This is a genomic window from Janthinobacterium sp. GW821-FHT03C08 (genome assembly GCF_059420905.1).
Genome location: NZ_JBWKUP010000008.1, coordinates 56615 through 282088, shown reverse-complemented (window position 1 = coordinate 282088; position 225474 = coordinate 56615). Strand labels below are relative to the sequence as shown.

Below are 225474 nucleotides of genomic sequence, written 5' to 3'. Positions count from 1 at the left end.
AGCAGTTGCAGGTGGCGGGTGGTAAATGTGAACGGCGCCTTGCCGTTGGCATAGCTGCCCGGTTTCAGATTTGCCATCTGCACGAAATGGGGCAGCAGCAACGCCGCTTCCATCAGGCGCTGCGCGGCCAGGGGCGCATCCTTGCTGGCAATGGCCTGCATGGCCAGCGCCAGGGTGTCGCCCGGACCCAGCGGCTGGGCCGGGTTGAGCATGGGCGCGCCGCTTTCCACGGGCGACCAGCCGATCCGGAACTGCCGTAGCAGGGCCAGGTGGTGCACGTTCAGCACCTCGGGTGGCGGCGCGTCGAGGGTGGCCAGGATGCGCCGGCGCACGGCGGCGGGCAGGGTGCCGCCGGCGGCGCGGGCCAAGGTGGGCGGGCACAGCAGGGCACCGGCAAGGCGCAGCAGCCGGCGCCGGAACGGCAGGGCAGGGATCAGCGATGGCATGGCAGCGGGCGCGTCAAGGTTTGGCCGTGTCCTGGCGCTGGAATTCGATGCGGTTTTCCTGGTAGTCCCACTTCGTGTAGGGGCCGAACACGCGCCGGTTTTCCTTGCTGTCCGCGTTCGACTGCTCGCGCTTCATGCGCCGCACGAGGGCGGTGTCGGCCAGCGGCGCGCTCGTGGGACCGAACACTTCGTGGCGCACGCTCTGCTTGGCGTCGGCGCCGCGCGAAATGATGGTGAGCTTGCGCGAGGCGGGATCGAAGTACAGGCGCATGGCGAAGGTGTTCATGTCCTGCAGGTACAGGCCCTCGTCGCGCCACTGGGCATAGAAATAGTCGCCGCAGACGGCCTTCGGCTCGCGTCTCCACTCGCAGGCAAGCAGGATCAGCAGGTGATGGTCGTCGAGTTGCTTGATCGACACACGGGCCTTGGAATAGCCCCAGGTGCTGGGCGGCACGGTCGTCGACGAGAGCAGATTGTATTCGCCCACGAGCTTGGGCATGGGGGCTTGCGCCGAGGCGTTGCCGCACAGGGTCAAGGCGGCTACCAGTGCGGCGCCGCGTATCCGGGAAAAGGTGGTCATGATTGCCATAAAGAAAAGTTGCCACATTATAGATGGCAACTTGCCAAGATGGCCGCGCGTTTGAACGGGCCGCCGGCGCTTACTTCAGCTTGCTCAATTCCGCCACGTCGATCCCGGCGACCTTGCCGTCCGTGGCGGCCACCAGGGCCAGGAAGTGGGGCGTCGCTTCATGCGCTCTCAAGGCGGCCGTGTCGGTCCACTCTTCCAGCATGATGAAACGGGTGGGGATCTTGTTGTCGACATGCAGCTCGTAGCGCAGGCAGGCACTTTCCGCGCGGCTGGGCGGCACGACGGCTTCCAGGGCGGCGCGCACGGCGTCGACATGGTGAGGTTGGGCATCGATGGTGGCGACGACGATCAGGGTCATGGTATTCCTTGTAAAGTGGTGGGGCGGATGCCGCCTGGCACATCCTGGACGCTCATGGCCGCCATGTCCAGCCTGGCAGCGCCGAAACAGTTTCCGGCGCTGCCGGAAAATCAAGCCGAACAGGCCGGGAAATTACCCAATTGGCAACGCGGTCGCGTCGCCCGCCCCGAACAGCTGCGCCATCGTCTGGCGCAGCCAGCGGTTCGACGCATCCTCGTGGTAGCGCTCGTGCCAGTGCTGCTTGACTGAAAAGCTGGGCAGCGCCACCGGCAGGGGCAGGATGCGGAACGCTTCGTGGTCCTGCATTTGCAGCGCGTAGCGGTACGGTACCGTGACGATGTACTCGGTTTCGGCGACGATGCGCGACACGCCCAGGAAGCTGGGCAGTTTCAGCACGATGCGCCGCTGCACGCCGGCCGCCGCCAGCACTTTTTCCACGATGGAATGCCCCGTGCCCGAGCTTTTCACTTCGATATGTCCCTCCTGCAGGAATTGCTCCACCGTGATGCTGTCGCGGATGCGCGGGTGCGCGCGCGCCACCAGGCAGACAAAGTGCTGGTCGAACAGTTTCTGCTGATAAAACCCCGATTCCAGGTGCGGCATGAAGCCCACGGCCAAGTCCACTTCGCCCCCTTCCAGGCGTCCGGGCGTGTCGGTGGCGATCTTCGACACGTCCAGCGTGATGCGTGGGCCGATCTGCTGCAGGTGGTTGAGCAGGGTGGGCAGCAGCACGATTTCGCTGATGTCCGTCATGCAGATGGCAAATTCGCGCGTGCTGGCGGCCGGGTCGAACACGGGCTGGTCGGCCAGCGCATGCTGCCAGGCGGCAATGGCGGCGCGCACGTCCTGCACGGCATTCTGCGCGCGCGGCGTCGGCTCCATGCCTTTCGAGGTGCGCGCGAACAGGCGGTCGCCGAAATGCGTGCGCAGCTTGCCCAGGCCGATGCTCACCGTCGATTGCGGCAAGCCCAGGTTTTCCGCCGCGCGCGTCACGTTGCGGCTCTTGTAGATCTCGTCAAAGATGAACAGCAGTTCGATATCGAAACGGGACATGGGGCCAGCCTTTCTAGCATTATTTAAAAATATGATTGTGGCTATTGTATTCCATCGCTTTACCAAATATTGACCTGTCGGCACACTGCTTGCCATACCAAGAGCACAGCAAACGTGCTGCGCGCAAGCACACAGATCAATTGGAGGAGAGAAATGGAAACTACGCAAAAGCCGTCGGTCCTGATCGTCGGTGGCGGCATCGGCGGCATGGCCGCCGCCCTGTCCCTGTCGCGTCTCGGCATGGCCGTCACCGTGCTGGAACAGGCAGCCACCCTGGGCGAAATCGGCGCCGGCATCCAGCTGGCGCCCAACGCCTTCGCCGCGCTCGATGCGCTGGGCGTGGGCGAGCGTACGCGCGCCAGGGCCGTGTTCACGGAACGCCTGGTGATGATGGACGCCGTCGACGGCGCCGAAGTGGGCACCTTCGTCGTCGACGCGGCCTTCCGCCAGCGCTTCAGCAATCCTTATGCCGTCATCCACCGCGCCGACATCCACGGCGCCATCCTCGACGCCGTGCGCACCTCGCCCCTGATCAGGTTTGTGACGTCGTCGCAGGTGACGGACGTGGCGGAAGACGACACGGGCGTCACCGTGGTCGACGCGGCGGGGCGCAGCTTCCGCGCCGACGCGCTGATCGGCTGCGACGGCGTCAAGTCCGTCATCCGCGAGCGCATCGTGGGCGACAAGGTCCGCGTCTCCGGCCACGTGGTGTACCGCGCCGTCGTGCCGGCCGCCGACATGCCGGCCGACCTGCGCTGGAACGCGCCCGTCGTCTGGGCCGGGCCGAACTGCCACCTCGTACACTACCCGCTGCGCAATGGCGAGCAATACAACCTGGTGGTGACTTTCCACAGCCGCGAGAAAGAGGAATGGAGCGTCACGGACGGCAGCAAGGAAGAAGTGCTGTCCTATTTCGACGGCATCGACGCGCAGCCGCGCCAGCTGCTGCACAAGCCGACCAGTTGGAAACGCTGGAGCACGGCCGACCGCGATCCCGTCGCCAACTGGAGCACGCGGCGCATGACCCTGCTGGGCGACTCGGCCCACCCGATGCTGCAATACCTGGCGCAGGGTGCCTGCATGGCGCTGGAAGACGCCGTGACCCTGGGCGAGGCCGTGCGCGCCTGCGGCTTCGACATGGCGGCCGCCTTCCAGCTGTATCAAACCTCGCGCATCGCCCGCACGGCCCGCGTCGTGCTGTCGGCGCGCGAAATGGGGCGCCTGTACCACGCCCAGGGCGTGGAACGCCTGGTGCGCAACGACCTGTGGCGCGGCCGCACGCCCGCGCAATTCTATGAGGCGCTGGCCTGGCTGTATGGCTGGACGGCGCAAACCTGCCTGGCCACCTCCCTGAAAGACGCAGCATGACTTCCCAGCAAACACCCGAACGCGAAGCCCTGTACCAGGCATTAAACGGCATGCACCTGTCGCCCCTGTGGCAGTCGCTGCACACGCTGGTGCCGCCCCATCCGACGGCGCCGTATGCGGCGGCCCTGTGGCGCTATGCGGACATCGCGCCGCAGCTGGCGCGCGCCGGCGAAGTGATCACGGCCCATGAAGCCGTGCGCCGCGTCCTCGTGCTGGAAAACCCGGCCTTGCCTGGCCGCTCGTCCATCACGCAATCGCTGTACGCGGGATTGCAACTGATCCTGCCCGGCGAAGTGGCGCCCTCGCACCGCCACAGCCAGTCCGCGCTGCGCTTCGTCGTGAGCGGGCAGGGCGCCTATACGACGGTGGCGGGCGAGCGCACCACCATGCACCCGGGCGACTTCATCATCACGCCATCGTGGACCTGGCATGACCATGGCAACCTGGGCGTCGACGGCGTCTGCGAGCCGGTCGTGTGGCTCGATGGCCTCGACATCCCCATGCTGCGCTATTTCGACTCCGGCTTCGCGGAAAACGACACGCAGGACAGCCAGAGCGTCAGCCGCCCGGAAGGCCAGAGCTTCGCCCGCTATGGCTACAACATGGCGCCCGTGAAGCAGCTGCACGAGGGCGCCACCTCGCCCATCTTCAACTACCCGTATGCCCGCTCGCGCGAGGCGCTGGACCTGCTGTCGCGCACGGACGCCCTCGACGACTGGCACGGCTACAAGCTCAAATATACGAATCCGCTGACGGGCGGCTCGCCCATGCCCACCATGGCCACCTTCCTGCAGCTGCTGCCCAAAGGTTTCAAGGGCAAGCGCGCGCGCAGCACGGACGGCACCGTCTACAGCGTCGTCGAAGGCCACGGCAAGGTGACGATAGGCGAGCAGGTGTTTGATTTCGCCCCGCGCGACACCTTCGTCGTGCCATCGTGGGCCTTGGTCTCCTTCGACTGCCCGCAGGACGACGTCGTGCTGTTCAGTTTTTCCGACCGCCCCGTGCAGCAAGCGATGGGCGTGCTGCGCGAGCAGTTCTTGACCGATTGAACCATTTTTTGCCCACCCCGTGAAGAGCCGGGGTCGGACCCTGAGGGTCCGACCCCAGTCCTTGCCTTGGGGTTAAGACCACTAACAGGAACCCACCATGACCAACTTCATTTTTGAACCCCAGGCCATCGCCGGCCTGCCCATCGTCGGCACCGACAGCCAGTTTCCCGTGCGCCGCATCTACTGCGTGGGCCGTAACTATGCCGCTCATGCGCGCGAAATGGGTTTCGACCCGGACCGCGAGCCGCCTTTCTTCTTTTGCAAGCCGAATGACGACAAGTCCGTCGTCTCCGTGCTGCCCGGCGTGGCGGCGACGGTGCCGTATCCGGCGCAGACGTCGAACTACCACCATGAAATCGAGCTGGTGGTCGCCATCGGCAAGGGCGGCAGCAATATCGCCCTGGAAGACGCGGCGTCGCACATCTTCGGCTACGGCGTGGGCCTGGACATGACGCGGCGCGACCTGCAGATGCGCATGCGCGAGCAGGGCCGTCCGTGGGAAATCGGCAAGGCCTTCGACTATTCGGCGCCCATCGGTGCGCTCACGCCCATCGCCAGCAGCGGCGAGATCACCACGGGCGCCATCGTGCTGGAAGTCGACGGCAAGGTCGTGCAGACGAGCGACCTGGCGCACCTGATCTGGTCCGTCAATGAAGTCATCGCCAACCTGTCGACCCTGTTCGAGCTGCAGCCGGGCGACATCATCATGACGGGCACGCCCGAAGGCGTGGGCGCCGTCACCGCCGGCCAGACCATGGACGCGCGCATCGCCGGTTTGACGCCGATCACCGTCGCCGTCAAGTAAGCAACACGGGGCCAGCGCGGCACAGACCGCGCAGCCCCAGCGAACAATAACAACGGAGACAAGACCATGACTACCCACGCCGGCACCGACGTCCAGCACTTCCTCGACAGCCACCCGTTTTCCCGCTACCAGAAGCTGATCCTCTGGCTATGCTTCCTCATCGTCGCCATCGACGGCTTCGACACGGCCTCGATCGGCTTCATCGCGCCCGCCATCCGCGCCGAGTGGGCTTTGTCCCCCGCCGCGCTGGCGCCCCTGTTCGGCGCCGGCCTGTTTGGCCTGATGGCGGGATCGTTCCTGTTCGGCCCCCTGGCGGACCGTTACGGCCGCCGTCCCGTGCTGATCGTCTCCGTGGCTTTTTTCGGCGCGGCCAGCCTGCTGTCGGCCTGGTCGACGGATTTGACCATGCTGCTGGTGCTGCGCTTCCTGACAGGGCTGGGCCTGGGCGGCGCCATGCCCACGTCGGTGACCATGACGTCCGAATACTGCCCGCAGCAGCGCCGTTCCGGCCTCGTGACCCTGATGTTCTGCGGCTTTACCATCGGTTCCGCGCTGGGCGGCCTGGCGTCGGCGCAGCTGCTGCACCTGATCGGCTGGCGCGGCGTGCTGATGCTGGGCGGCGCGTTGCCGCTGCTGCTGGTGCCCGTGCTGCTGCTGGCGCTGCCCGAATCGCTGCGCTGGCTCGTGCTCAAGGGCCGCGACGGCAGCCAGACCATCATGCGCCGCATCACGCCCACCCTGGACAGCCTGCCGCGTCTCGTCGTCAGCGACAAGAAACTGGCCGGCTCGCCGATGGCGGAACTGTTCCGCCCCGGCGTCATCGGCGGCACCTTGCTGCTGTGGTCCACGTTTTTCATGAGCCTGCTGATCATCTACCTGCTGTCGAGCTGGATGCCGACTTTGCTGAACGGCAATGGCCTGTCGCTGTCGAACGCCTCGCTGGTGACGATGATGTTCCAGGTGGGCGGCACGGTGGGGGCGATTTTGCTGGGCCGCTGGATGGACCGCCACAGCCCCCATAAGGTGCTGAGCCTTGCCTACCTGGCCGCCGCCGGCTGCATCGTCGTCGTGGCCCTGTCGGGCAGCAGCCTGGCCGTGTTGGTGCTGGCCGTCTTCGGCGTGGGCTTTGGCGTGAGCGGCTCGCAAGTGGGGGCCAATGCGCTGGCCGCCGCCTTTTATCCCACCTCCAGCCGCGCCACGGGCGTCAGCTGGGCCGCCGCCGTGGGCCGCAGCGGCTCCGTGCTCGGTTCCATGGCCGGCGGCCTGATGCTGACTTTGAAACTCGATAACGAAACCATCTTCTTCCTGCTGGCCATCCCCGCCGTGCTCGCGTCCCTGGCCTTGCTGGCCATGGGGCGCCTGATGCGCGCCCGCAGCGCGGCCAGCGCCGTTCCCGCCACCCTGACTGAAAGTACATTATGAAACTGCATGGCTATTACCGCAGCTCCGCATCCTACCGTGTGCGCATCGCGCTGAACCTGAAAAACCTGCATGCCGACACGGCCTATGTGCACCTGAGCCGCAACGGCGGCGAGCAGTTCACGCCAGATTTTTCCAGCCTGAACCCGCAGCAGCTGCTGCCCGTGCTGGAAACGGGCGGCGCCGTGCTGACGCAGTCGCTGGCCATCATCGAATACCTGGACGAGACGCGGCCTGGCATGGCCCTGCTGCCGCAGGACGCGCTGGGACGCGCCCGCGTGCGCCAACTGGCCATGGTGTGCGCCTGCGACATCCACCCGCTCAACAACCTGCGCGTCCTCAATTACCTGACGGGACCCCTGGCCCTGTCGCAGGAGCAGAAGAACGCCTGGTACCGGCACTGGACGCACCTGGGCCTGGCCGCGCTGGAGGCGGAACTGGCGGGCAGCGCGCACACGGGCCTGTTCTGCCATGGCGACACGCCCACCCTGGCCGATTGCTGCCTGGTGCCGCAGGTGTACAACGCGCGGCGCTTCCAGTGCGACCTGGCCGCGTACCCCACGATCCGCCGCATCGTGGCGCAGTGCGAGGCCCTGCCCGCGTTTCAGCAGGCGCACCCCGATGCGCAGCCGGACGCAGAGTAAAAAAATCTAAAAACAGCATCAGGAGACAAGTATGAGAAAAATCAACGCCATCACCGTGGCGCTGCTGGGGGCGTGCGCCCACGGCGCGTGCACCAGCGCCCAGGCGCAGAGTAGCATCACCGTGTACGGAGTGCTCGACAGTTCCGTGGCCTACACGACGAATGTCAATGCGGCCGGCGACAGCCTGGCCAAGATGCCGACCCTCACGGGTTCCTTGCCCTCGCGGCTGGGCTTCAAGGGCGTGGAAGACCTGGGCGGCGGCCTGCAAGCCATCTTTGCGCTGGAATCGGGCTTCGGCGTCGATACGGGCATCGCGGGGCAGGGCGGGCGCCTGTTCGGCCGCCAGTCGTGGGTGGGACTGAAAGGGCGCTACGGCAGCGTGATGCTGGGCCGGCAGATGAATATGTCGTTCTGGGCCACGCAAAAGTCCGACATCATGGGCCCGGCCCTGTTTTCCATCAGCAGCCTCGACCTATACCTGCCGAACGCGCGCAGCGACAACGCCATCGGCTACCTGGGCACGTTTTCCGGCGTGACGGTGGGCGCCACCTACAGCCCGGGGCGCGATGCCTCGGCGGCGGGCGGCCCGGCCGCCACGGGCTGCGCGGGCGAAGTGGCGGGCAATGCGAAGGCGTGCCGCCAGATCACCGCCTTGCTGGGCTACGACACGGCACGCTACGGCGCCACGGCCTCATACGACATCATGTACGGCAACGCGGGCGCCGCCAACGGCTTGACGTCGAGCCACCACTTCGACCGCCGCGTGATCGCCAGCGCCTACGCCATGGTTGATCAACTGAAAATCGGCGGCGGCATCATCGACCGCACGATCCGCGCCGCCACGGGCCCCGTCGACTCGCAGCTGCTGTACCTGGGCGCCGCGTATCCGCTGGCACCGGCGCTGGTGCTCGACGGCCAGGTCGCCCGGCTGGCCGTGAAGGACAGCCCGAACGACACCAACCTCGCCACCGCGCGCCTGACGTATCACCTGTCCAAACGCACGGCCATCTACGGCGCCATCGGCCGCATGGACAACGGCGGCGCGGCCGCCGTGGCGCTGGACGCGGGCGGCACGGTGGGCGCGGGCCGCACGCAGACTGGCGTGATGGCGGGCGTGCGCCACTTCTTTTAATTGCCCTGCATGTCGTGGCGGTAGCGCGCGGGCGGCAGCTCGAACTGGGTCCTGAAGAAGCGGGTAAACGCGCTCTGCGAGGAAAAGCCCAGGCGCTCGCCGATTTCCGCCACGCTCAAGGTGGTGTCGCGCAGCAGGCGGCGCGATTCGCGGCTCTTGGCGCGCAGCTCCAGCGCGCGAAACGAGGTGCGCTCCTGCTGCAGCTGGCGCTGCAGGGTCCAGCGGTTCATCGCCAGGCCGTCGCACAGGGCCGGCAGCAGCGAGGCGCCGTCGGCGTCCTCCTGCCGCCCCAGCAGGTCGATGATGGCCTGCTCCACGCGGGCGGAAAACAGCTGCGCGCCCTGCAGCTGCTGCAACTGCCCCTGCGCGTGCCGCAGCGCGTGCGGCGCCAGCGTGGGATTGAACTGGGCGAAGGGCCGGTCAAGGTCGGGCGCGTCGAACACCAGCGTATTGCGCGCCTGCCCGTAGCTGGCGCTGGCGCCGAAGCATTCCGAGATGGCGGACGCAAACCACGGCGCCTTGCCGCGGAAATGCGCCCGGAACGCCGTGGGCGCGCCTGTATCGTAGGCGCGCGCCACCAGCGACAGCATGCGGAAATTGGCCAGCGCCTGCATGGCGCCACCGGCCGGACAGAATTCGGACAGGTATTCGATCTCGATGCGCGTGCCGTTCTCGCTCATCAGCATGAAGTCGAATTCGCCGATCAGCCCCCGCAGGTGCAGCAGCTCGTGCAGCGCGCTGCGCAGGGTGGGGCAGTTGAAGCAGACGTGGGCGACGCCGGAAAAATGCGCGAACCACTGCGTCACGTCGAGGTCGAGGATGGCGCGCTGCGGCGGCAGCTGCTGGGCATAGGCCGTCATGCGGCGGTGCCGCTCGGCATTGATGCGGCCCCCCGGCTCGTCCAGCTGCGCCGGCGTGATGCCCGTGTGGCGGAAAAAGTCGGCGGGATCGTGGCCATCGGCCTGCAAGGCGCGCGCGCATTGCTGCGCAATCCGGTTCGAGACCGTGCGCGTGTCGGGTTTATGCAAGGCTGTCTCCTGCTTGTTGTAGTAATTTTTCACAAATATTAGCACTTTGTAGGAGATTGTTGGTTGTCGTGCCGCCTAACCAAAAATTGTTTTCGCCGGTATAAAACGCGTGCTGCGCGGTCAAGAAACTCACGGATTCTCACGCTATATTGTTTGCGGGGTGGCCTTGCCGCCACACCCGCTACCTACAATAAAATTGGGAGACATCCATGCATTGCACTATGAAACCGATGGCCCGCGTGGTCGCCGGCTGCGTCGCCACGCTTGCCCTGGCCGCCTGCGGCAACGATACCGTCAGCGAGGCATACACGCAGCCCGTGTTCGGCAGCACCACCTTCAATCTGGTCAAGGTCGACGGCTATACCTTCAAGGACATGAACCGCAACGGCAAGATCGACCCGTACGAGGACTGGCGCCTGTCGGCCGAGGCGCGCGCCGACGACCTGCTGTCGCGCATGACGCTCGACGAGAAGGCGGGCCTGATGATGCATGGCACGGCGCCCACCGTGTCCGATCCTTCCGGCATCGGCCTGGGCGGCGCGTATGACCTGGCGGCCCTGCAGGACCTGGTCGTCAAGCAGTACGTCAACACCTTCATCACGCGCATGGCGGGCGACACGGCCAATATGGCGGCCCAGTACAACAAGCTGCAGGCCCTGAGCGAAACCTCGCGCCATGGCATCCCGGTGTCGATCAGCACGGACCCGCGCCACCATTTCCAGTACACGGTGGGCGCCAGCGCCGGCATCAAGGGTTTCTCGCAGTGGCCGGAAACCCTGGGCCTGGCGGCCATCGGCGACGATGCGCTGGTACGCCGCTTCGGCGACATCGCGCGCCAGGAATACCTGGCCGTCGGCATCACGCAAGCCCTGTCGCCGCAGGCCGACCTGGCCACGGAACCGCGCTGGGCGCGCATCAACGGCACCTTTGGCGAAGATGCGGACCTGGCCAAGCGCATGGTGCAGCACTATATCGAGGGTTTTCAGGATGGCAACACGGGTCTGCATGACGGCAGCGTGGTGGCCGTCGTCAAGCATTGGGTGGGCTACGGCGCGACGAAAGAGGGCTTCGACGGCCACAATTACTATGGCCGCTACATGACCTATCCGGGCAACAACTTCGCTTATCACGTCAAGCCGTTCGAGGGCGCGTTCACGGCCAAGGCGGCTTCCGTCATGCCCACGTATGCCATGCCGGACGGTAATATCACCGTCGACGGCATCACCCTGGAGCAAGTGGGAGCAGGCTTCAGCAAGACCCTGCTGACGGACTTGCTGCGCGGAAAATACGGCTTCGAAGGCGTGATCCTGTCCGACTGGGGCATCACGTCCGACTGCGACGCCAACTGCCGCAACGGCACGGCGCCCGGTGTCGCGCCATCCTTCACCGGCTTCGGCACGCCGTGGGGCATGGAAGACGCCACCAAGGCCGAGCGTTACGTGAAGGCCGTCACGGCGGGGATGGACCAGTTTGGCGGCGTGACGGAAGCGCCGTACCTGACCCAGGCCGTGCAGCGGGGCCAGCTGACGGAAGCGCGCATCAACGCCTCGGCGCGGCGCATCCTGGTGCAGAAGTTCAAGCAGGGCCTGTTTGAGCATCCGTTCGTCGATGCGGCCAAGGCGGCTGCCACGGTGGGCAAGGCGGACTTCGTCGAGGCGGGCCTGGACGCGCAGCGCCGTTCGCTGGTGCTGCTGGAAAACAAGGACAAGGTGCTGCCGCTGGCGGCCACGGTGAAGAAGGTCTATCTCTACGGCATCGATGCGGCCGTGGCGAAACAGTATGGCTACACGGTGGTGGCCACGCCGCAGGAGGCGGACGTGGCCCTGCTGCGCGTGGCCGCGCCGTATGAAACCCTGCACCCGAACTACATCTTCGGCAGCATGCAGCACGAGGGGCGCCTCGATTACGTGGACGGCAACGCCGACTACGAGGCGATCAAGAACGCGGCGAAATTCGCGCCGAAGACGGTGGTCACCGTGTACCTGGACCGCCCGGCCATCCTCGCCAACGTGCAGGACAAGGCCAGCGCGATTCTCGCCAACTTCGGCGTGAGCGACGGCGCGCTGTTCGATGTCCTGACGGGCAAGGCCAAGCCGCAAGGCAAGCTGCCGTTCGAGCTGCCCTCGTCGATGGCCGAGGTGCTGGTGCAGAAATCGGACGTGCCGTATGACACGGCGCATCCGCTGTACAAGTTCGGCTACGGACTGGCCTACTGAATGGCCGTTGTCGTCAACGAACGGTAATCCATCTGCGCTCCTGCACGGAGCGCAGCGCGGCGGCTATCAGGCGGTCCACTTCGTAGCCGTCGCGGAAGGTGGGCCACACCGGCTGGCCGCCGGCGATGGCCTGCAGGAAGTCGCGCGCCTCGATGACGATGGTGTCGTTATAGCCCGTGCCGTGCCCCGCGCCCTGGGAAAAGGCGAGGAAGTCGGGGTGGGCAGGCCCCATCAGCAGGCGCTGGAAGCCCTGGCGCTGCGCCGGGCGGCCGGCGTCGTACAGCCACAGTTCATTCTGGTTTTCCTGATCAAACGCAATGGCGCCTTTCGTCCCCGTGATGCGGTAGGTGTAGCCCATCTTGCGCCCGGCCGCCACGCGACTGAAGGTCAGCGCCCCGAGCGCGCCGCTGGCAAAGCGCAGCATCAGGTTCCCCTGGTCGTCGTTGTCCACCGCTTCCATGCCATGCGGGCCGTCGCGCCGCGCATGCACGGTATGCATGTCGGCCACCAGCGCATCGACGGGGCCGGCCAGGCGCAGGGCCAGGTTGAGCAGGTGCGAGCCGACGTCGGCCAGCGCGCCGGCGCGCGTTGCCGTCGCTTCCCGCGTGCGCCACGAGGCGGGCGCGCGCGGGTCGTGCAGGTAGTCTTCCACGTGTTCGGCGGCGACGTGGATGATCTCGCCGATTTCGCCGGACTCGATAATCTGCCGCGCCAGCTGGCTGGCCGGCGTGCGGATGTAGTTATAGCCGACCATGTTGGCCACGCCCGCGCTTTCCGCCGCCTGCGCCAGCTGCAGCGATTCGGCGGCGGAAAAGCCCAGCGGCTTTTCGCAAAACACGGGCTTGCCCAGGGCCAGCGCCGCCAGCACGATGTCCTTGTGCGTGGCTGGCGGGGTGGCGACGATGACGGCGCCGATGGCGGGATCATTGACCAGCGCGCGCCAGTCGCCCGTGGACCTGTTCCAGCCCAGTTCCCGCGCGCTGCGGGCCGCGCCTTCGTCGCTGCTGGTGCTGATGCACTCGCACACGGGATTCAGGGACGCGGGAAAGATGCTGCGCACGGTTTTGTAGGCGATGGTGTGGGCCTTGCCCATGTAGCCGGCGCCGATCAGGCCGATGTTGATATCTTGCATAGGGAGTCTCCGTAGGTGTCGCGCGTTGGGGGATTCAGGCTTGCTGGCGCCAGGCGTGGCTGTCCAGGGCGTCCGCAAGGCGCGCCGGTGGCCAGTCCTGTTCCAGCGCCTGCAGCATGATCTGCTGCTGCGTGGGCGGCGCCATGCCGTCCATGGGCTGGTCGCGATCGAGGTTGCAGGGGAAGGCATAGCCTTCGGCGCAGGCGGCGATCGCGTGCCGGGCACCGTCGGCGGGCAGGACGCCGCGCGCCCGCAGCGTCTGCAGGGCCGGATACAGCGCGGCGCTCATGGCGCGCCGGTCCAGCGCTTCCATGGCGCGCCCGAACGGCGACGATACTTGCAGCAGGTTGGCCATGCGGCGGATGTCGGTCGAGCGGTTATGTCCTGCCGCGTGGAACAGGGCGGGGTTGAAGAACACGGCATCGCCCCTGGATAGCGGCAGCTGCACGCAATGCTGCGCGAAATAGTCGCGGAAAGGCCGCTGCTGCCAGGCGAGAAAGCCGGCGCGATAGCGCTGCGAGCCGGGCAGGTACAGCGTGGGACCCGATTCGAGCGGCATGTCGCAGTGGGCGACGGCGCCCTGCAAGGTCAATAGCGCGGACATCTGGTGCACGGGCGCGGGGTAGGCGGCGCAGGCGCAGGCGCTCTGGAAGCCCAGGTGGAAGTCGCGGTGCGGCGCCTGGGCGGCGCCGCCCGGATTGACGACGTTCACCTGCGCCGTCATCTGGTAGGCGGGACCCAGCCAGGATTCGGCGATCCACGCGAAGACGGGGTTGGCGTAATAGCGGGCGAATGCCTCGGGGGCGCGCAGGCACAGTTTCTGCTGGGCGTTCCAGATGCGGTCATTCGCTCCCGGCTTGGCGAAATGGTCGCCGCCCGCCTGGCCGCTGGCATGCTGTCCGGCGATCAGGTCGCGAAACACGCCATTTACCTGTTCCAGCGTCTGCATGTCGGTGACGGTGCGCTGGAGCACGATGACGCCCGGGCCATCCATCAATGCCTTGCCCCATTCGGCCTGCAGCGCGCGCAGTGAATGCGGAGCGCCAGCCAGGGCGCGCACGGCGTCGCAGTCGTAGACGAGGATGTTTTCTTCCACTGAAGCGGCGTGGGGATAATCGGCCAGCGCCGTGCGCTCGCTGACGGTGGCGATAAAGTCTTGCAGGTCGCAGTCTTGCTGCGACAGCCAGAAGGGGGCGGGCGGGGCGGCGTCTGTGGTGGGCATGCGGTGTCTCCTGATTTAAGTTGTAGAATCAGTATAGGGATGGAAAAGGGCATTTTTCATCAGAAAATCCATCAAAAAACCATCAATTCCAGAACCGGAGGACGCCAGGCATGACACATCCCTTTCCCGTCAAGGTCGTGGCCCTGCAGGCTGGCGTCAGCCTGGCCACCGTCGACCGCGTGATCAAGCAGCGCGGCGGCGTGCATGCCAATACGGTGCGCCGCGTGATGCAGGCGCTCGATGAACTGGCGCGGCAAAGCACGCAGGTGGGCCTGTCCGGCAAAAAATTCATGCTCGACGTGCTGATGGTGGCGCCGCGCCGCTTTACCGATGCCGTGCGCGCCGCGCTGGAAGCGGAACTCCCGTCCCTGCATCCGGCCGTGCTGCGCTCGCGCTTCCACCTGCAGGAAACCCTGGACGCGGACGGCATCGTCGGCCTGCTGGAGCGCATCCGCAAGAACGGCAGCCACGGCGTGCTGCTCAAGGCGCCGGACCTGCCGCCGGTGGCGGCGGCCGTCGCGCGCCTGGCGGCGGCCGGCATCCCCGTGGTGACCCTGGTGACGGACTTGCCCGATTCGGCGCGCAGCAGCTACGTGGGCATGGACAACCGCGCGGCAGGCGAGACGGCCGCCTACCTGATCGGGCAGTGGATGGGCGGCGCGCGCAAGCGGCAGCAGGTGCTGGTGACCCTGAGCAGCAACCGCTTTCACGGCGAGGAAGAGCGCGAGATCGGCTTTCGCCGCGCGCTGCGCGAACGCCACCGGCACCTGAGCATCGTCGAAGTGAGTGAAGGCCATGGCATCGACGGCGCCACGGGCGCGCTGGTGCGCCAGGCGCTGGCCGGCCATCCGGGCATCGCCGCCGTGTATTCCATCGGCGGCGGCAATGCGGCCATCGTGCAGGCGTTCGCGCAGGCGGGGCGCCGCTGCCAGGTCTTCATCGGCCACGACCTCGATGCGGATAACCTGGCGCTGCTGCAGTCGGGCGCGATCCAGGCCGTGCTGCACCACGACCTGGGCCAGGACATGCGCCGCGCCTGCCAGGACATCCTGCGCGCGCGGGGCGCGCTGCCGCCGCTGGCGCCGTCGCACGCGCGGGCCGGCAGCCTGTCCGCCATCCAGGTCGTCACACCGTGGAACCTGCCGGCCATGACTGGCCGCAATTGACAGTCACCCGGGGCTGGACGATACTCGTCGCTTCGCTCATCGCTCACCCCAGGAAGGAAATCCCCGATGTTCGTCTCTCCGCAATTGTGCAAGACCGTGCTTGCCGCCACACTCGCCGCCGCATTCTCCACCGTGCTGGCCATGCCAGCCAGGGCCGCCGCCCCCGCCGCGGCCAGCGCATCGTCCGCCTGGGTCGAGGCCAGCAACCGCAATGCCGCCATCGTGCTGGCGGCGCAGGCGCAGTTTTCGCCTGAGCGCGCGTCCGACACGGGCCTGGCGCAGTACGACGGCCTGGCCGCCGACCTGGGGCCGAAGCTCACGGAGCGCTATGTGGCGGCCATGCAGCAGGCGCGCGCGCAGCTGCAGCAGAAGCTGGCGGCGGAAAAGGACGAGCGCATCCGCCAGGACTTGCAGATCCTGACGAATGCCGTCGACCAGTCCATTGCCGGCGCCCAGCTGGAAGCGAAGTACAGCCTGCCGTGGATGGACGTGCCGCAAATGGTCTTTGGCAGCATGCAAAGCCTGCTGCAGGAGCAGCGTCCAGCCGCGCGCCGCGCCAAGGCGCTCGAACGCCTGCAGCGCTACGTGGGCCAGTATCCGGGCAGCACGCCGCTCACGCAGCAGGCCAAGGCGCGTTTCACGGAAAAGATCGGCCAGCAGGGCCTGGCCGGTCCCGTGCGCATGCAGGTGGAGCAGTCGCTGGAAAACGTGCCGACGTATATCGCCGGCATCCGCAAGCTGTTCGCCGACATGAAGATTACCGGCGCGGAAAGCGCGCTGGCGGCCATGGAGCAGCAGCTCAATGACTACGCGGCGTGGGAGCGGCAAGTGGTGCTGCCCCTGTCGCGTACGGATTTCCGCATGGCGCCCGAGCTGTACGCCTTCCGCCTGAAGCAGGTGGGCATCGACATCGAGCCGCGCGCGCTGGTCGAGCGGGCGGAGGTGGCCTACCTGGAAACGCGCGCTGCCATGCAGGCGCTGGCGCCCGTGGTGGCGGCGAAAATGTCGCTCAAGGGCATCGATGGCACGGATTACCGCCAGGTGCTGCGCGCGCTGAAAAGCGATTCCATCCCCAACGAGCAGCTCGAAGCGCACTACAAGGGCGTCAACACGCAGCTCGAGGAGCGCATCCGCGCGCAGGGCGTGGTTGACGTGCCGCAGCGCGCCATGACCATGCGCCTGGCATCAAGCGCCGAATCGGCGGCCCAGCCGGCGCCGCACATGCGTCCGCCTCCGCTGATCGGCAACACGGGAGAGCACGGCCAGTTCGTCCTCCCCGTCAGCAATCCGTCCAGCAGCGGCAAGGGCGAGGCGTATGACGACTTCAATTTCGCGGGGGCCGCCTGGACCCTGAGCGCGCACGAGGGCCGCCCCGGCCACGAGCTGCAGTTCAGCGCCATGGTGGAGCGGGGCGTGTCGCAGGCGCGCAGCCTGTACGCGTTCAACAGCGTCAACGTGGAAGGCTGGGCGCTGTATGCGGAAGCGGAGATGATCCCCTACGAGCCGGCCGAGGGCCAGCTCATCGCGCTGCAGTTCCGCATGCTGCGCGCCGCGCGCGCCATGCTCGACCCGATGCTGAACCTGGGCCAGGTCACGCGGGAGGAGGCGGGACGCATCCTGACGGACGAAGTGATGCTGTCGAAACCGATGGCGCGCCAGGAACTGGACCGCTACACCTTCAAGATGCCGGGCCAGGCGGGCAGCTACTTCTACGGCTATACGCGCATCCTGCAGCTGCGCGCGGAGACAGAGCTGGCGCTGGGCGACAAGTTCGACCGCCTCGCCTTCAACAACTTCCTGCTGGGCCAGGGCCTGCTGCCGCCAGGCCTGCTGGCCAAGGCCGTGCGCGAGCACTTCATCCCCGAGCAGCGCAAGGCCAAGGGCTGACGCGATTGCACGATGCGCCGCGCCGCGCTGTTCCGCATGCCATATACTGGCGTCCTTGAAATAATGACGTGAGCGTGTCTGCATGTGGCGTGGGATTGTTTTTGGCTTGCTGGCCGGCGCCTTCTGGGGCGCCGTTTTCATTGTGCCGGTGCTGCTGCCGGACTTTTCTCCCGTCGAACTGATGGTGGGGCGCTACGCCTGCTATGGCGCGCTGGCGGCGGGGCTGATGCTGCCGCGGCTCGTGCCCCTGCTGCGGCGTTTGCGGCGGGCCGACTGGCTGGCCATGCTGCGCCAGGCGCTGGCCGGCAACGTCGTGTATTACCTGCTGCTGGCGTATGGCGTCAAGCTGGCCGGCGTGGCGCCCACGTCGCTGATCATCGGCTTGCTGCCGCTGAGCGTGACGATTGTCGGCCACAAGGACCACGGCGCGCTGCCCCTGCGCCGCCTGGCCCTGCCGCTGCTGGTGGTGGCACTGGGCATCGCCTGCATCAATATCGATATCTTCAGCCACGCGGGCAGCGCCGGCGCGGACGGCGCCAGCCTGGCGCACAAGCTGCTCGGCGTGCTGTGCGCCGCCTGCGCACTGGCCTGCTGGACCTGGTATGCGCTCGACAACGACCGCTTCCTCAAGCGCCATGCGCACGTCAGCGCCGTGGAATGGTCCATGCTGTATGGCCTGGCCAGCGGCGTCATCGCGCTGGCCGTCGGCGCCGTGGCGCTGGCGCTGCACCATGCCGGTACGGCCGCTGGCACGCCGGCGCGCGACTGGCCCCGCTTCTGGCTCGTCTGCCTGCTGCTGGCGCTGGGCGCGTCCGTGATCGGCAACTACCTGTGGAACCTGGCGTCGCGCCTGGTGCCCGTGACCCTGTCGGGCCAGCTGATCCTGTCCGAAACCCTGTTCGCGCTGCTGTATGGCTACCTGTACGCGCAGCGCATGCCGCGCCCGCTCGAATGGGCGGCCATGTTCCTGCTGGCGGCCGGCGTGCTGTGGTCCGTGCATGCGCATGCGCGCGAGGAAGGGCGCAGGCAGTCGACGGGGGCAGGGTAGAAAAGGCGCAGTTTTGCCCGCCATTCTGCTCTTGCCAGTCGTATAATCATGCTCATTTGCTGGCCACCCCGGGAGTTCCGCTTGCAGTTACCGATCCGTTATCCGAACATGCCGCAACTGCTGCTGAAGGCCCGCGACAGCCTGCTGCAGCACTTCCGCCCCATCCTCAATCACTTCGGCGTGACCGAGCAGCAGTGGCGCATCATGCGCGCCCTGAATGAAAGCCCGACCCTGGAGCCGCGCGAACTGTGCGACATCTGCCAGATTTCCAGCCCCAGCATGAGCGGCATCCTGGCGCGCATGGAAGAAATCGGCCTGATCGGGCGCAGCAAGTTCGAAGGCGACCAGCGCCGCCGCAAGGTGCACCTGTCGGAAGCGGGCGCCAGTTTGCTGCTGCAGATGGGCAAGCTGATCGACTTGCAATATGCCAGCCTGGAAGCGGCCTATGGCAAGCAAGTGTTCGACGACATGCGCCGCGCGCTCGAAGCGTTCATTGCCCTGGAAACCCTGCCCGTGGCGCCCACCATCCTGCGCTGAGCGGTTTCCCCTCCCGTCACCTGACCGTCCCTGCGGCGCGTGTTTTTCAGCACGTGCCGCCGCTGCTTTTTCCATGCTGTTTTTGATAATTTCCGCATGCTGCGGGGCTTGCGCCCGTGCGCCGCTACGTTTTGCTATAAGACCAATGAATGTTTTGCTATAAGACTATGCCTTACAGTTAATCACTTACATGTGAGTAATTCGGCGTATAATTTGCCTCACTTGATCCAAATCAAGAAGAAAAAGCGCACGTTCCGGCGATCAGGCGGAGCGGCAGCGCGGCGCCACCGCCGTATTTCCGTCTCCCGGCGGAAAAAAATGGCAGGCGTACAATAAAACAGGAAAGTCAGGAAAAAATGAAAACTACTTGCATGCGCGCCGTGGCGCTGGCTGCCGTTTCACTCGTCGGCGCAAACGTTTGCGCCCAGAGCAATGTCAGCATCTATGGCGTGGTCGACGCGGCGACCGCGTACACGAGCAACCAGGGCGGCAACTCGAACACCTATATGCGCAGCGGCAGTTTGTCCGCCAGCAAGATCGGTTTCCAGGGCGTGGAAGACCTGGGCGGCGACTTGAAGGCGCTGTTCTTGCTGGAAAGCGGCTTTGAAAGCGACACGGGCGCGCAAAGCACGGCCGGCTCGCTGTTCAACCGCCAGGCCTACGTGGGCTTGCAGTCGCAGGCCTACGGCACGCTGACGGCCGGCCGCCAGTACACGCCCTACTATCTGCTGGTCGGTTCCCTCGCATCGAGCAATATCCTGACGGGCGCCACCGGCGCCCACCCCGGCGATATCGACGGCCTCGATACCACCGTGCGCATCAATAACTCCCTGAGCTACAGTACGCCGGCCTGGCGCGGCCTGCAGGCCAGCGCGCAGTACGGCTTCGGCGAAGCGGCCGACGGCAATGCCGTGGGCAGCAGCTTCAGTGCCGCCGTCAAGTACAGCACCTCGCCGGCCGAATTCGCGCTGGGCTACCTGAAACTGAAGAATGGCGAGAACGGCACGGGCTGGAGCGACAAGTCCTCTGCCAGCTTCGGCATCTCCGCCATCAACCAGGGCTATGCCACGGCCGACAGCATCCAGTACATCGCCGCCAGCGCGCGCTACACCATGGGCAAGTGGATGGTGGGCGCCAATGCCAGCAACGTGCAATACCAGGCCGGCACCCGCTCCGCCTTCCGCGATACGGCCATCTTCAACACGGCCGGCCTGATTACCAGCTACCAGCTGACGCCGCGGTGGTTCCTGGCCGCCGGCTACAGCGACACCTTCGCCAGCCGCGCCAACGGCATCGCCGACCGCGCGCGCTACCGCCAGCTGTCGTTCGAGCAGAATTATGCGCTGTCGAAGCGTACGGCGATCTACCTGATCGAAGCGCGCCAGCTGGCGCGCGGCCAGACCCTGGGCCAGAACGGCGCCATCGTCGATGCCGTCGCCTCGGTCGGCGATTCGCAGAACGGCACGCCGTCGTCGGACGGCGGCCAGACGGTGGTCATGGTCGGTCTCAAGCACTCTTTCTGAACGGTTGCAGAACTCACGGGAGCTTCAATTGGACGCTACACATCACAAGGAGGGCCGCGGCCCTCTGAATCCCGGCCGCCGCATGGTGCTGGCCGGCTTGCTGTCGGCTTCGGCGGCGGCGCTGATTCCCTGGGCGCTGGCCGAGCCGGTCGCCAATGCGGAGCAGGGCGCCTTCCTTGGCGTGTCGGCCATGCTGGCCGGGCGCCAGGTGCTCGACCCGGCGCTGGCCAAACGCCTGTACGACGCGCTGACGGCGCAGGACGCCGCCTTCCCCGCGAATGTGCGCGCGCTGCTGGCGCTGATCAACGCGCAAGGCTTGCAGGCCGCCGGCCTGCAGCAGGCGCTTGACACCGCGCAGTCGCCGCTGGCGGCCCTGCCGCGCCAGATCGCCAGCGCCTGGTACCTGGGCATCGTCGGCACGGGCGAGGCGGCCGTCTGCGTCGCCTACGAGCAGGCGCTGAACGCGGCCGTCGTGGCCGACGTGCTCAAGCCGCCCACGTATTCCTACGGCGCCTACGGCAGCTGGGCCAGAAAACCAATTTAAGGAGCCATCATGGCCGAACAACTCTCCGCCGATTACCTCGTGATCGGCTCCGGCATCATCGGCTCCCTGGCCGCGCGCAAGCTCGCGCTGGCCGGCGCCTCGGTGCTGATCCTGGAAGCGGGACCGCGCGTCTCGCGCGGCGAAATCGTCGCCCGTTTCCGCAACACGACGCGCCGCAGCGACTGGATGTCGCCGTATCCATCCGTCGCCACGGCGCCGCACCCGATCTACCAGCCCAAGGACAATGGCTACCTGGTGCAGGCCGGCCCGTATCCGTATCCGGCCGAATACATCCGCCAGTTCGGCGGCACCTCGTGGCACTGGGCCGCGCAGGCGTGGCGCAACGTGCCGAACGACTTCCGCATCCATACCCTGTATGGCGTGGGCGTCGACTGGCCCATCAGCTATGCAGACCTGGAGCCGTTCTACCAGGAAGCGGAAGAAATCATGGGCGTCTCCGGCGCGGAGAACACGGGTTCGCCGCGCAAGCAGCCATTCCCGATGGACTCCGTGGCGGAACCGTACGCCATGCGCCGCATCCGCGAGCGCCTCGACCCCACGTTCAAGGTGGTGGGCAACACGGTGGCGCGCAACAGCGTCAGCTACGATGGCCGCCCGGCCTGCTGCGGCAACAACAGCTGCCAGCCGATCTGCCCCATCGACGCGCAATACCACGGCGGCATCGCCGCGCAGCAGGCCGAAGCGGCCGGCGTGCAGATCGTCTGCAATGCCAACGTCTACAAGCTGGAACACGACGCGCAGGGCCGCATCACGGCAGCGCTGTACTACGACGTGGATAAAAAGAGCCACCGCGTGACGGCCAAGACCTTCATCCTGGCCGCCAACGGCATCGAAAGCCCGCGCCTGCTGCTCGTTTCCGCCTCGGACAAGTACCCGAACGGCCTGGCCAACAGCAGCGACATGGTGGGCCGCAACCTGATGGACCACCCGAGCACCTCGATCACCTTCGACGCCGATGAAGACCTGTGGCTGGGCCGGGGCCCGCAAAGCCCCAATTCCATCAACACCATGCGCGACGGCGACTTCCGCAGCCAGCATTCGCCGTACCGCCTGGACTTCACGAACATCTCGCGCGTGGATGGCTCGACCAAGGAATTGATCGGCAAGGGCATCTTCGGCGAGGAATTCGAACAGCAGCTGCGCTTCCGCTCGGCCCGCGAAATGAGCCTGAAAAACGTGCTGGAAGTGCTGCCGAACCCGGAAAACCGCATCGCCCTCAGCAGCGAAAAGGACGCCATGGGCATCCCCAAGCCGCAGGCGCATTATTCGATCGACGAGTACACCAAGCGGGGCCACGAGCGCTCGAAACAGGATTTCGAGAATATCGCCAGGCTGATGGGCGGCACCAATTTGCGTCACAGCAAGGAAGGCGTGTTCGCCAACAACCAGCACATCTGCGGCACCCTGTCGATGGGTTCCGACCCCGCCAAGGCCGTCTGCGACCAGTGGGGCCGCACCTTCGACCACGCCAACCTGTTCCTGTGCAGCACCGGCGTGCTGCCCACGTCTGGCACCTGCAACTCGACGGAAAACGGCCTGGCCGTGGCCTTGCGCACCGTCAAGCATATCCTCGACGAACAACAGGGAGGCACAGCATGATGGCGAACTTCAGAATCGCGGCCGGCGCCGCCTTGTTCTCGCTGGCCCTGCCCGTGCTGGCGGCCGGCCCGGACGCGGCGGCCATCGAGCGTGGCCGCTACCTGGCCACGGCCGGCGACTGCATCGCCTGCCATAGCGTGTCGGGCGGCAAACCGATGGCTGGCGGCCTGGCCCTGGCCACGCCGCTGGGGGCCATCGTCGCCACCAACATTACGCCATCGACCACGCACGGCATCGGCAAGTACACGCTCAAGCAGTTCTCCGACGCCGTGCGCCATGGCGTGCGCGCCGACGGCGCCAACCTGTACCCGGCCATGCCCTACACAGCCTACGCCAAGGTGACGGACGAGGACACGGCGGCCCTGTATGACTACTTCATGCATGGCGTGGCGGCCGTGGACGCGGCGCCGGCGCAGACGACGGACTTGCCGTTCCCGTTCAATATCCGCCTGTCGATGGCGGGCTGGAACCTGCTCTTCCTCGATAAGAAGCCCTTCGTGGTCGATACGGCGAAGAGCATGGAATGGAACCGCGGCGCCTACCTGGCGCAGGGCCTGGCCCACTGCACCACCTGCCATACGCCGCGCAATGCGCTGATGGCCGAGCAGCTGTCGAAGGAGCTGGGCGGCGCAGACCTGGGCACCTGGTATGCGCCGAACATCACCTCGGACATCCACAGCGGCGTGGGCGGCTGGAGCCAGCAGGAACTGGTCGACTACCTGCGCACGGGCCGCGCGGCCAACAAGGCGCAGGCGGCGGGGCCGATGGCCGAAGCCATCGACCATAGCCTGAAGCACCTGAGCGACGCCGACCTGAACGCCATCGCCCACTACGTCAAGGGCGTGCCGGCCATCCGCGACAAGGCCGATACGCAGCCGGTGACCCAATGGGGCAAGGCGGGCGACGAGCTGGCCAGCATCCGCGGCGTGCCGCTGCCGCAAAACCTGAACAAGATGTCGGGTGCGCAGCTGTACGATGCGCAGTGCGCCAGCTGCCACCAGGCCAAGGGCGAGGGCAGTTTCGACGGCAGCCTGCCGCCCCTGTTCCATAACTCGGTGACGGGCCGCAGCAACAGCAACAACCTGGTGATGGCCATCCTCGATGGCGTGGAACGGCAGGATGGCAAGGGCAGTCATGCCGGCCACCTGATGCCGGCCTTCCGCCAGGCCCTGTCGGACGAGCAGATCGTCACCCTCGGCAATTACGTGCAGAAGATGTACGGCAATCCCGACGTCAAGGTGACGGCGGAACAGGTGACGACCCTGCGCAACGGCGGTCCCGCCTCGAACCTCATCGGCCTGGCGCGCGCCGGCATCATCGTCGGCGTGCTGGTGCTGCTGGCCTTGCTGCTGTGGTGGCGGGGACGGCGTCGCAAGGCGGCGTAAGCGTCCAACCGCAGCAAAGGCCGGGGCCAGACTGGAAAGTCTGGCCCTTTTTTTTGCCTCATAATTGCAACTCGTTTGCATATGTGGAACTTATGTACTATCATAAGTTACATGAGACGCGACAGCAAACTATCATCGATCCTCCATGTGCTGCTGCACATGGCCCATGCGGGACGCCCGATGACGTCCGAGGAACTCGCCGGCTGCCTGGACACCAACCCCGTGCTGGTGCGGCGCGTGATGGCCGGCTTACGCGAGCGCGGCTACGTGGCCTCGGTCAAGGGTCATGGCGGCGGCTGGCGCATCGTGTGCGACCTGCACAGGGTCACTCTGCAAGACATCTACGTGGCCGTGGGTTCGCCCACCATCTTCTCCATGGGCAACCGCGTCGAGCAGCCGGGCTGCCTGGTAGAGCAGGTGGTCAACCAGTCGCTGGCCGGCGCCTTTGATGAAGCCGAGGCGCTGCTGATCCGGCGTTTCGGCGCCATCACCCTGGCCAACCTGGCCGAACGTTTCAGCCAACAACACCGAGGAGCACCCCATGCCCATTCCTGAAGCGCCCGGCGTCCCATTCGACGCCATCATCGTCGGCGGCAGCTATGCCGGCCTGTCCGCCGCCACGCAACTGGCGCGCGCCCGCCGCCGCGTGCTGGTGATCGACGGCGGCCAGCGCCGCAACCGCTACGCCAGCCATTCCCACGGTTTCCTGACCCAAGACGGCAGCGGGACGGCCGCCATCGCCGCCGAGGGCAAGGCGCAGCTGCTGGCGTATGCCACCGTCACCTGGCTGGACGGCACGGCCATGCAGGCGGCGGCCAGCCCCGATGGCGATGGCTTCGACGTGATCCTGGCGGACGGCAATGCCGTTCACGGCCGCCGCCTGGTGCTGGCCACCGGCGTGATCGACGAGCTGCCGCCCGTCGATGGCTTGTCCGAGCGCTGGGGCGTCAGCGTCTTTCACTGCCCCTATTGCCACGGCTATGAACTGGCGCAGGGCGCCATCGGCGTGCTGGCCACCGGGCCCCTGTCGATGCACCATGCGCTGATGCTGCCCGACTGGGGTACGGTCACTTTTTTCCTGAATGGCGCGATCGAGCCCGATGCGGCGCAGCTGGCGCAACTCGAGGCGCGCGGCGTCAAGCTGGTGCGCACGCCCGTGGCGCGGATCGACGGCGTGGCCGACGTGGTCATGGCCGACGGCAGCCGCCATGCGATGGCCGGCCTGTTCGTGGCCACCCGCACGCGTCTGGCCAGTGCCCTGGCTGTGGCGCTGGGCTGCGCGCTGGAAGAGGGCGCCATGGGCCCGTTTGTGCGCACCGACGAGCAAAAGGCCAGCAGCGTGCCCGGCGTCTTTTGCTGCGGCGATGCGGGACGCATGGCCGGCAGCGTGGCGTTCGCGGTGGCCGATGGCGCCATGGCGGGCGTGGCGGCGCACCGTTCGCTGATGTTCGGGTTGGATCAGGCGGCAAAACCCCCGTCGATCTTCAGTCCCGCACCCGTGACGAAGGCCGCTTCTTCGCTGGCCAGGTAGGCCACCATGCCGGCGATTTCCTCGGCCGTGCCGTGGCGGGGCAGGGCCATCAGGCCGTGCATCAGGTCGGCGAAGTCGCCCGTGGGCGGGTTCATGTCCGTGGCGACGGGGCCCGGTTCCACGTTGTTGATGGTGATGCCGCGCGGTCCCAGGTCGCGCGACAGGCCTTGCGTCAGGCCGATCAGGGCCGATTTGCTCATGGCGTAGGCGGCCGCGCCCCCGAACGGCATGCGGTGCGCATTCGTGCTGCCGATGTTGATGACGCGCCCGCCCGCCTGCATGTGCGGCACCGCCGCCTTGATGGCCACGAACACGGCGCGTACGTTGACGGCCACGGTCTTGTCGAAGTCCGCCAGCGAAAAATCGTCGATGGCGCCGGGCAGGAATACGCCCGCGTTATTGACGAGAATATCGATTTTGCCAAACTGCGCCGCCACCTTGGCTAAGGCCGCCGTCAGGGCCGCGGCGTCGGCCGCGTCGGCCTGCACGCCCAGGGCCTTGCCGCCGTTGGTCTCCACCTTGGCGGCCAGCGCCTGCGCTTCGGCGGCCGAGCTTTGATACGTGAAGACGACCGTGGCGCCCTGGCGCGCCAGGCGCTGGACGATGGCGGCGCCGATGCCGCGCGAGCCGCCCGTCACAAAAGCGATCTTGTCTTGCAGTGTCAGGGAGGTGCTCGTGATGGCTGGGGTTTGCATGATGGGCTTTCTGTATGAGGAGTCGGGAAGCCCAGTATCTGCCTTTCATTCCTGCCGCGCTAGCCATGAATCGCTACAATCACTTTCAACTATTACGATCAAATAAACGGGTAAAATGGGGCATGGACGCACTCAATCACTTGCCATCGTTCGTGCTGTCGGCCGAGCTGGGCAGCTTTTCGGCCGCCGCGCGCCGCCTGGGCCTGACGCCGGCCGCCGTCAGCAAGAACGTGGCGCGCCTGGAAGCGAGCCTGGGACTGCGGCTGTTCCAGCGCAGCACGCGGCGCCTGACCCTGACGGAAGGGGGCGAACGCTTCCTGCAGCAGGTCAAGGGCGCCCTGTCCACCTTGCAGGAAGCCGTCGCCGGCGCGGCGGAAGAGGGCGGCCAGCCTGCGGGCATATTAAAAATCAGCATGGCGCCGTCGTTCGGGCGCAGCTACGTGGTGCCCTTGCTGGGCGACTTCATCGCGCGCTACCCGGGCGTCATCCCCGACTGCCATTTTGACAACCGCCAGGTGGACCTGGTGGGCGAAGGGTTCGATGTCGCCATCGGCGGCGGCATCGAGTTGACACCGGGCGTGGTAGCGCGCGAACTGGGTCACGCCCATGTCGTCGCCACGGCGTCGCCCGTCTTCATGCGGGGCAAATCCATGCCAGCACACCCTTCGGAGCTGGCGCAGTTCGACGGCGTGGCGCGCCGCTCGGCCGGCAGCGGCAGGTTGCGCAGCTGGATACTGCGCGACGGGCAGGGCGGCGAAGGCGTGGCCGAATGCCGCCCGCGCGCCATCTTCGACGATCCGGAAGCGATGGCGCAGGCGGCTATCCTGGGCGTCGGCGTGGCGCTGTTGCCCATGCCGCACGCGCTGGCCCATTTGCGCAGCGGCGCGCTGGTCCGCCTGCTGCCCGGCTGGCACGCCGATTCCGGCCCCTTGTCCGTGTACTATCCCAGCAAGAAGCTGCTGCCCGCGAAGACGCGCGTGTTCGTCGATTTCTTGCTGGAGCAGTTCCGCCAGCGCGATTTCGCCGCGCAGATGCGGCCCGATTAAGCACTGAAAAATTCCCATGCATAGCAATTACAGCCTGTTTTATACCTTTGACGGCGATCAAGCAGCCCGCTTCCAGGAAGCGCGCGTGTTCGGCAGCACTGTGTGGACGGCCGCCGGCGCGGCCATGACGTGGGGCGAGGAGACGCGCAAGGACTACGCCAGCGAAGCCGAGGCGCAGGCCGCATACCTCGCGCATTGCCAGGCCGCCCTGGCCGATGGCTATGCGCTGGCGCGCAGCACGGCCATCAACCCGGCCGTGTTTGATTTCGCGTTGCTGCAAAGCCTGGTGGCGGATGCCGCGCGCCTGGCTTTCGACCGCATGCGCCGTGCGCATCCCGGCCAGCACATCGACGCTTTCGCGTTGGTGAGCGACGACAGCGCCATGACGATCGGATGCATGGCGAACAGCCGCGAAGCGCTGGCCGCCTCGGAATACGGCGAAGAGATGCTGTGGAACCCGGCCGAATGGGCGTTTGACGAGGGCGGCGCCTACTTCGACAGCGCCTACCGTTTGCTGCTGCAGGCGCACCGCGGCTTGCCGTTCGACGTCGCATTCGCCACCTTCCGCACCGGCGTATTCGACGCCTGCATCGCGGCGCTGGCGCAGCTCGACACGGAAGGCATACTCGGCACGGGCGCGCAGCGCGACGAGAGCGTGCTGCTGTTCGAGGTCAGCGACAGCGAGCCCCTGGAAGGCGCGCTGGCGCGTTTGAATCCGCCGGCCGTGGTGGCGCGTTTCGCGGCGTGGATGGCCAGCTGGGAAGAGCAGGGATAAATACCATGTCCAAAACGAGAAAAATATTTTTTGTATCCATATTGCTGACCGCAATACTCATCGATATACAGTTTTTAATTGGCTGTGGAAAATTAAGCCCTGAATTTTCATGGAGCTGGGTGATCGTTGGCGCATTTCTTCAACTGTATGGCGCGCGTAAGCTCTTCCAGACATCAAGAAGTGATGCAGCGGCCGGCATCGATATCGTCCCTGATGATTACGTCAGGTATGGTTTTTTTCGTTCAAAATGGTTTTATGTGGTTTGCATTATCTACTTGGGCTGCCTGATTTTTTCTTACGGGGTAAGCCATCCTGATTCGCGAACTGAGATCAAGCTTGGCATGAAAATAAGCAGCTGCCCAGCGGTAGGCAGGTAAGGTCATGAATGTGAGCGCTTTATCGCGGGGATGCTTTATGCCGCCACCAGCCTGATTCTCGTAATTTCCGCCGGCGCGCCGATGCGTTTCGGCGGCCCCCAGTATCCCGTGCCGCGGCTCACATAAATCCACAGGCGGCCGCGCCGGTGCAGGCCCGCCACGTAGGGCTGTTGCAGCGGCACGAACAGATTCCACGGCCAGAACTGGCCCCCGTGCGTGTGGCCCGACAGTTGCAGGTCGTAGCCGGCCGCTTCCGCCTCGGGTGCGCTGCGCGGCTGGTGCGCCAGCAGGATGCGGGGGATATGCTCTGGCGCGTCGGCGATGGCCGCTTGCGGATCGCTGCGCTGATCCGGGTCAAAGGCGCCTGCATTGAAGTCGGTGACGCCGGCGACGGCCAGGCGCGCGCCGTCGTGCTCGAGAATCACATGTTCGTTCATCAGCACGCGCAGGCCCAGGCGACGGAACTCCGCCACCCATGGCGCGGCGCCCGAATAGTATTCGTGGTTGCCCGTCACCAGAAACACGCCATGGCGCGCGCGCAGCTCGCCCAGCGGCGCCGTGTGGCTGCCCAGCTGCGCCACCGTGCCGTCGACCACGTCGCCCGTGATGGCGATAAGGTCCGCCTGCAGGCCGTTGGCGCGCGCGACGATGGCTTCCACGTAGGCGCGCTTGATGGTGGCGCCCACGTGGATGTCGCTCAATTGCACGATACTGTAACCCTGCAGGGCGGCCGGCAGCCCGGCGATCGGCACGGTGACTTCGCGCACGCGCGCCACTCGGCGGGCGTTGATGAAACCAAGGACGGTGGCCAGCAGGGCTAGGGCCAGGACCGCCACGGCGGACGCCTGCGCGTGCGGGCGCAGGGCGGGAATCAGCATCAGCAGGGCGCGCAGCACCGTGAGCACGAACAGCGAGGAAAAAAAGCCCATGCACAGCGAACCGGCCCAGCTCAGGCGGTCGGCCAGGCGCGCATCATGGGTGACGGCGCGGGCGAAGATGGTCATCGGCATCAGCATGGTCGAGGCCAGCAGCACGGCGCCGCCCAGCAGCCAGCCGGCCAGGCCGACGGGCAGCGCCGGCAGCAGCAGCCAGCCCAGCAGGGCGTGCAGGGCGCCCAATATCATGGTGATGCGCAGCAGGGGCGTGCGGGTTTTCATGTCATGGTTCCAGGAGTGGGGCGCCCAGGTAGGCGGAAGTGATGCGCGCGAAAGTGCCGTCCTGGCGCATCTGCCGGAACACGCGGTCGAAGGCGGCGGCCAGCGCCGGCGACGCCGCGCTCTTGCGGAACACGATATAGGTGTCGAAGCGCATGGAGGGCGACGATGGCGGGGCGGGCGCCACGCGCGCGATACCGCCCAGCTTCAGCTGCCTGACCGTGTACTGGCCGACGATGCCGTCCGCCAGCACGGCGTCGATGCGCTGCAGCGCCAGTTTCTGGAAATTGGCCGCATCCGTCGGCACTTCGGCGATGCTCCAGCGCCCCTGCGCGGCGCCGGCGGCGATGGCCTCGGGCAGGCGGAAGCCGGCGCGCACGCCGATCACCTTGCCGGCCAGGTCGTCCAGCCTGCCCACGGCCGGCAAGGCATGTGCCGGCTGCGCGGCCTGGCGCACGAACAGCGCGTACTCGGTCGGCTGCAGGGGCACCTTGCCGAATTCCAGGTACTGCTCGCGCGCCGGCGTGCGGCTCATGGCGAAGGCGCAATCGACCGTGCCTTGCGGCCTGGCCAGTTCACTTTCCAGGCGGCGCCACGGCATGGCGCGAAATTCGATGGCGATGCCCAGCCGCGCCGCGGCTTCGCGCAGCACGTCCACGTTCAAGCCCTCGATGCGTCCCTGGTTCTGCATGAAGTAGGGCACGAAAATGTCGTCATGGCAGACCAGCCTGGCCGGCAGGGCGTCGTCGGCGCGGGCCGGCGCCGCCAGCAGGGCCGTGGCGGCCAAGGCGGCGGCCAGCCATGCGCGGGGACGCAGGCGGTGAAAAAAAGGCACAGCAGCGCCATCGCACATCGGTTGTTGCCGCAATTGTTCATCCCAGGTGGCCCGAAACTGTCGTGTTTCGCACCCGCCGATTATAGCCGAAGCGTCATATAAAAAAACCAGGCGCGCAGGCCGTCCCGCGTCATGGCGCGATATGCAGTCCCAGCATGGCCAGCTTGCCGAAATCGACAGGCTTGGCGAAGTGCTCGTTGAACCCGGCCTGCAGGGCCGCCTGGCGGTCGTGTTCCTGGCCATAGCCGGTCAGCGCCACGAGCTGGAATTGCTGCGGTATCGGCAGCTGGCGCAGCTTGACGGCGACGTCGTAGCCGTTCATGTCGGGCAGGCCGATGTCGAGGAAGACGATGTCGGGCTTGAATTCCAGGGTGCGCTCGGCGGCCTGCGCCCCCGTGTAGGCCGTGCGCACCGTGTGGCCGTACATTTCCAGCAGCTCGGCCAGGGTGTCGGCCGCGTCGCAGTTGTCGTCGACGACGAGGATGCGCTGGCTGCTGCCGGCCGCGGAAGCTGGCGGCGCCGGCGCGGCGGCGGGCAGCGGCACGTTGGCGTCGAGCGGCAGGCTGACTTCGAAGGTGCTGCCCAGCCCCACGCCGGGACTGCTGACGCTGACCTGGCCGCCGTGCAGCTCGACCAGCGTGCGCACCAGCGACAGGCCGATGCCCAGGCCATCCTGCACCCGGTCGGGCGAGTGGCCGCTCTGCGCGAACAGGCCGAAGATGCTGTCGATGCTGGCGGCGGCGATGCCGATGCCGTTGTCGCTGAGGCGGATATGCACGGTATCGCCTGCGCGCTCGGCGGAAATGGCGATGCGCCCGCCCGGCGCCGTGAACTTGGCCGCGTTGAGCAGCAGGTTGGCGACGATCTGTGACAGGCGCACGGCATCGCCGCAGACCCACAGCTCCTGCTTGGGCAGCATCACGTCCAGCGCATGGCCGCGCGCCTCGATGCTGTGCGAGCTCGTTTCGACGGCGCTGCGGATCACGCTGGCCAGGCTCACGCTGTCCCACTGCAGCGAGATCTTGCCCAGCGAAATGCGCGATACGTCGAGCAGGTCGTCCACCAGGCGCACCAGGTGGTCCGTGTGGCGGGCGATGGTGCGGCGGGCATTGTCCTGCGCGGCCGGCACGATGGGGTCGAGCTTGCACAGCAGGGCCAGCGCCGTGCGGATGGGACCCAGTGGATTGCGCAGTTCGTGCGCCAGGGTGGCCAGGAATTCGTCCTTGCGGCGGTCCACGTCGCGCAGAGCGCGTTCCACCTGGCCCAGGCGCAGGAGGGCCCGGACATTGGCGATCAGTTCGTCGGCCTCGATGGGCTCGACCAGGTAATTGTCGGCGCCGCCATCGAGGGCGCGGATCTTGTCGGCCGTGCCGATGCACGAGGCCGACGTTTGCAGCACCAGGATGGTGTTTGTCTCGGCGCCGCCCTTCAATTGGCGGCACACTTCCAGGCCGTTGATATCGGGCAGCTTGACGTCGAGCAGGATTAGATTAGGGCGGTCCTGGCGGGCGCGCAGCAGTGCGTCGCCGCCGTTCGAGGCTTCGATGACCTTGAAGCCGGCGCGTTTGAGGATGCGCGACTTGGCGTAGCGTGCGCCATCGCTGTCATCGACGTTCAGGATCAGAGCATCGCTGTTGTTATCCGGTAGCATGCGCATTGTCCCAGGTGGTTGTGCCTTGCGGCGGAACCGGCTCTTGCCGGTGATGTTGGTTGCCGATCAGTGCGCGCAGGGTCGCCAGCAATTGCTGGCGCGACAGCGGCTTGACATAATAGGCATCGGCGCCCAGGGCCAGGCCCTTGCGCACGTCGTCGATCTCGGTGGCGACGATGACGGGCACCTGGCGCCGCAGCGGGTCGTTTTTCAGCTCGGCCAGCCAGTGCCAGGCCGTTTCGCCGTGCAGCAGGATGTCGAGGATGACGGCGGCGGGGCGCTGCTGTTCCCAGCGCTCCTGCGCCTCGCGCACGCTGCGCGCGGGGACGACGCGAAACTCGCTGCCGGCCAAGAATTTTTCATACAGCAGGCGCACGGGCGGATTGTCTTCCACCACCAGCACGCCGATGCGCTGGTCGTTGCCGTTGTCGTTGGCCGGGGCGCTTGGCGGCAGGCTACCTTCGGGCGCATGGTAGCTGGTGGGCAGGACCACGGAAAACAGCGAACCGTGGCCCGGCGTGCTGTCCACGGACACCGTGCCATTGAGCAGGGTGGCCAGGTTGCGGCACAGGGGCAGGCCCAGGCCCGTGCCCCTGACCTTGCGCTGCATGTGGTTTTCCACCTGGCTGAATTCCTCGAAGATCAGCTGCACGTCTTCGGCATCGATGCCCAGGCCCGTGTCGGAGACGGAAAAGCGGATGGCGTCCTGCTCCGGCAAGGGCGTGGCGCTGACGATGATGGCGCCCGCCTCCGTGAATTTGAGCGCGTTGGAGATGAAGTTGCGCAGGATTTGCGACAGCTTGCCTTCATCCGTATGGATCTGCAGCGCCGGATCGGGATCGATGAAGGTGAGCGTGAGCGTATCGGACACGAGCAGCGGGCGCAGCATGCCGCGCAGGGCGCTGAACAGGTCGGCCACCTGGAAGCTGTTGGCGTGCACGTCGACCTTGCCCGCCTCGATCTTGGCCAGGTCCAGCAGATCGTTCACCAGGTCGCTCAGGCTGACGGCGCTTTGCAGGATGAACAGCACCTGCTTTTCCTGTTCCTCCGATAGTTCGCCGTCGATGCGGTCGAGCAGCAGCTTGGACAGCGCGCGGATGGAGCTGAGCGGGGTGCGGAATTCATGGCTCATGTTCGACAGGAAGCGCGACTTCATCTGGTCGGCGCGGCGCAGGTGGTCGGCCTTTTCATCGAGTTCCGCGAACAGCGCCACCACGCCCCGGTTGGTGTCTTCCAGCTCGCGCGTCAGCTGCAGCAAATCGTCCTGGCGCGTCTTCAGTTCGGCCAGGGTGCTCAGCAGTTCTCGGTTCTGCTGCTGCACCTCGGACAGCGTGATATCCGACGGCAGCGCCTGCAGGCTGCCGGACAGGGTGCCGATGCTTTGCCCGTCGAGCAGGGGCGCGTCGCGCGGGAACAGCTTGTGCAGCGTGATCTGCGTGCCGTCGCCGGGCGCGCTGTGGATATGGCAGCGGTCCATCAGGCGCTGCGCGCCCAGGATGCCCAGGCCCATGCCCGTGGGCGAGCGGTAGGTGCCGGCCAATATCTTGTCGAGCTGCGCGATGCCGGGGCCCTGGTCCTCGATGCGGATGCTGAGCACCTGCGGCGCCGTCTGGCCATCGATGGCGAAATGCACCTTGCCGCTGCCCGCGTAGTTGTAGACGTTGCGCGCCAGTTCCGACACGGCCGTGGCGATGCGCACCTGGTCCTGCACGCCGAAGCCGCACAGGGCGGCGATTTGCCGCGCGCGCTGGCGTGCGCCCACCACGTCGAGTTCACTGCCGATATGGGCTGTCAATATGCGTTGCGTCATGCCCCACCTGTCCTTTCTGCTGTTTCTGCCGTTACAGCCTGGTATTCCTCATGCTCGCGCAGCACCACCACCGTGACGTCGTCGCGCCCGCGCGCAAAATCGCGGTACAGCACGGCGGCGATGAGGCTGGGGTGGCATTGCGCCAGGCCCGGATACTGTTCCAGGTCCCAGCGCGTGTGCAAGCCGTCCGAGTGCATGATCAAGGTCGCGCCCAGCTGCCACGGATAGCAGAATTCCTGCACCTTGCGCAGATTGCTGCCGACGATGCCGTTATGCGACAGCAGATGCCGGCGCTGCTGCGCGTCGAAGGCGCAGGCGGCGATGTTGCCCACGCCGGCATAGCGCAATTCGCGGCGCGCGCTATCGATATGCGCCACCGCCATGGCCGCGCCGCGCGTGGTGCGCAGCGCGCCGTGGGCCAGCTCGATGAAGGGGGCGGGCAGGGGCGGCAGGCCGGGCGTGTCGTGTTCCAGCAGCGCGCTGGCGCGCTCCGACGCGCGCGCCGCCAGCGGGCCGTGGCCCAGGCCATCGGCCACCATCAGGCTCAGTTCATGGCCTTCGCACACGACGTTCCAGGCGTCGCCGCACACCTGTTCCGAGGCCAGCGGCAGGCACACGGCGCCGATGCGCCAGTTCGGATGGGCGGGAATGGCGCTGCTGGCGTGCTGGCCCCAGACCACCGCCATCAGCACCGTGCCCTTGCCGGGCGCGGTGTACAGGTCGAATTCCTGGCCCAGGCGGCGTATCGCGCCCAGTCCCACGCCGTAGGTGCCCGTGGTGGAATGGCCGTCCTGCATGTGCTGGCGCACATTGGCCATGCCGGGGCCGTAGTCGATGGCCAGCACTTCGATGCCGCTGGTGCCGCCGCGCAGCACCTTGCGCAGCAGGATTTCGCCGCGCTGCGCGTGCTTGACGATGTTGGTGGCCGCTTCGCTGATGATGATGGCCAGCTGGCCCGTGCGCACGTCGTCGAAGCCGATGCGGCGCGCCAGTTCGTTGCCGGCGCGGCGGGCCGCGGCGATCTCGCTCGGTTCGCCGATGGGAAAACTTCTTTGCCTGAGAATGTCAGGCTGTGGTTCCTGGTGGTTCAAAACAGCTTCCATTTCGCGATGGTGACGGTGGTGCCCGCGCCGGGCGCCGTGTCGATGTGAAATGCGTCGGCCAGGCGCTTGGCGCCGCCCAGCCCCAGTCCCAGTCCGCCGCCGCTGGTATAGCCATCGGTCAGCGCCAGGGGAATATCGTCGATGCCCGGTCCCGCGTCGACGAAGCGCAGTTCCAGGCCCTGGCGCGCGCCATCGCTGACGCGCGCGATGCGCGCCTCGCCGCCGCCGCCGTAGCGCAGGGTGTTGCGCGCCAGTTCGCTGGCTGCCGTGATGATCTTGGTCTGTTCGATCAGGCCAAAACCCATGGCGACCATGCTGTCGCGCACCTGCTTGCGCAAGCGCACGACGTCCTCGTCGCTGTGCAGGGGCAGGATCTGCTGCAGCTGTTGCGCCCCCGCCTGCGCCCGCTCCTGTGCCTGCGCGCCTAGCACGGCGCCCCCGTCATGCGCATGCGCCGCTCCGTTCCAGCATCTTGATGCCCAGCTCCACGTTGAGCGCCGTGCTCACGCCTTCCAGGGTCAGCCCCAGTTCCACCAGGGTGATGGCGACGGCCGGCTGCATGCCGACGACGACGGTGCGCGCGTCGAGGATTTTCGCCATCGCCGCCGTGTTGCTGATCATGCGGCCGATGAAGGAATCGACGATGTCGAGCGCGGAAATGTCGATCAGCACGCCCGTGGCGCGGTCCGTCACGATGCGGGTGGTCAGGTCGTCCTGCAGGGTCATCGCCAGGCGGTCGTGCATGTCCACCTGGATCGTCACCAGCAGCAGCCGGCCCATGCGTAAAATGGGGATTCTTTCCATAGGCGCCTCAGTGTTGTTGCTGCTGGTAGGTGATGCTGGAACCCGTGCGTTTCAGGGCCACGACGAAGGCGTCGGCCAGGGTGGCCTTGGTCATCACGTCTTCCAGGTTCACGCCCAGGTGCACGATGGTTTGCGCGATCTGCGGGCGGATGCCGCTGATGATGCAGTCGGCGCCCATCAGGCGCGCGGCGGCGATGGTCTTCAGCAGGTGCTGCGCCACCAGGGTGTCGACGGTGGGCACGCCCGTGATGTCGATGATGGCGATCAGGGCGCCCGTGTCGACGATCTTTTGCAGCAGGCTTTCCATCACCACCTGCGTGCGGGCGCTGTCGAGGGTGCCGATCAGGGGCAGGGCCAGCACGTTTTGCCACAGCTGCACCACGGGCGTGGACAGCTCCAGCAATTCCTGCTGCTGGCGCAAGATCACCTGTTCGCGCGCCTTCTGGTAGATGGCGATGGTCAGCAGGCCCAGTTCGTCGAACAATTTGCTGGTGCTGACGATGGCGTCGCCCAACTGCTCCGGCTGCGCCGTGATTGCCTTGCGCAGGTAGGCGAACAGCGGTTCCTTGAGGGCGAACATGAAGCTGGCCGTGTCGATCGGCGAATAGCCCTGGCGCACGCGCGACTGCGATATTTCGGCGAGCAGCTGGCGCGTATCGTCCCAGGCGCCGCCTTCGATGTCGAACGAGTCGCCGCTTTCCAGCGCGCCCGCCAGCAGCGGCAAAAATTGCGACGCCTGCTGGCGCAGCTCGTTTTCGGCGATCTTGTCGCGCCGCACCAGGCGGGCGATCAGGCCGGCCATCCAGCCGTCCAGCAGTTCCGTGTGGTGTTCGTTGATGATGCCGGCCAGTTGCTGCGCCTGGCCCATGGCCGCTTTGTTTTTCATGCTGATCCTTGGCTGGAGTGGAGGGTGCGGCACGGCCGCAAACGGGTCCGCGCTGTGATGAATAAATTATAGGCAGACGTGGCTTTAGCTTGTGTTCTGTGCCGCACATAGTGGCGCATGTCGATGTACATTCCTGCCGGAAACATTCGCGTCTTCACCTGGATCTTTTAAAGATGTATTTAGTTTGCATGTTTAAGTGGATTCCGCTACACTGGCAACACTCAACAAGAGAAACTCGCCATGAATATCGACAAATTCAAACAGCAGCACCTGGCCATCCTGGCCGCCATCGATGACTTGCGCCGGCTGGCGCGCGGCGGCGTGGCCGCCCAGGCGCAGGCCATCGCCGAACAGATCATCGCCATGAGCGGCCTGATCAAGCTGCACCTGGCCGTCGAGCAGCGCTATCTGTATCCGGCTGCGCAGGCTTGCGGCGTGGCCACGGTGGCCCGACTGGGACGCCAGTACGAAAGCGAGATGCACGGCATCGCCGGCGCCTACCTGGACTTCGCGGGCCGCTGGAACACGTCCGTGCGCCTGGCAGCCGAGCCGGAGGCCTTCCGCAGCGAAGCCAATACCGTGCTGCACGCGCTGTTCCAGCGCATGCGGCGCGAGGATCACGATCTTTATCCCGCCATTGAATCACTGGCCTGAAACCGCTTACTAATAGATACAGGAGTTTGACATGCTGACCCAGGCACAACGCGCCATCATCACCGCCACCGTCCCCATCCTGGAACAGGGCGGCGAAACGCTGACCCGCCACTTCTACCAGAACCTGTTCCGCGACCATCCGGAAGTGCTGCCGTATTTTAATCAGGCGCACCAGCACAGCGGCGAGCAGCAGCGCGCGCTGGCCAATGGCGTATTGATGTACGCCAGACATATCGACCGGCTCGAGGCCCTAGGCGAACTGATGTCGACCATCGTCAACAAGCACGTAGCCCTGCAGATCCGCGCCGAACACTATCCGCTGGTGGGCGCCAGCCTGCTGCAGGCCATCCGCGAAGTGCTGGGGGCAGAGGTGGCCAGCGATGCCGTCATCGATGCCTGGGGCGCGGCCTACGGCCAGCTGGCCGACATCCTGGCCGGCGAGGAAGGGCGCATCTACAAGGCGCAAGCAGCCGCGCCGGGCGGCTGGAGCGGCGCGCGCGATTTTCTCGTGCAGGAAAAGACCGTGGAAAGCGCGGAGATCAGCTCCTTCCTGCTGGCGCCCGCCGACGGCCAGCCCGTGCTCGACTTTGCGCCAGGTCAATATATCGGCGTGCTGGTCACGGTCGACGGCGCGCCCATGCGCCGCCAGTATTCGCTGTCGGCGGCCAGCAATGGCCAGACCTACCGCATCAGCGTCAAGCGTGAGCAGGGCGGCAAGGTGTCGAACTACCTGCACGACGCCGTGCAGGCGGGCGGCACCGTGCAGCTGACGCCACCATCGGGCGACTTCGTGCTGACGGAGAGCGACAAGCCGCTGGTGCTGATCAGCGGCGGCGTGGGCATCACGCCGACCCTGGCCATGCTGACGGCGGCCCTGCACGGCAAGCGTCCCGTGCATTTCATCCACGCGGCGCGCCACCACGGCGTGCACGCCTTCCGCCAGCAGATCGACGCGCTGGCCGCGCAGTATCCGCAGCTGCAGCGCTACTATTGCTACGCGGAGCATGACGGTGAGCAAGATATGCCCGATGCCGTCGGATTGCTGAATAAAGAGCAGTTGAATAGCTGGCTGCCCGCCACGCGCGACGTCGACGCGTATTTCCTCGGACCGCAACCCTTCATGCGGGCCGTCAAGCAATACCTGCGCGAACTGGGCGTGCCGGAACGGCAGACGCACCATGAGTTCTTCGGACCGGCCGCCGCGCTGAACTGACATCGCTTGAGCCCAGGTGTTGCCCTGGCGAGAAAAACACCGCGCCGTAAGGGGCGGGTAAGCCTCGCGCCGTATTGTGAAGCCAAGCTCGAAAACAAAAGAGCAGCTTTTACATAACGGAGGCAATACCATGCATGACGATCTGGTGCAACAAATCAAGCGCGATCCCAATTACCATCGGCTGGTCAAGGTGCGCTCGCGCTTTGGCTGGGCGCTGACGGGGCTGATGATGCTCGTGTATTACGGCTACATCCTGCTGATCGCGTTCGACAAGGAATTTCTTGCCGCCAAGACCGGCGCCGGCGTGATGACCTGGGGCATGCCGATCGGCCTGTTCGTCATCGTGTTTACCGTGGTGATCACCGGCATCTACGTGCGCCGCGCCAACAAGCAGTTCGATGACTTGACGCAAGCCATCCAGGTGCGGGTGCAAGCATGAACGGCGCCGCATTGACACAACGCAAGCTTTCCTGCCTCGCGGCGCTGGCCTTGCTGGCAGGCGTCAGCGGCAGCGTGCTGGCGGCCGGTGCCGACCTGGGCCAGGCTGTCAAGCAGCCCACGAACTGGACGGCCATCATCATGTTCGCCGTCTTCGTCATCTTCACCCTGTTCGTCACCAAGTGGGCGGCCGCGAAGACCAAGTCGGCGGCCGATTTCTACACGGCGGGCGGCGGCATCACGGGCTTCCAGAACGGCCTGGCCATCGCCGGCGACTACATGTCGGCCGCGTCCTTCCTCGGCATTTCCGCCGCCGTCTTCCTCAACGGTTACGATGGCCTGATCTACGCCATCGGCTTTCTTGTCGGCTGGCCCGTCATCACCTTCCTGATGGCCGAGCGCCTGCGCAATCTGGGCCGCTTTACTTTTGCCGACGTGGCCGCCTATCGCTTCAAGCAGGCGCCGATCCGCATCTTTTCCGCTTCCGGCACCCTCGTCGTCGTGGCCTTCTACCTGATCGCGCAGATGGTGGGCGCGGGTCAGCTGATCAAGCTGCTGTTCGGCCTGGAATACTGGATCGCCGTCGTCCTGGTGGGCACCCTGATGATGATCTACGTGCTGTTCGGCGGCATGACGGCCACCACCTGGGTGCAGATCATCAAGGCCGTGATGCTGCTGGGCGGCGCCACCTTCATGGCCGTAGCCGTGCTGGCGCAATTCAACTTCAGCCCGGAAGCGCTGTTCGCCAAGTCCGTGGACGTGCACGCCACCAAGGAAGCCATCATGGGCCCCGGTTCCTTCATCAAGGATCCTATTTCCGCCATTTCCTTCGGCATGGCGCTGATGTTCGGCACGGCCGGCCTGCCGCATATCCTGATGCGTTTCTTCACGGTGCCAAGCGCCAAGGAAGCGCGCAAGTCCGTGTTCTGGGCCACCACCTGGATCGCCTATTTCTACATTTTGACCTTCATCATCGGCTTCGGCGCCATCGTGCTGGTGAGCACCAATCCCGAGTTCAAGGATGCGGCCGGTAAATTGCTGGGCGGTAACAACATGGCGGCCGTGCACCTGGCCAAGGCCGTGGGCGGCAACGTCTTCCTCGGCTTTATGTCGGCCGTCGCGTTTGCCACCATCCTGGCCGTCGTGGCGGGGCTGACCCTGTCGGGCGCGTCGGCCGTGTCGCACGACCTGTACGCCACCGTCATCAAGAAGGGCAAGGCGACGGGCGCCAGCGAATTGAAAGTGTCGCGTGTGACGACCATCGTGCTGGGCATCATCGCCGTGGTGCTGGGTATCGCCTTCGAAAAGCAGAACATCGCCTTCATGGTCTCGCTGGCCTTTGCCATTGCCGCCTCGGCCAACTTCCCCGTGCTGTTCATGTCGGTGCTGTGGAAGGATTGCACGACGCGGGGCGCCACCATCGGCGGCTTCCTGGGCTTGATCACGGCAGTGGCGCTGACGGTGGTGTCAAAATCCGTGTGGGTCGATGTGCTGGGCCATGGCGAAGCGCTGTTCCCGTACGCCTCGCCAGCGCTGTTCTCGATGACGGCCGGTTTCGTCGGCATCTGGCTGTTCTCTGTGCTCGACAAGAGCCCCCGCGCGCGCATCGACCGGGCCGGCTACGAAGCGCAGCAGATGCGTTCGGAAACGGGCATCGGCGCGGCAGGCGCCAGCGCGCACTGATGTTTTAGGTAATTACTGCAGGAAACAATGCCCGGCTTGCCGGGCATTGTTGTTTTTGGCGCGCTTATTTGGCGACGCGCAGGGGGATCACGCCGGCCGCCAGCGCCGGCGCGCCTGGTGTCGCTTCCAGTATCGAGGCCAGCGTGACCGTGTCGAGCACGGCCAGGAAGGCGGCCGTGGCCTGGCCCAGCTTGGCCTTCAGCAGGCAATCGGGCGTCAGCGGGCAGGTATTGCTGTCCTTGTTAAAACATTCCGCCATGAAAAAATCGCTTTCCGTCTCGCGCACGACGGTGCCGATATTGATCTCGGCCGGGTCGCGCGCCAGACGCAGGCCGCCGTTGCGTCCACGCACGGTTTCCACGATGCCCGACAGCCCCAGTTGGTGCACCACTTTCATCAAGTGATTCTTTGAAATCGCATGCAGGTCGGCAATGTCCTGGATGGTCACGAGGCGGTCGCGGTGCGCGCCCAGGTACATCAGGGTGCGCAGGGTGTAGTCGGTATAGGCAGTCAGTCGCATGGGGTTCGTTCATAAGATGTCGATTACATCCTTGTTTCATCCGCAGCATACAGGAGAGCGCGGGCCATGTGTATTGCGCCGTCACTTTTCAGCCTGGAAAGACAAATTTGGTTGCCTTTCGCTCAAATGCGTAGTAAATTTTCATATTGTTGCCCTGGCAAATAGCTTATATGCCCTGTAAATGGCTTTCAGTAAGGATTTTGTTGATGAAAATCAAGAGGATGGTGAAACAATAAGGTAAATTTACTACAAATTGGACGATGGGCGTTTCCCGCGTCGGGAAGCGCGTACTACGCAATCCGTGCGGTGCCGCCGTGGCCGCCCCAGGAAATACATACCATGCAAATGAATGAAGTGAAAGACGAGCTGCTGAGCAGCGATATCCGCCAGCTGGGCCGTCTGCTGGGCGACGCCATCCGCAACCACCTGGGCGACCCCGCCTTCGAGCGCATCGAACACGTGCGCCAGCTGGCCATCCGTTTCCGCCGCGACAATGACGAAGCGGCGCGCGCGCAGCTGTCGGAGGCGCTGCAAGCGTTGTCGCAGGAAGAAACCACGCAATTGACGCGCGCCTTCAGCTATTTTTCGTTGCTGGCCAATATTGCAGAAGATCAACATCACATCCGCCGCACGCGCGCCCACCTGATCGCCGGCTCGCCGCCGCGCCAGGGCAGCCTTGCCCACGCCGTCGGCAATGTGCTGGAGGCGGGCAAGGCCGACGCGCTGGAAAGCTTCTTTGACGATGCTTTTGTGAGCCCCGTGTTCACGGCGCACCCGACGGAAGTGCAGCGCAAGAGCATCCAGAATTGCCAGATGGCCATCGCGCGCCTGTTGAACGAGCGCGACCGCGTGCAAATGACGCCGGAAGAGGCGCAGCAGAACGAGGAAGCGCTGGGGCGCGGCATCGTCACCCTGTGGCAGACGCGCTTGTTGCGCACGAGCAAGCTGTCCGTCATGGATGAAGTGGCCAATGGCCTGTCGTTCTATGACCACACCATCTTGCGCGAATTGCCGAAACTGTATTCTTCGCTGGAAAGCATGCTGGCCCAGCGCGATGCCCGCTGGGAAGACGTGGAATTGCCCAACTTCATGAAAGTGGGCAGCTGGATCGGCGGCGACCGCGACGGCAACCCGTTTGTGACGGCCGACATCCTGCGCAGCACCCTGCAGACGCAGGCCGACAAGGTGCTCGAGTATTACTTGGGCGAATTGCGCAAGCTCGCGTCGCAACTGTCCCTGGCACAAATACTCAATGCCTGCAGCGAACCGCTGCGCGCGCTGGCCGAACGCTCGGCCGACGCATCGCCGCACCGGGTCGACGAGCCGTACCGCCGCGCCCTGCACGGCATCCATGCGCGCCTGGACGCTACGCGCGTGGTGCTGTCTGGCAAGGGCAAGCAGGCCGATGGCGTGCAGCCTTACGCTTCCGCCGTTGAACTGCTGGCCGACCTGGACGTCGTCCAGCACTCGCTCGTCAGCAACGGCTTGCGCGCGCTGGCCCGCGGCCGCCTGCGCCAGCTGCGCCGCGCCGTGAAGGTTTTCGGCTTTTCGCTGGCGCCCCTGGACTTGCGCCAGAATTCCGACGTGCACGAGCGCGTCGTGGGCGAACTGTTCGCGGGTGCCCAGCCCGGCCTCGTCTACCTGGACCTGGACGAAGAGCAGCGCATCGCCGTGCTGCTGGCCGAGCTAGAATCGCCGCGCTTGCTGGCGTCGCCGTATGCGCAATACTCGGAAGAAACGACGTCCGAACTCGACATCTTCCGCGCCGTGCGCGCCGCGCACCAGTTGTATGGCAAGGAATCGGTGCCGAACTGCATCATCTCCAAGGCGGCCAGCGTGTCGGACTTGCTGGAAGTGGCCTTGCTGCTCAAGGAAGTGGGCCTGCTGCGCCAGGACAGCCGCGCGGTGGACGTCAACATCATCCCCCTATTCGAAACGATCGATGACTTGCGCGCCGGCCCCGCCATCATGGCGCGCGCCTTCGGCCTGCCGTTCTACCGGGGCTTGCTGGCCTCGCGCGCGGACCAGCAGGAAGTCATGCTCGGTTATTCGGACAGCAACAAGGACGGCGGTTTCCTGACCTCCGGCTGGGAACTCTACAAGGCCGAGATCGAGCTGGTGACGGTGTTCAAGGAATATCAGATCAAGCTGCGATTGTTCCACGGCCGCGGCGGCTCCGTGGGACGCGGTGGCGGACCCAGCTACGAAGCCATCCTGGCCCAGCCAGCAGGCGCCGTGCAAGGCCAGATCCGCCTGACGGAGCAGGGCGAAGTCATCACGGCCAAGTATGCGAACCCGGAAGTAGGGCGGCGCAACCTGGAAGTGCTGGTGGCCGCCACCATCCAGTCGACCCTGCTGCCGCAGGCCCAGCTGCAGCCGAGCGCCTCGGCCGGCGCGGGCCATCTGGCCGCGATGGAAGAGCTGTCGGGCACGGCCCTGAACGCCTACCGTGACCTCGTGTATGGCACAGAAGGCTTCGAGCAGTACTTCTGGGAATCGACGGTGATCGCCGAGATTGCCGCGCTGAACATCGGCAGCCGTCCCGCCTCGCGCAAGAAATCCACGTCCATCGAGGACTTGCGCGCCATTCCCTGGGTCTTGAGCTGGGCGCAATGCCGATTGATGCTGCCGGGCTGGTTCGGTTTCGGTTCCGCCGTGCAAGCCTACCTGGCCGCCCACCCGGCCGATGGCGCGGACGTGCTGCGCGGCATGTACACGGACTGGCCATTCTTCACGTCCCTGCTGTCGAACATGGACATGGTGCTGGCCAAGAGCGACATCGCCATCGCCGGCAAGTATGCGGAACTGGTCAAGGACGAGGCCTTGCGCGAGGCCATCTTTACGCGCATCCGCGCCGAATATGCAGCCACCCTGGACGCCCTGAAGCTGATCACGGGCCAGGAAGAGTTGCAGCAAGCCAATCCGCTGATGCAGCGCTCCATCCGCAACCGCTTCCCCTACATCGACCCGCTCAATCACGTGCAGGTGGAGTTGCTGAAGCGCTTCCGCGAGGGCAAGCAGGATGCGGCGGCGCGCACGGGCATCCATTTGTCGATCAATGGGATTGCCGCGGGTTTGCGGAACAGTGGTTAATTCTTTTTAACCCAATGGCAAATGCTGGGGTCAGACCTTAAGGTCCAACCCCGGTTTTGGCACCAGGGTTGGTTTTAAGTAAAACAACAAGGAGACAGCATGACCATCAAAGTTGCCATCAATGGCTATGGCCGCATCGGCCGCAATGTCTTGCGCGCGTTTTATGAAGGCGGCAAGCAGCAGGATATCGCCATCGTCGCCATCAACGACCTAGGCGACGCCAAGTCGAATGCGCATTTGACGCGCTACGACACGGTGCACGGCAAGTTTCCCGGCGTCGTCACCATCGATGGCGAGAACATGCTCGTCAACGGCGACCGCATCCGCGTCTTCGCCCAGCGTGACCCGGCCCTGATCCCCTGGGGCGAGCTGGGCGTCGACGTCGTGCTCGAATGCACGGGTTTCTTCACCACCAAGGAAAAGGCGTCGGCCCATCTGAAGGGCGGGGCAAAGAAAGTCATCATCTCGGCGCCGGGCGGCAAGGATGTCGATGCCACCATCGTGTTCGGCGTCAACCAACACGTGCTCAAAGCCACGGATACGGTGATTTCCAACGCGTCGTGCACGACGAATTGCCTGGCGCCACTGGTGAAACCCCTGAACGACGCCATCGGCATCGAATCGGGTCTGATGACCACCGTGCACGCCTACACGAATGACCAGGTACTGTCCGACGTGATGCATGAAGACTTGCGCCGCGCCCGCTCGGCCACGCATTCGATGATACCCACCAAGACGGGGGCGGCGGCGGCCGTGGGCCTCGTCTTGCCGGAACTCAATGGCAAGCTCGATGGCTTTGCCGTGCGCGTGCCGACGATTAATGTGTCGCTGGTCGACCTGTCCTTCATCGCCAGGCGCGACACGACGGTCGAGGAAGTCAACGCCTTGTTGAAAACGGCGTCGGAAGGCGCGCTGAAGGGCATTCTCACGTACCAGACGGAACCGCTTGTTTCCATCGATTTCAACCACAACCCCGCGTCGTCGAACTTCGATGCGACCCTGACCAAGGTGTCGGGCCGCCTCGTGAAAGTGTCGTCGTGGTACGACAACGAGTGGGGTTTCTCGAACCGTATGCTCGACACCACGGTCGCCCTGATGGCGGCCAAGTAAACACGAACCAGCGCTGATCCAGCGCACCACGACGGCCGGCCCACAAGGCCGGCCCTTGCAGCAGCACGAACTTTATAGAAAGCAGCACACCATGACCATGCAAGTACAGCAACGCGCCACCAAGATCGTTTCCACCATCGGCCCCGCTTCGAACGATATCGATACCCTGGTTCGCATGTTCAAGGCCGGCGTCGACGTCGTGCGCCTGAACTTCTCGCATGGCAAGGCGCAAGACCATATCGACCGCGCCCGCATGGTGCGCGAAGCGGCCGCGCTGTGCGGCCGCGAAGTGGCCATCATGGCCGACTTGCAAGGCCCGAAGATTCGCGTCGGCAAGTTTGAAGAAGGCAAGATTTTCCTGGAAAACGGCGCTGCCTTCATCCTCGACGCCAAGTGGGGCGAAAACGGCGAACTGGGCAACATCGAGCGCTGCGGGCTCGACTACAAGGAATTGCCGCGCGACTTGCGCGCCGCTGACGTATTGTTGCTGAACGATGGCCTCATCGTCTTGACGGTCGACAAGGTCGTCGGCAGCGAAATCCACACGACCGTGAAAATCGGCGGCGAATTGTCGAACAACAAGGGCATCAACCGCCAGGGCGGCGGCCTGTCGGCGCCGGCCCTGACGGCCAAGGACATGGAAGACGTCAAAACGGCGATGAGCTTCCAGGCCGACTACGTGGCCGTGTCCTTCCCGAAAAACGCGACGGACATGGTCATGGCGCGCCAGCTGGCCAACATCGCCGGCGAAGCGTGGGACCACAAGCCGATGATGATCGCCAAGATCGAGCGGGCCGAAGCCATTCCCGCACTGCAGGAAATCCTCGACGCGTCCGACGGCATCATGGTGGCCCGTGGCGACCTGGCCGTGGAAGTGGGCAATGCGGCCGTGCCGGCCCTGCAAAAGCGCATGATCAAGATGGCGCGCGCGTCGAATAAGCTTGCTATTACAGCAACGCAGATGATGGAATCGATGATCGTCAACGCCGTGCCGACGCGGGCCGAAGTGTCCGACGTGGCCAATGCCGTGCTCGACGGCACGGATGCCGTCATGACGTCGGCGGAAACGGCCTCGGGCCGCTACCCGATCGAAACGGTGGAAGCGATGGCGGCCATCTGCCTGGACGCGGAAAAGTGGGATACCTGCAAGCTCGATGCCGATTTCCTCAACGCCACGTTCTCGCGCATCGACCAGTCGATCGCCTACGGCGCCCTGTTCACGGCCCACCACCTGCGCGTAAAAGCCATCGCCACCCTGACGGAATCGGGCTCGACGGCCCTGTGGATGAGCCGCTGCAACATCGACATCCCTATCGTCGCCCTGACCCCCAGCGTGGGCACGCGCCGCAAGCTGGCCCTGTACCGCAACGTCAGCACCCTGGAACTGACGTCCGGCACGGACCGCGACAAGGTATTGCAGCAGGCGGAAGACTTGCTGCTGGAACATAAAGTCGTGGCCAAGGGCGACACGGTCGTGCTGACCTGGGGCGAGCCGATGGGCAAGGTGGGCGGCACGAATGCCTTGAAAATCATGAAGATCGGCCAGCATTGATGGCGTGACCGCGCTCTGCCGGGGCCGCGGGAACGGTCTGGGATGCTTAAGAATGCCTGAAAACCCGTCCCCCCGGCGCCAGCGCGCGGGGCGGATGCGCACTTTGCCGTTGCGATGTGCCCATTTCCGTGTCAGCATGTCTTTCCTGCCTCGAAGGCGATTCCGGAGTGCATGATGAGCGCATATCTGCCTGCCCTGATCTGGTCCCTGTCATGCTTTGCCTGCCTGTTCATTGCCAAGCGTCGCCAGTTGAGGACGACGGCCCTCAGGGCAATCCTGGTAGTCTTTCTGGGGCCGTTTGCCATCCCCTTCGTGCTGGCGGCCAGGCCTGGAAAAATCCCGCAACATTAATCCGCCGGCCATCCAGGCAGTACGGGATGGTGGCGTGGCCCGCCGCTGATGCGCTCCTGACGCCAGCCAAGCGTGCGGCCCGTGGCTGTGCCTCTTTGCTATATTTTCATCTTTTAGCCTGGAGACATGCCCCATGCAGCGCAGCGCACCCCTTTTGTTGATGGCTATCCTGTCCCTGTCCGCCGCCTGCGCCGCGGCCGCCGAGCCGGCGCAGCGCTTGCAGCGCGCCACGGGGCTGTGGAAGGTGACGCCCGCCACGTCACCATTTTCCTGGGAAATCTGCGTGGACCGGGAACGCGACCGTCTCATCGAGGACGACCTGTGGACGGACTTCGAGCAGGAATGCACGATCGCGTCGCAACAGCGCGACGGCGACAGCTACCGCTTCGCGTCCAGCTGCCCCGGCGCCACGCTGGAGGGCGCCTTCAAGGGCGACCTGGACAAGGCCTATACCTTGCGCGCCGACACCACCATGGAAGTGAACGGCAAGACGCAGGTGCAGCGCACGGAACTGGCGGGCGAGTTTCTCGGCGCCTGCCCGGCCGGACTGGCGCCGGGCGCGAAGAAAATGCGCGGCGGCATGGTGATGAAGAGCCTGTACGACAATCGCTAGGCCCGGCGGCCCGGCTACGAAGGCGCACCGCGCCGCGTGCCAGTCTTGCCGCACCGCCAGGTGCCAAGGGCGGGGCGGCGTGGCGAAACGGAGCGCGCCCCTGGCGGCGCCTCTGCTACACTGCCGCCGTTCCCACTTCGCCATGCGTCCCATGTCCGCCATCCCCGTCCTCACGCCCTTGAAAAACGCGTTCCAGCAATCGCGCTCGCACAACAATATCGAGCTGATCCTGCCTGAACTGCTGGCCGCGCAGCTGCACGTCGTCATCGGCGGGCAAGGCGAACAGATCGACCTGTTCCTCGTGCCGTCGCCGAACCCCGAGCGCCAGTGCGTGACGGTGGCGGAAGATCCGGCCTTCCTGGCCGGCATCGCCTTCCCCAGCATTCCCGTGACGGGGGCGCAGCTGCTCGCCTCCATTCCTGCCGAGATCGAAATCGTCCTGCTGCATGGCGATGGCGCCAACTACCTGACGCGCGAGCAACTGGCGTGGTTCCGCCGCATGCTGGCACCCGTCGCTTGAAGCGCTTGCCGGCGCTACCCCTGCGGGCGCGGGCGGAATGGATCTGCTTTGCGCCCGCCGAGGATGCGGCGGTCCAGGCGGCGCTGGCGGCCAACGCGCGCGCCGTGCCGTGGCGCTGCGTGCTGCTGGGCGGCTGCGTGCTGATCCTCGCTTTTATCGCGCAAGCCGTCTGGCGCGACGTGCCGTATGCGGGCGATGCCGTGCTGCTGGGGCCATTGGCGCTGGCGGCCTGGGTCGTCGGCCTGGTCGTGTTCCCGGGGCGCAATCTGCTCTTCCATATGGAACTCAACGACGCGGGCCTGCAACTGCGGCGCCAGGCGCGGCGCCTGCCGGGCTGGGACAAGACCGTGCAGCTGGACCTGGCGCAACTGCAGCGGGTCGAACTGATCAGCCACGCGGGGCCGTCTTCCGTCTACCGGGGTTCGCCGCCACTGGCGCGCATCGACCTGTTGCTGCATACGACGCGTGCGGATTTCCCCCTGATCCGTACCGTGGGCCTGGACTTGCCCGTGCCGCAGCGCTGGTCTTTGCTGCCCATCAAGGAGGAACTGTGCCGCCGCTGTACACTGGCCGGTATCCCCGTCAAGGTCACTGCCGGCCCGCCCTGCCAGCCGAGCGCCGCCATCCGCGCCCGGTGGCTGCAGGCCTGATTGACTCTGCTATGATGCAGGCACGCCGGCCACGTGAGCGCCGGTGACAAGGAATCTGCCGTGACTAGTTTCTTTCGCCCCTGCTTTCCGCACGCTTGCGCCTTGCTTGCCTGCGCCGCCTTTTCCCTGCCCGCCGTTGCCGCAGCTCCCACGCTGGAGGCGACCATCATGGCGCTCGATGCCGAGGCCTTCGACGCCTTCAATCATTGTGCAGAAGCGGGCCGTTTGCAGCAGCATGCGGCGTTCTTTGCCCCCGACGTGGAGTTTTATCACGACCAGGGCGGCGTGACGTGGAACCGCGACGCCATGCTGGCCAATACGCAAAAACATGTGTGCGGTAAATTCCGCCGCGAAATCATCGCGGGTTCCCAGCGCGTCTACCCCATCAAGGACTTCGGCGCCATCGAACAGGGCTCGCACCGCTTTTGCCAGTTCGATACGGGTAGCTGCGACGGCCTGGCCGATTTCACCATCATCTGGAAGCAGGGCCCGGCAGGCTGGCAAATGACGCGCGTGCTCAGTTACGGCCACCGCGCCACGCAGTCGCAGTAAATGCGCGCCGTGTCGCTGCGCGCTGTCGATGCGCACAACGTCGACGCGGTGCGCGCGCTGGCCCCGCACGAAGCGCAGCAGCGTTTCATCGCCGGCAATGCCGAGTCGCTGGAACTGGCGGCCGGGCATGCGCACATGCATGCGCGCGCCATCTATGCCGGCGACGTGCTGGTCGGCTTTGCCCTGTATGCGGAAGCGGGTCAGGCCGGCCGCCAGGATACCCACGTGCTGTACCGCCTGATGATCGCTGCCGGCGAGCAGGGAAGGGGCCACGGCCGCCGCGCGCTGGCCCTGCTGCAAGGCGAGATGCGCGCGCGCGGCGCGGCCCGGGTGGCGTTTTGTATTACGCGCCGGACAACCTCGTGGCCCGGCAACTGTATGCATCCGCCGGCTTTGTGGAGGCGGGCATCGACGCGGATGGCGAGATGATGGCGGTGTGCGCACCGGCATGACGGCGGCGTGCCAGGCGCGTTATGGGCAAGTGTCGCGGCATGACCGCATAAAATGTACTTCCTGGCAATTGTATTGCTGAAGTCCTATGAATATTTTCGCAAAGCAACTATACTCATGGCTCTTAAAAAAATCATCGTCACGCTGGCGGCCAGCTATCCGCACCAGAGTTCGTACGCATTCCGCTTTTTCTTCCTGTAAAAAGCACCTTTCCCCCGCGCGGCAGGCGCGGGCGTGATGACCGAGCCTTGCCCTGGTCGATCGTTACCGTTGTCAATTCCGCTGTGTTGCCGCTTTAGTAAAAGCCTGGCGCCGGCGCGCGGTGCGCCGTCATGGTTTGCGACCTTACGTTTCACTCACCTTATGCCACGATCATATGTTTAGCTCCATTTTTGACGTCTCCGACAATACGCTGCCGTATATCTATGGCACGCACAATGTCTGGCTGGTGCTGTTTTCCATCGGCATTGCCATCTTTGCTTCGTTCATGGCCCTGCAGATTGCCGGCATGGCGCGCAGCAGCGAGCGCGGCTTCCAGCGCCAGACGGCCATCATCACGGGCGCCATCGCGCTGGGCGGCGGCATCTGGTCGATGCACTTCATCGGCATGCTGGCCTTCGACATCTGCACGCGCGTTTCCTTCGAACCCGGCCTGACCCTGCTGTCCATGCTGCCCGGCATGGCCGCTTCGTGGGTGGCGCTGCATCTGCTGGCCCGTCCGCGCATCAGCTGGCGCCAGCTTGTGGTGGGCGGCGTGCTCGTCGGCGTGGGCATCGGCTCCATGCATTACAGCGGCATGGCCGCCATGCAGACGTCGCTGACCCTGCATTACCAGCCCTGGCTGTTCGCCCTGTCGCTGGTGGTGGCCGTCACCATGGCCATGCTGGCGTTGTGGATACGCTTCGGCCTGAGCGCCATGCGCCAGCGCCTGAGTCCCCTGGCGTCCTTGCTGGCCAGCAGCGTCGTCATGGGCCTGGCCATCTCCGGCATGCATTACACGGGCATGCTGGCGGCGCGCTTTTCCGGCACCCCCACGGCGGGCGAGAACACGATTACCGTGCAGGCCTCCTTCGTGGCCCTGGCCGTGGCCCTGATCACCGTCACCCTGACGGTGTTTGTCGCCGCCGCGAATGGCTTGCTGCGCTACCGCCAGCTGCTGCGCCATGCCAATGCCAGCGAATCGCGCCTGCGCGCTATCGTCGACACGGCCGCCGACGGCCTGATCACCATCGATGGCCAGGGCCAGGTGCGCTCCTTCAATCCGGCCGCCGAGGCGCTGTTCGGCTGGCACGAGGCCGATATCGTGGGACGCGACGCCAGCGTGCTGCTGCAGCCGGCCGACGCGGCCCAGTACCTCGGCTACCTGCGCGACTACCTGGAAACGGGTACTTCGCGCATCCTCGACACCGGCCGTGAACTCGATGGCTGCCACAAGGACGGTGCCGTGCTGCCCATGCGCGTGGCCATCGGCAAGATCGACACGCCGGGCCAGCCCCTGTTCGTGGCGTTCGTCACGGACATGCGCTCCTCGCGTAGCATGGAACAGGCGCTGAAGGACAGCGAGCGCCAGTACCGCACCCTGATCCGCAATATTCCCGGCGTTTCCTTCCATTGCAGCTTCGCGCCCGAGTGGAAGATGATCTTCATCAGCGACGCCGTCTTCAACCTGACGGGCTGGATGCCGCAGGACTTCATCGAAGGCCGCGTGCACGTCTTCGACCTGGTGCACCCGGACGACCGCCAGCGCGTCAACGACACCTGCGTGCAGGCGGCCGGCGAAAAGCGCGACTTCGAGAACGTCTACCGCATGATCCACCGCGACGGGCGCGAGCGCTGGGTGCGCGAAAGCAGCGGCCCCGTGCTGGACAACGACGGCGTGGTGCGCTGGATCGACGGCGTCATCCTCGACATCACGGAAAGCGAATTGCGCAACGCGGAGTACGAAGGCAAGGTGACGGCCATCTCGCGCGCGACGGCCGTCGCCGAATTCGACCTGCAGGGGCGCATCCTGGCGGCCAACCAGAATTTCCTCGACCTGGTCGGCTACCAGCTGGAGGACGTGCTGGGCCTGCACCATAGCATCTTCTGCGAACCTGCCCACGTGACCTCGCCCGACTACATCGCATTCTGGCAGCACCTGGCGGGCGGCGAATTCAACACGGGCGAGTACAAGCGCATCGGCAAGGATGGCAAGGAAATGTGGATACAGGCTTCGTACAACCCGATCTTCGACACGGACGGCAAGCCGTTCAAGGTGGTCAAGCTGGCCACCGACGTGAGCGAGCGGCGCGCCATGCAGGAAAACCTGCGCGCGGCGAAAGACCGCGCCGAACTGGCCGCCGAGTCGAAGACCAGCTTCCTGGCCAACATGAGCCATGAAATCCGCACGCCGATGAACGCCATCATCGGCTTCACGGAAGTGCTGTTGGGGACGGCCCTGGACAGCCTGCAGCGCCGCCACCTGGGCACGGTGCGCCAGTCGGCCCGCTCGCTGCTGGACCTGCTCAACGACATCCTCGACACGGCCAAGCTGGAAAAGGGCGCCACCGAGCTGGAACTGGTGGACTTTTCGTTGCCTGACCTGGTCGACCACGTGGCCGCCTCCCTGCGCATCACGGCGCAGGCGCGCGAGCTGGTGCTGCACGTCGACATCGACCCCGGCATGGGCCAGTTCTTCCTCGGCGACGCGCGCCGGGTGCAGCAGGTGCTGACGAACCTGATCGGCAATGCCGTCAAGTTCACGGAAGTGGGCCATGTGCGCGTCGCCGTCGACATGCAGGGAGATCAAGTCCATATCGCCGTGCACGACACGGGCATCGGCATCCCGGCCGACCGCCTGGACAAGATCTTTGCGCCATTCACGCAAGCCGATTCCTCGATGAGCCGCCGCTTTGGCGGCACGGGCCTGGGCACGACGATTTCGCTGCAGCTGGTCGAGCTGATGAAAGGCACCATCACCGTGGAAAGCACGCTGGGCGTGGGCAGCGTGTTCCACGTGCTGCTGCCGCTGGCGCCTGGCAAGGCCGTCTTGCGCCGCAGCGAGCAGCCGGTGGTGGCTCTGCCGCCGCTGCGCATCCTGGCCGCCGACGACGTGCCGCAGAACGTGGAGCTGCTCCTGATCAGCCTGGGCGCCGCCGGCCACCAGGTGATCGCCGCCGGCGACGGCGAGAGCGCCGTGCGCGAGTTCAGGAAGGGCAGCTTCGACATCGTCCTGATGGACGTGCAGATGCCGCGCATGGATGGCCTGGAAGCGGCGCGCCTGATCCGCGTGCACGAGCGCGAACAGGGCCTGAAGGCCACGCCCATCATCGCCCTGACGGCCAGCGTGCTGGAACAGGACCGGCGCGCCGCGCAGACGGCGGGCATGAATGGCTTCGCCTCGAAGCCGCTGGAAATGCACAAGCTGACGGCGGAAATCGCCCGCCTGCTCGATATCGCCGTGACCATGCCGCCGCCGGCGTCCGGCGCGGCGGCGCGGGCGGGATCCGGCCAGGTCGACTGGCAGCGCGGCATCGCCCTGTGGGGCGGGAGCGAGACGCTGCAGCGCGCCATCGCGCGCTTCGTGCAGGCCAACGGCGATTGCGCGGCCATGCTGGCGGCGGAACTGGAACGGGGCGACGGCAGCGTGGCCGGCCATTTGCTGCACCGTATCAAGGGCGCGGCGGGCAATCTGTGCCTGGTGCAGGTGGAAAGCCTGCTGGGCCGCATCGAACAGGCCATCGCGCGCCAGTTGCCGGCTACCGAACTGCTGGTGCAGCTGGCCGCCGCCTTCATGGCGCTGGCCGTCGAGCTAGAGGCGGACGTCGGGGCACCGTTGCTGCCGGCGGGCGAGGCGCTCGCCGGCGCGTCCCTCGATGCCGCCGCCGCCGGCGCCTTGCTGCGGCAAGCCATCGCCAGCCTGGAAGGGGGCGAGCTGGACGACGCCCTGATGGCGCAGATCGCCGCCATGCTGGCGCCGCATGGCCAGCAGCAGCGCCTGCAGGCGCTGGCCGGCGCCATCGACGACTTTGAATTCGCACGCGCCGTGGCCGTGCTGCGGCAGCTGCTGGACTGGCTGGAGGCGCCGGCGCCTGCCGCACTATCCTGACCTGGAACGAGACATGACCTTACACGAAGACAAACCGATCCTGCTGCTGGTCGACGATGAAGCGACCAACCTGCAGGTGCTGCGCCAGATCCTGCAGGACGACTACCGCCTGCTGTATGCCAAGGATGGCGAAAAGGCGCTGGAACTGGCGCAGAACAATGCCGTCGAACTGATCCTGCTCGACATCATGATGCCCGCCATGACGGGCTACGAAGTGTGCCGCCAGCTCAAGGCCATGCCGGCCACGGCCCCCATTCCCGTCATTTTCGTCACCGCCCTGTGCGACGTGAAGGACGAGGCGGACGGTTTTGAGGCGGGCGCCGTCGACTACATCACGAAACCGGTCAGCCCGCCCATCGTGCGCGCCCGCGTGCGCACGCACCTGTCGCTGGTGGACGCCGAGGAATTGCGCCGTTCGCGCCTGCAGGTGATCCAGACCCTGGGCCAGGCAGCCGAATACAAGGACAACGAGACGGGCATGCACGTCATCCGCATGAGCTATTACGCGCGCCAGCTGGCGCTGGCGGCAGGCTACAGCGCGGCGAGGGCGGAAGACCTGCTCAACGCGGCGCCCATGCACGACGTGGGCAAGATCGGCATCCCCGACGCCATCCTGCAAAAACCGGGCAAGCTCGATGCGGACGAATGGCAGGTCATGCGCAGCCACGCGGAAATCGGCGCCGCCATCATCGGCGAGCACGCCAGCGGGCTGCTGAAGATGGCGCGCACCATCGCCTTGACGCACCACGAGAAATGGGATGGCAGCGGCTATCCGCAGGGCTTGCAGGGCGAGGAAATCCCGCATGAGGGCCGCATCGTCGCCATCGCCGATGTCTTCGACGCGCTCACCAGCGAACGTCCGTACAAGCGCGCCTGGACGGTCGACGAGGCCATCGCCGCCATGCAGCGCGACAGCGGCACGCACTTCGACCCGGCCTTGCTGGCCTTGTTCATCGAACAGCTGCCGGCCATGTTGGAGATCAAGGAGAAGTGGCGCGAGCCGGCGTAGGGCGTATCAGCTCAGGGCGGGGCCACGCGCAGGCGGTCGGCCAGCAACTGCGCATACGCAGGGCTGTCGCCGAATGTCAGCTGTGAGCACGCCATGGCTTGGCCCAAGGTTGCCATGTGGCGCGATGAAATGGCATAGGCAAGTTTGCCGGGCTGACGGCGCGATGGATACAGGAAGCCATGAATCGCGCCTGCCTCCTGCGCAATGATCTGGTCCAGCTGCCAGCCCAGCCATTGGCACCAGCCGTGATCGGGACTGCGCAATTGATCGTAGATGCCCAGGCGGCTGGCGGACAGCCCTGTCAGGTCGAGCAATTGCAGCGGGGGGCTGAACGACAGCGTGGCGATCAGGGCCAGTTCCGCACCATGCGCAATATAAAAGGTGCCCGGACGCGTCACGTCGTTCTGGCAAAGCTGGGCTTCCCAGGCAGCCGTATAGGCGTCGTCTGCAAGATACGCCCAGTGATAGGGGAAGCCGGCCGCATCTGCCAGTTCGGCTGGCGGGCCGAAGCGATACGTGCGTTCGACCTTGACAGGCCAGATGGACGCTGCGTTCCATGCGGCGCGGACCAGGGCCTGGCCTGCTGGATGGGTGATGATATGACTCAATAATTCAGCGCGCAGCGATCCCAGCGCCGGCAGGCGCGCGGTCATTTTTGGCGGGATGGGCGTCTCTTTCAGTTGTAGCGTCATGCGGGGCTAGCCTACGATGTCGGCCATGCCCCTATGCTGCCACTTCGCCGCCGCCAGCACCTTGCGCAATCTCTCGCTGGCGGGCAAATTCAGCAGTGTTTGCTGACTGGGATGCACTTCGGCCCGCGTTTCGAACGATTTGCCTGCAAGCATCTCTGCCGGCGACAGTTCGTTGAGTTCGTCTGCGCTGCTGACCCAGAAGGCATGGATGTCACTACTGGGCTGGCCGGCCAGCATGGCCAGCACGGGCGCGATCAGTTCCGGCACGGGCTGGACAAATTGCCAGGCTGGAAACTCCTTGCCGATACTGCGCCCCTTGGGTGTCACGCAATAGAACCGCTGGCTTTCCACGGCGCGATACAGCGACGCCTGCGACAGTTCCACCCATCCTTGCCCAATGACATCGGATACCTTGAGTTTTGACACGGGAAGTTGCAGCAGGATCGACGGCGGCGTGGCGAGCAGCGAAGCGCGCGCCGCATCGAGTGCGCGCGTGGCCAAGTCGATCAGGCGCTCGCGCTCGGGACCTTGCGCCACTATGTCGAGTTGTGCGCTCACCAATTGCGAGAATTGTTCCACTACCCGCAGGTCGTTGTCGGTCCATTCCCGGCGCTCGGGCGCCAGAGTGTCGTGATGCAGATGCGCTGTCATGTTCGCTCCTCGGGTATATGCGCCAGGCGTCCTACATACAAGATTATCATGTTTCGCAACTTTATCAAGCGAAAAGCGCATCTTTTCTACATCAGGCAGCGCTGTATATCAGGGCAAGCTGTCCGGCAATCGCAAGATCCGCCGTATTTCCAGGATCGCCTGCGGGCTTTCCTGCACGCTGTGCCAGGACGGGATGACTTTTTCCGACAGCGCGCCGTCGAGGTGGGCGCTGGCGTAGGGCACCACGCCGTCGCTGGAGTCCGCCAGCGGCAGGTCCGGCGTGTCGTTGCCCATGATGGAGTGGTAGCGCACCTTCGGGTTGATGGGCAGGTCGGCCACCAGGCGCACGAAGGGGTCCTTGTCGCTGAGGTTATCGATACTGTTGGGGATGCGTAGCGGTTCGCTGCTGCCCGTGTCGAGCTGCGCCAGGCTGCCGGCCGCGTCGGATAGCTGGTCGAGCATGGTGATGGGCAAAGTGACGAGGTTGGCGATCCAGCGCGCCACCTTGTGGTTGGCGAACGAGGTGCCGCGGTGCGGTGCGGCGATGAAGATGGCGCGGTTCACCTGCGGCATGGCCGTGAAATTGAGGTAGGGCGCCAGTCCGGCGCGCACTTTTTCCGCCTTCTTGCCTTTTAAATTATATTCTTCCGTGATGGCGTCGAGCAGGGTATTGCTGGCATCGGACACCATCAGGCGCGCCAGCACGCCGCCCATGCTGTGGCCGATCAGCACCATGTCGTTGGCGGCGGGCGCCTTGGCCGACGGGTCGAAATGCGCCAGCGTGGCGGTCAGCGCCTTGCGGATGGCCGCGTTATTCGCCGCCAGCGGCGCGTTGCTGGGGTAGTACACCTGCCAGATCTGGTAGCGTCGGCGCAGCTGCTCGTCGCCCATCAGTTCATTGGCCACGTTGATCCACGCTTCCGGGCTGCTGGCCAGGCCGTGCAGCATGACGATGGTGCGCTTTGCCGGGTCGTAGGGCTGCATCAGGTGCACCTGCGGGCGCGAGATGCCGTCGGCGCGGCCGAACAGGGTGCGCAGCGCCTGCACGCCGAAGCCGGAGCGGGCCAGCCACAGGCCGTAGCCGGCCGTGAAATTGGCCGCCACGGGCAATTCCTGGCCCGCCATGCGCGTCGATTCGCTGCGATACGGGTCGACCAGCATGACCATCAGCTGCTGCGTGGCCAGCACTTCCTGCAGGCTGTTGCCATCGAAGCGGATCAGCGCCGTGACGACGGGGAAGCGGGTTTCCTGGAACGCCGCGTCACTGGCGCGGGGCGGCTTGGGCATGACGGCCACCAGGTCGGCGCCGAAGCCGTCGCGCCGGTACACATTGCGCAGGCCGGAGAAGGTCAGCGAAGTGGCCGGCAGCAGTTCCTCGGGCAGGGTGCCGTCCTCGGGCAGGCGCAGGGCCGACAGTTCGCTATCGATCTGCCAGCCGGCGACGCGGATGACATGGCCGTCCGGGCGGTATTCGCCGCGGTGGCGGAACAGGTTGCCGACGGCTTTCTGCACGGCGTAGTTGTAGTAGTCGCGGATCTGCGTCTGGCGCTCCTCGAAGGCGCGCTGGCCCGGCGTGCGCGTCGTGTAGAACAGGTAGGCATACGCGTAGCGGGCCGATTCGAGCCAGGCGGCCAGCAACTCGGCGCTGGCGTGGCCGCCCTGTTTTTCCTCCGCCAGGGCGCTTTCCAGCCACAGCTCGGACAGGGTGGCGAGGCGCTGCTCGTCGCTGAGCAGCTCGGAGCGGGCCAGGTCGGCGCGGCAGCTGCCCGTATTGGCTTCGCAGGCGCCGATGTCGCTGCCGATGATGCGCAGCACTTCGCTGGCCGCAGCACTCAGCTTGCCCGTGGTGAGGATGTCGCCGCGCCGCTGCTGCAGGTAGTCGGCCGGGGAGATGGCGCTGACGGTGACGGCGGCGCAGCCGCCCAGCAGCGCCGCAGCGCACAGCAGGGCGCCCAGGCGCAGGCGCCGCATCAGCGTGGCCGGCATGTCAGAACGAGTAGACCAGGGTCAGCGACGTTTGCGTATCCGTGTTCTTCTTGTCGTCCGGTACGCGCGTGTCGTTGCGGGCGCTGAAGGCGGCCTTCATCTGCATGGTGCCGTTGATCTTCGTGCTGAGGGCCGTCTCGGCGATGGAGTGGGTGTTCGAGGTGCCCCGCTCGACGCTGACCGTCTGCGTAAACATCGCTGACTGGCTGATCTTCCATTTCATGGCGGCCGCGCCGCGCACCGTCAGGCCGTGCTCCGATTCGCCCGTGTCGTTGGTGCCGCTGAAGTAGCCAGGACCGACTTCCACGTCGACGCTCTTGTCGCTGGACTGGTACCAGCGCGAGCCGTGACCGACGGCCAGGGTCGAGTACTTGGTATAGGCGCCGAACTTGTCGTTCACGTGCGAGGCCAGCACGAACAGCTTTTCATTGTCGGACATCAGCTTGTAGGCGGCCTTGGCGGAGGCGGAAAAGCGTTCCGCCGAGCGTTCGCGGATCTTTTGTCCCTCATCGTTCGTCGTTTCATCTTCCTTGAAGTAGCCGCTGAAGATGTACTGGTTGCTCCAGTCGTCGAGCTCCTGGCGCGCGTCGATCTTGCCCGTGACGGAGGTGCCGACCGTGTTGCCCGAGGTGGTGATGGCGCCCAGTTCGGCGGAGGTGCTCCAGCTGCCGATGGGGATTTCATCGAACAGCAGGCTTTGCTTGGTGTCTTTGGCGGCGGCGCCGCCGCAGGTGATGGCCAGGGCCAGCGCCAGTGCGAGAGAGTGGGTCGATTTCATGGCTGTGTGCTTGTCTGTGGCGCGCGCGTGGCGGCGTGCCGGCTGTTCGTTAGTGGCGGTGGTATCGGTGCAGGCTGCGGCGATCCGGAAGGCGCTGTAAAACGTGCGCGCGGGCGCGTCCATGCATTGTCGAGGCTGTATTGTACCCGACCCTGCCATCGTTCGCCGCACGCGCCGGCGCGCCCGAATGCCGCTGTATTGATGAAAAGATTGCAATCCTGCCATGCATGGGTGACGGCGCTGCAAAGCGCTCGCACGCCGGCCCCGCCGCCGGCACTGGCGCGCAACAGGGCTGGCAAGTGGCGCGCGCCTGGCGTATGCTGCGCATATTTATTACCCGATCATTACAAGGAATCCCCGTGCGCTGCCTGGTCATCGAAGACGAAGCCGAAACTTCCCGCTATATCTGTGCCGGCCTGCGCGAGGCGGGCCACGACGTGACCGCCTGCGACAATGGCGTCGACGGCATGCGCCTGGCCTGCGGCGAGGACTGGGATGCGCTGGTGCTCGACCGCCTGCTGCCGGGCGAAATCGATGGCCTGGCCATCGTCGCCCGCCTGCGCGGCATGGGCCGCAACACGCCCGTGCTGGTGCTGTCGGCCCTGTCCAGCGTCGATGAGCGCGTGCGCGGCCTGCGCAGCGGCGGCGATGACTATCTGTCGAAGCCGTTCGCCATCGCCGAACTGCTGGCGCGCATCGAGGCGCTGCTGCGCCGCGCCGCGCCCGTGCCCGAATCGACGCAGCTGCAGGTGGCCGACCTGGTGCTCGACATGCGCACCATGCGCGTGACGCGCGCCAACCGCCAGATCGCCCTGCAGCCGCGCGAATTTCGCCTGCTGGAGTACCTGATGCGCCACCAGGGCCAGTCCGTCACGCGCGCCATGCTGCTCGAAGCCGTGTGGGACTACCATTTCGACCCGCAGACCAACGTCATCGACGTGCAGGTGAGCCGTTTGCGCACCAAGGTGGACAAGGAGTTTTCGCCGCCGCTGATCCACACGGTGCGCGGCGTCGGCTATACCCTGGGCGTGCTTGACGGTGCGTAACCTGCACCGCTCGATCGCGGCGCGTCTGGCGCTCGGCTATGGCATGCTGGTGGCGCTGTCGATCGCCGTCGTGTGCGGCGTCTTCTATTTCGGCACTATCGGCGTGCTCGATCGCAGCGTGGACCGCAAGCTGGTGCTGCTGTCCGAGCGCCTGGCGGCCCTGTACCAGCCGGGCGACGGCACGCGCACGGCGGCGGAAATCGCCCATTTGCTGACGGACCGCACGGACAGCGACACGGAGATCTTCTTGCTCGTGGACGCCGACGGCCGGCGCGTGGCCGGCAACCTGTCCACCTGGCCCGACGCGGCCAGTCCCGTGGGCGAGCTGCTGCACCGCGACGTCACGCGCGAAGGCCGCAGGGTGCCCGCGCGCCTGCTGATCCGGGACCTCGACGGCGGCGCGCGCCTGTTCGTCGGGCGCGACATGGAGGAGGGCGAGTCGATCCGCTCCCTGGTGCTGCGTTCGCTGGCCTTTGGCGGCAGCGCCGCCGTGCTGCTGGCAGTGGCGGGCGCCTGGCTGTTCCGCCGCCAGATCGAGGCGCGCATCGGCCAGATCAGGCGGACGGCGGGGGAAATCGAGGCGGGCGACCTGAGCCGACGCATTCCCGTCTCCAGCGAGGATGAATTTGGCCTGCTCAGCCGCGACATCAACCGCATGCTCGACCGCATCGAGCACCTGATGGAAGGCGTGCGCCATGTGTCGAACGCCATCGCGCACGACCTGCGCACGCCGCTGGGGCGCATCCGCAACAAGCTCGACGGCGCCTTGCGCCAGCAGCAGACCGTGGCGGCCTATGAAGGCGCGGCGCAGGCGGCCATCGACGATATCGACGACCTGACGCGCGTGTTCGACAAGCTGCTGCAGATTGCGGCGGCCGAATCGGGCATGCGTCCCGAGAATTTCAGCGACATCGATCTGCAGCGCATCGGTGCCGACATCGTGGAAATGTACGAAGCGACGGCCGACGAGCAGGGCGTGCTGCTGGTGCAGATGTACGGCGACGGCGTGCCGGCGCGGGGCGACCGCAACCTGCTGGGCAGCGCCCTGGCCAGCCTGGTGGACAATGCCATCAAGTATGCGGGGCCGGGCGCCACGGTGGAAGTGTCGGCCGGCTGCGACGGCGAAGGCAGCTGGCTGGCCGTGCGCGACAACGGTCCCGGCGTGCCGCCGGAGGAGCTGCCGAAGCTGACACAGCGCTTTTATCGCCTCGACAAGAGCCGCCACCTGCCCGGCAATGGCCTGGGCCTGTCCATCGTGGCGGCCATCGCCGCCCTGCATGGCGGCAGCCTGGAAATCGAGGACGCGGCGCCGGGCTTGCGGCTGCGGCTGCGGCTGCTGGGCTAGGACCCGTCTGCCGCCGGAGCGAGCGTGCCGCCGCTCCCGGCCGCGAAGGCGGCGGAACGCCCGGCCGGCGTGGCATATCCGCACATTACCAACTTGTAACCCCCTTCATTTTCACCTCCCCCTATCATCCGCACTATCCGGTGTCGCGCGGGTGCCTGCGTGCAGCCGCCTGTCCCGGCCTGCGTGCGGCTGCGGCCGCGCCCCGTTCGTACAGACCCATCGTAGAGCCGTTCGCATGCATACTTTTACCGTCACCGGAGAGCTGGCCGCCGTGCCAGCGGCGCGCCAGCATGGCCACCGCCTCAAGGCCGCCATCGGCGCGCTCGTGTTTCCCGTGCAGCGCGCGCGCTGGCAAGCCTTCCTGGCCGACACTCCGGGCCTGGCGGCGCTGGCGCAAGCCCACCCCAGCCTGCGCTACAAGATCTACCGTCCCTACGCGAACCGCCAGCTCGGCTGTGCGGCGCGCGTGGACCTGCTGTGCGGGCATTACCGTTTCCTGTGGCAGGCGGGCGCGCGTCCCCTGGTGGAGTACGTGGCGCGCCGCGCGCTGGTGCTGGCTGCCATCGAAGGCAAGGATGGCGCCACATACCGCCTGCAGCTGACGGCCATCCACGACAGCCACCGCGAGGGCGACCTGTGCCTGCGCCTGACGCGCGACGGCGCGCCGCTGTACCTGGCCAGCTTCCTGTTCCGTCCCCAGCCTGGCGGCGCCGCCATCGCGCTGGGCGCACTGCAGGGCTTGCGCTCCCCGGCCGGCGCGCAGGCGGTGAAGGAGGCCACCCGCGCGCTGCACGGCTGCCGGCCGAAGAACCTGATGGTGGCGGCCTTGCGCGACCTGGGCGATTTTTTCGGCTGCGACCATTTGAGCCTGGTCAGCAACGCCAACCGCATCGCGCTGAACTGGCGCCGGCGCCGCCACATCAGCTGCGACTACGACCAGGCGTGGCAGGAGCTGCACGCGCTGCCGTCCAGCGATGGCAATTACCGCCTGCCGTGCGGCCCGTGCCAGATGCCGGACCTGGAGCAGGTGGCGTCGAAGAAGCGCGCCGATGCGCGCCGCCGCGGCGCCATGCTGGTGCAGCTGGCGGCCGACATGCGCTGGCAGCTGTCCGCCCTGCTGAACGAGCCGGCGCCTGCCCCCAGCGGCCAGCCGGCGCCGCTGTGCGCCAGTGTTTCTTGACCTGCGCGGCTTTTTTGCCAGGCGGCCCCACGCAATCGGCGTGATGGGCGTATACTGACCGGCGTTCTCAACCTGAAGCCAGTCACCCCATGCCAGCACAATTCCCCACTTCGCGCATGCGCCGCCTGCGCGCGACCCCGCAACTGCGCGAGCTGTTCCGCGAGACCGAGATCAATCCGCGCGACCTGGTCCTGCCGATCTTCGTCGACGAAGGCGCCAGCGACTTCATCGACATCACCTCCATGCCCGGCGTGCGCCGCATTCCGGAAGCGAAGCTGGCGCAGGAAATCGAGCGCTACGCGCGCGCCGGACTGCGCTCCGTCATGACCTTCGGCATTTCGCACCACAAGGATGGCCATGGCAGCGATACCCTGAACCCGGACGGCCTGGTGGCGCGCATGTCGCGCATCATCAAGGACGCCGTGCCGGAAATGGTGGTCATGTCCGACACCTGCTTCTGCGAATACACGGACCATGGCCATTGCGGCATCCTGCATGGCGACACGGTGGACAATGACAGCACGGTGCTCAACCTGGGCAAGCAGGCCGTCATTGCGGCCCAGGCGGGCGCCGACATCATCGCCCCGTCGGCCGCCATGGATGGCCAGGTGGCGGCCATCCGCAGCGCGCTGGACGCGGCCGGTTTCCAGGACACGCCCGTGATGGCGTATTCCACCAAATTCGCCTCCGGCCTGTACGGCCCGTTCCGCGACGCGGCCGGCAGCACCCTGAAGGGCGACCGCAAGACCTACCAGATGGACCCGATGAACCGCCGCGAAGCGGTGCGCGAGTCCTTGATCGACGAAGCCGAAGGCGCCGACGCGCTGATGGTCAAGCCGGCCGGGGCCTACCTGGACATCATCCGCGACCTGCGCGAAGCGACGCGCCTGCCGATCGGCGCCTACCAGGTCAGCGGCGAATACGCGATGATCAAGTTCGCCGCCCAGGCGGGCGCCATCGACGAGCGCCGCGTGGTCCAGGAAACCCTGGGCGCCATCAAGCGCGCGGGCGCCGACATGATCTTCACGTATTTTGCGATGGATGTGCTGAATAATCCGTATTAAGCATTCCCGGCGTTTTTCTCACCCCGAAAGCAAATTCCGGGGTCAGACCCGCCGGGACTCGGCGTCCCCGTCTGACCCCGGCATTCACGCCGTTGGTTTATTTAGCTCCCCATGCCCCTGAAAATCTCCCGCATCCTGCACGCCGGCTATGTCTTCGAATGCGAAGGCACGGCCATCGCCTTCGACCCCGTCGTCGAAAATCCGTTCAGCCGCAACTGCCACGCGTTTCCCTCCGTGCGCTTCGATCTCGATGCCGTGCGCCGGCTGCGCTGGGATGCCGTCTTCATCTCGCACTTCCACGACGACCACTGCTCGCTCGACAGCCTCGATGCGCTCGACCGCGCCACGCCCATCTACCTGTACTGCGTCTTCGACGAACTGTTCGCCATGCTGCGCGCGCTGGGGTTTACCCACGTGCAGCGGCTGCACGTCGACGTGCCCGTGCGGGTGGGCGCCATCGAGGTGATCCCGCGCCGCGCGCTGGACGACGACGTCGATTCGCTGTTCCAGGTGCGGGCAGGGGGCTTGAACGTGCTCAACGTCGTCGATTCCTGGATCGGCCCCGAGACCCTGGCGCAGCTGGCCGCCTTCGCGCCGTGGGACATGGTCCTGTGGCCGTTCCAGACCATGCGCGAGATCGCCGTCATCGCGCCGTCGCAGGCGGCGCGCGGCCCGGTGGAATTGCCGGATGACTGGGTGCCGCAGCTGCGCGCGCTCGCACCCCGCTACCTCGTGCCCAGCTCCTGCCAGTTCGTGCAGGAAGACTGGTCCTGGTACAACCACGCGATGTTCCCCATCACCTACCGCCGCTTTGCCGAAGAGATCGGCGCGGCGCTGCCGGACGCGCACATCTTCCGCCTTGACCCGTCGACGTCCGTGCTGCTCGACGCCCACGGAGTGAGCCGCGCCGAATCCCTGCCCTGGGTGCTCCCCGTGGGGCCGCAGGACGTGGATTTCGACTACCGTCCCGACGCGCCGCCGCCCGCCACGGCCGCCATCGCCCGCCGTTTCGCGCCCTTGAGTACCCATGATGCGGCGCTGGTGCTCGATTTCTGCCGCCACGGCCTGCTGGAGCGCTACCGCGACATGGAGCTGCCCGAGGACAGCTACTTCCAGGCGCCGCGCCTGTGGCGCTTGTCGCTGTATGGCCACGACGGCGCCGCCACCGTGCTGCATTACCGCACGCACGGCGACGTGATCAACCTCGTGCCCGACACGGGCGAGGCGCCAGGCTGGACCACCGACGTGCCGCTGGTGAAATGCCATGCGGCGCTGGCGCTCGGTGAATCGCTGACGTCGATGTACATGCGCATCAACGACGGTCCGCTCGACGCGGCCACGCGGGACGAACGCATGGACGCCGACATCGTCGACGACCCGCTGATCCGCTGCCTGTTCAACGATGCCATCGGCGCCTACCAGGCGGCGCAGCTCAAGCGCTTGCTGGCCCGCTGAAGAAAATCGCGCGACAGGGTAAGATGAACGATTAATACCAGTATCTCAGATCAAGGAATGATCAACATGACACAAGACAACGACACCGCGATCCTGGCCGGCGGCTGCTTCTGGGGCGTGCAGGACCTGCTGCGCCGCTATCCTGGCGTGCTGGCCACGCGCGTGGGCTACAGCGGCGGCGACGTGGCCAACGCCACCTATCGCAACCACGGCACGCATGCGGAAGCGATCGAGATCATCTTCGACCCGAAGGTCATCAGCTACCGCAAGATCCTGGAGTTCTTCTTCCAGATCCACGACCCCAGTACGGAAAACCGCCAGGGCAACGACCGCGGCACGAGCTACCGCTCGGCCATCTTCTATACGAGCGACGCGCAGAAACGGGTGGCCGAAGACACCATCCGCGACGTCGACGCGTCCGGCCTGTGGCCCGGCAAGGTGGTGACGCAAGTGGCGCCCGCCGGCCCGTTCTGGGAAGCGGAGCCGGAGCACCAGGATTATCTGCAGAGGTTGCCGCATGGCTACACCTGCCACTACATCCGCCCGGACTGGGTCTTGCCGCAAGGTCAGCACTAAGGGGCACGGGAGACGGCCATGCGCTACTGGCGGGTAGAACGGCGGCAGGCCGACGGGCAGCTGGACCTGGGGCGCGCCCTGGACCTGGTGTCGGCCATCGGCCATGCGGACGTGAACGCCATGGCGGGCGCCATCCTGAAAACGGCCAGCACGGCCGCCTCCATCGCTCAGTGCACGATCTTTGCGTATGAATTCGGCAACCGTCCCCGCACGGTGGCCGTGGCCGACCGGCGCGGCGGGCGTTTCCTGCAGGATATCGCGGACAGCTATGCCCGCCATTACTATGCGCTCGACGGCAACCAGAGCATCATCGCGCCCGCGCGCCAGCCGAAGCCAGATCCCGCCATCGTGCTGCACCAGCAGGCGGGCGACGAGATCCGCCATCCCGGCTACCGCGCCGTCTGCTACCAGAGGCCGAACGTGTCGGACCGCCTGTCCCTGCTGGTGCAGCCGGCCAGCGATATCTGGCTGTGCGTCAACTTCTACCGGGACAGCGGCCAGGGCCAGTTCCAGCCCGGCGAAATCGCCGCCCTCGAAACCCTGTCGCCGCTGTTTGCGTACGCGGCGCAACACCACTACCGCCTGAACGGCCAGCCCGCGCAGGGCGTCTCGCCCATGATGCTGGCCCGCTTGCGCCAGCATGGCCCGCAACTGAGCAAGCGTGAGCTCGACGTGTTGCGCGGCGTGCTCGAAGGCCTCACGGCCGTGGAGATCGCCGAGAGCATGGGCGTGCAGCCATCCAGCGTCGTCACCTACCAGAAACGCGCGTACAAGCGTCTGGGCATTTCCAGCCAGCGCCAATTGTTTGCGCTATGTCTAGGGCCGCAAGCGCCTTGAGTGCTAGCAAATCCCGAATACGGGGTCCTGCATAAAATTGCTGGAATTCAAGGCAATAATGTGAGCATATTGCTATAAAAATGCGGACTATGCTGTCTGCAGAGTGTTGATGCGCTGAAGCATGAGGGCCATCGGCAAGGCTGACAGCCAGTGCCTGTCGCACCCCGCGATCTCTGTTTTCATGGCTCAGGAATCTTTCCCCGAAGGAGTTCATTGTGTCCTCAACTGAATTGAATGCGGTAGAACACGTCTATCTGATCGCCGGCAACCTCGGCTTGCCTGGCGCACCGATCCTGAATCTGGCCCTGTTCTACAATCCCGACGATGGCACCGTCAGCGGCGAAGCGCTGATCACGCAATCGATCACGCCACCGCATGGCCGCGTGGTGATCCGCCCCGTCAGCGGCCCCGTGCATGGCCTGGGCCTGGGCGGCGCCACGCGCGTCTTCAGCCTGATGGGCGAATACGTCGTCTCCGTGCCGCCGCCGGCCATCGGCAGCTACCTGGCCAAGTTCGAAGCCACCTTTGTCACCGACAACAACTGGAGCGGCCATGGCTCCTTCAGCTATGACCAGCAGAAGGTCAACAACGTGCCCATCAAGAAACGCGGCTAGGCACGCTGGCTAGTTCTTTCGGCCGATGGCTGTCCCCAAAATGGGGACAGCCATGGTCGTAGTCGTCTGCATACTGTGTTGCACGCCGGGACCACCCGGCCGCTCTCACCCAATAAAATCAACAAGGGGAGGGCGACACCTTATGGAGACCAGCATGACCATCGCCCAGGCGGCCACCCCCGCCACACCCGTCCCCCATGCGCCCGTCACCGACGCGGCCGCCAATCAGCTGGAACAGCAGCTCATGCGCAAGGTATCGCGCCACCTGCTGGGATTCCTGTTCCTGCTGTTCGTGTTTTCCTTTCTGGACCGCATCAACATCGGCTTCGCCGGCCTGACCATGATGCAGGACCTGGGCTTGTCCGGCACCCAGTTCGGCTTTGCCACCACCCTGTTCTACATCGCCTACATCGCCTGCAGCATCCCCAGCAACATCGTGCTGGCGCGCATCGGCGCACGCCGCTGGATCGGCGCCATGATGATCGCCTGGGGCCTGGCCTCGACGGCGACCCTGTTCGCCAGCGGCCCGGCCAGCCTGTACGCGCTGCGCTTTCTCGTCGGCGTCACGGAGGCGGGCTTTTTGCCCGGCATGCTGCTGTACCTGACCTACTGGTTTCCCAGCGCCTACCGGGCGCGGGCCAATGCCCTGTTCATGATCGCCATGCCCGTCACGGCTGCCATCGGCTCGGCCCTGTCGGGGCTGATCCTGGGCCTGGATGGCCACTGGGGCTTGAAGGGCTGGCAATGGCTGTTCTTGCTCGAAGGCATGCCGTCCGTGCTGCTGGGCCTGGCCGTGTTTGGCTACCTCGATGACGCGCCCGCCAAGGCGAACTGGCTGAGCAAGCTGGAACGGCAGGTGCTGGCGCGCATGCTGGCGACCGAGCACAAGCCTGTGGCGCAGCAGCAGAAAACCTCCGTGCTGGCGGAAATGTGCTCGCCCACCGTGCTGAAATTCGGCATCGCCTACTTTTGCCTGGTCAACACCCTGGCCATGGTGGCCGTGTGGACGCCGCTGATCGTGAAAAGTTTCAATAGCGGCGCCAGCAACACGCAAATCGGGCTGCTGGCCGCCATCCCGCAAGTGTGCACCGTCATCGGCATGATTGCCTGGGGCCGCCGCTCGGACCGCCTGCAGGAGCGCCGCTGGCACATCGTCTGGCCCATGCTGCTGTCGGCCGCCGGCTGGCTGCTGACCGCGTATGCCGGCCACCCCGTGCTGCAGCTGCTGGGCGTGTGCATGGCATCGACGGGCGCCTACACGGCCATGTCCGTCTTCTGGACGACGCCGGACCGGGCCCTGAGCCTGGGGGCGCGCGCCATCGGCATCGCCGTCATCAATGCCACGGGCAATATCGGCTCGGCCCTCAACCCCGTCGTCGTGGGCTGGCTGAAGGACATCACGCACAGCTTTTCCACGGGCTTGCTGTATGCCAGCGTGCTGCTGGTGGCCGGTGCGGCCATCGTGCTGACCCTGCCCATTGCCCGCGGCAGCAAATAAGACTGTCGAATATTGCCAAAAGGGAAACATCATGAACACTACCTTCCACCCTTATCCCCACGTGGCGAAAGTCTATCCGCCCGGCAAACCGGCCGACGCCGCCACGCAGCACGTGCCCGTGCTCATCGTCGGCGGCGGCCCCGTGGGGCTGGCCACGGCCCTGGGCCTGGCCCGCCACGGCGTGCGCAGCGTGCTGATCGAAGCGGACGACGGCGTGTGCACGGGCAGCCGCGCCATCTGCATCTCGCGGCGCAGCCTGGAAATCATCGAACGCCTGGGCGCGCTCGACGGTTTTCTCGCCAAGGGCTTGCCATGGGCGGGCGGGCGCAGCTTTTACCGCGAGGAAGAAGTGCTGCACTTTACGATGCCGCAAGACGCCAACCAGAAGCTGCCGCCGATGGTCAACCTGGCGCAATACCATATCGAGCAATTCCTGCTCGATGCGGCCGAACGCCAGAGCGGGTTGATCGATATCCGCTGGCAGACGCGCGTCACGGGCGTGGACAAGCGCGCCGATGGCGCCACCGTCACCGTGGCCACGCCCGATGACACCTATACAATCGAGGCGGACTGGCTGGTGGCGGCCGACGGCGGGCGCAGCGCCGTGCGCGAGGCGCTGGGCCTCAAATTGCAGGGCACCAGCTATGAAGGGCGCTATGTCATCGTCGACATCCACCTGAAGAGCGAGCGCCCCACGGAGCGCCTCGCGTATTTCGACCCCCCGTCGAATCCCGGCTCGACCGTGCTGGTGCACAAGCAGCCCGACGATATCTGGCGCATCGACTACCAGCTGCGCGACGACGAAGACGCGCAGGCGGCCGTGCTGCTGGAAAACGTGGCGCCCCGCGTGGACAGCCTGCTGGCCATGATGGGCGAGACGGCGCCGTGGCATCCTGTGTGGATCACCATCTACAAGGCGAATGCCTTGACCCTGGACACATACCGGCACGGCCCCGTGCTGTTTGCGGGCGATGCGGCCCACCTCGTGCCCATCTTCGGCGTGCGGGGAGCGAACTCGGGCATCGACGACGCGGACAACCTGGCCTGGAAGCTGGCCTACGTCGTCCAGGGCCGGGCGCCGCAGGCCTTGCTGGACAGCTATTCGGACGAGCGCGTGTATGCGGCCCGTGAAAACCTGCGCCACGGCACGAAAAGCACGGAATTCATGGCGCCGCCCACGTTTGCCTTCGATCTCCTGCGCACGGCCGTGCTGGGCCTGGCGGGCAAGCATGCGCACGTACGCTCCCTGATCAACCCGCGCCAGACGAGCGCCATCGCGTACGCGCAGTCGCCCCTGAACGGGCCTGATGCCGACGGTTTTGCCGCCGGCCCCGCGCCGGGCACGGTCCTGCCCGAGTGTCCGCTGACGCTGCTGCACAACGGCGGGCAAAAAGCGGCGTATATTACCGATCTGGTGGCGCGCGCGGATGGCGATTTCACGGGCCTGTACTTCAGCGAGGATGGCGCCGTGCCGGCGGAACTGCTGGCGCTGGACGATGCCTTGCCATTGACGACCGTGGCGATTTGCCGCAACAGGGCGCAAGAGTGCGCCTGGGACCACACGGCGCAGGTATTCTCGCTGTTCGACGCGCAGCCCGGCACGTTTTACCTCGTGCGCCCGGATGGGCACGTGCTGGGGCGCTGGCGGCAAGTGCAGGCAGGGCAGGTGGCGGCAGCGCTGGCGGCGGCCGGCATCGCCCAATCAAAGTAACAAGGAGACAACATGACCGACATCGAACTGGATAATTTGTACACCGAGCTGTGCCACACCATGGGCGGCCTGGGCGAGCAGCGCTCGCCCCTGTTCCTGGCCCGCTTCGCCCTGCTGGCCATGGGCGCCATCGGCAAGGCCGACGTGGTGCAGGGCTTGCTGCGCGACGCGGCCGATGGCCTGGCGGAGAGCGCATGATAGGCGCCGGCTACCAAAGCGGCTTCGGCAACGAGTTTGCCACGGAAGCCGTGCCCGGCGCCTTGCCGCAGGGGCAGAACTCGCCGCAGCGGGCGCCCCTGGGCCTGTACGCGGAACAACTTTCGGGCACGGCCTTCACGGCGCCGCGCGCGCAGAACCGGCGCTCCTGGCTGTACCGCATCCGTCCCGCCAGCCAGCATCCGCCGTTTACCCTGCTGCAGAACACCCGCATCGTCGGCGATTTCCATGCCATGCCGCCCACGCCGCCGAACCAGCTGCGCTGGGACCCGCTGCCGCTGCCCGACGGCGCCACGCCCGTGGACTTCATCGACGGCTGGCAGACCATGGCGGGCAATGGCAGCGCCGAAGCGATGAGCGGCTGCGCCATCCACGTGTACGCGGCCAACCGCTCGATGCAGCGCTTCTTCTATTCGGCCGACGGCGAACTGCTGGTCGTGCCGCAGCAGGGCCGGCTGGCCATCGCCACGGAACTGGGCCTGATCGAGCTGGAACCGCAGGAAATCGCCGTCATCCCCCGCGGCGTGCGCTTCCGCGTGACCCTGCCCGATGGCCAGGCGCGCGGCTACGTGTGCGAAAACTTCGGCACGGCCTTCCGCCTGCCGGACATGGGACCCATCGGCTCGAACGGCCTGGCGAACAGCCGCGACTTCCTCACGCCGCACGCGGCCTACGAGGATATCGACGGCGAGTGCGAGCTGGTGGCCAAGTTCGGCGGCCACCTGTGGCGCACGACGCTCGACCATTCGCCGCTGGACGTGGTGGCCTGGCATGGCAATTACGCGCCATACAAATATGATCTGCGCCGCTTCAACACCATCGGCTCGATCAGCTACGACCACCCGGACCCGTCGATCTTCCTCGTGCTGCAGGCGCCCAGCGAAAATCCGCTGCTGGGGGCCATCGACTTCGCCATCTTCCCGCCGCGCTGGCTGGCGGCCGAGCACACGTTCCGCCCGCCGTGGTTCCACCGCAACGTGGCCAGCGAATTCATGGGGCTGATCCACGGCGTGTACGACGCCAAGGCGGCCGGCTTCGTGCCGGGCGGCGCCAGCCTGCACAACTGCATGTCCGGCCACGGCCCCGATGCGCAGACCTTCGACAAGGCCTCGCACAGCGACACGTCCGCGCCCGTGAAGGTGGGCGATACCATGGCCTTCATGTTCGAGACGCGCACCGTGATCAAGCCCACGCCGTTCGCGCTGGACGGGGGGCTGCTGCAAAACGACTATTTCGCTTGCTGGCAAGGCTTGCGCAAGCATTTCGACCCGGACCAGGGGTAGAGTGTCAGGCGGCCCGCGCCCGCGTCACGGTGTGCGGGTTGGCGGGCCGCGCCAGTCCCAGGTGGCCGCGCAGGGTGCTGGCCGCGTATTCCGTGCGGAACAGGCCGCGCCGCTGCAGTTCCGGCACCACCAGCCGCGTAAAGTCTTCGAAGCCCTGCGGCAGCAGGGGCGGCACGACGTTGAAGCCGTCCGCGCCCCGTTCCACGAACCATTGCTCCATCACGTCGGCCACCGTCTTGACGGAGCCGATGGCCTGCAGGTGGCCGCGCGCCACGCGAAAGCGCAGCACCAGCTGGCGCAGGGTCAGGTTTTCCCGGCGCGCCAGTTCCAGCTGCTGCTGGAAACGTCCCTTGCCATTGTCGCCCGCCTCGTAGGGCAGGTCGGGCAGGGGGCCGTCGAGCGGATAGCCGGACAGATCGAAGCCGCCGAATTCCAGGTTGCCGAAGTCGACCAGGTCCTGCAGCTCGCCGAACCGGTCCTGCGCCTGCTGGTCGCTTTCCGCCACCACCACGGACAGGCCCGGCGTGACTTTCAGCTGGTCTTGCGCGCGGCCGTATTTCGCCATGCGGCCCTTTACGTCCGCGTAATACGCCTGTGCCACGGGCAGCGAGGTGGCGGAGCAGTACACCATCTCGGCCTGGCGCGCGGCAAATTCGCGGCCCGTCCCGGAATTGCCCGCCTGGACCAGCACGGGGTGGCCCTGTACGGGGCGGGGCAAGTCCAGCAAGCCTTGCGAGGCAAAGTACTCGCCCCGGAAGTCCAGCGGGTGGCCAGCTTCGGGCCGGTAGAACTGGCCGCCGGCGCGGTCAGGATGGTCGAACGCATCGTCATCCCAGCTATCCCACAGCATCTTGGACAAGGCCACGAATTCATCGGCGCGCGCATAGCGCTCAAGGTGGCTGCGCGGCTCAGGAATCCCGAAATTGCGCGCCGTGTGTTCGCCGAACGAGGAGACGACGTTCCAGCCCGCGCGCCCGCCGCTCAGGTGGTCGAGCGAACTGAATTTGCGCGCCACGTGGTAGGGATGCTCGTAATTGGTGTTGACGGTGGCGATCAGGCCGATATGGCGGGTGACGGCGGCAATGGCAGACAGCAGGGTGTAGGGTTCGAAGGGCAGGCCGACGGCGGCGCGTCCCGTCTCGGGCGTGACGTCGCCCGAGCGGCCGATGAAGTCGGCGATGAAAAAGCTGTCGAACCTGGCCGCCTCGGCCAGTTGGGCGGCACGCAGCCACCAGGCCAGGTCGGGGCGGCCGCTGGCGCTGGCCGATGGATGGCGCCAGGCGGCCGGATGGTGGCCGTGGCGTTGCAAAAAGACGTTCAGGACGAGCTGGCGTGCTGGCATGGGGAAGCTCCGTGGTGGGGTGGCAACATGATCTGTGTCAATGCTGATGCAAGCTTTGGGCCAGCACTGGAGCCGCGCCGCGCATATGCAAAATCCGGATAAGCTAGCGCGGCACCATTCGTTCACGCCGGCAGATGCAGCGCGGTATAGTCGGCCCATGGAACTCCTAGCCCACAATTTCAGCAGCGATTTCGCGCGCAGCGCCCACCTTGCCCGGGGCGCCGGTGCCGCCGACGGCAGCGACGGTGGCGAGGCGCTGGTCGCCTTCCGCGACCCGCAGCAAATGAGCCTGCTGGTGCGGGCCACGGCCTTTGTCTTCGCCGATCCCCGCTCGCGCCAGCTGCACGAGCTGATCGAGCGCATCGCCCCCAGCGAGGCGACGGTGCTGATCACGGGCGAGACGGGGACGGGCAAGGAGCTGATCGCGCGCCACGTGCACGGCTTGAGCGGGCGCGCCGAGCAGACCTTCGTGGCGATCAACTGCGGCGCCTTTTCCGAAACCCTCGTCGAGAGCGAGCTGTTTGGCTATGAAAAGGGCGCCTTTACGGGCGCCCAGCAGGGCAAGCCTGGCTGGTTCGAGACGGCCAGCGGCGGTACCCTGTTCCTCGACGAGATCGGCGACTTGCCGCTGGCGATGCAGGTCAAGCTGCTGCGCGTGCTGCAGGAGCGCGAAGTGGTGCGCCTGGGCGCGCGGCGCGCCATACCCATCGACGTGCGCCTGATCGCCGCCACCAATGTGGACCTGGCCGAAGCCGTGCGGGCAGGGCGCTTCCGCGAAGACCTGTATTACCGTCTGCAGGTGATCGGCCTGCCGCTGCGCCCCCTGCGCGAGCGCCCGGGCGACATCATGCCGCTGACGCGCCACTTCATGGCCATCTACGCGCAGCGCCTGCACCTGGGCGAGGTGGAACTGGGCGCGGACGCGCAGCAAGCCTTGCTGGCCTACCCGTGGCCGGGCAATATCCGTGAGCTCGAAAACGTCATCCACCGCGCGCTGCTCGTGTGCCGCAGCGGCGAAGTGCGTGCCGACGACCTGAGTTTGTCGGGCTGGCACCGCGCTCCGGCGCCTGCATCCGCCCCCGTGCCCGTGCCGGACGCCTGGGCCGGCGGCGCCGACATCGCTTACGCGGCCCACGGCGCAGCCGGGCAGGACGAGCTGCTGGCGGCCGAGCGCTTCGCCCGCGCCTGGCAAGCCTTGCTGGACTCGGGCGAGGCCGTGGCCTTCGAAGCCTTGCAGCAGGAACTGGTGTGCGCCGCGTGGGAGCGCAATGAGCGCAACCAGGTGCGCACGGCGAAACACCTCAATATCAGCCGCAACATCCTGCGCACCTTCCTGAAAAAAGCGGGCGCCATCGACTAGGCTCCGCAACACGCCAGCCCCTTCGTGCCGGACCCGCAGCGATGCGGCTCCGGCTTTTTTCATGGCTGCTGCGCGCGCAGCACGCTGCTGTCCTGGACGCAGCGGATTGCTGCCAAATCAACAGTGAATGGCGCGGGCGGGCATCCTGGGCATGGCATGTTTTCTGCGAGGAGGGTAGGGCAGGCCGCTGCGCGCTGCGCATACGGCTTTTTCTTCGACCCACGACAGGAGTCCATGCATGACCATCGAATTCATCTGGCAATTACCCACCGGCGGCGACGGCCGTTACGCGGCGCCCGGCATCACGCGTCGCGGCGAACGGGCCGCCGGCGCACCCAGTCCCCTGCAGGCGGGCGTGAGCGACCCGCGCGGCGCGCGGCCGCCGTTCAACTATTTCGATTACCTGCACCAGATCGCCCGCGCGGCCGACCTGTCCGGCTTCGACGGCATCCAGGTGCGCCACGATACGCAGGGCGATGAAAGCTGGATCGTCGCAGGGTATCTGGCCCGCAGCACGCGGCATTTGAAGCTGATCGCCGAATTCGACGCGGCCTGGGGTTCGGCCGTATATGCGGCGAAGAACGCCGTCAGCTTCCAGCGCTTCACGGGCGGGCGCTTCGCCTGGCAGATCGGCCCTGGCGGCGATGCGCAAGCGCGCCGGCGCCAGGGCGATACGGCGCCGGACGCCGATATCCTGCCCCGCATCGATGAATTCATCACGGTGGCGCGCGGCGTGCAAGGCACGTCGCCGTTCAGCTTCAAGGGCCGCTTTTTCGAAGTGCAGGACGGCGGCTTCAAGGGGCCGCTGGCGCACCACCTCGTCAACAGCATTTACCTGACGGGCGAATCGCCCGAGGCGCTGGCCCTGTCGGCGCGCCAGGCGGACGTGCACGTGTTCGATGCGGCGCCGGTGGCGGACCTGCGACCCTCCATCGACAGCCTGCAGACGCAGGCACGCCAGCACGGCCGCACCGTCGCGGCGGGCTTGCGCCTTGACGTGCTGGCCCGCGAAACCTTCGACGAAGCCTTGCGCGATGCCCGGCGCTACCGCAACGGCGCGGGTCTGCCAGACGAAGCGCCATTCGACGGCGGCGCGGCCGCGTTCTGGCCCGGCTTTGCGCAAGCGCAAACGGGCGCCCATGGCGCGCTGGTCGGCAGCTACGACCAGGTCAGCGCTGCGCTGCAAGCGTATGCGCAGGCGGGCGTGTCCAGCTTCGTGCTGGCGGCCATCCCCCATTTCGAGGAAGCCTACCGCATCGGCGAGCACGTGCTGCCGCGCGTGCGGGCTTCGCTGACCACCGCGCAACAGCAGGCGGCCTGAATCTAACTTACCAAGGAGTATTCCACATGGCAATCGATTTTTTCTGGCGCATCCCCACGCATGGCGAACCGAGTTCGCACCGCGCCCGCACGCCGTTTCGCGGCGACTGGTTTCCCGGCAATGACAGCCTGCGCCAGGCCGGCCTCGGTGGCGGCGGCGCCGACGGCTTTACGTATATCGACTACCTGGCCGAGATCGCCCGTGCGGCTGAAATATCGGGTTTCCAGGGCGGCCTGATTCCGTCGTTCCCCATGACGGATGAACCGTGGGCCATTTCCGCGCTGCTGGCGCGCGAAACGCGCACTTTCCGCTTCATGATCCCGTTCCAGCCCGGCTTTCTGAACCCCGTGGTGGCCGCGCGCATGACGGCCAGCCTGCAGCGGGCCACGGGCGGGCGTGCCCTGTACAACGTCATCACGGGCGGCGGCGGCCCGGCGCAGCTGTGGTGGGGCGATGCGGCCGGCCACGACGACCGCTACACGCGCACGACGGAATTTCTCGACGTGGTGCGCGGCGTGTGGCGCGGCGGACCGTTTTCCTACCAGGGCAAGTTCTACCAGGTGGAAGACGCGGGCCTGGCCACGCCCCTGTCGGAACAGGATTTCCCCGAGATTTACTTTTCCGGCTCCTCCGACGCGGCCCTCGGTTCGGCCTCGAAGCACGCCGATTACTACCTGACGTGGCTGGAACCGTTCGAGCAGCTGCGCGAGAAATTCGCCCGCGTGCAGGAAAAGACGGCGCTGCTTGGGCGCAAGATCAAGTGCGCCGTGCGCGTCGACATCGTCGCCCGCGCCACGGAGGAAGAGGCGTGGGACGAAGTGCGCAAGGGTTTCGATGCCGTCGATGCGGCCACCCTGCGCCAGTTCCTAGGCGCCGATGGCGGCGATTCCGTGGGCGCGGCGCGCCAGCGGGGCAACCGCCCGACGACCCTGAACAGCTACAAGGACTTGATCACGGCGCCGAATATCTGGTCCGGCTTCAACCTGCTGCGTGGCGGGCAGACGCAGGGTATCGTCGGCAGCTACCAGCAGGTGGCCGAACGCCTCGACGAACTGGTGCAGCTGGGCGCCGACGCCTTCATCCTGGCCAGCACGCCGCACCTGGAAGAAGCGTACCGCGTGGGCGAGGAAGTGCTGCCCCTCGTGCGCGGCCACACGGCGGCAGTGCTGCGCGCCGCCTGATCCTTTCCCCTGTTGCCGCGACAGCAGCGCCACGGCCTGCTGTCGCGCAGGCAGCACGCGGCCTCGCCCCTGCTGCCAAATCAACAGCGCTATCATCTCGATAGTCTTCCTTTGAAATCAAGTACTTGAGTTTGATTTTGCTGCGCTGCGGCAGCGGGCATGCCCCTTGCAATACTGGTCATCACCATCTCGCGTTTTGACTTTACTCAAGGATAACCACCCATGCGCCGTTCGACCGCCCCCGCCGCTTTTTCCTCTTTCCCCTTTCGCTTGACGCCGCTGCGCCGCGCGTTGCGCTCGGCCTTCGCCATCGGCGGCCTGATGCTTGCCCCAGGCCTGGCCCATGCCGAAGCGCCTGCCGCCGTGGTGACCGATGCCACGGCCGACGCGAATGGCGCCGGCGAGGGCGCCTCGCTGCAATCGGTGACGGTGACGGCGCAAAAGCGCGAGGAATCGGCGCAGAAGGTGCCCAGCGCGATCACGGTCCTGGGCGGCAAGGAGCTGCTCGACACGGGCATCGGCCGCTCGGCCAGCGAAATCCTCAACTACGTGCCGAATGCCTCGGCCGGCACGCAGCAGCACGGCCGCCCGCGCTGGTGGATACGCGGCGTGGGCGCGGGCCAGCAGCAGGTGGACTTTCCGAACCCCGTCGGCTTCTATCTCGACGACGTCTACATCAGCAATTCCAGCGCCACGGGCTTTCCCCTGTTCGACCTGGACCGGGTGGAAGTGCTGCGCGGCCCGCAGGGCACCCTGTGGGGCAAGAACACGACGGGCGGCGCCATCAATGTGATTTCGCGCAAGCCCTCGTTCAAGTCCAGCGGCTACGCCAAGATTGACTACGGCAGCTATGACACGACCCTGGCCGAGGGCGCCATTGGCGGCGCGCTGGTCGACGAAGTGCTGGCGGGGCGCTTGTCCTTCCACACGGAACAGCAAGGCGAGGGCCGCTTCCACAACCTGTTTACGGGCGAGCGCGATGGAAAACTCAAGGACAGCGCCATCCGCGGCCAGCTCAAGGCCCTGATCGGGCGCGACCTGACGGCGAACCTGAACCTGCATTACCGCGACTACACGACCAAGGGCGCCACCACCACCGTGGCCAGCTATGGAGCCAATGGCGTGTACCGCAACGGCTACGTCCCCAGCACGAATCCCGACGACGTGAGCACGAATGCGCCGGCCGACAGCGATGTGCAACAGGGCGGCGCCCAGCTGAACCTCGAATATGCGCTGGGCGAGCTGACCCTGACGTCGATCACCGGCTATGAAAACTTCCGCAACGAGGCCACGGGCGACAGCGACAACACGCCGCTGGAAGTGGGCCGCAGCCGTTCCAAGGCCAGCAGCCGGCAAGTGTCGCAGGAGCTGCGATTGACGTCGCCGCAGAACGGCGCCGTGAGCTGGGTGGCGGGCCTGTTCTACTTCAATGAAAAGATCGACTCCGATTCGGCTGGCGCGCGCCTGCCCAACGGCACGGTGCCGGCGCTGGCAGGCAGCACGCAGCCCGTCGGCTACAACCGCACCATTTACCAGCACAAGGCGCGCAGCGCGGCCATCTTCGGCAGCACCACCGTCAATTTCAGCGAGCAGCTGCTGTCCACCTTCGGCCTGCGCTGGACCACGGAAACCAAGGACCTCGATTTGCGGCGCGTGCAGGCCGCATCGAACACGGTGACGTTCGGCGATGCCGCGAACTGGTGGAACACGGTCCAGGGTGGCAATTACACGGCCGCTTCGGTCGCCAACAATAACTTCACGTCGAATCCGTCCACCACGTGGAATGCGCTGACGTATGACGTCACGCCCGAATACCGCTTCAGCCGCACCCTGCGCGGCTACCTGAAATACGCGCACGGCATCAAGTCGGGCGGCTACAACACGAGCGCGACGGACGTGCGGGCCCTGAACACGGTCAAGCCGGAAACCCTGAACTCGTTCGAGGCGGGCATCAAGTCCGAATGGCTGGACGGGCGCCTGAACTTCAACGCCAACGTCTTCCACTACGACTACAAGAACGTGCAGGTGAATATCACGGGCGTGTACAACGGCGACCCCACGCAAAGCGTCAATTACCTGCAGAACGTGCGCAAGGCCCACGTGAATGGCGCGGAATTCGAGGTCGAGGCGCAGCCGACGGACAACCTGCACGTCAACGCCAACCTGGGCCTGCTGCGCACGGAATTCGACGATTTCGCCATCCAGAACAATGGCGGCGACCGTTCCGGCAACGAATTCGTGCGCTCGCCCCACGTGACGGCCCTGCTGGCGGCCGACTACCGCTACCCGCTGGGCAATGGCGCGCAGCTGGTCTTCAGCGGCGACGTGCGCTATACGTCGAAGCAGTACTACTATGTCGACCCGCAAAGCGACGCGCGCGGCTTGCTGAACCAGGGCGGCTTCGCGCTGGCCAATGCGCGCCTGTCGTACGTGCTCCCGGGCGGCAAGCAGCGCATCACCGCGTATGCGAACAACCTGGCCGACAAGGTCTACCGCAACCATACGCTCACCAGCTTCGTGCCCGGCGCCGTCAACGGCGACACGGTCATCATCGGCCAGGGCCGCACGGTAGGCGCGTCTTATACCGTCCAGTTCTGATGGCGCTTGATGGATATGGAAAGGCCGGCGCAAGCGCCGGCCTTGTCGTTTCATGGCGCCGGCTTACGCGGCCACGTGCAGCAGGGCGTCCAGCCGCCGCTGCGCTTCCTTCAGCGGTCGGCGGTCGATCCAAGCGTCGATATCGACGTCGCGGTCGAGGAAGCCGTGCTGCAGCTGGAAATCCTTCTGCTGGCGGAACAGCGTCACTTTTTCTTCCGACAGGTCGGGCGCCAGGGCCAGGTGGAAACCGTCGCGGTAGGCTTCGGCCACGGCATCGGCGCCGGCCCGCGTTTCGCCCTGCAGGATGGCCAGCACGTCGGCCTGGTGGCTGCGCGCCCAGTGCGCGGCGCGCAGGGTCTGCGTCAAAAAGCGCACGACCAGCTCGAAATGCTGTTCCAGCATCGTTGCATGCACGGTGATCGGGCGCGGCGTGCCATTGTTTACGCGGAAGCGCCGGTCGGGCAGGGCATCGATATCGATGCCTACTTCCAGTCCCGCCGCGCGGGCCGCCTCGGCCGCCGCCGCGCCTTTCACGTAGACGGCATCGACGTCGCCGCGCAAGAGCGGGCCTATGCCTTGCCACAGGCCCGGGCCCAGATTGCCCGATGCCTGGGCGTCGGCACCCACTTCCACCAGCTGCACATCGTCGAGCGTGAGACCGGCGGACGCCAGCACGCCCTTGTAGCCGGCCAGGCTCATGCCGCGCGCGATGCTGCGCCCGCGCCGGTTGTCGCGCAAGTCCTCGGCGCGGAACACGGGCAGCGCCAGGCGCTTGCCCTGCAACTGCGCGGGCGTCGTGATGCCGGAAGCGGGGCGCACGAGGATGGCTTGCCATTCATCGATCCACGTCAGGCCGATCAGGCGCGTGGGCGCCCCTTGCGCGCGGGCGGGCAGGGCCAGCAGGTTGCCCCCTTCGCGCACGAGCGTGGACAGGCCATGGTCGTAGTGGTGGCGCGCCAGCTCGCCGCCCACTTCCTGCAGGGTTTTCAGGGCGATGCCGTCGCGGGCGAATTCTTCGTCCAGCCAGCCCAGTTTGTAGGCCAGGCCCGTGGCCGTAGGCACGGGGCAGCGGGTGAACCAGACGGTATCGACGGCGGGGGAGGTTGCGGTGGTCATGGATTTCCTTCGTGGTGGTGGAAGGCTTGAGCCGTGCAGGAACCGTGCCCGCGCCGCTTGCTGGCTTGCCGACAGCCGCTGCGCACAATGCTGCTGCCGTGCCAGCAGCCGCTGTTGCGCAGGCAGCAGCCTTCCACCATTTCTGCGGTCCCGGCGCTGGCACGCGTCTTGCGAAAGTACAGCCATGACTAACCCGTATTCCAACCCTAAAGAATGGAGCATGACATGACGGACGTGGCACAAGCACAAGCACCAGAGCAAGTACAAACCCAGGAGTTGACGGCGGCCGAACTGGCCTTCGTGGAACAGGTGCGGCGCGATGCGCAGACCGCCTTCGACGGCTTGCGCGAGACGGGCAGCCTGACGGCCAACGGCACGGTGGGCTTCGTCGAGCGCACCCCTGGCGGCGACAAGGTCGTGGTGGTCAACGATCCCGGCCCGTTCCGCCGCGGCCAGCCCCTGAAGGCGGCCGTGCTGGCGCTGGATGGCACGGTGCTCGTGGGCGACGCCAACAACGGCGGCGCGCGTTACTTAAAACTGTTCCGCGAGCGGCCCGAGGTTACGTCGATCTCGCATGTGCACTCGCCGTCGCTGGGCGCGTGGGCGCAGACGCACCGCACCCTGCCGATCCGCTACGTGCCCGTGCAGCGCTACCAGCTGGTGCGCGAAATTCCCATCTATATCGACCGCCGCCAGCCGGAAGTCGATTTCATCCTCGGCGAAATCGCCCGCAATACGCATGCCACGGCCATCCTGGAAGCGAATGGCGGCGCCACTGTGTGGGGCAAGCAGGGATTGCTGAAGCTGGCCGAATTCATCCTGCTGCTGGAAGAGGGGGCAAAAATCCAGATCGCGGCCGAAGCCATCGGCGGTTCGCGCGACTTCGGCCCGGGCGTGCTGCTGCAGCAATGGAAGATGAGCAAGCTGATCGACACGGCGCGCGCCCTTTCCCTGTTGCCTGCCACCGACCTGGTCAACACCTGACCAAACCTGCTGCGCGTTGCGCCTTGCGGCCTGTGATGCTCGCTGTGCCCAGGCACAGCTGCGCTTCTCGGCCACAAATCGCTGCCGCTCGCGACGGTTTTGTCAGGTGTCGTTGTGTAAAAAATATTTAACTAAGAACAGGCCCGAGATGTCATTGAAATTCTTACGTTTGAGCTGGCGCAAAGTCGTCGCGGCCGCCCTGGCGGTCAGCGTGCTGGCGCCAGCCATCGCGGCGGCGGCCGAGCCGCTGCCGGCCGCCGTGCGCATCGCCGTCGTGGCGCGCGCGGCGCCGTCCGGCAAGACCGTGTTTGCCGGTTCGGCCGCCCAGGTGGCCGCGCAAGGCTGGCTGGCGGCGGAACTGGGCAAGCTGGGCGTGAAGCTGGAATGGGTGCCCGTCACCACCAATTCCGTGGCGACGCAAGTCAACGAGGCGTTTGCCAACCATTCGATCGACCTGGCCCAGTATGGCGACTTGCCCTCGATTATCGCCAATGCCTCGGGCTTGCAGACGCGGCTGATCCTGCCCGGCGGCAGCTTCAGCAATACTTACCTGGTGGTGCCGCGCGGCTCCACGGCCCGTTCGATCAAGGACTTGAAGGGCAAGAAGATCGCCCTGCACCGGGGGCGGCCATGGGAATACCCGTTCGCGCGCCTGCTGGAAGCGAATGGCATGACCTTGCGCGACGTCAAGGTCCTCAACCTGAATCCGCAGGCAGGCGCTGCCGCCGTGGCGACGGGCGGCGCCGACGCCTTCTTCACCCTCAGCGACGCCTTCCTGCTGGAAGATAAACAGGTGGGCAAGATCATCTGGTCCAGCAAGGCGCCGCCGCAGGACTGGAAGATGCGCGCCGAACTGTGGGCCGACAGCGGTTTCCTGCAACGCTGGCCGCAGCTGGCCCAGCTAGTGGTGACGGCCTATGTGCGCGAGCACCACCGGGCCGCCGGCGCCGGCGGCGAAGACGAATACGTGCGCACCGAGGCGTCCGCGGGCCAGGTGGAAAGCGTGGTGCGGCGCGAACTGGCGGGCGACCATACGCCGTGGCAGGCGCGCTGGTCGCCCTTGTTCACGGCCAGCCTGCGCCAGCATTACGCGGGCGAGGCGGCATATGCGAAGAGCGCGGGCCTGATCGGCCGGCCCCTGCAAGTCGACAGCCTTTTCGCGCCCCAGTTCGTCAACCAGGCGCTGGCGCAGCTGAAGCTGCAAACCTACTGGTCGCCATGACGGGGCGCGCATGAATACTCTCGCCAACGCCATCGCCTTGCCGCGCGCCGCCGCGCCAGCGCGTGCAGCCTCTGTCCCCTGGCTGCAGCGCTTCGTGCGCTCGCCCTGGTCCGTGTGGGCCTCGCCGCTGGCCTTGCTGCTGCTGTGGACGGCGGCCACCGCCTTCGAATGGATGCCCGCGCACATTTTGATGTCGCCGTGGCAAGTGCTGCTGACGGCCCGCGACCTGGCCGAGAGCGGCGAACTGGGCCAGCACCTGGGCATCAGCCTGTTCCGCCTGCTGGCCGGTTTCGGCCTGGGCGCCAGCCTTGGCCTGGCGTTTGGCGTCGTGCTGGGCCTGTCGCCGGGCTTGCGCAGCTATGTCGATCCCACCTTCAATGTCCTGCGCCAGCTGCCCACCGTCGCCCTGATCCCCCTGTTTATCCTGCTGTTCGGCATCGGCGAGAGTTTCAAGGTGTTTATCGTGGCCAAGGCCAGCTTCTTCATCGTCGCGCTGGCCGTGCACGACGCCATCCGCAACCTGTCGCAGCGCTACTTTGAGGTGGCGCAAGTGTATTGCTTTTCGCGCTGGCAGCGCATCCGCCTGATCGTCCTGCCCGCCATCGTGCCGGCCGCGCTGACGGGCATGCGCATCGCCCTGTCGCGCTCGTGGATGGTGCTGGTGGGCGCGGAATTGCTGGCCGCCGACAGCGGCCTGGGCCAGATGATGGAAATGGGCCGGCAAATGTTCCGCCTCGACGTGGTCATGGTGGGCGTGGTGCTGACGGGCGCCATCGGCTTCGGCCTGGACCGGGCTTGCCACGCGCTGGAAGCATGGCTGATGCGCTGGAAGCGCAGCGGCGATGGTAAGGGAGGCGCCGCATGAAGCAGCGTTTAGTGTTGGTGATCAAGGGCGCGCTGCTGCCGCTGGCCTTGCTGGGCGCCTGGCAATGGGCGTCCGGCCAGGGCGCGGCGGCCGCCTACATCTTCGTCTCGCTGGGCGACCTGGCGCACAGCCTGCGCGACCTGGTGATCACGGGCGAACTGTGGGTGCACCTGCACGCCAGCCTGGGACGCACGCTGGCCGGACTGTTGCTAGGCGGCAGCGCCGGCATCGTCACGGGCGCGCTGATGGCGCAGTCGCCGCTGGCGGACCGCCTGATCGGTCCTTTGTTCCACAGCATCCGGCAAGTGCCTTTGCTGGGGCTGATTCCCTTGCTGGGCTTATGGGTGGGCAATGGCGACGGCGCCAAGCTGCTGGTGATCGCCATCGCCGCCTTTTATCCTGCCGTGCTCAACACGTATGCGGGCATGCGCCAGGTGGAGGGGAGATTGCGCGAAGTGGGGCAGGTGCTGACCCTGACGCGCTGGCAGACCTTGCGCCAGATCCTGTTGCCGGGCGCCATGCCGGCCATCGTCACGGGTGTCACGCATGCGCTGGCGTTTGCCTGGCTGGCGTGCCTGGGCGGCGAACTGCTGTTTTCGGCCGGCCCCGGCATGGGATCATTATTGCTCAACGGAGAAGTGTCGGGCCGCATGGATGTCGTCCTGCTGGCCGTGCTCGTGATCGCGCTGCTGGCTCAAACGATGAACGTGGCGTTTGCGCGTCTCGCGCGCCTGCTGGTGAAGGGGCGCAGCAGTGAGTGAATCCTTGCCATTGACTGCAGAGGCGGCGGCGAGCGCCCGCGACGGCGAGCTGCGCGCCTTCTTGCTGCGCTTTATCGGTTTGACCCTGCTGTCGGGCGTGACCATCGGCATGAACAAGGTGCTGGCCACCTTGCTGGGCTTGCATCTGCACGTGAGCAATTTCCAGCTGGCCGCGATCAGCAGCGCGGAAACCCTGGCCATGGCGCTAGGCACCATTCCCGCCGGCTATATCTTGTCGCGCGGCAACCCGAAGCATCTGTACGCGGGAGTCAGCCTGAGCCTGGCGCTGGCCTTTTGCGTGCTGCCGTGGCTGCCCGGCTGGCAATGGGTGGCCCTGCTGATGTTTTTGGTGGGGTTGTGCATTTCGCTGCGCATCGTGGCCATGAGCACCGTGTTTCTCGTGCGCTTGCCGGAACTGGGGCAGGGCAAGGCGGGCTGGTACAAGGGCACATTAATCCTCGGCATGCAGTTCCTGGGGCCGTTGTGCGGCAATTACCTGATCGCGCAGCTGGGCTTGAAAGCGGGCTTCTTGATCTCCGCCCTGATGTTCGCCATCCTGGCCGTGCTGGGCTGGCAAGTGTTGCCCAGCAGTACTGCGCCGCGCAAGCCGGCAGGGCAGGCCGCGTTGCCGGGCGCGGCCAGCCTGCGACAGCTGCTGCGCCTGCCCATCGTGCGCGTGACTTACCTATTTGAAATCCTCGCCAGCTTCACGGCATCCAGCGTGGGCGTGTTTTCCATCCTGCTGGCCATCCGCGTGCTGCACTGGCCTCCTCACCACGCCGTCTGGTTGATGGCCGTGCAGGGCTTGAGCTGCGTGCTGGTGCTGCTGTTCCTGGGGCGCTTCGTGCTGGCCAGCCGTTACCGCGAGCAATTGTATGGCGGCGCCCACCTGGCCATCATGGCCGCCTTGCTGATCCTGGGCCTGTGGCCGGACAGCATCGCCTACCTCGCGGCGTCCGTGCTGCTGGGCCTGGGACTGGGCGTGAATAACCTCGTGAATACAGACAATATCGCCCGCGCCCCCGTCGACAAGGCCCGCGTTTCTGCCCATCTGACCCTGTTCGGCATGGTGGGCGGCACGGCTGGCGCGCTGGCGGCGGGCCGCCTGGCGGACGTGACGGGACTGCGCAATGTATTTCTCATCTGGCTGTTCCCGTGGCTGGCCGCCTGGCTGGCCTTCCACGGCAGCCGCTGGCTGCGCCGGGCGCGGCCCGCCGCCGTTTCTTCCCTCGCCCCTACTGTAGAGAGTGCGCCATGAATGATCTCGTTTCCCCTTCGACCTTGCTGCCGCAGCGGCAGCACCTGAGCGGCGGCCTGCAGGTGCAGCACGTGAGCAAGTCGTTCGCGCTGAAAGGCGCGCCGCTGCCCGTGCTTGACGATATTTCCCTGACGATTGCGCCAGGCGAATTCGTCGCCATCGTGGGCGCCTCCGGCTGCGGCAAGTCCACCCTGCTGCGCCTGCTGGCGGGCCTGGACACGGATTACACGGGCTTGCTGCTGCACGATGGCGTGCCCATCCGTGGCACGGATCTGCGCCGCGGCCTCGTGTTCCAGGACCACCGCCTGTTCCCGTGGCTGACGGTGCAGCAGAACGTGGCCGTGGCTTTCAGCAATACCAAGGTACCCCTGGCCGAGCGCGACGCCCGCGTGGCGGCGGAAATCGCGCGCGTGGGCCTCGATGGCTATGCGGATGCCTATCCGCACCAATTGTCGGGCGGCATGTCGCAGCGGGCGGCCATCGCCCGCGCCCTCGTCGGGCGGCCCGACGTGCTGCTGCTCGATGAACCGCTGGGCGCGCTCGACGCGCTGACCCGCTTGCGCCTGCAGCAGGAACTGCGCCGCCTGTGGCAAGACGAGGGCATCACCATGGTGATGGTCACGCATGACATCGATGAAGCCGTCTACCTGGCCGACCGCATCGTCGTGCTCGATGCGCGTCCTGGCAAGGTGCGCCGGGTGCAGGACGTGCCGCTGGCCCACCCGCGCCAGCGCGGTGCGGCCGGCTTTGTCGCCATCCGCGACGGCTTGCATGGGGATTTCAGCGACCTCGACGAATCGCATGCGCCACCGGCGCACGATGTGGACCCCAGCAGCTTGTGGGATGGCAATGAATGGGCGCGCAGGATGGCGCTGTAATTTTCGTGTTTTTGATATCCATCAACCTGGAGATACAAGATGAGCAATGAAAGCCAAGCACTCGACACCCTGTGGTACACGCGTTGCCCCGTCCCGACGGGACTGGGCATCGCCCTGCAGCAAGGTTGGCTGGAAGACGCCTTGCGCGCCGACGGCACCAGCCTGCGCTCCTTGCGCGAGTCCGACCAGGAAGCCGTGCGCGAATCGCATTTCGACCATACCCTGCAGAACTCCGTGCGCCACGGCGGCAATATTCCCGCCCTGTGGGCCAGGGCGGCAGGGCGCGACACGCGCGTCATCGGCCTGTCGTGGTCGGACGAGACGCAGCTGATACTGACCCTGCCCGACAGCGGCATTGCCACGGTGCGCGACTTGAAGGGCCGGCGCTTCGGCTTGCCCCTGTGGGCCAGGGCGCAGATCGACTTTGCGCGCGCACAAGCCTTGCGGGGACTGGAAAACGCCCTGAGCCTGGAAGGCCTGGCTGTTGCTGACGTGGAACTGGTCGATTATGTGATCCAGGCGGGCCAGAGCGAAACGCCGCCGGAGCGGGGCGCGGCGACAAACCTGTTCAGCGGCGCGCGGCGGGGCGGGCAAAGTCCGGAGCTGCTGGGCCTCTTGCGGGGCGAGGTGGATGCCATCTTCCTGAAAGGCGCCTCGGCCGCCCAGCTGGCGCAGCAGTTCGGCCTGCATACGGTGATCGATACGGGCAGCCATCCGGAACCATTGATCCGTGCCAACAATGGCACGCCGCGCACCCTCACCGTCGATGCGCACTTGCTGGACCACCATTTTAGCTCGGCCGTGACCCTGGTCGAGCAGGTGCTGCGGGCCGAAGCGTGGGCGCGGGGTCACGCGGACGACACGCGGCGCTTTTTGGCGCGCGAATCGAATGCCAGCGAGCACTGGGTGCAGGTGGCCTACGGCAAGGATGCGCATCTGCGCCTGGACACGGACCTGGCGGAAACGTCGGTCGCGGGCTTGCAGGATTTCAGCGATTTCCTGTTCCGCTGGAACTTCCTGCCCAGCAAGGTCGACGTGCGCGCCTGGATCGACCCCCGTCCTTTCGACGCGGCGCTGGCGCAAACGCGCCGGGCGGCCTGAGCGGGAAGCACGTCAACGGTGGCCATGCTCGATGATGAGGAGAATGCGATGCGGCGACGCACGGTGATGGGCGGGCTGGCCTTGCTGCCCCTGGCGGGACAGGCGGTGTCGGCGGCGAAAGGAGCGGGGGCATCGCCGGCGGCCCTGCGCATCGCCTCGACGGGCTTTGCGGAAAACGGCAGGGCGGAACTGGGGGGCATCGCTTACCGGGTGCAGCAGGAAGGCTGGCTGGCGCGCGAACTGAAGCAGCGGGGCGTGCGGCTGGAATGGCTGCCCGTCACGGGAGACACGGGCGCGACCATGAACGAAGCGTTCGCCAGCGGGCGCATCGACATGGCCGCGTATGGCGACTTGCCGTCCGTCATACTCAACGCGGGCGGCGTGCGCACGCAGGTGATCGTGCCGGCGGGGCGGGGCACGGACCAGTTCCTGCTCGTGCCCACCGGTTCGCGCGCCACGTCGCTGGCCGACCTGAAGGGCAAGCGCATCAGCGTGCACCGGGGCCGGCCGTGGGAACTGGGCTTGCGCCAGCTGATCGCCGACCAGCGCATGTCGCCCACGGATTTCCGGCTGATCAATATGGACCTCAAGCCTGGCACGGCCGCGCTGGCCACGGGCGCCGTCGATGCCTTGTTCATGATCAATGGCTATCCGCTGGAAGACAAGGGCATCGGCCGCATCATCTGGTCCAGCAAGGGCTTGCCGGAACGCAAGATGCGGGCGGAACTGTGGGCGCGGCGCGACTTTACGCAAGCCCATCCCGCCATCGCGGAACTGGTGGCCACGGCCTGGCTGCGGGCCCAGCACTGGGCGGCGCTGGACGGCAACCGCGAAGCCGTCATCAGGGATGGCACGCGCAATGGCACGCCCGACAGCGTGGTGCGGCGCAGCTACGACGATCCCGGCTTGCAGTGGAAGGAGCGCTGGTCGCCCCTGTACGACGACGCCGTGTACCGCCATTACCGCAGGGTGCTGGCGTTTGCGCAGGAACAAAAGCTGATCCGCCAGCCCCTGACGGCGGAAGAGCTGCTGGAACCGCGCTTCGTGGCGGCCGGCCTGAAAAAGCTGGGCCTGCTTAATTACTGGGAGCCGGCCAAGGTATAGCCCGGCGGACAGGCGCGTGGAGGGCAGCGCCTGTCACACGGCTCGCCAGCGGCAGCGGGACGCGGCACGTTCAGTGCGGCAGGCACACGCGTCCCGCAAAGTTCACCACCCCATCGCCCGCGTGTGCGCGCAGTTGCAGCAGCAACAGTGCCATTCCCAGCATCAGCGCGGCGGCGCAGAGTTTCTTGTGCATCTTCTTTCCCGTTTCCACTGTGAGGTTGACGGCAGTATTATTGCCTAAATTCATTTGTGCGCATGAGCTTGTTGCCAAGCGTGCTCTACAATTATGCCTCGTGCGCCTGCGCGCCATCTGAATTTTATGCATAGTATGTGAAGGGAATGACAAGCCTGTGACTTCCAAACCGATCAAGATCGCCGCCACCGTCGTCGTGGCACTCGCCGCCGGGGCCGGCATATACACGGCCACCCGTCCCGCCGCCACGGCCACGCCGGGCGCGCCAGCCCCGGGCAGCCCGGCCGCCGCGCCGCAAGCGGCCGCCGGCACGGCCGCCGTGGCCAGCCAGTTCCGCGACTTGCTGGCCAATTTCCGCAAGATCATCGTGCTGCTGGCCGACGAGCAAAGCTTGCCGGAAGGGGCGCGCGACGAAGCCCGCAAGGTGGGGCAGGCCCTGTTCCATGAAAACCAGGAGCGCATCGCCAGGCTGGACGCGGCGCTGGACCAGCTGACGGCGCCCACGAATCCGGGCCGCTTCGAGGCGCTCGACAGCCTGCTGACGTATATCGAATCCGATCCCGGCCTGTATGACGCGGACCGCCTGGCCTTCCGCGAGCTGCTGCAAAGCATGCTGGCCGACGTGGCCAGGGATACGTCCTTGCCGGCGATCAAGCTGCACAAGCGCATTTCCGAAGACCTGGACGCGCTGGGCGAGATCGAGCGCAATTACGAGAAGGAAATCCGGCAAATCTTCGGCAACCTGGGCCAGCGCGCCATCGAACTCAAGCGCGAACGGTGGGACGATTACGTGGCGCAGCTGAAAAAACTCTACAGCCGCGAACAGATCCTGAAGGAAAACGGCATCGTCGTGCCGTATGCGACTCCGCCGGCTGGCTCCGTGCCCGACACCAAGCCGACGCCAAAAAAAGATGAGGCGGAGATCTTCGGCCTGGGCTTGCCGAAGAAAACCATCGTGCTGACGTTTGACGACGGTCCGCACCGCCGCTACACGGAAGAAATCAGCGCCATTTTGAAACAATATGGCGTGCCGGCCGTGTTCTTCAACGTGGGCCGCAACCTTGGTTCGCTCGATGCGGCAGGCCATGCCAAGCTCAATGCGGGCGCGGAAGTGAGCCGCAAACTGATGCAGGAGGGCTATGCCGTGGGCAACCACAGCTTCAGCCATGCGCAATTGTCGAAGCAGACGGGCGACAAGCTGAAGGGCGAAATCCTCGGCACCGACACTTTATTGAAGGCCATCAGCCCCGAGCGGGCCGCGCTGTTCCGCTTTCCATATGGCGCGCGCAACAGCGAAGGCATGGCCGCGCTGGCCGATGCCCACCTGAAATCCGTGATGTGGAACATCGATTCGCTGGACTGGGCCGACCCCGTGCCCAGTTCCATCACCAGCCGCGTGCTGGCTTCCGTCGACAAGGCGGGGCGCGGCATCATCCTGTTCCACGACATCCATGAACGCACGGTGAAAGCCTTGCCTGCCGTGCTGGACAAGCTGGTTGCCGAAGGCTATCAATTTGCGGGCTGGGATGGCACGAGCTTCCAGGTGGCGAAAAGCACGGCGCCCGCACCGGAAAAAGTGCCCGTCACCACGGGCTACGCCAATTCCTGGGCCGTCGTGATCGGCATCGACGACTATGCCAGGTGGCCGAAGCTGCAATATGCGGTGCGCGACGCGCAAAGCATCCGTGAAACCCTGATCGAGAAATTCGCCTTCGCGCCCGAGCGCGTCGTGACCCTGAAGAATGGCGAAGCGACGCGCAACAACATCCTGGCCGCTTTCCACGACAAGCTGGCCCATGGCGGCGTGCAAAAGAATGACCGCATCTTCGTCTTCTTTGCCGGCCACGGCGCCACGCGCAAGCTCAGTTCCGGGCGCGACCTGGGCTATATCGTGCCCGTCGATTCCGATCCGGCGCAGTTCGCCACGGATGCGATCCCGATGACGGAAATCCAGAATATCGCGGAAAGCCTGACGGCCAAGCATGCCTTCTTCGTCATGGACGCGTGCTACAGCGGCCTGGGCCTGACGCGCGGCGCCGGTTCCAGCTCTTTCCTGCGCGACAATGCCAAGCGCATCGGCCGGCAAATGCTGACGGCCGGCGGCGGCGACCAGCTGGTGGCCGACGGCGGGCCGAACGGCCACTCCGTCTTCACGTGGACCCTGCTGCAAGGCTTGGCGGGCAAGGGCGACCTGAACGGTGACGGATTGATCACGGCCACGGAACTGGCGGCCTACGTGGCGCCGGCCGTCTCCAGCGTGTCGAACCAGACGCCCGCGTTCGGCAGCCTGCCCGGTTCGGAAGGGGGCGATTTCGTCTTCGAGTTGCCGGGCGAAACGGAATTCCTCAGCCCGAACACGGCACAACTGTCCACGGAAGCCATCGCCCTCAATAGCAAGCTGGACGCCAAGCCGCAAGCGGCCAGCGTGACGGTGAAGGATTTGCAGGGCGGCGAGCAGAAGATCGTCACGCCGGGCGCCGTGCCCACTTCCGCGCGCCAGCTGGCGCAGCGGGCCAACGACCGCGGCTTGCAGCTGTACAAGGAGAAACAGTATGCGCAGGCGGAAGCGCAATTCACGGAAGCGCTGAAACTGCGTCCCGACTTCGCGCTGGCCGCGAACAACCTGGGCTTTGTCTTCTACAAGCAGGAAAAATACCGCGAGGCGGCCCGCTGGTTTGAAAACACGGTCAGGATGGACCCGTCGCGCGCCATCGCCTATTTGAACCTGGGCGACGCGTACGCCAAGGCCGGCGATGCCGCCAAGGCGAAAGCGGCCTATAAAACCTATCTGGAACTGGCGCCGACGGCCTCGATGGCGCCGGCCGTGCGGCAAAAGATGGAGAAGCTTTAATTTTGCCCACGGTCCATGTGTTTGCCTGCAGCGGCCGCTTCGCCTCCCGGGAAGCGCTGCAGGCTTATGTGACGCCCGCGTACACGGAAGACGGCGACGCCGTGCCGTCGCCATTCATCCTGGAAACGGGCCTGACGGATTACGAGCCGGCCTGCATCGAGAGCGCGCAGCAAGCCTCGCCCGCGCCGCTGGCGCAGCTGCTCGATGGCGTGTCGTATGCCGGCAGCTGGCTGGCGCAGGCCTGCGCGGACGCGCAGGGCATGCTGGCCGACACGGGCGTGTGCGTGTTTGCGCCCAACCGGCTGGCGCACCCGCAGCGCAGTTCGCTGCATTACGTGGGCAGCTACGCCTATTGCGCCGATGCCCCCGGCGATTGATCGCCATCACCGCGCCCCTCGTGCAATAGCTTGTTGACGCTGGCCAGCAGGCTGGTGCCCGAGGTGGTGATGAAACGGGCACCCGCCGCTTCCGCTTCCGTGCCGTAGCTGGCCAACGTATCCTTGCTGCAATACACGACGATGGGTAGCTCGGGCCGGGCTTGCCGCACTTCGCGCACGGTGCGCACGCCCGCATCCTTGATGCGCCGGCCGTTTTCCGCCCGCGCCATGTCCGTGATCAGCAGCGCGTAGCGCTTCTGCTGCAGCATGGCCAGCGCCTGCCGCATGGACACGGCCTGGTCCACCTTGATGTTTTCCCGTTCCAGCTGTTCCACCAGCAAGGTATTGTTGCGCGGATGATCGTCCAGCCACAGCACGAGGCTGGCGGGCTTTTGCGCCGTCGGCATGCCGGCCAGGGCCGTGACGGCGGCGCCGCCATCGGGCGGGTGGGCCAGCAGCAGCTGCGTGACGGCTTCCTGCATGTCGTCGAGCGACTTTTGCTGCAGGCGGCTCAGTTCCGTGACTTCGATTTCCTTGCCGCTTTCCAGGCGCACGGATTCATTCTTGACGAGGCTGTCTGCCCGCTTGATCATGATGGACAGGTAAATGCGCGTGAGCAGGTAGCCGATCAGGAAGCCGTGCACGGAAAAGAACAGCATGATGCCGCCCACCACCGCCATGGCCGTGGCCGTGTCAATGGCCAGGCTCGGCGCGATGAAGGCCACCATGCTGCGCGCGCTGCCGGGCAGGCTTTTGAGCTCGATCAAGCCCACGCCGACGATGATTTTCGTCAGCCAGTCCGATACTTCCACCAGGTTGGAATTGATTTCCATGGGCGTGGGCGTGCCCAGGAACAGGGTATTGCCGGGGGTTCCCGCCGCCGCATCGGCCCCGGCGGCCGGTGGCTCGTCCGTGGGGCGGCCCTTGCCGGCGGCCCGCTCGTCGGGCGGGGCCACGTTGACGGTGCCCGAGGGTACGGTGCGGGGGATGCCGAACAAGAATCCCAGCAGCATGCCGCTGACGCAAAAGCCCAGGCTCCACAGCAGCGCTGGCACGGCGTGATAGTAGGGCGGCAGCACGGCGCCGGCCAGCACGGCCAGCATGCCGGCCAGCAGGATGAACAGCAGGGTATACGGCAGCACGTCGCGCTTGCGGGCGGCGGCAAGGCTCCTGGCCGGCTTGCTGGTGTTCTCGGTCTGGTCCACGGGGTACTCCCTGGAAATCCGTGCCCATGGACACGGCAGTGAATCCGAAATGACGCTGGCGGCGTATAAGCAGGTGCATGTTGCAACGAGGCTGGCGGCCCGTACTGACATCATAAAAACTGGAGACGCGATGCCATTGATAAAACGCAAACAGCTGGCAGCTTGTACGCTGGCGCTGCTGTCCATGGGGGCCAGGGCCGTGGCGGCAGACCCGGCCGAGGCGGCCAGCGGCGCCGGCGAGGAGCGCACGGTGCGCGTGACGGGGCACTACGACAATGCCGTCGGCACGTCGGACGCGGCCAGCCAGGGCGTCATCACGAACGAGCTGATCGTCAACCGGCCCGCCCTGCGCACGGGCGAGCTGCTGGAATTCGTGCCGGGACTGATCGTCACCCAGCACAGCGGCGATGGCAAGGCCAACCAGTACTTCCTGCGCGGCTTCAACCTCGACCACGGCACGGATTTCGCCACCTATGTGGATGGCATGCCCGTCAACATGCGCACCCACGCGCACGGGCAAGGCTATTCCGACCTCAATTTCCTCATTCCCGAACTGGTGCAGCGCATCGACTACAGGAAGGGGCCGTATTTCGCGGGCGAAGGCGATTTTGCCTCGGCAGGCAGCGCCCGCATCCGCCTGGCCGACAAGCTGGCGCAGGGCCAGGCCAGCGTCTCGGTCGGCCAGCACGGCTATGTGCGCGGCGTCGTGGCCGACGCCTTTGGCGCCGGACCGGGCACCTTGCTGGTCGGCCTGGAAGTGAACCGCAACAACGGTCCCTGGGACGTGCCCGAGCACGTGCGCAAAGTCAGCGGCGTGCTGCGCTACAGCCAGGGCACGCCGGATGACGGTTTCAGCGTGACGGGCATGGCTTACCACAACAGCTGGAATGCCACGGACCAGGTGCCGCTGCGCGCCGTCGCATCGGGCCAGATCGGCCGCTTCGGCAGCCTGGCGCCCAGCGACGGCGGCGACACGTCGCGCTACAGCCTGTCCTACGCCATGCGCCGCCGCACGGAAAACCGCTTGTTCGAGCTGGACGCCTACCTGATCCGCTCGCAGCTTGAGCTGAACAGCGACTTCACGTATTTCCTCGCCAACCCGCAGCAGGGCGACCAGTTCCAGCAGAGCGAACGGCGCACGGTGGCGGGCGTGAACGCCAGCGAAAGCTGGACCATGGAGCTGGCCGGCTTGTCCATGCGCAACAAGCTGGGCGTGCAGGCCCGTTTCGACCGCCTGTCGCCCGTGGGCCTGTACAACACGGTGGAGCGGGTGCGGCAGAGCACGGTGCGCGAAGACCGCGTACGCGAGGGCAGCGTCGGCCTGTACGGCGAAAACACCGTGCAATGGCTGCCCTGGCTGCGTTCCGTGGCGGGCTTGCGCTACGACGCCTACCGCTTCAATGTGGCGAGCAGCATTGCCGGCGACAGCGGCACGGTAAACGACCATGTCGTCTCGCCGAAGCTGTCGCTGATCCTTGGTCCGTGGAGCAGGACGGAGTTTTTTGTGAACTATGGCAAGGGTTTTCACAGCAACGATGCGCGGGGCACGACGCAGACGCGCCTGCCGGACGGGGAAGCCGCCACGCCCGTCACGCCCCTGGTGCCGACCAGGGGCATGGAGCTGGGGGCGCGCACGGAATGGCTGCCAGGCCTGCAAAGCTCGCTGGCCCTGTGGCGCCTCGACATCGCCTCGGAACTGCTGTTCGTGGGCGACGCGGGCGAAACGGAACCGAGCCGCGCCAGCCGGCGCCACGGCATCGAGTGGAACAACCACTATATTGCCGCGCCGTGGCTGCTGTTCGACCTGGACCTGGCCGCCTCGCGCTCGCGCTACACGCAGGATGACCCGGCCGGCAACCATATCCCCGGTGCCATCGGCAAGGTGGCGTCATTTGGCGTGACGGTGACGGACCAGGGACCCTGGTCGGGCGCCTTTCAATTGCGCTACTTCGGTCCCCGTCCCTTGATCGAGGACAATAGCGTGCGCTCCGCCTCCACCACCTTGGCCTACGCGCGCGTGGCCTACCAGCTCAACCGCAAGACGCGCATCACGCTCGACGTCTTCAACCTGTTGAATAAACGCGCCAGCGACATCGATTACTACTATGCGTCGCGCCTGCCCGGCGAAGCGCAAGACGGGGTGGATGACCGGCATTTCCACCCCGTCGAACCGCGTTCCGCGCGCCTGACCTTGTCATATGCGTTTTAAAAGGCGTAGACTGCGGCCATGGCGCCCGCTGTGGGCGTCAACAATAATAAGATTGAATGACAGATAACTTAGTACATACCAGCAAATTCCTTTCCCTCATACTGCGCCACGCCCCCGAAAAAATCGGCCTCGCACTCGATGCCCAGGGCTGGGCCGACGTCGGCCAGCTGCTGGCCCAGGCGGCCCGGCACGGCCTCCGCCTTTCCCGTGAACAATTAGATGACGTGGTGGCACGCGACAGCAAAACGCGCTATGCCATCAGTGCCGACGGCTTGCGCATCCGCGCCAACCAGGGCCACTCGCTGGCCGCCGTCGACATCGGCTTGCCGCCCGCCGCGCCGCCCGCCATGCTGTACCACGGCACGGCCAGCCGTTTCGTCGAGGCGATCCGTGCTGCCGGCCTGCTGCCGGGATCGCGCAATCACGTGCACTTGTCCAGCAACCGCGAAACGGCCGTGGCCGTGGGAGCGCGCCATGGCAAGCCCGTCATGCTGACGGTGGATGCGGCCGGCATGCAGGCGCACGGCCACGCGTTTTACGTGTCGGCCAACGGCGTGTGGCTGACTCAAGCCGTGCCGCAGGCCTTCATCGGTTTTTCCTGACGGGGGGCAGGACTGCCCCCCACGCGAGTTCAGATAGCGAGCTTGCGCTCGGCCATCCACTGGACGATGGCCGGGTCGCGGTGCGAAAAGAAGCTGCTGGTACCCGTTTCCAGGGTGGCGATGGCGGCCATGTCCGCCTCGTCGAGGTGGAAGTCAAAGATGGCCAGGTTTTCCGCCATGCGCTCGCGGCGCACGGTCTTGGCCAGCACGGCGATGCCGCGGTGCGTCAGCCAGCGCAGGACGATTTGGCCCACGGATTTGCCGTGCTTGCCGGCGATGCCCAGCAGTACCTCGTTCTGGAACAGATTGTTGCGGCCTTCGGCGAACGGCGCCCACGCCTGCGGCTGCACGCCGTGCTCCAGCATGAAGGCCACGCTGTCGGCCTGCTGGTGGAAGGGGTTGACTTCGATCTGGTTGACGGCGGGCGCGATGTCGTTGAAGGCGATGATGTCCATCAGGCGGTCGGGCTGGAAATTGCTCACGCCGATGGCGCGCAGCTTGCCGCTGCGATACGCATCCTGCATGGCGCGCCAGGAACCGTGCACATCGCCAAACGGCTGGTGGATCAGGTACAGGTCCAGGTAATCGAGGCGCAGGCGGCGCAGCGAGTCGTCGATCGCCTGCGCCGTGCGCTCGTAGCCTGTGTCCTGCACCCACAGCTTGCTGGTGACGAACAGCTCCTCGCGCGGCACGCCGCCGTGGCCGATGCCCTGGCCGACGGCCGCCTCGTTCATATAGGATGCGGCCGTGTCGATCAGGCGGTAGCCGGCGGCGATGGCGTCGATGACGCTGCGCTCGCATTCGGCCGGGTCGGGGATCTGGAAGACGCCGTAGCCGGCGATGGGCATGACGATGCCGTTGTTGAGGGTGACGTGTTCCATGGCTAAGCTCCTTCGCTTATTGACAGGAGCTACTCTACGGCGGAATCCCTTGCTTGATAAGCCACTGGAATCGGCATGCACTTATTAGCGGGGCTAATGAGTGTCCCGCTCATGCGCTGATCAGCTTGATATCGACGAGCCGTTCCACCAGCCACACGGCCGCCACCAGGGCGATGGCCAGCGAGCCGACGGTCAGCACCTGCCGGTAGAACCAGGTCTTGCGCAGCAGCCAGGCCAGGGGCAAGAAGGCGGCGACGATGGCCAGCTGGCCGATTTCCACGCCCACGTTGAAGCCGAACAGGCTGGCCAGCAGGGAGCCTTGCGGCAAGCCCAGGTCGCGCAGCACGCTGGCAAAGCCGAAACCGTGGATCAGGCCGAAGACGAAGGCGGCCACGGGGCGCTTGCCGCGGAACAGGGGCAGCAGGTTGTTCAGCGCTGCCAGCACCACCGAGGCGGCGATGGCTGACTCCACCCAGCGCGACGGCAGCGAGACGAGCGACAGGCTGGCCAGGGTCAATGTGATGGAATGGGCCAGCGTAAAGGCCGTGACGACCTTCAGCACATCGTAGAACGCCGCTTTCAATCCCTGCTGCTGGTCGCGCAAGCCGGGCAGCAGCACGGCCGGCAGCAGCAGCGACAGCAGGAACAGGATATGGTCGTAGCCGATCCAGATATGCCAGATACCGTGTTTCACGTAGGCGCCGAACTGCGCCAGGCGGTCGGGCGCGGCCAGGGAAATCGTCTGGCGCGGGCTGTCCGGGTCGAAGATGGCCGTTTGCGTGGCGCCGCCGCTGTCGATCTTCAGCAGCCCCTTGTGCTGGGGATCGAGGTCGGCGAACAGGGTGTAGCCGATGCTTAAGTGGGCTGGCGCGGCGTTGCCGGGGCAGGTGGCCGCAAAGCGCAGCACGTTGTAGGCGCCGTCCGTGTGGCTGTCGATCAGCTGCTCGACGGCCTTCAACGGGCACACGCCGTCGTCGCCGGCCACCTGCAGGCGCTGCAGCGCGTAGGCGGCAATGGCGGCGTGGCGGGCGCGGATCTCGTCCCACGTCAGCGCGCCGTCGCCATTGCCGTCCAGGCCGATGGCGAAATCGAGGTCGCGCAGGGCGATATCCCATTGTCCCTCGATCTGCTGGCCATGCACCTTCAGGCTCAGGTAGCTGTCGCTGGGCTTGTGGGCTTGCGCAGGAGCCAGCCAGGCGCACAGCAGCAGGAGGAAAAGGCAGCGCTTCACAGGACACCTGCTTTCTTCGCGGTGCTCATTTTTTGCCCGTCAAGGGGCCCCAGCTGTTTTACCAGGCGGTGCAAGGCGACGTCTTCCACGCCGTTGGCCGCGATCCAGGCTAGCACGGGTTGCGCGGCCGCAAAGTTGCGCGCGGCCAAGGCCGCTTCGAGCAGGATGCGCATGTCGGGCACTTCCTTCTGGATGGTCCAGTTTTTCTGCGCCAGCTGCAGGGCGGCGGGGATATCCTGCTGCAGGAACAGGGCGAAGCGGGCCTGTTCGCGCTGGTGCACGGTGTCGCCGCGCTGCATGGCGGCAGTGAAACGGGCCGCCAGCTCCGTCTTTTCGGCCTGGAAGGCGGCCGTCCGGGCGGGCAGCGCCTGCAGGGCCAGCGCATGGCGCAGCAGCAGGGCGTCGATGCGCTGCTGCGCCTGCAATAATTCGACGACCTCCTGCGGGCGCTGCTGGTCCAGCAGGAAATCCGCGTAGGCGCCCAGCAGGTAGCTGTCGCGCGGCTGCCGCGCCAGGGCCGCCTTGTAGCGCGCCTCGGCCAGCGCCGTTTCGCCGCGCCGCGTGGCCATTTCCGCCAGCAGGGTCTGGGCCCAGCTTTCCAGCTCGGGCGCCGCGCCGGCGCTCCTTTGCACGGTCAGGTCCAGCAGGCGCTCGCTGCCGGCGGCGCGGCCCGTGACGCTGGCCACGTTGGCAAGGCAGGTGACGGTGACGAGCTGCGCGGCGAGGGCCGACAGGCGCGCGCAGGCGGCCGTTGCCTTGGTGTAGTCGCCCTGCACGGTGAGCACCGTGGCGCGCGTCAGCCAGGCCTGGCCATTGGCCGGTTCCTGCGCGAGGATGGCGTCGAGGTCCTGCAGGGCGGCGTCGAAATGGTGGGTGCTTTGCAGGATGGTGGCGCGCAGCAGGCGCACGGGCACGGGCGGCGCCGCCTGCCGCCACCACGGCGCCAGCGCCGCCTGCGCATAGCCCAGGTAGCGCGGGTCCGTCTCGCTGCGCGCCAGGGCGATATAGCGCTGCGCCAGGCCGGTGGCCAGGCCCAGGTCCTGCGGCCTGGCAGTGAGTTGCTGGCGCAGGCCGCGCAATGCCATCTGCGTGGCATCGGCGCGGCGCGGCAGCTGCTCGATGACGGCGCGGCCATCGGCCGGCGTGTAGGGCGCGGCCAGGGCCAGCACGGGCAGGCAGGCGCACAGCAGGGAAATCGGTGTCTTCATCGCGGACGCTTCCAGGTCGACGGCGGAATGGCACGGGCGCCGGGGACAGCTTGCCCCGGCGCCCGCAAGGGCTTACAGCGGCACGGGCTCCGTGTTTTCCGGCGAGGTCGCCACGATGGCATCGATACTGACGCCTTCCTTGTCATCGCTGGTGGTCAGGATGACGTTGCTGACGGCCACAAAAAAGGCGTCGAGCATGGCTACGGGAGGCGGCGTGGTGCCGCCATTGTCGCCGCCGCTGCCGCTGTCGGTGCCGCCGCCACCGCAGCCAGCCAGCAGGGCCGTGAGCGCCAGGGCGCCGATTACATGCAGTTTTTTCATCGCGTTCTCCTGTCGGGTTATTGCTGCGGCGAACCGGCCACGGGGTTTTTCAGGTAGGGGAAGCCTGGCGTGAAGAAGGTTTCATCGAGATAGGCGCCATCCGTGAAGTGCAGGCCGCCGGCGGGCGCGTCGGACGGCGCGCAACCGATGTTCAGGGTGCACAGCTTGCCCATGGCCACGCGCAGCACCACGTCGACGACATCGTCGCCGGGGCGCCGGCCGTTCGGAAAGCCCGCGTTGTCGCCGCCGATGACGCCCAGGCGGTTTTGCCCGCCCACTGGCGTGGGCGCGATGGACGTGTTCAGGCGCAGCATTTCAGAGGCGACGACGGTCGCCGGCTGGTTCACGCCCTTGATGCCCGTCAAGAAGGTGGCCACCAGGTCGTTGCGGGGGAAGTTGGTGGGCGCCTTGGCGCCTGCCGAGCCGTACAGCACTTCCACCAGCGCCGGCGCCGTGGGATTGGTGACGTAGTCGGCAAATTGCGCGTCGCCCGAGGGCTTGCTGGCGTTGAAGCGGTCCTTGTCCTTCAGGCCGATCACCAGTTCATTCACCAGCGGCATGCCCAGGCGCGACACCTGCACCCACGCGCCGCCTTCCTTCGAGGCCGTGGTGGTCGTGCCCGGCGCCGGGTTGAGCAGCCGGCCCTGGCGCAGGCTGGCCGTGGTCCAGCCGCCGATGACGGGGTCGCTGCCCGCCGTCAGGCAGGCGGTCGGCACTTCCATCTCGATGGCCGTGACGTTCTTTTTGGCCAGGTCATCCTTGGCGGCCGATTCCGCATTCGCCGCAAATTCCGTGGCGGGCGCCTTGATGTTGATCAAGTCGAACGTTTCGCCCAGGTTCACGACGAAGGGGTCCTTGCGCTGGCCGACGAACATGCGCGCCGGCGTGGCGCAACCGGGGATGTTCACCGAATAGACGTGCTGCGCCGCATAGGTGGCATAGTTGGGGATGGCCTTGTTGCCGATGTTGTCGACGGGCTTGTCGAAGGTCGTGCCGCCGCCCGAGGCGTTGGTCACGCTGCTGCGCGTGCCCGTGCGGCGGTCGCCCCGCACCACCGTCACGCTGTACGTCTCGCGCACGTTCAGGCCGGCCGGGTTGACCGTGTCGATGGCGCCGCCGTTGATGACGAGCGGAATCGACACTTTCTTGCCGCCCACGGTGAACTGGCCATCCTTGATGGTGTTGGTGAAGCGGAACTGGAAGGTGATGTCTTCCTTGCCGTCGCCATTGTTGTCGATGTGGATTTCGTACAGGGCGTTCGGGTCCATGGCGAAGTAGTTCGGCCCGCCATAGGCATCCTGCAGGGGCACGTAGTCGGCCACCAGGGTGGTGTAGGCGCCGCGTCCCGCCTCGTAGCTGCGGAACATGTAGAAGTCGGTGCCGTCGACTTTCGGGTTTTGCGTGATGAACGGCGCTTCGCGGTGGCTGGAGGCGTGGGCGGCCGGCGCGATGGCCAGCGCCAGGAGGTTGCCCAGGAGGGCGGCGCCCAGTACGGTTTTCGTGTGTGACAAAGACATATCGATTCTCCCTGAATTGTTATACGCAGTGACAGGACTTGCGGAATTGCGGGGCTGCATCACTTGTACGGGGCGCCAGCACGATCAGATTCAATTCCCCACATTTATTTTTTGGTAGCAGAACGAACGGCCGTCGATCGTCAGGGGCTGGCGCACGCAGTCGAATCTACGCACGTATTACGCGTCAGCAAGAATAAATATTTTGTGGATAAGAAACGACAAGCTGGCGGCTGCTGGCCATGGCCTGTTGCGCTCTGCCGGCGCGTGTGCAGGGGGATGCGGGCACGCGTGGGAATGCGTGAGTTTGCGGATATGACATCGATAGACGCGCACAGGCCGCTTGACGGGCGTCCCGCTTGCGTGGAGAGTAGCTTACCAGGCCAGCGCCTTGGGACCGGCGGCGGCGCCGATGGCGGTCGGTACCAGCATGCCCAGCACGTACCAGAAGCCGACGAAGCTGGCGGCCATTTCAGGGCAGTGCAGGCAGTACACGAGGGCGGCCAGGCTGCCGGCGGCAAAACCGGCGGCCGCGCCCGCCAGGCGCAGGCGCGTCGGCGCCAGCTGGCGCATCAGGCGCAGTACGGCAGCCAGGATGGGCAGCGACAGCATGGCGATCAGCAGGGGGCAGCTGCGCCAGGTGGCGCCCCAGAACAGTTCGGCACGCTGGTCGGCGGGTGCTTCCTGCAGGATGACGGCGCCCAGCGTCCACATCAGGAACAGGGGCATGGCGATCAGCAAGGGCAGGGCGCGCGTGGCCGCGCCCGGCACGCACAGGCGGCGGCTCACATGCCAGGCCGCCAGGGAGAGGCAGATGACGAAACCGACCTTGATCCAGAAGTCGGGCAGCTGGGCCAGCTGGCCCAGGTTGGGGCGCACGCCCAGCAGCGCGGCCATCAGCGCCACGCTGGCCAGCAGGCCCGCACCGAGGGTGGCGGCGGCACGCCAGGGGGCTCCGGGCGGCGCTGCGGCAGCCACGTCGGGGCCGCGGGCCAGCATGGCGATCAAGTCATCGGTTTTCATTCTGTACGTATCCTCATGTTGGCCGCCAGTGCCTTCAAGCCGCGATGCACGGCCACTTTGACGCTGGCTTCCGAAATGTTCATGGCGCCGGCCGTGTCGCGCACGGACCGGCCGTCGAGCTTGGTATGCACGATGGCATCGCGCTGCTGCGCCGGCAAGGTCTGCAGCAGGGCCGCCAGGTCACGGCTGGCCTCGGCCGCATCGGCATCGGCGCTGGAAAACAGTTCCTGCGTACTGTCTTCCTCGTCATACGGCAGGTGCTGCGCCTCGCGCCGCGCATGCCGGCGCAGCCAGTCGATCAGCTTGTAGCGCGCGATCGCATGGATCCACGACGTCAGCGGCACGGCCGTGTCATACGTCAGGCGCTGGTTGTGGATGGCCAGCAGGCACTCCTGCACCAGGTCTTCCACCTCGTCCGGCCAGCGCTGCAGCCGGCGCCGCAAAAAGGCGCGCAAATGCGTGCTAGTTGCCTGCAGGAAAAGCCGATACGCCTGCGCATCGCCGTCCAGCCCGCGCAGCATCAAGCCGTGCAGCCGCAGTTCCGTGCCATGCAGATGTTCGCTTACTGGTATTCGTTGCATGCAAGCCTTTGGTGACAGGCGTTGAAAAAAATAAATTCCACATTATTTTGCCCGCAGATGTAACCAATCCGTATCGTGCGGCGAATTGACTGGCAAGCAGGCGTTTCAATGTAGCGTCTTTTTCAATATACCGGCGAACGACCATGGACATCAAGCACCGACTCGCAATACTTCTCCTGCCCGTCCTGGGCATGGCCGGGGCCGCGCCGGCCGCCGCGCAACTGGCGGCGGGCCAGCGCTGCGCCGTGAAAAGCGGCGCGCAGACGGCGGCGCTGGTGGAACTGTACAGCAGCGAAGGCTGCTCCAGCTGCCCGCCCGCCGACCGCCGCCTGAACGCCCTGCGCCTGGAAGCGGGCGCGTCCAGCCTCGTCGTGCCCCTGGCCCTGCACGTCACGTACTGGGACCAGATCGGCTGGAAGGACCCGCTGGCGCAGCCGCAATTCGATGCGCGCCAGGCCGAACTGCTGCGCCACCAGCCCCGTCACGTGGCCTATACGCCGCAGTTCTTCGTCGGCGGCACGGAAGTGCGCGGCTGGGAGGCGCAGCTGCCGGAGGCCATCCGCCGCATCAACGCCACGGCCGCGCCCGTGGCCATCAGCCTGTCCGCCACGCCGGGGCAGGATGGACAATTATTGCTTGAAGCCGATGCCAGCGCGCCCGATGCGCAAACGGGGGGCGAGCTGTACGTGGCCATCAGTGAAAGCGGCCTCGTCTCGACCGTGCTGCGCGGGGAAAACCGGGGCGCCACCCTGCATCACGATGCGGCCGTGCGCCTGTGGCTGGGGCCGGTTGCGCTGGCGCAAGGCCGCGCCCGGCTGCGCCGCGAAGTGCGCCTGCCCGCCAGCTGGCGCCCGGAGCGCCTGCAAGTGGTGGCCTTCGTGCAGCGGGCCGGCGGCAGCGCCGTCCTGCAAGCCGTCAGCACGGCATCTTGCGCGAAGGGAGGTGCGTGATGGCCACGCCTGCCACGCCCGGCACCACGATCCACCCCGCCTGGCTGCGCCTCACGCACTGGCTCAATGCCGTCGCCGTCGTGGTGCTGGCCACGAGCGGCTGGCGCATCTACAACGCGGCGCCATTCTTCCCCTTCGAGCTGCCGCGCGCCCTGACCCTGGGCGGCTGGCTGGGCGGCGCCCTGCAATGGCATTTCGCCGCCATGTGGCTGCTGGTGGCCAATGGCCTGCTGTATCTGCTCATCAACATCGTCTCGGGACGGCTGCGGCGCCAGTTCTTTCCCCTGTCGCCGCGCCTGCTGCTGGCCGATTTTGCCGCCGCGCTGAAGGGCAGGCTGGCCCATGCGGACCCGCGCCGCTACAACATGGTGCAGCGCGCCGCCTACCTGTTCGTCATGCTCGACTGCATCGTGCTGGTGCTGTCCGGCCTGGTGCTGTGGAAATCCGTGCAGTTTCCCCTGCTGCGCGAGCTGATGGGCGGCTATGACAGCGCGCGCCGGGTCCACTTCATCGCCATGGCGCTGCTGACGGGTTTTGTCGGCGTGCACCTGGTGATGGTGGCCCTGGTGCCGCGCACCCTGGTCGCCATGCTGCGGGGACGTTAAAGGAAGACCATCATGAAAAAAACCATCCTCGTGCAAGAAGAGGGTCAGGCCATGCTGGCCGACGCCTTGCGCCAGATCAAGCAGCCGTCGCGGCGCCAGTTCCTGCAGCGCAGCCTGACCCTGGGCGGCCTGTCCCTGCTGACGGGCTGCAACGCCAGCGACCCGTCCAGCGTCGAGACGGCCTTGATGGCCGTGTCGCGCTTCAACGACCGGGTGCAGGGCTGGCTCTTCGATCCGAACAAACTGGCGCCAACGTATCCGGATTCCATGATCACGCGGCCGTTTCCCTTCAACGCCTATTACGGCGAGGACGAGGTGGAAGAGGTCGATGGCGACGCCTGGCGCCTGGAATTGAGCGGCTTGATCGCCGACAAGAAGCCGTGGAGCTTGCCGCAGCTGCGCGCCTTGCCGCAGGAAACCCAGATCACGCGCCATATCTGCGTGGAAGGCTGGAGCGCCATCGGCAAGTGGGGCGGCGTGCCGTTTTCCCACTTCCTCAAGCGCATCGGCGCCGACACGACGGCGAAATACATCGGCTTCCAGTGCGCCGACGATTACTTCACCAGCATCGACATGGCCACGGCCCTGCATCCGCAGACCATCATGGCCCTCACCTACGACGGCAAGGAATTGCCGCCCAAGTACGGCTACCCCATGAAACTGCGCATGCCGACCAAGCTGGGCTACAAGAACCCCAAGCACATCCAGGCCATGTTCGTCACGAATACCTACCCGGGAGGGTATTGGGAGAACCAGGGTTACAACTGGTTCGGCGGCTCTTGAACACATTTAGCAGCACCAGCAGTACCGCAGTTGCTTTCACACCGGGCATTTGCCCATCTAACCCAGAGACAAGGACATATCATGAAAACCACCATCACCGCCATCGTCGCTTCCGCCATCCTCCTGTCGGGCGCCGCGTTTGCCCAGGATGCCATGAAGAAAGATCCGATGGCCAAGGACGCCTCGGCCGATGCCATGCACAAGGATGCCATGAACAAGGACGGCATGAAAAAACCGATGGCGAAGAAACACATGAAGAAGGATCACATGGCCAAGGATGGCATGGCGAAAGATGCCATGGCCAAGGATGGCATGAAGAAGGATGAAATGAAGAAGGATGGCATGGCCAAGGATGCGATGGGCAAGTAAGGCAAGATGCCTTGCGTCGTCTTGAGGCGGCGCAAGGTCAGTTTGTCACGGGGAACGTGGCGCTATCGCTTTCCCCCTATGCAAACTCAGGCACTCAAGGCGTTCACGCGCTTTTACGGCTGTGATGAAAATAGAGATAGGCCAGGCCGAAAGGCGCAATAACTGGCGCGAACATCAGGCAGGCTAACATGGTGAATATCTTTACGAACATCATGATGATGGCATTGATGATAAAGATATTGTTGCCGACAATAAATTCAACAATGCTTTCATAGACAAAGCGGGAATAAGGATAAAGCGGAACGCAGACGAGCATCCACCACGGCATGGCTCTATCAGGCTGCGTCTCATTGGCCGCGGATAACAGCCAGAAAAGCAGGGCTGTCATTAGCGCGGCAAAGAAGAACTGGCGAATATAATATTGTTTGGACAAGCCGCCAAAGGTTTTTACCAGAATCGGATTCATTTTTGTCATGCAAAAAGTTAAATGTTGATAATACATTGCCTATGAAATATTTCCAAGTGGAAACTTTGTTAAAAATAAAATTCCGTATGCCTTCCGCTTGAGCTCTGTCATATTGAGATTGCCGGAAGCTGTAAAAGTTCGATGGGTGGGGCGTGTACAAGCGTGCCTCACACTGCCAGAGACGGGTTTGGTGTAAGCTGATCGCCTCTTTTATCCCGCATGCACAGTCATGACCGAACCGTCCGCCGCCTCGCTGTCCGCCGCATCCCCCCCTTCAGACAAATCCCTGCGCCGCCGCTCGCTGTTCGCCGCCTGCGGCGCGCATGCCGTGCACGACGGCTTGACGGACGTCATCTATGTGCTCCTGCCCATCTGGCAGGCGCAGTTCGGCATCAGCTACGCCGTGGTGGGCCTGTTGCGGGGATCGTATTCGGGCATGATGGCCGGTTTTCAATTGCTGGCCAGCCGCATGGCCAGGCGCTGGGGACGCGAGCGCCTGCTCGTGGGCGGCACGGCGCTGGCCGGCATCGCCTACCTCGTCGCGGGGCAGGCGGGCGGCCTGGCCGTGCTGCTGGTCGCCTTGCTGCTGGGCGGCCTGGGCGCCAGCACCCAGCATCCGCTGGCCTCGTCCATCGTCACCGACACGCACGAGGCGGGCGGCGGCGTGAAGGAAGCGCTGTCGCAGTACAACTTTGCCGGCGATATCGGCAAGACCCTGATCCCGGCCCTCGTCGGGCTGCTGTTGCTGGTGTGCAGCTGGCAAGCGAGCGTGTCGCTGCTGGGGCTGCTGGGCCTGGCGGCGGCCGGCCTGCTGTGGTGGCTGCTGCCCAAGCCGGAAGACATCCAGGCCAGCCAGCAGAAAGCGGTCAAACCCGTCACTGGCAGCGGCTCCAAAGCAAGCTTCCGTGCGCTGCTGGCCACGGGCACCCTGGACAGCGCCGTGCGCATGGGTTTTCTTACCTTTTTACCATTCCTGTTGAAAAGCAAGGGCGCGGGCACAGCCGGCATCGGCGTGGCCTTGTCGCTGCTGTTCGTGGGCGGTGCCTTCGGCAAGCTGCTGTGCGGCTACCTGGGGGCGCGCATCGGCATGATGAAGACCGTGTGGCTGACGGAATCGATGACCTCGCTGCTCATCGTCGCAGCCCTGTGGCTGCCCCTGGGCGGCATCATGGCCATGCTGCCCTTGCTGGGGCTGGCGTTGAACGGCACCTCGTCCGTGCTGTACGGCGTGGTGCCGGAACTGGCCGAGCCGGGCAAGCGCGAGCATGCGTTTGCCCTGTTCTACACGGGCACCATCGGCGGCGGCGCGCTGGCGCCCGTGCTGTTCGGCGCCCTGGGCGACCGGACGAGCGTGCCCACGGCCCTGCTGGCGCTGGCGGCGCTGTTGCTGCTGACCTTGCCGCTGGCGTGGCAGGTGCAGAAGGGCGTGGCGCGCGGTGGCGCCACCTGACGTGACGCCTCGCATGAGCCTGCCATTGCCGCGCGATAAACACGATACGCAGAACGCGCACGCCCTCGTCGCCTTGCGCTGGGAGGAACTGCGTCCGCACATGCCGCAGATCCTCGAGTGGGTGCAGGACGCGAACTGGCCCGTGGCCGCCGTGCTCCTGCCGTATCTGGCCGGCATCGGCCCACGCCTGGCTCCATATCTGAAGACGGTGCTGGCCAGTGACGATGAACAGTGGAAATATGTTGTTCTGCTGGGCATCGTGCGCCATTCCCCCGGGCTGGCTGCCGCCGTGGACGGGGAATTGCAGCGTTTCGCCCTGGCGCCAACGGCTGGCGAGCTGGAAGAAGGCGTGGCCGAGGCGGCCCGGGACATTCTGAAATGCCAGATCATCACGGTGGCCGGCCAATAATCAGGGTCATTATTGGAGTGCATCAGTATTGAATGTGCGTGCGTGTGGCCATTCCTGCAATAGATAGGCGACAATCCGGCCCGAATATATATCGGCATCCGGTTTTTTAAAACTCTCTATCATTTAACAGGAAGATTACATGGGCAATTTTAGTATCCCGCAAACCAATAAAGCACTCGCTGTATATTTTCATGGCAAGACAGTACCGATGCTCTTTGCGGTATTTGCGGCGATCCTGGCGGCAGTGGCCGGTTTCGTGCTGTACCTGAGCACAACCTTGCCCCAGAAGACACTGACTGATTCTCAAGCCATGACCTTGCGTAATGGCGCCAGGCTGGGCACGCACAGTAATTTGACTATTCTTTATGGCACGGCGGCTTTTTTATTGCTGCTCGCACTGCTGGTGCTGGTCATGCGTGCGGTGATGCTCAAGCGGCGGAAAAGCCGCTTTGAATTGCATGAAGATGGTGTGGTGCATGAATTGAACGGCATTCGCAGCTACGCTGCCTTTGCCGATATCGAGGACTTGTATCTGTTTGCCGGCGGCTCCACCGCCATGACTGGCATGATCAATAACTTTGCCTACCGCACGGGCGCCGACCAGCCCTGGATATGGGCTACCGGAGAACTCAAACGCTTTGACGAGTTCATGGACGCGTTTCGTTCCCGTTATCTGGAATACCGTCTGCCTGTATTAAAGCAGAAGCTTGCAGACGGCGAGCGCGTGAGTTTCCGCTACATCAGCAGTGGCGACGTGTACAAGAAGCGCTTGTTCGGTAATTTCCTGAATGTCAAGACACAGGAACTGGCATTGTCGGCGCAGGGTTTGCATGTGGACGGCGTCACCTGGCCTGGCGCCAGCCTGAAATGCATGAATCAGAATGACTGGACCGAGAAACTGACGATCAAGGATGCGGCGGGTACGACGGTGTTTTCGTGCGTCGGCACGGGTATCCTGAGTTTCGACCTGTTCGCCAATATGCTGGACGACGAGATTAATCAGGCCGGGTAAAATTCCGGCGGAAATATGCCTCCCGGTACAGGGAGGCTGGCGACCGGGCTATCCCGGTCTGCAGTGAACTTCAGATAAAAATCTGAACACATTTACTGTCGAATGACGAATATCAAAAAAACGTTTCATGCGCCTATGGCGTGACTTGCCCGCCAGCACTTCCATCGTCTACACTCGCCGCATGAAAAATTTTGAAAAGCGGCGCGACCGCTATGATTTGTTCCGCGCGTTCGACAATCCCCTCGTCAACATCAACTTCCAGCTCGATGTGCCCGATTTCCGGCCCTGGTGCAAGGAACGGGACATTCCCGTGTTTCACTTTTTCCTGTTCTGCCTGCTCAATACGGTCAAGGAAATCGATCAGTTCATGTACCGCATCTACCGGGGCGAGGTGATCAAGATCGACGATTTCCCCGCTTCCTACACCGTCATCAATGGCGACGAGAACCTCAACTACACGCGTTTCACGATGACGGACCAGCTTGACCTGTTCATCGAACGCAGCCTGGAAGCCAAGCGCATCGCCGAAGCGAGCTGCGCGCTGATCAATACGGGCGAGGGCGAGAGCGAGCGCGAGCAGCGCAACAACATCTTCATCACCTGCCTGCCGTGGCTGGAGCTGGCCGCCATCGAACATCCCGTCCACCGCCACCGCGACGCGGATATCCCGACCTTTACCTGGGGCAAGTTCGGTCCCGCGCAGGACGATGGCCGCATGCGCATCCCGTTTTCCGCGCAGGCCCACCATGGCTTTGTCGATGGCTACCACGTGCAGAAGCTGGCGCAGGCGCTGGCGCGGCGCATCGCCGCCATGATTGCCTAAGCTAAATAGTCGCTGGGCGCCCGGCCCAGCACGCGGCGAAACGCGGCCGTAAAAGCGCTGGGGCTGGCATAACCGAGATCGAGCGCCACGCGGGTGACGGCTTGTCCTTCGGCCAGGCGCGTGATGGCGGCCAGCAGGCAGGCCTGCTGGCGCCACTGGGCAAAGGCCAACCCAGTCTGGGCGCGGAATTGCCGCGTAAACGTGCGCCGGCTCATGCCTGCCCGGGCCGCCATCGCGTCCAGGCCGCTGTCCAGGCTGGGCTGTTCGAGCACTGCCATGCACAGCCGCGCCAGCCTGGCATCCTGCGGCAGGGGCGCGTTCAGGGGCAGGGGACTGGCAGCGGCGATTTCGTCGAGCAGCAAGGCCATCAACCGCCCTGCGCGCGACGCTTGCGCATACAAGGCTTCCACGGTCACCGCTTCGGCCAGCAGCTGGCGCAGCAGGGGCGAGGCATCGACGACCTGGCAGTGCGGCGGCAAGCCCGCCGTGGCGACGGCGTTCCCGTCCATGAAAACATTGTGCATGGTCACGGCGCCATGCATGCGCATGCCGTGGGCCAGTCCGGCCGGTACCCAGCAAGCCCGTTGCGGCGGCACCAGCCAGTTGCCTTGCGGCGTGTGCACGCTGATGACGCCCCGCGCCGCATAGGCGAATTGCCCGCGCGCATGGCTGTGGCTGGGAAATATCTCGCCGGGGGCATGGTCGCGCGCCGTGGCGATCAATTCTCGCGGCACTTCCGTATAAAAATCATCCATGGCCCGTACTCTACAGTATTTGACCTGTCGTCGAAGGCGGGCCGTCCTGTTTCCCCTTACGATACACTCTTTTTCAGGAGTGAACATGCACAACAGCTATCATCGCGTAGGCCATGGCCCCCACGCCGTCATCGTCCTGCACGGCTGGTTTGGCGACGCGCACGCGTTTGCGCCCATGGAAACGGCCCTCGATGGCGGCGCTTTCAGCTATGTCTTCATGGACAATCGCGGCTATGGCGGCATGCGCGGCGCGCAAGGCGACTATTCGATGGAAGAGGTCGCCCGCGACGCGCTAGCCTTGTCCGATGCGCTGGGCTTTGCCGCGTTCAGCGTGGTCGGTCACTCCATGGGCGGCATGGCGCTGGAACGGCTGGCCTTGCTGGCGCCCTTGCGTTTGCGCAAGCTGGTGGCCGTGGCGCCCGTGCCCAGCTGCGGCGTGGCGCTGCAGGGGCCGGCCCGGCAACTGTTTCTCGATGCCAGCGCGAACATCGATGCGCGGCGCGCCATCATCGATCGCAGCACGGGCGGGCGCTTGTCGGGTGCCTGGCTGGACTGGAAGGCGCGGTATTCGTGGGACAGTGCGGACCGGGCCGCGTTCGCCGCCTATTTCCTCGCGTGGAGCGACACGGATTTCAGCGGCGAAGTGCGGCGGGCGGCGCCGCAACTGCCCCTGCTGGCGCTGGTGGGCGAGCACGACCCCCGCTTCGATGCGGACTTGATGCGCCGCACGTATCTGGCGTGGTACCCGCAGGCCCGGCTGGAAGTGCTGGCCAATGCGGGACACTACCCGATGAATGAAACGCCGCTGGCCCTGGCGGCCAGCATCGAGGCGTTTTTACTGCAGTAACTGATTACGCTGCCTTGCTGCGCAGGCGCAGCAGGCTCAGGCCCAGCAGCACGAAGGCGCCGCCGCAGATGCGGTTGAACAGCCTGGCGCGTCCCGGCGTGGCCAGCTGGGTTTTCAGCAGGCGCGCCAGGTTGGCATAAAACAGATGGGCCAGCATGGCGCAGGCGACAAACGAGGTCGTCAGCACCGTGAACTGGATGGCCACGGGCTCGCCCGGCGTGATGAATTGCGGGAACAGGGCCGAAAAGAACAGGATGGCTTTCGGGTTCGTCAGCGCCACCGTCAAGCCCTGGCGGAAGAGTTTCCAGAAGGAATTCGGATTCGCCGCGCCTTGCACCACGGGCGCCGCGGCCACGATGCTGGCCTTGCTGCGCCATTGCTTGATGCCCAGGTACACGAGATACAGGGCGCCGGCCAGTTTCAGCAGCATGAAAGCCGTGGCCGAGGTCGCCAGCACGACGCCCATGCCGGCCATGGCCACGCCGGAAATGATGAACAAGCCACAGCCATTGCCCATGCTGCTGATCATGGCGCGGCGCGGGCCGACGGCGATGGCATTCGAGATGGCCAGCAGGACGGCCGGGCCGGGAGAAAACGTGACGAGCAGGGCAACGCTGCAGAAAAGCAGCCAGTTCGAGAGATGCATGGGTGTTCCTGGGTGGGGCCGGGGCCGGATTGAGAGTCAAAACACGCTTATTGTACGAAGTTTTCGGCTCCCTTGCCGGCGGCCCCGGCTGTCGGGAAACCCGCCTTGCCGCAACTCAGGCAAACAGGCTGGCCACCACATGGTTGATGGCGGCGCCGCCGGCGATCAGCCAGCAGAACAGCAGGCCGGCCAGCAGCAGGGGCTTGATGCCGGCGCGGCGGATGGCCGACATGTGCGTCGTCAAGCCCAGGGCCGCCATGGCCATGGCCAGCAGGGCCGTGTCGATGTCCGTGATGGTGGCCACGACGGGGGCCGACAGCCAGCCCAGCGAATGGAAGGCGACGACGCCGATGAAGATGAAGGCGAACCAGGGAATTGCCAGCTTGGCCGCCTTGCCGTCGCCGCTGCCGGCCTTGCCGCGTGCCAGCACGGCCGACAGGATGACGAGGAAGGGCGCCAGCATCATCACGCGCACCATCTTGGCGATCACGGCCGCATTCGCCGTTTCCTGGCCGATGGACTTGCCGGCCGCCACCACCTGCGCCACTTCATGCACGGTCGAGCCGATGTACACGCCAAAGGCGGACGGCGTGGCCGCCAGCACATGCCAGCCCAGGTTCAGCTGGTACAGCAGCGGGTACAGGAAGATGGCGATGGTGCCGAACACCACGACGGTGGAGACGGCCACGGTGACGTCCTCGCTGCGCCCCTTGACGACGGGTTCCGTCGCCATCACGGCCGCCGCGCCGCAGATGGAGCTGCCCGCGCCGATCAGGATGGCGCTGTTGCGTTCGAGCTTGAATACCTTGGTGCCGAGGAACATGGCCAGGCCGAAGGTCGACGTGAGCACGAGCGCATCGATGGCGATGCCGGCCAGGCCCACCTGCCCGATGTCCTGGAAGGTCAGGCGGAAGCCGTACAAGATGATGCCCAGGCGCAATAAAGTCTGCTTGGAAAAGCCCACGCCCGCGCCGCAGGCGGGCGCCACGCGCGCATACACGCTGTTGCCGAGGATGATGCCGAGGATGATGGCCAGGGTCAGCGCGCTCATGCCGTGGTTTTGCATCCATTCCAGCTTGCCCAGCTGGATGGCGCCATAGGCGATGACGCCGCTCAGCAGCAGGCCGGGCAGGAGGCGGCCGTAGCGGTCGCTGAAACTGGTGGTATTAGTTGTTGAGAGAGAAGACATGCCGTACTCCATGTTTTTATGCGTATGGCATGACTGTACAGTCAGTCGATTAAATGGTAAAACGGATTGTTTTTGTATGTTTAACCTAAAAAATAGGTATATAAGGGGTGGGACAATGGCTTTGACCTTGCGGCAATTGCAGATTTTCCTCGCCGTGGCAGACACGGGCAGCACCAGCGCGGCCGCGGAGCAGATCGCGCTGTCGCAGTCGGCCACCAGCGCGGCCCTGAACGAGCTGGAAACCTTGCTGGGCGCGCAGCTGTTCGACCGGGTGGGCAAGCGCCTGGTGCTCAACGACAACGGCCGCCTGCTGCTGCCGCAGGCGCGGCAGATGCGCGACGCGGCCGCCAGCATCGAGCGCCAGTTCGCGGGCGCCGACCCGTCCGTGCCCGTCAGCCTGCAGATCGGCGCCAGCACGACGATAGGCATCTATCTGCTGCCGCAGATCCTTGCGCAGGCGGCGCAGCAGTACGGGCGCAGCATTCCGCAGGTGACGATCGCCAACACGGCCGACATCGCGGCCGCCGTGGCGGAGTTCCGTGTCGATATCGGCCTCATCGAAGGGCCATGCCACGAGGCGGGCTTGCTGGTCGAGCCGTGGCTGACGGACCAGATGCTGATCGTGGCCGCGCCCACGCATCCGCTGGCGCAGCTGCGCCATTTGCTCAGCTTTGCCGAGCTGAACCAGGCAGGCTGGCTGCTGCGCGAGGCGGGCTCGGGCACGCGGGAGGCGGTGGAGCAGGCGCTGGTGCCGTATCTGCACTATCTGCGCGCGGCGGGCGAGTTCAGCAACTCGGAAGCCATCAAGTATGGCGCGGCGGCGGGCCTGGGCATCGCCTGCCTGTCGCGCGTGGTGGTGGCCGACCTGCTGGCCAGCGGGCAGCTGGTGGAACTGGACACCATGCTGCCGCCCCTGGAGCGCAACTTTTATCTGATCCGCCAGTCTAAAAAGATTCTTTCGCCTCGCCTGACGGGTTTCCTGGAGCTGTGCCGCCACGCGTCGCGCATGGCGGGGTGAGGGCGCATGGCCGGGCTGGCCCGCACGCCGCGCCTATTTGGGCCGGGGCGGCTGCAAGCCCGCATCGGGCGGCGCCAGCGTGCCCGCGCGCAAGCGCTTGACGGCGGCGGCCACGGCGCGCGCCACGTTGCGCACTTCTTCCTGCATGGCCGTGTCGCGGTCCAGGGTTTCGTGGCTTTGCGCGTAGCTGTCGTAGTAGCCGATGTAGCGGGCCAGGCGCGACTTGGCGCCCGCGTCAACCAGGCCCATCCAGTCCAGCCAGTCGGACAGGCCCCGCCGCACGCCTTCGATGCCGGCCACGTCGCCATGCACGACGAGGCCGTATGCGCGTCCCGCCAGGTGTTTCGGATAATCCCAGCCCGCCAGTTCCAGCGCCTTCGCTTCCACGGCCTGCTTGCCGTGCGTGGACGTCGGGTCCGGGTTGCCGCCATCGGCGCACACGAGGCGGTCTATCATCAGCTTGAGCACGCCGGGCGTCTGGTACCATTACACGGGCGTGAGGATGATGACGGCGTGCGCGGCCGTCCAGCGTTCGTAGATGTCCGCCATCCAGTCATTTGTCTGCCGTTCGCCATGGTTGGGATAGCAGCTGCACGGCCAATGGCACAGGGGCATGGCCGTCGAGACACAGCCCTTGCAGGGATGAATGTGCAAATCATACGAGGACGTCAGCAGGCTCAGGTCCAGCACGTCCGCGACGATGTGCTCCCCCAGCAGCACGTTCTTTGCCCATTGCGTCATGCGCCAGGTCTTCGAGATTTCTCCGGGGCAAGAACCATCATTGCGCGCGGCGCCGCAGATCAGCAGCACGCGCGATGGCGTGGCGGCATCCTTCTGGCGCGCCTCGGCGGCCAGCAGGCGCCCGCGCGTGGCCATCCATTCCACCGACACGTCGTAGTCAGGGTCCGCAAAGCCGGGCCCCGCCTTCTGCGTGACGGGCGCCTTGCGGCCAGCCTGGTAATTTTGCCACGCCACTTCCTCGACCTGCACGAGGGCGCCGCGCACGGCATCGAAGCTGGGATCGGCGTACGCGCGGATGAACTGCAAATGGAATGCAAGCCGGCCCTGCGGGGCGGGCGCCTGGCCCTGGCGCGGCGGCGGGACGGCAATGGCGGGGGGCGCGGATTTCGGGGGAGTGGCGGACATGGCTGCTCCTGGGTCAGATAGTGCATGGTGCGGCAGCGCGGGCCGCTGGTCTGTGCGTTGCGCAACTGTCGCGCATGGATGACCATCGGCGCTTGCCATATTTCCTTTTATGGGATAAATTCCCTGATATGGGAAATGCAGAAGACATCAATACGGAGCTGCGCCTGGCGGCGCGCCTGAAGCAGCTGCGCGTGGAACGGGGCTGGTCGCTGGACCAGCTGGCGAAGGCGAGCGAGGTCAGCCGTGCCACCTTGTCGCGCCTGGAAAATGGCGAGGTCAGCCCGACGACTCACGTGCTGGGCAAGCTGTGCGCCGCCTATGGCCTGGCCATGTCGCGCCTGCTGCGCATGGTGGAAGACGACTTCGCGCCCATGCTGCGGCGGGCCCAGCAAAGCGTGTGGACGGACCCGGACAGCGGCTTCATCCGCCGCGCCGTCTCGCCGCCGTCGCGCGCCTTGGCGGGCGAGGCGCTCGAGTGCGAACTGGCTGCGGGCGTGCGCATTGCCTATGCGGCCTCGCCCCGGCCCGGCATGGAACACCATCTGCTGCTGCAAGAAGGCAAGCTGCGCGTGACGGTCGATGGTCAAATGCACGACTTGCTGCCCGGCGACTGCCTGCGCTACCAATTGCACGGCGCCAGCGCCTTTGTCACGCCGCCCGACAGCGGCGCCCGCTATTTCCTGTTTATCGTCTGAGGCCGCCATGCTCCCAACACTACGACTGTTCACGCCTGCCGATATCGCCGGGCGCCTGCCGGAACTGGGCGCCTTGCTGCAAGCGTGCGTGCACGACGGCGCCAGCATCGGCTTCATCCTGCCCTTCGGCGTGGCGGCCAGCCAGGCCTTCTGGACGGACAACGTCTTGCCGGCCGTCGCGCGCGGCGTGCGCCTGCTGCTGGTGGCCGAAGTGGACGGGCGGGTGGCGGGCGCCGTGCAGCTGGACTGGGATACCAATCCCAACCAGGCGCACCGGGCCGAAGTGCGCAAGCTGCTGGTCGCCCCCGCGCTGCGCCGGCGCGGCATCGCCCGCCTGCTGATGCAGGCCGTCGAGGCCGAGGCGCGCCGCCTGCCGCGCAGCCTGCTGACCCTCGATACGCGCAGCGACGACCACGCGCAAGCCCTGTACCTGTCGCTGGGCTATGCGGTGGCGGGCAGCATTCCCGCCTATGCGCTGGCGCCGGCCGGCGACCGGCTCGATGCCACCACCATCATGTACAAGCAGTTATGACCCGCAGGCATGGCCGGAGCCTTGCGGCTGCCGGCGGCGTGGGGAACTCAGGCCTTGCGCCGTGATCTGACGGCAGGAGGGCGCGTCCGGCCCAGGGCGGGCGCGGGGACAGCCTTGCCGTGCGCCGCGGCAAGGCTGATGCCGGCCGCCGCGCGCGAGGGCGCCGCCTGGAGCGCTGCGTGGCCCGCTTCATTGCCCAGCCGGAAGATGCCCACCGTGCCCGACAGTTCTGCGGCGCGCTGCTGCATGCCGGCCGCCGCCATCGACGCCTGTTCCACCAGCGCCGCGTTGTGTTGCGTCACGTGTTCCATCTGCACGATGGCCGCATTGACCTGCTCGATGCCGGACAGTTGCTCGCCGCTGGCCATGCTGATTTCCCCCATGATGTCCGTGACGCGGTGCACGCTGGCGACGATCTCGCGCATGGTGGCGCCCGCCGTATCGACGAGCCGCGCCCCCGCGTCGACGCTGTCGACGGAGTCGCCGATCAGCTGCTTGATTTCCTTGGCCGCGCCGGCCGAACGCTGGGCCAGGGTGCGCACTTCGGCGGCCACGACGGCAAAGCCCCGTCCCTGTTCGCCCGCGCGCGCCGCTTCCACGGCCGCGTTCAGGGCCAGGATGTTCGTCTGGAAGGCGATGGCATCGATGACGCCGATGATATCGACGATCTTTTTCGAGGACGCGTTGATCGAGCTCATGGTGTCGACCACTTGCGCCACCACCGTGCCTCCCTTGCCGGCCACGGCGGCGGCCGATTGCGCCAGCTGGTTGGCTTGCCGCGCATTGTCGGCATTTTGCTTGACGGTGCCCGTCAGCGCCACCATCGAGGCGGCCGTCTGCTCCAGCGCACTGGCTTGCGCCTGCGTGCGCTGCGACAAGTCCCGGTTGCCGGCGGCAATGTCCTGCGAGGCGCCCGCGATGTCCTGCGTGCCGCCCCGCACCTCGCCCACGATGGTGATCAGGCTGGCATTCATTTCCTTCAGCGCCTGCAGCAGCTGGCCCACTTCATCGGCGGACTCGACGCGGATATTGCCGCTCAGGTCGCCGCCAGCCACCTTGCGCGCCACCTTCACGGCATGCCGCAGGGGCCGCACGATGCCGCTGCTGATGAACCATGCCGTCGCCAGGCTCAGTACGCCGCCGACGACGCCCAGGGCAATGATCAGCATGCTGGTATCGTGTGCGCGGGCCATGGCCGCCTCGGCCGCCGCGCGCATCTGCGCCGATTGGGTGGCGATCTGCTCGTCGAGCTGGCGCAGGGCGGGTTGTTCCTGCGTGCCGTTGCGCGTGGCCTGCAATTGCGCGATGCGCGCATAGCGCTGGTTCACGCTGCTGTCGATTTCCCCGCTCACCGCGGCCAGCTGCCACGTGCTGATGCTGACGACCACGGCCAGCAACAGCGATGCCAGCAGAAAACCCGTTGTCAGGCGTACACCGATGCGTATGTTTGAAATATTCATGTCCCCTCAGCTGTTGTCCCATGGTGACCGCTACCGATGCGGGCGGCACGGCGCGGCGCTGTTGCCCCTGACGTTGCCGGGGTGAAATAAGTGTAGCAGCGCGGTACTAAGTAATCTATAAATATTTCCATATTGGAATTAGTCACTGCCTGTTTGGCAACAGCGGCGACTCTTGTCGACATGCATGGCTGCCGTGCCTGTCGCCTGCGCCTAGCTTGTTGCCAGATAAAATCACCCGTCTTATTACAGACCCGTCCTACCTCGATACCCGGCATCGTCCGACTGGCATGTGCCGGTGCCGCGCCTACACTGTTCCTAGCACAGACCCGGAGGTGGGTCCTTTCTTCTCACAGGAGGCTGATATGGCGAATATCCAGGCAGGATCGGACGGTGCGGCAAAACAGGAAATGTCGGCAAAGCGCTTGAACGTAGTCGACTGGATCTCCATGATCCTGCTGATCGTGGGCGGCTTGAACTGGGCGCTCGTGGGCTTGTTCGATATCGATATCGTGGCCCGCATCCTGGGCGCCATGTCGACGGCGTCGCGCGGCGTGTACGTGCTGGTGGGGCTGGCGGCCCTGTATTCCATCTATCTGTGCGTGCGCAAGCTGCCGGCCAAGACCTAGACGGGAGCAGACATGCCTGTTGGTGCCAGTCCCAGGCGCGAACGCGAATTCAGGCAGCGGGAGCGCAAGGGCGTGCTCGCTGCCCTGGCGGAGCGGGATTGAGGTTCCCGCGAATCAGATGAGCTGGAAATGGCGGGCGGCGGGCACGAACAGCAGGGCGGCGGCAAAGGCCAGCATGAAGCGGCCCCGCAGCGCCCCGGCACGCCAGGCGATGGCCAGCATGGCGAACAGCGATGCCAGGGCAATGCCTGCCGTGGCCGGGGCCAGTCACGCCGGTATGGCAATGCCGGCCATGGGCGCCGGCCATGGCAGTGTCAATGGCAGGAACAGCACGCACAGCAGGCAGGCCAGGAGCCGGCGATAGCCGGCAAGGCGGGAGGCCACGGCGGTGGCGGCAGGGGAAGAAAAAGCGTGCATGTGATAGTCCAGGTTTGTGTCAGCTTGCGGCCCACCGTTCCTGAGCGGGGCCGTTATCATGATAATAACATCATGATAAGGCCGTTGCGTGACATGGCCATGACACGCGGCGTCAGGGGCTGGCCTTGACGCTTGCGCCCGCCATTAATGGCGTTCATGGGGGCGTTAGCGCGTGGCTACCTTACTGTGTCGGTGCGTTACTGCGTGCGCAAATAGGCGAGCAGGTCGGCCACTTGCTGCGCATTGCCGATGCCCCAGAAGCGCATCTTGTTGCCGGGAACGACATCGCTGGGCGCTTTCAGGAAGGCGGCCAGGTTGGGCTCGGTCCAGACGATACTCGCGTTCTTCATGGCCGCCGAATACTTGTAGTCGGTGGTGGCGCCCGCCTTGCGGCCGATCACGCCCGTCAGGCTGGGGCCGAAGCCGCCGCGCGCCGATGGCCCCACCTGGTGGCAGGAGGCGCATTTGCGAAATGCAGCCTTGCCCGCTTCGGCATTGCCTGTGAGGGCGGCAGGAGGGGCTGCCTGTGCCGCGGCGACCGGCGCCAGTAGCAAGGCCGCGGCGGCAAGAGGAGAGTACAAGCGAACAAGAAATGGATATGTCATCGGTGAGGCGGAAGTGCGCGGTATGGCTGGGTATGACGCATTTTACAGGCGGGCATTAAAACGTGCCTGCCGCTGCGCGGCGGCGCCAAACAGCGCGGCAGGAATCGGGGATCGGACAGACTTCTACCGATTGAATACCGTTACTCTACCGCTTGCCGCCTTGCGCGCCCAGCGCCGCCATGGCGGAGGCAAACACGATGCAGCCGATGGCCAGCCATTGCGTCAGGCTCAGCAGTTCGCCCAGCACGGCCATGGCGGCCAGCGCGCTGACGGCCGGCGCCGCGCTGCTGAACATGCCGAACACGCCCCGCGGCAAGCGGCGCAGGGCAAAGATTTCCAGCGAATACGGCAGGGCGCTGGAGAGCATGGCGATGGCCAGGCCCAGCAGCGCAATGGACGGCGCTAGCAGGGCCGCGCCGGCATAGGCGACGCCGATGGGCACCGTCACCACGGCCGCCACCGTCATGCCCCAGGCGACGGCCTGGCCGCCCTGCAAGGTCGAGGCGCGCTTGCCGAAGATGATGTACAGCGCCCAGCACAGGGCTGCCCCCAGCGCGTACGCCACGCCGACGGGGTCCAGGCTGCCGGGACTGCCTTGCAGCGGCAGCAGCAAGTACAGGCCGAACGCGGCACAGGCCACGGCGAACAGGTCGCGCGGCCGGCGCGACGACAGCATGGCCACGGCCAGCGGCCCCGTCACCTCGATGGCCACGGCAATGCCGATCGGTATCAGCGCAAATGCGCGGTAAATTAGCAAGTTCATCAGCCCCAGCACGGAGCCGTAGACGAGCAGGTTCAGCACGTCCTTGCGTGTCAGGCGGAAGCGCCAGGGGCGGAAGATGGCCAGCAAAATCAGGGCCGAGAAGCCCACCCGGTATGCCGTGATGCCCTCGACGCCGATGACGGGAAACAGGTTTTTCGCGATGGCCGCTCCCAGATTGACGGAAATCTGACCTCCCAGTACGGCCAGGGAAGGGAGCAATATGCTGTCGGGGAGGGGGGCGGTCGAGGCGGGGGAGGTCATGGGGCAGTATTTTAATACGCCACAGGCCGCCAGTGGCTGGCAGATCGGCAAGGGGGCGCAATTAATTCGCCCGTGCCAGTCTGCGAGGGCGGGGCAGGCATTGTTGAGAAAGTGCAAGTATTTTCTGATAATGCTATTCTGGCTGCACGCTTGGCACGACCGGGCGCCACCCCGATTCTTCATCTTGATGGAGCCGTCTCATGAATTGCAGAAGCATGGCAGTGACAGTCGCTTTGATGGTTGCCGCCGGCATGGCCGGTGCCCAGGCCTTGCCGCCGCAGGCGCAATTGCCGGTATGGGCAACGCAACAGCTCGATAGCCTGGCCAGGCGCGAGGCCATCGAAGTCAATGCGCGCATGAATCCCTTCGTCCTGCGCGGCGATTTCGACGGCGACGGCAAGGGTGACCTGGCTGTCTTGATCAAGAATAAGGACAGCAAGAAAGAGGGCATCGTCTTTTTGTTCCGGCAGAAGTCGGCGCCCCTCGTCGTCGGGGCGGGCCATGCATTGTCGAACGGTGGCGACGATTTCGCCTGGCTGGAAGTGTGGCAAGTGGAAGACAAGGGTACGCTGCAGCACAGCTACCATGAAAAATCCATCAAGCTGAAAGCGGACGGGATCGTGGTGGCAAAAGAGGGTTCTGCCAGTGCCTTGATTTATATCAAGGGCGGCAAGGCGGTATGGCAACAGCAGGGCGATTGAAGCATTACCCGCGCATGTCTGCTGGCCGAGGCGGCGTGATGGCCGATGCCAGCGGCCTGTCGGGCAGTGGATTCATGCGTCAATCAGGAGCAGCAGGGCAATGCAGATATTCAGTATCGGCGACACCAATTTCGACGTGGATGCCGCAAAATCCAGGATCAGCGTGGCGGCACGCGCCGATGGCATGCGGGAAATCAATATCAGGATCGAGGCCGACGACGAGGCCTTCCTGCGGCTGACGGAGGACGAGGACGCGCCCTGGTCGTGGGCATTGTATCCGCCATCCTTCATTCTGCAGGGCTTGCTCCTGGCGGGAACGGATGGGGCGCCCGTGCAGATGCTTGCCGTTGATGCAAGCAACGCGGACTGCGAATGCAGTCTCTACATGATGGATTACCATGATGTCTCGGATCTGCGCCTGGTGGAACTGTCGGCGCAGCGCCTGGCGCTGACAGGCAAGGTGGATTTCGATGGTAAAGACTTGCCTTTTGCTATCGATATGCGGCGCCCGGCGTAGCGGCGGGATAGCAGTGGGGCAGCCAGTGCGGGCCGCCCCACTGCATGAAGCGAGCGGCGAGGCCTGCGCCGCGTCTGGCCACGCCACATACTGGAAGTGCTGCGGCGCATCGGGCAAGCGCCTGGCTGCGTGGCTAAAATCTTAATGCCTTCCTGGCAGCGGCTTGCACTGCCGCGTCATCGTCCATGTCGACGTCGAGGGCGATGTCGGGCACGAGGGCTTCATTGTTTCCGCGCAGTCTGTTACGCCACACTTTCAGCGGCAGGAAGAGGAGATTCTTGCTGGGCAATTCTGCGTAGCCGACGTCGATGTACACGGCGTCGCCGCTGGTGGCCTGGCCCAGGTGGACGGCGCCGGGCACCTGGAGAACCAGGTCGGCGAAATCCAGGCAGGCGCTGGCACAATTGGCGTCGGTAATCAGGGCGATACGGCCCTGGAAGCGGCGCAGGCGGCCCTGGCGCCGGGCGATATCGTCGCGCGTCAGGCGTTGGCCGCCTTCCTGCTCCACCCATGGCTGTCCTGCCGCCCGTGCCGATCTGAATGCGGCGAGACGCTCTGCCGCTTCCTGTGCCTGCATGCTTTTGGCACCGTACAGGCGCACGAGATGCGCCCGCGTGCGCTCGGCCGTTGCGATGGCGGTATCGGAAACGCGCCATTGCGCATAGATGCGCGGCAAGGCCGCCATGTCGCTGCGGTCGAATTCCAGCCCGCCCGTCGCCGCCTCGAAGATGCGGTCGCCCACGCCGCTGTCGCCGCCCGCATTGCCCCGGCTATCGAAAATGATTTGCCGCACGTCCCTGGCCGCCGACAGCGCCGTCAGCATCGATGCCAGCGCGTCTGCGCCATCCTCGTTCACATTGAAATTGGCGGCGCGTATCCACAGGACGCCATTGTCGAGGCTGAATTCATTGACGCGCCGGGGCTGTTCCCTGTTCTGCATGATGATCTGGAAAAATTGCCTGGAATTGACGGCTGCATAACGGATGTCCAGGTCCGTGATCTTGCCATCCGGCGCTTCAAAGCGGCATCGTTTCAATTCCTCGCCCGCCAGCGGGAGTTCCATCAACCTGCCGGCCAGGCTGTCCGTGACGGCGGGAAAATCACGCCGGTCCACATACGGCGCGACAAATTCCCTGACGAGCAGTGCGGGAGCGCGTCCGTCGCATTCAATGAGCCTGGCGCCTGGTTGCGGCAGGGGGCTTGCCCATTCCTTGGCGACGGCGCTCACCACATAGTGTCCTTTTTCCTTGCGCAGCCGCCAGCCGTTAATCAGGATGGGGTAATCGCGGCGGCGTGCATTATCGGAATAGCCGAAATGGCCATCCAGAAAGCCAGTGACATAGAAACGTACGGCGGACATTGCCGTATCGTACGTGACGACCTTGGGAATCAATGCCAGCGCCAGCTGGTAGCCCGTCGTCGTCCAGTCGCGAAAGGCGGGATTGCCGTCGTCGATACTGCCCGGATGCGTGGAAAGAACGAGCGCCTGCACGGCCGCCAGGTCGGTGCGCGCCATGGCTTGCCAGCGCAGCGCGGGATTTTCCGCAGGCGCGGCCTTATCCGCTGTTTCTGCCGCATGTGAAAGGGCGCACGCGGTGCCGAGAATAAAAAGGCAGCAGATATTGTTTTTCATCGGATGGATATCAGGAAATGGCGCAGCATTATGCAATGCTCGATGCAGTCCGGATGACGGGCACCGGTATTATCCAAAAAGTATAGCATGTTTATATTTTGAAAATATCCTGCGGGGCAGGAAAATTGATTGACGGCGTCAATTTATTGCGGCGCAGGCGCGAAGCGCAATGGGGGCCGGTGGATTGATCCGCTCCCCGGCCCTGGGCCTGGCGGCAGGGCCGGGGAGGCGCAGGGCCGGCCGTCGCCGGCCTGACGGCTTGTCGGGGCAGGCGCGACAGCTATATTTCAGGCAAGATCACGAGCTATTTTATTAATTCCCGTATTTATTTGCCATTTGCTTGATATTTTTAATAATGAGAAATGAATATTTCCGGCGCATCCCTGCATGATTGCCGTTTCCCGTCAAATGGCCGCACGCGACGTTTTTTATTCGACTGGCAGAAGAAGAATATGAGAAAATAGAAAAATAAGGCAATTTGTACAATGATTTCCATAGTCCATGTTTTATTGTGAATTCATTATCTGATTATCTTTCTTGATAATGATATGCGCGACTATATGGGCGGGCGTGCGCGCTCCTGGATTTTCAAGTGCAATGGAAAATATGGCAAGCAAGATGATTTTTATGCCATCGCTACCTGAACGGTGGAATGGGAGGGGGCGCTGTCTTGCAAAATCGTCATATGCTCCACGATGCCATGCCTTGTTCTGAAACGATAAAAAACCAATAAATCCATGCAGCCGGCATGGGCAGCATCGTACGTCAGCGATCTGCCTGTCCATTGCCGGTTCAAGCATCCATTCGGGAAGACTCAATGAAACAAATTCTCAGGCCAGTCATGGTCTTGGCCATGCTGTCCGCGCTCGCCGCTTGCGGCGGCGGTGGCACGTCCGACGGCGGCGCGACTAATGGCGGCAGTGTTGGCAGCGGGGGCGGCAATGGGACGCTCCCGGGCAATGGCGGCGGGGACAGTTCGGGCGGCACCGGCGGCGCAGGCACCGGCGGTGCCGGCGGCAGCGATACGGGCACCGGCAGCGATAACGCCGGCGGCACGGCCGGCACGGGCACGGGCGGTGACACGAATGGCAATGCCGCGGCCCTGCGCATCGGCGCCGCCCTGGCCAGCGGCGATCCGACCGGCCTGCAAGGCGCGGATGCCGCCAGCCTGCTGGAGCAGGCCATCGCCGAGGCGGGCCGCAAGAACGCGGGCCACCAGGATGCGCTGCGCTCCATCTACGGCACTGGCGGCGAGGGCCTCAGCCTGGCGTTGAATGTCGGTACCAGCACCAGCGCCATCATCGGCGTGCTGGCGTCGACGACGGCGACGCCGTACATCGTGTCGGACAGCGGCGCCGGCATCGCGGCACTGAGCCATGACGGCGCCGGGCGCGGCATGGCGTATGGCGCCGACGTGCTGCAGTGGATGGCGGGCACGAGCAAGGAACAGCAGCACTATCCCCAGTTCCTGCGCGCCTTCACGTGGCTGATGACGGGATCGGGCAGCGGCAGCCTGCCGGCCACGATCCGCTATGCCAGCGCCGGCTACACGGCGTCCTCCGTGAAGAACTTCATCACGCGCACGGGCAAGACGCCGGCGGCCGTCGATTGCGCCGTCGCCGACAGCAGCAACACGTGCTGGGTGAATGCCGACCTCATCGTCTTTGGCGGCAGCGTGCCGGCCAGCGCGGGCTTGACCTCGCTGGTGCAGAAATACCTGGCCGCCGGCAAGGCCGTCATCTACATGCACCCGAACTGGACGCAATCGGCGGGTGGCATCCAGGTGCTGGCGGCCATGGGCATGACCCTGGGCGGCTATCCGGGCAATTACTATGCGGCCACCGGCGGCGTGTCGGTCTCGGCCGGCCGCACGGTGGCGCAGTCGCTGGCGGCGGCTGACAAGCTGGGCGCCCTCGTGAGTTCCCTGGGCCTGCTGCGGCAGAGCGCCCTGTCGCTGGATGTGAGCAGCGACAGCACGCCCGCCGCGCCCTTCAGGACCATGCTGAACGAACTGGCGGCCATCAATGGCGCGGGCGTCGACATCTTTGCCGGCGACGGCAACTACCTGCTGCACCGCCTGCTGGTGCTGTGGGCCGATACGCAGCGCAGCGCGATTACGTACGGTCATATCAGCCGCAGTGCCGCCGTGCCCTTCCTGCGCACCTATGCCAGCGACGCCTTCCTGTGGTTTGCGCGCGGCGCCACGACGACGGCAACGGCCGGGCAGGGCGATTACATGCCCGCCGTCGCACAGACCCTGGTGCCGGGCAGCGACTGGGAAGAGATCCAGGTGACCCTGCCGCAGACGGGCGGCATCACCCTGATCGGCCGCGGCGCCGTGCCGGCCAGGGGCGTGCAGGTCGAAGTGCTCGATAACGCCGGCGCGGCCAGCCTGGGCATCCAGACCAGCTATGTGCGCAGCTGGGGCAATCCGCTCACGGACGCGGCCAACACCTATGCGCGCCCGCTGCAGCCGCAATCGTTTACCGTGCCCCTGGGCAAGGGAATCCGCGCATTCGTCACGCCGAACGGCGGCCCGCTGATGCTCAGCTACAGCGGCGCGACGGCCGACACCGTGGTCAGGCTGCGCATCAAGGGCGCGGTGCGCTATGCGCACTTCGACTACACGCGCAGCATGAGCAACAGCGACGTGGCGCTGGCATCGGCAGCCCTGAAGGCGGGCACGTTCGGCTGGCAGACGACGAAGGTGACAGGCGGCGAGATCCAGCAAACCATCACGTTTGCGCAGAAGGTGATCGGCACGACGGCGCCCGAGGCGTACGCCAACCAGTCCATCCGCGACGGCCTCTTCATGAGCAACCATATCGCCAACGGCTACAACGATGCGGGCATGACGGCCACCGTCAGCGCCCTGTGCGCCAGCTTTGCCTGGACCTGCGACGGCAGCGTGCACAAGCAGCCGCTGGTGCAGCACTTCGTCGGCTGGATCGCCACCTGCGGCTTCCTGTGTTCGGGCAACCCCATCGACGGCGCGGCGGGCATCGACCTGGGCTGGGGCTATGCCCATGAAATGGGCCACAACACGGTGCAGCGCGTCATGCGCATCATGCCCGACGGCACGCATGGCTGCGGCGTGGAGTGCGACAACAACATCCTGGCCAGCGCCACGGCGCTGCGCGCGTACGAGCTGCACGGGATGGAAATCAGCAGCGGGCATCCGCTCGACCATCCCGGCCTGTACGCGGCCGTGGCGGCCAGCCGCGCCACGGGACTGGCGGACGATGCGCTGGTGGCCAACATGCAAAAGCGCGTGTGGAGCGACAGCGGGCAGGACGTCATGCGGGCCGTGCACTTCCAGCTGGCCTTCCAGTTCACCCGCTACCGCAGCGGCCTGGCCGCGCCCACCATGCCGTCCACCCTGGACTACTTCAGCCTGCTGACCAAGGGCGACCGCCTCGTGGCCAAGGATTTCAGCGCCGCCACGGCCGCGCACTACGGCATGGGGCGCTATGCCACGAACAGCATCAGCAACCACGACTTGCTGTACGTGCTGAGTTCGAAGATCATCGGCCGCGACATGCGCAAGCTGTTCTGGATGTACGGCATCGCGCCGAGCGCCGACGCGCTCGGTTCGGTGGCCGACCTGGGCTTGCCGCTGGCGCCGCGCAGCTACTACGCGTTACCGAAAGGCAAGCACAACCAGCTTGGCACCGGCAAGTGGCTGGACCTGGAAAGCGGCATGCCCGCCTGGCCGTACTGATCTATCGCAAGGAAGGCGCTCCGGCACGCCGGAGCGCCGTTCCCGGCAGGCCTTGCGGCCTTACTCCAGCCGCAAGGCCTTCGCCACCGCCTCCCACGCTACATACTTGAAGTTCTGCGGGCCGTCCGGCAGGCGCTTGTAGCCGTCCTGGATCACCAGCATGCCCTGCGCATATGCGCCGCCCAGGTTGGCGGACGTGACGTCCAGGCCATCCGTTTCCGACGTGCCGTCTATGCCGGCAGGCAAGTTAAACCCCACCTTGAAGCGGCCGCGCAGCTTGTACGGCGCGGCGGCATCGAGCACCACGTAGCTGCTGTCGCCCTGGCTGGAAACGACCAGGTAGCCCGTGTTGGCCGCGCTGCCGGCCTTGCGGTAGATGGCCATGCCTTCCACGTCGGCCGTCAAGTGCGGTCCCACCGGCAAGACCATGGACAGGGCGTCCGGCCTGGCGGCGTCGGCCGAGGTAGTCCACACGCCGCGTCTTTCCTCGCCCAGGAACAGGCGGGCGTTGGCGTCGTCGGCCACGCAGCCTTCCGGTTGCGTAGCCACCTGGAAACTGCGCAAGAGGGTGGCGCTGAACTTGCCGCCTTCCAGGCCGATGCTGTACTGCTGGAAGGTGCCGTCCTTGTCGTTGATGAACGCTTCCACGCCGCCGCCGGCCGGCTGGTACAGACACATGCCGTAGATGCTCTTCAGGCCGGTAGGGAAGCGGCCCGCTTCCGCCACCATGCCATCGGCATTGATCGTGAACAACATCATGCTGTTGTCGTCGCGCTGGGTGGCCACGGCCAGGTCGACCTGGCTGCCGCCCAGGCGGATGTGCTGGCGCACGTCGACGTTGTTCAAACGGCCCACTTCCAGCAGCTGCGTCTGCTTGCCCTGCAGGTCGTAGACGAGCAAGCCCTGTTTCTTGTTGGTGCCGAGGATGCGAGAGTCGGCCGGGTTGCTGGACAGCCAGATGGCCGGATCGTCGGCCGCGTCGCCCTGGCGCGCCATCGGTTCCGTCTGCGCTTGCGGCGCGATGATGGCCACGGCAGGCAGCGATTCCGCCTGGCCAACCCACTTCAGGGGCCGCGCCTGCCAGCCGTTCTTGCCACGCAGCAACAATGCATCCTTGTCCAGCGCCAGCTGGCTTTCGCCCTTGCGCACCTGCAGGGACACGGTCTGCGGCGGCCGGGCCGTCCACTTGCCATCCTGGCGCGACAGCAGGTGCAGCTTTTCTGCCTTGCCGTCGAGCACGGCCACGCCGCCCGGCAGCACGGCCAGGGCGCCGGCGCCGCCGTCCAGCTGGCCGTACGGCTTGCGCAGGGCGACCACCTCGCGCTGGCCCATGCCTTCGGACTCCGCGTCATACGCCCACACGCCCATGTTCGATTCGCTCACCAGCAGGCGCCGGGCGCCATCGTCGACGCGGCAATGCCTGGCATGCGGCGGCAGGGCGAGCCTGCGCACCAGCCGCCGCTGTTCGCCCTGCATCACCCACTGTTCCGCCTGGCCATCCTTGCCGATCAAGAACAAATGATCGAGCTGCTGGGCGTCGCGGTAGAGGCAGGACGCTTCCACGGAAAAGCCCGGCACGGGAAACGGCGCCAGTTTCACCAGCTTGCCGGCCTGCACGTCGACGGCGACGGGCAGCGGGCGCTGCGTGTCCGCCTCCAGGAAGACGGCCAGCACCTTGCCGCCATCGTTGCGCGTGTCGAGCTGCTTGGCGCGCACGGCGATACGGTCCTGCTCCTGGCCGGCCGCATTGAACAGGCGCAGGCCGTGCTTGTCCAGCGTCAGCCAGCCGCCGCCGGGCAGGCGGGCCAGTTCTTCCGCTTCCTGCGTGAAGGAGGGCAAGGCGTTGGCGGGGGCGGCCTGCGCGCTGCCGGCGAGGCAGAAGGCGGCCAGCAGGGCGCTGCAGAGTGCGGTTTTTTGCATGGTATTGATCATCATCAGAAGGCGCTCGCTTTCAGGCTCACTTTGAATGTGCGGCCGTATTGTTCGTTCTGCACGTTGTATTGCTTCGTGCCCTGGTACACATAGTATTTTTCGTTGTTCAGGTTAGCCGCCTCGACGATCACCTGGAACTGCTTGCTGATCTGGTAGGACAGCGAGAAATCGAGCTGCTTCTGGCTGTCGACGATGCGGTCCTGGCTGCGGTCGAGGATGTCGCCGCCCATTTCCAGCAGATACGGCGACTTGTAGTTGAGGGCCAGGCGGGCGCTGACGGGACCCGTTTCATAGCCCAGCATCAGGTTCATCACCTGGTTCGACTGGCCCGGCAGGCGGATGTCGCGGTTCATCTGCTGCTTGCCCGCCTTGTCGTAGCGGCCGATCTGCGCGCTCGAGGTGCTCAGGGTGCCGTTCACGCCGACGAGGAGCTTATTGAAGGGCGCCGGCAGCATGCGCAGCGGCTGCATGTAGGCCAGTTCGATGCCTTTTACCTTGGCCGTGTCGCCGTTCGCATACGACGTCGCCGTCGTGTAGTTCGCCCATGATCCCGTGCCGGCCAGGTTGGTCGTGTAGGTGAAATTCTTGATGTCCTTGTAGAAACCGTAGGCCGACATCACGCCGTCGTTGCCCAGCACGCGCTCGATGCCCAGGTCCAGGTTGTTCGCCTTCAGGGGCTTCAGGTCCGGGTTGCCGATCACGGCTTCCGTGTTGCTGGCCAGGCTGATGCCGGGCGCCAGCTGGCTGAAGTTGGCGCGCACCACGGCTTGCGTCCAGGCCGCCCGCACGCTGGTATGCCGGTCCAGGTCATAGCGGGTCTGCAGGTTCGGCAGCCAGTTGGTGTATGAGCGTTCGCGCGTCAATGGCGTGGCCACGCCGGCGCTGTCCACCTGCGAACCGGCCGCCTCGAAGCTGGTGCGTTCGGCGCGCACGCCGCCCAGGATGTGCCAGGCGTCGAAATCATAGCTGTTCTGCACATACATGGCGTTGATGTCTTCATGCATGCGGTAATCGTTGATGACGGATTCCGTGGCCAGGCGCGCCTTGTCGCGGTCCAGGCCGGCCACGCGGGCGCGGATCAGGGATGGGTCCAGCGCCACGCCGATGTTGCCCAGGTCGTAGTCGAGATTGTGGCCCTGCACGAAGGCGCTCATCGAGGTGGAACCGGCGCCCCAGTAATTGCCGCTCGTGGCCTTGCTGCTGTTGTAGGCCCATTGATCCGTGTCATTGCTCTTTTCGCGGCGGCTGACCTTGGCGCCGAATTTCAGGGTGGCGATGTCGAACTTGCGCGCCAGGTCGATGCGCGCGTGGTGTTCATTGTCCTTCGAGTAGCGCTTTTGCAGGGTGATGGCGTTCAGGGCGTAGTTGGCCGGATCGTACAGTGCGGCCGGGCCGCTCAATTTCGGCTCCTGCGTATCCGTGAAACTGATGCCGGCAAAATTGCTGATGCCGCGGAAACGGCCGTCGTTCAGGGATTCCGGCGTGTCTTCCGTGGCGCGGCTCAGGCCGCCTTTCACGTCCAGGGTCCAGTCGCCCGCCTTCTGCTGCGTGCCCAGTACCAGCGAGCGCACCTGCTGCGTGTACTTGCGCTGGCGGATGCGGCGCTCGGCGCGCGCGCTGGCCGTCTCGCCTTCGGCCAGGCTGCCGCCCGTGATGTTGCTGATGGTCAGGCGGTCGCGCACTTCATCGTCGGAAAATTCGCTCACAAACGAGCGTAAAAACCAGCTGTTGCCCGCTTCGGGACGGTAATCGAGGTTGACGGCCAGGGCGCCGCGCTTGCGCACGGGCAGGTAGTCGCGCAGTTCCAGGCTCGACAGTTTGCCTTTGCTCCAGGAGCCGCCCGTTTCCACGTCGTCGGAGCCGAAGGAGCGCTTTTCCGCGCTCAGGCCGGCCGCCACGCCCAGCTTGCCGTCGAGAAAGCGCTGGGCCCACAGGGCGCCGCCGCTGGGGCTGGTCTTGCCCGTTTTCTCGTCATGGCTGGCGCCCACGTTGGCCGACAGCAGCTTGCCCGGCAAGTCGAAGGCGGACAGCGATTTCACCTCGACGGTGGCGCCCAGCGAGTTGGCGTCCATTTCCGGCAGCAAGGTTTTCGACACTTCCAGCGTGCGGATCAGGCCGGCAGGCAGGATGTCGAGGGCCACGGCGCGGCGGCCCGCTTCCGGCGACGGCACGAGGGCGCCATTGATGGTGACGGCATTCAGGTCCGGGCCCAGGCCGCGCACGGTGATGTAGCGGCCTTCGCCCTGGTCGCGCTGCACGGACACGCCCGGCAAGCGGGCCAGGGCCTCGGCCGCGTTCTTGTCGGGCAAGCCGCCGATATCGTCGCTGCTGATGACGCTGATGATGTTATCGGCTTTCTCTTGCGCCGCGATGGCGTTGCGCAGGCTGGCGCGCTGGCCGCTGACGACGACGGTGGCGGCCGGCTGGCCATCCTCCTGCGCTTGCGCCTGGCTGGCGCCGCCGAAGACGGCCATGACGGCCAGGGCCACGGCCGTCAGGCGCAGCGGGGAGGGGGACGAAGTATGCATGGTTTTCATGAAGGGCTCGGTGAGGGAGGAAGGAACCGGGCGGATTCTAGGCAGCAAATATGACGGTTGCGTGACAGGCAGGCGCTTGCCGTCCTGAAAACAGCGGCGCGCAGGTACTTTCCTGCTGGAAAGGCGCGGCGGTGAGCTGAAATGACCTGCCGCCTGCGGGCGCACCGGGGCGCCGGGCCGCGGCTTTGCAGGATGATAAGTAGCAATGTTGAGCCGTTTGCACCTGTCATCGGCCCGCGGGGCGTGTCATCGTGCCGTCATGGGCGGGCGCTATCGTGGCGTCAGCACCACTTTTAAAGGTTTTCCCCCATGCTGCCATTGCACCGTAACAGCCTGATCGCCGCCGCGCTGGCGCTGCCCCTGTTCTTTTTCTTGTATGCCACCTTCGGCCATGCGAAACCATTCGCCATCTGGAAATGGATGGACATCGTCTGCGAAGGCGGCACGGCCGTCATGGCCGGCGTGTGGTTTCTGTTTACCCTCAGCAGCCGGCCACGGGGAAGGGTGACGAGCCTGATCGCCGGCGGCCTGTGCGCCATCATGCTGGGCTCCTGGGCCGATTGCCTCGACGAATTCTTCGCCGTCGACAAGCAGGAAGTGTGGGATAACTGGCTGGAAGCCCTGATTCCCTTCGGCATGCTGGTGCTGACGATCGGCATGTATTACTGGCGCCAGGAACAGTTCCGCCTGAATGAACACCTGCAAAAGCGCGAGCGCCTGTTCCGCGACCACCGCGCCTTCGACCGCATCACGCAGCTGGCCGACGCCAGCTACCTGCGCACGCAGATGCGCCTGGAGCAGGAGCGCCGCCCGGGCTTCGATTGCGCGCTGGTCCTGCTCGACATCGACAGCTTTCACCTGATTAACCGCGAACACGGCCACCGCGAAGGCGACCGCGTGCTGCAGGCCGTGGGCCACATGCTGCTGCTGAACTTGCGCAATGACGATCTGCTGTGCCGCTACGCGGGCGACCGCTTTGCCGTGCTGATGCCGGGCGTGTCGCGCGAGGATGCGGCGGCGCATGCGCGCCACCTGTGCGCCATGGTGGGGCAGATGCGCCACCACGCCAACGACAACCGCGAAATCCGCCTGAGCCTGCGCCATGCCTGCGCGCTGACGGATGGCGTGCCGGAAGTGGTGCTGGCCGAGCTGAGCCGGGAGGTGGAAGCGCCCGGCCGCGGCGCCGGGCCGGCTCCCCGCGCCGCCGCGCCCGCCTGATGCCGCTGCTCCAGCAGGGCGATCCCGGCATCGCAGCGCGGCACCAGCCGGCGCTGGTGCTCGACTATGCGCGCAGCCGCGAGCTGGCGACGGCGCCGCTGCTCAAGGGCACGGGCCTGGACGACGGCGCGCTGCCGTCCGAGGAAAGCCAGGTCAGCGCCGCGCAATACCTGCAGTTGTTGGCCAACGTGGCGCGCGGCCTGGGCAGTGCCGACACGAGCTTCATGCTGGGCCAGCAGATGCTGCCCGGGCACTACGGCGCCGTCAGCCATGCTTTGCTGCAGGCGCAGAATTTGCGCCAGGCGCTGGCCATCCTGTGCGAATTCCATACCTTGCTGTGCCCGCTGCTGCAGCCGCGCCTGCGCGAAGCGGGCGACATCCACGTGCTGTACTGGGTCGATGCCTTCGGCGCGCCCAGCCAGCTGCCTTTCCTGGTGGAAATGCACATGACGGCGCTGGCGGCCATGTGCCGCTGGCTGGCCGGGGAAACCCTGCCGTGGCGCTTCTGCTTCAACCGGGCGCGGCCCCGCCACGTGGAGCAGCACGAAGTCCACCTGGGCCATGCCTTGCGCTTCGACTGCCAGGTCGATGCCATGCTGATCGATACGGCCTGGCTGGACCGGCCCTGGCCGCGCGGCAATGCCACGGCCGCCGCGCTGGCCTTGCGGGCGGCGGCCCTGGCGCCCGTGCCCGCCGCCAGCCTGCTCGGCGCGCTGTACGACTACCTGCTGGCGCACATCCGCTGCGCGCCCACCCTGGAGCGCACGGCGCACGATTTCGGCGTCAGTCCCGCCACCTTCAAGCGCCACCTGGCGCGCCATGGCACGCACTTCCAGGCCGAGCTGGACCAGGTGCGCGCGCACAAGGCCATCTACCTGTTCCAGGCGCATGGCTACGACAATGACGCCGTGGCCGCCTATCTCGGCTTTCATGATGCCACCAACTTCCGCCGTTCGTTCAAGCGCTGGACGGGGCAGACGCCGCAGTTGCTGCGCCACGCGCTGGCCCTGTTCGTGGCGGGATGACGGCGCCTTTCCGCGCCCGGCGGGGCGGCGTTGCGCGCCAGCGCCAGGGCGAGTCGTTCCAGAGGGAACAATTGCCCGTTCTGCTACATCCATAGTACACTCGACGAGAGAGCGAACAGACGCGCTTTGAGGCGGTCCGGCATGCGTGGCGTCACACGACGCCGCAACGCCGCCATATCGATGGTGGGCCGGCGGCAAACGACCGGTTTGCCTTGCCTTAACCCAGCCTGGCAGCTGGCGCCCCCAACACACTGGCGCGCCGGAAGCCGGGCAACTTGATAATGCTCAATCGTGTATTCACAATCGCAAATCGATCCAGTCGTCAGTTTCCGCAACACCCAGGGTGAGGCGGTGCGCGGCACGATTTTCAACTTGCAGCGCAATTCGCTGGTGATGGAAATCTACAATCCATACTCGATTGTGCAGGTCAGCGAGGTGCTCAACGAGCTGACGGTGCGCATGGGGGCGAAGAACGCCTACGTCGGCAAGGCCGTCGTCATCAGCAGCGTCAACACGGGCCTGACGGCCATCGTTTCCGTCACCCTGATCGACGAGTGGCGCGAATTGAGCGACGTGGTGGTGGTCAAGGGCGCGGTGGCGAAAGAGTCCAGCGCCTTCGTGGCGGGCTGGGGCGAGCGCTTCCGCATCCGCCGCGACTACCAGATCGTCGTCAACGAAATGCGCGCCTTCCTGTCGGAAGTGGCGCGCTGGGTCGAGCAGGTCGACCTGTCGGACTCGCTGCCGAAGGAAAACGGCCGCCTGCGCGCGGACATCTTCGACGAGCTGGCCCTGCCGCTGATGGAGCAGACCCAGCTGTACTTGCGCCAGCTCGAAGCGGAAGCCTCGCTCGTCGAGGAAGAGCGGGCGCCGGCCCACCGCGCCTTCGCCCAGGCGGCCCTGCATCCGCTGATCCTGCGCGCGCCCTTCGTCTTCCGCACGTTTACAAAACCGCTGGGCTACGCGGGCGACTACCAGATGGTCAACCAGTTGCTGGACGACCCGCGCCAGGGCCCCAGCACCTATTTCCAGATCGTCAATGCGGCCTTCCTGCAGGCGGCCGTCGCCACGGCGCACCGCAACCGCATCGATATCCTGACGGAATTCCTGGCGCAGAAGGCGGCCGCGGCGCGGGCGGCCGGGCGCGTGTACAAGGTGCTCAACGTGGGCTGCGGCCCCGCCATCGAAGTGCAGCGCTTCCTGGAAACGTGCGCGGACGCGCAGTGGCTGGCCTTCGAGCTGGTCGACTTCAGCAGCGAGACGCTGGACTGGACGCGCGCGCGCCTGACGAGCATCATGCAGCGCACGGGGCGTGTGGCGGAGATCGATTACGTGCACGACTCCGTGCACAACCTGCTCAAGCGCCGCCACGGTTCGGGCGCCACGGGCTTGCCCGGCGTTTTTGATGCCGTGTATTGCGCCGGCCTGTTCGACTACCTGTCCGACAAGGTGTGCGCGCGCCTGCTGCTGCACTTCGCCTCGCGCGTGGGGCCGGGCGGGCGATTGCTCGTCACCAACGTGCACGCCGACAATCCCGGCAAGTTCGGCATGGAGCATTTGCTGGAATGGCATTTGATCTACCGCAATGAAGCCAGCCTGTCGGCCTTGCTGCCGGAACACGCGACGGAGCACCATATCTATGTCGACGCCACGGGCGTGAACGTGTTTGCGGAAGTGAGCATTCCTTGATGGATAACCCGGGCCTGCAGGCCGGCTACTCGGCCGTTTTGCGCGATTTCCGCCTGGAGTTCAGCCGCGGCGGGGCCTACACGGGCATCGTCCTCATCCTGCTGGGCATGGGCCTCGATTCGGCCCTGTATCCGGACATGCAGTCGGCCTTCACCAGCGCCCGCATCCTCGTTTCCGTGCTGATCTTTTGCGTCGTGCTGGGCATGCGCACGCAGTGGGCGCAGGACCGCATCCAGGGCCTGACCTTCGTCTGGCTGATCCTGCCGCAGATCATGATCGCCTGGATGATCGCCGTCACCGAGGGCGCCGCCTCGATCTATTACGTGGGCATGACCCTGGCCATCTATTCCTCGGGCATCGTGCTGGCCTTCGGCCTGTGGCAGAACATGGTCTTCGGCGCCATGTCCTGCCTGCTGTACGTGGCGGCCTGCGCCTGGCATGCGGGCGGCCTGGACCTGCAGGCGGCCTTCGTCGTCAATTGCCTGTTCCTCATCATGTCGGCCAGCATCAGCGCCGTGTTTACCTATTTTAACGAGCGTGCCCGCTTCATGCTGTTCCAGCTGAAGGCGGAAGTGGCGCTGAAGAACACGCAGCTGGAAGAAACCAACAAAAGCTTGGCCGATATCAAGGGGCAGATGCTGCAGCAGGAGAAAATGGCCGCCATCGGCACCCTGGCGGCCGGCATGCTGCACGAGGTGAACAACCCCGTCAATTTCTGCATGATGGCCATCGAGGTGGCCATCGAGGACCCGGCCGCCAAGCAAAGCGCCCTCGTCAGTGAATGCCTGGCCGACGCCAAGCAGGGCATGCTGCGCGTACAGCACATCGTCTCGGACTTGAAGACCTTTGCCTACCGCAAGAGCGGCAACCAGCTGGAAAAAGGCCACTTCCAGTTCCGCAGCGCGCTCGAGGCGGCCATCCGCCTCGTCGGCCATGAAACGAAGAATGTCGGCATCAGCCACGACTTGCCCGTCGACACCCTGGTGCGCGGCGACGAGGCGGCCATCGTGGGCGTGCTGATCAACCTGCTGGGCAATGCCGTGTTGTCCATGCGCAAGGGCAATGCGCCGCCGTTCGAAATCCGCATCACGGCCCACTGGGAGGGGGACCGCCTGCGCATCAGCGTGCGCGACAACGGCCCCGGCATCGCCCCGGAAAACCTGGCGCGCGTCTTCGAACCCTTCTTCACCACGCGCGAAGTGGGGCAGGGCCTGGGCCTGGGACTGAGCATCAGCTATGGCGTGATCGAGCGCCACGGCGGCACCCTCACCGCCGAAAGCGTGCTGGGCGAGTGGGCCAGCATGAATTTCGACTTGCAGCGCTCGGATTGGGAGGGCCGCTAGCATGGACAGCGATAGCCGCGCCAGCGTGCTGTACGTGGACGACGAAGCCCTTGCCTGCAAGTATTTCGAGCGGGCCTTTGCCGTGCGCTACCGCGTGCTGACGGCGCAGAGCGTCGATGCGGCGCTGGCCCTGCTGGCGGACGGCGCCGCGCACATCGACGTGCTCGTCACCGATTACCGCATGCCGGACCGCCTGGGCAGCGAATTGCTGCAGGAAGTGGCGCAGCACCATCCGCACATCGTCAGCATGCTCGTCACGGCGTATGCGGACAAGGACGTGCTGCTCGAACTGATCAATGGCGGCAGCGTGTTCCGCCTGCTGGAAAAACCGCTCGACATGTCCGCCATGCAGACGGCGCTGCAGCTGGCCGTGCAGACGGGCCGCGAGCGGGCCGCGCGGCGCCAGGGCCTGGTGGCGATGGAAGAGTCGCTGGCCTTCCTCGCGCATGAGCTGAACACGCCGCTGGCCGCCATCGCCAATTTTGCGCGCGGCATCGAACGGCGCGCCCAGTGCGCGGGCGGGCCGCAGGCCGAGATCGGCGAAGCGGCCGCCTTGATGCACGACAATGCGCGCTATTGCCTGTCCGTGCTGGCCAGCTTCGTCGACACGGTGCGCCTGGCCAGCGCCGCGCCGGGCATGCAGGGCGGACGCCGCGCCGGCAGCGCGCGCCAGCTGCTGGCCGGCTTGCTCGACAGCTATCCCTTGAGCGCGGCCCAGCGCGCCGCCATCACCGTCGAGGACGGCGACGACTTCGCCATCGCCGAGTCGCCCAATTGCGTGGCGCTGATCCTGTCGTCCGTGCTGGGCAATGCCTTGCGTTCGGCCGGCGAACAGCCCCAGGCGGCGATCGGCATCCGCATCGGCGCCGGCCACATCGCGGTGCGCGACAATGGCGCGGGCATCGCCCCGGATATCGTCGCGCAGCTGCTGATCGACCCCGTCAATGCCGGCAGCAGCGACGGCAAGGGCTGGGGCATGGTGTTTTGCCACCGCATGATGCAATCGTTCGGCGGCAGCCTCGATATCGCCACCGAGTTTGGCAGTTCCACCACGGTAACACTGAATTTTCCAGTCCATATAAGGAACGAGCATGATTGACGCCAATCTGCGTTTACCGGCTCAGCGTGAGCCGGCGCAAGGCTTGCCGACGATACTCTATGTCGATGACGAGGCCAACGCCCTCAAATACTTCCAGCGCGCCATCGCGCCGCTGGCCGACGTGTTGACGGCCACGTCCGTCGAGGAGGGCAAGCGCATCCTCGACGAACACGCGGACCGCATCGCCGTGCTGGTGTCCGACCAGCGCATGCCCGGCGCCTACGGCAACGAGCTGCTGTCGTACGCCTGGGATCGCCACCCGCACATCGTGCGCATTCTGACCACCGCGTATTCGGAGCTGGAACACACGGTGGAAGCCGTCAACCAGGGACAGATCCACCGCTACATCCAGAAGCCGTGGGATATCGCGGCCCTGCGCATGGAGCTCAAGCAGGCGCTGGAGCTGGCGCGGCTGCGCAACGAGCACGCACAGCTGTTGCGCGAAAAGCTGATGGTGCGCCAGCGGCAAGCCATCGCCAACCGCATCGGCAGCCTGTACGCCCTGTGCGCCAGCCTGGCGGGCCCGGAACAGCAGCTGCCCGTGGAAGCGTACCTGTCGGCGGCCCTGACGGCCGGCGTCACGCCGCCCGAACCGGACTGGCTGCTGATGGATTATGCCGACCTGGTCAGCTCGGAAGCCTTCCGCAGCACGGCCTTCGGCGCCGCCGTGCGCCAGCAGCTCGACGCGCTCGAGCGCGACCACCCGGGGCGCGGCGTGGAACAGGCCATCGACATGCTCCTGCCCGTGTTCGGGCCGGCGCTGCAGAAGCAGGGCGGCACGGCGCTGTTCCTCGACGGGCGCCTGCTGACGGAGTTCCTGGAAACGCCCACCACCACGCCCGTGTCGGCCATCCATTCGTTCTGGCTGGCCAGCCTGCTGTGGCTGGCGCGGCGCGGCTGGTCCTTGCAGCTGAGCAAAGGGGAGCAGGGCTTGCAGGCCAAGCTGGCGCAGGCCGAACCGGCCCTCACGCCCGACCACCTGGCGGCGTGGATCGAGCAGTTCTGATGGCGCCTCCATAAAAAAAACAGGGCCGCGCGGGCCCTGTTTCTGCTGCCGGCAGGCGGGCTTAGCGCTCCGCCGCCGTTTTCAGGTTGTTCAAGCCTTTTTCGAAATCCTTGCCGATCATGCGGTCCATGCTGACGAAGACCGTCATGACCTTGCTCACGTAGGGGCTGGGACCCGTCATGGTCCAGTTGACCTTCGTGCCATCGCCATCGGGCGTCATGCTGAAGGTGGTGGTGTTATGGCTTTCGAACGGTTTCAGGAAGTCCAGCTTGATGACGGTGCGCTCGGGCTGGGCCGCTTCCGTGATTTCCATGCGGCCGGCGCCGACCTTGTCATTGCCTTGCCACGCATACTGCGCGCCCAGACCGCTGGCGGGGCCCGTGAACGTGCGGCGCATGCCCGGGTCGAGCTTTTCCCATGGCGACCAGGCGGCCCAGTAGTGGAAGTCCGTGATCAGGCCGGCGATCTTCTCGGGCGGGGCCTTGATGGTGATTTCGCGCTGGACACTGAACGTGTCGGGCTTGGTGGTGGCATAGCCGAGGATGGCGGCGACGACGACGACGATCAGCAGCAGGGTTTTTTTGATCATATGCTCTCCAAATCTTGAATGGTCGATGCGAACAAATCAGGGCAATCTTAGCAGATAAGAATGCCTTTGCGCGAGCCGTCGGGCTTTATTTGCGCCATGTCGCCTGCGGACCGCGCGCCGCCCCGCGCGGGCGCGCACGCCAGGTTTGTGACGGGGGCCGGCGTCCGCTAGAATGCTGGCCTGCAAAGATTTCAAAGGGAAATATGATTCAAGGAACGATCGCCAGGCTGACCCTGGCGTGCGGCTTGCTGGCCTCGGCCTTTGCCGCGAACCTGGCGCAGGCCGCCGCCTGTCCCGCCCATTACGTCGATGGCCGCAAGCCGGAAATCACCAACCCCAAGCTGGACGTGGCGACGCAGGAACTGTGTTACAACGTGTTTGGCGTGATGCATTCGGGTATTACGCGCACGCCCCTGTGGTCGGCCGAGCATTTGACGGCGGACAATCTGGAAGCGGCGCAGGACCTGTCGCGCGAAAACTCCTTCCATGCGGAACGCAAGCTGCCCGCCGCCCAGCGCGCCGAACTGGCCGACTATGCCCGCAGCGGCTTCGACCGCGGCCACATGGCGCCGAACGGCGACATGCCGGACCGCCAGAGCCAGCGCGACAGCTTTACCTTGGCCAACATGGTGCCGCAGGACGCGCGCAACAACCGCTATGTGTGGGCCGGCATCGAAGGCGCCGTGCGCAAGATGGCGAAGAAGGAAGGCGACCTGTACGTGATCACGGGGCCGGCCTTCATCGGCGGCAACCTGCGCAAGGTGGGCCGGGTGATCGTGCCCAGCCATCTGTACAAGGCCGTGTACAGCCCGCGCCAGCGTGCCGGCGCCGCGTATTTCATCGAAAACGTGGACACCAAGACGTATGAGGTACTGAGCATTGCGCAACTGGAAGACAGGATCGGCATCGATCTGTTACCGTCGCTGACGCGGCAGCAGAAGCTGCGCATGCTGAGTTTGCCCAAGGTCAATAGCAAGTCCAGGAAATAAACCCACTTGAAAGGACACTGTATGTGCGCAAAGAAATTCGTTCCCTACGCCAATGAAAGCGATGTGCTCGACATCGGCGGCCTGACCATCGAAAACCGCGTCGACCGCATCAGCATCAGCGGCGACATCGACCTGACCCTGGACAAGCCGGGCCTGGCGCTGGCAAAACAGCTGCAAACGCTGCTCGCCGATGTCGTGGCGCAGCTCGAAAAGCGGGACCTACCGGCGCAGCTGCCGCCGCCCGTCGTGACGTCGGTGGCCAATCCCTTCGAGTAAGGCCGCGCAACGCCCGGCAAACCGCGCGCCTATGCGCTGCGGCCGAAAGCACGGATAATAGCGCCTAATTTACTCAAGTACAGGTTTGGAATCACCCATGGAAATTAAAGTCAACTTTCTCGACAAGCTGCGTCTCGAAGCCAAGTTCGATGATTTCACGGTCATCGCCGACCAGCCCATCCGCTACAAGGGCGATGGTTCGGCGCCCGGTCCGTTCGATTACTTTTTGGCATCTTCGGCACTGTGCGCAGCGTATTTCGTGAAGTTGTATTGCGTAACGCGCAATATTCCCACCGAAAATATCCGCCTGTCGCAAAACAATATCGTGGACCCGGAAAACCGCTACCAGCAGATTTTCAAGATCCAGGTCGAATTGCCGGCGGATATCTCGGCCAAGGACCGCCAGGGTATCCTGCGCTCGATCGAGCGCTGCACGGTGAAAAAAGTGGTGCAGGCCGGCCCCGAGTTCGTCATTGAAGAGGTGGAAAACCTGGACGCCGATGCCCAGGGCTTGCTGATGCTCAATCCGGCTGGCGCGGCGAGTACCTATATCCCGGGCAAGGACTTGCCGCTGGAGCAGACCATCGCGAACATGTCGGGCGTGCTGGCGAACCTGGGCATCAAGATCGAAATCGCGTCGTGGCGCAATATCGTCCCCAACGTGTGGTCGCTGCACATCCGCGATGCCCATTCGCCCATGTGTTTCACCAACGGCAAGGGCGCCAGCAAGGAAAGCGCCTTGGCCTCGGCCCTGGGCGAGTACATCGAACGCCTCAACAACAACCATTTCTATGCGGGCGCGTTCTGGGGCGAGGACATCGCCAACGCGCCGTTCGTGCATTACCCGGACGAGCGCTGGTTCCAGCCCGGCCGCAACGATGCGCTGCCGCAGGAAATCCTCGATGCCTATTGCCTGGACGTCTACGATGCCGATGGCGAGCTGCGCGCTTCGCACCTGGTCGACACCAACTCCGGCAATGCGGCGCGCGGCATCTGCTCGCTGCCGTACGTGCGCCACTCGGACGGCGAGACCGTGTATTTCCCGTCCAACCTGATCGAAAACCTGTACGTCAGCAATGGCATGAGCGCCGGCAATACCCTGGCCGAAGCCCAGGTGCAGTGCCTGTCCGAAATTTTTGAGCGGGCCGTCAAGCGTGAAATTATCGAAGGCGAGATCGCCTTGCCCGACGTGCCGCAGGAAGTGCTGGCGAAATACCCGGCCATCCTGGCCGGCATCGCCGGGCTGGAAGAGCAGGGCTTCCCCGTGCTGGTCAAGGATGCGTCGCTGGGCGGCGTGTATCCGCTCATGTGCGTGACCCTGATGAATCCGCGCACGGGCGGCGTGTTCGCCTCGTTCGGCGCGCACCCGAGCTTCGAGGTGGCGCTCGAGCGCAGCCTGACGGAATTGCTGCAGGGGCGCAGCTTCGAAGGCTTGAACGACTTGCCGCAGCCGACCTTTGCCAGCGAAGCCGTGACGGAGCCGAACAACTTCGTCGAGCACTTCATCGATTCGAGCGGCATCGTCTCGTGGCGCTTCTTCAGCGCCAGGGCCGATTACGACTTCGTCGAGTGGGATTTCTCCGGCCACGGCGACGACTCGAACGCCGAGGAGGCGGCGACCCTGTTTGGCATCCTCGCGGACATGGGCAAGGAGGCGTACACGGCCGTGTACGACCAGCTGGGCGCCGTCGCCTGCCGCATCCTCGTGCCCGGCTATTCCGAGGTGTATCCGGTGGAAGATCTGATCTGGGACAATACCAACAAGGCGCTGCTGTTCCGCGCCGACGTGCTGAACCTGCACCGCCTGGACGATGCCAGCCTGGAAGCGCTGCTGGACCGCCTGGAAAACAGCGAGCTCGACGATTATGGCGACATCGCCACCCTGATCGGTATCGAGTTCGATGAAAATACGGACTGGGGCCAGCTGACGGTGCTGGAATTGAAGCTGCTGATCAACCTTGCTTTGAAGCAATTTGAAGAGGCGCACGAGCTGGTGGGGGCCTTCCTGCAGTACAACGACAACTCCGTCGAACGCAAGCTGTTTTACCAGGCCTTGAACGTGGTGCTGGAAGTGGTGCTCGACGAGGAGCTGGAACTGGACGACTACGCCGTCAACTTCCGCCGCATGTTTGGCGACGCGCGCATGGATGCGGCGCTCGGTTCCGTGGATGGCAGCGTGCGCTTCCATGGCTTGACGCCGACGAGCATGCAGCTCGAGGGGCTGGAGCGCCACCAGCGCCTCATCGACAGCTTCCGCAAGCTGCACGCGGCGCGGGCCAGGGCGGCGGCCATCGGCTGAATGCCGCCCCCTGCGGCGCAGGGCACGCCGCTGCCCGCCTGATCCGCCCTGTTGCGGCAGATCAGGCGGGAACCGCCTGCCTTACTTGGCGAAGGCCTGCGCCGCCGGCGTCACCACGATGGCTTCGGGCTTGATGCCCAGTTTCATCGCACCGATGACCTTGTCTTCATCGAGCAGGGCCTGCGGCTTGTTGCCGTCATACTTGATGGGCGAGAAGGCGTCGCTGGCGAGCTTTTCCTTCAGGCCGGCCGCATCCTTGGCCACGATCACCACGTTCAGGTTCTTCGCCGACAGGTGCTGTTTGATGGCGCGGTTGACGTCCTGCAGCGTCAGTTTCGACAAGCCGTCACGCATCAGCTTGGTGAACTCCGGCGTGCCATACCATTGCGAGTCGAGCGCGTAGCCCAGCTGCTGGTCCTGCGTCGAGGTCATGACAAACACGTTCTTCATCAGGTAGTCGCGCGTGGTGGCGAAATCGTCCTGCGTCAGGCCATTGTCGATCAGCTTGCCCAGCTCCGTCAGGGCCACGCGCAGGGCGAAATGGGCATTGTCCGGCGCCACGGGACGGATCCATACCTCGAACAGCTGCGCCTTGCGGCCCAGGTTCGGGTTCGGGAAGAACTGGTACATGCCGCGCGGGAACGCTTCGATGTAGGCATAATCGCCATAGTTCATGCCGCGGATTTCGCGGATGCGCTGGTACAGGTAGGAATTCGAGGCGCGGTGCTCGCCCAGCCACGTCTTCGCCAGCCACAGGGCGGGGAAGTCCGGGTGCGTGCGGTTCACGTCCAGCGGCAGGCCGAAGGAAATGGCCGTGGCACGCGTGTTTTTCTCGAGGATTTCCACTTCCAGGCCGTGCGCCTTGTGGCCGGCCGGTTTCACCGTGGCCGGCAGGCCCGGTCCGGCCGGCAGTGTCGCCAGCGCCTGCGTCAGCGACGCCGTCATGGCGTCGGAGACGTCGCCGGAAATGCCCACCTTGACGGCGCCTTGGGCGTAGGCCGTCTTCCAGAACTGTTTCACGTCGTCCAGGGTGATGGCGTCGATGCCGGCCACCGTGCCCAGCACGGGGTGGCCGTAGGGCGTGCCCGCATACACGTTCGTCTGCAGGCGCTCCTTGGCGAATTCCTCCTCGTTGTTGTCCTTCAGGTCCAGCAGCAGCGCGTTCTTTTGCGCATCCTTCAGGCGGCGGAAGTCGTCCTCGCGGAAGCCCGGCGAGAGCAGCAGGGGCAGGGCGATGGCGTTGAACTGGGCCCAGTTATCCTTGTGGATGGAACCCGTAAACGTCGTCATTTCCTTGTCCGTCTGCTGGCTGAAGCTGCCGGCCAGCGGGAACAGGGCGGCGTTGACTTCGTCGATCTTGCGCTCGGACGAGCCGCCGGACGCCACCATGGCGGCCGTCAGCGCGGCCAGGCCTTCCTTGCCCTGCGGGTCCTGCGCGGAACCGGCCGTAAACAGCAGCTTGTAGCGGATCTGCGGCAGCGCGGACTTTTGCACCAGCACGTCGAATTTCGTCGTGGCAGCGGCCGGCAGCAGGCTGGCCAGCTTCGGCGTGGCGGCGATGGCTTCGGCCATCGGCTGGTGCGACAGGGTGGTCACCACCAGGCCGTCGTCCGTCAGGTACTTGCGCGCGGCCGCCTGCAGGTCGGCCGGCGTGAGCGTGTCGATCAGGCGGTAGTACTGGTTGATGGTGGCGTAGGAGCGGTCGAAATGCACGAAGGAAGCCAGGGTGCCGGCGATCTGCTCCGTGTTGTCCAGCGAGCGGATCAAGCCGTATTTTTCCGCCGACTTGGCATCCGCCAGGTCCTTGTCGCTCACCGGCGTGTCGCGCAGCTGGGCCACGGTCTTCAGGATGGCATCGCGCACGTAGACGGCGTCATCGATGTTCTTCACGCGCGCGCCGATCACGGCCAGGGTCGGGTCGACCCGGTCCGGCGTCATGTCGAACAATTGATCCACCTTCTGCTCGTTCTGCACCAGGCGTTTATACAGCGGCGACGTGCGGCCGAACGACAGCGACAGCAGGGTGGCCAGGGCCGCCTGGTCCTTGTCCTTTACGGAAAACGCGGGCGCATGGAAGCCGACGGCCACCCATGGCAGGGTCGGCGTGGGCCAGGCCACGTGCTTGTAGACGGGGCCATGCGGCTTTGGCTCCACGGGCACGGCCGCCTGCTGCTTGCCGCGCTGCCAGCCGCTCCAGTATTTTTCCACCAGGGCGATGGCTTTCTGCGGGTCGACGTCGCCGGCGATGATGATGGTGGTGCGCTCGGGACGGTACCAGCGGTCGAAGAAGACCTTCGAGTATGCGTACTGGTTCGGCATGTCCTCGATGTCCTGGATGAAGCCCATCGTCGTGTGCTTGTAGGTGTGCGTCGTGTAGGCACTGTCGCGCATCACTTCGAACAGTTTCGAGACGGGATTGGCGCTGTTCTTATTGTACTCGCCCAGCACGGCCCGCGATTCCGTCTTGAACGCGTCTTCCGCATAGTCGAGGTGCTGGAAACGGTCCGCTTCCACCTTCAGCACGGTTTCCAGGTCATCCTTGGCAAACGTCGTGTGGTAGTTGGTCAGGTCGTCGCTCGTGTAGGCATTCTGGCGCGCGCCCGCCTTGGTGATGACTTCCTGGTATTTCTCGGGCGGATAGGCCTTGGTGCCGCGGAACATCATGTGCTCGAAGAAATGCGCGAAACCGGACTTGCCCGGCTCCACTTCATTGCGCGAGCCCGTCTGCACGGGAATCTGCAGCGAGACGATGTTCGGGAAGCCCGTGGGCACGATGATGATTTTCAAGCCGTTGGCCAGGGTTTTTTCCGTGGCCTTGAACGGCAGCAGGTCAGCCTTGCTGGCGGCGGCGCTTTTGGCGACGGCCGGCGCGGTGCTGGCCGTCTGCTGGGCCAGGCTGGACGAGGCCATGGCCGACAGGGCCAGGGCGAAGGCGGGTAGTAGGGCGGGCATGATTCTTGACACGAAGGCTCCTTCTTTTTGTGATGTTATGAAAGTGCAACGCCACAGCATAGAATATTCGCGCCGCCGTGCATAGGGGGAGGGCGGGCCGGAGCGCGCCGGACGGCCGCGTGGCGGCCCCGCCGGCGGACGCGTTCAGGTCAGCGTCGCTTCCGGCAGGCTGATGCGGTTGCGGCCCAGGTGCTTGGCGCGGTACAGGGCGCAGTCGGCCGTGTGGATCAGCTGCCCCAGCTCCGTGCCCGGCCCGGGCAGGGCCGTGGCGGCGCCGATGCTGACGGTGACGCAGGCGCCGTCGGCGCGCTTGCGCGGCAGTTGCAGCCGTTCCACGCGCTGGCGGATGCGCTCGGCGACGATGGCCGCGCCCTTGAGCGACTGGTTCGGCAAGATGACGGCGAATTCCTCGCCGCCATAGCGGGCCACGAGGTCGTTGGCGCGCATTTCGCTGGCCACGGCGCCGGCCACCTTGCGCAGGCACAGGTCGCCGCCCTGGTGGCCGTGGCTGTCGTTGTATTCCTTGAAATTGTCGACGTCGACCATCAGCAGCGACAGGGGCTGGCGCTGGCGCCGGGCGCGCTGCCATTCCGCGTGCACGGTGTCGTCGAAGCAGCGCCGGTTGGCCAGGCCCGTCAGGCCGTCGCGCGTGGCCAGGCGTTCCAGTTCCGCGTGGGCGCGCTTTTCATCGGTCATGTCGCGCAGGGTTTCCACCACGGCGATCAGTTCGCCGCCGTTGCCGTACAGGGGGCTGGCATCGACGGCCAGGTAGCGCCGCCGTCCCGTGCGCGGCATGTCGCACCAGTTTTCCGCGCACAGGTTGTCGCCCGTGCCGCTGCGGTATTGCTGCTGCGCCTGCAGGGCGCGCCCGTCGCCGCTGCGCCCGGCCAGCAGCAGGTCGGCCAGGGTGGCGCGCTCGTCGTTGTAAAAGCAGCGTCCCGGCTGGCGCGTGCCCAGCACTTCGGCGGGCGGCACGCCCGTCAGCTGTTCGCAGGCGCGGTTCCAGATCATCACCGTGCCATGCACATCGAGCACGAAGGTCGGCACGACCAGCAATTCCATCATTTTGACGGCGAAACCCTGGGTTTCCCCATGCGGCGATGCGCTGGCAGGTGCGTGGCTGTCCGGCATGAAAGCATCCTTATTCGACGTGTATGGGTGTGCCCGATGGCCATGATGCAGCGTGGAGGGCGGGAAGTGTTGATATTGAGCAATATTGTCAGCAATGGCTGGCCGTTCCGTCCGGCGCCGCCGGCAGCGGCACGGTCAGCTGCAGGGTGGTGCCGCTGCCGCTGCGGCTGTCGATGTGCAGGCAGCCGCCCGCGCAGGCCAGGCGCTCGTGCATGCCGGACAAGCCGCAGCCCAGGCGCGTGCTGGCCGGCATGCCGATGCCATTGTCGCTGACGCGCAATTCCAGGGTGGCGGCGTGGCGGCGCAGTCCCACGCGCACCTGCGTCGCCTGCGCATGGCGGGCGATATTGGCCAGCGACTCCTGCAGCGCGTGGTACAGCAGGGCGTCGTACGCGCCCGCAGCCCCGTCCGCCAGCGCGCCCCCGCCGGCGTAGTCGCACGCGATGCCGGTGCTGCGCGAAAACTCGGCCAGCAAGCCATCGACGGCCGCCTGCAGGCCATGCTCGAGGGCCGGTGGCCGCAGGTCGTGGATGACGCAGCGCAGCGCCGCGATGCTCAGGTCGACATTGCGCGCGATCAGGGCCAGTTTCTGCGCCAGCGGCGGCGCCGTGGCGGACAGGCCGATCTGCAGCATGGAGAGGTCGATCTTCAGGGTCAGCAGGTGCTGGCCCAGGTCGTCGTGGATGTCGCGCCCGATGCGCAGGCGCTCCTGTTCGCGCGCCTTCTGCTGTTCGCAGGCCATGCGGCCCTGTTCGGCGCTGGCGCGCAGCTGTTCCTGCACCCGCAGGCGGGCGGCCAGGCGGTGCTGGCGCCACAGCAGCAGCAAGGCCAGCAACCCCAGCAGGACGGCGCAGGCCGTCGCCAGGTTCAGCGGCGTGGCCGCCTGCGCCAGCGGTTCGGCCGCCTGGCCCGCCTGCAGGGACAGGGTGGCGCCCGCCGCCAGGCAGGCGAGCAGGCCCAGGCGCACCGGCAGGCGTGTGCTGTATTGCATCATTGCGCGCTCCCAAAAATGTTTTCCATCAGGCAATGTCATGATGGAAAATATATTGGCTTGAAGTCATGCATATTGTCTAAACGCAAAAACCTCGCAGATGGCGGCGGCAGTGTTGCATGCTTGCCGCTTTTTTCTGCAACTTTTACTTGCCGTTTTTTGTCGTGCCGGGCGGCAGGCGCGGCATTTGCACGGGAAGTGTCGCGGCGGCATATAATAGAGGGTTGTCAATCGGCTTTTGCTGCCCCGGCCATGCGTCCGGCGCCGGGCGCGCCTGCACCCATGCGCCCGTCCTGCGCGGCGGCGCCAGCCAGCTCTTAGGAAATACAGTGACTTATAGCATCAAAGAGATTTTTTACACCCTGCAGGGCGAAGGCGCGCACGCGGGCCGTCCGGCCGTATTTTGCCGCTTTTCCGGCTGCAACCTGTGGACGGGCCGCGAAAGCGACCGCGCCACGGCCGTCTGCCAGTTCTGCGACACGGATTTCGTCGGCACCGATGGCGAACGTGGCGGCAAGTTCAGGACGCCCGAGGAGCTGGCCGCGCTGATCGACAGCCTGTGGCCGGCCAGCTACGCGCCGAGCAAATACGTGGTGTTTACGGGCGGCGAACCGCTGCTGCAGCTCGATACGGCCCTGATCGACGCCATGCACGCGGTCGGCTTTACCATCGCCATCGAAACCAACGGCACCTTGCCCGTGCCCCCCGGCGTAGACTGGATCTGCGTCAGCCCGAAGATGGGTTCGACCCTCGTCGTGCACAAAGGCAATGAAATCAAGGTGGTCATTCCCCAGTTCCAGCAAGACCTGGCCGCCTACGAAGGCCTCGATTTCGAGAATTTCTTCGTGCAGGCGATGGATGGCCCCCTGGCCGCGCAGAACATGAAGCTGGCCATCGAGACGTGCAAAAGCAACCCGAAGTGGAAGCTGAGCCTGCAAACCCATAAACTCCTGCAAATCCCTTAACAACACCTATGCTGACTATCACACGCAAGCTCGAATTCGACGCGGGCCACCGCATTCCCGACCACAAAAGCCAGTGCCGCAACCTGCACGGCCACCGTTACACGGTGGAAATCACCCTCGTGGGCCAGGTCATCGAAGCGGAAGGCAATTCCGACAATGGCATGATCATGGACTTTTCCGACGTGAAAACCCTGGCCAAGCAGCACCTGGTCGACGTCTGGGACCACGCCTTCCTCGTCTACGAGAAAGACACGGCCGTGCGCGACTTCCTGGCCAGCCTGCCCGACCACAAGACCGTCGTCATCGACCGCATCCCGACCGTGGAAAACCTCGCGCGCATCGCCTTCGAGATCCTCAAGGCGGCATTTACCGACCACTTCGGCACGGGCTTGCACCTGCATAAGCTGGTGCTGCATGAAACGCCGAACTGCTGGGCAGAAGTGACCGATGACTGACACGCCTGACAGCGCCGTGCCAGCCGTGCATGCGGACGACGCGCGCTACATGCAGCTGGCCCTGGAACAGGCGCAGCACGCGTGGGACCTGGGCGAGGTGCCCGTCGGCGCCGTCGTCGTCAAGGATGGCGCAGTCATCGCCGTGGGCTACAACCAGCCCATCGGCCGCCACGATCCGACTGCGCACGCGGAAGTCATGGCCTTGCGCGCGGCCGCCGAGAAGCTGGGCAACTACCGGCTGCCCGGCTGCGAGCTGTACGTGACCCTGGAACCGTGCGTGATGTGCTCGGGCGCCATGCTGCATGCCCGCCTGGCCCGCGTCGTGTACGGCGCCGGCGACCCGAAGACGGGCGCCTGCGGTTCCGTGCTGAACCTGTTCGAGCAGCCGGCCCTGAATCACCAGACGGCCATCGCCGGGGGCGTGCTGGCCGACGAGTGCGGCGCCTTCCTGCGCCGCTTCTTCGCCGAGCGCCGCCGCGCCCAGGCGGAAGCTCGCAAGCTGGCCAATCCGGCCGCCTGACGCCGGGCAGGGCCGGGCAGGGCCGCCATGGCCTTGCCAGGATGCCAGCCACGCCTTGCCAGCCATCCCGGCTGGCATTTTTATAATTGTTGCGAAATAACATCTGTCTAGACCAATTGTCATTCTCAAATGAGAATGATTCGTGTTACAGTATTGTTTTCGCCAGCAAACTTTCCTTATGCATCGTTAACACTTTCGTTATCGATCCGGGTTCAAGAGCCAGCCTTTACTCTGAGACCGGATCATCATGACTACTGTGCTTCCGCAGCGCTCCGCTGCCCCCGTCGTATCCTCACCCCGCCTGCCTGTCCGCCGCCATAACCTGGTGCTGCGCGCCGCGTTGCTGGGCCTGTTCGCCGCGCCCCTGCTGCCCGCCGTCGCGCAAACGGCCGCCGCCGTCAATGCGGGCACGGCCGCCCAGGAGCCTGCCAGGCTGCCCGTCTTCCCGGAAATCGTCGTGAACGCCAAGCAGGACTACGAGCGCCGCGCCGGCACCAAGACCGTGATCAGCGGCGAAGACCTGGAAAAGCGCGGCGTGACGGACATGGGCGGCATCGTGCGCTACCTGCCATTGATCAGCGCACCCATGGCCGCATCGGGCGCCGGTAACGTGTGGGACGGTTCGGGCAACACGGGCTACAACATCCGCGGCCTGGAAGGCAACCGGGTCAGCCTGGACGTGGACGGCATTGCGTTGCCGGACGCCGCGCCGAAGCCGGACGGGCAGACCTTGAACGCCTTTGCCACGGGCCGTGATTATTTCGACCCTGAAACCTTCCGCGAAGTGCGCATCGATTCGGGCACGACGGCCGTCAGCGGCGCCAGTCCCGGCCTGGGCGGCGGCGTGGCCTTCATCACCAAGTCGCCCGAGGATTACCTGGGCGAAGGCGTGGACCATTACGTGGCCTATAAATATGGCCGCGCCACGGCCGACCGCAGCAATGCGCATACCTTGACGGGCGCGGCGAAGATCGGCGACCAGCTGCAAGGCCTGGCCGTCTATGTGCACCGGGACGGCGAGCAGCTGGACAGCCGCGGCAGCGCCCCCGTCAATCCGGACGACTGGCATTCGAATGCCTTGCTGTCGAAGCTGGTTTGGGCATTGCCGGGTGAACAGAAGCTGGACTTGACGGTCGACATGTTCGAGCGCAAGAACAAGCGCGATGTCGACAACAAGGCGGGCGCTTCGTATCCTGACGGCGTGAAACAGGATTCCACCACCAAACGCACCCGCGTCAGCCTGGGCCATGACATCGTGCTCAAGGATTTCGCCCTGTTCGACCGCCTGACCTCGAAAGTCTATATCCAGAACGCCAAGGTCGACGACAAGACGAATGCCCGCTACATCACGGGCGGCAAGCAGTACCAGCGCGCCATCGACACCACTTTCAAGAACGACAGCATCGGCCTGACGTCGGAAGCGTTCAAGCAGCTCAACGCCGACAATGCGCTGGTGTATGGCGTGCAGCTGGAACAGACCGAATCGCGCCGCCCCTGGGTGGAAGACCGCACGGTGATCGCCACGGGCGAGCACCAGATCACGCGCAAGAACCGCATGGCCGACATGGACAGCACCAAGGTGGCGCTGTATGCCCGCGATGACTATAGTTTCAACCTGGCTGGCAAGAAGGCCGTGCTGACGCCGGGCCTGCGTGCCGATTACCGCAAGCTGGAGCCGAAGAACCTGCAAAACTACGTGATCGCCGTGCCGGACGCGGCCAAGGAAGTGCGCACGGAGAGCGATACCTACCTGACGCCAAGCCTGAGCCTGTCGGTGGAAGTGCTGCCGCAAATAAACGCCTACGCCACCTATACGCGCGGCACGCGCCTGCCGACGGCGGCCGAACGCACGGGCACCTACGATTCCTTCAGCTATACGGGCACGGGCGCCGGCTACGCCATCCTGGGCAACGCCAATTTACGCAAGGAAACCAGCAATGCCTACGAGCTGGGCCTGAAGGGCGACGTTGCCCGGGGCTTGAGCATGCATGCCTCCGTCTACCAGACGCAATACAAGAACATGATCGAGTACGTGGCGCAAGCGCCGGATCCGGTGAATTACCCGACCCTCAGCTGGGGCCTGTATCGCCCGGAAAACATCGGCAATGCGCGCACCTGGGGCGCCGAGCTGACCCTGCGCGCCGAACTGGGCGCCTGGGCGCCGGTCATGCAGGGTTACCACGTCGACCTGGGCACGGGCGTGGCGAAAGGCCGCTCCTTCAATACGCAGACGGGCGACAGCGCCGGCCTGGCCTCGGTGGCGCCGGCCAAGACGTCGCTGAGCCTCGGCTACGACCATGCGAACCAGCTGTTCGGCCTGGCACTGACGGCCCTGCATGCGGGCGAGAAACAGGCGCCGGACGATATCATCCTGGGCGTCACCACGCCGCGCTTCACCGTGCCGTCGTACACCATCTTCGACCTGTCGACGTACTGGAACGTGCACAGGAACGCGAAGCTCATCGTCGGCGTGTACAACTTGACGGATCGCAAGTACTGGGATTATGCCGCCGCGCGCAGCCTGGCCGCCGGCACCACGGCCGCCAGCCGCGCCGAGATCGAGCGCTATGCCAAGCCGGGCCGCAACGTGGCGGCCAGCCTGAGCGTCAATTTCTAGGTTTCACCGGGGAGGCGCGCCTGCGCCTCTTTTTTTCCATGTTTGATTGAATGGTCACTCTATGAAGTTATCCAAACTCGTTCTATCCCTGCTAGGCAGCCTGCTGATCGCCAACGCATACGCGGCCCCAGCCACCCTGGCGGAACGCTGGTCCACCTTGCGCACGGAGCAGCCGAAGCTGCAGATCCGCGACGCGGCCCGCGCGCTGGGCGTGTCGGAAGCGCAATTGCTGGCAACCAACATCGGCAATGGCGTCACGCGATTGCAGGCCGACGGCAACGGCCCGCGCGAAATCATGCGCGCCGCGCTGGACCTGGGCCTCGTGCAAGCCATCACGCGCAATGAAAACGGCGTCATCGAGACGACGGGCATCGCCAGCAAGTTCAAGCAGGCGGGCGACAAGTCGGAACAGGCCGACGCGAAACAGGACCCGGAAACGCAGGCGCGCCAGCGCAACATCGCCGGCGGCTACCTGGGCGGCCAGATCGACCTGCGCTTCCATTTTGATCACTGGAAATACGCGTTTGCCGTGGTCCAGCCCGGCCGCGACGGCAAGCCGACGCGCAGCCTGCAGTTTTTTGACGCCAACGGCACGGCCGTGCACAAGATCTACCTGCGCAACGAAGCGGGCGTGGCCGTCTACGACAAATTGGTGGCGACCTTCCGCATGCCCCAGCAGAGCGCGGAATTGAACGTGCTGGCCGTGGCGCCGAAGGCGGCGGAAAAACCCGATAGCGAGATCGACGTCAAGGAATTCCAGCTGGCCTGGAAAGACATGACGGACGTGCACCAGTTCGCGCAGATCATGCGCGAATTCCACCTGTCGCGCGAACAGGCGCTGCGCCTGGCGCCGGCCGGCGTGGTCGAGCGCGTGACGCCCGAAGCGCTGCGCACCCTGCTGGAAAACGCGGCGAAGGACAAGGTCGGCATCATGGTGTTCCTGGGCAACGAGGGCTTGACGCAGATCTACAGCGGCAAGATCGGGAAAACCATGGCCGCAGGCGGCTTCTTCAACGTGCTGGACCCGGACTTCAACCTGCACATCCGCGACACGGCCCTGCGCAGCGGCTGGGTCGTCAAGCGGGGCGGCGTCACCTCCGTCGAATTCTTCGACAACGACGGCACGCAAGTGGTCTCCTTCTTCGGCGTGCGCGAGCGGGGCAAGCCGCAGCCGCAAAGCTGGGTGGACCTGGCCGATAGTCTGCCAAAGGCAAAATAAGGTTTTTTGCAAGTTGATGAGTATCAGCACATGGCAGAGCCGCAGCGATACGCCGTAGCCAATGTCATGTGCGAGCAGAGCAACACTTCAGTGTGGGTGCCGCGTGCCGGCCTCATGTCTGAAGCACAATAGTGGTATGCTGATCGCAAGGCCGCAGCGATCGTGTCTGCGTGCTGGTTCCTGAAGAGAGGCAATCATGGCAACCATCATGGCGAACGGCCTCAATATAGCTTATGAAAGCCACGGCAACCCGGACGATCCGTGCGTGCTGCTGGTCATGGGCCTGGGCATGCAGCTGATTGCCTGGCCCGCCGACTTCGTCGAAGGCATCGTCGAGCAGGGCTTTCGGGTGGTGCGCTTCGACAACCGCGACAGCGGCCTGTCGAGCAAGATGGCGCTGGCGGGCAAGCCGTATCTGCCGCTGGCCTACGTGAAAAACTTGCTGGGCTGGCCCCTGAAAACCTCCTATACCCTCGATGACATGGCGGACGATGCGCTGGGCCTGCTGGCGGCCCTGCGCATCGCGCAGGCGCACGTGATTGGCGTGTCGATGGGCGGCATGATCGCGCAAGTGATGGCGGCGCGCGCGCCGCAGCAGGTGCTCAGTTTGACGTCCATCATGTCGAGCAGCGGCCGGCGCGGCTTGCCCGGCCCCACGCGGGCCGCGCGCAATGCGCTGTTGCAGCGTCCGAAACGCAATGCCAGCCGTGCCGAGCTGATGGCCCACATGGCCGCCACCGTGCGCGTCATCGGCAGTCCCGCCTATCCCGTGTCGGAAAAACTGCTGTACCAGCGCATCGAGGCGGCGCTGGAGCGGGGCAGCTGTCCGGAAGGCGTGGCGCGGCAAATGGTGGCCATCGCCGCGTCGGGCGAGCGCACGGCCTTGTTGCCGAGCATCAGCTGCCCGGCCCTCGTGATCCATGGCGCGGCCGACCCCCTGATTCCCGTCGCCTGCGGCATCGACACGGCGGCGCTGATTCCCGGCGCGCGGATGGAAGTGATCGAAGGCATGGGGCACGACATGCCGCCCCAGCTGATCGAGCGCCTGCTCGCCTTGATCGATATGCATCTGCAAGGTAAGATGGCGCCCCAGATGCGCTCCCAGCCAGCCTAGGCGCGCCCACCACTTGACTAGCCGGGCATATTTTGAAGACACCTGAGATTGGCATCGCCATCGTCGCGCCGGGCGGTTGCGCGCCCGATGACGCGGCCGTGGCGCGCGGCATCGCCCGCCTGCAGGCGCAAGGCGCCACCGTCCACACTTACTACGATCCCGAACACACCTTCCAGCGCTTCGGCGGCACGGATGCGGGCCGCCTGGCGCAGCTGAACGCGGCGGCAAGCGACCCGGACGTGCAGGTGGTGCTGGCCCTGCGCGGCAGCTACGGCATCAGCCGCATCCTGCCCCAGATCGACTTTGCCGCCATGGCCGCCAGCCGCAAGCTGTTCGTCGGCTACAGCGATTTTACGGCCTTCCACATGGGCTTGATGGCCAAGACGGGCCGCGCCAGCTTTGCCGGTCCCATGGTCTGCGACGATTTCACGCGCGACGAGCCCGAGCAATTTACGCTCGATCAACTGTGGTCCTGCCTGGCGGGACCGACGCACACGGTGACGGGCACGGCAGCCGGCAATCCGCAGGTCGAGACCGTGGGCACCTTGTGGGGCGGCAACCTGGCCATGCTGGTCCACCTGCTGGGCACGCCGTATTTCCCCGAGATCAACGGCGGCATCCTGTTCCTGGAAGACGTCAACGAACACCCGTACCGGGTCGAGCGCATGCTGCTGCAATTGCTGCACGCGGGCGTGCTCGAGCGCCAGCAGGCGGTGGTGCTGGGCGACTTTTCCGCCTATAAATTGAGCCCCATGGACAAGGGCTACGATTTCGACGTCATGCTGGCCTATGTGCGCCAGCGCTCGCCCGTGCCCGTGCTGACGGGTCTCGAATTCGGCCACATCCGCCGCCGCGTCACCCTGCCGTTCGGCGGCCAGGCACGGCTGCAATCGGATGCGTCCGGCTTCACCCTGCAGGTGAGCGACTACCCGACTCTGGCGCGCCCCTGAACTCCATGCACGCCAGGCCCGGCAGGTTGCTGCAGCTCGACGTGCTGCGCGGCATTGCCGTGTTCGGCATCCTGCTGGTGAATATCTGGGGCTTTGCCTGGGGTACCATCTCCTTGCGCTACGGCACCTTGCCGGCGCAGCCGCCCGTGTCGGACCAGCTCGTCATTTTCGGCGTCGCGGCGCTGGCGCAGTTCAAGTTCTATCCCGTCTTCGCCTATCTGTTCGGCGCCGGCTTTGCCCTGCAGACGCGTTCCCTGCGGCGCCGGCTGGGCAGCTGGGAGCAGGCGCAGGCCTCTTACCGGCGGCGCCTGCGCTGGCTGCTCGCGTTCGGCCTGCTGCACGGTTTCTGCATCTGGAGCGGCGACGTGCTCACCTCGTATGCCGTCGCCGGCCTGCTGATCCTGCCCCTGGCCGCCGCCAGACTGACCCGCATACGCAACCGCGCCTGGCTGGTGGCGGGCGGTTTCCTGCTCTTCATGTGCCTGTTGATTCCCGTGGGCCAGCAGGGCGGCGCGCCGGACACGGCGCATGATCTGCAGAGTTTTGCCGGCCGCTACGCCATCTATACGCAGGGCGGCGCGTGGGCCGTGGCCAGGCTGCGCGCCAACGATTTCCTCGTCTCGCTGCTGTACGCCGCCGTCATGCTGCCGCATATCATCGTGCTGTTCTTGCTGGGCATCTTGTCCGTGCGCTGCGGCTGGCTGACCCGGCCGCAGCGCCACCGCCGCCTGTGGCGGCGCGTGCGTGCCGTGGGGCTGGGCGTGGGCTTGCCGTTCAACCTGCTGGCGGCGGGCGCCATCGCGCGGCAAGTGGCCGATCCGTATCAAAGCGTGTTCGACGCGGCCCTGTTCGAAGTGGGCCTGTTTGCGGGCGGCCCCGTGCTCGCCGCCGGTTATGTGGCGGCGCTGATGCTGGCCGCTCCCGGCATGCTGCGCCGGCTGGGCGCATGGCTGGCGCCCGTGGGACGCATGGCGCTGAGCAATTATCTGCTGCAATCGGTGCTCGGCACCTGGCTGCTGCAGGGCTGGGGCATGGGCTGGGGCGCCACCTTGCGCCCCGTCGGCATGCTGGGCCTGGCCGTGGCGATCATGGCGGCGCAGGTGCTGCTGAGCCGCTACTGGCTGCGGCATTTCAGACAGGGGCCGATGGAAGCGCTGTGGCGCCGGCTGGCGCGCCTGCCGGCCTGAGTCAGTCGCTGCCCCAGTCGAAGGCGCTTTGCGCCGCGGCCGGTGGCGCCGCTTTCGGCTTGGCGGACGGCACCAGGGGATTGTCGACGGCATGCCATTCGAACAGGTCCGCGTCGAGCATGCAGGTGCGCGCCAAATGCAGCGCCTGCTCTGGCGTCAATGCGGGGTCCAGCCAGCGGTGCGCGTCTTCCAGGCTGACGGCGACGGGGCGGCGGTCGTGGATATCGACCATGCCGCCCAGGCTGTCGGCCGTCACCAGCACGAAACCCGCTTCTTCCCGGTTGAATTTGTACGGGCCGAACTGGGCCAGCGCCAGCAGGAACAGGGGCGCGCGGTCCTGGCGGTGGATGTGCCACGGCTGCTTGCTTCCTTTCTCGCCCGTCCATTCATACCAGCCATCGACGCAGACGATGCCGCGCCCCGCGCGCAGCAGCGGTTTCCAGTAGGCGCTTGCCAATTTTTCTAGGCGGGCATTGATGGCGATGGGAATTTTCTTCTTGCCGGGAGCGGGCACGGCGGCCGCTGCCCAGGCGGGGCGGTAGCCCCAGAAGACATCGTCGACCCGGCGCACGCCGTCCTGGATGTGCATCACGGGCCGGTAGGTGCCGGGCGACACGTTCAGGTGCGGCTCGGCCTCGCTGTCGAAGACCGCGTCGGTCCAGCCGAAGGACGACGCCAGCACGCGCGCCGTGTCATTTTGATCGAATCGTCCACACATGGCGAAATCATACCCGATCGCCGCGTGGCGCGACGGCGGCGCGCGCGCATGGCGTGAGTGTGATCAAACGTACAGACTGCGGACGGCGCAAGGCGCACAGTGGAAGCCTGTCAGGTTCCTGACGTTATCCTTGCCTCGGAGGAATTATGCCTTTTGAAAATCCCACCATCCACAAAGGTTTTACCATCAGCGCCACGGCCAGCCAGCGCCGCGATGGCCGCTGGGTCGGCTCGTACGTGAGCCAGAACCAGGCGTGCGGCGCCTATGCGGACACTTGCGATTATGATGATTGCAGCAACGAAAAAGAGGCGCAGCAAGTGGCCTTGTCGATAGGCTGGCGCCTGGCCGACGGCGCGCCGGCCCGTTGAGGCGGGGCTAGCGTCTGCGCCGCAAGGCGACGATCACGCCTGCCACGGGAAAGAGCAGGGCGGCGGCCACCCGCACGCCCGTGTGCGATGCCAGGTCGGCGCCCAGCACATGGGGCAGGGCCAGCAGCAACAGCGGGGCCGGCACGGCCACGGCGAAAAAGAACAGATACCACGAGTAGCCATTCTTCTTGGCCAGCAAGGCGATCAGGGCGCAGCCGACCAGGAAGACCAGCGGCAGATTCACATATTCCATTCTTGTGTACTTTCGTCAAGGAAGCGCGTGATTATACGCGACGCCCCGGGTGGCCGAATGGCTTTGCCAGTGTCAATTGCCGACGAAATCCGGCGGCTGCGATGCCTGCTTGCCGCTGGCGGGCCCGTCCGCGGGCAACAGCGCCTTGATGGCGCCGTTATAGATGAGTTCCTGGGCGTATGCCGATGCTTCGATCAAGGCCGCGTGCACGGACTTGAAGCTGCTGGGCGTTTCAATCAGCACGGGCTTGGCGTACACCTGCAAGGTGTCGCCGCGCCGGCTGATCAGGATCATGCCCCGGTAGCGCCCATCCTTCTCCAGCGCCCCCGCCACATGGAATTCATAGCCCCTGATCTGGTGTTTTTGATGCTGATCCATGTTTGCCGCCTCCCGACCTGATTGTCATGGGCCACACCATGTTGCGCGTATCGAACAGCAGAGTGTTTGATCTGGATCAATACCCCAATTTCGGACCTCGATCCAACGCACGTCACGACGCTTGCGGCAAGCGTCATCACCCGGCGCGAATGGCGCGGATCTGCTGGGCCGTTTCCTCGATTTCCCGATACGCTTCCTGGATATAACCATTGATCGGGTGCCCGTCCATCCATTCGAAATACGCGCGCTCGTCGTGCTTGATGGCAAAAGGGACATGGTGGTCGCGTATCGATTCGGCCGTGGTGCGCACCAGCGAGGCAAAAATCAGCTCCAGAGTTTCCATGATGGTCACCTTGCGAGACATGAAAGCAGAGTATCGAATGTAGCACAAAGCGGGCCGGGGGCCGCGCCGCCGTGCCGTGCGCGCCCGGTTCCAGGTCCGCGCCTCAGGCGGGGTGGCCGATGTGCTCGTATAAAATCACGCAGCCGATGATGATCAGCACGAGGCCGCCCACCAGTTCGGCGCGCCGGCCCGCGATGGTGCCCAGCACGCGGCCCAGCATCACGCCCAGGGTCACCATGACGAAGGTGGAAAAACCGATGGCGGCGGCCGTGACGACAATATTTGCCCCCAGCAAGGCCAGGCCCGCACCCACCACCATGGCATCGATGCTCGTGGCCAGGCCCGTGACGGCCAGCACCCAGAACGAATGCGACTGCGCCGGCGCTTCTTCCTCGTCGGCGTCGGCGAGGGCGTTGCGTATCATCAGCAAGCCGATGATGCCCAGCAGGCTGAAGGCGATCCAGTGGTCCCACGCTTCCACGTAGGGCGCGGCCACGCTGCCCAGGGCCCAGCCGATGACGGGCGTGATGGCTTCGATGACGCCGAAGATCAGGCCCGTGCGCAGCGCCTCGCGCCATTGCGGCTTGTGCAGGGCGGCGCCCTTGCCCACGGCGGCCGCGAAGGCATCGGTGGACATGGCGAGCGAGAGGGCGGCGGTGGCGGCGAAATTCATCGTTGGCTTTCAGTAAAACATGGCTGGATAGTAAAGCAACAACGCCGAAGAAAACCGTAGCGAGCGGAAGGGCGGCTCGGCGCCCCCGTTCGCCCGAGAAGCGCAACTGTACGCAGTACGGGGCCGCCGAGGCAGTGAGCATCGCAGGCCGTCAATCACGACGCGCAGCAGGTTTGATAGGCGTTTAACGCAAACCCGGCGATTTTACCCTACGTACAGCACCACCAAGGAAGCAAACAGGCAATAGGCGCCAAAGAAATGCCAGCGGCCCTGTTCCAGCCAGTGCGACAGCCAGCGCAAGGCCAGCAGGCCGGCCAGGAAGGACAGCAGCATGCCCAGCAGGCTGGGTCCCAGCAGGGACAGCACACTGTTGCCGTGCTGCAGGTGGTCCAGGCTGCCGTTCGCCACGGCCTGGTAGAAGCGCCAGCCTTCCTTCACCAGCACGGCCGGTGTCAGCACGACGGCCAGGGCGAAGCTGAATTCCTCGGCGCGGCGCTGCGGCACGCCCATGGCGATGCCGGCCGAAATGGTGGCGCCGGAGCGGGAAAAGCCACGGAAGGGCAGGCACAGGCCCTGCACGGCGCCGATCACCATGGCCTTGCCGATGGACAGGGTGCCGCTGTCGCGCGCCTGCAGGCGCGAGGAGACGATGATCAGCACGCCCGCGGCGGCCAGCGCCCCCGCCATCAGTGTCGCATTGCCGAACAGGTGTTCGATTTCAAAGCCGGGCGCATCCTTGCTCATGACGTGCGTGATGCCCTTGAGCAAGCCGAAGCCGACGATGCCCGTCAGTACCGTGGCGGCGGCCAGCAGCAGCACATTGCTGCGGAAGGCGGCAGCCGAGCTGAAATAGGTGCTGCGCCAGGATTTCCAGAAATACACGATGACGGCAAACATGGTGCCGGTATGCAACATCACGAGCAGCATGGTCAGCTCGGGCGAGGTGGGGTCCAGGCCCATCAGTTTTTCCGCCATGATGACGTGGGCGGAGCTGGACACGGGCAGCAGTTCGGCGAAGCCCTGGACGACGGAGAGGATAAATAATTGCAAGAAGCTCATGATGGGGGACTCGGGTGGGCGAAAAAAAAGGCTGCCGGGAAAGGGCAGCCGATTTTACTCGTCCGATCCCGCGCCCGAGGCTGGCGCAAGATTACAGTTTGTCCATGTTTTACTGGCTGGCCGGCGCTTGCGGCTTGAACACGGCGCGGAAGGCTTTCAGGGCGGCAGGGTGGTAGATGGTGCCATGTGTTTCCTCCGGCATCTTTTCCACGTGCCATTGCAAGCCCGGCGGCGCCTGCCGCTGCAGCACGTCGGACAGGCGCTGCACTTCGCTGGCGATGCCGGCCTCGCTGCTGGACGCCAGGTACAGGCTGTGCTTGCCTGGCTTGCCCTTGGCCAGCAGCGTGCCCGCCTGGCGCGGCAGGGTGCCGTGGTTCCACCACAGGCTGGGGTCGAACGCCAGGTAATGGTCGAACAGCTGCGGCTCAAGCAAATACGTTTCCACCACGAACAGGCCGCCCAGCGATTCGCCGACGATGGCCGTCTCGCCCGTCGTGCGGTAGCGGCGCTTGACTTCCGGCATCAGTTCATCGCGGATGAAATCGCGGTAGGCCGCCGAGCCGCCCACGACGGGGGCGATCTTGCGGTCTTCCGCATTCTCGGTCGGTCCCGTCAGGTCGCGCCGGCGCTGCGTGTTCTGCATGCCGACCAGCATGAAGGGACGCATCGTGCCGTTGGCAACGGACACTTGCAGCAAGCCGGCGACGTGGAGGAAATCTTCGGCCACGCCCCCATCGGGCATGTACAGCACGGGCAAGGGGGCATCGGGCGGGGTGTCCCAGGCGCGCGCCATGTACACATTGATGTGGCGCTTTTCCTTCAGGGCCTGCGAATCGATGGTGAAGCTTTCGCCGATGACCAGCGGCGCGGCCGCGCTGGCGGCAACGGCGGGAGCGGCGGTGGCGAGGTGGAAGGTACTGGACAGCAGCAGGGCGGCGGTGAGGTGCAGTGCAAGACTAGAGCGGCGCATGTTTTCCCGTGATAAGTAAGTGTGGATAGATGGCATGTACTCGTATAGACATGCCATTAAGCAATTCTATCTTATCTTTGCCACAGTATTACTTGATCGCCAAGAGTTTTCGCCCGCGCACGATGCCGTCCCTGTCGATGGCGTAGGCAACCAGCAGCGCGCCATCGTCGGCGCAGGCATGGCAGCTCTTCAGGGGCGTGGAAAACAGCGCGCTCTGGCCGCCGTCGGCGGTCGCCGTGCTGCCAATAAAATCGGCGGGCGCGAACGGCACGGCGTCGGGGTGGAGGGCGGCAAAGGCGCGCCAGGCGGGCGTGGCGCGGTCTTCCTCGCGTAGCGAGGCTTCGTCGACATCGATGGCCGCGCCATCGCTGCCGATCAGCAGGCTGCCTTCGTTCGTGTTGGCGCGAAACGGGTAGGTGACGGTGGCCAGGGCCGCCTTGCCCAGCGGGCGCCAGGCGGAAATGAAGCCGGCCTTGTCCGCCTTCACCAGCATGCGGGCGGCGGCGATGGCTTGCGGACGGGCGCCGGCACGCTGCATGGTGCGCAGCAGGCAGACGTCGGGCGCGGTGGACGATTGTTCGCTGCGGCAGGCCGACAGCGAACGCTCGGTCCACACGGCGCGCGCGTCGATGGGGCCGAACTGCTGGGCCTGGGCCGTCTGCAGGCCGGCCACGCTGGCCAGGGCGAACATGGCGCAGCGCAGCGCATGGCGGGAAAATGGCGTCGGCATGGGAAGATCCTTTCAGTGCGTGAAAACAGGGTGGCACTGATTATAGGAGGGCACCGGCGCGCCGCCGCGCACGGTAGGCGGGCCGCCTGACGCCCGGCCCCGTGCCCGTGTGCGGCACGGCGGGGCAAGAAAGGGCGGGGCGTGCGGCGGCGCCAGGCCTGCTGCCGGCTCAGCGCTTCTTTGCCGCCGCCTGGCGCAGGGCCTTCGCTTCCTGCTTGTTGGGGATGTGCGGCCGCGTGGCCAGTTCCGCCTTGACGGCGGCGATGGCGGCGCCGAACAACTGCTCCGCCTGCCCGGCGCTGGCGCCCCCGTAGTGCTGCTGGTTGGACTGCGCGGCGCGCAGCCGGCGCAGCAGGGCCAGCAGCTGTTTGCCGTGCAGGGCCGCAAGGTCCTGCGCCAGCACCTGCCGGCCCAGTTCGCCTTCTGCATGGCCGGGGTCGAGCAGGCGCAGCAGGGCCAAGCCTGCGGGCTGCGGTACTGGTATCACTTTGTTCATGCAGCCATTTTAGACGAGGCCGTGATTACAGGTATTCCCAGATTTCATCAAAGGTTTCACGCGCAAAATCGTTGCGCCATGCTTCCGTGTCCTTTTCGCGGCTGACGGCAAACACGGCGCGCCATGCCTGTTTCGGCGAAGCGGTGTAGGTCGCGGCGATTTTCTGCAAGCCGGCCACGCATTGCTCCACCTTGCAGCCGCTCTTCGCCAGCTGCTGCGCGGCAGGCGCCCAGGCGACGGGCACCTTGACGACCTGGCATTCGAAGCTGACGGCCGCCGTCTGCATGCCGTTTTCCACCGTCACGGGGGCGGCCTTGGTGGCCTGGCACACGGCGCCATTCTTGGCGGCAATGATATTTCCTGCCAGCAGTTCGGCAGCCGGCGTCACGGCGGCCTGCATGGCGGCGGGGAAGAGGCCGGCGATCAGCTTGCCCGTTTCTTTCGGGAACTGCGCGTTCGCCTCCTGCAGGGCGCTGTACGAGGCGTACTCGGCGGACTGGTGGCCGGCCAGACGCGTGGGGCGCAGGTAGGCGTTCAGCTTGGCCACGCTGGCCTCGTCCTGGTTGATGATGGTCTTGATGTACAGATTGGCCACTTCCATGGGCGCCAGTACCGCGGCCGTGTCGGCGGCAACGGCGGGCTGCGCCAGCGCCACGGCGGCGGCAACGGTTGCCGCCAGCACGAAGGCGCGCGATGTGTGTTGTGTTTGATGCATGTCTGTTCTCCACGATACGATGTCAGGCGCAAAAAAGATGCTTTATAGCAACTTCAGCGCCCGCATTATAGATGGTGAAAGTCATAACGTTGCACACATTAGGCGTCCGCCCTGCCGGCCGCTTCCAGCAGGGCCAGTAACAGCTCCTTGCGCCGGCCTTGCGCCTTGCGCGCCAGGGCCGCCAGTTTTTCCAGCTTGCCCCAGACCGGGTACAGCATGTGCTCGACCAGATAGCCGTCCAGTCCCTGCAGCTGCTGGCAGAACAGTTCCAGCTTCTCCACCTCGTCCAGTTCCGCCTGGATTTTCACCTTGGCGTTGTCCGTGCACGCGCGCAGGCATGCCGCCAGTACGGGCGCGGAGTCGCGCGTCACGCCATGTTGTTCGGCAAAGGCGGCCGTGAACTGGTCCTGCACGCGCTGATGTTCCTCGTCGACGTTGGCCATGTAGTGCTGCACCAGCGGGAAGTAACGGGCGTCGAGCAAGCCCAGGCCGAACGTGGCGTAGCTGCCGGGCATGCAATTCTTTTCGCCTTCCGTGTCCGCATAGAATTCGAATTGCAGGATGGCGGCGCGCGCATACGCTTCCAGCTGCGGCCGCAGGCCGGCATGGGCGAGGGCGTTGGCAAAGAAGCGGTGGGTATCGGATTTCGCCAGTCCCTTGATGGGCAAGTATTCCTTGACCCTGGACTTGAGCTTGATCTGGCAGCTTTTCGGGAAGCCGTTGTCGAGCAAATGCGTGATGAAGGCCAGCGCCTGCGCATACGCCGCTTCCTCTTCCCGGATAATCGTGATGCTGATCGTGGCAAACACGTCGTTGGCGCGGCATTCGAGCAGCGCATTGTTCAGGCGGATGTCGCCGTCGGGGAAGCTGCCGCTGCCTTCCTCGAGCATGCGCACGGCCCGTTCGCTGCCCAGGTCGCGCGCGATTTCCAGGAATTTCAGGCCCTTCGACTTGGCGTAGCTGGCGTCATGGCGCAAGATCATCACGGCGCCGTACAGCAGCAGGTCGATCGGCGCCAGCGCCTGCCTGTCAAGCGCCGCGCCCGCTTTCAGCGTGTATTCGGTGGCGCGGTAGGCAGACAGCGCGCGGTCATGGAATTGCGGCAGGTAAACGTTTTCCGCCCATTGCGTGATGGCGCGGAGGATGTCGGCGCGGTGCTCGGCCAAGGCGTCCGGCCGGGACTTGTTCAAGGCCTGGATGCGGTCGTACTGGGCGATGGTCCAGGCCACATCGGGCTGGGGGAACAGCTGCGGGTCGAGCAGGTGGCGCGCCAGGAAGAAGGTTTCCAGCGGTTTTGTCGGATGCGTGCCCTGCGTGAGCTTTTGCCCGATGTACGCGTGTATGTTTTCCAGCAAGGCCTCGCGTTTATCCCCGTTGACGTACTCCAGCAAGGTCAGGTGCAGCTTGCCCTGCGCCGTCTGGAACTTGCCTCGGCAGGTGAAGCGGTAATCGATCATCGGCGTGTCCACCAGCGGCGCCAGGCGGGCTTGTACGACTGCCGTCAGCCGCGGCACGACGGCGTCGCGCATGTGCGCGTCCTCTAGGCGCGCCGCCGTCCTGAAACGGGATGCGTCGTCGTTATCGAGCCCCAGGTCGAGATCGTCGGCCATCGGGCGGCCCGGCTGGTAGTCGAGCATCAAGTCATTGAAGATGCCTGCTTGCAAGGTCGTGCGCCTGACGGATTGCTCCAGGTCCGTGCGTTGCAGCCTTTCATCGAACCAGGCGTGGATGGCCGCCGTCATTTCTTCCGTGACCAGCTCTACAAGTGTACTCATCGGTATCGTCGTCTTTCCCTGCATTGCGCGTGACGGCGCCGCCGGCGGCCGTCTCGGATAGGTTTGATATAAATCCCTATTCTAGGGGCGCGGGCAAGGCCGCAACAAGGGGCGCACGCAAGGCGTGCCCGCATACGCCGTCATGCGCCCGTCCGGTGTCTAGCCGCCGCCCGCTGAGGAGGGCGGGGACCCGGCCCGGTCCGCCTGCGCCAGCCAGTCGCGCGGCGGCTGTCCGAGGCTGGCGCGGAAGGCGCGCGTGAAGGCGGGCTGGCTGGCATAGCCCACTTCCAGCGCGACGTCCTGCACCAGCCTGCCTTGCCTGAGCAGCGCCTGGGCCCGCAGCATGCGCTGCCCCGTCAGGTAGGCGGCGGGCGGGCAGCCGAGTACCGCATGGAACTGGCGCGCGAAGCGGCTGCGCGACATGCCGCACAGGGTCGCCAGCGATGCCACCGTCCAGTGGCGCCCGGGTTGCTCGTGCATGGCCGCCAGGGCCTTGGCGAGGGCGGCGTCGGCCAGGCCGAACAGGCGCGGTGCCGAGATCAGCCCGCTGGCCAGCGCATGGCGCAGCAACTGGACGATCAGCACGTCGCACAGGCGGTCCAGCACCAGTTTGCGCCCCAGTCCGCCGTGCTGCGCTTCGTCGAACAGCAGTTCGAGCACGCCGGCCATGGCTGGCAGTTGTGCCAGCGGAATGTGCAGCCAGGGCGGCAGGCTGTCGATCACGGCATCGTCGCCGCCGGCCAGGCGGACGGTGGCGCACAGCAGCCGTGCCGTGCCGCCGCCCGTGTCCAGCCCATGGGCCAGCGGGCGCGGGTAGAACACCAGCGAGGGGGCGTCGGCCAGCAGCCGCGTGCCATCGGCATGGATGAAGGTCGCCGGTCCCTGCCGCACCAGGTGCAGGTGGCCCGTGCCGGCTTGGGCAGGGAAATGGTTGCTGCCGCAGAACGCTCCCTCGAAGAAGGTATCGGCGGAAAAATCCAGGCGCAGCAGCAAGGCAGACAACAAATCCATGGGGCAACAAAGAGACGCAAAGGTATAAATTGTAGACTAAAAGCAACTAATGTTTCCATTTTTATCGCTATGATGACGCTCCGATGTTTGTCCTGGACAACATTCTCATCCTGCGCCACCCGAATGGAGACTCACTATGGCATTGTCCAACGCATGGTCCAACTTAAAGATCGGCACCCGCCTGTACCTGGCCTTTGGCGCCGTCGTCGCCTTGCTGGCGATACTGGTCGCCGCCGCGCAAACGAATCTGTCGCGGCTGGGCGAGGCGAATGGCGTGAATATCCATACCTATGAAGTGCTGGGCGAGGCCAGCGGCTTGCTGGAAAGCCTGATCAATATCGAAACGGGCCAGCGGGGCTTTGCCCTGACGGGCAAGGATGGCTCGCTCGAGCCGCTGCTGGCGGGCCAGCGCAGCTTTGGCGAACATCTGCGGAAGATCCGCGCCCTGACGGCCGATAATCCAACGCAGCAGGAGCGCCTGGCAGTGCTGGAACGCACGCAGCGGCAGTGGCAGGCGAGCGCCATCGACCCCGTGATCGCCCTGCGCCGCGCGGCGGCCGCCGATGGCAGCCTCGACGCCGTCGTGGCGGCCGAGCAGGCTGGCAAGGGCAAGGCGGCCATGGATGCGATGCGCGCCTTGCTGGCGGACGTGGGCACGACGGAAAGTATGCTGCTGGCCCAGCGCGCCAGCGAGGCGGCCGCCCTGAAGTCGCGCACCACGGCGGTGCTGCTGGGTGGGGGCGCCGTCGCCGTCCTGCTGGCGGCGGTGCTGGCCATCTTGTTGACGCGTAATATCACCGTGCCGCTGGGCGAAGCCGTGGCGCTGGCCCAGCGCGTGGCGCGAGGCGACCTGAGCAGCCGCATCATCGTGCGTTCGCGCGATGAGACGGGGGAATTGATGGCTGCCCTGCGCGACATGAATGCGTCGCTGGTGCGCATCGTGGGCGAAGTGCGCGGCGGCACGGAGACGATCGCCACGGCATCGAGCGAGATTGCGGCCGGCAATATGGACCTGTCGTCGCGCACGGAGCAGCAGGCCGGTTCGCTGGAAGAAACGGCATCGTCGATGGAAGAGCTGACGGCGGCTGTCAAGCAGAACGCGGACAATGCGCTGGCGGCGCGCTCGCTGGCGGCGTCCGCGTCCGCCGTGGCCGTCCGTGGCGGCGCGGTGGTCGCCGAGGTGGTGCAGACCATGGGCTCGATCAATGAATCCTCGCGCAAGATTGCCGACATCATCGGCGTCATCGACGGCATCGCTTTCCAGACGAATATCCTGGCCCTGAATGCGGCCGTGGAAGCGGCGCGCGCCGGGGAGCAGGGGCGCGGCTTCGCCGTCGTGGCCACGGAAGTGCGCAACCTGGCCCAGCGTTCAGCCAGCGCGGCCAGGGAAATCAAGGGCTTGATCGACGATTCGGTGGACAAGGTGGCCGCGGGCAGCAAGCTCGTCGACCAGGCCGGCGCCACCATGCAGGACGTGGTCGGCAGCGTCCAGCGCCTCGGCGCCATCATCGGCGACATCACGGATGCGAGCGAAGAGCAGCGCGTCGGCATCGAACAGGTGAATGAAGCCATCAGCCAGATGGACCAGGTGACGCAGCAAAACGCGGCCCTGGTCGAGCAGGCGGCGGCCGCGGCCAATGCCATGCAGGACCAGGCGGCGCAGCTGTCGCAGGCCGTGCAAGTGTTCCGCCTGCAAGGCGAGCCGCCAGTCGGGCCGGCCGGCGCGGCGCGGCTTGCCGCTGCGCGGCCCCGCGCCTTGGGCATGCTCGCCTGAGGCGCGGACGCCGTGGCCCTGCCTGCCCGAGCGATGGCATTTCCGCACAGATCATCAAGTAAACGCAGGTATGGCTGGACGGAAATGTTACATCTGGGTATTCTGCGCATCTGATACTTATTTCTATACAGAAAAATGTAAGCATAGGTAGCAATCACAGGCAAAAAGAACAGGCAGCGGGTGCTGCCAGGCACGGTCAGGCATGCAAAGGTGAAGTCGCCCGCCTGCTGAGCGAAACGGTCAGTTTCGGCGCGCGGCGGGCAGGGAACGGTGCTGTCATCTTTCAAATAGTAGGAGAGGTTGCTCATGGATGCAGAAAAGGATGTTGTGTACGGTACAGAAGATTTGTTGATGAGTTTGTGCAACTCGGTCGTCCGGGTGCTCAACGTGGCAACGCAAAGCAAGGTCAATTATTCCGGGATGGTGCAGCGCATCACCAAGACCGGCCTGAAACCGGACATCGGCTGCTTCGTGATGTTCGACGGCGGCTTCACGGGCCTGGTGGTGCTCAATTTCGCCGCCGATACGGCGATGGAAATCTACGAGCGCTACATGTTGCACATGGGCATGCCGAAGTCGGAGCTGGCCAGCTTCTACACGTCGGACGAAGTGTCCAACATCATGGGCGAGCTGATGAACCAGATCGTGGGCGACTTCACGGGCAAGGTGCGGCGCGAGCTGCAGACGAATATCACGCAGAGCCAGCCGAAGATGCTGGTGCTGAACAAGCAGGTGATGCTCAGCGTCGATACGCCGCTGGACCGCCCGGAAATGCGCCGCGTCACCTTCTACACGGAAAAGAACAACATCTTCTACCTGGAGCTGGCGATCGACCGTACCGAGTTCATCAAGCTGCACGATTTCGACTCCCGCGAAGTGGATGCCGACTCGCTGATGGACGGCGAATTCGCGAACCGCGAACGGGATGCCGCCCCGGCGCCTGCCGCGGAAGCGGAAGACGACGACAACGCCGACCTGCTCAAGTCGCTGGGCATGTAAGCGGCGGTGTCTGAACGTGGCCGTCGGCAGCCTTGCCGCCGGCCGCTGTCGTTTACAGCCGACAAGGCTTTGCTCCGGGCTCGTCCCTGCAAGATAATTTCCCTTGCTATTACGGCAACGTCAATGTTTCCATGCGGCGCATGCCGACCATGCCGGTTTGCTGGCTGTCATCGAGCGACCAGTACTCCAGCGCATATACATAGCTGCCGTCGACGATGGTCAGCGTTTCCCTCTGGCGGCCGCTGGGCGCCTTGTAGTACAGGCGTCGCGCGGGCCGGCCATCGACCCTCTGACTGAACGATTCCGGTGACACGCTGGCGCGCTTGCCGGCCTTGCCCGCCATCGACATCGCCGTGATCGTCACGTAGGCCCGGTCCTGGCAGCGCGCCAGCAGGTGGCCGCCGCTCAGGACGGTGGGCTGGGACTGCTCCAGAGGGAAGCCGAACGGTTGCACGCCGACGATATCGCGGCAATCCATCTGCCGCGCCAGTGCCGCCAGGACGGCCGGATCGAGCGCGCTGGTATAGTGTTTTTCAGCGGCCTGCGCCTGGCCCAGCGCCAGGCGGCGCTCCAGCTCGGCCAGCGAAATATCGCTGGGCACGGGCAGCGGCGCGGGCGCGTCCGGATCGGCGGCCTGCGACGTTTCCGCCTGCATGCGCGCGGCGACAGAGTGGCTGCTCCCGGCGGTGCCATCGAGGGCGTGGGCGAATGAGGTGGCGCAGGCAAGGGCCATGGCCAGCGGCAAGGCCGTGTGGGTCAGCATGAAATCTCCTGCAATCGGATACTAGTGGCGCGCATTGTGTATCAGATTACCTGCGCATGCGCGTTCCTTGCTAGCGTGCCGCCATCGCCGACGCGATTTCGATGGCACTCAGTTTCCAGTCCCACAGGCCGTGGCGCTGCAGGACCAGCGCGCCTTGCTGCGCATTGCCATCCTTGGCGCGCACGACGAAGGTGTTCACGCCGGTATAGCCTGCCGAATACGCGGCCTTTTTCTGCGCGCCATCGGCCGGCGCGTCCGCATCCGCATCGGCTTGCGGGCTGACGGCGCTCTTGTTGACCAGCGCGACGACGCCGGCGGGCGAGACCATGGCGTCGACCATCTTGCCCAGCATGGCGCCGGCGATGGACTGGCCCAGGGCCGCGAAGGGGTTGTCCCTGCCGGCGGTAGCCTCGATGCTGCGGGCCATGCCGGCCTCCAGCTGGGTCTTCACGCTGGCGCGCAGCGCGGGGAAGTCCACATAGGCGGCCAGCGCGTCGGCATTGCGCTCGGCCAGGGCAGTCTTGATCTGGCGCAAGGCGTAGTAGGGCGAAGCGTAGGCGGTGGCGACGACGACGATGGTGGCCACGGTGGCGGCAAGGGTAATTTTTTTCAAGGGATGCCTGTCAGCTGGGTTGGAAATGTGGTGTGCCGCAGCGTAGCGGCTAAATGGAAAAGCGGCAATCATATTTTCTTGCCATTACCTGCCCCTTGTATTTTTCCATTTGCGCGCCAGATGCTCTTGTCGGCCCACTATAGAGTGGATGAGGGGGGGGAGTGCGCGGATCTGTTGGGTGCTATCAACTCGTTGCGTAACGAGTTGGCAAAGCGGCAGAGCGATTTAATTGCCAACAAGCTAAAATTGCCGGCCACTGGGCGTATGTCTATCGCGGGTCATGTTCAGCAGTTCCAGAATGAGCAAGAAGCATTGCGCAAAAAATTGAAGGACTATGACTCTCAGAATTGCCCGGGCGGCGGCGGCACTGGCGATGCCTGGAAGTTGGCAACTCAAGACCCGCCAATGCCTGAGTTGGGGCCATCCAGCAATGCTTCCAACAGTTCTGTATTGATGATGGGTGGGGGCATCCTGCTAATTGGCGCGGGAATTGTGCTCATGCCTGAAATAACGATACCAGCTTTAGTATTTGGGGCAGCGACAGGAAATTAATTTTATTGAAATTTAAGTTTGCCAGCATTCGTGCGGCGTATAAATTAATACAATATCAAGGAAACAGTGAATAAGTTTGAGTTGAAGAACGTTGCGAATTCCTGGATTCGCATGCATCACGCCGAAACTAATTCGGATGAATATGAAGAAGAATTCTGGTCTTTTGAAAGGCTGGACGACCTTTGTCGCAATAATTCAGATGATGCGTGGAGGGTGATTGTTGAAATATACGAAAAATGCTCCGGTGATAAAATTCAATCATGTCTTGCTGCTGGCCCTCTTGAAGACCTCTTGGTAAATCATGGCCGCCTGGTTTTGACATGGATTGATAGGTATTGCGAAATTGAGAGTGGATTTGTTGGAATTTTGAAGATGGTTTGGCAAAACTCAATGCCAGATGACCTTTGGAACGAATTCCGAAGGTTGATTGCCCTTCGTTCTTAAGCATCCTGCGTTGCAAGCATTAACGTATCTTGACCAGGGACGTGGAACGTTTTTAGCACTGTCGACAATATCGGCGGCATGCATGTTGGTTTCCCTGGACAGTATTACGATACCGAATCTGGCTTGTGGTATAACTGGCATCGTTGCTATGATGCGTCGTTAGGGCGATATCTTCGGAGCGATCCGATTGGTCTCGAAGGTGGCATGAATACCTATGCCTATGTCGGGGGCAATCTACTTAGCAGTATTGACCCGACTGGCCTGGTACCCAATCCACTCGAACTGGCATGCGCCGCCGGACCAAACCCGGTTTGTGTCGTTGGTGTAGGCCTTGATGTGGCTAGTTGGGTGTGGCCGGGTGCCGTGCTTATCGGTGGCAGCGCCGCGATTATTGCCTCATCGGGAAAGCCTTCAGGCGATGCTGGGGCACCGATGGCGATGGCTGGAAACGGTGGCGTCGGAAATTCTTCTGGTATCGGGACGAATAGCCCTTACAAACATTGTAAAGAGGATCCTAACGATGCGAATTCCATTATCTGCAAGGATCCAAATGGGAAAAAAGTGAAGAAGAAAAAGCCTAAAGATTGGCCAAAAAATTCAAAGAATTGCCCATAATGATGAAAACGATGACAGCTAAAGCAGATCTTTCCAGCTCCAGTTTGTTCGATCAAGCGAATGAGGCTTGGGAGGCTGGTAATTTGACCGCAGCTTTCTCTCTCCTCAATGCGTCAGTAAGTGACGGTGATAAAAATGCTTTCAATAGCTTGGGATATTTTTTTGACTACGGACTTGGTGTTCCTGCCGACTCCGCCAAAGCCCTGTATTGGTATAAGAAGGCGGCTCAATCTGGCGAGGTGTGCGCGTACGCGAATATTGGATTGTTATATCTGAACCGGGGCAATTTAAGGCAGGCTAAATTTTGGCTAGGAAAAGCAATAGAGAAGGGCGATGGCGATGCCGCGCTTGAGATGGCTAAGTTGTTCTTGGGCACTAACTCAAAACGAAACCGTAGAATTGCGGTGAGCTACTTAAAAGCGGTGTTGGACGCCAAGTCTACGGTTGAGGAAAGTATCGAAGAAGCAACGCGCTTGTTGGCGCAACTGACCGAAAGCGAGCGCATGGCGGAGGGGCCAGATTGACAAGGGGCATGGGGGTCAGTGCCGACAAGCCGACACGGACTGGACATTCGGCCGTCCAAGTCGGCGTTTGAAATGCTGGCCGTATCTTGTTCGTATGCTATCTGTAGGCCGGCCGTATGCTATTTGTATCCCGTCGGGGTTCGGAAAAATCGGCTTGGTACAAATACCCCGGCAAGAATTGGTAATGTGCGGGGTGCGCGGGGAGTCCCCGCATCCCCCTCTGATCTATCACACATCACGCAACCCTCCGGTTTGTCATAAAGCCCACTGTTGTAAGCTTCCCGCTGGCAAGTTCAGGTTCGCCGCGTTCGAGTGGATAACCGACGGTGAGGGCAGGCGGTGGGGTTTGCTCAGTTACGGCTGTCTGCGCTGGATTAATGGCTGCCTCCCGAGGTGCTGACCAACAGCAGTGGTACCATCGCTTGGCGTGCCACCAACGCCGCCTTCGACCGTACTGTCATCGTCGACAATATCGGCGGCATGCATGTTGGTTTCCCTGGACAGTATTACGATACCGAATCTGGCTTGTGGTATAACTGGCATCGTTGCTATGATGCGTCGTTAGGGCGATATCTTCGGAGCGATCCGATTGGTCTCGAAGGTGGCATGAATACCTATGCCTATGTCGGGGGCAATCTACTTAGCAGTATTGACCCGACTGGCCTGGTACCCAATCCACTCGAACTGGCATGCGCCGCCGGACCAAACCCGGTTTGTGTCGTTGGTGTAGGCCTTGATGTGGCTAGTTGGGTGTGGCCGGGTGCCGTGCTTATCGGTGGCAGCGCCGCGATTATTGCCTCATCGGGAAAGCCTTCAGGCGATGCTGGGGCACCGATGGCGATGGCTGGTAACGGCGGCGTCGGTAATTCATCTGGCATTGGCACGAATTCACCGTACAAGCATTGCCGGGATCTTAAAGGGCGTTCGGGCTGGATCGAATGCAAAGACAAGAAGAGTGGAAAGTGGATTCCTAAGCCGGCACCGGCTGGCTGGCCCTTCAAAAAGACAGCTTGCGAAGCTAGTGATTCGCAAGAATGAAAAATCACTGAGGAGGGCTCATGAACACAGACATAATTTTTCGGGAAGCGGATGATGCGTATGAGTCCGGAGATTTTTCGAAGGCATATGCGTTGTTCCTTGAAGCGGCCGGACATGGAGATTGCCATGCGATGACCAGATTGGCGGCCATGTACGAAAGTGGAGATGGTGTACCACGTGATTTGATCAAGTCAATAGAGTGGGATCTCAAGGCTGTGGCGGCGGGCAGCACAACTTCGATTCTGAATTTGGGCGTAACCTTCCGAAAAATCGGGAACGTTGACGAGGCACAGCGGTGGTTTGAAAAAGCGATGGCGAACGACGATGGTGAGGCCGCCTTGGAACTTGCAAAGCTCCATTACTCGGTAAATAGCGAATCCCCGCTCGTAAGAAAATATTTAGATATCGCCGCTGGTAGCTTGGACCTGTCCGAGGACTCAGCTGAAGAAACTCGGGAATGGTTGTTGAAGCTCGATTCAAACCCCGATCGAACGATGTGATGCAGGGGCTGGGGGCAAAACACGGGCTGGGGCAGAGCTGCCCGCACACCGGGGACAGGGGCAGTGTGAGCTGCTCTGATTTCATGGGCATCACCTAGGGGAAATCGTACACAAGCTGTGCCATGACAGTCAATTTCAGATGTTTGCAGAAAATTTCATCGCCTTTCAAAAGATTTCATCCGCTGTCATGAAGTTTCACTGCCTTGCAACGAATTTCATGGCGTTTCAGAAAATTTCACGCCGTTGGAGCTCTGCTCAAAAATCGGGGATGGATAGGAGATACGACACTTATTACTCAGGTGACAGGTCATAAGTAAGATTCAAACCCTGTTCTACCTCGATCAGTTGGCTTATCGGGGTTGTTCTGTGCCTGGCTTCGAGGGCAGCTGGAAGACGAGTCTTGCGCCGTCTCGGAGTGCCATCCATATGAACGCTGCCGATCAGCGTGCGGGGCAAGATCGTCCGGCGGATGCCCAGCCAGCCGCTCGCTGCTGCTGGTCGACTAGGAAGGTGACTTTGCATCCGGCCGCCGCGCTGCCATAGTTCAGTTGCAGGTATTCGCCCTGGTGTTGATAGCTGGCGGGCGTTCCGTAGCGGGCGGCGAGGGCGAAGCTGTTCATGCCAACAGCGATGTGCTCAGACGGGCGACCTACAGGCGCACCTACGCATCCGGAAAAAAAACCAGATGAAGATGATTGCAGCTGAGAATCGCATAGATGTCTTTCGCAGGATTGCAAAAGCCATATTAAAACGCGCTGTAGGTGGCATCCCTGTGTAAGCGCAAACAGAGCCAATGCCCGTCGCGCTTTTTACCACCCTGCATTCTTTGCGAAGCTTGTAAATATGCCAATGGCGCGGTCTGCGGTAAGTGAAAGGGACGTCATGGCACATCCATTGACCATTCTAAGATAGCTGCTGTCCCTCCCTCCTTGGTTTGCTAGATCGAGCGCTGCGCGTTAGAAATCGTCGAATATACAGCTGTAAGTCATTGTTTTAGGGGGTGTTATACAGTGGTTCATGGTGGGTGCTGTATAATGGGAGAAAAGTACCTAACTAGCTGTTTTAACTGAATAAAGACCTAATATCACATGCTTTCAACCGCAAATATTACGATGCAGTTTGGCGCCAAGCCATTGTTTGAGAATATCTCCGTCAAGTTCGGCGACGGCAACCGCTATGGCTTGATCGGCGCGAACGGCTGCGGCAAGTCGACGTTCATGAAGATCCTCGGCGGCGACCTGGACCCGTCGGGCGGCAATGTCATGCTCGATACCAACGAGCGCCTGGGCAAGCTGCGCCAGGACCAGTTTGCGTTTGAAGACATGCGCGTGCTCGACGTGGTCATGATGGGCCACACGGAAATGTGGGCCGCGATGCAGGAACGCGACGCGATCTACGCGAATCTGGAAGCGACGGACGAAGACTACATGAAGGCGGCCGAGCTGGAAGGCAAAGTGTCCGAGTACGACGGCTACACGGCCGAATCGCGCGCCGGCGAACTGCTGCTGGGCGCCGGTGTCGCCATTGACCTGCATCAAGGTCCGATGAGCAATGTCTCGCCAGGCTGGAAGCTGCGCGTGCTGCTGGCGCAGGCGCTGTTCTCGAACCCGGACATCCTGCTGCTCGACGAACCGACGAATAACCTGGACATCAACACCATCCGCTGGCTGGAAGACGTGCTCAACGAGCGCAATTCCACCATGATCATCATTTCCCATGACCGCCACTTCCTGAACCAGGTGTGCACCCACGTGGCCGACATGGATTACGGTACCCTGAAGATTTATCCAGGCAACTACGACGAATACATGTTCGCCTCGACCCAGGCGCGCAACCAGCAGCTGGCCAACAACGCGAAAGCGAAAGACAAGGTTGCGGAATTGCAAGAATTCGTGCGCCGCTTCGCCGCCAACAAATCCAAGGCCCGCCAGGCGACGTCGCGCGCCAAGCAGATCGAAAAGATCAAGGTCGACGACATCAAGCCATCGTCGCGCGCCTATCCCTTCGTGCGTTTCGACGGCGAGAAGAAACTGCACCGCCTGGCCGTGGAAGTCGAGAACATCTCGAAAGGCTTCGACCGCCAGCTGTTCAAGAATTTTTCCATCATGGTCGAAGCGGGCGAGCGCATCGCCATCATCGGCGCCAACGGCGCCGGCAAGACCACCATGCTGCGCTGCATCGCGGGCGACATCGCCGGCCTGCAGCCGGACCAGGGCCGCGTGAAGTGGGCGGAAAACGCCAACGTGGGCTACATGCCGCAAGACCCGACGGAAGATTTCGCCAAGGACACGAACCTGACCGACTGGATCGGCCAGTGGACGAAAGAGGGCGACGACGACCAGGCCGTGCGTTCCATCCTGGGCCGTCTGCTGTTCGGCGGCGACGACGTGAAGAAGGCCGTCAAGGTGCTGTCCGGTGGTGAAAAGGGCCGCATGATGTACGGCAAGCTGATGCTGGGCCGCCACAACGTGCTGATGCTCGATGAGCCGACCAACCACATGGACATGGAATCGATCGAATCCTTGAACATCGCGCTGGAAAAATACGCGGGCACCCTGATCTTCGTGTCGCATGACCGCGAATTCGTCTCCTCGCTGGCCAACCGCATCATCGAAATCAAGGAAGATGAAGTGGTCGATTACCGCGGCAACTATGAAGACTATTTGAAGAGCCAGGGTATTGATTAATATCTAGCTTGGTATAGTTAATGCCGGATGTGGCGCCAGTCGCCCATCCGGCAGCATCACACCGACGCGCCGCGGTTATTTCGTTCCGGCGCACCTGCTTCATTGCAATCGTGCCGGTCTATCCCGTTTTTGTTTGACACAGCCATGCAAACCTTAGCCATCAAATCCGTCGAGTATGAACACCCGCAAGACGGAGCCAGCTGCACTGCCCATGCCTGGGCACGCACGCCAGCGACGCCGTCCCCGGCCGAGAAAGCCGAACTCATCGCGCGCATCAAGCGCCTGCTGACCGAGCGCGAAGCCGTGCTCGTTGCCCACTATTACGTTGATGCTGACCTGCAAGACCTGGCGGAAGCCACGGGCGGCTGCGTCTCCGACTCCCTGGAAATGGCCCGCTTCGGCCGCGACCATCCGGCCAAGACCCTCGTCGTGGCCGGCGTGCGCTTCATGGGCGAAACGGCGAAGATCCTCAGTCCCGAAAAAACGGTATTGATGCCCGACCTCGACGCCACCTGTTCGCTCGATTTGGGCTGCCCCGTGGACGAATTCACGGCCTTCTGCGACGCCCACCCGGACCGCACGGTCGTCGTCTACGCCAACACCAGCGCGGCCGTCAAGGCGCGCGCGGACTGGATGGTGACGTCCTCCATCGGCCTCGATATCGTGGCCCACCTGCATGCGCAGGGCAAGAAAATCCTCTGGGCACCCGATAAACACCTGGGTTCGTATATCCAGAAGGAAACGGGCGCCGACATGCTGCTGTGGCAGGGCAGCTGCCTCGTGCACGACGAATTCAAGGGCATCGAACTCGATTTGCTCAAGGAAGAGTATCCGCAGGCCAAGGTGCTCGTGCATCCGGAATCGCCCGCCAACGTGGTGGCCCTGGCCGACATGGTCGGTTCCACGTCGCAAATGATTGTGGCAGCGCAAACCATGGACACGGACACGTTTATTGTCGCCACCGACAACGGCATCCTGCACAAGATGCGCGCGGCCGCGCCAGGAAAACGTTTCATCGAAGCGCCCACGGCCGGCAACAGCGCCACCTGCAAGAGCTGCGCGCACTGCCCGTGGATGGCCATGAACGGCTTGCTGAATCTGGCGCAAACGCTGGAAAACATGCATAACGAAATCCACGTCGATCCCGCTATCGGCCAACTGGCCGTGCGCTCGATCAACCGCATGCTTGACTTCGCCGCCGCGAAAAAGGCAGGCCTCCAGCCGGGCGCGGACCTGGCAAAAGAAACTACATTGTTCCAAGGAATCGGTCCAGCATGAGTACCCTCGTTAATTCTTTCGCTCCCTTCGACCCCGCCCTGGCGCGCGCGTTCGAAGGCAATCTGCTGGCCGCCCTGCTGGAAGACGTGGGCCAGTGCGACCTGACGGGCGAGCTGGTGCCGCCCGACCATATCGTCACGGCCCGGGTCATCGTGCGCGAAGCAGCCGTGCTGTGCGGCGCGCCGTGGTTCGAAGGCATCATGAAAAGCCTGGACCGCAGCATCGACATTGCCTGGCATTACGCCGAAGGCGACATGATGACGGCTGACAGCGTTGTCTGCACGATCGAGGCGCCGGCGCGCGCCCTGCTCACGGCCGAGCGCAGCGCCCTCAATTTCCTGCAGCTGCTGTCGGCCGTGGCCACGGCCACGCGCCAGTACGTGGACGTGGTGGCCGGCACGAAAGCGTCCATCCTGGACACGCGCAAGACCCTGCCGGGCCTGCGTCTGGCGCAGAAGTACGCGGTGCGGGTCGGCGGCGGCAAGAACCAGCGCCTGGCCCTGTACGACGGCATCCTGATCAAGGAAAACCATATTGCGGCCGCGGGCGGCGTCAGCCAGGCCCTGGAAAATGCGCGCAAGCTCGACGCGGGCGTGCCCGTGCAGATCGAGGTGGAAACCCTGGCGCAGCTGCAGGAAGCGCTGGATGCGGGCGCCGTCTCCGTGCTGCTGGATAACTTCAGCAACGACATGATGCGCGACGCCGTGGCATTGACGGCGGGCCGCGCCCTGCTGGAAGCGTCGGGCGGCATCAACTTCGATACCGTGCGCGCCATCGCCGAAACGGGCGTGGACCGCATCTCGATCGGCAGCCTGACCAAGGACGTGCGGGCCACCGATTACTCCTTGCGCATCGTCGGCTGATGAAGGAAGCAGGGCGGTGCCTGCTGGCTGCAGCACTGCTGGGGTCGGCGCTGGCCTGCTCCCTGCCGGCGCAGGCGCGCGAGCTGCTGGCCGTGGGCGCGCAGTTCGAGCGCGTCTTCGAATACCAGGACAGCGGCGACTACGGCGGCCTGGGCGTGGAACTGCTGCGGCTGATGGCGGCGCGCACGGGCAACACCGTGCGTTTCCGCATGGTGCCGTGGGCGCGCGCCCAGGCCATGCTGGTGCAGGGCCAGGCCGATGTCCTGATCGGTCCCTACAAGTCTCCCGAGCGCATCGCCAGCATGGCGTTTTCCGAGAAACCGTTCTACCAGGACCAGATCGTCTTTTACACGCGCCAGGATGCCAGTTTCGGCTGGGATGGCGATTACAGCGTGCTGAAGAGCCGCCGGGTGGTGCTGCTCAATGGCTGGGCGTATGGCGCGGACTGGGAGCGCGTGCGGCCCGGCTTGCAGGTCAGCGTGGCCAATACCGTGGAAAACGGCTTGAGGATGCTGGTACACAATCACGTCGATGTCTTCGTCAGCAACCGTCGCAATACGGACCCCGTCATCGCCCGCCTCGGCTATGGGCGCCAGGTGAAACCCCTGCCCAGGGTCGTGGAAACGCAGAACGGCTATTTCGCCTTTCCCCGTTCACCCACCTTCGACAAGCTGCGCCTGCAGTTCGACCAGGAACTGAATAAGCTGCTCGACAGCGGCGAGCTGAAAAGGCTGGGCCGGCGCTACGACGTCGCCGTGCCCTGAGGGGCCATGCCGCCGTCAGTCGGCAGTATTTATATCCTCTGCTGTTGACACGCCTCAAACGGCCACCATGGCCCGGTTATACCCTGAAGACAGGCAGCGTCGCATTGCTCGCACTGCCTCTCACACTGCTTTTGCGCAGAAGGGAAATGCCATGAAAACGCACAACGCCAGCGCGATTGCCTGCGCCTGTCTTGCCGCCATCCTGGCCGCAGCGCTGTTTGCCTGCGGCGGCCACCATCACCACCAGCCCCCCGTGCTGAGCACCTATGCCGCCACCAGCCTCGTGTCCGACACGGCGTCGCTGCCTGCCGCGCATACGGATCCCAACCTCGTCAACGCCTGGGGCGTGGCCTTCAATCCGCGCGGCTTCGTCTGGGTGGCCGATAACGGCACGGCGAAGTCCACCCTGTACGACGGCAATGGCGTGCCGCAGTCGCTGGTGGTCAGCACGCCGGCAGGACCGACGGGCATCGTCTTCAACGGCACGCAGGATTTCAAGCTGAGCCAGAATGGCGTGACGGCGCCCAGCCCCTTCATCTTCGCCACCGAGAGCGGCAGCATCGCCGCCTGGTCGCCCACGGTCAGCCCCGTTACGGCCCTCGTCGTGTATGACGGCAGCGCGGGCGGCAGCGTCTACAAGGGCCTGGCCATCAGCACCTATGGGGGCGCCAATTACCTGTATGCGGCCGATTTCCACAACCAGCGTGTCGATGTGTTCGATGCCAGTTTCGCCAAGGTGGCCTTGCCCGGCGCGTTCAGCGACCCCAGCCTGCCGGCCGGCTATGCGCCGTTCGGCATCCAGGCCGTCGGCGAACGCATCTACGTCGCCTACGCCATGCGGCAGGCCAGCGGCGACGATGAGCAGGCGGGCGCGGGCCTGGGAATCGTCAACGTGTATGACAGCGGCGGCACGCTGATCAAGCGGCTGGCGAGCGGCGGTGCACTGAACGCGCCGTGGGGCATGGCACTGGCGCCAGCCGATTTCGGTACGGCCAGCAACATGCTATTGGTAGGCAATTTTGGCGATGGCAGGATCAATGCCTATGATCCGTACACGGGCGCCGCCGGTGGCCCGCTGCTCAAGGCGGACGGCACGCCGCTGGTGATCGATGGCCTGTGGGGCATCGCCTTCGGCAATGGCCTCAACAACCAGCCCTTGAACACGCTGTTCTATGCGGCGGGACCGAACGACGAGGCGCACGGCCAGTACGGGCGCATCGACCTGAAGTAGGGGGGGGAGCTGACGCAGGGGCGAGGGGCGCCGGCCCGCGCAGCTGCGCGGCGGCGGGCCGGCGCGCGTTGCTGCCGCGGCCGGCACAGGCCCGGGGCCGGCCGCAAGCTGGCCCGAAATTGACCGCGACTTGACCGGGAATTGACTGCGCCCTGGCCGCGAACGGGCTTACAGCTGGCGCGCCTCGAAGGTGTTGCACTGGGCAATCTGGCCACTCTCGATGCCCTTGCTGAACCAGCGCACGCGCTGCTCCGACGTGCCGTGGGTAAACGAGTCGGGCACGACATGGCCTTGCGCCTGGCGCTGCAGGGCATCGTCGCCGATGGCCGTGGCCGCTTTCAGGGCCGCTTCCACGTCGCCCTGTTCCAGGATCTTGCGGTCCTGGTTCGCATGGAAGGCCCAGACGCCGGCAAAGCAGTCGGCTTGCAATTCCAGGCGCACGGACATGGCGTTGGCCTGGCGCTCGCTTGCCGTGCGGCGTGCCTGGTCGACTTTTTCGGACAGGCCCAGCAGGTTTTGCACGTGGTGGCCCACTTCATGGGCGATCACGTAGGCTTCGGCAAACTCGCCGGAGACCTTGAAGCGCTGCTGCATCAGCTTGAAGAAATCGAGGTCCAGATAGACTTTCTGGTCGCCGGGGCAGTAGAAGGGGCCGCTGGCGCTCTGGCCCGTGCCGCAGGCCGTCGGCGTGCTGCCCGAGTACAGCACCAGCTTGGGCTTCACGTAGCTGCCGCCTTCGGCCTTGAACAGGGCGCTCCACGTGTCTTCCGTATCGGCCAGCACGGTCTTCACGAAGCGGGCCATCTCGTCCGATTCGGGCGGCTGGCGCGCGGGCGACTGGCTTTGCTGGGTGCTGACCTGGCCGCCACCGCCGCTGAGCAGGTTGAGCAGGGTCAGGGGATTGACGCCCAGCACATACGAGCCGACGAGGGCGATGACGATGGTGCCGATGCCGATCGAGCGTCCGCCGAAACCGAAGCCGCCGCCACCGCCATCTTCGCCACGGCGGTCTTCCACATTGTCGCTTTCGCGATTGCCTTCCCATTTCATGATATTTACTCCTGCTGCGATTGTGCGATTGATGGATGACGTCTCCAGATAGACGGGCACGCAATCTTCTGACGAATCTTGATATTATCGCAGCAAACTGCGCCGCGACAGGAGCGACAATGTTACCCTTTGCAACTTTCCATCCATTCCACGAGAGGTACACGCATGGCGCTTGCCAACGATACACGCATTTCTCCCGCCGCGGTGGTCCAGGCCCAGCTGGACGCCTACAACGCCCATGACGTGCCCGCCTTGCTGGCCATCTACGCCGATGACGCACAGCAATTCCAGCATCCGGACACCTTGCTGGCCACGGGCAGCGCGCAGATCGGCCCCCGTTTCACGGCCCGTTTCGCCGCCAGCCGGCCGCAGGCGCAGTTGCTTAACCGCATAGCCTGCGGCGCGCTGGTGATCGACCATGAAATCGTTCATGGCGTGACGGACGATGGCGTGTCGGCGCAGGAACTGGTGGCAACGTATGAAGTGGCGCAGGACCGCATCCGCCGCGCCTGGTTCAGCTTTGGCGCGCTGACGCAGCTGCGCGTGGCGCTGCCGGCCGACGTGCCGGCCATGGAGGCGCTGATCGCCCGTTCCGGCGTGCAGCTCAGCGCGGGCTTTTACACGCCGCAGCAGGCGCAGGCCGTGACGCGCCACGTGTTCGGCGTCGATACGCAGCTGCTGGCCGACGGCACGTACTTCGTCATCGAACGCGATGGCGCCATGCTGGCCTGCGGCGGCTGGAGCCGGCGCGCCACCCTGTATGGCGCCGACCGCGCCAAGAGCGGGCCGGACCCGCTGCTCGACCCGGCCAGCCAGGCGGGGCGCATCCGCGCCTTCTTCGTCGAGCCCGCTGCCGCGCGCCAGGGCCTGGGAAGCATGCTGATGCGCCATTGCGAACGCGAGGCGCAAGCGGCCGGCTTCACGGTCCTGGAACTGGCCGCCACCTTGCCCGGCGTGCCGCTGTACCTGGCCAGCGGCTTTGCCGTCACGGAAGAATTTCATCTGGACTTGCCCGATGACATCAAGCTGCCGCTGGCGCGCATGCGCAAGCGGCTGTAGCACGCGGCGGCCTTACCAGGGCAGCGGTGCCCGTTCACCGTTGGCGTGCTCGCCGTAGTACAGCGACGGCAAAAAGCGCGACAGGTAGGTAAATTCGCTGTAGCAGTGACGCAGCAGGTTCAGGCCCAGTACGTCGGGCACGTCGCGCACGGGATCGAGGCTGTTGCGGCCCAGCAGGAAGCGGCTGCGCAGCACGCAGCCCGTGGGCGTGTCGCGCGTCAGGTGCAGCATTTCGCCATCGAGCGGGTCGCCTTGCGGGTCCAGCACCACGTGGTCGCCGAAGCCGATGCGCGCGCAGATGGCCGCCGACAGGGCGCCGCTGTCCTGTGCATGGCGCAGCTCCGCCGCATCAAACACGTCTTTCGGATCATGGAACTTCAGCTTGGCCTTCACGGGTGGAATGTCGCCCAGCGATTCCACCGCCTCGATCGACGCGCCGTAGTAACTCTCTCCCTTCTTCCAGGCACTATTCCAGCCGTGGTGCGCCACGTGGTCATGCGGATGCCACCACTTGATGTGCTGCGTCGTCTCGAAAAACGTAAACCACCAGTCCAGCATGCGCCCGCTGCAGCCGTGCAGTTCCGTGCGCGCCGCCACGAGCAGGCAGCCGTCTTCCAGGCGCGTGATGCCCGTTTCCAGGTGCAGCGGAAACGGGTCCAGCAGGTTGCCCGTGCCGGTGATGCTCCATGGCAATTCAATACGCGTGTTGTCCGTCATGTCGTTCTCCTTTGTTGGGGTGAAGCGATTATATATTAAAGAAACGAGAAACGTTTCCAAAATATATTTCAGTGTAAAATCGTCCATCGATCAAGGCTGGAGCCGACATGCAGGAAGAAGAGAGCAAGGCTTTGCGCGGACGGGGCCGTCCCGCCCGCCCGCCGGAGGAAGCGCGCGAGGCGGCAGTGCAGGCGGCCACCTGGCTGCTGCTGCATGAAGGGTATGCGGCCACGACCATGGAAGCCGTGGCGCGCCATGCGGGCATGGCGAAGAAGTCGCTGTACCAGTTCGCGGCAAACCGCGAGGAGCTCGTCGCCCTCGTGGTGCGCGGCTGGACGGACGCCTTCCTGCCCGCCATGGCGCACGATGCGGCCGCGCCCGGCGACGTACAGCCCTTGCTGAAGGAGATCTTGCAGGCGATGGCGGCGCGCGTGCTGACGGCGGACGCCGTGGGCCTGTTCCGCCTGCTGTGCACGGACTTTCCCGCCCGGGCGGATTTGCTGGCGCTCTATCAGCGCAACGGCATCGAGCGGGGCACGGCCCTGCTGGCCGAGTGGCTGGCCCGCCAGGCCGCGCGCGGCCATATGACGGCCGGCGATGCGCCGGAGCTGGCCGGCCTGCTGCTGGCCATGGTGATTGCCGAACCGCTGCGGCAGATGGCGCTGGGCTTGCTGGCACCCGTGCCCGCGTGGGATGCCGCGTCGCGCATCGATGCGGCGCTGCGCCTGCTGGGCGGGTCGGCATTCAAGATGGCTGGTGCTTCAGCGCTTCGCGGCGGGTGAGGGGACAGAGCTGCTGGCGGTGCGCGTCGGCAAACGCCGTCACGGCCTCGGGCGCATGGCGCGCGTAGTCGCGCAAGGCCCAGCCGATGGCCTTGCGGATGAAAAACTCGTCTTCATGGGCCAGCGCCAGCGCCGCGCCGAACAGCCAGGCGGCATCCGTGTCGCCGCGCCAGCCCAGCTGGTGCAGCAGCGCGATGCGGCGCAGCCAGAAGTCCTCGTGGCGCAAGGCCGCGTCCATGTGCGCATGGCCATCGCCGCCGCGCCGCAGTGCTGCTTGCAGCACGTCGCCGACGATGCCGGCCATGCCGTCGACGCTGTCCCACCACGCGCGCTGGCGCGCCAGCGCCAGCAGGGCGGGAAGGTGTTCGACGCCCAGCTGGCGCCGGTGCAGGGCCAGCATGTCCAGCGCCACATGCTGGTATTCGCGCTCCGGCCGTTGCCACAGCAGTTGCGCATGTTCCAGCAGCACCTCGGCCCCCACCCCTTTCAAGCCGGCCAGCAGGGCCTTGGCAGCGAGCCGCCGCTGTGGCGCCGCCACGCCCAGGAACACGAACTGGCCGCGCATATAGGCTTGCATGGGCGCCGCGCGGCTGGGGTCGGCAACCGCTTCCAGCGCGATTTTTAATTCTTCATGCAGATTCATCGCATCTCCAGGCGTAAAAAAAGCGCTCCGAAGAGCGCTCTTGTCCAGCTAGCCAAACGGCTGATGGAAGCGTAGCGAGCGGCAGCGATTTGTGGCCGAGACGCGCAAGCGTACGCAAGTACGGGGCCACCGAGGCGGTGAGCATCGCAGGCCGCAAAGCGCGACGCGCAGTAGCTTATATCAGGCGTTTTTACTGGATTTTGGCTTTTTTCATGAGTTCATCGCGGTAGGCGGCGAGTTTCTTCTGCTGCAGCGACTCGGCGACCTGGCCCTTGACTTCTTCCAGTGCCGGCAGTTTCGTCGGACGGGTTTCTTCCAGCTTGATCACGTGGTAGCCGAACTGGGTTTGCACGGGGGTTTGCGTGACCTGACCTGGTTTCAGGGCGACCATGGCGTCCGAGAATGGCTTCACGTACGATGCCGGGCTAGCCCAGTCCAGGTCGCCGCCATTGGCAGCGGAACCGTCTTTCGATACTTTTGCCAGTTCTTCGAACTTGGCGCCGCCTTTCAGCTTGGCGATGATGTCTTTCGCTTCCGCTTCGGTGGCCACCAGGATGTGGCGTGCATGGTATTCCTTGTCGCCGGCCTGTGCCTTGAACTTGTCGTACTCGGCCTTGATTTCCGCGTCCTTGACGGGGTTTTTCTTCACGTAGTCGGCCAGCAGGGCGTTGATGATGATGCTTTGACGGGCATTGTCGATCTGCGACTTGACTTCCGGACGCGTGCCGTAGCCTTGCTTGTCGGCTTCCTGGATCAGCACTTCGCGGCCGATCAGGTCTTTCTTGATGGCTTCGCGCAGTTGCGGCGAATCCGCTTGCTTGCCCTGGGCGACGACTTGCTTGACGACCTGGTCGACGCGCGACGACGGGATGGCCTTGCCATTCACGGTGGCGACGTTTTGTGCGAAAGCAGGGATCGCCACAACGGCTACCAAGGCTAAGATCAGGCGGGCTGGCTTCAAAATCATGTTCATTCCTAATAGATATACAAAAAGAGTGCGTCTGCCGGGCAGTGCGCATTCAGGCGCAGAATACACGACCGGCGCCGAAAAGGGCGCCGGGGAGGTCAGTTCTTACTGAACTTTCGCTTTTTTGATCATTTCTTCCTGATACGCTTGCAGTTTCTTTTGCTGCAGCGCTTCGGCGATCTGTGGCTTGACTTCTTCCAGGGTCGGCAGCTTGGCCGCGCGGGTGTCGTCCAGCTTGATCACGTGGAAGCCGTTAGGCGTTTGCACGGGGGTTTCCGTGACCTGGCCTTTTTGCAGCTTCACGAAAGCGTCCGAGAACACTTTCGGGAAGGACGATGGGGCTGCCCAGTCCAGGTCGCCGCCATTGTCGGCCGAGCCGGCATCTTTCGATTGCTTGGCCAGGTCTTCGAACTTGGCGCCGCCTTTCAGCTTGGCGATGATGTCTTTCGCTTCGGCTTCGGTAGCGACCAGGATGTGGCGTACGTGGTATTCCTTGTCGCCCGTCTGTGCCACGAACTTGTCGTACTCGGCCTTGATTTCAGCGTCGGTGACAGGGTTCTTTTTCAGGTAGTCGCCGACCAGGGCGTTGATGACGATGGCCTGACGCGCGTTCTCGATCTGCTGCTTGACGGCTGCATCTTTACCGAAACCTTTGTTTTCCGCTTCCTGCATCAGCACTTCACGGCCGATCAAGTCCTTCTTGATCATTTCGCGCAGTTGCGGCGAATCCGGTTGCTGGCCTTGGGCGACGACTTGCTTGACGACTGCATCAACGCGCGACGATGGGATAGGCTTGCCATTGACGACGGCAACATTTTGCGCAAAAACAGGTACCGCAACAACGGCGAGTAGTGCGATCAGCAAGCGGGCTGGCTTAAAAGTCATTATTAAATCCTGTTAGGGAAAGTTTCGTAAAAAACGCATGGAAAGAAAACGCGTACATCGCGCCTTGCCGCACCAGGCACACCCGGGAGGCCCGGGTACGCCAAAAACGCCATCCTTATGCTACCTCGGACGGCGCCAATGCAACAATCGCCAATGCATGTATCTCATTATGCATCATATCGTGCACGGAATCATACACCAGTCGATGGCGCATGACGAGCCTGAGGCCTTCAAATTGGCTAGAAATAATGCGCAGATTGTAGTGGCCTCCGCCCGAGGCGGCGCCCGCGTGGCCCCGGTGGCGTGCCGAGTCGTCTTCCAGCACGCATTCCAGGGGGGAAAGTGCCGTTTCCAGGCGGGTACGAATGCGTTCCATGCGCGTTGCCGGCGCAGTATTTTCGGTGGCGGTATTGTCGGTATGCATCATGCGTCTTCCTTGATATGTTTGGCCAGGAACAGGGTTTGCGCCACGATGAAGGCAAAGAAGATGCCCGTCGCACCAAATGCTTTAAAACTGACCCAGGCAGCCATGTCGCCCTTGTACAGCACGAAGGCCACAAACAGGTTCAGCGCGCCGATGGCGCCAAAGAAGATGATCCATGCAGCCAGCAGCTGGTTCCACACGGCATCGGGCAACTGCACCTGCGCTTCCATGGTCTTGCGGATCAGATTTTTCTTGAAGCCCACGTGGGCGATCAACAGGGCCAGGCCGGACAGCCAGTAGATCAGGGTCGGCTTCCATTTCAGGAAGAAATCGTCATGCAGGTAGATGCTGGCGCCGCCGAACACGACAAAGATGAACAGGGACAGCCACAGCATGCCGTCCACCTTGCGTCCGCGCAACAGCAGATAGCTGACCTGGCAAGCCGTGGCGATGATGCCGACGAGGGTGGCGAGTATCCACGGCGCCTGGTCGGCCTTGATCAGGCCGCCGGACACGAAGCCGGACAGGTATTGCTGCACGAAGTCGTGCGTGGCTGCTTCATACATGCCGCCCAGCTTGAAGGCCGCGAAGAAGGCGATCAGGGGGAAGAGGTCGAATAGAAATTTCATGGCGAGACTTTACACGGATCTTGTTAAATTCATCTTAGGAATGGCTTAGGAGCAAGGCGTTCCCCGGCCATCCTGGGTCTCAGGGCTGCGGATCGAAGCGCAGCGACGCCGAATTGATGCAGTAGCGCAATCCGGTGGGCGGCGGGCCGTCCGGGAAGACGTGGCCCAGATGGGCGTCGCAGACGGCGCAGACGATTTCCGTGCGCACCATGCCGTGGCTGCGGTCGACGATTTCCGTGACATTCGCCGGGTCGAGCGCCTGGAAGTAGCTGGGCCAGCCGCAGCCCGAGTCGAACTTCGCGTCGGACGCGAACAATGGTGTGTTGCAGCAGACGCAGGTGTAGATGCCGTGTGCATGGTGGTCCCAGAACTTGCCCGTGAAGGCCCGTTCCGTGGCCGCATGGCGCGTCACTTCATATTGCATGGAATCGAGCATGGCGCGCCATTCGGCGTCCGTTTTCTTGACTTTATTCGTGGTCATAATGACTCCTTAGGATGAGCAGCTGACTTCAAGGTGGCTGGCCCAGTCGGGCGGCAGGGCCGCATAGTGCTGGTGTTCGGGCTGTTCGTCAAATGGCTTTTGCAATATGTCCAGCAATTTCGCCACTTCCGTGTAGTCCTGCTGCTGGGCTTTCTCGATGGCCACTTGCGCCAGGTAGTTGCGCAGCACGTATTTCGGGTTGACCCGGTTCATGGCCGCTTGCCGCTCGGCATCGACGCTCTTTTCTGCCATCAGGCGCGCGCGGTATTGCGCCGCCCACGCGTCGAAGGCGGGGCGGTCGATGAACATGTCGCGCAGCACCGTATCGCCTGCGGGAGCGGCCACCTGCAGGGTCGACAGGGCGCGGAAAAAGTTGGTGAAATCCACGTGATTGGCTTGCATCAGCGCAAACATGCTGTCGAACAGGGCCGTGTCGTCGTCCTGGTGCGTTTGCAAGCCCAGCTTGGCGCGCAGCAAGCTATTCATCTTCTCCGCGAACGCGGGTTGGTAGCTGTCCAGCGCCGCCTGTGCCAGTTCCACTTCGCCGATCAAGGGCAGCAGGGCCTGGCCCAGCGCATAGCAGTTCCAGTGGCCTACCTGCGGCTGGTTGGCGTAGGAATAACGGCCTTGCTGGTCCGTATGGTTGCAGATGTGTTCAGCGTCAAACGCTTCCATGAAGCCGAAGGGGCCGTAATCGAGGGTCAGGCCGAGGATGGACATATTGTCCGTGTTCATCACGCCATGCATGAAGCCGACGGCTTGCCACTGCGCCATCAGCTCGGCCGTGCGCACGCACACCTCGGCCAGCAAGGCCTGGTAGGGATTTGCTGCGGCGCGCAAATCGGGATAAAAACCGTCGATGACGTAGTCGGCGAGGATTTTCAGCTCGTCCGGCTGCTTGCGGTAAAACCAGTGCTCGAAGGAACCGAAGCGCACGAACGTGGGCGCCATGCGCGTGACGACGGCCGCCGTTTCCACCGTTTCGCGCATGATGCCTTGCTGCGAGCCCATGATGGACAGCGCGCGCGAGGTGGGAATGCCCAGGGCTGCCATGGCTTCCGAGCACAGGAATTCGCGGATGGACGAGCGCAGCACGGCGCGTCCGTCGCCCATGCGCGAATACGGCGTGGCGCCGGCGCCTTTCAGCTGCAGCTCCAGCGGGCCGCTGTCGGTGGCGATGTCGCCCAGCAGGATGGCGCGGCCGTCGCCCAGCTGGCCGGCCCAGACGCCGAACTGGTGGCCCGAATACACGGCCGACAGGGGCTGCGAGCGCGCGGCCACGGCATTGCCGCTCAGCAGCGCCACATAGTCGGGCTCGGCCAGGCGCGCCGCATCGAGGCCGACCAGGCTTGCTGCCGGCGCGCTGGCGGCGACAAAATAGGGCGCTGGCAGGGGCGTGGGCATCAAACGCGTATAGAACGCGGGCGGCAAGGCCGCAAAGGCGTTATCCAGTGGTAAGGTACGAGCGGTAATGGCGATTCCATTCAATAAGAGGTGCCGGCAGGAAAGGGAAGACAAGCGCCAGCCAAAATGCGATTTTACCGCACGGCGCCAGGGCGCGTGGCGGGCGCCTTCGGGCCCGCGGTGACAGGCGCGGATGGGATGAAAAACGGAATCGAAAATTCCATGCTGCACCGCAATATCGAAATGCGTTGACGATTTCCGCACGACCGTACGAAACTAGGAAAAACCTGTCCATTCCAACAATAACCGAGCATTTATTTCCAGGAGACACGATGGCATTTCCCTTGAGTCCAGTGATGGGGCAGATGATGAACCAGCCCCTGCTGATTTCCACCATTATCGAGTTTGCGGCGCGTCATTACGGGAGCAACGAAATCATTTCGCGGCGGGTGGAGGGCGACATGCACCGCTACACCTACCGCGACTGCCACCAACGCGCGCGGCGCCTGGCCAATGCCTTGCACGGCCTCGGCGTGGGCATGGGCGACAGGGTCGCCACCCTGGCCTGGAACGGCTACCGCCACCTGGAAGCATACTATGCCGTGTCCGGCTCGGGCGCCGTGCTGCACACCATCAACCCGCGCCTGTTCCCCGACCAGATCGCCTACATCTCCAACCATGCGGAAGACCGGGTCTTGTTGTTCGACCTGACCTTTTTGCCCGTAGTGGAAAAGATTGCCGCCGACTGCACCTTCGTGCGCCATTTCGTGCTGATGTGCGACCGCGAGCGCATGCCCGCGAGCAGCAGCATCCCCGACCTGCTGTGCTATGAAGACTTGATCGCCACGCATTCCGACGATTACGCCTGGCCCGTGTTCGATGAGAACGCGGCCGCCACCCTGTGCTACACCTCGGGCACGACGGGCAATCCCAAGGGCGCCCTGTATTCGCACCGTTCCACCGTGCTGCACGCGTATGCGTCCGCCATGCCCAGCGCCCTGAACGTGCGCGCTTCCGACACGGTCCTGCCCGTCGTGCCCATGTTCCACGTGAATGCCTGGGGCTTGCCGTATTCCGTGCCCCTGTCCGGCGCGCGCATGGTGTTTCCCGGCGCGGCGCTGGACGGCAAGTCGCTGTATGAGCTGTTCGAGGCGGAAAAAGTGACGTTCTCGGCCGGGGTGCCCACTGTCTGGCTGGGCCTGCTGAACCATGCGCTGCAGAATGACTTGAAATTTTCCACCTTCCGCCGCACGGTGATCGGCGGCGCCGCCTGTCCGCCGGCCATGATGGATACCCTGATCGACCAGTTCGGCGTAGAAGTCATCCATGCCTGGGGCATGACGGAAATGTCGCCGCTGGGCACGACGGGCGGCTTGCAGACGCGGCACCTGGACTTGCCGAAGGACGAGCAGCGCAAGATCCTGCAGAAGCAGGGCCATGCCATCTACGGCGTGGACATGAAGATCGTCGACGACGACGGCAAGGAATTGCCGTGGGATGGCGTCAGCTACGGCCATCTGCTGGTAAAGGGGCCGTGGATCATTTCCTCGTATTACAAGAACGAGGGCGGCGACGTGCTGCAGGATGGCTGGTTCCCCACGGGCGACGTGGCAACCATCGATGCGGATGGCTATATGCAGATCACGGACCGCAGCAAGGACGTGATCAAGTCGGGCGGCGAGTGGATCGGCACCATCGACCTGGAAAACCTGGCCATGGCCCATCCGGCCGTGCTGCAGGCGGCCTGCATCGGCGTATTCCACCCGAAATGGGATGAGCGTCCCGTGCTCGTCGTGGTGCTGCGTCCCGGCATGACGGTCACGCGCGACGCCTTGCTGCAGTTTTTTGAAGGCAAGATCGCCAAGTGGTGGACGCCGGACGACGTGCTGTTCATCGACGCCCTGCCCATGGGCGCGACGGGCAAGATCCAGAAGAACAAGCTGCGTGAGCAGTTCAAGGGGCACCGGCTGCCGGGGATCTGATGCCGCAGCGCGCCGGATAGGCCGCAGCTAGGGCCGGGGTCGGAGCGTCAGCTAACCCGACCCCGGCATGTTTATGCCCTTGGGTTTGCCATAAGAAATAAATGCTAGGCCGCCCGCGGCAGCGCCGACCCCAGCTTTTCCAGCAGATGATCGCACTGGAAGACGGACAGGGTCTGGCGCTTGTCGTCCGTGCCGATGTCGATCATTTCATCCATTTCGCCGCGCAGGTCGTCGTGTTCGCCCGTGCGGATGAGTTGCGGCGCCGCAAAGCGCTGGCTGTCGGAAATGGTCATGATGTTGTCGACATGGTCGACGAGAAAGCCATAGCGCTCGTCGCCCCGTTCCACGATCAAGATCTTGCCCGCGCTGCTGTCCGCCAGCGGCGCCATGGCGTACAGCTGGCGCAAATCGATGATGCTGATCATCTGCTGGCGCAGGTTGAGCATGCCGCGCATGCAGGCCGGCATGCCGGGCGGCGTCGTGATGGCGCCGCCGAAATCGATGATTTCGCGCACCTGGCCGATTTCCACAGCGAACTGGGTTTCCACCGTGAACGTGATGTAGACGCGGCGCTGCGCCTTGCGCGTGGCGGCCGTGGCCGTGTCCGTCTCGGCCGGGTAGAGGCGCGCGTGGCCGTCGCGCATCTCGACGATTTCCGCCTGCGACAGGATGCCCTTGTGATCGAGGAAAATGATGTCGCCCAGGCCCTCTTTCGTGATGCAGCCGGCAAACATGGCGGCGCGCGCCTTGCTCAGCAGGGGAATCGGCAGCACTTCGTCGCCAAAGAAATGCACGATGCTGTCGACGGAATCGACGAGAAAGCCGATCGTCGTCTCTTCCAGGCGCACGACGATGATGCGCTGCTCCGGCGTGGGGGCCTTGCCGGGCTCCGCCGCCTGCAGCAAGGCGCCGAAATCGACGACGGCCACCTGGCTGCCGCGGAAATGCATGCGTCCCAGGCACAGTTCGCTGTTCAGGATGGAACTGTGCAGCTCCGGCACCTTGATGATTTCCTGGATGGCCAGCATCTCGAAGGCAAACGTGGCGCCGGCCGCATGGAAGCTGACGCACTGGCGCCGCTCGCTTTGCGCGTGGTAGCGGGCCGTGCTGTGCTTGGCGCCGCTGGCCTGCAGGGCCAGCACGTGGGGCACGTTCTCGATGCGCAGCAGGGCGTGCGGGTCGAGGATCTGCAGCAGGCGCGCGCCGCCATCGCGCAGGATCGTGCCGGCGATGACGGCGTGGGCGTCGCCGGCCGCATATTGCAGGGCGCTGCGCGCGCTGGCGGGCACGCGCAGGATTTCGCCCGTGTCCTGGAAGACGATGCCGACCAGCACGTGCTGGAAATCGAGGATGGCGATCTTGTCCGTGTCCACGGCGCGGGGAGCGTCGGCGCGGAACAGCCGGCCCAGGTTGACGACGGGAATGACGCTGCCGCGCAAGGTGAACATGCCTTCCAGGTAGGCCGGCGACAGGGGCAGGGCCGTCACTTTCGCGGGATAATTGACCACCTCGCGGATGCAGCTGGCGGGCAGGGCGAATTCATCGCCGCCCAGCAGGAAGGAGCCGAACAGTTCCGTGGCCCCGTCGCCCGCTTCCCGGGTGCGCAAGCCGTCCGCTTCATGCATGTCCATAGGCGCCTTCCTTGCGTGGGATCAATACGGGGGGCGCCGCCACCACGTCCGTGACGGCGTAGCTGTGGCGGGCGCAATCGATCAGCAACTGGCGCCCGTGGCGCCCGCCCAGCGCGCAGAAACTCACGGCCAGGCCGCACCGTTCCAGGTATTTTTGCGCCGCCTCCACGTTTTGCCGGCCCACCTGCAAGCGGCCGCGGCCGTTATCCGGGCCGAACATGCTGGCGCCGCCGGCCAGCACCACTTCGATATCGGCGTAATCGGCCTGGCGCACGCCCATCAGGCGCAGCAGCGAAGGCACGGCCTGGCTCACATAGCGCGCGTTCGGCGCGCCCAGGGCGCTGTCGGCGCCGGGCGCTTCCGGCAGCAGGCAGTGGGCCAGGCCGCAGCAATGGCCCTTTTTCCACAGGAAGCCGATGCCGATGCAGGAGCCCAGCAGGGCCTGCAGCTGTTCGCCGTGGCTGCCCACGCTGAGCTGGCCCATGCCGACCAGGTGCAGGGGCGGCGTCTCTGCCGGAGTGTGCGTGTGGATCATGCCAGTCCCGCCTTATAAATCATGGGAAACTCGAATTGATAGCCGGTGCCCAGGCGGGCGATGGTTTCCGATTCGCCCAGGATCAGCCGGCCCTCGTCCTTCAGGCTCAGGCGTGCCTGGCGCAGCACGGTCTCCTGGTGCTCCGCATCGAAGTAAATCAGCACATTGCGCAGGAACACGAGGTCGAACTGCTGGGCCGGGCGCAGCGCCTCGAGCAGGTTGTGCTGGGCAAAGCTGACGTGCTGGCGCAATGCATCATTGACCTTCACGCCATACGGCGAAGGCGTGAAATAGGTGCGCAGCAAGTCCGGGTGCGACAGGCGGATGCGCTCGACGGAACGGCCGCTGTACTGGCCGGCCCGCGCGGCGCCCAGGATTTGCTGCGAGATGTCGCTGGCCAGGATCTGGTAGCGGAAGGCGGGCGCCTGCAGCTTGAACTGCTCGCACAGCATGGCGATCGAATACAGTTCCTCGCCGCTGGCGGCCGCCGCCGACCACACCTTCAGGCAGCCGCCCGGATGGGCGCGGGCCCAGGCGGGCAGGTAGCGGTCGCGAAAGTAATCCCAGACCTGCGGCGTGCGGAAGAACAGGGTGTCGTTGGTGGTCACGAGGTCGATGAAATGCGCCACCTCGTCGCGGTCGCTGGCCACCCGGTCCAGGTAAGCCTGGTAGCTGTGCAGGGACAGCGCCTGCAGCCGGGGCTGCAGACGCCGTTCCAGCAGCACGCTCTTGCGCGGCGTCATGGCGATGCCCGTATGCTGGCGAACCAGCGCGATCAGGGTCGTCAGCACCTCGGGCGTCAAGGTCGCCGCGTGGCTCATGGCCTACACCACGAAGCCGGAGACGGTCTGGTTCAGGCTGCCCGCGCGCTCGTTCAGGCTATCCGTGGAGCGGGCGATGCTGTCGCAGTTGGCGGCCGATTTTTCCGTTTCCTCGGCGATGTACTGGATCGCCGTGGACACTTCGCGCGCCGTCAGCAGCTGTTCGTTGGCCGCCTTCGAGATATCCGAGATGGCCAAGGTGGTCTTCGCCACGCCCGAGACTATCTTGTCGAAGGCGTCGCTGGCCTGGCGCGAAATCTCGCTGCCCGTGGAGACGCGCTTGACGGATTCGTTGATCAGCTTGGAAATCTCTTTTGTTGCCTGCGAGGAACGTTCTGCCAGCTTGCGCACCTCGTCGGCGACGACGGAAAAGCCCAGGCCGTGCTCGCCCGCGCGGGCCGCCTCGATGGCCGCGTTGAAGGCCAGCATATTGGTCTGGTTGGCGATCTCGCTGATGACCTTGACGATTTCGCCGATGTCTTCCGACGAGCGGTTGATCAGGTCCATCGCCTCGATGGACTTGGCGACGGCGCGCGCGCCCGCTTCCGCCTCCTGCTGCGTGGCTTTCGCCAGGGAATCGGCATTCGAGGTGTTTTCCGCGATGGAATTGATGGAAAAGGTCAGGCCGTCGATGGACGCGTTCATTTCCTCGACCGTGGCGCCCAGCGCCTGCGTGCCCACGGCCACGCCCGTGGCACGCTCGGCGATCGTGTGCGAGGCGTCGGCAAAGCCGTTCGCCGCCGCCACCACGTCGCCGATCACGCCGCGCAAGTCGATGATCATCTTGCTGATGCCGCCGGCCAGCAGGTCGATCGGCTCGTCGCCTTCGGGCACGATATTGCACGTCAAATCGCCTTGCGCCGCGCGCGCCACCGATTCGAGCAGGGCATTGACCTTGCGGCTGTCGCTGGCCGCCTTGGCCTGGATGCTGTTTTCCAGGTTCACCTGCTCGCTGATGTCGATGGCGAACTTGACCACCTTGTAGGGTTTGCCGTTCAGGTCCATGATGGGGTTGTAGGTGGCCTGTATCCACACCACCTTGCCGTGGTTGCCCAGGCGCTTGTAGCGGCCCGCGTCGAATTCGCCCCGGTTCAGCTTTTGCCAGAACTTCTTGTACTCGGCGCTGCCCGCATACTCGGCCTCGCAAAACATGCGGTGGTGCTCGCCCTGGATATCGCTCAAGTCATAGCCCATGACGGCGAGGAAATTGTCGTTCGCGTCCAGCACATTGCCCTGCATGTCGAACTCGATCACGGCCTGCGCCTTGCCGATGGCGCTGACCTTGCCCTCGTACTCGGCATTGCGTTTCTTCATGGCCGTGACGTCGCTGGCGAACTTGACGACCTTGAAGGGCCGGCCTTCCGCGTCGAAGATGGGGTTGTAGGAGGCGTTGAGCCAGATTTCGCGGCCATCCTTCGTCACGCGCTTGTATTCGCCCGCGTCGAACTCGCCCCTGGCCAGCTTTTGCCAGAACTGCGCGTATTCCTCGCTCTTGGCGTACTCGGCCTGGCAGAACATGCGGTGGTGCTTGCCCTCGATTTCTTCCAGCGTGTAGCCGACGGACTTGAGGAAATTGTCGTTGGCGCGGATGACCGTGCCGTCGAGGCGGAACTCGATGACGGCCTGCGCCTTGCTGATGGCGTCGATCTTGCCTTCGTAATCGGCATTGCGGCGCTTGCCGGCCGTGATGTCGGTGGCGAACTTGATGACCTTGTACGGCTTGCCGTCCGCGTCGAGGATGGGATTGTAGGAAGCGTTGATCCACACTTCGCGGCCATCCTTGGCCACGCGCTTGTACTCGCCATGGTCGAACTCGCCGCGCGCCAGCTTGGCCCAGAAGTCGCGGTATTCGGCCGTCTTGACGTAGTCGGGGTCGCAGAACATGGCGTGGTGCTTGCCTTGCACCTCGGCCAGTGAATAGCCGAGTACATTCAGGAAATTGTCGTTCGCATGCAGGATGGTGCCGTCGAGCTCGAATTCGATCACGGCCTGGACACGGTTCAATGCAGTATTTATCGCTTGTAAGTCCAGATCTTGCGAAAGGCTGACATGGCTGGCTGCGTCCATAAGATTTCCTTCAGTGTGAGTCGAGGAATGGGTGGCGCTAATAAGCTAATAATGAGACACGGCTACATAATGATAATGGCATGGCGCGGCGTGATAATCGGTGAGAATCCATGTCGGCGAAAATCTGCGCGATAAATCGCGGGCCATATCCGACCACCGCTGCTGCCTATAATATTAAATCAATTGCAGAGTATTGATTTGAATCAATAATTTTATTATTCCCCAGCCCTTGGAGAAAAACAAGGGGAGGGAATAAATAAGGCAAAAATTGTCGCTATTGGCCCGCAGTGCGATAGAACATGACATTTCATACATAATAAAACGGTGTTTTTGTTGTTGTGTTTTAAATATTTAAAATGGATATGCAATTGATAGCTGCTGCCGCCTTCTGCGGCCTTCCGCCGCGCCTGATGCCGGCCGCGGCCGGCGATGTTGTACCATGGTGGCCAATGCTGGCGCGGGGCGCGCCACGACAAAAATAATACGAGCGTTCTTTTATGCGGTATAGTGAAGCTTCATCCCTTGCAACCACCTCATACATTGAGCAAAACCAATAAGGAAGAGACATGAGCGCTGAATATCACGTGCACGGTGCGGTCGCCGTCATTACCCTGAACAATCCGCCCGTCAATGGCCTGGGCCTGGCCACGCGCACGGCCGCCGTGGCCGGCATCCGCCAGGCGCTGGCGGACGAGGCCGTGAAAGCCATCGTCATCACGGGCGCCGGCAAGGCCTTCTCGGGCGGCGCCGACATCAAGGAATTCAATTCGCCCAAGGCGCTCACGGAACCGACCCTGCACACCCTGATCAACGTGGTGGAACAATCCACCAAGCCCGTGGTGGCGGCCATCCACAGCGTCTGCATGGGTGGCGGCCTGGAGCTGGCGCTGGGCTGCAACTACCGCGTGGCCGCACCGGGCGCGCAGATGGCCTTGCCTGAAGTCAAGCTCGGCATCTTGCCGGGCGCGGGCGGAACGCAGCGCCTGCCGCGGGTCCTGGGCCTGGAAATGGCCCTGAACATGATCGTCTCGGGCACGCCCGTGGCATCGGAAAAACTGGCCGGCACGGCCCTGTTCGACGAAGTGACGGCCCCTGGCGCCGACCTGCTGGCCGCCGCCGTGGCCTTTGCGACGAAAGTGGCCGACGTGCGCCCGCTGCCGAAAGTGCGCGAGCGCAAGGTCGACTACCCGAACCATGAAGCCTTTTTGCAGTTTTCGCGCAATACCGTGAAAGCCATGTCCGGCCCGTTCCCCGCGCCCCTGAAATGCGTGGACGCCGTGGCGGCCGCCGTGACGATGAAATTCGACGACGGCCTGAAGTACGAGCGCGAACTGTTCATGCAACTGGTGCAGTCGCCGGAATCGAAGGCCCTGCGCCACGCCTTCTTTGCCGAACGGGTCGCCAGCAAGGTGCCCGACGTGCCGTCCGACACGCCCGTGCGCGCCATCGCCAGCGCGGCCATCGTGGGCGCCGGCACCATGGGCGGCGGCATCGCCATGAACTTCGCCAACGCGGGCATCCCCGTGACCCTGCTTGAAACGCAGCAGGAAGCGCTGGACAAGGGCCTGGCCACCATCCGCAAGAATTATGAAAACACGGTCAAGAAGGGCAAGCTGACGCAGGAAAAGGCCGAGCAGCGCATCGCATTGGTCAGCGGCACGCTGTCGTACGAGGCCATCGCGCAGGCGGACATCGTCATCGAAGCCGTCTTCGAAGAGCTGGGCGTGAAGGAAGCCGTGTTCAGGCAGCTCGACGCCGTCATGAAGCCGGGCGCCATCCTCGCCTCGAACACGTCCACCCTGGACCTGGACAAGATCGCCGCCTTCACCCGGCGCCCGCAGGACGTGATCGGCACGCATTTCTTCAGTCCCGCCAACGTCATGAAGCTGCTGGAAATCGTGCGCGGCAAGCAGACGGGCAAGGACGTGCTGGCCACGGCCCTGGCGCTGTCGAAAAAACTGAAGAAGACGGGCGTGGTGTCCGGCGTGTGCGACGGCTTCATCGGCAACCGCATGATCGAGCAGTACAGCCGGCAAGCCGGTTTCCTGCTGGAAGAAGGCTGCCTGCCGGAGCAGGTCGACAAGGCGGTGGAGAAATTCGGTTTTGCCATGGGCCCGTTCCGCATGGGCGACCTGGCCGGCAACGACATCGGCTGGGCCATCCGCAAGCGCCGCTATGTGGAAAAACCGGAAGTCACGTACTCGAAGACGGCCGACCTGCTGTGCGAACTGGGGCGCTATGGCCAGAAGACGGGCGCCGGCTGGTATGACTACAAGGCGGGCGACCGCAAGGCCTATGCCTCCGAGCAGGTCAACGCCATGATCGTGCAGCATAGCGCCGACATCGGCGTGGCGCGCCGCAAGATCGGCGACCAGGAAATCGTCGAACGGCTCGTGTATGCGCTCGTCAACGAGGGCGCGCGCATCCTGGAAGAGGGCATCGCCCTGCGCGCCTCGGACATCGACATGGTGTACCTGACGGGCTACGGCTTCCCCCTGTTCCGCGGCGGCCCCATGTTCTATGCGGACACGGTGGGCTTGCCGAATGTGCTCGACAGCATCAAGGGCTACGCCAAGGGCCGCCACGGCGAGGCGTGGACGCCGGCGCCCCTGCTGGCAAGACTGGCGGGCGAGGGCAAGGGTTTTAATAGCTGATTCAGATGCGGAATGCAAAAAGGGCAGATTTCTCTGCCCTTTTTTTATTTCTTCTTCGCCACCATCTTGACGGCCTCGTTGACGATGACGGGGTTGTCTTTCTGGATGTAGTAGCCGGCGCCCGTGATGCGCTCGATGGCTGGCGCGCCGGACAGGCGCTGCCAATCCTTTTCCTGCGCCCGCACCACGTTCTCGAACGAGCCCGTTTCCTCGATGCCGAACTTGTCGCGCACAAGCAGCATGGCGGGCACGCGCAGGGGGCTGGCCATGTCGACATGCTGCAGGCATTGCGCCTGGGCATCGAATTCGGCCGATTCCGCACTGTTGAACATCAGCTTGCGGCGCGTCTTGACGAGCATGGCATAGGTGGATGCGTCCGTCTGCAGGCGGCTCCACTGCTGCGGGTGCGTGGGGTCGAGCAGGACCAGTCCGGCCACGTCCTGCGGGTACAGCCTGGCATACACGTACTGGTACAGCCCGCCCAAGCCTTGGCCGACCAGCACGTAGGGCGGCTTCAGGCCCGCCTGCGCCAGCAGGGCGCGCTGCTGGGCGGCGATGGTGCAGGGGTCGCGCGGCGTCGTGGTCTTCCTGCTGTCGCCATAGCCGGGACGGTCATACACGAGCACGCGGTGCTGCCTGGCCACTTCCGGCACCACCTTGGCCCACACATCCTTGCCGTCGCCCATGGCCGACTGGAAGACGACGGGCAAGCCATCCTGGCCGCTCACGGTGTAGGCGATGCTGGCGTCGGGCAGGGCGGCCGTGGCCGGGATGCCTGGCGTGACGGAGGAAGAAGGCAACAGGGAGCAGCCTGCCAGCAGCAAGCCGGCGCTGGAAAGGAGCAGGGTGCGCGCGGGGCGGCCGACGAATAGATGTTGCATGAATCTCCTTCTTGGTGCAGGGACCGGGGACCGGCATGGCGTGCCAGCCATTATAGGCAAATCATGGGAAAGTGAAAATGCTGAACAGAACGGGATTTCCCCTCCTGTCAGCCGGCGTCCGCGTGGTGGCAGACGGCTTCGATGCGGTTGCCGTCGGGATCGAACAGAAAGGCGGCGTAATAGCTGGCGTGGTAGTGGCGCAGGCCGGGGGCGCCCAGGTCGAAGCCGCCATGGGCCAGTCCCGCCTGCCAAAAGGCTTCCACGGCCGCGCGCGTCGGGGCCTTGAAGCAGCAGTGGCGGCGCGGCGCGTCGTCCGGGGCAGGCCCGAGGCGCACGGAAAAATAGCTGCGGGCGGGATGTTCCGCATCGCTGCGCTGGCCATAGCCTATCCACGCGTTGGCATGGTCGCTGCCCACCTTGGGCACGGCCAGCGCGGCAAAGATGGCGTCGTAGAAGCGTTCCGCGCGTGCCAGGTCGGCAACGGTGAGGGAAACGTGATCGAGCATGGACACTCCACTGTATGAACGGGGACGGCCATAGCATAGCCCGGATCGGGGCGGCTGTGGGCGTTCCGGCCGTGGAGTGACCGAGTGAAGCTGCGGGCGGGCGACTCGCGGTCAATGACCCGAGGCCTGGCCGGGGCTGGCCGGACCTGTCAGCGGGCGCAGGAGCAGCTTGTGGCGGCGCAGGCGGGGCAGGCGGGCGCGGGGCGCGACAGTTTCGCCACGATGCCGCGGCTGATCAGCTGCACGCGGGGCGCGAACAGCATCACGGCGCAGAAGGCCACGGGCCAGGCGGCAAAGAAGGCGTGGCGCCAGCGCGGCAGGAAGTCTGCCTGCCAGCCGATATTGAGCCAGGTGACCCAGGCGCTCATCAGCAAGGTCATGACGAGGGACATCAGGAAGGCAAACACGCAGCGCAGGCGCAGGGCGTCGGACATGGGGCGCTCTCAAATAAGTTGGAAAGATGACAGCGTAACGACTTGCGGCAATCTATACTAGAGCCATATTTTTAATTTCAAATTCCGATAATGGAATCATACGGGAGGATGCATGCTCGATGACCTGGCCCTGTTCGTCGCCATCGTGGAAGCGGGCAGCCTGCACGCGGCCGCCGTCAAGCAGGACTTGCCGGCTGCTACGGTCACGCGCCGCCTGCAAAGGCTGGAGGGCCAGCTGGGCTACCGCTTGCTCAACCGCAGCGCGCGCCGCCTGCAGCCGACGGCGGAGGGCTGGCAATACTACGAGCAGTGCCGCCCCCTCGTGCAGGCGCTGCGCCAGGCCACGCAGCAGCTGGACGCCAGCCTGGCGGCCGTGTCCGGCACCATCCGCGTGCTGGCGCCCGTCAACTTCGCCAGCGGCCTGCTGACGCCCGCCTGGACCAGCTTCATGCAGCAGTATCCCGCCATCCGCCTGGAGCTGGAACTGTCGAACCTGCTGCAAGACCTGGTGGGCAGCGGCGCCGACCTGGCCATCCGCGTGGGCGCGCTCGATGATTCCTCGCTGATGCAGCGCCGCCTGGGCAGCGCCTCGCTGGTAATGGTGGCTGCGCCCGCCTATCTGGCGCGCGCCGGCGTGCCGCGCGACCTGCAGGAACTGGAACGGCATGAGCTGATCGTGGCCGAGCCCCTGCGCAGCTGGCGCCTGCGCCGGCCCGGCGACGGCGCCGAGATGGTGATCGTGCCGCAGGCGCGCCTGCGCGTCAACGAGATGCGCCTGGCCGTGGAAATGGCGGATGCGGGCATCGGCATCCTGCTGTGTCCGCTTTTGCAGTGCCGCGACGAAGTGGCGCGTGGTTCGCTGGTACGCGTGCTGCCCGACTGGATGCCGCAGCCGCGCCACGTGTACGCCGTGTGGACGCAGCGGCGCTACCTGCCGGCCCGCGTGCGCGTGCTGCTCGAGCACCTGGCGGCATTCGCCGCCGGCAATCCCTTGCTGAACGAGGAATTGGGGCAGCAGGGCACGCTGGCGCCGCACGCTGCTTCCATCCTTTCCAGTAAGTAATAACCGAGCGCTTGTACTTTGCGCCGGGATCGCGTTAAGATAAAGCCGCCCGCTTATCAAGCTGGCAATCTGGTGTTTTTTCGCGCAATCCCGTCCCTATCCATGAGAGTAGCAATGAAATATCTGATCGTTCCCTTTTTGTTGGCCATTACCGGCTGTGAAGTGCTATATGACGCGAACCGGGACAAGATCGGTGAATACTGCAACAGCCTCAATAATTTCGACGATCGCAATGCCTGCCGCAAGCGCAACCAGACCAGCTACCAGGAATACGTGCAGCAGCGCGACAAGCTGAAAAAAGGCGCCAGCGACAAATAAGGCGGCGCCGCATGGGCCGCATGAAAGACAAACGCCGCTGACAGGTCAGCGGCGTTTTGTTTTGCGGACCCCGGCGCGGCGGCCGGGGATGGCGCCGGATCAATCGTCGGCGTAGATATTGTTATCCTTCGTTTCCTTCACGAACAGTGTGCCGATGATCACCGTGGCCAGGGCCACGACGATCGGATACCACAGGCCGTAATAGATGTCGCCCTTGAAGGCCACCAGCGCGAAGGCCGTGGTCGGCAGCAGGCCGCCGAACCAGCCGTTGCCGATATGGTAGGGCAGGGACATTGACGTGTAGCGTATGCGCGTCGGGAACATTTCCACCAGCATGGCGGCGATCGGGCCGTACACCATGGTCACGTACAGCACCAGGATGAACAGCAGCAGCACGACCATCGGCTTGTTGATCTGCTCGGGATCGGCCTTCGCAGGGTAGCCCGCTTCCTTGATGCCGGCACCCAGTTCCTTCTTCAGTGTCGCTTCGTGGGCCTTGCTGTCGGCGTCGAAGTTCAGGCCGTCCGGCGTCATGACGGCGTTAAACGAGCTAAATTCCTTCGCGCCGATGCGCACCTTGGCGATTGAGCCGGCCGGCGCGTCTTCCTTCGTGTAGTTGACGGAGCTGTTCGACAGGAAGCCGGTGGCGATGTCGCACGACGATGGGAACTTCTTGGTACCCGTCATGTTGAACTGGAAGTGGCAGGATGCCGGATCGGCCACCACCACCACAGGCGAGTTCTTCAGTGCCGCTTCCAGCTGCGGATTGGCAAAGTGGGTCAGGCCGTTAAAGATGGGGAAGTAGGTGGCCGCGGCGATCAGGCAGCCGCCGAGGATGATGTACTTGCGGCCGATGCGGTCGGACAGGCTGCCGAAGAACAGGAAGAACGGCGTGGCCAGCAGCAGGGCGATGGCGACCAGGATGGTGGCCGTGGCCAGGTCCACTTTCAGGGTCTGGGTCATGAAGAACAGGGCGTAGAACTGGCCCGTGTACCAGACGACGGCCTGGCCGGCCGTCAGGCCGACCAGGGCCAGGATGACGATCTTCAGGTTCTTCCACTTGCCGAACGCTTCCGTCAGCGGCGCTTTCGAGGTCTTGCCCTCGGCCTTCATCTTGGCAAACGCCGGCGATTCGTTCATGGCCAGGCGGATCCAGACGGAGATGGCCAGCAGCAGGACGGAGACGAGGAAGGGCACGCGCCAGCCCCAGGCTTCGAATTCCTTCTCGCCCGTGGCCAGGCGGGTGCCCAGGATGACGATCAGCGACAGGAAAAAGCCCAAGGTTGCCGTTGTCTGTATCCACGCCGTGAATGCGCCGCGCTTGCCTTCAGGGGCGTGCTCGGCCACGTAGGTGGCTGCGCCGCCGTATTCGCCGCCCAGCGCCAGGCCTTGCAGGATGCGCAGGATGACGAGGATGATCGGCGCGGCGATGCCGATGGAGGCATGGCCCGGCAGCAAGCCGACGATGAAGGTGGAGCCGCCCATGATCAGGATGGTGATCAGGAAGGTGTACTTGCGCCCGATCATGTCGCCCAGGCGGCCGAAGACCAGCGCGCCGAAGGGACGCACGATGAAGCCGGCGGCAAAGGCCAGCAGGGCGAAAATGAAGGTGGTGGTAGGATCGCCGATGAAGAACTGCTTGGCGATGATGGAGGCGAGCGAACCGTACAGGTAAAAATCGTACCATTCGAACACGGTACCCAAGGATGACGCAAAGATGACCTTGCGTTCCTCGGGCGTGATCGGCGTTCCCTTGGTGGATACTTTCCGTACGTCGGCCGGGCCGGATGATGATGCCATGGTTTGTCTCCCTATGTTTTATAGTGAACTGGTGCCGAGGTCTTTTTTGACCATTCTTGCAACAGCTGGAGCCGAGTGTGTTCTCGAAACCTTACGTCATGCTTGCTTGAAACTTACACGAAGCTTACAGTACGCCGCCTTCGTACCGGCCGCGCGGCAGCGGCATGCAACTTTACGAACGACCGTACTTAAATGTGCTATTCTCGTTCCGCAGAGACCCCACCATATAATATGCACACAAGGAGACACAGCATGAATGAAGCCGTCATCGTATCGACCGCCCGCACGGGCCTGGCCAAGTCCTGGAAGGGCGCGTTCAACATGACGCATGGCGCCACCCTGGGCGGCCACGTGCTGGCGGCCGCCGTCGAGCGCGCGCGCATCGAAGCGGGCGAAGTGGAAGACGTGCTGGTCGGCTGCGCCTTTCCCGAAGGCGCCACGGGCGGCAATATCGCGCGCCAGGTGGCGCTGCGCGGTGGCTGCCCCGTCACCACGGCCGGCATGACCGTCAACCGCTTCTGCTCGTCGGGCTTGCAGGCCATCGCCCTGGCGGCGCAGCGCATCATCGCCGGCGAAGGCGATATCTATGCGGCAGGTGGCGTGGAGTCGATTTCCTGCGTGCAAAATGAAATGAATACGCATATGTACCGGGAAGTCTGGCTGCAGCAGCACAAGCCGGAAGTGTACTGGCCCATGCTGCAGACGGCCGAAACGGTGGCAAAACGCTACCGGATTTCGCGCGAGCGCCAGGATATATATGGCGCGCAAAGCCAGCAGCGGGCCGCCGCGGCCCAGGCGGCCGGCCTGTTCGACGCGGAAATCGTGCCGATGACCACCATCATGGGCGTGGCCGACAAGGCCAGCGGCATGCTGGTGTCGCGCGAAGTGACGATTGCCAGCGACGAAGGCATCCGTGCGGACACCACCTACGACGGCGTGGCGAAGATCCGCCCGGCCATCCCCGGCGGCGTCATCAGCGCCGGCAATGCCAGCCAGTTTTCCGACGGCGCCTCCATGGCCATCGTCATGAATGCGAAAGTGGCCGAAGCGAAAGGCTTGCAGCCGCTGGGCATCTTCCGCGGCTTTGCCGTGGCCGGCTGTGAGCCCGATGAAATGGGCATCGGCCCCATTTACGCGATTCCGAAACTGCTGAAAAAAGCGGGCCTGACGGTGGCCGACATCGGCCTGTGGGAACTCAACGAAGCATTCGCCGTGCAAGTGCTGTACTGCGCCGATACCCTGGGCATCCCCATGGACCGCCTGAACGTCAACGGCGGCGCCATCGCCGTCGGCCACCCCTATGGCGTATCGGGCGCCCGCCTGACGGGCCACGCCCTGATCGAAGGCAAGCGCCGCGGCGTCAAATACGTGGTGGTGACCATGTGCATCGGCGGCGGCCAGGGCGCGGCCGGCCTGTTCGAGGTGCTGTAATGTTTGCGTGAACCCAGTCTGCGGGCGGCTTCCAGGGCCGCCCGTTTTCCTTGTACGGCCACTTCCTGCAGAGTGCGCCGATAGCGGGTACAGTCATGCTTCACTAATAAACAAGCAGCCTGCCACCATGATCAAGCACATCGTTTTCTGGAAACTCAAGGACCACGCCGAAGGCGCCGACCGCGCCACCAATGCATTGAAGCTGAAGGCCTTGCTCGATGCCTGTGCCGACCTCGTGCCCGGCATATTGAAATTCGAAGCGGCCGTGGCCCAGCCGGGCCTGGAAGCCACCTACGACATCGTGCTGTACAGCGAGTTCGCCAGCCGCCAGGCGCTCGACGCCTACCAGAACCATCCCGAGCACGTGAAAATCAAGCCGTTTTTTGGGGCCGTGCGGGAAGCGCGGCAATGCATGGATTACGAAGTGTAGTGACACCGAACCAAACCTACTGCGCGTCGGTATAGGTGGCCTGCGATGCTCACCGCCTCGGCGGCCCTGTACTACGGTACGGTTGCGCTTCTCGGCCACCTCTTCCTTCCGCTCGCTACGGTTTTGTTCGGTGTCGTGAATATCAATGTTAGCTATTAACTTTATTGACAGGAGCCTTCATGACCACCTACCAACGCATCGTCCTCGCCTCGCGCCCGGCAGCCGAAGTGCAGCCGGATAACTTCCGCCTGGAAACCAAAGACATTCCCGCCATCACGGAAGGGCAATTGCTGGTGCGCAACCAGTACCTGTCGCTCGACCCCTACATGCGCGGGCGCATGAGCACGAATAAAAGCTATGCGGCGCCGCAGGCGCTCGATGAAACCATGATCGGCGGCACGGTGGGCGTGGTGCTCGAATCGAAGCATCCGAAGTTCGCCGTGGGCGATACCGTCGTGGGGACACTGGGCTGGACGGAAGTGGCCGTGTCCGACGGCACCATGCTGCGCAAGGTCGACACGACGCACATCCCCGCGTCCGCCTACCTGGGCGCCGTGGGCATGCCGGGCATGACGGCCTGGTATGGCTTGAACCAGATCATGGCGCCGAAAGCGGGCGAGACGGTGGTCGTGTCGGCCGCCAGCGGCGCCGTCGGCAGCGTCGTGGGGCAGCTGGCGAAATTGAAAGGCTGCCGCGTCGTCGGCATCGCCGGTGGCGAGGAGAAATGCCGCTATGTCGTCGAGGAACTGGGCTTTGACGCCTGCGTCGACTACAAGGCGGACAATCTGGTGGCCGACCTTGCGGCTGCCACGCCGGACGGCATCGACGCCATCTTTGAAAACGTGGGCGGCGTCGTGTTCGATGCGGCCCTGGCGCGCACCAACGCGTTCGGCCGCGTGGCCCTGTGCGGCTGGATTGCCGGCTACAACGGCGAGCCGACGCCGATCGACAATGCCCGCTTCATCCTCACCAACCGCCTGACCGTGCGCGGTTTCATCGTCTCGGAGCAGCCGGAATTCTGGCCGCAGGGCCTGACGGAACTGGGCACGCTGGTGGCGACGGGCAAGCTGAAGTTCCGCGAATCCGTGGCCGAGGGCCTGGCCAGCGCGCCCGAGGCCTTCATCGGACTCTTAAAAGGACGCAATTTCGGCAAGCAGCTCGTCAAGCTCAGCTGATCCCCCTCTCGAAAGGCAGGCCGTGCGACAATTGCGGCCTGTCTCTTTCTACATTACACCATGACCAAGCACACCATCCGCCTCGGCGACTGGGCCACCCTGGGCCCCCATGCCACCGCCATCCGCTTTGAAGTTTTCGTCGATGAACAGAAAGTGCCGGCCGAGATCGAACTCGACGACATGGACGACGTCTGCCTGCATGCCGTCGCCTATGACGACGCGGGCAATCCCATCGGCACGGGCCGGTTATTGCCGGACGGACACATCGGCCGCATGGCCGTACGCCAGCCGGGACGCGGCACGGGCGTGGGCGGCGCCATTTTGACCTTGCTGATGGACAAGGCGCGCGAACGCGGTGATGCGGCGGTGGTGCTGAACGCGCAAACCGTGGCCGCGCCATTCTATGCGCGCCACGGTTTCGTGCAGCAGGGGGAGGTGTTTGAAGAGGCGGGGATAGCGCATGTGGAGATGCGCCTGCAGTTTGCCTGATTGATCAGCGCAGGGTACGCCGCACGGCGTCCGGGGAGCTGGACGCCGTATGCAATGCCATTAGTTCTGCGCGTGGCTCTGGCGCCATTTGTCGAGGATGACAGCCAGCACGATCACGACACCTTTCGCCACATACTGCCAGAACGACGACAGTCCCAAAATCGTCAAGCCATTGTTCATCACGCCGATGATCAGGGCGCCGATGACGGTGCCCCAGACGGAACCCACGCCGCCCATCAGGCTCGTGCCACCGAGCACGACGGCGGCGATGGCGTCCAGTTCATAGCCCGTGCCCCAGTTGCCGTTGGCCGCATACAGACGGCTGGCCGACATGGCGCCGCCCAAGCCCGCGAACAGGCCGCTGATCGTGTAGACAAACATCAGCACGAGACCGACCTTGATGCCCGTCAAACGGGCCGCCTGGATATTGCCGCCGACGGCGTAGATATGCAGGCCCAGGGTGGTCTTGCGCAAGATGAACCAGGTCAGCAGCACGACGGCCGCGGCCAGCCAGATCAGCCAGGGCACGGCCAGGAAGCTGCCGTTGCCCATCCATTCGAAGCTGGGGATTTCCGTGTTCAGCACGCTGGTGCCGTCGGCCAGCAGGTAGGCGGCGCCGCGCAGGGCCGTCATGGTGCCCAGGGTCACGACGAAGGGGTTCAGGCCGACGAGGGCCACCAGCACGCCATTGAGCGCGCCCAGCAGCAGGCCGACGATGAGGAAGGTGGGAATCGAGAAGCCGGCGAACTGGGCCGACAAGGACATCAGCATGCCCGCGACGGCCGAGACGGCCAGCACGGAGCCGACGGACAAATCGATGCCGCTGGTCAAAATGACGAAGGTCATGCCCGACGCCAGCACGATGTTGATCGACACCTGGCGGAAGATGTTCATGGTGTTGTTGCTGGTCATGAACGTGGACGTGCCATCGGCCGAGAAATACACGGTCAGGCCATACATGGCCAGGTACAGCACGACCAGCACGGGCAGCATGCCCAGGCGGCGCATCAGGTTCGATGCATTGAAGGGTACGCCGGCGCGCGCGGCGCCGCGGGTGGTAGTTGTCATGTTGAATCTCCTGAATGATTATTTTTATGCCGCTTCCAGCTGGGTGGCGTAGGCAAGGATGTTTTCCTGCGTGATGTCGTCGCCCGTCACTTCGCCCGTCAGCCGTCCTTCGCACATCACCATCACCCTGTCGCAGATGCCGACCAGTTCGGCCAGTTCGCTGGAAATGCACAGCACGGCCGTGCCCGCGTCCGCCAGTTGGTGGATGATCTTGTAGATTTCGCTCTTCGCGCCCACGTCCACGCCCCGCGTCGGTTCGTCGAGGATGAGGACTTTCGGCGCGATGGCCAGCCAGCGCGCCAGCAAGACTTTCTGCTGGTTGCCGCCAGACAAGCCCCCCACGATGCCGTCCGGCCCCGAAACCTTGACGTTCAGGTTGGCAATAGCCTCGCGCGTGAGCTGCGTCAGGGCGCCCCGGTTGACGACGCCCGCCGTCGCATGCTTGGACAGGATATTCATCGACATGTTTTCCATGGCCGACAATTGCATGAACAGGCCCAGGCTCTTGCGGTCTTCCGGCAAATAGCCGATGCCGTGGCGAATCGCCGCCAGCGGGCGCTGGATGTGCACTTCCTCGCCATCGAGCCACACTTGCCCCGATGCTTTCCTGTCGGCGCCAAAGATCAGGCGCGCCAGTTCCGTGCGGCCTGCGCCCACGAGGCCGGCCAGTCCCGTCACTTCGCCCGCATGCAGGGCGAACGAGGCGGGCTTGACCTTGCCGCCGCCGACGTTGGCCACGCGCAGGCGCTCGGCGCCCCGCGTCGTGCGCCGCTGGTGGGCATAAAAGTCGTCGGCGGGGCGGCCCACCATCATTTGCACGACTCTCTTTTGATCCAGCTCATCCTTGCCCAGTTCGCCCACATAGGCGCCGTCGCGCAGCACCGTGATGCGGCGCGCCAGGCGCTCCACCTCGGCCATGCGGTGGCTGATGTACAGCACGGCCAGGCCCTTGTCGCGCTGTTCTTCGATGATGCGGAACAATTGTTCTGTTTCCCGGTCCGACAGGGCGGCCGTGGGCTCGTCCATGATCAGGATGCGGCTTTCATGCACGAGGGCGCGGGCGATTTCCACCTGCTGCTGCTCGGCGATCGACAGGGTGGACACCATGGTGTCGGCGTCGAAGCGGGAACCGAGGTCGGCCAGGATGGCATTCGTGCGCGCGCGCATCTCGCCGCCCTTGACGGTCCAGAACGGTCCCTGCGGTTCGCTGCCCATGAAGACGTTCTGCGCCACCGTCATGTTCTTGGCCACGCTCAGTTCCTGGTAGATCAGGTTGATGCCCAGGGCGCGGGCCTCGCCCGGGTTGCGGATCTTGATCGGCTTGCCGTCGAGAAGGATTTCACCGGCATCCGGCGTGTACACGCCGGAGAGAATCTTCATCAGAGTGCTCTTGCCGGCGCCGTTTTCGCCCATCACGGCATGGATTTCGCCGCTGCGCACCGTCAGGTGCACGCCGCGCAGCGCGCGCGTGGCGCCAAAGCGCTTCTCGATGCCGCGCATTTCAAAAATAATATCGTCGCTCATGGGAATGTCCTTGCTGGTGAAACTGCTGCCCGCCCTTGGGCCAGGGCCGGGGCGGGCAACACGTGGTTCAGGTCAGGCAGCTCAGTTCTTCACCCAGCCCGTGTAGGTGGCGACGTTTTCCTTGGTGATGGCCGGGGTCGGCAACAGCACCATGGTCTGTTTCGGCGTACGGCCGTTCATGATGTCATAGCCCATCTGCACGGCATCGGTCGCCATGCGGTAGGGGTTTTGCGCCGAGGTGGCGGCAAACAGGCCGGCCTTGTTTTTCAGGGCGTTCTGGCCATCGGGCGCGCCATCGACGGCCGTGATCAGTTTGACGTCCGTGCGCTTCGATTGCTTGATGGCCAGTTCGGCGCCGATGCCGGTCGGATCGTTGATGGCGAACACGCCGTCGATCTTCGGATGGGCCGTCAGCAGGTTCGACATCACGGTCATGCCGCCGTCGCGGCTGCCGCCCGCGTTCTGGTTGTCGGACAGGATCTTGATGTCCTTGAAGGCGGCCAGGGTTTTCTTGCAGCCGTTCACGCGGTCGATCACGGACGTGACGGGCGGACCGTTCAGGATCACCACGTTGCCCTTGCCGCCGATCTGCTTGGCCAGGTAGGCGCACGACACGTCGCCGGCCATGGTGTTGTCGGACATCACGGTGGCCGAGGCGCCCACGGCGCCCACGTCGACGGCGATCACCACCACGCCCGCATTGCGCGCCTTCTTGATGGCCGGGGCGATGCCCTTGGAATCGACGGCGTTCAGGATGATGATGTCGGTCTTGTTGGCGATGAAGTTCTCGATCTGGTCCACCTGGGTGTTCAGGTCATACTTGCTGGAAACAGTCGTGACTTTCACGCCGGGACCACCGAGCTTCTTCGCGCTTTCCTCGGCGCCGCGGCCAATCGCGACAAAAAACGGGTTGGCCAGGTCGCCCACGCTCACGCCGATCGATTTGAGCGGTTTGTCGGCGGCAAAGGCGCCGCAGGCGGCGGACAGCAGCAGGGTGGCGGTAATGACTTTTTTCATGAGGATCTCCAAGGGTTTTTATTGTAAAAACAAACGGTGCTACGGGTGAAAGCTTCGTTACTGCGTTAATGATTACGCAACTTTTCGATCATGGCGTCCAGCTTGCCCGCATCGACGGCGAAGCCGCGGATGCCTTCGGCCAGCTTTTCGGTGGCCATGGCGTCCTCGTTCAGGGCGTAGCGGAAAGCCGCCTCGTCATACGTGACGGCCGGCTGCGCCGCGCCCAGGTCGCCGCCCAGCGCGCGCTCGAATGGTTCGCTCGACGCTTCGAGCTTGGCCAGCAAGTCCGGGCTGATGGTCAGCAAGTCGCAGCCGGACAGGGCCGTGATCTGCCCCACGTTGCGGAAGCTGGCGCCCATTACCTGCGTGACGATGCCATGTTGCTTGTAGTAATTAAAGATGCGCGTGACGGATTGCACGCCTGGATCGTTGGACAGGCTGCGCGCCGTTTCGTCCCATGCCGCGCCCAGCGATTTTTTATGCCAGTCGTAGATGCGGCCCACGAACGGCGAAATCAGCCGCACCTTCGCGTCGGCGCAGGCGACGGCCTGGCAAAATGCGAACAGCAGGGTCAGGTTGCAAAAGATGTCATCCTGTTCCAGTTCGCGCGCGGCCTGGATGCCTTCCCAGGTGGCAGCGACCTTGATCAGCACGCGCTCGCGTGGGACGCCTGCCGCTTCATACAGGGCGATCAGGCGGCGCCCGCGGGCGACGGTGGCGTCGCGGTCAAAGCTCAGGCGGGCATCGACTTCCGTCGAGACGCGGCCCGGCACCACCTTCAAAATTTCCAGGCCGAAGCGCACCAGCACCTGGTCGACGATATCGTCCAGCGCGGCAGTCTTGTGGGCGGCAACCGTGCTTTCCAGCAAGGGCGCGTATTCGGGTTGCAGCACGGCCTTTAAAATCAGCGACGGGTTGGTGGTGGCGTCCTGCGGCGCGAAACGGGCCAGTTGCAAAAAGTCGCCCGTGTCGGCGACGACGGTGCTGTATTGTTTCAATTGCTGCAGTTGATTCAGTTGCGTCATTGCTGCTTATCCTTCGCTAAGTTGGTGCAAGGCTTGCACGGCGGGAAACAGGCTACGGTAACGGCCGTAGCGGAGGCTCAAGGCTGCGCTGTGCGCGGCATCGGGCAAGAAGGTATTTTTGACGGCCAAGCCGGTGGCCAGCAGGCGCGTGTCGCCGATGGCGGCAAAACCCAGCTTGGCCGCGCCCAGGCTGGCCGACAGTTCGCTGTTGTGCAGGGTGCGCATTTCGCGTCCCAGCACGTTGGCCAGCAGCTGCGCCCAGTACTGGCTGCGCGCGCCGCCACCGACCAGCATGCAGTGGGGCACGACGGCGCCCGTCGACGTGACGGCCGCCATGGCGTCGCGCAGGGCGAAGGCCACGCCTTCCAGCACGGCGTAGCCGAGCTGCGCCGTATTGCTGTCGTGTCCCAGCTGCAAAAAGGCGCCGCGCACCTGCGGGTCGTTGTGCGGCGTGCGCTCGCCCGACAGATAGGGCAGGAACAGGGGCGCGGACGGCGCGACGGGCATGTCCAGCGGCAAGCCCGCTTCCACCACCTGCAGCAGGGCCGCTTCGTCGGGCAAGCCCAGCACGCCGGTGGCCCAGCGCAAGCAGCTGGCGCCGGACAAGATGGCGCCCATGGCATACCAGCGGCCGGGCAGGGCGTGGCAAAAGCTGTGCACGCCGCCGGCCGGATTGCCCAGCGCTGCCTCGGTGACGGAGACGATGGCGGCGCTGGTGCCCAGCGAAATGAAGCTGTCGCCCGCATTCACGGCGCCGATGCCCACGGCCGAGACGGGGTTGTCGCCGCCGCCGCCGGCCACCACTACGCCGGGCGGCAAGCCCAGCTGGTCCGCCATGGCTGCCAGCACGGTGCCCGTGGCGGCGTCGCCTTCGGCCAGGGCCGGCATCTGCTCCCGCACCAGGCCGCAGGCGGCCAGCATGGGGTCGAACCAGGCGCGCCTGGCCTCGTCCAGCCACAGGGTGCCGGCCGCGTCGGACATCTCGGTCACCTTGTTGCCCGTCAAGCGCAGGCGCAGATAATCCTTGGGCGACAGCACGCAGGCGATGGCGGCGAAGGCGGCCGGCTCGTGCGTTTGCAGCCACAGCAGTTTCGGCGCCGTCAGGCCCGCCATGGGCAGGCTGCCCGTCACGCCCGCATACGCGGGATAGTCGCGCGCCAGGGCGGCCGCCTCGGCATCGGCGCGCGCGTCGTTCCACAGGATGGCGGGACGGATCACCTTGTCGCTGGCGTCGAGCAGCACGGCGCCGTGCATCTGGCCCGACAGGCCGATGCAGGCGATCTGCTCATATTCCTGCGGCCAGCCGGCGCGCAGTTGCGCCAGGGCCTGGACGCAGGCGCTCCACCAGTCGTGCGGCGCCTGTTCGGACCAGCCCGGATGCGGGCGGCTCGTATCGATGCGCACGGACGCCTGGCCGCGCACGGCGCCCGTGCCGTCCATCAGCACGGTTTTCAGTTCGGAGGTACCGAGATCGATACCGAGGGAAATGGCTGGATGCATGTGATTCACAGTAAAAAGTCAGGGACAGCCGCAGGAGTTGCGCACGCGTAAGGCTGGCGACAAACGCTGCACGTGCTGGGCGCGGCCCGGGTTGGCGATGCGTTCGATCAGGAGATCGACTGCCATGGCGCCCAGCTCTTCGAGCGGCTGGGCCATGACGGTCAGGCGGGGGCTGAAGTAATCGGCCCAGTCGAAATCATCGAAGCCGGCCAGGGCCACGTCTTGCGGTACCGCAATGTGTGCATCGCGCAAGGCGTGCATGGTGCCGATGGTCATCAGGTTATTGCCGGCGACGATGGCCGTGGGACGCTGCGTGGCGGGCAGTGCCAGCAGTTCGCGCGTGGCCGCGCCGCTGCGCTCCAGGTTCGAGTCGCCCGAGCGCAGCAGCTCCGGGTCAAACGCGATATCGGCGCGCTGCAAGGCCAGGCGGTAGCCGTCGATGCGCTCGTCCGTCGTGGACAGGCCCGGTGCGCCGCTGATAAAACCGATGCGGCGGTGGCCGTGCGCCGTGATCAGGTGGCTGACCAGCTCGGCCGTGGCTTGCGTGTTTTCCACCCCCACCTGGTCGAATGGCTGGGGCGACATGCGGTCCACCAGCACGGAAGCGATCTTGTTGCTGGTCAAATAGTCGAGCGCGCGGTTGTGCGCGTCGCCGGACGGCGCCAGCACGATGCCGTCGACCCGGCGCTGGTGCAAATTCTGCACCACTTTCAACTCCTGCTCGGGATCGTCGTGCGTATCGGAAAACAGCATCATCAAGCCGTGGCGCGTGCAGGCCGCCTCGATGGCGCGCACGGTTTCGCTGAAGTAATGATTGGTGAAGGCGGATATGGCCACGCCGATGGTGCCCGACGAAGAGCCGGCCAGGGCGCGCGCCAGCATGTTGGGCACGTAGCCGATCTGCTGCATGGCCGCGTTGACGGCGGCGACGGTTTTCGGGCTGACCTTGCGGGTGCCGTTGAGTACGTGCGAGACGGTCGACAGCGATACGTCCGCCGCCCGCGCTACATCTTCCATGGTGGCCATGGTGTCTCCTGATGGTATTTTTTATTTTTATATGTTCGATGCACGGCTTTGTTGCCGCGTTTGCATCCATCGTAAACAAAAGAAAGCGCTTGCGCAAGCGCTTTCTTTTTTGTGCGCGCCAATTTTTCAGGGAGACAAGGGATAATGAACGGGAGAGGAAAGACGGTGGTGCATGGGGTCCGGCCCGGCGGGCCAGACCCCAGTACAGGCTTACTGGATCACCAGCTCATGCAGTTCGCCGGGCGAGTCCGGGAACAGTTTCACGACGGTGGAGGTGCGCGTGCCGTAGCCCGGCGTTTCGATGCAGACGGCGGACAGCACGCGCTCGAGGTCGAGCGGCACGCCCGTGTCGGGCAAGCGGAAGTCGGGGGCGCGGGTGGTGTCGGCCAGCATGTCGAAATAGGCGTCGTCGGGCGCGCCCTGGCACAGCAGGCTGGCGAACTGCGCCTTGGTTTTCAGCACCTTCGGCCATGGCGCGTCGAGCAGGGCGTTCGACAGGCCGTAGATGCCCGGTTCCAAAGGCTGGCCGTTGCGCGCGTCGGCGTCGCCCCGGTTGGAAAACCAGATCAGGGTCTCGGCGTCGCCCAGCACCAGGTTGAAGCCGTTGTAGACGCTGCTGCCGGGACGGATTTGCGCGATGTAGTCCCGCGGCGACATGTTGCCCGCCAGGTAGTCGGCCACCAGGGCGCCGCGCGAGGGGGCGTCCGGATTGCGGTCCTGCGGGCTGCGGATATTCGTGATGGCGGCAAAGCGCGAGCTGCCGCTGCCGGCCTGGGTGATGCCCATCCAGCTGCCGCCCGCCTGCAGGTCGCGGCCCGCATACACTTGCGGGTGCTCGGGCCAGGCGCCGGCGGGGGCGCTGGCGCGTTCATAGAATTCGTCGCGGTTGGCGGCGGCAATCAGCGGGATGTGCGGATTGACTTTCCAGGCAAAAACGATCAGGCACATGGGGGCAAATCCATGAACACTTCCAGGTGCCGCGCGCCGGACGTCAGGGACAGCAAGCCCGCTTCCTCGGCGGCCGCGGCCAGTTGTTCGGCAAAACCTTCGCCCACGACGGCATAGATTTCCATCCACGTCTGCAAGCCATCCCTGGTTTCGGGACGGCGCTTGAGTTGCGGCGCCACGCCCGAGGCGGCGGCCAGTTTCGCCTGCATGGCGCGCACGCGCGCTTCCAGTGCCTGGGCGTGCTCCTCTTTTACCTGATAGTAGACGTACAGATCTTTCATGGCATTCTCACAGGTCGAGTGCGTCAAGCACGTAGGGCATGGGCAGGAATTGCACGCCTGCGCCCTGGGCCGAGCCGTAGCGCACGGCGCCGGCCGCGCTTGAACCTTCGTCGATCGCCCCCAGCTTCATTTCAACGAGGGCGTCAAAGCCGCCCGCGCCATTGGGCGCGGCGTTGACGACCATGCCGCAAGGCTGCTCGGGATCGCTGACGGCAAACAGTTCGCCGCCGGCCGCGACCGTGGCATCGGCGATGCTGACGAGGGTGGTGCGACGCTTGAGCTTGCCCAGGTACTGGCTGCGGGCGACGATTTCCTGGCCCGGATAGCAGCCTTTCTTGAAATTGACGCCGCCCAGCAGCTCGAAGTTGACCATCTGCGGCACGAATTGCTCCTGCGTGGCGGCCGTGATCTGCGGGATGCCCGCATGGATGTCCGACAAGTGCCAGGCGTCGTTGCCGCCCTTGGCCAGTCTTTCGGCCAGCTGCGGCCACGCGTCGCGCGCCGTGGCGGCCGACGCCAGCCATTCATAGCGGGGGCTGCCGAAGGCATCGGCCACGCGCAGCAGGGTGCCGGACGCATGGTCGACCTTGCTGAACGGCGCGGCGGGCAGCACGGGGAACCAGGCGGACAGGGCCGCGCCGGCCTGCTGGCCGCCCAGGCCCAGGACGATCTGATTGGCTTCATCGCCAGTCGCGTCGTGCAGCCTGGCCTTGGCGCGCAGCACGAACATCTGCAGGCGCTTCTGGATGGCCGGCTGTATGGCGCGCGGCAGTTGCAGATAAATGGTGGCGGCATTGCGCCACATCAGGAAACTGGCCAGCAGGCGGCCTTTCGGCGTGCAGTAGCCGGCCAGGCGCACCTGCTCCTGGCCCAGGTGCTCGACGTCGTTGGTCAGCTGGCCGTGCAGGAAACTGGCTGCCTCGTCGCCCGTCAGGCCGATCAGGCCCTGGTCCGTGATGGCCGCCACAAAGCCTGCCTGCAGCTGGGGCACGGTCAGGGTCTGGCCGAAATCGGCGATGGGGGCGGCGGCGATGGGGGCGGTACTGTCAGGCGCGCCATCGGTGGCAACGGGGCGGGCGCCTTGTGCGGTTAAAAATTGATTCCAGTTATTCATAATTTCCATTAGATCAGCGATTAAGCATTATCATTACGGGTTCATTATAGTGATGTCGCGCAGATTGCGTCGGCAGCGGCAAGATTCCCAGTGCTGGCGCCGCTTTGCGCCGACTTGCTTCACAAATGAACGATCACAACAAGCGGCCCTGCGCATGCGGGGATCGCATCACAAGAATCGGAACAATGGCTTTTTTCAAAAAACTTGTAGTCAGTTCAGTCATCGCCGCCATCGGCGTGGGCGGCACTTTTGTGTACTGGGCGCAGCAGCCCATCACGACGGAAGGCGAGGCCATCCCGTTTGCGATCACGCCCGGCAGCGGCGCGCATGCGGCCGGCCAGCAGATCGCCGATGCGGGCGTGCCCATCGAGCCCATCCTGTTCAACCTGCTGGCCCGCATCGAAGGCAAGACGTCGAAGATCAAGGCCGGTTCCTACGAGCTGAAGCCGGGCACGACGCCGCAGCGCCTGATCACGCAGCTGGCGCGCGGCGAATTCGCCCAGGAATCCCTGACCATCATCGAAGGCTGGACCTTCAAGCAGATGCGCCTGGCGATGGCCAATCATCCCGGCCTCAAGCACGATACGGCGGCGCTTTCCGACAAGGAACTGATGGCCAGGATCAGCCCGGAATACGTGCAGCCGGAAGGCCTGTTCTTCCCGGATACCTATCTGTTCGCCAAGGGCGCCAGCGAGATGCAGATCTTCAAGCAGGCGCACGCGGCCATGATAGGCCGCTTGTCCGAGGCGTGGGACAAGCGCGACCCGGCGCTGCCATATAAAAACCCGTACGAGGCGCTGGTCATGGCGTCCATCGTGGAAAAGGAAACGGGACAGAAATCCGAACGCGCCATGATCGCCGGCGTGTTCGTCAACCGCCTGAAGACGGGCATGCTGCTGCAGACGGACCCGACTGTGATCTACGGCATGGGCGACAGTTACCAGGGCAAGATCCGCAAGCGGGACCTGGAAGCGGACACGCCGTACAATACCTACACGCGCGGCGGCCTGCCGCCCACGCCGATCGCCTTGCCGGGCGCGCAGTCGCTGACGGCGGCCCTGGCGCCGGCCCGCACGCAGGCCCTGTATTTCGTCGCGCGCGGCGACGGCACCAGCCAGTTCTCGGCCAACCTGCCTGACCATAACCGCGCCGTGAACCAGTACCAGCGCTAATTCCAACAGAATAAGAAGTTTCATGACACAATACTATCAAGCGCGCTTCATCACCTTCGAAGGCATCGATGGCGCGGGCAAGTCCACGCATATCGGCTACGTCGCCAGCTATCTGCAACAGCGGGGCGTGGCCCTCGTTTCGTCGCGCGAACCGGGCGGCACCCGCCTGGGGGAAAAGCTGCGCGAACTGCTGCTGCACGAAAAGATGCACCTGGAAACGGAAGCCTTGCTGATGTTCGCCAGCCGCCGCGAACACATCGCGCAAGTCATCGACCCTGCGCTGGCGCGGGGCGAGTGGGTCATTTCCGACCGCTTTACGGATGCCAGCTTCGCCTACCAGGGCGGCGGGCGCGGCATGGACTTGCGCAAGATGGAGCAGCTCGAAGCGTGGGTGCATCCGCACCTGCAGCCGGACCTGACGTTCCTGTTCGACGTGCCCCTGGAAGTGGCCCGTGCCCGCCTGGACGCCACGCGCGCGCTGGACAAGTTCGAGCAGGAGCAGGCCGATTTCTTTGCCGCCACGCGCAACGAGTACCTGCGCCGCGCGGCGCAGTTCCCGCAGCGTTTCCGCATCATCGATTCCACGCAAAGCATCGCCGATATCCAGGTGCAGCTGGCGCAACTGCTTGATGTGCTGCTTGAGCAAAGCATCGCAACATCATGATTTACAAAGAATAATATGACAAGCTCCCTTTATCCGTGGCAGCAGGACGCCTGGCAGCAATTGCAAGCCCTGCGTCCGCGCATGCCGCACGCCATCCTGTTCCATGGTGCGCAAGGCATCGGCAAGGCTGACTTCATCGAGCACTTTGCGCAAGCGCTGCTGTGCGAAGACGTGCGCGCCGACGGCCACGCCTGCGGCGTTTGCGCCTCGTGCGGCTGGTTCAGCCAGGGCAACCATCCCGATTACCGCCGCGTGCGCCCCGAGGCGCTGGAAGACGAGGTGGCCGACGAGGGCGAGGACGGCGAGGGCGCGAAGAAGAACGCCAAGAGCAAGACGCCGTCGAAGGACATCAAGATCGAGCAGATCCGCAACCTGGCCGACTTCATGAACATTTCCACGCACCGGCAAGGCTTGCGCGTGGTGGTGCTGTACCCGGCCGAGGCGCTCAATACGCCGGCCTCGAACGCCTTGCTGAAGACCCTGGAAGAGCCGCCGCCGGGCACCCTGTTCCTGCTGTCCTCGAACAGCCTGGACCGCCTGCTGCCCACCATCCTGTCGCGCTGCCGCAAGTTCGCCCTGCCCATGCCCAGCCATGAACAGGCATTGACCTGGCTCAAGGCCCAGGGCTTGAACGATGCGGATAGCTGGCTGCGCGAGCAGGGTGGCGCGCCGCTGGCGGCGCTGGCCCAGTCCGAATCGGGCGGCCGCGAGGAAACGGAACAGCTGCTGCAGGTGCTGGCCCATCCCGGCGTGGAAGCGGCCCTGAAGGCGGCGGACAAGTTGCAGAAGGCGCCGCTGGCACCGCTGGTGGCGTCCCTGCAGCGCTGGCTGTACGACGTGTTTTCCGTCAAGCTGTCGGGCACCATCCGCTACTACCCGCGCCACCGGCGCGAGCTGGAAGCGCTGGCGGGCCGCATCAACGTGGGCCGTTTGATGGCCGCCATCAAGGCCGCCAACGAACGGCGCGCCATCGCGGAACACCCCTTGTCGCCGAAGCTGTTCCTCGAAGACATGCTCCTCGACTACGCGTCAAGCTGCCAGTAAAGAGTCCATATAATCAATCGCTTGTCGCTACTATTTAAATAAAAACATGAACTATCGCCACCGCATTGCCACGCTTGCCGACCTGCCTGCCATCGTCGCCATCTACAACACGACGATTGCTTCGCGCGAAGTGACGGCCGACACGGAACCCGTGACGGTCGAGTCGCGCCTGGCCTGGTTCCACGAACACACGCCCGAGCGCCGCCCCTTGTGGATCATCGAGGCGGCCGATGACAGCGCCGCCCAGCCAACCCCCTTGGGCTGGCTGTCGTACTCGAATTTCTATGGCCGTCCCGCGTATTCGGGCACGGCGGAATTGTCCGTGTATATCGCGGAGGAAGCGCGCGGCAAGGGCATCGGCGCCTACGGCCTGACGCAGGCCATCGCCCACGCGCCCGCCGTAGGCGTGCACACGGTGCTCGGTTTCATCTTCGGCCACAATGCGCCGAGCCTGGGTTTGTTCAGGAAGTTCGGCTTCGAGACGTGGGCGACCCTGCCGAAGGTGGCCAATCTCGACGGCGTGGAACGCGACCTGATTATCCTGGGCAAGCGCGTCGGCTGATAGGCCTCAGCCGCAGGTGCGCGTGCAACTGCGGTAGCGCACTTCGCACGCTTGCAGGCGCTCGACGCGCCGGGCGCGGAAGGCCTGGGCTTCCGTCGGGCGCAGCTGCTCCGCTTGTGTATCGACATTCCTGCCGGCCGCGACGTAAGGATTGCTGCTCGGTTTCATCGACAGGATGGGGTTGCCATCGTTTTCCGTGGCCGCTTGCGCCTGCGCGCGGCAATCCTGGCGCGCCGCCCCGTTTGCCATGCCCGGGGCGCGGTGTTACAGTCATGTCACTTTGCAAACCACGCGGATATCCGCAACGGAGGCGACAATGAAACGGGTCACTGGCATCGGCGGCATCTTCTTCCACGCGCAAGACCCGGCCGCGCTGCGCGCCTGGTATCAGCGCCACCTGGGCCTGGACGTACAGCCGTGGGGCGGCGCCGCTTTCAGCTGGACGGATGCGGCCGGCCAGCCCACGGGCGGCACCACCATCTGGTCCGTCAGCGCGCCCGACAACGAGCAATTTGCGCCCGGCAAGGCCGCCTTCATGATCAACTACCGCGTGGACGACCTCGACGCGCTGCTGCAAGCCCTGCGCGACGAAGGCTGCCAGGTGCTGGACAAGGCGCCGGACTCCGAGTATGGCCAGTTCGGCTGGGTCATCGATCCGGAGGGCAACAAGGTGGAGCTGTGGCAGCCGCCTGAGGGGCAATAGGCAGGGCAGGCGCCAGATCAGCGATAATACGGGTTCAGATAACCATCTTACTTATTTATGCGCGACATTATTGCTGGCTTTCTACGCTTCCAAAAAGAGGTTTTCCCCGCGCGCCGCGAGCTATTTAAAACCCTGGCGACGGGGCAGACGCCCAAGGCGCTGTTCATTTCGTGCTCGGACAGCCGCATGGTGCCCGAACTGGTGACGCAGCGGGAACCGGGTGAACTGTTTGTCATCCGCAACGCGGGTAATATCGTGCCCTCGTACGGCCCCGAACCGGGCGGCGTGAGCGCGACGGTCGAATTTGCCGTCTCCGCCCTGAATGTGTCCGACATCGTCATTTGCGGCCATTCCGACTGCGGCGCCATGAAGGCCATCGCCACCTGCGCCTGCCTGGACCACATGCCGGCCGTGCGCAGCTGGCTGCACCACGCCGATGCGGCGCGCATGATCAACGAATCGCTCGAGCATCCAACGGAGCAGTCGCGCATCGACGGCATGGTGCGCGCCAACGTGGTGGCGCAGCTCAACAACCTGCGCACGCACCCGTCGGTGGCCCTGGCCATGGCGCAGAACCGGCTGACCCTGCACGGCTGGGTCTACGACATCGAGAACGGCTCCCTCGACGCGCTCGACGAATCGACGGGCATGTTCGTACCGCTGGCCGAACACCCGGCGTCGCAGGTCTAAGAGGCACGGCGGCGCCGGACGCGCGCCGCCGCCTTTCCCCTGCCAGTTTTTGCTCCCTCCGGTACAATCCCGCCTTATGTATATCGATTCCCACTGCCATATCAATTTCCCCGAGCTGGCCGCTCGCATGCCCGAGATCCTCGCCAAGATGGCCGAGAACAAGGTGACGCACGCCCTGTGCGTGTCCGTCGACCTGCCGGACTTCCCGCAGGTGCTGGCCCTGGCCGAGCAATATCCGCATATCTACGCCTCCGTCGGCGTGCATCCCGACTACGAGGACACGCCGGAACCGTCCGTGGAAGACCTTGTGCGCCTGGCCAACCACCCGAAGATCATCGCCATCGGCGAGACGGGCCTCGACTATTTCCGCCTGACGGGCGACCTGGAATGGCAGCGCGAGCGCTTCCGCACCCACATCAAGGCATCAAGAATCACCCGTAAACCCTTGATTATCCACACACGGGCGGCCAGCGAAGACACCATCCGCATCATGCGCGAAGAGGGCGCGGGCGTGGCCGACGGCGGCGTGGCCGGCGTCATGCATTGCTTTACGGAGTCGCTGGAAGTGGCGCGCGCCGCCATCGCCATGGGGTTCTATATTTCCTTCTCCGGCATCGTCACCTTCAAGAGCGCCAAGGACTTGCAGGCCGTGGCCCTGGAAGTGCCGCTCGAGCGCATCCTCATCGAGACGGATTCGCCCTACCTGGCGCCCGTGCCCTTCCGCGGCCGCATGAACGAGCCCGGCTACGTGGCCCACGTGGCGGAATACCTGTCGACCCTGAAGGGCATTCCGCTGGACCAGGTGGCGAAGCAGACGACGGATAATTTCTTCAAACTATTCAATCAGTTGCCGTAACTTCTTAAGGTCAGACATGATGAAAAGACTCGCCGCGGCGGTCCTGCTCTGCTGCGCTGCCGCCAGCCAGGCGGCGCCGGAACCGGCCGCCTTCTTCCGCGCCGTTTCCGTGGACAATGCCAGCGGCGTGCGCAGCATGCTGCTTGACGGCATGAATCCGAACCTGCCGGACGCGCAGCGGGGCGATATTCCCCTCGTGCTGGCCCTGCGCGACGATGCCGACAAGGTCTTTGCCGTCCTGCTGGCCGCGCCCGGCATCGACCTGGAAGCGCGTTCGGCCAACGGCAACACGGCGCTGATGATGGCGGCCTACAAGCACAAGCGCGAAGCCGTGGACGCCTTGCTGGCCAAGGGGGCCAAGGTCAACCAGAGCGGCTGGACGGCGCTGCACTATGCGGCCTCGGCCGGCGACCTGCCCATCATGAAGATTTTGCTGGACCGCGAAGCCGTGGTCGATGCGCGCGCGCCGGCCGACATCACGCCGCTGATGTTCGCCGCTCGCGAAGGGCAGGAGGGCGCCGTCAAGCTGCTGCTGTCCTGGGGCGCCGATGCCAGCCTGAAGAGCGGCCATGGCTGGACGGCCGTGCAGTTCGCCCAGGCCGCCGACAAGCCGGGCGTGGTGGCCATCATCACGGCGGCGCAGCAGGCCCGCGCGGCGCGCAAGTAAGCCAGCCCGTCAAGACACGGGCACGCTCCCGCTTCCCGGCCACGGCGCGCACCCGCCCGCCACGCTATTGTGTGCTGTGGCAAGCCATAAAAATATCTTCTAGATAATATTTTCCATGCCAGCGCTGAAACTGGCATGGAATTGCCTCTCATCTCAGCCCTTTGTTCCCG

The 225474-nt window shown here is 65.0% G+C and carries 218 protein-coding genes and 1 pseudogene (1 of these 219 running past the window's edge); 128 read left to right on the top strand and 91 right to left on the bottom strand.

All coding sequences use genetic code 11. The features are described from left to right. From AC07VL_RS13805 to AC07VL_RS13790, 4 genes are all read right to left on the bottom strand, one after another. A protein-coding gene (locus AC07VL_RS13805) for a hypothetical protein (protein WP_494806378.1) crosses the window boundary here: on the bottom strand, positions 1–446 show its 5' portion. Its footprint begins 295 nt before the window's first position; 446 of the gene's 741 nt are visible here — the first part of the coding sequence; the start codon lies at positions 444–446; its stop codon lies off the left edge, out of view. A 13-nt stretch (positions 447–459) separates the two neighbouring features. Next, entirely contained in the window at positions 460–1026 is a 567-nt protein-coding gene (locus tag AC07VL_RS13800) for a hypothetical protein (RefSeq protein WP_494806377.1), read from the bottom strand. Positions 1027–1105: 79 nt separating this feature from the next. Then, positions 1106–1393 (bottom strand): putative quinol monooxygenase, encoded by a 288-nt coding sequence (locus AC07VL_RS13795; protein ID WP_494806376.1) that lies wholly within the window; start codon positions 1391–1393, stop codon positions 1106–1108. A gap of 132 nt (positions 1394–1525) precedes the next feature. Beyond that, a complete protein-coding gene (locus tag AC07VL_RS13790; RefSeq protein ID WP_494806375.1) occupies positions 1526–2446 on the bottom strand; it encodes a LysR family transcriptional regulator in 921 nt (306 codons plus the stop codon). Positions 2447–2599: 153 nt separating this feature from the next. Here AC07VL_RS13790 and AC07VL_RS13785 point away from each other — a divergent pair, with 153 nt between their 5' ends. The 6 genes from AC07VL_RS13785 to AC07VL_RS13760 all read left to right on the top strand — a co-directional run bounded on the left by AC07VL_RS13785 (position 2600) and on the right by AC07VL_RS13760 (position 8863). Next, entirely contained in the window at positions 2600–3814 is a 1215-nt protein-coding gene (locus AC07VL_RS13785; protein ID WP_494806374.1) for a 3-hydroxybenzoate 6-monooxygenase, read from the top strand. After that, the gene (gtdA, locus tag AC07VL_RS13780; RefSeq protein WP_494806373.1) at positions 3811–4863 is read left to right on the top strand and encodes a gentisate 1,2-dioxygenase; all 1053 of its coding nucleotides are present in this window, start codon (positions 3811–3813) and stop codon (positions 4861–4863) included. The genes AC07VL_RS13785 and gtdA overlap by 4 nt, the downstream gene beginning before the upstream one ends. Before the next feature lie 97 nt (positions 4864–4960). Beyond that, a complete protein-coding gene (locus tag AC07VL_RS13775; protein ID WP_494806372.1) occupies positions 4961–5668 on the top strand; it encodes a fumarylacetoacetate hydrolase family protein in 708 nt (235 codons plus the stop codon). A gap of 66 nt (positions 5669–5734) precedes the next feature. Next, complete coding sequence (locus AC07VL_RS13770; RefSeq protein ID WP_494806371.1) at positions 5735–7090, top strand: MFS transporter; 1356 nt, start codon at positions 5735–5737, stop codon at positions 7088–7090. Next, positions 7087–7731 carry a maleylacetoacetate isomerase gene (gene maiA / locus AC07VL_RS13765; RefSeq protein WP_494806370.1) on the top strand — a complete coding sequence of 215 codons (645 nt, stop codon included), beginning with the start codon at positions 7087–7089 and terminating at the stop codon, positions 7729–7731. Before AC07VL_RS13770 ends, maiA begins: the two co-directional genes overlap by 4 nt. 31 nt (positions 7732–7762) lie before the next feature. Continuing rightward, a complete protein-coding gene (locus AC07VL_RS13760; RefSeq protein ID WP_494806369.1) occupies positions 7763–8863 on the top strand; it encodes a porin in 1101 nt (366 codons plus the stop codon). Here the strand turns inward: AC07VL_RS13760 and AC07VL_RS13755 are convergent. Next, a complete protein-coding gene (locus tag AC07VL_RS13755) occupies positions 8860–9891 on the bottom strand; it encodes a helix-turn-helix transcriptional regulator (protein ID WP_494806368.1) in 1032 nt (343 codons plus the stop codon). The genes AC07VL_RS13760 and AC07VL_RS13755 overlap by 4 nt on opposite strands. A 209-nt stretch (positions 9892–10100) precedes the next feature. On the opposite strand from AC07VL_RS13755, the gene AC07VL_RS13750 reads away from it, so the two are divergent. Continuing rightward, positions 10101–12107, top strand: a complete 2007-nt coding sequence (locus AC07VL_RS13750) for a glycoside hydrolase family 3 protein (protein WP_494806367.1) — start codon at positions 10101–10103, stop codon at positions 12105–12107. A gap of 13 nt (positions 12108–12120) precedes the next feature. Here the strand turns inward: AC07VL_RS13750 and AC07VL_RS13745 are convergent, their stop codons facing one another. Both AC07VL_RS13745 and AC07VL_RS13740 read right to left on the bottom strand, forming a co-directional pair. Beyond that, positions 12121–13239 carry a Gfo/Idh/MocA family protein gene (locus tag AC07VL_RS13745; protein ID WP_494806366.1) on the bottom strand — a complete coding sequence of 373 codons (1119 nt, stop codon included), beginning with the start codon at positions 13237–13239 and terminating at the stop codon, positions 12121–12123. Positions 13240–13273: 34 nt separating this feature from the next. Next, entirely contained in the window at positions 13274–14461 is a 1188-nt protein-coding gene (locus tag AC07VL_RS13740; RefSeq protein WP_494806365.1) for a phytanoyl-CoA dioxygenase family protein, read from the bottom strand. A 110-nt stretch (positions 14462–14571) separates the two neighbouring features. On the opposite strand from AC07VL_RS13740, the gene AC07VL_RS13735 reads away from it, so the two are divergent. From AC07VL_RS13735 to AC07VL_RS13690, 10 genes are all read left to right on the top strand, one after another. Continuing rightward, complete coding sequence (locus AC07VL_RS13735) at positions 14572–15627, top strand: LacI family DNA-binding transcriptional regulator (RefSeq protein WP_494806364.1); 1056 nt, start codon at positions 14572–14574, stop codon at positions 15625–15627. Positions 15628–15693: 66 nt separating this feature from the next. Further along, a complete protein-coding gene (locus AC07VL_RS13730) occupies positions 15694–17514 on the top strand; it encodes a DUF885 domain-containing protein (RefSeq protein ID WP_494806363.1) in 1821 nt (606 codons plus the stop codon). A gap of 82 nt (positions 17515–17596) precedes the next feature. Then, positions 17597–18562, top strand: coding sequence for a DMT family transporter (locus AC07VL_RS13725; RefSeq protein ID WP_494806362.1), 966 nt, complete (start codon positions 17597–17599; stop codon positions 18560–18562). An 81-nt stretch (positions 18563–18643) separates the two neighbouring features. Further along, positions 18644–19099 (top strand): homoprotocatechuate degradation operon regulator HpaR, encoded by a 456-nt coding sequence (gene hpaR / locus AC07VL_RS13720; protein WP_494806361.1) that lies wholly within the window; start codon positions 18644–18646, stop codon positions 19097–19099. A gap of 356 nt (positions 19100–19455) precedes the next feature. After that, the gene (locus AC07VL_RS13715; RefSeq protein WP_494806360.1) at positions 19456–20622 is read left to right on the top strand and encodes a porin; all 1167 of its coding nucleotides are present in this window, start codon (positions 19456–19458) and stop codon (positions 20620–20622) included. Positions 20623–20650: 28 nt separating this feature from the next. After that, positions 20651–21166: a sugar dehydrogenase complex small subunit gene (locus AC07VL_RS13710; protein ID WP_494806359.1), complete on the top strand. Its 516-nt coding sequence runs from the start codon at positions 20651–20653 to the stop codon at positions 21164–21166. A 9-nt stretch (positions 21167–21175) separates the two neighbouring features. Beyond that, on the top strand, positions 21176–22786 hold the full coding sequence (locus tag AC07VL_RS13705) for a GMC family oxidoreductase (RefSeq protein WP_494806358.1): 1611 nt from the start codon (positions 21176–21178) through the stop codon (positions 22784–22786). Continuing rightward, the gene (locus tag AC07VL_RS13700) at positions 22783–24171 is read left to right on the top strand and encodes a c-type cytochrome (RefSeq protein WP_494806357.1); all 1389 of its coding nucleotides are present in this window, start codon (positions 22783–22785) and stop codon (positions 24169–24171) included. The genes AC07VL_RS13705 and AC07VL_RS13700 overlap by 4 nt, the downstream gene beginning before the upstream one ends. Positions 24172–24282: 111 nt before the next feature. Beyond that, a complete protein-coding gene (locus AC07VL_RS13695; protein ID WP_494806356.1) occupies positions 24283–24726 on the top strand; it encodes an Rrf2 family transcriptional regulator in 444 nt (147 codons plus the stop codon). Further along, the gene (locus AC07VL_RS13690; protein ID WP_494806355.1) at positions 24713–25702 is read left to right on the top strand and encodes an NAD(P)/FAD-dependent oxidoreductase; all 990 of its coding nucleotides are present in this window, start codon (positions 24713–24715) and stop codon (positions 25700–25702) included. The genes AC07VL_RS13695 and AC07VL_RS13690 overlap by 14 nt, the downstream gene beginning before the upstream one ends. Here the strand turns inward: AC07VL_RS13690 and AC07VL_RS13685 are convergent. Further along, on the bottom strand, positions 25630–26397 hold the full coding sequence (locus tag AC07VL_RS13685) for an SDR family oxidoreductase (RefSeq protein ID WP_494806354.1): 768 nt from the start codon (positions 26395–26397) through the stop codon (positions 25630–25632). The genes AC07VL_RS13690 and AC07VL_RS13685 overlap by 73 nt on opposite strands. A 122-nt stretch (positions 26398–26519) precedes the next feature. On the opposite strand from AC07VL_RS13685, the gene AC07VL_RS13680 reads away from it, so the two are divergent. Genes AC07VL_RS13680 through AC07VL_RS13670 form a run of 3 tightly spaced genes read left to right on the top strand, consistent with a single transcriptional unit; the run spans position 26520 to position 28595 of the window. Further along, a complete protein-coding gene (locus tag AC07VL_RS13680) occupies positions 26520–27443 on the top strand; it encodes a LysR family transcriptional regulator (RefSeq protein WP_494806353.1) in 924 nt (307 codons plus the stop codon). Positions 27444–27459: 16 nt separating this feature from the next. Beyond that, positions 27460–28218, top strand: coding sequence for a DUF4303 domain-containing protein (locus AC07VL_RS13675; protein ID WP_494806352.1), 759 nt, complete (start codon positions 27460–27462; stop codon positions 28216–28218). Between the two features lie 5 nt (positions 28219–28223). Further along, positions 28224–28595 (top strand): hypothetical protein, encoded by a 372-nt coding sequence (locus AC07VL_RS13670; protein ID WP_494806351.1) that lies wholly within the window; start codon positions 28224–28226, stop codon positions 28593–28595. Between the two features lie 35 nt (positions 28596–28630). Here the strand turns inward: AC07VL_RS13670 and AC07VL_RS13665 are convergent, their stop codons facing one another. The 8 genes from AC07VL_RS13665 to AC07VL_RS13630 all read right to left on the bottom strand — a co-directional run bounded on the left by AC07VL_RS13665 (position 28631) and on the right by AC07VL_RS13630 (position 36838). Beyond that, entirely contained in the window at positions 28631–29752 is a 1122-nt protein-coding gene (locus AC07VL_RS13665; RefSeq protein WP_494806350.1) for a metallophosphoesterase, read from the bottom strand. Between the two features lies 1 nt (position 29753). Continuing rightward, positions 29754–30584, bottom strand: a complete 831-nt coding sequence (locus tag AC07VL_RS13660) for a substrate-binding periplasmic protein (protein WP_494806349.1) — start codon at positions 30582–30584, stop codon at positions 29754–29756. Positions 30585–30714: 130 nt separating this feature from the next. After that, positions 30715–32235: an ATP-binding response regulator gene (locus AC07VL_RS13655; protein ID WP_494806348.1), complete on the bottom strand. Its 1521-nt coding sequence runs from the start codon at positions 32233–32235 to the stop codon at positions 30715–30717. Beyond that, the gene (locus AC07VL_RS13650) at positions 32222–34045 is read right to left on the bottom strand and encodes an ATP-binding protein (RefSeq protein ID WP_494806347.1); all 1824 of its coding nucleotides are present in this window, start codon (positions 34043–34045) and stop codon (positions 32222–32224) included. The genes AC07VL_RS13655 and AC07VL_RS13650 overlap by 14 nt, the downstream gene beginning before the upstream one ends. Then, positions 34042–35136, bottom strand: a complete 1095-nt coding sequence (locus tag AC07VL_RS13645; protein ID WP_494806346.1) for an ATP-binding SpoIIE family protein phosphatase — start codon at positions 35134–35136, stop codon at positions 34042–34044. The genes AC07VL_RS13650 and AC07VL_RS13645 overlap by 4 nt, the downstream gene beginning before the upstream one ends. Then, entirely contained in the window at positions 35133–35579 is a 447-nt protein-coding gene (locus AC07VL_RS13640; RefSeq protein WP_326457164.1) for an ATP-binding protein, read from the bottom strand. Before AC07VL_RS13640 ends, AC07VL_RS13645 begins: the two co-directional genes overlap by 4 nt. Positions 35580–35589: 10 nt before the next feature. After that, on the bottom strand, positions 35590–35952 hold the full coding sequence (locus AC07VL_RS13635; protein ID WP_070218473.1) for an STAS domain-containing protein: 363 nt from the start codon (positions 35950–35952) through the stop codon (positions 35590–35592). A gap of 7 nt (positions 35953–35959) precedes the next feature. Then, the gene (locus AC07VL_RS13630; protein ID WP_494806345.1) at positions 35960–36838 is read right to left on the bottom strand and encodes an STAS domain-containing protein; all 879 of its coding nucleotides are present in this window, start codon (positions 36836–36838) and stop codon (positions 35960–35962) included. A 240-nt stretch (positions 36839–37078) separates the two neighbouring features. Between AC07VL_RS13630 and AC07VL_RS13625 the strand changes: the two genes are divergently transcribed. The 4 genes from AC07VL_RS13625 to AC07VL_RS13610 all read left to right on the top strand — a co-directional run bounded on the left by AC07VL_RS13625 (position 37079) and on the right by AC07VL_RS13610 (position 40826). Beyond that, positions 37079–37492, top strand: a complete 414-nt coding sequence (locus AC07VL_RS13625; protein ID WP_494806344.1) for a hemerythrin domain-containing protein — start codon at positions 37079–37081, stop codon at positions 37490–37492. A gap of 31 nt (positions 37493–37523) precedes the next feature. Continuing rightward, positions 37524–38705, top strand: coding sequence for an NO-inducible flavohemoprotein (gene hmpA, locus AC07VL_RS13620; RefSeq protein WP_494806343.1), 1182 nt, complete (start codon positions 37524–37526; stop codon positions 38703–38705). Positions 38706–38835: 130 nt separating this feature from the next. Further along, positions 38836–39144 carry a DUF485 domain-containing protein gene (locus tag AC07VL_RS13615; RefSeq protein WP_494806342.1) on the top strand — a complete coding sequence of 103 codons (309 nt, stop codon included), beginning with the start codon at positions 38836–38838 and terminating at the stop codon, positions 39142–39144. Next, on the top strand, positions 39141–40826 hold the full coding sequence (locus tag AC07VL_RS13610) for a cation acetate symporter (RefSeq protein WP_494806341.1): 1686 nt from the start codon (positions 39141–39143) through the stop codon (positions 40824–40826). Before AC07VL_RS13615 ends, AC07VL_RS13610 begins: the two co-directional genes overlap by 4 nt. Positions 40827–40890: 64 nt before the next feature. Here AC07VL_RS13610 and AC07VL_RS13605 read toward each other — a convergent pair whose 3' ends face one another. Beyond that, positions 40891–41346, bottom strand: coding sequence for an RrF2 family transcriptional regulator (locus tag AC07VL_RS13605; protein ID WP_494806340.1), 456 nt, complete (start codon positions 41344–41346; stop codon positions 40891–40893). Positions 41347–41685: 339 nt separating this feature from the next. On the opposite strand from AC07VL_RS13605, the gene ppc reads away from it, so the two are divergent. The 11 genes from ppc (at position 41686) to AC07VL_RS13550 (ending at position 55333) form a co-directional block, all read left to right on the top strand. Then, positions 41686–44439 (top strand): phosphoenolpyruvate carboxylase, encoded by a 2754-nt coding sequence (gene ppc, locus AC07VL_RS13600; protein ID WP_494806339.1) that lies wholly within the window; start codon positions 41686–41688, stop codon positions 44437–44439. A 99-nt stretch (positions 44440–44538) separates the two neighbouring features. Then, positions 44539–45549: a type I glyceraldehyde-3-phosphate dehydrogenase gene (gap, locus tag AC07VL_RS13595; protein ID WP_494806338.1), complete on the top strand. Its 1011-nt coding sequence runs from the start codon at positions 44539–44541 to the stop codon at positions 45547–45549. A gap of 91 nt (positions 45550–45640) precedes the next feature. Further along, positions 45641–47101 (top strand): pyruvate kinase, encoded by a 1461-nt coding sequence (gene pyk, locus AC07VL_RS13590; RefSeq protein WP_494806337.1) that lies wholly within the window; start codon positions 45641–45643, stop codon positions 47099–47101. A 174-nt stretch (positions 47102–47275) separates the two neighbouring features. Further along, positions 47276–47452 carry a hypothetical protein gene (locus AC07VL_RS13585; RefSeq protein ID WP_494806336.1) on the top strand — a complete coding sequence of 59 codons (177 nt, stop codon included), beginning with the start codon at positions 47276–47278 and terminating at the stop codon, positions 47450–47452. Positions 47453–47585: 133 nt separating this feature from the next. Further along, entirely contained in the window at positions 47586–48065 is a 480-nt protein-coding gene (locus AC07VL_RS13580) for a DUF3617 domain-containing protein (protein ID WP_494806335.1), read from the top strand. 151 nt (positions 48066–48216) lie between these two features. Continuing rightward, positions 48217–48585 carry a hypothetical protein gene (locus AC07VL_RS13575; RefSeq protein WP_494806334.1) on the top strand — a complete coding sequence of 123 codons (369 nt, stop codon included), beginning with the start codon at positions 48217–48219 and terminating at the stop codon, positions 48583–48585. After that, a complete protein-coding gene (locus tag AC07VL_RS13570) occupies positions 48582–49235 on the top strand; it encodes a hypothetical protein (RefSeq protein ID WP_494806333.1) in 654 nt (217 codons plus the stop codon). Before AC07VL_RS13575 ends, AC07VL_RS13570 begins: the two co-directional genes overlap by 4 nt. A gap of 60 nt (positions 49236–49295) precedes the next feature. After that, positions 49296–49787 carry a nuclear transport factor 2 family protein gene (locus tag AC07VL_RS13565; RefSeq protein ID WP_494806332.1) on the top strand — a complete coding sequence of 164 codons (492 nt, stop codon included), beginning with the start codon at positions 49296–49298 and terminating at the stop codon, positions 49785–49787. Next, entirely contained in the window at positions 49788–50216 is a 429-nt protein-coding gene (locus tag AC07VL_RS13560; RefSeq protein WP_494806331.1) for a GNAT family N-acetyltransferase, read from the top strand. A gap of 397 nt (positions 50217–50613) precedes the next feature. Then, on the top strand, positions 50614–54324 hold the full coding sequence (locus tag AC07VL_RS13555; RefSeq protein ID WP_494806330.1) for a PAS domain S-box protein: 3711 nt from the start codon (positions 50614–50616) through the stop codon (positions 54322–54324). 13 nt (positions 54325–54337) lie between these two features. Further along, entirely contained in the window at positions 54338–55333 is a 996-nt protein-coding gene (locus tag AC07VL_RS13550; RefSeq protein WP_494806329.1) for an HD domain-containing phosphohydrolase, read from the top strand. 11 nt (positions 55334–55344) lie between these two features. On the opposite strand, the gene AC07VL_RS13545 is transcribed toward AC07VL_RS13550, so the two are convergent. The 4 genes from AC07VL_RS13545 to AC07VL_RS13530 form a co-directional block, all read right to left on the bottom strand. Further along, complete coding sequence (locus AC07VL_RS13545; RefSeq protein ID WP_494806328.1) at positions 55345–56025, bottom strand: RES family NAD+ phosphorylase; 681 nt, start codon at positions 56023–56025, stop codon at positions 55345–55347. A gap of 6 nt (positions 56026–56031) precedes the next feature. Next, entirely contained in the window at positions 56032–56676 is a 645-nt protein-coding gene (locus tag AC07VL_RS13540) for a hypothetical protein (RefSeq protein WP_494806327.1), read from the bottom strand. 108 nt (positions 56677–56784) lie between these two features. Beyond that, positions 56785–58662 (bottom strand): esterase/lipase family protein, encoded by a 1878-nt coding sequence (locus tag AC07VL_RS13535; RefSeq protein ID WP_494806326.1) that lies wholly within the window; start codon positions 58660–58662, stop codon positions 56785–56787. A gap of 1 nt (position 58663) precedes the next feature. Beyond that, positions 58664–59440, bottom strand: a complete 777-nt coding sequence (locus tag AC07VL_RS13530; RefSeq protein WP_494806325.1) for a DUF481 domain-containing protein — start codon at positions 59438–59440, stop codon at positions 58664–58666. 359 nt (positions 59441–59799) lie between these two features. Between AC07VL_RS13530 and AC07VL_RS13525 the strand changes: the two genes are divergently transcribed. The 12 genes from AC07VL_RS13525 to hmgA all read left to right on the top strand — a co-directional run bounded on the left by AC07VL_RS13525 (position 59800) and on the right by hmgA (position 72265). Continuing rightward, on the top strand, positions 59800–60486 hold the full coding sequence (locus AC07VL_RS13525; RefSeq protein ID WP_494806324.1) for a winged helix-turn-helix domain-containing protein: 687 nt from the start codon (positions 59800–59802) through the stop codon (positions 60484–60486). Next, on the top strand, positions 60479–61831 hold the full coding sequence (locus AC07VL_RS13520) for a sensor histidine kinase (RefSeq protein ID WP_494806420.1): 1353 nt from the start codon (positions 60479–60481) through the stop codon (positions 61829–61831). Before AC07VL_RS13525 ends, AC07VL_RS13520 begins: the two co-directional genes overlap by 8 nt. A gap of 235 nt (positions 61832–62066) precedes the next feature. Then, positions 62067–63011, top strand: a complete 945-nt coding sequence (locus AC07VL_RS13515; protein WP_494806323.1) for a VirK/YbjX family protein — start codon at positions 62067–62069, stop codon at positions 63009–63011. A gap of 89 nt (positions 63012–63100) precedes the next feature. Next, on the top strand, positions 63101–64075 hold the full coding sequence (gene hemB / locus AC07VL_RS13510) for a porphobilinogen synthase (RefSeq protein WP_494806322.1): 975 nt from the start codon (positions 63101–63103) through the stop codon (positions 64073–64075). A 111-nt stretch (positions 64076–64186) separates the two neighbouring features. Next, the gene (locus AC07VL_RS13505; RefSeq protein WP_494806321.1) at positions 64187–65530 is read left to right on the top strand and encodes an MBL fold metallo-hydrolase; all 1344 of its coding nucleotides are present in this window, start codon (positions 64187–64189) and stop codon (positions 65528–65530) included. A gap of 66 nt (positions 65531–65596) precedes the next feature. Further along, positions 65597–66106 (top strand): peptide-methionine (S)-S-oxide reductase MsrA, encoded by a 510-nt coding sequence (msrA, locus tag AC07VL_RS13500; RefSeq protein WP_494806320.1) that lies wholly within the window; start codon positions 65597–65599, stop codon positions 66104–66106. 18 nt (positions 66107–66124) lie between these two features. Then, a complete protein-coding gene (locus tag AC07VL_RS13495; protein ID WP_494806319.1) occupies positions 66125–66943 on the top strand; it encodes a helix-turn-helix domain-containing protein in 819 nt (272 codons plus the stop codon). 215 nt (positions 66944–67158) lie between these two features. Then, positions 67159–67557, top strand: a complete 399-nt coding sequence (locus AC07VL_RS13490) for a DUF1842 domain-containing protein (RefSeq protein WP_494806318.1) — start codon at positions 67159–67161, stop codon at positions 67555–67557. A gap of 154 nt (positions 67558–67711) precedes the next feature. Next, a complete protein-coding gene (locus tag AC07VL_RS13485) occupies positions 67712–69055 on the top strand; it encodes an MFS transporter (RefSeq protein WP_494806317.1) in 1344 nt (447 codons plus the stop codon). Positions 69056–69086: 31 nt separating this feature from the next. Then, entirely contained in the window at positions 69087–70766 is a 1680-nt protein-coding gene (locus AC07VL_RS13480) for an FAD-dependent oxidoreductase (RefSeq protein WP_494806316.1), read from the top strand. A 12-nt stretch (positions 70767–70778) separates the two neighbouring features. Continuing rightward, the gene (locus AC07VL_RS13475; RefSeq protein WP_096235651.1) at positions 70779–70964 is read left to right on the top strand and encodes a DUF2783 domain-containing protein; all 186 of its coding nucleotides are present in this window, start codon (positions 70779–70781) and stop codon (positions 70962–70964) included. Then, positions 70961–72265, top strand: a complete 1305-nt coding sequence (hmgA, locus tag AC07VL_RS13470; RefSeq protein WP_494806315.1) for a homogentisate 1,2-dioxygenase — start codon at positions 70961–70963, stop codon at positions 72263–72265. The genes AC07VL_RS13475 and hmgA overlap by 4 nt, the downstream gene beginning before the upstream one ends. A gap of 4 nt (positions 72266–72269) precedes the next feature. Here the strand turns inward: hmgA and AC07VL_RS13465 are convergent, their stop codons facing one another. Continuing rightward, on the bottom strand, positions 72270–73607 hold the full coding sequence (locus AC07VL_RS13465; RefSeq protein WP_494806314.1) for an LLM class flavin-dependent oxidoreductase: 1338 nt from the start codon (positions 73605–73607) through the stop codon (positions 72270–72272). 157 nt (positions 73608–73764) lie between these two features. Here AC07VL_RS13465 and AC07VL_RS13460 point away from each other — a divergent pair, with 157 nt between their 5' ends. The 4 genes from AC07VL_RS13460 (at position 73765) to AC07VL_RS13445 (ending at position 80067) form a co-directional block, all read left to right on the top strand. Next, positions 73765–74967: a sigma-54 interaction domain-containing protein gene (locus AC07VL_RS13460; RefSeq protein ID WP_494806313.1), complete on the top strand. Its 1203-nt coding sequence runs from the start codon at positions 73765–73767 to the stop codon at positions 74965–74967. 238 nt (positions 74968–75205) lie between these two features. Further along, entirely contained in the window at positions 75206–76288 is a 1083-nt protein-coding gene (locus AC07VL_RS13455; RefSeq protein WP_494806312.1) for an LLM class flavin-dependent oxidoreductase, read from the top strand. Positions 76289–76314: 26 nt separating this feature from the next. After that, positions 76315–77469: an LLM class flavin-dependent oxidoreductase gene (locus AC07VL_RS13450; RefSeq protein WP_494806311.1), complete on the top strand. Its 1155-nt coding sequence runs from the start codon at positions 76315–76317 to the stop codon at positions 77467–77469. Between the two features lie 222 nt (positions 77470–77691). Then, the gene (locus AC07VL_RS13445; RefSeq protein WP_494806310.1) at positions 77692–80067 is read left to right on the top strand and encodes a TonB-dependent receptor; all 2376 of its coding nucleotides are present in this window, start codon (positions 77692–77694) and stop codon (positions 80065–80067) included. 63 nt (positions 80068–80130) lie between these two features. Here the strand turns inward: AC07VL_RS13445 and AC07VL_RS13440 are convergent, their stop codons facing one another. Then, entirely contained in the window at positions 80131–81183 is a 1053-nt protein-coding gene (locus AC07VL_RS13440) for an ABC transporter substrate-binding protein (protein WP_494806309.1), read from the bottom strand. Positions 81184–81408: 225 nt separating this feature from the next. Between AC07VL_RS13440 and AC07VL_RS13435 the strand changes: the two genes are divergently transcribed. From AC07VL_RS13435 to AC07VL_RS13400, 8 genes are all read left to right on the top strand, one after another. Continuing rightward, positions 81409–82167, top strand: coding sequence for a class II aldolase/adducin family protein (locus AC07VL_RS13435; protein WP_494806308.1), 759 nt, complete (start codon positions 81409–81411; stop codon positions 82165–82167). A 148-nt stretch (positions 82168–82315) separates the two neighbouring features. Further along, complete coding sequence (locus AC07VL_RS13430) at positions 82316–83389, top strand: PhnD/SsuA/transferrin family substrate-binding protein (RefSeq protein ID WP_494806307.1); 1074 nt, start codon at positions 82316–82318, stop codon at positions 83387–83389. A gap of 10 nt (positions 83390–83399) precedes the next feature. Next, complete coding sequence (locus AC07VL_RS13425; RefSeq protein WP_494806306.1) at positions 83400–84254, top strand: ABC transporter permease; 855 nt, start codon at positions 83400–83402, stop codon at positions 84252–84254. Beyond that, positions 84251–85015, top strand: coding sequence for an ABC transporter permease (locus tag AC07VL_RS13420; RefSeq protein WP_494806305.1), 765 nt, complete (start codon positions 84251–84253; stop codon positions 85013–85015). The genes AC07VL_RS13425 and AC07VL_RS13420 overlap by 4 nt, the downstream gene beginning before the upstream one ends. A 4-nt stretch (positions 85016–85019) precedes the next feature. Then, positions 85020–86273: an MFS transporter gene (locus AC07VL_RS13415; protein WP_494806304.1), complete on the top strand. Its 1254-nt coding sequence runs from the start codon at positions 85020–85022 to the stop codon at positions 86271–86273. Continuing rightward, complete coding sequence (locus AC07VL_RS13410) at positions 86270–87151, top strand: ABC transporter ATP-binding protein (RefSeq protein ID WP_494806303.1); 882 nt, start codon at positions 86270–86272, stop codon at positions 87149–87151. Before AC07VL_RS13415 ends, AC07VL_RS13410 begins: the two co-directional genes overlap by 4 nt. Before the next feature lie 39 nt (positions 87152–87190). Continuing rightward, complete coding sequence (locus AC07VL_RS13405) at positions 87191–88252, top strand: ABC transporter substrate-binding protein (RefSeq protein WP_494806302.1); 1062 nt, start codon at positions 87191–87193, stop codon at positions 88250–88252. A gap of 48 nt (positions 88253–88300) precedes the next feature. Further along, on the top strand, positions 88301–89356 hold the full coding sequence (locus tag AC07VL_RS13400) for an ABC transporter substrate-binding protein (protein ID WP_494806301.1): 1056 nt from the start codon (positions 88301–88303) through the stop codon (positions 89354–89356). A gap of 70 nt (positions 89357–89426) precedes the next feature. Here AC07VL_RS13400 and AC07VL_RS13395 read toward each other — a convergent pair whose 3' ends face one another. Next, the gene (locus AC07VL_RS13395; protein WP_494806300.1) at positions 89427–89603 is read right to left on the bottom strand and encodes a hypothetical protein; all 177 of its coding nucleotides are present in this window, start codon (positions 89601–89603) and stop codon (positions 89427–89429) included. A 103-nt stretch (positions 89604–89706) separates the two neighbouring features. Here AC07VL_RS13395 and AC07VL_RS13390 point away from each other — a divergent pair, with 103 nt between their 5' ends. Continuing rightward, a complete protein-coding gene (locus AC07VL_RS13390) occupies positions 89707–92400 on the top strand; it encodes a polysaccharide deacetylase family protein (RefSeq protein WP_494806299.1) in 2694 nt (897 codons plus the stop codon). Positions 92401–92402: 2 nt separating this feature from the next. Further along, on the top strand, positions 92403–92777 hold the full coding sequence (locus AC07VL_RS13385; RefSeq protein WP_494806298.1) for an immunity 22 family protein: 375 nt from the start codon (positions 92403–92405) through the stop codon (positions 92775–92777). Here the strand turns inward: AC07VL_RS13385 and AC07VL_RS13380 are convergent. After that, positions 92750–93982 carry a response regulator gene (locus tag AC07VL_RS13380; protein ID WP_494806297.1) on the bottom strand — a complete coding sequence of 411 codons (1233 nt, stop codon included), beginning with the start codon at positions 93980–93982 and terminating at the stop codon, positions 92750–92752. The genes AC07VL_RS13385 and AC07VL_RS13380 overlap by 28 nt on opposite strands. Before the next feature lie 130 nt (positions 93983–94112). Between AC07VL_RS13380 and AC07VL_RS13375 the strand changes: the two genes are divergently transcribed. After that, on the top strand, positions 94113–96191 hold the full coding sequence (locus AC07VL_RS13375; protein WP_494806296.1) for a TonB-dependent receptor: 2079 nt from the start codon (positions 94113–94115) through the stop codon (positions 96189–96191). A 56-nt stretch (positions 96192–96247) separates the two neighbouring features. Then, positions 96248–96793: an RNA 2'-phosphotransferase gene (locus tag AC07VL_RS13370; protein ID WP_494806295.1), complete on the top strand. Its 546-nt coding sequence runs from the start codon at positions 96248–96250 to the stop codon at positions 96791–96793. A 29-nt stretch (positions 96794–96822) separates the two neighbouring features. On the opposite strand, the gene AC07VL_RS13365 is transcribed toward AC07VL_RS13370, so the two are convergent. From AC07VL_RS13365 to AC07VL_RS13335, 7 genes are all read right to left on the bottom strand, one after another. Next, positions 96823–97674, bottom strand: coding sequence for an aldo/keto reductase (locus AC07VL_RS13365; RefSeq protein WP_494806294.1), 852 nt, complete (start codon positions 97672–97674; stop codon positions 96823–96825). 109 nt (positions 97675–97783) lie between these two features. Beyond that, a complete protein-coding gene (locus AC07VL_RS13360; RefSeq protein WP_494806293.1) occupies positions 97784–98905 on the bottom strand; it encodes a HupE/UreJ family protein in 1122 nt (373 codons plus the stop codon). Further along, positions 98902–100113, bottom strand: coding sequence for a tetratricopeptide repeat protein (locus AC07VL_RS13355; protein ID WP_494806292.1), 1212 nt, complete (start codon positions 100111–100113; stop codon positions 98902–98904). Before AC07VL_RS13355 ends, AC07VL_RS13360 begins: the two co-directional genes overlap by 4 nt. 72 nt (positions 100114–100185) lie before the next feature. Beyond that, a complete protein-coding gene (locus AC07VL_RS13350) occupies positions 100186–100434 on the bottom strand; it encodes a hypothetical protein (RefSeq protein ID WP_494806291.1) in 249 nt (82 codons plus the stop codon). 17 nt (positions 100435–100451) lie between these two features. Then, positions 100452–101951: a DUF4331 domain-containing protein gene (locus AC07VL_RS13345; RefSeq protein ID WP_494806290.1), complete on the bottom strand. Its 1500-nt coding sequence runs from the start codon at positions 101949–101951 to the stop codon at positions 100452–100454. A 372-nt stretch (positions 101952–102323) separates the two neighbouring features. Next, entirely contained in the window at positions 102324–102971 is a 648-nt protein-coding gene (locus tag AC07VL_RS13340) for an NrsF family protein (RefSeq protein ID WP_494806289.1), read from the bottom strand. Further along, positions 102968–103552, bottom strand: coding sequence for a sigma-70 family RNA polymerase sigma factor (locus AC07VL_RS13335; protein ID WP_494806288.1), 585 nt, complete (start codon positions 103550–103552; stop codon positions 102968–102970). The genes AC07VL_RS13340 and AC07VL_RS13335 overlap by 4 nt, the downstream gene beginning before the upstream one ends. A 143-nt stretch (positions 103553–103695) precedes the next feature. On the opposite strand from AC07VL_RS13335, the gene AC07VL_RS13330 reads away from it, so the two are divergent. The 4 genes from AC07VL_RS13330 (at position 103696) to AC07VL_RS13315 (ending at position 106259) form a co-directional block, all read left to right on the top strand. After that, positions 103696–104502: a DUF1223 domain-containing protein gene (locus tag AC07VL_RS13330; RefSeq protein WP_494806287.1), complete on the top strand. Its 807-nt coding sequence runs from the start codon at positions 103696–103698 to the stop codon at positions 104500–104502. Continuing rightward, positions 104502–105107 (top strand): cytochrome b/b6 domain-containing protein, encoded by a 606-nt coding sequence (locus AC07VL_RS13325; RefSeq protein WP_494806286.1) that lies wholly within the window; start codon positions 104502–104504, stop codon positions 105105–105107. Before AC07VL_RS13330 ends, AC07VL_RS13325 begins: the two co-directional genes overlap by 1 nt. 12 nt (positions 105108–105119) lie before the next feature. Continuing rightward, complete coding sequence (locus tag AC07VL_RS13320; protein ID WP_494806285.1) at positions 105120–105890, top strand: molybdopterin-dependent oxidoreductase; 771 nt, start codon at positions 105120–105122, stop codon at positions 105888–105890. Positions 105891–105971: 81 nt separating this feature from the next. Then, the gene (locus tag AC07VL_RS13315) at positions 105972–106259 is read left to right on the top strand and encodes a pentapeptide MXKDX repeat protein (RefSeq protein WP_494806284.1); all 288 of its coding nucleotides are present in this window, start codon (positions 105972–105974) and stop codon (positions 106257–106259) included. Between the two features lie 103 nt (positions 106260–106362). On the opposite strand, the gene AC07VL_RS13310 is transcribed toward AC07VL_RS13315, so the two are convergent. Then, positions 106363–106725, bottom strand: coding sequence for a hypothetical protein (locus AC07VL_RS13310; RefSeq protein WP_494806283.1), 363 nt, complete (start codon positions 106723–106725; stop codon positions 106363–106365). Between the two features lie 229 nt (positions 106726–106954). Between AC07VL_RS13310 and AC07VL_RS13305 the strand changes: the two genes are divergently transcribed. From AC07VL_RS13305 to AC07VL_RS13290, 4 genes are all read left to right on the top strand, one after another. Then, positions 106955–108175: an MFS transporter gene (locus tag AC07VL_RS13305; RefSeq protein WP_494806282.1), complete on the top strand. Its 1221-nt coding sequence runs from the start codon at positions 106955–106957 to the stop codon at positions 108173–108175. A 13-nt stretch (positions 108176–108188) separates the two neighbouring features. Continuing rightward, the gene (locus AC07VL_RS13300; RefSeq protein ID WP_494806281.1) at positions 108189–108584 is read left to right on the top strand and encodes a DUF5071 domain-containing protein; all 396 of its coding nucleotides are present in this window, start codon (positions 108189–108191) and stop codon (positions 108582–108584) included. A 139-nt stretch (positions 108585–108723) separates the two neighbouring features. Next, complete coding sequence (locus tag AC07VL_RS13295; RefSeq protein ID WP_494806280.1) at positions 108724–109596, top strand: hypothetical protein; 873 nt, start codon at positions 108724–108726, stop codon at positions 109594–109596. Between the two features lie 127 nt (positions 109597–109723). Continuing rightward, positions 109724–110419 carry a CatA-like O-acetyltransferase gene (locus AC07VL_RS13290; RefSeq protein ID WP_494806279.1) on the top strand — a complete coding sequence of 232 codons (696 nt, stop codon included), beginning with the start codon at positions 109724–109726 and terminating at the stop codon, positions 110417–110419. Here the strand turns inward: AC07VL_RS13290 and AC07VL_RS13285 are convergent. After that, on the bottom strand, positions 110416–111174 hold the full coding sequence (locus AC07VL_RS13285; protein WP_494806278.1) for an AraC family transcriptional regulator: 759 nt from the start codon (positions 111172–111174) through the stop codon (positions 110416–110418). The genes AC07VL_RS13290 and AC07VL_RS13285 overlap by 4 nt on opposite strands. A gap of 85 nt (positions 111175–111259) precedes the next feature. Between AC07VL_RS13285 and AC07VL_RS13280 the strand changes: the two genes are divergently transcribed. Next, on the top strand, positions 111260–112021 hold the full coding sequence (locus tag AC07VL_RS13280) for an alpha/beta fold hydrolase (protein WP_494806277.1): 762 nt from the start codon (positions 111260–111262) through the stop codon (positions 112019–112021). Between the two features lie 4 nt (positions 112022–112025). Here AC07VL_RS13280 and AC07VL_RS13275 read toward each other — a convergent pair whose 3' ends face one another. Beyond that, positions 112026–112667 (bottom strand): LysE family translocator, encoded by a 642-nt coding sequence (locus AC07VL_RS13275; protein WP_494806276.1) that lies wholly within the window; start codon positions 112665–112667, stop codon positions 112026–112028. A gap of 115 nt (positions 112668–112782) precedes the next feature. After that, on the bottom strand, positions 112783–113856 hold the full coding sequence (locus AC07VL_RS13270) for a YeiH family protein (RefSeq protein WP_494806275.1): 1074 nt from the start codon (positions 113854–113856) through the stop codon (positions 112783–112785). A gap of 115 nt (positions 113857–113971) precedes the next feature. On the opposite strand from AC07VL_RS13270, the gene AC07VL_RS13265 reads away from it, so the two are divergent. Continuing rightward, positions 113972–114874, top strand: a complete 903-nt coding sequence (locus AC07VL_RS13265) for a LysR family transcriptional regulator (protein WP_494806274.1) — start codon at positions 113972–113974, stop codon at positions 114872–114874. 33 nt (positions 114875–114907) lie between these two features. On the opposite strand, the pseudogene AC07VL_RS13260 reads toward AC07VL_RS13265, so the two are convergent. Then, a pseudogene (locus AC07VL_RS13260) lies at positions 114908–116020 on the bottom strand (flavodoxin family protein). A gap of 128 nt (positions 116021–116148) precedes the next feature. Between AC07VL_RS13260 and AC07VL_RS13255 the strand changes: the two are divergent. Beyond that, on the top strand, positions 116149–116715 hold the full coding sequence (locus AC07VL_RS13255) for a helix-turn-helix domain-containing protein (RefSeq protein WP_494806273.1): 567 nt from the start codon (positions 116149–116151) through the stop codon (positions 116713–116715). A 7-nt stretch (positions 116716–116722) separates the two neighbouring features. Next, entirely contained in the window at positions 116723–117247 is a 525-nt protein-coding gene (locus AC07VL_RS13250; protein ID WP_494806272.1) for a GNAT family N-acetyltransferase, read from the top strand. 47 nt (positions 117248–117294) lie between these two features. Here the strand turns inward: AC07VL_RS13250 and AC07VL_RS13245 are convergent, their stop codons facing one another. Then, the gene (locus tag AC07VL_RS13245) at positions 117295–118707 is read right to left on the bottom strand and encodes a methyl-accepting chemotaxis protein (protein ID WP_494806271.1); all 1413 of its coding nucleotides are present in this window, start codon (positions 118705–118707) and stop codon (positions 117295–117297) included. 422 nt (positions 118708–119129) lie between these two features. Here AC07VL_RS13245 and AC07VL_RS13240 point away from each other — a divergent pair, with 422 nt between their 5' ends. After that, on the top strand, positions 119130–119333 hold the full coding sequence (locus AC07VL_RS13240) for a DUF378 domain-containing protein (protein ID WP_494806270.1): 204 nt from the start codon (positions 119130–119132) through the stop codon (positions 119331–119333). A 267-nt stretch (positions 119334–119600) separates the two neighbouring features. On the opposite strand, the gene AC07VL_RS13235 is transcribed toward AC07VL_RS13240, so the two are convergent. The 3 genes from AC07VL_RS13235 to AC07VL_RS13225 form a co-directional block, all read right to left on the bottom strand. Then, positions 119601–119750: a hypothetical protein gene (locus AC07VL_RS13235; protein ID WP_494806269.1), complete on the bottom strand. Its 150-nt coding sequence runs from the start codon at positions 119748–119750 to the stop codon at positions 119601–119603. Between the two features lie 197 nt (positions 119751–119947). Then, positions 119948–120304, bottom strand: a complete 357-nt coding sequence (locus AC07VL_RS13230; RefSeq protein WP_494806268.1) for a c-type cytochrome — start codon at positions 120302–120304, stop codon at positions 119948–119950. Positions 120305–120500: 196 nt separating this feature from the next. After that, entirely contained in the window at positions 120501–121379 is an 879-nt protein-coding gene (locus AC07VL_RS13225; protein ID WP_494806267.1) for an EamA family transporter, read from the bottom strand. 215 nt (positions 121380–121594) lie between these two features. Between AC07VL_RS13225 and AC07VL_RS13220 the strand changes: the two genes are divergently transcribed. Together AC07VL_RS13220 and AC07VL_RS13215 are read left to right on the top strand one after the other, a co-directional pair. Continuing rightward, entirely contained in the window at positions 121595–122080 is a 486-nt protein-coding gene (locus AC07VL_RS13220) for a hypothetical protein (protein WP_494806266.1), read from the top strand. 100 nt (positions 122081–122180) lie between these two features. After that, positions 122181–122597, top strand: coding sequence for a hypothetical protein (locus AC07VL_RS13215; RefSeq protein WP_494806265.1), 417 nt, complete (start codon positions 122181–122183; stop codon positions 122595–122597). 133 nt (positions 122598–122730) lie between these two features. Here AC07VL_RS13215 and AC07VL_RS13210 read toward each other — a convergent pair whose 3' ends face one another. Together AC07VL_RS13210 and AC07VL_RS13205 are read right to left on the bottom strand one after the other, a co-directional pair. Further along, positions 122731–124113 (bottom strand): S41 family peptidase, encoded by a 1383-nt coding sequence (locus AC07VL_RS13210; RefSeq protein WP_494806264.1) that lies wholly within the window; start codon positions 124111–124113, stop codon positions 122731–122733. 623 nt (positions 124114–124736) lie between these two features. Further along, positions 124737–125048 carry a hypothetical protein gene (locus tag AC07VL_RS13205; protein ID WP_494806263.1) on the bottom strand — a complete coding sequence of 104 codons (312 nt, stop codon included), beginning with the start codon at positions 125046–125048 and terminating at the stop codon, positions 124737–124739. On the opposite strand from AC07VL_RS13205, the gene AC07VL_RS13200 reads away from it, so the two are divergent. Next, a complete protein-coding gene (locus AC07VL_RS13200) occupies positions 125048–127951 on the top strand; it encodes an ImpA family metalloprotease (protein ID WP_494806262.1) in 2904 nt (967 codons plus the stop codon). The two genes, AC07VL_RS13205 and AC07VL_RS13200, sit on opposite strands and share 1 nt — an antisense overlap. A 60-nt stretch (positions 127952–128011) precedes the next feature. Here AC07VL_RS13200 and AC07VL_RS13195 read toward each other — a convergent pair whose 3' ends face one another. Together AC07VL_RS13195 and AC07VL_RS13190 are read right to left on the bottom strand one after the other, a co-directional pair. Next, positions 128012–129871 carry a phytase gene (locus tag AC07VL_RS13195; RefSeq protein WP_494806261.1) on the bottom strand — a complete coding sequence of 620 codons (1860 nt, stop codon included), beginning with the start codon at positions 129869–129871 and terminating at the stop codon, positions 128012–128014. 14 nt (positions 129872–129885) lie between these two features. Beyond that, positions 129886–132411, bottom strand: coding sequence for a TonB-dependent receptor (locus tag AC07VL_RS13190; protein WP_494806260.1), 2526 nt, complete (start codon positions 132409–132411; stop codon positions 129886–129888). Between the two features lie 318 nt (positions 132412–132729). On the opposite strand from AC07VL_RS13190, the gene AC07VL_RS13185 reads away from it, so the two are divergent. The 6 genes from AC07VL_RS13185 to AC07VL_RS13160 all read left to right on the top strand — a co-directional run bounded on the left by AC07VL_RS13185 (position 132730) and on the right by AC07VL_RS13160 (position 139797). Continuing rightward, positions 132730–133638 carry a GGDEF domain-containing protein gene (locus AC07VL_RS13185; RefSeq protein WP_494806259.1) on the top strand — a complete coding sequence of 303 codons (909 nt, stop codon included), beginning with the start codon at positions 132730–132732 and terminating at the stop codon, positions 133636–133638. Next, entirely contained in the window at positions 133638–134663 is a 1026-nt protein-coding gene (locus tag AC07VL_RS13180; protein WP_494806258.1) for an AraC family transcriptional regulator ligand-binding domain-containing protein, read from the top strand. Before AC07VL_RS13185 ends, AC07VL_RS13180 begins: the two co-directional genes overlap by 1 nt. A gap of 291 nt (positions 134664–134954) precedes the next feature. Next, positions 134955–136349 carry a class I SAM-dependent methyltransferase gene (locus tag AC07VL_RS13175; protein ID WP_494806257.1) on the top strand — a complete coding sequence of 465 codons (1395 nt, stop codon included), beginning with the start codon at positions 134955–134957 and terminating at the stop codon, positions 136347–136349. Beyond that, complete coding sequence (locus AC07VL_RS13170) at positions 136349–137692, top strand: sensor histidine kinase (protein ID WP_494806256.1); 1344 nt, start codon at positions 136349–136351, stop codon at positions 137690–137692. Before AC07VL_RS13175 ends, AC07VL_RS13170 begins: the two co-directional genes overlap by 1 nt. Before the next feature lies 1 nt (position 137693). Then, on the top strand, positions 137694–138791 hold the full coding sequence (locus tag AC07VL_RS13165) for a hybrid sensor histidine kinase/response regulator (RefSeq protein ID WP_494806255.1): 1098 nt from the start codon (positions 137694–137696) through the stop codon (positions 138789–138791). Further along, positions 138784–139797, top strand: a complete 1014-nt coding sequence (locus AC07VL_RS13160; RefSeq protein WP_494806254.1) for a response regulator — start codon at positions 138784–138786, stop codon at positions 139795–139797. Before AC07VL_RS13165 ends, AC07VL_RS13160 begins: the two co-directional genes overlap by 8 nt. Before the next feature lie 61 nt (positions 139798–139858). Here the strand turns inward: AC07VL_RS13160 and AC07VL_RS13155 are convergent, their stop codons facing one another. Continuing rightward, entirely contained in the window at positions 139859–140386 is a 528-nt protein-coding gene (locus AC07VL_RS13155; RefSeq protein WP_290605092.1) for an SRPBCC family protein, read from the bottom strand. A 203-nt stretch (positions 140387–140589) separates the two neighbouring features. Between AC07VL_RS13155 and AC07VL_RS13150 the strand changes: the two genes are divergently transcribed. From AC07VL_RS13150 to AC07VL_RS13140, 3 genes are all read left to right on the top strand, one after another. Then, complete coding sequence (locus AC07VL_RS13150) at positions 140590–141375, top strand: DNA/RNA non-specific endonuclease (protein ID WP_494806253.1); 786 nt, start codon at positions 140590–140592, stop codon at positions 141373–141375. 21 nt (positions 141376–141396) lie between these two features. Further along, a complete protein-coding gene (locus AC07VL_RS13145; protein WP_290605089.1) occupies positions 141397–141651 on the top strand; it encodes a nucleotidyltransferase family protein in 255 nt (84 codons plus the stop codon). Positions 141652–141748: 97 nt separating this feature from the next. Then, a complete protein-coding gene (locus tag AC07VL_RS13140; RefSeq protein ID WP_494806252.1) occupies positions 141749–143950 on the top strand; it encodes an OsmC domain/YcaO domain-containing protein in 2202 nt (733 codons plus the stop codon). Positions 143951–144031: 81 nt separating this feature from the next. On the opposite strand, the gene AC07VL_RS13135 is transcribed toward AC07VL_RS13140, so the two are convergent. The 3 genes from AC07VL_RS13135 to AC07VL_RS13125 form a co-directional block, all read right to left on the bottom strand. Next, positions 144032–146902 carry a M16 family metallopeptidase gene (locus AC07VL_RS13135; RefSeq protein ID WP_494806251.1) on the bottom strand — a complete coding sequence of 957 codons (2871 nt, stop codon included), beginning with the start codon at positions 146900–146902 and terminating at the stop codon, positions 144032–144034. A 144-nt stretch (positions 146903–147046) separates the two neighbouring features. After that, a complete protein-coding gene (locus AC07VL_RS13130; protein WP_494806250.1) occupies positions 147047–148033 on the bottom strand; it encodes a sensor domain-containing diguanylate cyclase in 987 nt (328 codons plus the stop codon). Between the two features lie 88 nt (positions 148034–148121). Next, the gene (locus AC07VL_RS13125) at positions 148122–149027 is read right to left on the bottom strand and encodes a sensor histidine kinase (RefSeq protein WP_494806249.1); all 906 of its coding nucleotides are present in this window, start codon (positions 149025–149027) and stop codon (positions 148122–148124) included. A 326-nt stretch (positions 149028–149353) separates the two neighbouring features. Between AC07VL_RS13125 and queE the strand changes: the two genes are divergently transcribed. The 8 genes from queE to AC07VL_RS13085 all read left to right on the top strand — a co-directional run bounded on the left by queE (position 149354) and on the right by AC07VL_RS13085 (position 158051). Continuing rightward, on the top strand, positions 149354–149989 hold the full coding sequence (gene queE / locus AC07VL_RS13120) for a 7-carboxy-7-deazaguanine synthase (RefSeq protein WP_494806248.1): 636 nt from the start codon (positions 149354–149356) through the stop codon (positions 149987–149989). 8 nt (positions 149990–149997) lie between these two features. Next, positions 149998–150444, top strand: coding sequence for a 6-carboxytetrahydropterin synthase QueD (gene queD / locus AC07VL_RS13115; RefSeq protein ID WP_034785919.1), 447 nt, complete (start codon positions 149998–150000; stop codon positions 150442–150444). After that, positions 150437–150964 (top strand): tRNA adenosine(34) deaminase TadA, encoded by a 528-nt coding sequence (tadA, locus tag AC07VL_RS13110; protein ID WP_494806247.1) that lies wholly within the window; start codon positions 150437–150439, stop codon positions 150962–150964. The genes queD and tadA overlap by 8 nt, the downstream gene beginning before the upstream one ends. A gap of 247 nt (positions 150965–151211) precedes the next feature. Continuing rightward, entirely contained in the window at positions 151212–153581 is a 2370-nt protein-coding gene (locus tag AC07VL_RS13105) for a TonB-dependent hemoglobin/transferrin/lactoferrin family receptor (protein ID WP_494806246.1), read from the top strand. Positions 153582–153642: 61 nt separating this feature from the next. Beyond that, positions 153643–154800, top strand: a complete 1158-nt coding sequence (locus AC07VL_RS13100; RefSeq protein ID WP_494806245.1) for a hemin-degrading factor — start codon at positions 153643–153645, stop codon at positions 154798–154800. 196 nt (positions 154801–154996) lie between these two features. After that, a complete protein-coding gene (locus tag AC07VL_RS13095; RefSeq protein ID WP_494806244.1) occupies positions 154997–155914 on the top strand; it encodes an alpha/beta fold hydrolase in 918 nt (305 codons plus the stop codon). A 32-nt stretch (positions 155915–155946) separates the two neighbouring features. Continuing rightward, the gene (gene ldcA / locus AC07VL_RS13090) at positions 155947–156864 is read left to right on the top strand and encodes a muramoyltetrapeptide carboxypeptidase (RefSeq protein ID WP_494806243.1); all 918 of its coding nucleotides are present in this window, start codon (positions 155947–155949) and stop codon (positions 156862–156864) included. Between the two features lie 5 nt (positions 156865–156869). Beyond that, positions 156870–158051, top strand: a complete 1182-nt coding sequence (locus tag AC07VL_RS13085) for a DUF418 domain-containing protein (protein WP_494806242.1) — start codon at positions 156870–156872, stop codon at positions 158049–158051. A 1-nt stretch (position 158052) separates the two neighbouring features. Here AC07VL_RS13085 and AC07VL_RS13080 read toward each other — a convergent pair whose 3' ends face one another. Continuing rightward, positions 158053–158769, bottom strand: a complete 717-nt coding sequence (locus tag AC07VL_RS13080) for an SOS response-associated peptidase (RefSeq protein ID WP_494806241.1) — start codon at positions 158767–158769, stop codon at positions 158053–158055. A gap of 146 nt (positions 158770–158915) precedes the next feature. On the opposite strand from AC07VL_RS13080, the gene AC07VL_RS13075 reads away from it, so the two are divergent. Continuing rightward, entirely contained in the window at positions 158916–159137 is a 222-nt protein-coding gene (locus AC07VL_RS13075; protein ID WP_290605065.1) for a hypothetical protein, read from the top strand. A gap of 7 nt (positions 159138–159144) precedes the next feature. Here the strand turns inward: AC07VL_RS13075 and AC07VL_RS13070 are convergent, their stop codons facing one another. The 11 genes from AC07VL_RS13070 to AC07VL_RS13020 all read right to left on the bottom strand — a co-directional run bounded on the left by AC07VL_RS13070 (position 159145) and on the right by AC07VL_RS13020 (position 167540). After that, positions 159145–159390: a hypothetical protein gene (locus tag AC07VL_RS13070; RefSeq protein WP_494806240.1), complete on the bottom strand. Its 246-nt coding sequence runs from the start codon at positions 159388–159390 to the stop codon at positions 159145–159147. Positions 159391–159462: 72 nt separating this feature from the next. Next, positions 159463–159768 (bottom strand): hypothetical protein, encoded by a 306-nt coding sequence (locus AC07VL_RS13065; protein ID WP_494806239.1) that lies wholly within the window; start codon positions 159766–159768, stop codon positions 159463–159465. 136 nt (positions 159769–159904) lie between these two features. After that, entirely contained in the window at positions 159905–160111 is a 207-nt protein-coding gene (locus AC07VL_RS13060) for a hypothetical protein (RefSeq protein ID WP_494806238.1), read from the bottom strand. A 103-nt stretch (positions 160112–160214) separates the two neighbouring features. Then, positions 160215–160784 (bottom strand): manganese efflux pump MntP, encoded by a 570-nt coding sequence (gene mntP, locus AC07VL_RS13055; RefSeq protein ID WP_290605057.1) that lies wholly within the window; start codon positions 160782–160784, stop codon positions 160215–160217. 204 nt (positions 160785–160988) lie between these two features. After that, positions 160989–161843 carry an undecaprenyl-diphosphate phosphatase gene (locus tag AC07VL_RS13050; protein WP_494806237.1) on the bottom strand — a complete coding sequence of 285 codons (855 nt, stop codon included), beginning with the start codon at positions 161841–161843 and terminating at the stop codon, positions 160989–160991. A gap of 109 nt (positions 161844–161952) precedes the next feature. Continuing rightward, complete coding sequence (locus AC07VL_RS13045; RefSeq protein WP_494806236.1) at positions 161953–162813, bottom strand: alpha/beta hydrolase; 861 nt, start codon at positions 162811–162813, stop codon at positions 161953–161955. 88 nt (positions 162814–162901) lie between these two features. After that, complete coding sequence (locus tag AC07VL_RS13040; RefSeq protein WP_494806235.1) at positions 162902–163543, bottom strand: hypothetical protein; 642 nt, start codon at positions 163541–163543, stop codon at positions 162902–162904. 169 nt (positions 163544–163712) lie between these two features. Continuing rightward, positions 163713–164039 carry a hypothetical protein gene (locus tag AC07VL_RS13035; RefSeq protein ID WP_494806234.1) on the bottom strand — a complete coding sequence of 109 codons (327 nt, stop codon included), beginning with the start codon at positions 164037–164039 and terminating at the stop codon, positions 163713–163715. A 25-nt stretch (positions 164040–164064) separates the two neighbouring features. After that, positions 164065–164754 carry a hypothetical protein gene (locus tag AC07VL_RS13030; RefSeq protein ID WP_494806233.1) on the bottom strand — a complete coding sequence of 230 codons (690 nt, stop codon included), beginning with the start codon at positions 164752–164754 and terminating at the stop codon, positions 164065–164067. A gap of 98 nt (positions 164755–164852) precedes the next feature. After that, positions 164853–166529 (bottom strand): DUF6138 family protein, encoded by a 1677-nt coding sequence (locus AC07VL_RS13025; RefSeq protein WP_494806232.1) that lies wholly within the window; start codon positions 166527–166529, stop codon positions 164853–164855. A 159-nt stretch (positions 166530–166688) separates the two neighbouring features. Further along, on the bottom strand, positions 166689–167540 hold the full coding sequence (locus tag AC07VL_RS13020; protein WP_494806231.1) for a helix-turn-helix transcriptional regulator: 852 nt from the start codon (positions 167538–167540) through the stop codon (positions 166689–166691). Between the two features lie 136 nt (positions 167541–167676). Here AC07VL_RS13020 and AC07VL_RS13015 point away from each other — a divergent pair, with 136 nt between their 5' ends. Continuing rightward, positions 167677–169314, top strand: coding sequence for a methyl-accepting chemotaxis protein (locus AC07VL_RS13015; protein WP_494806230.1), 1638 nt, complete (start codon positions 167677–167679; stop codon positions 169312–169314). A gap of 306 nt (positions 169315–169620) precedes the next feature. Next, entirely contained in the window at positions 169621–170313 is a 693-nt protein-coding gene (locus tag AC07VL_RS13010) for a DUF3334 family protein (protein ID WP_290605039.1), read from the top strand. Between the two features lie 109 nt (positions 170314–170422). On the opposite strand, the gene AC07VL_RS13005 is transcribed toward AC07VL_RS13010, so the two are convergent. Continuing rightward, on the bottom strand, positions 170423–171076 hold the full coding sequence (locus tag AC07VL_RS13005; protein WP_494806229.1) for a hypothetical protein: 654 nt from the start codon (positions 171074–171076) through the stop codon (positions 170423–170425). 70 nt (positions 171077–171146) lie between these two features. Next, on the bottom strand, positions 171147–171689 hold the full coding sequence (locus AC07VL_RS13000; protein ID WP_494806228.1) for a DUF2939 domain-containing protein: 543 nt from the start codon (positions 171687–171689) through the stop codon (positions 171147–171149). A gap of 30 nt (positions 171690–171719) precedes the next feature. Between AC07VL_RS13000 and AC07VL_RS12995 the strand changes: the two genes are divergently transcribed. The 6 genes from AC07VL_RS12995 (at position 171720) to AC07VL_RS12970 (ending at position 175362) form a co-directional block, all read left to right on the top strand. After that, entirely contained in the window at positions 171720–172241 is a 522-nt protein-coding gene (locus AC07VL_RS12995; protein ID WP_494806227.1) for a hypothetical protein, read from the top strand. A 111-nt stretch (positions 172242–172352) separates the two neighbouring features. Continuing rightward, on the top strand, positions 172353–172685 hold the full coding sequence (locus AC07VL_RS12990) for a DUF6869 domain-containing protein (RefSeq protein ID WP_494806226.1): 333 nt from the start codon (positions 172353–172355) through the stop codon (positions 172683–172685). A 78-nt stretch (positions 172686–172763) separates the two neighbouring features. Further along, positions 172764–173300, top strand: coding sequence for an RHS repeat domain-containing protein (locus AC07VL_RS12985; protein ID WP_494806225.1), 537 nt, complete (start codon positions 172764–172766; stop codon positions 173298–173300). Continuing rightward, positions 173300–173824, top strand: a complete 525-nt coding sequence (locus AC07VL_RS12980) for a tetratricopeptide repeat protein (RefSeq protein ID WP_494806224.1) — start codon at positions 173300–173302, stop codon at positions 173822–173824. Before AC07VL_RS12985 ends, AC07VL_RS12980 begins: the two co-directional genes overlap by 1 nt. 393 nt (positions 173825–174217) lie before the next feature. Then, positions 174218–174862 carry an RHS repeat domain-containing protein gene (locus AC07VL_RS12975; protein ID WP_494806223.1) on the top strand — a complete coding sequence of 215 codons (645 nt, stop codon included), beginning with the start codon at positions 174218–174220 and terminating at the stop codon, positions 174860–174862. Between the two features lie 20 nt (positions 174863–174882). Continuing rightward, positions 174883–175362, top strand: coding sequence for a tetratricopeptide repeat protein (locus tag AC07VL_RS12970; RefSeq protein ID WP_494806222.1), 480 nt, complete (start codon positions 174883–174885; stop codon positions 175360–175362). 440 nt (positions 175363–175802) lie between these two features. On the opposite strand, the gene AC07VL_RS12965 is transcribed toward AC07VL_RS12970, so the two are convergent. Next, complete coding sequence (locus AC07VL_RS12965; protein WP_494806221.1) at positions 175803–175982, bottom strand: hypothetical protein; 180 nt, start codon at positions 175980–175982, stop codon at positions 175803–175805. 468 nt (positions 175983–176450) lie between these two features. Here AC07VL_RS12965 and AC07VL_RS12960 point away from each other — a divergent pair, with 468 nt between their 5' ends. The 5 genes from AC07VL_RS12960 (at position 176451) to AC07VL_RS12940 (ending at position 182185) form a co-directional block, all read left to right on the top strand. Further along, a complete protein-coding gene (locus tag AC07VL_RS12960) occupies positions 176451–178049 on the top strand; it encodes an ABC-F family ATPase (RefSeq protein WP_076568522.1) in 1599 nt (532 codons plus the stop codon). 144 nt (positions 178050–178193) lie between these two features. Then, the gene (nadA, locus tag AC07VL_RS12955; protein ID WP_494806220.1) at positions 178194–179327 is read left to right on the top strand and encodes a quinolinate synthase NadA; all 1134 of its coding nucleotides are present in this window, start codon (positions 178194–178196) and stop codon (positions 179325–179327) included. Next, entirely contained in the window at positions 179324–180190 is an 867-nt protein-coding gene (gene nadC, locus AC07VL_RS12950; protein ID WP_494806219.1) for a carboxylating nicotinate-nucleotide diphosphorylase, read from the top strand. Before nadA ends, nadC begins: the two co-directional genes overlap by 4 nt. Next, on the top strand, positions 180190–180954 hold the full coding sequence (locus AC07VL_RS12945; RefSeq protein WP_494806218.1) for a substrate-binding periplasmic protein: 765 nt from the start codon (positions 180190–180192) through the stop codon (positions 180952–180954). Before nadC ends, AC07VL_RS12945 begins: the two co-directional genes overlap by 1 nt. Positions 180955–181105: 151 nt before the next feature. Continuing rightward, positions 181106–182185, top strand: coding sequence for a TIGR03118 family protein (locus AC07VL_RS12940; RefSeq protein WP_494806217.1), 1080 nt, complete (start codon positions 181106–181108; stop codon positions 182183–182185). A 168-nt stretch (positions 182186–182353) separates the two neighbouring features. Here AC07VL_RS12940 and ypfJ read toward each other — a convergent pair whose 3' ends face one another. Beyond that, positions 182354–183235: a KPN_02809 family neutral zinc metallopeptidase gene (gene ypfJ / locus AC07VL_RS12935; protein WP_494806216.1), complete on the bottom strand. Its 882-nt coding sequence runs from the start codon at positions 183233–183235 to the stop codon at positions 182354–182356. A gap of 165 nt (positions 183236–183400) precedes the next feature. Here ypfJ and AC07VL_RS12930 point away from each other — a divergent pair, with 165 nt between their 5' ends. After that, the gene (locus AC07VL_RS12930) at positions 183401–184294 is read left to right on the top strand and encodes a GNAT family N-acetyltransferase (protein WP_494806215.1); all 894 of its coding nucleotides are present in this window, start codon (positions 183401–183403) and stop codon (positions 184292–184294) included. A gap of 12 nt (positions 184295–184306) precedes the next feature. Here the strand turns inward: AC07VL_RS12930 and AC07VL_RS12925 are convergent, their stop codons facing one another. Next, entirely contained in the window at positions 184307–185011 is a 705-nt protein-coding gene (locus AC07VL_RS12925) for a DAPG hydrolase family protein (RefSeq protein WP_494806214.1), read from the bottom strand. 107 nt (positions 185012–185118) lie between these two features. Between AC07VL_RS12925 and AC07VL_RS12920 the strand changes: the two genes are divergently transcribed. Further along, positions 185119–185793 (top strand): TetR/AcrR family transcriptional regulator, encoded by a 675-nt coding sequence (locus tag AC07VL_RS12920; protein WP_494806213.1) that lies wholly within the window; start codon positions 185119–185121, stop codon positions 185791–185793. Here AC07VL_RS12920 and AC07VL_RS12915 read toward each other — a convergent pair. The 7 genes from AC07VL_RS12915 to AC07VL_RS12885 all read right to left on the bottom strand — a co-directional run bounded on the left by AC07VL_RS12915 (position 185756) and on the right by AC07VL_RS12885 (position 191310). Further along, positions 185756–186436 (bottom strand): DNA alkylation repair protein, encoded by a 681-nt coding sequence (locus AC07VL_RS12915; protein ID WP_494806212.1) that lies wholly within the window; start codon positions 186434–186436, stop codon positions 185756–185758. The two genes, AC07VL_RS12920 and AC07VL_RS12915, sit on opposite strands and share 38 nt — an antisense overlap. Positions 186437–186626: 190 nt before the next feature. Then, a complete protein-coding gene (locus tag AC07VL_RS12910) occupies positions 186627–187403 on the bottom strand; it encodes a peptidylprolyl isomerase (RefSeq protein ID WP_494806211.1) in 777 nt (258 codons plus the stop codon). Positions 187404–187508: 105 nt separating this feature from the next. Continuing rightward, positions 187509–188288 carry a peptidylprolyl isomerase gene (locus AC07VL_RS12905; protein ID WP_290606754.1) on the bottom strand — a complete coding sequence of 260 codons (780 nt, stop codon included), beginning with the start codon at positions 188286–188288 and terminating at the stop codon, positions 187509–187511. 115 nt (positions 188289–188403) lie between these two features. After that, the gene (locus AC07VL_RS12900) at positions 188404–188715 is read right to left on the bottom strand and encodes a BolA family protein (RefSeq protein WP_494806210.1); all 312 of its coding nucleotides are present in this window, start codon (positions 188713–188715) and stop codon (positions 188404–188406) included. Then, positions 188712–189341, bottom strand: coding sequence for a septation protein A (locus AC07VL_RS12895; RefSeq protein WP_071077228.1), 630 nt, complete (start codon positions 189339–189341; stop codon positions 188712–188714). The genes AC07VL_RS12900 and AC07VL_RS12895 overlap by 4 nt, the downstream gene beginning before the upstream one ends. 79 nt (positions 189342–189420) lie before the next feature. Next, complete coding sequence (msrB, locus tag AC07VL_RS12890; RefSeq protein ID WP_494806209.1) at positions 189421–189822, bottom strand: peptide-methionine (R)-S-oxide reductase MsrB; 402 nt, start codon at positions 189820–189822, stop codon at positions 189421–189423. 9 nt (positions 189823–189831) lie between these two features. Next, on the bottom strand, positions 189832–191310 hold the full coding sequence (locus tag AC07VL_RS12885; RefSeq protein ID WP_494806208.1) for a protein adenylyltransferase SelO: 1479 nt from the start codon (positions 191308–191310) through the stop codon (positions 189832–189834). Positions 191311–191558: 248 nt separating this feature from the next. Between AC07VL_RS12885 and AC07VL_RS12880 the strand changes: the two genes are divergently transcribed. Then, positions 191559–193208 carry a 3-(methylthio)propionyl-CoA ligase gene (locus tag AC07VL_RS12880; protein ID WP_494806207.1) on the top strand — a complete coding sequence of 550 codons (1650 nt, stop codon included), beginning with the start codon at positions 191559–191561 and terminating at the stop codon, positions 193206–193208. A 104-nt stretch (positions 193209–193312) separates the two neighbouring features. On the opposite strand, the gene AC07VL_RS12875 is transcribed toward AC07VL_RS12880, so the two are convergent. Genes AC07VL_RS12875 through AC07VL_RS12860 form a run of 4 tightly spaced genes read right to left on the bottom strand, consistent with a single transcriptional unit; the run spans position 193313 to position 198262 of the window. After that, positions 193313–194839 carry a chemotaxis protein CheW gene (locus tag AC07VL_RS12875; RefSeq protein WP_494806206.1) on the bottom strand — a complete coding sequence of 509 codons (1527 nt, stop codon included), beginning with the start codon at positions 194837–194839 and terminating at the stop codon, positions 193313–193315. Further along, positions 194826–195374: a chemotaxis protein CheD gene (locus AC07VL_RS12870; RefSeq protein WP_494806205.1), complete on the bottom strand. Its 549-nt coding sequence runs from the start codon at positions 195372–195374 to the stop codon at positions 194826–194828. Before AC07VL_RS12870 ends, AC07VL_RS12875 begins: the two co-directional genes overlap by 14 nt. Continuing rightward, complete coding sequence (locus AC07VL_RS12865) at positions 195371–196195, bottom strand: CheR family methyltransferase (protein ID WP_494806204.1); 825 nt, start codon at positions 196193–196195, stop codon at positions 195371–195373. The genes AC07VL_RS12870 and AC07VL_RS12865 overlap by 4 nt, the downstream gene beginning before the upstream one ends. A gap of 3 nt (positions 196196–196198) precedes the next feature. Next, positions 196199–198262: a methyl-accepting chemotaxis protein gene (locus tag AC07VL_RS12860; protein ID WP_494806203.1), complete on the bottom strand. Its 2064-nt coding sequence runs from the start codon at positions 198260–198262 to the stop codon at positions 196199–196201. Between the two features lie 566 nt (positions 198263–198828). Here AC07VL_RS12860 and AC07VL_RS12855 point away from each other — a divergent pair. Then, entirely contained in the window at positions 198829–200916 is a 2088-nt protein-coding gene (locus tag AC07VL_RS12855; protein WP_494806202.1) for a 3-hydroxyacyl-CoA dehydrogenase NAD-binding domain-containing protein, read from the top strand. A gap of 44 nt (positions 200917–200960) precedes the next feature. Here the strand turns inward: AC07VL_RS12855 and AC07VL_RS12850 are convergent, their stop codons facing one another. The 3 genes from AC07VL_RS12850 to AC07VL_RS12840 form a co-directional block, all read right to left on the bottom strand. Then, on the bottom strand, positions 200961–201797 hold the full coding sequence (locus AC07VL_RS12850; RefSeq protein WP_494806201.1) for an alpha/beta fold hydrolase: 837 nt from the start codon (positions 201795–201797) through the stop codon (positions 200961–200963). A 107-nt stretch (positions 201798–201904) separates the two neighbouring features. After that, positions 201905–202303, bottom strand: coding sequence for a VOC family protein (locus AC07VL_RS12845; RefSeq protein WP_494806200.1), 399 nt, complete (start codon positions 202301–202303; stop codon positions 201905–201907). Positions 202304–202452: 149 nt separating this feature from the next. Then, complete coding sequence (locus AC07VL_RS12840; protein WP_494806199.1) at positions 202453–202737, bottom strand: DUF2798 domain-containing protein; 285 nt, start codon at positions 202735–202737, stop codon at positions 202453–202455. A 112-nt stretch (positions 202738–202849) separates the two neighbouring features. On the opposite strand from AC07VL_RS12840, the gene AC07VL_RS12835 reads away from it, so the two are divergent. Both AC07VL_RS12835 and AC07VL_RS12830 read left to right on the top strand, forming a co-directional pair. Next, complete coding sequence (locus AC07VL_RS12835) at positions 202850–203800, top strand: LysR family transcriptional regulator (protein WP_494806198.1); 951 nt, start codon at positions 202850–202852, stop codon at positions 203798–203800. A gap of 114 nt (positions 203801–203914) precedes the next feature. Further along, positions 203915–204118 (top strand): hypothetical protein, encoded by a 204-nt coding sequence (locus tag AC07VL_RS12830; protein WP_290606784.1) that lies wholly within the window; start codon positions 203915–203917, stop codon positions 204116–204118. Positions 204119–204217: 99 nt separating this feature from the next. Here AC07VL_RS12830 and AC07VL_RS12825 read toward each other — a convergent pair whose 3' ends face one another. Next, positions 204218–205918, bottom strand: coding sequence for an MFS transporter (locus tag AC07VL_RS12825; protein ID WP_494806197.1), 1701 nt, complete (start codon positions 205916–205918; stop codon positions 204218–204220). A gap of 252 nt (positions 205919–206170) precedes the next feature. Here AC07VL_RS12825 and AC07VL_RS12820 point away from each other — a divergent pair, with 252 nt between their 5' ends. From AC07VL_RS12820 to AC07VL_RS12805, 4 genes are all read left to right on the top strand, one after another. Beyond that, positions 206171–207349, top strand: coding sequence for an acetyl-CoA C-acyltransferase (locus AC07VL_RS12820; protein ID WP_494806196.1), 1179 nt, complete (start codon positions 206171–206173; stop codon positions 207347–207349). A 127-nt stretch (positions 207350–207476) separates the two neighbouring features. After that, positions 207477–207779: a Dabb family protein gene (locus AC07VL_RS12815; RefSeq protein WP_494806195.1), complete on the top strand. Its 303-nt coding sequence runs from the start codon at positions 207477–207479 to the stop codon at positions 207777–207779. 179 nt (positions 207780–207958) lie between these two features. Then, positions 207959–208954 (top strand): NADP-dependent oxidoreductase, encoded by a 996-nt coding sequence (locus AC07VL_RS12810; protein ID WP_494806194.1) that lies wholly within the window; start codon positions 207959–207961, stop codon positions 208952–208954. A gap of 60 nt (positions 208955–209014) precedes the next feature. After that, on the top strand, positions 209015–209443 hold the full coding sequence (locus AC07VL_RS12805; protein WP_494806193.1) for a GNAT family N-acetyltransferase: 429 nt from the start codon (positions 209015–209017) through the stop codon (positions 209441–209443). Between the two features lie 60 nt (positions 209444–209503). Here the strand turns inward: AC07VL_RS12805 and AC07VL_RS12800 are convergent, their stop codons facing one another. The 9 genes from AC07VL_RS12800 to ygfZ form a co-directional block, all read right to left on the bottom strand. Continuing rightward, the gene (locus AC07VL_RS12800; protein WP_494806192.1) at positions 209504–210511 is read right to left on the bottom strand and encodes an ABC transporter permease subunit; all 1008 of its coding nucleotides are present in this window, start codon (positions 210509–210511) and stop codon (positions 209504–209506) included. 24 nt (positions 210512–210535) lie between these two features. Then, positions 210536–212035 (bottom strand): sugar ABC transporter ATP-binding protein, encoded by a 1500-nt coding sequence (locus tag AC07VL_RS12795; RefSeq protein ID WP_494806191.1) that lies wholly within the window; start codon positions 212033–212035, stop codon positions 210536–210538. Positions 212036–212116: 81 nt separating this feature from the next. After that, complete coding sequence (locus AC07VL_RS12790; protein ID WP_121669532.1) at positions 212117–213052, bottom strand: ABC transporter substrate-binding protein; 936 nt, start codon at positions 213050–213052, stop codon at positions 212117–212119. 65 nt (positions 213053–213117) lie between these two features. After that, the gene (gene tal / locus AC07VL_RS12785; protein ID WP_494806419.1) at positions 213118–214068 is read right to left on the bottom strand and encodes a transaldolase; all 951 of its coding nucleotides are present in this window, start codon (positions 214066–214068) and stop codon (positions 213118–213120) included. Positions 214069–214083: 15 nt separating this feature from the next. Next, the gene (gene xylB, locus AC07VL_RS12780; RefSeq protein WP_494806418.1) at positions 214084–215565 is read right to left on the bottom strand and encodes a xylulokinase; all 1482 of its coding nucleotides are present in this window, start codon (positions 215563–215565) and stop codon (positions 214084–214086) included. A gap of 30 nt (positions 215566–215595) precedes the next feature. Next, positions 215596–216603 (bottom strand): LacI family DNA-binding transcriptional regulator, encoded by a 1008-nt coding sequence (locus AC07VL_RS12775; protein ID WP_494806190.1) that lies wholly within the window; start codon positions 216601–216603, stop codon positions 215596–215598. Positions 216604–216813: 210 nt separating this feature from the next. Continuing rightward, entirely contained in the window at positions 216814–217551 is a 738-nt protein-coding gene (locus tag AC07VL_RS12770) for an NRDE family protein (protein ID WP_494806189.1), read from the bottom strand. Then, the gene (locus AC07VL_RS12765; RefSeq protein ID WP_494806188.1) at positions 217542–217832 is read right to left on the bottom strand and encodes a DUF4936 family protein; all 291 of its coding nucleotides are present in this window, start codon (positions 217830–217832) and stop codon (positions 217542–217544) included. Before AC07VL_RS12765 ends, AC07VL_RS12770 begins: the two co-directional genes overlap by 10 nt. 7 nt (positions 217833–217839) lie before the next feature. Continuing rightward, positions 217840–218955, bottom strand: coding sequence for a CAF17-like 4Fe-4S cluster assembly/insertion protein YgfZ (gene ygfZ / locus AC07VL_RS12760; protein ID WP_494806187.1), 1116 nt, complete (start codon positions 218953–218955; stop codon positions 217840–217842). A gap of 176 nt (positions 218956–219131) precedes the next feature. Between ygfZ and mltG the strand changes: the two genes are divergently transcribed. Genes mltG through AC07VL_RS12740 form a run of 4 tightly spaced genes read left to right on the top strand, consistent with a single transcriptional unit; the run spans position 219132 to position 222388 of the window. Further along, the gene (mltG, locus tag AC07VL_RS12755; RefSeq protein ID WP_494806186.1) at positions 219132–220118 is read left to right on the top strand and encodes an endolytic transglycosylase MltG; all 987 of its coding nucleotides are present in this window, start codon (positions 219132–219134) and stop codon (positions 220116–220118) included. Between the two features lie 22 nt (positions 220119–220140). Continuing rightward, positions 220141–220782, top strand: a complete 642-nt coding sequence (gene tmk, locus AC07VL_RS12750) for a dTMP kinase (RefSeq protein WP_494806185.1) — start codon at positions 220141–220143, stop codon at positions 220780–220782. Between the two features lie 15 nt (positions 220783–220797). Beyond that, on the top strand, positions 220798–221826 hold the full coding sequence (locus AC07VL_RS12745) for a DNA polymerase III subunit delta' (protein WP_494806184.1): 1029 nt from the start codon (positions 220798–220800) through the stop codon (positions 221824–221826). 46 nt (positions 221827–221872) lie between these two features. Further along, positions 221873–222388: a GNAT family N-acetyltransferase gene (locus AC07VL_RS12740; protein ID WP_494806183.1), complete on the top strand. Its 516-nt coding sequence runs from the start codon at positions 221873–221875 to the stop codon at positions 222386–222388. Between the two features lie 6 nt (positions 222389–222394). Here AC07VL_RS12740 and AC07VL_RS12735 read toward each other — a convergent pair whose 3' ends face one another. After that, a complete protein-coding gene (locus AC07VL_RS12735) occupies positions 222395–222637 on the bottom strand; it encodes a hypothetical protein (RefSeq protein WP_494806182.1) in 243 nt (80 codons plus the stop codon). 67 nt (positions 222638–222704) lie between these two features. Here AC07VL_RS12735 and AC07VL_RS12730 point away from each other — a divergent pair, with 67 nt between their 5' ends. From AC07VL_RS12730 to AC07VL_RS12715, 4 genes are all read left to right on the top strand, one after another. Next, entirely contained in the window at positions 222705–223091 is a 387-nt protein-coding gene (locus tag AC07VL_RS12730; protein WP_494806181.1) for a VOC family protein, read from the top strand. Between the two features lie 57 nt (positions 223092–223148). Beyond that, the gene (locus AC07VL_RS12725) at positions 223149–223781 is read left to right on the top strand and encodes a carbonic anhydrase (RefSeq protein ID WP_494806180.1); all 633 of its coding nucleotides are present in this window, start codon (positions 223149–223151) and stop codon (positions 223779–223781) included. A 76-nt stretch (positions 223782–223857) separates the two neighbouring features. Next, positions 223858–224637 (top strand): TatD family hydrolase, encoded by a 780-nt coding sequence (locus AC07VL_RS12720; protein ID WP_494806179.1) that lies wholly within the window; start codon positions 223858–223860, stop codon positions 224635–224637. 16 nt (positions 224638–224653) lie between these two features. Next, complete coding sequence (locus tag AC07VL_RS12715) at positions 224654–225304, top strand: ankyrin repeat domain-containing protein (RefSeq protein WP_494806178.1); 651 nt, start codon at positions 224654–224656, stop codon at positions 225302–225304. The last annotated feature ends 170 nt before the right edge of the window (positions 225305–225474 follow it).

Coding starts and splice junctions, on each gene's coding strand:
- AC07VL_RS13015 (WP_494806230.1), top strand. CDS start 167,677: ATGGCATTGTCCAACGCATGGTCCAACTTAAAGATCGGCACCCGCCTG.
- AC07VL_RS12905 (WP_290606754.1), bottom strand. CDS start 188,288: ATGACTTTTAAGCCAGCCCGCTTGCTGATCGCACTACTCGCCGTTGTT.
- AC07VL_RS13790 (WP_494806375.1), bottom strand. CDS start 2,446: ATGTCCCGTTTCGATATCGAACTGCTGTTCATCTTTGACGAGATCTAC.
- AC07VL_RS13170 (WP_494806256.1), top strand. CDS start 136,349: ATGGATAACCCGGGCCTGCAGGCCGGCTACTCGGCCGTTTTGCGCGAT.
- AC07VL_RS13760 (WP_494806369.1), top strand. CDS start 7,763: ATGAGAAAAATCAACGCCATCACCGTGGCGCTGCTGGGGGCGTGCGCC.
- AC07VL_RS13375 (WP_494806296.1), top strand. CDS start 94,113: ATGCCATTGATAAAACGCAAACAGCTGGCAGCTTGTACGCTGGCGCTG.
- AC07VL_RS13395 (WP_494806300.1), bottom strand. CDS start 89,603: ATGAATTTAGGCAATAATACTGCCGTCAACCTCACAGTGGAAACGGGA.
- AC07VL_RS13770 (WP_494806371.1), top strand. CDS start 5,735: ATGACTACCCACGCCGGCACCGACGTCCAGCACTTCCTCGACAGCCAC.
- AC07VL_RS13325 (WP_494806286.1), top strand. CDS start 104,502: ATGGCCACGCCTGCCACGCCCGGCACCACGATCCACCCCGCCTGGCTG.
- AC07VL_RS13515 (WP_494806323.1), top strand. CDS start 62,067: ATGCATACTTTTACCGTCACCGGAGAGCTGGCCGCCGTGCCAGCGGCG.
- AC07VL_RS13050 (WP_494806237.1), bottom strand. CDS start 161,843: ATGAGCTTCTTGCAATTATTTATCCTCTCCGTCGTCCAGGGCTTCGCC.
- AC07VL_RS13285 (WP_494806278.1), bottom strand. CDS start 111,174: ATGGATGATTTTTATACGGAAGTGCCGCGAGAATTGATCGCCACGGCG.
- AC07VL_RS12855 (WP_494806202.1), top strand. CDS start 198,829: ATGAGCGCTGAATATCACGTGCACGGTGCGGTCGCCGTCATTACCCTG.
- AC07VL_RS13540 (WP_494806327.1), bottom strand. CDS start 56,676: ATGACAGCGCATCTGCATCACGACACTCTGGCGCCCGAGCGCCGGGAA.
- AC07VL_RS13295 (WP_494806280.1), top strand. CDS start 108,724: ATGGGCAATTTTAGTATCCCGCAAACCAATAAAGCACTCGCTGTATAT.
- AC07VL_RS13605 (WP_494806340.1), bottom strand. CDS start 41,346: ATGCGACTGACTGCCTATACCGACTACACCCTGCGCACCCTGATGTAC.
- AC07VL_RS13030 (WP_494806233.1), bottom strand. CDS start 164,754: ATGCATCAAACACAACACACATCGCGCGCCTTCGTGCTGGCGGCAACC.
- AC07VL_RS12830 (WP_290606784.1), top strand. CDS start 203,915: ATGAAATATCTGATCGTTCCCTTTTTGTTGGCCATTACCGGCTGTGAA.
- AC07VL_RS13575 (WP_494806334.1), top strand. CDS start 48,217: ATGTCCGCCATCCCCGTCCTCACGCCCTTGAAAAACGCGTTCCAGCAA.
- queD (WP_034785919.1), top strand. CDS start 149,998: ATGCTGACTATCACACGCAAGCTCGAATTCGACGCGGGCCACCGCATT.
- AC07VL_RS12910 (WP_494806211.1), bottom strand. CDS start 187,403: ATGATTTTGAAGCCAGCCCGCCTGATCTTAGCCTTGGTAGCCGTTGTG.
- AC07VL_RS12835 (WP_494806198.1), top strand. CDS start 202,850: ATGCTCGATGACCTGGCCCTGTTCGTCGCCATCGTGGAAGCGGGCAGC.
- AC07VL_RS13095 (WP_494806244.1), top strand. CDS start 154,997: ATGGCAACCATCATGGCGAACGGCCTCAATATAGCTTATGAAAGCCAC.
- AC07VL_RS13635 (WP_070218473.1), bottom strand. CDS start 35,952: ATGGAAAGAATCCCCATTTTACGCATGGGCCGGCTGCTGCTGGTGACG.
- AC07VL_RS13625 (WP_494806344.1), top strand. CDS start 37,079: ATGAATATCGACAAATTCAAACAGCAGCACCTGGCCATCCTGGCCGCC.
- AC07VL_RS13085 (WP_494806242.1), top strand. CDS start 156,870: ATGCACGCCAGGCCCGGCAGGTTGCTGCAGCTCGACGTGCTGCGCGGC.
- AC07VL_RS13495 (WP_494806319.1), top strand. CDS start 66,125: ATGCGCTACTGGCGGGTAGAACGGCGGCAGGCCGACGGGCAGCTGGAC.
- AC07VL_RS12915 (WP_494806212.1), bottom strand. CDS start 186,436: ATGAATCTGCATGAAGAATTAAAAATCGCGCTGGAAGCGGTTGCCGAC.
- hmgA (WP_494806315.1), top strand. CDS start 70,961: ATGATAGGCGCCGGCTACCAAAGCGGCTTCGGCAACGAGTTTGCCACG.
- AC07VL_RS13700 (WP_494806357.1), top strand. CDS start 22,783: ATGATGGCGAACTTCAGAATCGCGGCCGGCGCCGCCTTGTTCTCGCTG.
- AC07VL_RS13105 (WP_494806246.1), top strand. CDS start 151,212: ATGACTACTGTGCTTCCGCAGCGCTCCGCTGCCCCCGTCGTATCCTCA.
- AC07VL_RS12985 (WP_494806225.1), top strand. CDS start 172,764: ATGCATGTTGGTTTCCCTGGACAGTATTACGATACCGAATCTGGCTTG.
- nadA (WP_494806220.1), top strand. CDS start 178,194: ATGCAAACCTTAGCCATCAAATCCGTCGAGTATGAACACCCGCAAGAC.
- AC07VL_RS13065 (WP_494806239.1), bottom strand. CDS start 159,768: ATGGATCAGCATCAAAAACACCAGATCAGGGGCTATGAATTCCATGTG.
- AC07VL_RS12860 (WP_494806203.1), bottom strand. CDS start 198,262: ATGGACGCAGCCAGCCATGTCAGCCTTTCGCAAGATCTGGACTTACAA.
- tadA (WP_494806247.1), top strand. CDS start 150,437: ATGACTGACACGCCTGACAGCGCCGTGCCAGCCGTGCATGCGGACGAC.
- AC07VL_RS12870 (WP_494806205.1), bottom strand. CDS start 195,374: ATGATCCACACGCACACTCCGGCAGAGACGCCGCCCCTGCACCTGGTC.
- AC07VL_RS13445 (WP_494806310.1), top strand. CDS start 77,692: ATGCGCCGTTCGACCGCCCCCGCCGCTTTTTCCTCTTTCCCCTTTCGC.
- AC07VL_RS12980 (WP_494806224.1), top strand. CDS start 173,300: ATGATGAAAACGATGACAGCTAAAGCAGATCTTTCCAGCTCCAGTTTG.
- AC07VL_RS13340 (WP_494806289.1), bottom strand. CDS start 102,971: ATGAAAACCGATGACTTGATCGCCATGCTGGCCCGCGGCCCCGACGTG.
- AC07VL_RS13145 (WP_290605089.1), top strand. CDS start 141,397: ATGTGCGCAAAGAAATTCGTTCCCTACGCCAATGAAAGCGATGTGCTC.
- gtdA (WP_494806373.1), top strand. CDS start 3,811: ATGACTTCCCAGCAAACACCCGAACGCGAAGCCCTGTACCAGGCATTA.
- AC07VL_RS13365 (WP_494806294.1), bottom strand. CDS start 97,674: ATGGAACACGTCACCCTCAACAACGGCATCGTCATGCCCATCGCCGGC.
- AC07VL_RS13475 (WP_096235651.1), top strand. CDS start 70,779: ATGACCGACATCGAACTGGATAATTTGTACACCGAGCTGTGCCACACC.
- AC07VL_RS13480 (WP_494806316.1), top strand. CDS start 69,087: ATGAACACTACCTTCCACCCTTATCCCCACGTGGCGAAAGTCTATCCG.
- AC07VL_RS13220 (WP_494806266.1), top strand. CDS start 121,595: ATGGCAGTGACAGTCGCTTTGATGGTTGCCGCCGGCATGGCCGGTGCC.
- AC07VL_RS13355 (WP_494806292.1), bottom strand. CDS start 100,113: ATGAAGACACCGATTTCCCTGCTGTGCGCCTGCCTGCCCGTGCTGGCC.
- AC07VL_RS13455 (WP_494806312.1), top strand. CDS start 75,206: ATGACCATCGAATTCATCTGGCAATTACCCACCGGCGGCGACGGCCGT.
- AC07VL_RS13320 (WP_494806285.1), top strand. CDS start 105,120: ATGAAAAAAACCATCCTCGTGCAAGAAGAGGGTCAGGCCATGCTGGCC.
- AC07VL_RS13580 (WP_494806335.1), top strand. CDS start 47,586: ATGCAGCGCAGCGCACCCCTTTTGTTGATGGCTATCCTGTCCCTGTCC.
- AC07VL_RS13310 (WP_494806283.1), bottom strand. CDS start 106,725: ATGAATCCGATTCTGGTAAAAACCTTTGGCGGCTTGTCCAAACAATAT.
- AC07VL_RS13460 (WP_494806313.1), top strand. CDS start 73,765: ATGGAACTCCTAGCCCACAATTTCAGCAGCGATTTCGCGCGCAGCGCC.
- AC07VL_RS13290 (WP_494806279.1), top strand. CDS start 109,724: ATGCGCCTATGGCGTGACTTGCCCGCCAGCACTTCCATCGTCTACACT.
- AC07VL_RS13100 (WP_494806245.1), top strand. CDS start 153,643: ATGAAGTTATCCAAACTCGTTCTATCCCTGCTAGGCAGCCTGCTGATC.
- AC07VL_RS12815 (WP_494806195.1), top strand. CDS start 207,477: ATGATCAAGCACATCGTTTTCTGGAAACTCAAGGACCACGCCGAAGGC.
- AC07VL_RS13150 (WP_494806253.1), top strand. CDS start 140,590: ATGATTCAAGGAACGATCGCCAGGCTGACCCTGGCGTGCGGCTTGCTG.
- ppc (WP_494806339.1), top strand. CDS start 41,686: ATGCAAATGAATGAAGTGAAAGACGAGCTGCTGAGCAGCGATATCCGC.
- AC07VL_RS13585 (WP_494806336.1), top strand. CDS start 47,276: ATGAGCGCATATCTGCCTGCCCTGATCTGGTCCCTGTCATGCTTTGCC.
- AC07VL_RS12865 (WP_494806204.1), bottom strand. CDS start 196,195: ATGAGCCACGCGGCGACCTTGACGCCCGAGGTGCTGACGACCCTGATC.
- AC07VL_RS13630 (WP_494806345.1), bottom strand. CDS start 36,838: ATGAAAAACAAAGCGGCCATGGGCCAGGCGCAGCAACTGGCCGGCATC.
- AC07VL_RS13250 (WP_494806272.1), top strand. CDS start 116,723: ATGCTCCCAACACTACGACTGTTCACGCCTGCCGATATCGCCGGGCGC.
- AC07VL_RS13300 (WP_494806281.1), top strand. CDS start 108,189: ATGAGCCTGCCATTGCCGCGCGATAAACACGATACGCAGAACGCGCAC.
- maiA (WP_494806370.1), top strand. CDS start 7,087: ATGAAACTGCATGGCTATTACCGCAGCTCCGCATCCTACCGTGTGCGC.
- AC07VL_RS12730 (WP_494806181.1), top strand. CDS start 222,705: ATGAAACGGGTCACTGGCATCGGCGGCATCTTCTTCCACGCGCAAGAC.
- AC07VL_RS13315 (WP_494806284.1), top strand. CDS start 105,972: ATGAAAACCACCATCACCGCCATCGTCGCTTCCGCCATCCTCCTGTCG.
- AC07VL_RS13010 (WP_290605039.1), top strand. CDS start 169,621: ATGGATGCAGAAAAGGATGTTGTGTACGGTACAGAAGATTTGTTGATG.
- AC07VL_RS12805 (WP_494806193.1), top strand. CDS start 209,015: ATGACCAAGCACACCATCCGCCTCGGCGACTGGGCCACCCTGGGCCCC.
- AC07VL_RS12965 (WP_494806221.1), bottom strand. CDS start 175,982: ATGAACAGCTTCGCCCTCGCCGCCCGCTACGGAACGCCCGCCAGCTAT.
- AC07VL_RS13035 (WP_494806234.1), bottom strand. CDS start 164,039: ATGAACAAAGTGATACCAGTACCGCAGCCCGCAGGCTTGGCCCTGCTG.
- AC07VL_RS13685 (WP_494806354.1), bottom strand. CDS start 26,397: ATGCAAACCCCAGCCATCACGAGCACCTCCCTGACACTGCAAGACAAG.
- AC07VL_RS13615 (WP_494806342.1), top strand. CDS start 38,836: ATGCATGACGATCTGGTGCAACAAATCAAGCGCGATCCCAATTACCAT.
- AC07VL_RS13430 (WP_494806307.1), top strand. CDS start 82,316: ATGTCATTGAAATTCTTACGTTTGAGCTGGCGCAAAGTCGTCGCGGCC.
- AC07VL_RS13435 (WP_494806308.1), top strand. CDS start 81,409: ATGACGGACGTGGCACAAGCACAAGCACCAGAGCAAGTACAAACCCAG.
- AC07VL_RS13125 (WP_494806249.1), bottom strand. CDS start 149,027: ATGATGCAATACAGCACACGCCTGCCGGTGCGCCTGGGCCTGCTCGCC.
- AC07VL_RS13335 (WP_494806288.1), bottom strand. CDS start 103,552: ATGCAACGAATACCAGTAAGCGAACATCTGCATGGCACGGAACTGCGG.
- AC07VL_RS12960 (WP_076568522.1), top strand. CDS start 176,451: ATGCTTTCAACCGCAAATATTACGATGCAGTTTGGCGCCAAGCCATTG.
- AC07VL_RS13675 (WP_494806352.1), top strand. CDS start 27,460: ATGCATAGCAATTACAGCCTGTTTTATACCTTTGACGGCGATCAAGCA.
- AC07VL_RS13725 (WP_494806362.1), top strand. CDS start 17,597: ATGTGGCGTGGGATTGTTTTTGGCTTGCTGGCCGGCGCCTTCTGGGGC.
- AC07VL_RS13745 (WP_494806366.1), bottom strand. CDS start 13,239: ATGCAAGATATCAACATCGGCCTGATCGGCGCCGGCTACATGGGCAAG.
- AC07VL_RS13155 (WP_290605092.1), bottom strand. CDS start 140,386: ATGATCAAAAAAACCCTGCTGCTGATCGTCGTCGTCGTCGCCGCCATC.
- AC07VL_RS13775 (WP_494806372.1), top strand. CDS start 4,961: ATGACCAACTTCATTTTTGAACCCCAGGCCATCGCCGGCCTGCCCATC.
- AC07VL_RS13730 (WP_494806363.1), top strand. CDS start 15,694: ATGTTCGTCTCTCCGCAATTGTGCAAGACCGTGCTTGCCGCCACACTC.
- AC07VL_RS12945 (WP_494806218.1), top strand. CDS start 180,190: ATGAAGGAAGCAGGGCGGTGCCTGCTGGCTGCAGCACTGCTGGGGTCG.
- AC07VL_RS13305 (WP_494806282.1), top strand. CDS start 106,955: ATGACCGAACCGTCCGCCGCCTCGCTGTCCGCCGCATCCCCCCCTTCA.
- AC07VL_RS12900 (WP_494806210.1), bottom strand. CDS start 188,715: ATGATGCATACCGACAATACCGCCACCGAAAATACTGCGCCGGCAACG.
- tmk (WP_494806185.1), top strand. CDS start 220,141: ATGACACAATACTATCAAGCGCGCTTCATCACCTTCGAAGGCATCGAT.
- AC07VL_RS13075 (WP_290605065.1), top strand. CDS start 158,916: ATGCCTTTTGAAAATCCCACCATCCACAAAGGTTTTACCATCAGCGCC.
- AC07VL_RS13210 (WP_494806264.1), bottom strand. CDS start 124,113: ATGGCGCGCACCGACCTGGCGGCCGTGCAGGCGCTCGTTCTTTCCACG.
- mntP (WP_290605057.1), bottom strand. CDS start 160,784: ATGAATTTCGCCGCCACCGCCGCCCTCTCGCTCGCCATGTCCACCGAT.
- AC07VL_RS13020 (WP_494806231.1), bottom strand. CDS start 167,540: ATGGATTTGTTGTCTGCCTTGCTGCTGCGCCTGGATTTTTCCGCCGAT.
- AC07VL_RS12770 (WP_494806189.1), bottom strand. CDS start 217,551: ATGTGCCTGATCGTTTTTGCCTGGAAAGTCAATCCGCACATCCCGCTG.
- AC07VL_RS13610 (WP_494806341.1), top strand. CDS start 39,141: ATGAACGGCGCCGCATTGACACAACGCAAGCTTTCCTGCCTCGCGGCG.
- AC07VL_RS13200 (WP_494806262.1), top strand. CDS start 125,048: ATGAAACAAATTCTCAGGCCAGTCATGGTCTTGGCCATGCTGTCCGCG.
- AC07VL_RS12745 (WP_494806184.1), top strand. CDS start 220,798: ATGACAAGCTCCCTTTATCCGTGGCAGCAGGACGCCTGGCAGCAATTG.
- AC07VL_RS12720 (WP_494806179.1), top strand. CDS start 223,858: ATGTATATCGATTCCCACTGCCATATCAATTTCCCCGAGCTGGCCGCT.
- ypfJ (WP_494806216.1), bottom strand. CDS start 183,235: ATGAAATGGGAAGGCAATCGCGAAAGCGACAATGTGGAAGACCGCCGT.
- AC07VL_RS13680 (WP_494806353.1), top strand. CDS start 26,520: ATGGACGCACTCAATCACTTGCCATCGTTCGTGCTGTCGGCCGAGCTG.
- AC07VL_RS13330 (WP_494806287.1), top strand. CDS start 103,696: ATGGACATCAAGCACCGACTCGCAATACTTCTCCTGCCCGTCCTGGGC.
- AC07VL_RS13800 (WP_494806377.1), bottom strand. CDS start 1,026: ATGACCACCTTTTCCCGGATACGCGGCGCCGCACTGGTAGCCGCCTTG.
- AC07VL_RS13505 (WP_494806321.1), top strand. CDS start 64,187: ATGCCCCTGAAAATCTCCCGCATCCTGCACGCCGGCTATGTCTTCGAA.
- AC07VL_RS13190 (WP_494806260.1), bottom strand. CDS start 132,411: ATGCATACTTCGTCCCCCTCCCCGCTGCGCCTGACGGCCGTGGCCCTG.
- AC07VL_RS13535 (WP_494806326.1), bottom strand. CDS start 58,662: ATGCCGGCCACGCTGATGCGGCGCCTGCGCCTGGGCGCCCTGCTGTGC.
- AC07VL_RS13185 (WP_494806259.1), top strand. CDS start 132,730: ATGCTGCCATTGCACCGTAACAGCCTGATCGCCGCCGCGCTGGCGCTG.
- AC07VL_RS13750 (WP_494806367.1), top strand. CDS start 10,101: ATGCATTGCACTATGAAACCGATGGCCCGCGTGGTCGCCGGCTGCGTC.
- AC07VL_RS13140 (WP_494806252.1), top strand. CDS start 141,749: ATGGAAATTAAAGTCAACTTTCTCGACAAGCTGCGTCTCGAAGCCAAG.
- AC07VL_RS12775 (WP_494806190.1), bottom strand. CDS start 216,603: ATGGCCACCATGGAAGATGTAGCGCGGGCGGCGGACGTATCGCTGTCG.
- AC07VL_RS13255 (WP_494806273.1), top strand. CDS start 116,149: ATGGGAAATGCAGAAGACATCAATACGGAGCTGCGCCTGGCGGCGCGC.
- AC07VL_RS12740 (WP_494806183.1), top strand. CDS start 221,873: ATGAACTATCGCCACCGCATTGCCACGCTTGCCGACCTGCCTGCCATC.
- AC07VL_RS13195 (WP_494806261.1), bottom strand. CDS start 129,871: ATGCAAAAAACCGCACTCTGCAGCGCCCTGCTGGCCGCCTTCTGCCTC.
- AC07VL_RS13440 (WP_494806309.1), bottom strand. CDS start 81,183: ATGACCACCGCAACCTCCCCCGCCGTCGATACCGTCTGGTTCACCCGC.
- AC07VL_RS13550 (WP_494806329.1), top strand. CDS start 54,338: ATGACCTTACACGAAGACAAACCGATCCTGCTGCTGGTCGACGATGAA.
- AC07VL_RS13275 (WP_494806276.1), bottom strand. CDS start 112,667: ATGCATCTCTCGAACTGGCTGCTTTTCTGCAGCGTTGCCCTGCTCGTC.
- mltG (WP_494806186.1), top strand. CDS start 219,132: ATGGCTTTTTTCAAAAAACTTGTAGTCAGTTCAGTCATCGCCGCCATC.
- AC07VL_RS13425 (WP_494806306.1), top strand. CDS start 83,400: ATGAATACTCTCGCCAACGCCATCGCCTTGCCGCGCGCCGCCGCGCCA.
- AC07VL_RS12820 (WP_494806196.1), top strand. CDS start 206,171: ATGAATGAAGCCGTCATCGTATCGACCGCCCGCACGGGCCTGGCCAAG.
- AC07VL_RS13715 (WP_494806360.1), top strand. CDS start 19,456: ATGAAAACTACTTGCATGCGCGCCGTGGCGCTGGCTGCCGTTTCACTC.
- AC07VL_RS13410 (WP_494806303.1), top strand. CDS start 86,270: ATGAATGATCTCGTTTCCCCTTCGACCTTGCTGCCGCAGCGGCAGCAC.
- hemB (WP_494806322.1), top strand. CDS start 63,101: ATGCCAGCACAATTCCCCACTTCGCGCATGCGCCGCCTGCGCGCGACC.
- AC07VL_RS13705 (WP_494806358.1), top strand. CDS start 21,176: ATGGCCGAACAACTCTCCGCCGATTACCTCGTGATCGGCTCCGGCATC.
- AC07VL_RS13370 (WP_494806295.1), top strand. CDS start 96,248: ATGACAGATAACTTAGTACATACCAGCAAATTCCTTTCCCTCATACTG.
- AC07VL_RS13405 (WP_494806302.1), top strand. CDS start 87,191: ATGAGCAATGAAAGCCAAGCACTCGACACCCTGTGGTACACGCGTTGC.
- AC07VL_RS13740 (WP_494806365.1), bottom strand. CDS start 14,461: ATGCCCACCACAGACGCCGCCCCGCCCGCCCCCTTCTGGCTGTCGCAG.
- AC07VL_RS13450 (WP_494806311.1), top strand. CDS start 76,315: ATGGCAATCGATTTTTTCTGGCGCATCCCCACGCATGGCGAACCGAGT.
- AC07VL_RS12940 (WP_494806217.1), top strand. CDS start 181,106: ATGAAAACGCACAACGCCAGCGCGATTGCCTGCGCCTGTCTTGCCGCC.
- msrA (WP_494806320.1), top strand. CDS start 65,597: ATGACACAAGACAACGACACCGCGATCCTGGCCGGCGGCTGCTTCTGG.
- AC07VL_RS13350 (WP_494806291.1), bottom strand. CDS start 100,434: ATGAAAAAACTGCATGTAATCGGCGCCCTGGCGCTCACGGCCCTGCTG.
- AC07VL_RS13070 (WP_494806240.1), bottom strand. CDS start 159,390: ATGGAATATGTGAATCTGCCGCTGGTCTTCCTGGTCGGCTGCGCCCTG.
- AC07VL_RS12875 (WP_494806206.1), bottom strand. CDS start 194,839: ATGGACATGCATGAAGCGGACGGCTTGCGCACCCGGGAAGCGGGCGAC.
- AC07VL_RS13005 (WP_494806229.1), bottom strand. CDS start 171,076: ATGCTGACCCACACGGCCTTGCCGCTGGCCATGGCCCTTGCCTGCGCC.
- AC07VL_RS13795 (WP_494806376.1), bottom strand. CDS start 1,393: ATGACCCTGATCGTCGTCGCCACCATCGATGCCCAACCTCACCATGTC.
- AC07VL_RS13215 (WP_494806265.1), top strand. CDS start 122,181: ATGCAGATATTCAGTATCGGCGACACCAATTTCGACGTGGATGCCGCA.
- AC07VL_RS13245 (WP_494806271.1), bottom strand. CDS start 118,707: ATGAATATTTCAAACATACGCATCGGTGTACGCCTGACAACGGGTTTT.
- AC07VL_RS13265 (WP_494806274.1), top strand. CDS start 113,972: ATGGCTTTGACCTTGCGGCAATTGCAGATTTTCCTCGCCGTGGCAGAC.
- AC07VL_RS12920 (WP_494806213.1), top strand. CDS start 185,119: ATGCAGGAAGAAGAGAGCAAGGCTTTGCGCGGACGGGGCCGTCCCGCC.
- AC07VL_RS13665 (WP_494806350.1), bottom strand. CDS start 29,752: ATGAAAACCCGCACGCCCCTGCTGCGCATCACCATGATATTGGGCGCC.
- AC07VL_RS13130 (WP_494806250.1), bottom strand. CDS start 148,033: ATGCCGGACAGCCACGCACCTGCCAGCGCATCGCCGCATGGGGAAACC.
- AC07VL_RS13555 (WP_494806330.1), top strand. CDS start 50,614: ATGTTTAGCTCCATTTTTGACGTCTCCGACAATACGCTGCCGTATATC.
- AC07VL_RS13695 (WP_494806356.1), top strand. CDS start 24,283: ATGAGACGCGACAGCAAACTATCATCGATCCTCCATGTGCTGCTGCAC.
- AC07VL_RS13465 (WP_494806314.1), bottom strand. CDS start 73,607: ATGCCAGCACGCCAGCTCGTCCTGAACGTCTTTTTGCAACGCCACGGC.
- AC07VL_RS12990 (WP_494806226.1), top strand. CDS start 172,353: ATGCATCACGCCGAAACTAATTCGGATGAATATGAAGAAGAATTCTGG.
- pyk (WP_494806337.1), top strand. CDS start 45,641: ATGACCATGCAAGTACAGCAACGCGCCACCAAGATCGTTTCCACCATC.
- AC07VL_RS13060 (WP_494806238.1), bottom strand. CDS start 160,111: ATGGAAACTCTGGAGCTGATTTTTGCCTCGCTGGTGCGCACCACGGCC.
- nadC (WP_494806219.1), top strand. CDS start 179,324: ATGAGTACCCTCGTTAATTCTTTCGCTCCCTTCGACCCCGCCCTGGCG.
- AC07VL_RS13690 (WP_494806355.1), top strand. CDS start 24,713: ATGCCCATTCCTGAAGCGCCCGGCGTCCCATTCGACGCCATCATCGTC.
- AC07VL_RS12795 (WP_494806191.1), bottom strand. CDS start 212,035: ATGAGCGACGATATTATTTTTGAAATGCGCGGCATCGAGAAGCGCTTT.
- ygfZ (WP_494806187.1), bottom strand. CDS start 218,955: ATGGAAATTATGAATAACTGGAATCAATTTTTAACCGCACAAGGCGCC.
- AC07VL_RS13485 (WP_494806317.1), top strand. CDS start 67,712: ATGACCATCGCCCAGGCGGCCACCCCCGCCACACCCGTCCCCCATGCG.
- gap (WP_494806338.1), top strand. CDS start 44,539: ATGACCATCAAAGTTGCCATCAATGGCTATGGCCGCATCGGCCGCAAT.
- AC07VL_RS13650 (WP_494806347.1), bottom strand. CDS start 34,045: ATGACGCAACGCATATTGACAGCCCATATCGGCAGTGAACTCGACGTG.
- AC07VL_RS13655 (WP_494806348.1), bottom strand. CDS start 32,235: ATGCTACCGGATAACAACAGCGATGCTCTGATCCTGAACGTCGATGAC.
- AC07VL_RS13670 (WP_494806351.1), top strand. CDS start 28,224: ATGTCCAAAACGAGAAAAATATTTTTTGTATCCATATTGCTGACCGCA.
- AC07VL_RS13345 (WP_494806290.1), bottom strand. CDS start 101,951: ATGTCTTTGTCACACACGAAAACCGTACTGGGCGCCGCCCTCCTGGGC.
- AC07VL_RS13400 (WP_494806301.1), top strand. CDS start 88,301: ATGCGGCGACGCACGGTGATGGGCGGGCTGGCCTTGCTGCCCCTGGCG.
- AC07VL_RS12850 (WP_494806201.1), bottom strand. CDS start 201,797: ATGCAACATCTATTCGTCGGCCGCCCCGCGCGCACCCTGCTCCTTTCC.
- AC07VL_RS12895 (WP_071077228.1), bottom strand. CDS start 189,341: ATGAAATTTCTATTCGACCTCTTCCCCCTGATCGCCTTCTTCGCGGCC.
- AC07VL_RS13160 (WP_494806254.1), top strand. CDS start 138,784: ATGATTGACGCCAATCTGCGTTTACCGGCTCAGCGTGAGCCGGCGCAA.
- AC07VL_RS13045 (WP_494806236.1), bottom strand. CDS start 162,813: ATGCGCCGCTCTAGTCTTGCACTGCACCTCACCGCCGCCCTGCTGCTG.
- AC07VL_RS12715 (WP_494806178.1), top strand. CDS start 224,654: ATGATGAAAAGACTCGCCGCGGCGGTCCTGCTCTGCTGCGCTGCCGCC.
- AC07VL_RS13545 (WP_494806328.1), bottom strand. CDS start 56,025: ATGACGCTACAACTGAAAGAGACGCCCATCCCGCCAAAAATGACCGCG.
- AC07VL_RS13165 (WP_494806255.1), top strand. CDS start 137,694: ATGGACAGCGATAGCCGCGCCAGCGTGCTGTACGTGGACGACGAAGCC.
- AC07VL_RS12840 (WP_494806199.1), bottom strand. CDS start 202,737: ATGTCCGACGCCCTGCGCCTGCGCTGCGTGTTTGCCTTCCTGATGTCC.
- AC07VL_RS12930 (WP_494806215.1), top strand. CDS start 183,401: ATGGCGCTTGCCAACGATACACGCATTTCTCCCGCCGCGGTGGTCCAG.
- AC07VL_RS13735 (WP_494806364.1), top strand. CDS start 14,572: ATGACACATCCCTTTCCCGTCAAGGTCGTGGCCCTGCAGGCTGGCGTC.
- AC07VL_RS13530 (WP_494806325.1), bottom strand. CDS start 59,440: ATGAAATCGACCCACTCTCTCGCACTGGCGCTGGCCCTGGCCATCACC.
- AC07VL_RS13080 (WP_494806241.1), bottom strand. CDS start 158,769: ATGTGTGGACGATTCGATCAAAATGACACGGCGCGCGTGCTGGCGTCG.
- hmpA (WP_494806343.1), top strand. CDS start 37,524: ATGCTGACCCAGGCACAACGCGCCATCATCACCGCCACCGTCCCCATC.
- AC07VL_RS12880 (WP_494806207.1), top strand. CDS start 191,559: ATGGCATTTCCCTTGAGTCCAGTGATGGGGCAGATGATGAACCAGCCC.
- AC07VL_RS12725 (WP_494806180.1), top strand. CDS start 223,149: ATGCGCGACATTATTGCTGGCTTTCTACGCTTCCAAAAAGAGGTTTTC.
- AC07VL_RS13025 (WP_494806232.1), bottom strand. CDS start 166,529: ATGAGTACACTTGTAGAGCTGGTCACGGAAGAAATGACGGCGGCCATC.
- AC07VL_RS13785 (WP_494806374.1), top strand. CDS start 2,600: ATGGAAACTACGCAAAAGCCGTCGGTCCTGATCGTCGGTGGCGGCATC.
- AC07VL_RS12825 (WP_494806197.1), bottom strand. CDS start 205,918: ATGGCATCATCATCCGGCCCGGCCGACGTACGGAAAGTATCCACCAAG.
- AC07VL_RS12810 (WP_494806194.1), top strand. CDS start 207,959: ATGACCACCTACCAACGCATCGTCCTCGCCTCGCGCCCGGCAGCCGAA.
- AC07VL_RS12735 (WP_494806182.1), bottom strand. CDS start 222,637: ATGGCAAACGGGGCGGCGCGCCAGGATTGCCGCGCGCAGGCGCAAGCG.
- AC07VL_RS12925 (WP_494806214.1), bottom strand. CDS start 185,011: ATGACGGACAACACGCGTATTGAATTGCCATGGAGCATCACCGGCACG.
- msrB (WP_494806209.1), bottom strand. CDS start 189,822: ATGACCACGAATAAAGTCAAGAAAACGGACGCCGAATGGCGCGCCATG.
- AC07VL_RS13420 (WP_494806305.1), top strand. CDS start 84,251: ATGAAGCAGCGTTTAGTGTTGGTGATCAAGGGCGCGCTGCTGCCGCTG.
- AC07VL_RS12970 (WP_494806222.1), top strand. CDS start 174,883: ATGAACACAGACATAATTTTTCGGGAAGCGGATGATGCGTATGAGTCC.
- AC07VL_RS13180 (WP_494806258.1), top strand. CDS start 133,638: ATGCCGCTGCTCCAGCAGGGCGATCCCGGCATCGCAGCGCGGCACCAG.
- AC07VL_RS12765 (WP_494806188.1), bottom strand. CDS start 217,832: ATGAAAGATCTGTACGTCTACTATCAGGTAAAAGAGGAGCACGCCCAG.
- AC07VL_RS13235 (WP_494806269.1), bottom strand. CDS start 119,750: ATGCACGCTTTTTCTTCCCCTGCCGCCACCGCCGTGGCCTCCCGCCTT.
- AC07VL_RS12790 (WP_121669532.1), bottom strand. CDS start 213,052: ATGAAAAAAGTCATTACCGCCACCCTGCTGCTGTCCGCCGCCTGCGGC.
- AC07VL_RS13270 (WP_494806275.1), bottom strand. CDS start 113,856: ATGTCTTCTCTCTCAACAACTAATACCACCAGTTTCAGCGACCGCTAC.
- AC07VL_RS12845 (WP_494806200.1), bottom strand. CDS start 202,303: ATGCTCGATCACGTTTCCCTCACCGTTGCCGACCTGGCACGCGCGGAA.
- AC07VL_RS13225 (WP_494806267.1), bottom strand. CDS start 121,379: ATGACCTCCCCCGCCTCGACCGCCCCCCTCCCCGACAGCATATTGCTC.
- AC07VL_RS13280 (WP_494806277.1), top strand. CDS start 111,260: ATGCACAACAGCTATCATCGCGTAGGCCATGGCCCCCACGCCGTCATC.
- AC07VL_RS13040 (WP_494806235.1), bottom strand. CDS start 163,543: ATGCCGACGCCATTTTCCCGCCATGCGCTGCGCTGCGCCATGTTCGCC.
- AC07VL_RS12800 (WP_494806192.1), bottom strand. CDS start 210,511: ATGACAACTACCACCCGCGGCGCCGCGCGCGCCGGCGTACCCTTCAAT.
- AC07VL_RS13135 (WP_494806251.1), bottom strand. CDS start 146,902: ATGCCCGCCCTACTACCCGCCTTCGCCCTGGCCCTGTCGGCCATGGCC.
- AC07VL_RS13560 (WP_494806331.1), top strand. CDS start 49,788: ATGCGCGCCGTGTCGCTGCGCGCTGTCGATGCGCACAACGTCGACGCG.